The organism is Mycobacterium sp. SMC-4 (assembly GCF_050205565.1).
GTDB lineage: Bacteria > Actinomycetota > Actinomycetes > Mycobacteriales > Mycobacteriaceae > Mycobacterium.
Genome location: NZ_JBNMQU010000012.1, coordinates 1 through 213,532 on the forward strand (window position 1 = coordinate 1; position 213,532 = coordinate 213,532).

Sequence of the window (213,532 nt, forward strand, 5' to 3'; positions counted from 1 at the left end):
GTGTTAAGCACGCCGCCAGCGTTCGTCCTGAGCCAGAATCAAACTCTCCAAACAAAAACGTTCAGAAAAATTCGAACCAAACAAAAGACACCAAAACTGGCATCCAAAAAAACCACACCCCTAAACGGGAAAAAGAGGCGCGGCAAAAAACAACAAACAAAAACCACCAAACACACTATTGAGTTCTCAAACAACACACCCGGTTTCAGGCAACCCTGACACTGTACTGCATGTGACCAGGGAGGTCAAACCTCGTCCTCCGGATCTTTCAACCCGGGGCCGTGGGCTTCTGTTGGAAGATACTACGCACGAATCCGCCAGGTTCCCAAATGTCCTGTTCAGAACCGGTTTCGGACCCTCTACTCTACGCGACGCGCTCCACTTCCGCACCCAAACTGACGAGATTTTCGACGAACTTCGGATATCCGCGGTCGATGTGGAACACGTCGTGCACCTCGGTTTCCCCGTCGGCGACGAGTCCGGCCAACACCAAGCCGGCGCCGGCGCGGATATCCGAGGACCACACGGGTGCGCTCGACAGCTGCGGAATCCCACGCACCACCGCATGGTGTCCGTCGGTCCGGGCGTCGGCGCCCAGCCGGATCATCTCCTCCACGAAACGAAACCGTGCCTCGAAGACGTTCTCCGTGATCATCGACGTGCCGTCGGCTATCGCCGCCAATCCGATCGCCATCGGTTGCAGGTCCGTCGGAAATCCCGGGAAAGGCAGGGTCGCGACGTTGACCGCCTTCGGGCGCTCGTACTGCACCACCCGGAAGCCGTCGTCACTCTGGGTGACGGTGGCACCGGCGTCGTGCAGTTTGTGCAGCACGAGTTGGAGATGGGCGGGGTCGACCCCGGTGACCGAGACGTCTCCGCGGGTCATCGCCGCGGCGATCCCCCAGGTGGCCGCGACGATCCGGTCCCCGATGACCCGGTGCTCGGTCGGATACAGCCGGTCCACGCCGGTGATCGTCAAGGTCGACGAACCCGCACCGGAAACCTGCGCACCCATCTGGTTGAGCATCGTGCAGAGGTCGACGACGTCGGGTTCCCGCGCGGCGTTGTGGATCGTCGTGACACCGTCGGCGAGGACCGCGGCCATCAGGATGTTCTCAGTGGCGCCCACCGAGGGGAACTCGAGTTGGATCTCGGCGCCGTGCAGATGATCGGCTTCGGCCACGACGCACCCGTGTTCGATGGTGCATCGCGCCCCCAGCTGACGCAGCCCAGCCTGGTGCATGTCCAGGGGACGCGACCCGATCGCGTCACCTCCGGGGAGTGCGACCTTCGCCTTCTTGCATCGGCCGACCAGCGGCCCGAGCACACACACCGACGCGCGGAACTGGCGCACCGCGGCGAAATCGGCGTCGTACTTCGGTTCGTCTGGCGAGGTGATGCGAACGACGTCGCCGTCGAGTTCGACCGTCGCACCGAGTCCGCGCAGCACCTCTGCCATCAACGGCACGTCGAGAATGTCCGGGCAATTGGAGATCGTGCTGGTGCCCTCGGCGAGCAAGGCGGCGGCCATCAGCTTCAGCACACTGTTCTTGGCGCCACCGACAGCAACTTCGCCCGATAACCGGCAGCCGCCGGTCACCACGAAATGCTCGCTCACGTCGGTCAGTGTAAACAGCGCTCCTGCCCATGTCAGTCTCCCGAGCCGCGACTCTCACACTGCGTCCCGTACGGTTTGGGCATGGCTGTGCACCTGACGCGGATCTATACCCGGACCGGCGACGATGGGTCCACAGGACTCAGCGATTTCAGCCGGGTTTCGAAGAACGACGCACGGTTGGCGGCCTACGCCGACTGTGATGAAACCAACGCGGCGATCGGGGTCGCCGTCGCACTCGGGCAGCCCGACCAGCATCTCGCCGAAGTGCTGCGGCAGATCCAGAACGACCTGTTCGACGCGGGAGCCGACCTGTCGACGCCCGTGGTCGAGAACCCCGAGTATCCCCCGCTGCGTATCCAGCAGAGCTACATCGACCGGCTCGAAAAGTGGTGCGACGAATTCAACGAAGGGTTGACCGCACTCAACTCGTTCGTACTGCCGGGCGGAACCCCCATGTCAGCGCTGCTGCATGTGGCGCGGACGGTGGCCCGACGGGCCGAACGTTCGGCGTGGCACGCGGTCGAAACCCACGGCGACACCGTCAGCGTGCTGCCCGCGAAGTACCTCAATCGGCTCTCGGACCTGCTGTTCATCCTGTCGCGCGTCGCCAATCCCGAGGGTGACGTGCTCTGGAAGCCGGGCGGCGGAGCTCAGTAGATGCGTCGCCGCGCCCGCGGTGACGGTCGCGATTCCAGCCACGACGTGAACGCGGTCAACGCTCCGCGGTCCAACGCGATCTCATAACCCCGGCCGCGTTCCGGGCCGGCATCGCGCAATTCCAAGATCGCAATCTCGTCGGTCATGATGTCGAACTCGTCGCCCCGCGGGGAACGACGCGACACGATCTCCAGACCCCGCCGACTGAGCGTCCGGTCCGGCCACCACCGCAGGCTCGAAAGCCGGTAGAACCCGGCTTCGCCACCCCGATAACGCATGACGCCGTGCCGCCAACCCTGCCCACCGACAGCGGGATAGTCCCGAAGGATGGCAGCAGTGCCGCCGACCTGGCGCAACTTCCACAGACGGTAGCCGAGGACCCCGACTACCAGGGCCAAGACACCGACGAGCGCCACCATGAATTGCATGGAGGCGCTCATCGGTGGTCAGTCCAGTTGGCCGATTGCGCGCAGACGTGCGCGACCCCACGCCGCGGTGCGCTCGTCGTCAGACTCCGAGTCCTGCTTCGCCTCGTCGGCGTTGATCTCATTCTCGAACTGCGCGTTCTCGACGAGAATCCGCACGACCTCGTCGGTGACCGAGAGGAATCCCCCGTCGACCGCGATACGCAGGTCGTCTTCACCCTCACGCTCGACGCGCACCATCGCGTCGTCGACGAGTTGCGCGACGAGCGGGATGTGCCGAGGCAGGATCCCGATCTCGCCCGCGGTGGTGCGAGTGAACACGAAGGAGGCGTCGCCTTTCCACAGCTCGCGCTCAACGGCGACGATCTCGACGGTCATGTCCGCCATGTCACACCACCTTCCTCGATCCGATGCTCTTCGCGCAGGCGCTCATCGCCAGTCCGATGCTCAATCCGTCACTCACAGCTTCGCGCCGAGGCTTTCGGCCTTCTTCGCGAGGTCGTCGAGTCCGCCGATGAGGAAGAACGCCTGCTCGGGCAGGTGATCGAACTCGCCCTTGGTGAGCTTGTCGAACGCCTCGATGGTCTCCTTGAGCGGCACCGTCGAGCCCGGCTGACCGGTGAACTGCTCGGCGGCCATCATGTTCTGGCTCAGGAAGCGCTCGATACGGCGGGCCCGGTTCACCAGCTGCTTGTCCTCTTCGGCGAGCTCGTCGATACCGAGGATGGCGATGATGTCCTGGAGGTCCTTGTAGCGCTGCAGGATTCGGATGACTTCCTGCGCCACCCGGTAGTGCTCGTCGCCGACCACGGCCGGGTCGAGGATCGTCGAGCTCGAGGCCAGCGGATCCACCGCCGGGAAGATGCCCTTCGAGAACACCGAACGCGAGAGCTCGGTGGTGGCGTCGAGGTGCGCGAACGTGGTCGCGGGGGCCGGGTCGGTGTAGTCGTCGGCGGGCACGTACACGGCCTGCATCGAGGTGATCGACTTACCGCGCGTCGAGGTGATGCGCTCCTGCAGCTCACCCATCTCGTCGGCCAGGGTGGGCTGGTAACCCACCGCGGACGGCATACGGCCGAGCAGCGTGGAGACCTCGGAGCCGGCCTGGGTGAACCGGAAGATGTTGTCGATGAACAGCAGCACGTCCTGGCCCTGCTCGTCGCGGAAGTACTCCGCCATGGTCAGCGCCGACAGCGCCACGCGCATACGGGTGCCCGGCGGCTCGTCCATCTGGCCGAACACCAACGCGGTGTCCTTGAGCACGTTGGCATCCTCGAGCTCGACCCACAGGTCGTTGCCCTCACGGGTGCGCTCACCGACGCCGGCGAACACCGAGGTACCACCGAAGTTGCGGGCGATACGGTTGATCATCTCCTGAATGAGCACCGTCTTGCCCACGCCGGCGCCGCCGAACAGAGCGATCTTGCCGCCGCGGACGTACGGGGTGAGCAGGTCGACGACCTTCAGGCCGGTCTCGAGCATCTCGGTGCGCGGCTCGAGGTCCGAGAAGGCCGGCGGCTTGCGGTGGATCGACCAGTGCTCGAAGTCCTTGCCGTAGCCGGGCTCGTCGAGGCAGTCGCCGAGGGCGTTGAACACGTGGCCCTTGACGCCGTCACCGACGGGCACCGAGATCGAGGTGCCGGTGTCGGTGACCTCGACGCCGCGCACCAGACCGTCGGTGGGCTGCATCGAGATGGTCCGGACCAGGTTGTCCCCGAGGTGCTGAGCAACCTCCAGCGTCAGGGTCTTGGACAGCTCCTTGTAGGAGATGTCGGCGTGCAGCGCGTTGAACAGCTCCGGCACGGCGCCACGCGGGAACTCCACGTCGACGACCGGACCGGTGATACGGACCACGCGGCCGGTGGTCTCCTTGGCTTCTGCTGGTGCACTCATGTTGTTTCTTCGCTTCCTAACCGGGCGTACTGCTGAAGGTCATTTGGCGTCGGCCAGCGCGTTGGCGCCGCCGACGATTTCGCTGATTTCCTGGGTGATCTGTGCCTGGCGTTCGCGGTTGGCCGCCAGCGTCAGGGACTTGATCAGTTCGTCGGCGTTGTCGGTGGCCGACTTCATCGCCCGGCGCCGCGAGGCCGACTCCGACGCTGCCGCCTCGAGCAACGCCGCATACACGCGGGTGGCCACGTAGCGCGGCAGCAGCTCGCCGAAGAGGGTCTCGGCATCCGGCTCGAACGAGAACAGGGTCTGCGGACCGTCGGCCGGGGTTTCGTCCTCGACGTACTCGACGACCATCGGGGCGATCCGCCGGGCCGCCACCACCTGCGAGAGCATGGACCGGAACTCGGTGAAGACGATGTGTAGTTCGTCGACGCCGAGGACACCATCGGCTCCCGCGTCGTCGCCCTCGTCGTCGGCACCCGACATGAAGGAGGCCACCAGGGTGTCAGCGATCTCCCGGGCGTTCTCGTAGGTGGGCCGCTCGGAGAACCCGGTCCACGACTCGACGACCTCGCGCTGACGGAAGCTGAAGTAGCCCAGCGCTTTACGGCCGACGACGTAGAGGACCGGCTCCTTGCCCTCTTCCCGCAGCAGCGAGAAGAGCTCCTCGGACTGCCGCAACACATTGGCGTTGTAGGCACCGCAGAGACCACGGTCCGACGACACCACCAGCACAGCGGCCCGCCGCGGGTTCTCCCGCTGCACGAGCAACGGATGATCCAGCGCGCTGGCGCTGGCGAGCTCGGTCAGCATGTTGGTGATCTCGGTGCTGTAAGGCCGAGCCGCTTCGACTCGGGCCTGCGCCTTCGAGATCCGCGACGTGGCGATCAGTTCTTGCGCCTTGGTGATCTTCTTGATCGACCCGGCGGAACGGATACGCCCGCGAAGCTCGCGCAGTGTTGCAGCCATCTAGCTCTCCAGACCCTCTCGGTGACTACTTGTTGGAGGCCGGCTTGCGGACCTTGACGGACTCCTTCTCGACGTCCTCTTCGTCCATGGCCTCGGCGTTGGCGTCGACCGCCACCGAGCTGCCGTCAGACGCGGAGAAGCCCTTCTTGAAGTCGTTGATGACCTTGACCAGCTTCTCCTCGTTCTCCTCGGAGAACTTCTTGGACTCGCGGATGTCCTTCAGGATCTCCTCGTGCGAGCCTCTGACGTGCTCGAGCAGCTCGGTCTCGAATCGCGAGACGTCTTCCACGGGAACCGAATCCAGGTGGCCGCCGGTACCGAGGAAGATCGAGATGACCTGCTCCTCGACCGGGAACGGCGTGTACTGCGGCTGCTTGAGCAGCTCGACCAGGCGGGCACCGCGGTCCAGCTGAGCCTTCGAGGCGGCGTCGAGATCCGAGGCGAAGGCGGCGAACGACTCGAGCTCGCGGTACTGCGAGAGCTCCAGACGCAGCGAGCCGGCAACCTCTTTCATCGCCTTGATCTGGGCGGCGCCACCGACGCGCGACACCGACACACCGACGTTGATGGCCGGCCGCACACCCTGGTTGAACAGGTCGGACTCCAGGAAGCACTGGCCATCGGTGATGGAGATGACGTTGGTCGGGATGAACGCCGAGATGTCGTTGGCCTTGGTCTCGATGATCGGCAGACCGGTCATCGAACCGCCACCGAGCTCGTCGGACAGCTTCGCGCAACGCTCCAGCAGACGCGAGTGCAGGTAGAACACGTCACCCGGGAACGCCTCACGGCCCGGCGGACGGCGCAGCAGCAGCGAGATCGCCCGGTACGCGTCGGCCTGCTTGGTCAGGTCGTCGAACACGATCAGTACGTGCTTGCCGTCGTACATCCAGTGCTGACCGATGGCCGAACCGGTGTACGGAGCCAGCCACTTGAAGCCGGCAGCGTCGGAGGCCGGAGCCGCGACGATGGTGGTGTACTCCATCGCGCCGCCCTCTTCGAGCGCCCGCTTCACCGAGGCGATCGTGGTGCCCTTCTGGCCGATCGCGACGTAGACGCAGCGAACCTGCTGCTTGGGGTCACCCGTCTCCCACGCCTGACGCTGGTTGAGGATGGTGTCGACCGCGACGGCGGTCTTGCCCGTCTTGCGGTCGCCGATGATCAGCTGGCGCTGACCGCGGCCGATCGGGGTCTGGCTGTCGATGGCCTTGATGCCGGTCTGCAGCGGCTCCGAGACGCCCTGACGCTGAACCACCGACGGCGCCTGCAGCTCCAGTGCGCGACGGGTGTCCGTCTGGATGTCACCCTGGCCGTCGATCGGCTGGCCGAGCGGGTTGACGACGCGACCGAGGAACGCGTCACCGACCGGAACCGACAGGACCTCACCGGTGCGCTTGACCTGCTGGCCCTCTTCGATCTTCTCGAAGTCGCCGAGGATAACGGCACCGACCTCGTGCTCGTCGAGGTTCAGTGCGACTCCGAGGACGCCACCCGGGAACTCGAGGAGTTCCTGCGTCATCACCGAGGGCAAGCCCTCGACGTGGGCGATACCGTCACCGGCGTCGACAACGACACCGACTTCTTCTCGGTCGGACTCCGCGGAGAAGGAGGAGACGTAGTCCTCGATCGCCCCTTCGATGTCAGAAGCCGAGATTGTCAACTCTGCCATGGCTTTTCGTCTTCCTGCCTGTGTGTTTCTCGTTGCTTGGTTGCCCGGAGTCCGGCGCTCTTAGTCCGGCAGCCCTGCGCGGGCCGCGGCTAACCGGGAGGAGATGGATCCGTCGATGACCTCGTCACCGACCGTGATGAGGAGCCCGCCGAGCAGCTCGGGATCGATGTTGAGCTGGACCGACACGTCGGTTCCGTAGATGCGGCTGAGCACCTCGGTCAGACGCGTCCGCTGCTCGTCGGACAGTTCCGCTGCCGCGGTGACCTGAGCGAGGGCCTCGCCGCGCCGCGCCACCGCCAACTCGGCGAGGTCGTTGACTGCCGCGTCGGCGTTCTGCCCACGCAGCAACTCGACGGTCTGCTTCAGCAGTGCAGAGGTCGTCGCGTTGACGCCGCCGGCGCTCTGAAGCACCTTGTCCAACAGGCCGATCCGCTGATCGGCGTCGACGCTGGTGTCGGACAGCAGGCGGCTCAGTCGGGATTCGTTGTCGAGCACCCGTCCGAGACGGAACAGCTGCTCTTCGACTTCCTCGCTCTGGTTGTCGCGATCGGCACGGACCAACAGGGCCAACCGGGCGACGTGCTCGAGGGCGTCGACCAGGTTCTCGGTGGTCGACCAGCGCTGCGCCACGGCTGTCTTGAGCAGCTCGAGGGCTTTGGGATCGACCTTGCCGTCGAACAGGCGCTCGGCCAGGCGCACCTTCGCCGACGATTCGTCTGCCGGCTCGGCGAGGTGCTTGTTCAGCGTCGGCTCTTTGAGTAGCACCTTCGCGATCGCCGTGAGGTTCTCGGCGACGGTGGTCAGGGCGTCCGCGTCAGCGTCGGCGACGTCGGACTCGAACCGCTTCACGACCTCGGCGAGGGCTTCCCGACTGGCTGCCCGCAGATTCAGCGAGGCACCCGACTCGAGAACCGCCGGGGACGGCGCCATCTCGTCGAGTTCGTCGAGGAACCGGTCCACGGTCGAGGACTGCGCTGCCGGATCCGAGACGAAGTTGCGGACGATGTCCTCAGCCTTCTGCACGGATTCGACACCGAGGCCCGACCGCAGCTGACGGATCAACTGCTGCCGCATCAGCTGAACCTGCTGAGCCCCCTGGGACTTGATCCGTTCGGCCTCGGCGTCGGCCTGCTCGGCGAGCTGCGCGGCGATCCGCTCGGAATCTTGGCGCGCCTCGTCGGTGACCTTCTGCCCCTCGGACTTCGCGTCTTCGACGGCCTTGGCGTGCATGGCGTCGGCCTCGGCCAGCTTCTTGCTGGCCTCCGCGCTTTCGGCGAGAGCCGCGCGAATCGCCTCCTGCTGCCGCTGCATCATCGACTTCACGAGTGGGGCAACCCACTTGACGATGATGAAGACGATGACGGCGAAGCCGATCAGCTGTCCGATGAAAGTCGACATCTACTGGCTCCCACGCGTATTCACGTCCACACCCAGGATTCGGCTCGCGAGCGTCGCAGACAGCGCGTCCACCGACGCCTGAAGCTCCGACTGCGCGGCCGAACCCTGTTGTGTCAACTCTTCGTCGGCCGTCTTGACCGTTTGGGCGACCTCGCCGTTGGCCGCTGCACGCTTCTCGTCGACGACCTGGCGGCCCGCGACCCGTGCCTCGTCACGTATGGAGGACGCCTCGCCCCGGGCTTCGGCCAAGGTCTTGTCGTAATCCTCCCGTGCCGCGGCGACCTGTTCGGCCGACTTGCGGTTGTCAGCGGCGGTCTTGGCCAGCATCGCTTCCCGCTCGGCCAGCACCTTGCTGATCGGTGGCACAACCCATTTCGCGATCACGCCGAGCACAATCAGGAAGATGAGCAGCACGGCGAAAAAGGTGCCGTTGGGGAGCAGGAAGTTGCTCGTCCCGCCCCCCTCCTCCGCCGCGAGTATGGCGGAGGCGAGGTTCGTCGATGTCAGATCACCCATGTCGCTGAATTAGCCGACCGGCGTGGCGAAGACGAACAGAGCCATGAAGGCGAGGTTGATGAAGTAGGCGGCCTCGACCAGACCCACCGTGATGAAGAACGGCGTGAACAGTCGACCCTGGGCCTCCGGCTGCCGGGCAATGCCCGCGATCAGCGCGTTACCGGCGATACCGTCACCGATACCGGCACCGATAGCGCCGCCGGCCATGATCAGACCACCGCCGATGAGTGCGCCAGCAGCGATTGTGGGGTCCATTTCCTATCCTCCTTGATATCTGGCAGAGCGTCTCTGTCAGGGGTTTGTGTGGTCCTTACGTACTACGGCAAATAGCTGTTTGAGGGTCGGTGCGCTCAGTGGTCTTCGTGGTCCAACTCCATCGACTGACTGAAGTACAGGATCGTCAGCAGCGAGAAGATGAAGGCCTGGATCAAGCCGACGAACAGGTCGAAGGTCTTCCACACCGCGTTGGGCAGCCACTGGATGTACCAGGGGAACATCGCGATCAGCGCCACCAGGATGCCGCCGGCGAAGATGTTGCCGAAGAGTCGCAGTGCCAGCGAGATCGGCTTGGCGAGTTCCTCGACGACGTTGATGGGGGCGAGGAATGCGACGTGCCCCTTCACCACCTTGACCGGGTGGCCGATGATGCCGCGTCGCCAGAAGCCTGCCGCGTGGTAGCAGATGAAGACGAACAGGGCGAGAGCCAGCACGAAGTTGATGTCGGAGGCCGGAGCCTTGTACAACTCGGCGGCCGCGCCGTCGGCGCCGCCGTACTGCAGCGGCAGCACCGCGAGCCAGTTCGAGATCAGGATGAAGACGAAGATCGTGACGGCGAGCGGCAGCACGAACGGCGCGACTTTCATGCCGATCGCCTGCTCGATCTGTCCGCGCATCTGGATGGTCAGCGCCTCCCAGAACAGCTGCACGCCGCCGGGTACGCCTGTCGCGGTCACCTTGGACTTCAGGTAGAAGGCCAGACCGAGGACGATCACGGCGGTGATTGCGGTAGCGAGGATGGTGTCCCCGTTGAACGTCATACCGAACAGCTCGAATACCAGGGTGTGATGCCCGACGTGGATCGGGGCACCACCTTCCTCAGCGGCGAGGACAGTCTCGAACATCTGCGTCATTGGGGTCAGCTCAATCCTTCGCTTCCGTGTCTGCCACGTTGAGCCCCTCGCTGCGGATCTTGCGCAGTACCGGGAGGCTGGTGCTCGTCACCAGTAGTGCCTGGAAGATTGCGAGCCCGAAGAGCACCGCGAGGCCGCCGTTGTCTTTGAAGACGAACGCGACGGTCAGTCCGATCGCAGTGATGACGAGCAGGCGCGTCGCCGAGTTCAGCGCCATCTTCTTCTTGAGTGGGTGATCTTCGGCGGTGATGCTCTCGACTGCGCGGCGCACCAACAGTGCGTTGGTCAGTCCGAGGCCCAGCCCGACTCCGAAGAAGACGCCGTAGAAAATGTTGCCACCGAAACCTGCGACGACGACGGCGACAGCGGTGAGCGCGACGCAGATGATCAGCAGACGTACGGGCCGGAAAGCGACGGACGGAAACACCAACGGCGCGTCTTGCGCTGGCGTCGTCACTGCTTCACCTCAATCCCGCGGTTGTCGTGTGCTGTGAGTGCCGTCCCGATGATCCGGTGCGTCGCGCCCGTAGCGTAGCGGAGGGCGGCAGGCGCGCTGGAATCACCCAAGGGGTAGCTCCCTGTGATCGGTCGAACTGTCTGTTCCGGAGGCCGGAAACCCGCGAAATCGATCGGGTTCTTATTGAACCCTAACACACGCAGCGGGTCGCAAAAGAAGCCCTACTACTTCTCGTCGTACACCCTCCGGCCTGCAGTGTCTCGTCGGCCGAGCAGCGGGATCAGCGTCACGACGAGCGCGATGACGACGGCTGCGCCCATCGCCGCGGCGGTGTGCCGCGGATCGAAGAAGATCGTGCTCGCCGCGCCCAGCGCCGCGATGCCCACCCACAGGTAGACCAGCAGCACGACGCGTCGGTGCGAGTGCCCGATCTCGAGGAGTCGGTGATGCAGGTGCATCTTGTCGGGGCTGAACGGGCTGCGTCCGGCCCGGGTGCGCCGGATGATCGCGAGCAACATGTCCAGGGCCGGCACGAACATCACCGCAACGACCAGAAGGAACGGCGACAGCAGCGCGAACACGTCGCGCACCCCGTACGCGGTCTGCGAGATCGGGCCGGCGGCGGTCGTCGACGCGGCGGCCAGCATCAGGCCGATCAGCATCGACCCCGAGTCCCCCATGAAGATCTTCGCCTTGTGGAAGTTGTGCGGCAGGAACCCCAGGCACGCCCCGGCCAGGACGACCGAGATCACCGCCGGCGGGTAGAACAGCACGTCGCCGCCGTGGTCACGCAACAGGCCGACGGAGAAGAGGCAGATTGCCGACGCGGTGATCAGACCGAGACCGGCGGCCAGTCCGTCGAGACCGTCGACGAAATTCATCGCGTTGACGATGGCCACCGTCAGCGCGAGGGTCAGCAGAATCGACGCGACCTGGTCGAGCACGATCGTGCCGACTCCCCCGAACGGGATGTACAGCACGCTCCACGCGACGCCCATGGTGACCAGCACGCTGGCGGCGGTGATCTGGCCGGCGAACTTGGTCAGGGCGTCGAGTCCCCAGCGGTCGTCGATCAGCCCGACCAGCATGATCAACCCGCCGGCCACCACGACCGCGGGCATGCCCGACGAGTAGACGAACCCTCGCGTCAGCGCGGGTAGCTGGGAGGCCAGCAGTACCGCCGCCACGACGCCGAGGTACATCGCCAACCCGCCCATCCGCGGCGTCGGCTGCAGGTGAACGTCACGCTCGCGCGGGTAGGCCACCGCGCCCCAGCGCATCGCCACCACACGGACCAAGCCGGTGGCCAGGTAGGTGATGATGGCCGCGGTCAGCCCGACCAGTGCCAGCTCGCGGAGCGGGACGCCGGCACCGCGGTCGGACAGCGCGAGCACGCTCTCCGAAACGGGGCTGGAGAACATCACCGCGCCACCGTAATGCACCGTCTCGTGCACTCAGTCGCGCTGCGGCAACAGTGTCGCGGGGTCGACGCGCAGCACCTCTGCGATGGCGTCGACGGTCACCGGCCCCTCACGCAGGATCCGGGGGTTCGCCCCGGTCAGGTCGACGATCGTCGAGGCGGCCTGTGCCTTGGCCGGCCCGCCGTCCAGGTAGACCTCGACGAGATCGCCGAGTTGCTCGCGGGCGTCGGCGGCGGTGACGGCTGCCGGCTGCCCGGAGCGGTTCGCGCTCGACACCGCCATCGGTCCGACCTCGCGCAGGAGTTCGATGGCGACCGGATGCAGGGGCATGCGCAGCATCACGGTGCCGTTGGCGTCGCCGAGATCCCACTGCAGCGACGGCGCCTGCTGCACCACCAGGCTCAGGGCGCCGGGCCAGAACGCGCGGATCAGCTCCTTGACCGACGGCGGCACGGTGTAGACGAGGCCTTGGATGGTGTGCCAGGAGCCGACCAGAACCGGCACCGGCATGTTGCGTCCGCGCCCCTTGGCTGCCAGCAGTGCGGCGACGGCTTCACTGTCGAACGCGTCGGCGCCGATGCCGTAGACGGTGTCGGTCGGCATGACCACCAGTCGGCCGCTCTTGAGCGCACTGATGGCCGCCGCGATGCCCGTCGTGCGTTGCGTCGGGTCGGAGCAGTCGAACGTCTCAGCCATGGGTCACCAATCTCTCACCGACTGCGTACGGCGGTCACGTAACGCGGCCTGCCCGTCCAGTCGTGTCGCGGGGTGATGTCGTGGAAGAGCCCACTGTCGCTGAACACCTCGACGGTGCGGCGCGAGGTGGTGTCGTCGTGTTCCACGGCGCAGAATCCACCGGGGCGCAGCAGCCGTGCGGCAGCCTCGACGATCGGCGCGATGACCGCCATCCCGTCCGGACCGCCGAACAGGGCATGGCTCGGATCATGTTGCGCGACTTCGGGTTCCATCGGTGTGCCGTCCGGTATGTACGGCGGGTTGGCCACGAGCAGGTCGACGCTCGCGTCCAGCTCGCTGAGCAGCCCGGGCTGGGTCACGTCGGCGCGTATCAGCTCGACGCGGCGGCCGGCGACGTTGCGGCGCGCGTAGGTCAGGGCCTGCTCGGAGTCGTCGACAGCGATCACCCGGGCGCGGGGGCGGTGGGTGGCCAGCGCCAGGGCCAAGGCCCCGGATCCGGTGCACAGGTCCACGATGACCGGGTCCTCCGGCAGCCGCAGCGCCATCGCCCATTCGAGCAGGACTTCGGTCTCGGGCCGCGGGATGAACACGCCGGGTCCGACGTCGAGGGCGACAGGGCCGAACGCGGCGGTTCCGGTGAGGTGCTGCAACGGGATGCGTCGGGCCCGCTGCCCGATCAGTTGCCGGTACCGAGCCAGGAAGTCGGAGTCCGGTGCGGTCAGGGCGAGACGACCGCGCGATGTGCCGGCGACGTGGGCGGCGAGAAGTTCGGCGTCGACGCGCGCCGATGCCACTCCGGCGGCCGCCAACTCGTCGGCGGCGGCGGCGATGACGTCCCGCATGGTCGTCGGCCGGTGCGCCACGCTCACGTGCTCTGCAGCCGCGATTGTCTGTCGGCCGCGGCCAGCGCGTCGAACAGCGGGTCGAGTTCGCCGTCGAGAACCTGGTCGAGGTTGTGGGCCTTGAAGTTGATGCGGTGGTCGGCGATCCGGTTTTCCGGGAAGTTGTAGGTCCGGATGCGTTCGCTGCGGTCGACGGTGCGGATCTGGCTGGCACGGTCGGCCGACGCGTCGGCCTGGGCCTGTTCTTCGGCCAGCGCCTGCAGTCGGGCGGCCAGGACCTGCATGGCGCGCGCCTTGTTCTGCAGCTGAGAGCGCTCGTTCTGGCAGGTGACCACGATGCCGGTGGGCAGGTGGGTGATGCGGACCGCGGAGTCGGTGGTGTTGACGCCCTGGCCGCCCTTGCCCGAAGAGCGGTAGACGTCGATGCGCAGATCGGATTCGTCGATCTGCACCTGCTCGATCTCCTCGGGCTCGGGGTAGACGAGCACGCCTGCTGCCGACGTGTGGACCCGGCCTTGGGATTCGGTGACGGGCACGCGCTGCACGCGGTGCACACCGCCCTCGAACTTCAGCCGCGACCAGACCCCGTCGGCCGAGTCGCCCTTGCTGCGGATGGACAGCGTCGCGTCCTTGTAGCCGCCCAGATCCGAGCCGGTCTCGTCGAGGATGGTCACGGTCCAGCCGCGCCGCTCGGCGTAGCGGATGTACATGCGGGCGAGGTCGGCGGCGAACAGCGCGGACTCCTCGCCGCCCTCCCCCGACTTCACCTCGAGCACGATGTCGTCGGCGTCGTGTGGATCGCGGGGCGCGAGCAGGTCGGCCAGTTGGGTCTCGAGTTCGGCGACGGTGGCGCTGAGTTCGTCCACTTCCGCGGCGAACGACGAGTCGTCGGCGGCCAGTTCGCGGGCGGCCTCGAGGTCGCCGCGGGCGGCCTCGAGCTTGCTGTGTGTTGTGACGATCGGTGAGATCTGCGCGAACCGTCGACCCACCTTGCGGGCGGCGCCGGGGTCGGCGTGCAGTTCCGGATCGGCCATCCGCTGCTGCAGGTCAGCGTGTTCGGCGAGGACCGCGTCGATCGCCGATGCGGTGTCGGTCACGCCGCCTCCTTGTCGTACCGACGAAACAGCGCCCGCCCTGCGCGGAAAGCGGCAGGTCGGGCGCCGATCGGATGGCTACTTGTCGTCTGCGGACTTGTTCTGTCCCGCCGAGCGCTTGCCGTAGCGCTTCTCGAAGCGGGCGACGCGGCCGCCGCTGTCGAGGATCTTCTGCTTACCGGTGTAGAACGGGTGGCACTGCGAGCAGACCTCGACAGTGATCTGACCGCTCTTCTTGGTGCTGCGGGTGGTGAAGCTGGCGCCGCAGCCACACAGCACGGTGGTCTCGACGTAGTCAGGATGAATCCCTGATTTCATTGGTTTCCCTCTTCGATCGTGGGCCCCGGGTCGCCTCTGAGTATTCGAGAGATTGCGGCGTGAACCGGAACCGAGGTGTCGGCGATCCATTATGCCAGTACGACCGCCAGCAGCCTAAACGCGCAGCCGAGCCGCCCTATTCCGGACGGTAGATGCGGCCGTCGCGCCGCCACAGCACGCGTCCGGCAGGTTCGGTGCCCATCGCGACGAGTTCTCGCTTGAGGATCTTGTTGGTGGCGGTGGCCGGCAGCTCGTCGGCGATCCAGACGTGACGGGGCCAGGCCTTCGGCGACAGGTCGGGCTGGCCGGCGAGGAACTCGCCGAACTCTTCGGGGGTCAGCGTCGCCTCGTCCTGGAGCACGATGGCGGCCATCACCTGGTCGCCGACGTGTTCGTCGGGCACCGGGTAGACGGCGACGGTGCTGACGGCGGGCAACCGGATCAGGATTCGCTCGATCGGTGCGGCGGTCATGTTCTCCCCGTCGACGCGCATCCAGTCGGCGGTCCGACCTGCCAGATAGATCCAGCCGTCGGCATCCCGGTAGGCGAGGTCGCCGGTCCAGAACATGCCGTGGCGCATGCGTTGGTCGGTCGCGCCGGGGTCGTTGTAGTACCCGGCGAACATGCCGGACCCCTGGGTGTTGACGAGTTCTCCGATCGCCTCGTCGGAGTTGAGCAGGGCGCCGTGCCGGTCGAATTGCGCGACGGCGCATTCGGTGAGGGTTTCGGCGTTGTAGATCGCCACTCCGGGGAAGCCCTTCCCGATGGAACCTGGCGGGCAGCCGTCCTCGCGGGTGACGGTGACGGCGTTCTCTGTCGACCCGAAGCCGTCCCACACCTGGCAGTCGAAGCGGCGGGCGAACTCGGCGATGTCACGGTCGGTGGCCTCGTTGCCGAAGGCCACGCGCAGCGGGTTGTCCGCGTCGTCGCGCCGTTCGGGCGTGGCCAGGAGGTAGGCGAGGGGCTTCCCGACGTAGTTCATGTACGTGGCGCCGTAGCGCCGGATGTCGTCGAGGAAGCGGGACGCGGAGAAGTGCGCGGGCGCCATCGCCGCACCGGCGTTGAGCGCCACCGACCAACCGGCCAGGACCGCGTTGCTGTGGAACAGCGGCATCGACAGGTAGCAGACATCGTCGGGGCCCAGGCCGAATCGGTCGGTCAGGGCCGCGCCGGCGAGCAACACCATCGCGTGCATGACCTGCACGGCTTTGGGGTCGCCGCTGGTACCGGAGGTGAAGATCAGCATGAAGGTGTCACCCCCGCCGGGTTCGCGGTACGGGGTGAGTTCGCCGGCGCCCGTCAGCAGTTCTTTGTACTCGGCACTGCCGACCACCAGGACGCGCACGCCGGGGAGATCCAGTCCGTCGAGTAGGGCGACGTGCTCGTCGTCGGTGAGGACGAACTGGCAGTCGGCGTGCAGGATGTCGCGCGCCAGGGCCGGCCCGCGACGGGTGTTGTTGACTCCGCACAGCACGTAGCCGCCGAGGCCCGCGGCCGCCATCGCGGTCAGCATGTCCGGGGTGTTGCCCAGCAGCGTGCCGACGTGCAGCGGACGGGCCCGGTCAGCGGCACCGATCAGAGCCGCTGCCTGCGTGGCCGCGGCGTCGAGATGTTCGCGCCAGGTCCAGGTCTGCCCTTCGTAGGTGACGGCGATGCCGTCGTCGCCGTAGCGCTCCCGCAGCAGTTGCTGAACCGTCTCGGCCACCCGCCCGCCCTTCGCTTGGTGCACAGATTTGGATACTTGTCTACTCGACGGGTCACGGGTGGGCCACATCGCCCCACCGCGGACCGGTCATTTGCGAAGATAGGCCGATGAGCGTCGACACCGAGGTCAATCCGGCATCCGCGCCGGAATCGAAACTGCCGGTGCGCGACCGGTTGATCGACGCAGCGGTTCGCTGCTTGACCGCCAAAGGGATTCGCGCGACGACCGTCTCGGAGGTGGCCGAGGTTGCCGGCGTCAGCAGGGGTTGGCTCTACCGCCATTTCCCCGACAAGTCCGAGCTTCTCGGCGCGGCCATCGTCCGACTCAACGACGCCTTCTGGACCGAGTCGCGGACGCGCCTGGATGCGGTGCGCGGGCTGGACCAGCAGATCGCGGTCGGTGTCGCCCTGGCACGCAAGGAATCCGAAACGCCGGGCGCCCTGGTGCTCAAGCTGCGACAGGAAGAGCCCGAAGCGTTCACCGCCTGCGTGGGACTGGGTGTCCGCGGACTGATCCCGGAGATCGCCGCGTTCTGGGTGCCCTATCTGCGGGCTGCGGTCGAGGCCGGCGAGATCCACCCGAACACCGACTGCGACGAGGCGGCGGAGTGGATCGCCCGGCTGATGATGAGCCTGGCGACGGTTCCGGGGGAACAGTGCGACGTCGACGATCATGAGTCGGTGTTGCGGCACGCGCGTCGCTACATCGTGGCGGCGCTGCGCTGCGATCCGGGTGCGGTCAGCGACGCCCCGTCAGCTTGACCAGCAGATCGCTGATCGGCGCCTCGACGGTCGCCGTGCCCTCCCCCAGGCTGAAGTCCGCGTCGGTGGCGATCAGCCGCGTGTCGCTGAAACGCCGACGTGCGTGAAACGGAAACCCGTGGCCCCAGACGTGTGTGGCCGCTTCCACGGCGGCGTCGACGGGCATGGCCCGCTCGATTCCCAACGGACGACAGATGTCCTGGGTGTGCACCAGCACGTCGGTCAGCGGGTCGCGGACATCGGTGCCCGGCGGATGGCGTCGACATCCGACGATGTCGCGTAGCCGGGCGGTGATCTGTTCGGGCGTGCCGTCGTCGGCACGCGCCATCCGGTCGATGACCGCGTTCATCCGGAATCCGCTGCGGGCCGCCTCCCAGATCATCCGCGGCGTGCCGAGCGTCGAATGGGTCAGATGCGCGGCGACATTCCGGACCGCCCACCCGTCGCACAGCGACGGCACGTCCCAGGCCGCGGCGTCGAGACTGTCCAGAAGGTCGGCCAGTTCGCGTCGTTGCTGGTCGATGTGCTGCCAGACGGTATCGACGTCCATGACGATCTCCCGGATTAGTCAGATTCCCTGACCAAAAATTAGTCAGGGAATCGGACTAAAGTCAAGGGGTGACCGAGCACCCACCCGTCGCGGTCTTGATGTTCATCGCGCACCGCGACGTCGAGAGCCGAGTGATGACAGCGATCGCCGATGCGGGATTCACCGACATCACGATCGCGCAATCGCGACTGATGCAACGCCTCGATCCCGCCGGCATGCGGCTGACCGACCTTGCCGACCAGGCCCGCGTCACCAAGCAGACCGCCGGAGCACTCATCGACCAGCTCGAGCGCGCCGGCTACGTGGAACGCCGTCCCGACCCCACCGATGCGCGGGCCCGACTGGTCACCCTCAGCGACCAGGGCGCACAGGTGTGCCGGCTCGCCGGCGCCGAGGTCGCGCGCGTCGAGGAACAGTGGCGCAACCACCTCGGCGACAGCACGTTCACCGCGCTGCGCGACGCGCTGGTCGCATTGCGCGAGATCACCGACCCCTACGCGTGAGCCGCGCCCGGGCGATCAGTCGACGTCGCCGCCGGGCGTGTTCTTCGAGACCTGGACCAGGAACTCGTAGTTGTTCTTGGTCTTGCGCAGCTGGCTCATCAACAGATCGATGGCCTGGTGCGGATCCAGCCCGGACAGCACCCGACGCAGCTTGTGCACGATCGCGAACTCGTCGGGCGAGAGCAGCAGCTCGTCCTTGCGGGTGCCCGACGGGTTGACGTCGACAGCCGGGAACACCCGACGCTCGGCGATCTTGCGGTCCAGCTTGAGCTCGGCGTTGCCGGTGCCCTTGAACTCCTCGAAGATGACCGTGTCACCGGTGGAACCGGTCTCGACCATGGCCGTGGCGATGATCGTCAGCGAGCCACCTTCCTCGATGTTGCGCGCCGCGCCCAGGAAGCGTTTCGGCGGATACAGCGCGGTCGAGTCCACACCACCCGAGAGGATGCGGCCCGACGCCGGGGAGGCGTTGTTGTAGGCGCGGCCCAGGCGGGTGATCGAGTCGAGCAGCACCACGACGTCCTTGCCCTGTTCCACCAGGCGCTTGGCGCGTTCGATCGCGAGCTCGGCGGCCTGGGTGTGGTCGGACGGCGGACGGTCGAAGGTAGAGGCGATGACCTCCCCCTTGACCGAGCGCTGCATGTCGGTGACCTCTTCAGGACGCTCGTCGACGAGCACCACCATCAGATGGCATTCCGGATTGTTGCGGGTGATCGCGTTGGCGATGTCCTGCATGATCGTGGTCTTACCGGCCTTGGGCGGGGACACGATCAGGGCGCGCTGGCCCTTACCGATCGGCATGATCAGGTCGATCACGCGGGTGGTCAGCTTGTCGCCGGAGGTCTCCAGACGCAGCCGCTGGTTCGGGTAGAGCGGGGTGAGCTTGTTGAACTCGGGCCGCTTCCTGGCCTCTTCGACGGGCTTGCCGTTGACGCTGTCGAGGCGCACCAGCGGGTTGAACTTCTGCCGCGGGTTTTTGTCGCCACCCCCGTCGTTGTCGCGGGGGACGCGCACGGCACCGGTCACCGCGTCACCGCGGCGCAGGCCGTTCTTGCGGACCATGTTCATCGAGACGTAGACGTCGTTGGGTCCGGCGAGGTAGCCCGAGGTCCGCACGAACGCGTAGTTGTCCAGCACGTCGAGGATGCCGGCCACCGGCTGGACGACGTCGTCCTCGCGCAGCTCGGCATCGGTGTTCCCGCCACCCTCGCCGCCGCCGCGCTCACGACGCCGCCGGTCCCGGAAGCGTCGTCCGCGCCGGCCCTGACGACCGTCGCCGTCGTCGTCGTTGTTGTCGGAACGGTTGTTGTCCGACCGGCCGCGGTTCTGGCCGCCCTGCTGATCGCCATCGGAGCGGTTGTCCGAGTCGTTGTTGTCCTGCTTGTCGGACTTGGCGGAGTTGTCCGCCTTGCCGGAATCGTCCGCCTTCTCGGCGGCACCGGAGTTGTCGTCCTTCGATTCCCGGTCGTCACGGCCACGGCGCCCGGCGCGATTGTCCTTGCCCGCGTCGGTCTTGGCCTGGTCACGGTCCTGAGTCGGCGCGCTGTCGGATGCCTCCTGCGCGGCCGGCTGCTCGGTGGCCGGCTTGCCCTGGTCGCGCGACGCGCTGCGCCGTTCACGCCGCGGCGGTGCCGTCGGCGCGTCGGCGGTGGCCGGCTCGGCGGTGCCGGATTCTGGGGCCGTCGAGACCGGAGCCTCGGCGGCGGCAGCGGTGGTGCCGTTGCTCGCATTGCGGCGCTCGCGGATGGCCGAAACGAGCTCGCCCTTACGCATGCCCGAGGCACCCTCGATGCCGAGTTCCTTCGCCAGGGCGCGCAGTTCGGGCAGCACCATGCTGGTCAGAGCTCCGCCGCGTCGCGTCGAGGCCGGAGCCTGCGTCGCGCTCTCCTTTTCGGCAGCGGGAGCGTCTGGGGTCACGGCGATGGGCAGCTGGCCGGATTCGGCGCTGTCACCAGCCGTGATGAGGTCCGTATCGGTCACGGATTTCCTTTCTTCCCTCGCTGATCGAGTCACGCGGGGGTTCGGTGCGGTCAGCCGATCCGCTGATCGCGAAGGTCACACCATTGCCACTGCAACGATGATCGCCGGGCTTCGCCGGAGAACGGCGAACCGTCAGTCCACAAATTGAACACCTGAAAGAAGAGTGGTCGTCCTAGTGTCGGCGCAGGTACAGACGCTGCGATTGCTGGACGATTGCGAGAATAACTCTCATCCGAGGCGGAAGCAAGAAAGCCGTGGTGGGCATGTTGCGGTTTCGGCATGCGCGCTAGCCGTCCACCTGGCTTTCCGTCGTTTCCGTCACGCCTCCGAGCTACCGACCGCCACTCCCGAGGCCCACGTGACGCCGTTGCCGACCGAGGTCTTGACGACGGTGAACCCTTTTTCAGCGGCGCACCTGACGGCTTCCTGCGGAAGTTCCGCCCGGGTGCTCAAAGCCAGCACCGCAGGCCCGGCGCCTGACAGCACTGCTGCAAACCCACAACGGCGCAGCACCGCAAGAAATTCCGCCGATGCCGGCATGGCCGGCGCCCGCTGCGGCTGGTGCAGGACGTCTTCGGTCGCTGCCATCAGCAGGTCAGGACGCTCGGAGAGGGCGACCACCAGCAGCGCCGCCCGACTCAGGTTGAACCGGGCGTCGTGGTGGCTGACCTGCTCGGGCAGCAGCACCCGGGTCTCGGCGGTCGAGGACCGCACCTGCGGAATGGCGACGAACAGGTTGATGTCGGGATGCAGCCGGATCGGGGCCGACGCGTAACGCCGAGTCTCGCCGTCGACCTCCGTCCAGGACACGACCGCACCGCCGCACACCGCCGCGGCGGCATTGTCGGGGTGTCCCTCGAACTCCGACGAGACCTGGACCAGCTCGGCTTCGGTCATCGGCGTGCAACCCACCTGTGCCGCAAGCCCATTGGCCGCGGCAAGACCACCGACCACTGCGGCCGCCGACGACCCGAGACCGCGCGAGTGTGGAATGTCGTTGCGGCAGCGCACGATCAACCCCGTGGCCGCAACCCCCAGGGCGCTCAGCCCCCGTTCGATCGCCCGCACCACCAGATGCGAGGCGTCGAGCGGTACCTGCCCCTCCCCTTCACCTTCGACCTCGACCGTGAGCCCGGATTGCGTTGTCTCGACGATGATCTCGTCGTAGATGCTCACGGCAAGGCCGAGGCTGTCGAAGCCGGGGCCGAGGTTGGCACTCGACGCCGCGACGACAGCGTTGGCCGTCAGCCCGGGAGGCAGGGTGCGCGTCATGAACTGTTCCTAGACCAGGCCCAGCTTTGCCACGACGGCGACCGGATCGACCGGAACCGGGATCACAGCGGGCATGCCCTTGAGTGCGGTGTCAGGATCCTTGAGACCGTTGCCGGTGACGGTGCACACGACGGTCGAGCCCTTGGCGACCCAGCCGTCTTCGATCGACTTGATCAGGCCGGCGATGCTGGCCGCCGAGGCGGGCTCGACGAACACGCCTTCGGTGCGGGCCACCAGGTGGTAGGCGGCCAGGATCTCTTCGTCGGTGGCGGCCAGGAAGCGTCCGTCGGACTGCTGCTGAGCTTCGACCGCCGAGCTCCACGAGGCGGGTGAGCCGATGCGGATCGCGGTCGCGATGGTCTCGGGGTCGTTGACGGGTTCGCCGAGGACGAGCGGGGCCGCGCCGGCGGCCTGGGTGCCGAGCATGCGCGGCAGCCGCGTAGCGATGCCGTCGCGCTGGTACTCGGTGTAGCCCTTCCAGTACGCGGTGATGTTGCCGGCGTTGCCGACGGGCAGCGCGTGGACGTCGGGCGCGTCACCGAGCGCGTCGACGATTTCGAACGCGGCGGTCTTCTGGCCCTCGATGCGGAACGGGTTGACCGAGTTGACCAGCGACACGGTCGGGAAGTCGGCGGTCAGCTTGCGCGCCAGTTCCAGGCAGTCGTCGAAGTTGCCGTCGATCTGAATGATCTTGGCGCCGTGCATGACCGCCTGGGCGAGCTTGCCCATCGCGATCTTGCCCTGCGGCACCAGCACCGCGCAGGTGATTCCGGCGCGCGCCGCGTAGGCGGCCGCCGACGCGGACGTGTTGCCGGTCGACGCGCACAACACGGCCTGCTGGCCGCGGGCCACCGCTTCGGTGACGGCCATCGTCATCCCGCGGTCCTTGAACGATCCGGTCGGGTTGAGCCCTTCGACCTTCAAATGCACTGTGCAGCCGGTGTATTCGGACAACCGGGGCGCCGGGAGCAGCGGGGTGCCGCCCTCGCGCAGGGTGATCGGGGTCCAGCTGTCCTCGATGGGCAGGCGGTCGCGGTAGGCCTCGATCAGGCCCGGCCAGGGCTGGTGCACGGCTGTGGTACTCATTCGGTGGTTCCCTCCATCCGAAGGACGCTGTTGATACTCTGCACGACCTCCAGATCAGCAAGGGCGGCAACGGTTTTCGATAGTGCGGCGTCGGTGGCGCGGTGGGTCACGACGACGATGCGGGCGCCGCAGCGCTGTCCGCCCTCGTCGACCATGCCCTCCTGCCGGACCTCGGCGATGCTGACTTCGCGGGTGGCGAACTCGGCGGCGACGGCCGACAGCACGCCGGGCCGGTCGGCGACGTTCATGTTGACGTAGTAGCGGGTGGCGATGTCACCGATCGGCGCGATCGGCAGCTTGGCGTACCGGGATTCGCGCGGCCCACGGCCACCCTGCACCCGGTTGCGCGCGGCCATCACCAGGTCGCCCAGCACCGCGGACGCCGTCGGCGCGCCGCCGGCGCCCTGGCCGTAGAACATCAGCCGACCGGCGGCCTCGGCCTCCACGACCACGGCGTTGAACGCACCATTGACCGAGGCCAGCGGATGGTCCAGCGGCACCAGCGCCGGGTACACGCGGGCCGAGACCCGCTCCTGCCCGTCGTCGCCGGCGAGCCTTTCGCAGGTGGCCAGCAGCTTGATCGTGCAGCCGAGCGCGCGCGCCGACGCGAAGTCGGCTGCGGTGACCTTGGTGATGCCCTCGCAGTGGACGTCGTCGGCGGTCACCCGGGTGTGGAACGCGATGGACGCGAGGATCGCGGCCTTGGCGGCGGCGTCGTGGCCCTCGACGTCGGCCGTGGGGTCGGCCTCGGCGTATCCGAGCGCACCGGCGTCGGCCAGCGCGGTGGCGTAGTCGGCTCCGGTGCTGTCCATCTCGGAGAGGATGTAGTTGGTGGTGCCGTTGACGATGCCGGCGACCCGCAGCACGGTGTCACCGGCCAGCGACTGCGTCAGCGGGCGGATCACCGGGATGGCTCCGGCGACGGCGGCCTCGAAATAGAGGTCGACGTGGGCGTTTTCGGCGGCCTGGGCGAGCTCGCCGGCGGAGACGGCCATCAGCGCCTTGTTGGCGGTGATGACCGACTTGCCTTGTTCGAGCGCGCCGAGGATGGCCTTGCGCGCAGGTTCGACCGGACCCATGAGCTCGACGACGATGTCGACGTCGTCGCGCTTGACCAGCGCTTCGATGTCGTCGGTCAGCAGGTCGGGTGAGACGCCGCGGTCGGCGTCGACTCGGCGCACGCCGATGCCGCGCACCGCCAGCGGCGCTCCGATCCGCGCGGCGAGGTCTGTCGCGCTCTCCTCGATGATGCGGACCACCTGGCTGCCCACGTTGCCCAGCCCCAGGACGGCCACGCCGATCTCGCTGACGGCCTCAGTCACCGGTTCACCTCACTTCCAGACTCAGGAGATCATCGACCGTCTCGCGGCGCAGGATCAGGCGGGCTCGCCCGTCGCGCACGGCCACGACAGCCGGTCGGCCGATCAGGTTGTATCGGCTCGACATCGAATAGCAGTATGCGCCCGTCGCCGCGACTCCGGCCAAGTCACCCGGTGCGACGTCGTCGGGCATCCACGCGTCGCGGACCACGATGTCACCGCTTTCGCAGTGCTTGCCGACCACCCGCGACAACGCCGGTGCCCCGTCGCTGGTCCGGGACAGCAGCCGGACGTCGTACTCGGCGCCGTACAGCGAGGTGCGGATGTTGTCGCTCATCCCGCCGTCGACGCTGACGTAGCGGCGGTACCGGTCGGCGGCCACGGCGACGTCTTTGACGGTCCCGACTTCGTAGAGGGTGATGGTGCCCGGGCCGGCGATGGCGCGTCCGGGTTCGACCACCAGCTTGGGAGCCGGCAGCCCGACCGCGGCCGACTCGTTGCGCACGATGGTCAGCAGCTTGTCGGCCAGTTCGTCCATCGGGGGCGGGTTGTCCTGCGGCAGATACGAGATGCCCAGGCCGCCGCCGAGGTCCACGATCGACATCTGGGCGGTCTTCTCGACGCCGAACTCGGCGACCACGTCGCGCAGCAGTCCGATGACGCGGCGCGCGGCGATCTCGAAGCCGGCGACGTCGAAGATCTGGGAGCCGATGTGGCTGTGCAGACCGACCAGCCGCAGGTGGTCGGTCGCGAAGACCTTGCGCACGGCGTCCATCGCCGCGCCGCTGGCCAGTGACAGCCCGAACTTCTGGTCTTCGTGTGCGGTGGAGATGAACTCGTGGGTGTGTGCCTCGACGCCGACGGTCACGCGCACCAGCACGTCTTGCACGACGCCGGCCTCACCGGCGATCCGGTCGAGGCGCTCGATTTCGATCTCGGAGTCGAGCACCACGTGGCCCACACCGGCTTTGACGGCTGTGGTGAGTTCGGCGATCGATTTGTTGTTGCCGTGCACGGTGATTCGTTCGGCGGGGAACCCGGCGTGCAGTGCGACGGCCAGTTCGCCGCCGGTCGCGACGTCCAGGCACAGGCCTTCTTCGTTGACCCAGCGCGCGATCTCGGTGCACAGGAACGCCTTGGCCGCGTAGTGGACGTGCTCTCCCCCGCCGAACGCGGCGGAGATCTCGCGGCAGCGTGACCGGAAGTCGTCCTCGTCGATGACGAAGACGGGCGTGCCGAACTCGGCGGCGATGTCGGTGACCGCGACGCCGGCGATGCGCACGACACCGTCGTCGCCGCGAACGGCGTTGCGCGGCCACACGTTCGGCGCCAGGGTCAGCACCTCGGTGATGTCGCGGGGTCGGTCGGGGGTGTCGGCGTGGTGGCCTTCTTCGGCGTGCCGTTGACCGGCGGGATGGGCGATCACATGCGCTCCGGGGCGCTGACGCCGAGGATGCTCAGACCGTTGGCGATAACCTGGCGGGTGGCCGCGCACAGCGCGAGCCGCGCTCCGTGCAAGTCTCCGGCTTGTTCGTCGCCCTGGGGCAGGACGCGGCAGGAGTCGTAGAAGCGGTGGTAGTCGCCGGCCAGGTCTTCGAGGTAGCGCGACACCCGATGCGGTTCACGAAGGGCCGCAGCGGTTTTCAGCACCCGCGGGAACTCGCCGATGTTGCGGATCAGCGTGCCCTCTTTGTCGTGGGTGAGCAGGTCCAGGTGCGCGGTGTCGGGTGTGACGCCGAGGTCGGCGGCGTTGCGCGCCAGCGCCGACAACCGGGCGTGCGCGTATTGCACGTAGTAGACCGGGTTCTCGTTGGACGCCGAGGACCACAATCCGAGGTCGATGTCGATGGGGGTGTCGACCGAGCTGCGGATCAGTGAGTAACGCGAGGCGTCGACGCCGATGGCCTCGACGAGATCGTCGAGCGTGATCACGGTGCCGGCGCGCTTGCTCATCCGGACCGGCTGGCCGTCGCGGACCAGGTTGACCATCTGGCCGATGAGCACCTCGACGGTGTCGGGGTTGTCGCCGAGCGCGGCCGCGGCCGCCTTGAGCCGCGCGACGTATCCGTGGTGGTCTGCGCCGAGCATGTAGATGCACAGGTCGAAGCCGCGCTTGCGCTTGTCGAGGAAGTACGCGAGGTCACCGGCGATGTAGGCGGGTTGGCCATCGCTCTTGATGACGACGCGGTCCTTGTCGTCGCCGTGGTCGGTGGTGCGCAGCCAGGTGGCGCCGTCTTTTTCGTAGATGGCGCCGTTCTCGCGCAGCTGGGTGATGGCCTGGTCGACGCGCCCGGAGGTGTGCATCGAGTCTTCGTGGGTGTAGACGTCGAAGTCGGTGCCGAATTCGTGCAGCGATTCCTTGATGTGGTCGAACATCAGGTTCACGCCGATCGCGCGGAACGTCTCGCGCATCTCGTCCTCGGGCAGCTCGAGCGCGCCGGGCTCTTTGGCCAGCACCTGGGCGGCGATGTCGCCGATGTAGGTGCCCGCGTAGCCGTCCTCGGGGGTCGGCTCGCCCTTGGCGGCGGCGATCAGCGAGTTGGTGAAGCGGTCGATCTGCGCGCCGTGGTCGTTGAAGTAGTACTCGCGGGTGACCTCGGCGCCCTGGGTGGTGAGCAGCCGGCCCAACGCGTCGCCGACGGCGGCCCAGCGGGTGCCGCCGATGTGGATAGGGCCGGTGGGGTTGGCCGAGACGAACTCGAGGTTGACCTTGGTGCCGCCCAGCTCGCTCGAGTGGCCGTAGTCGGCGCCGGCGCTCAGCACGTTGGTGACGATGACGTTCTGCGCGGACGCCTCGATGCGCAGGTTCACGAACCCGGGCCCGGCGACGTCGGCGGCGGCGATGCCGTCCCGCTCGGCCAGCGCGGTGGCCAGCCAGCCGGCCAGCTCGCGGGGGTTGGCGCCGACCTTCTTGCCGAGCTGCAACGCCAGGTTGGTGGCGTAATCACCGTGGTCAGGGTTGCGCGGGCGCTCCACCGTGACGATGGCGGGCAGTGCGGCGGTGTCGAGGCCGTGCTCGGCCAGCACCGCGGCAGCGGTGGCCTTGAGCAACTCGGCCAGATCGGCGGGGGTCACGAGGGTTCATCCTATGGTCTGGCCCCTTGTGGCCCCGAATCCGTTTCCACTCGCTGTCATGCGCTACGCTAGGCCACGCCCAATGGCGCAGTGTTCTTGCACGCGCCCCCGTAGCTCAGGGGATAGAGCGTCTGCCTCCGGAGCAGAAGGCCGCAGGTTCGAATCCTGCCGGGGGCACTTAGCTAGAATTGACGCGCCAGCGGTGATGGGCCGCTAAGCCGCTCTCTCCGAAAATTTTCGAACCGTAAACCAACAATCGGCTTCTTTGCTGAAGCTTGGATCCATTAGCTGATGTGGCTGCCCAACCAAGCCGCGGTTCACGCCCGGGACGGGATCTCGTTCTGTCGCGTCGCCGGAGGCATTCGATCGGCGCGCCCTCGGCGACGAGCCAGCTCAGATGATGCTCTACTGCAGTCGAAAGGGCACTCGCCCGCCCCGGAATACCGACCGGAGACGTAGGTTGGTTGTTAAGGTCTGAGCCGAGAGTGCGGCTCGCGCGGTGTATTCATGTGAGGTGGGGATCAAATGTGACGAAGACCGTCATAGCGTTGGACGCAATCACGGTTGTCGTGCGGGGTCAGTTTAATGCTGCCATTTTCTCGCCGGCTTGGTTGCTTCATCAGAATCTCATAGGCACGAATGAATTTGCCGATGCCGAAGTCGAAATCGTAACAAGCGAATTCGCGCTCTTCAGGACTGGATGGTTAAGGTGTCAAGTAACTCCAGACACATTTCAGGTCAGCACCAGTGAGCCTGCAGAATTCGAGCGAGTAAGAGACGTTGCCATCGGGGTGCTAAGTGCACTCCGACATACTCCTGTCGCCGCGCTTGGAATAAACCGAGAAACGCACTTCGCGGCGCGTGATTTAAACCATTATCACGCCGTTGGAGACCAACTTGCCCCGAAGCAGTTCTGGGAAGAACTCGTAAAGCTACCCGTGACGCGCCAGATTGTGCTTTGGTCTCAACGCCCTGACGAGTACGGCGGGCGGGTGCAGATTGATGTCGAGCCCTCGATGCGATTTCAGGGCCATATTTTCGTGTCGCATAACGATCATTTCAACCTTCAAATAGTTGAGCATCAACCAGCAACTCGCGACGAGGCGTGGACTGTAGAAGCCGAACAGTCAAATTTCCTTGAGCCATCTGCCGACAAAATACCGACAGTCAAGGAAATACTTTCCTCTAAGTGGATCTCCAGCATCGAACGCTCCAACGAAGTGACCAAAGCAATAATGAGAATTAAATGACAGTTACTGCCGAGCCTTCGACAAACATGCCGCGAACGAACTCCGACATTTCGCCGTCGGATAAACTAGAAGGACTACTGAATGCATATCGCCACAGTTTCATGCAATTTGAGCATAAAACAGGGATGCTCCAGAACAGCACTTTAGGATTCTCCACAGACACCGGGGAGAAACGGAAGATTGCGGCGTCTCGTTCGAATTCACTCGCTAAGGAACATCATGCAGAAATCCTGCGAACCGTAATCAACCGTTTTCGGGCACAACAGCAGAAATCCTCAGAATCACCGGCAATGCCGGTAGCAGGAATGGAAAAATGGGAGGGCCGGGTTCTCGAAGTTGACGACGAATACTTTACCGCAGAACTCATACCGTTCGGCGACGGTGCAGTAGTAATTGCCGATTTCTCTTGGGACCTTCTCCCCGAAGAGGACCAAGTCGGTCCTGGGGACATCGTGTACGTCACTGTCCGCACAGTCGCAGATATTGGCGGTCCGACCCGTACATCCGCAGTTCGAACTAGACGTATGGGCACATGGACTGAGAGTGAGATAACGGAACAGGCCATGCGCGCGAAGGAACGCTTGTCGGAACTGGCTCCGTATTTTGACTAGCGCGCAAAACACGCCCCCCACTCTAGACGAAGTCGAAGTTTCTATCTTCGGCCCAGGAAAAGGAGAGTCGATCGCCGTTCACACGGGCGAAGGCGATTGGATAATCGTTGACTCATGCATCGATCAACAGACTAAACAAATCCCTGTTCTCGACTACCTAATCGGTATCGGTGTAGACGTATCAACCTCGGTGCGCTTAGTCATTGGGACACATGCCCATGACGACCACATTGCTGGTTTAGCGCAAGTATTCGCCGCCTGCTCGTCCGCAACCTTTGTATGTTCATCCGCGTTAACCCGCGAGGAATTCTTTGCAGAGATCGAAGCCGACGCCGACATCGAAAAGATGTTTCGAAAGTCTATTCGATCAGAGTACCGCAAGATTTTTGAGGTCATTGAAGAACGAGGTCGCCAATCCGGCGGCATCCCTTATCTTAAACGGGGCTATGAGCAGAGGATCCTATGGTCACGCGCTTTGAGCGAAAGTTCAATAGAAGCTGCGGTGACCGCTCTTTCGCCATCAGATGAAGCGGTCAGTAGGTCAATTCGATATTTATCGACCGGACTTGCAAAAGTAGGGGACAGGCGACGTCTTAAACAGCAAGATCCAAACGAACTAGCCGTGGCGATAGCAGTGAACGTAGGAACGACTGCGGTGATTCTTGGTGCAGATCTGCTTAGTGGACCCAATGGGTGCGGCTGGACGGCTGTCCTTGCCACGCACGATCCGCACTCGCTCGCGTCCGTCTTTAAGATTCCACACCATGGCGCGCCCAACGCTCATCACGACGATGTTTGGTCTCAACTCCTGACTTCCGAAGTCATATCGCTGATTGCGCCGTACCGAGCTGGTCGGCAGCAAAGGCCGTCCACGACGGATATCGCCCGAATCAAATCGATGTCAAAGGAAGTCTATTGCTCTGCGAAGCCTCAAATCGCGCTTAATAAATCAGCGAAGCGCGCCCGAACCTCCCTGCAAGGCCTCGGACAGAACGTCCGGACCTGGGGTATATCGGGGCAGGTCAGAGCCAGGAAGTCGGTGAACGCCGACCGGTGGGACGTCGAGACTTTCGCGCCGGCACTCCGGCTCTAGCTGTACTCGGCAGCCAGGTTTGGTGACAGTCGACTGATCGGGGGTCGGCCTCCGGGGGCTGAGTGGCGTCGTCGATTGTTGTAGTCGTCCCGCCAGGGGGCACGGGCGGCGCATCGAGCGCCGCTGCTGGTGAACACCTGCTGGTAGGCCCATTCGGTTTGCATTGTGCGGTTGAAGCGTTCGACTTTGCCGTTTTGCCACGGACAGTGCGGCTTGATGAACACGTGTTTGCCCTTGAGTGCGGTGATGACGCCGCGACGTCGTTAGAGCGTCGGTAGCTGAAGTGGTTGTCGTTCCTTCGTACAGCGCGCTTCGTCACATCCAACCATCCGGGTGTGGGTGCATGACAGCGCGCGCCGAGATGCACTCGTCGCCCTTTGCCCCGCTCAATCCCGCCCAAGCGCGATCTCGTCGAGAAACGCGAACCTCTCCCAGACCTCGTCGGCCCGGATGCCGAACTCTTCAGCCGTGTAGCGATGGCCGCCTGCGTCCCGGGGATGCGCCCGGTGGTAGTCGTCGATGAACCCGTCGAGGTCGTCGGGGGGTGACATGCCGGCGGCTGCATAGACCCTCCCAACCACGCGCGCCGGATTGTCGACCAGATCGCGGTAGTCGATGTCGAGGAACGTCGCGGCATCGGCCGGAGTCTCGCGGCGCACCTCGACCGCGCGCCGGAACCACAGCTCGCTCTGGTCCAGCTGCTGGCGTCCGACCTCGATGGGGTCGACCTCGTCGCTGTAGGTGGCGCGGTAGACGGCGAACAGGCTGGCGCCCGAGGTCAGGGTCGACACGATGTCGCGATGGATCTGCACCACGGTCAGGCCAGGGAACGTCTCGATCAGGTGGTCCAGTTCGGCTGTGTGGGCGGGCGCTTTCAGCACGAAACGTCGCGGATCCCCGCAGGCAAGCAGCTGTAGCCCGTCGCGGTAGCGCGAGTAGGTTCCGCTGAAGTCCTGTCCGGCAAGCCATTCGGCGTACGACGGCAGCCGCATCATCGACGTGAATCCCCAGTTGCGCAGGTCGGTGCCCATCCCGAGCACGCATTCCTCCGGCAGCGCCGGACCCGACGGGTGCACCACCGCCATATCCGGGTTCAGCGTGTGCAGGAGCGAACTGGTGGTCGCGCTGATTTCCGAGGCCTGCGGATGGTCAGGCGAAGCGAATCGCCACGGGGCCACCAGTTCGGCGGGCAGTGGTGCGTGCAATCGAGGGTCACTGCCCAGAAGTCGGAAGAGGAACGTCGTACCGGTGCGCCAGCCGCCAATGATCACGATCGGCGGAGCCATCTCGACGGCACAGACCTCCGGATGCTCTCTGCGGTAGCGGGCAATTCGCGCGCCGGCGGTCAGCCGCCCGGTGGCGGACTGCAGCGCCATTCTGATCCCGACCGCGTTGAGCCGACCGTCCTGTTCGGCGGAGCCGAGGAACGCCTCGAGTCCCGAGCGCCAGCCGGCGGCGAAGTCGTCCGGCGAGAACTCGCCGCGTCGCGTGGCCCGGTCGACGACCCGGTCGACGTCGAACTGATAGCGCTGCGGGTTCTCCGCGCGGTCCTTCTCAGCCTCGGCGTAGATCTGCCGTGCCGTCGAGCTGCGCTGCGGCATCTGCCCCCTCATCGGAGCTCACCGAGCGAAACGCGTCGCGCCACGGGCAGTTCCGGCGGTGTGGCGGCATGCAGGAACCGCATCACGAACACCCCGAAGTGTCGGCCCTCGGTGTCCAGCCAGTCGTACCCCGCAATACCGGGATCGCGGGCCGCGAGCGAGAACCGGTAGCCACCGTCGGACAGGGTGACCGACGCACCTGTGCGCGACACCGTCCTGTATCGATAATCCAGCGAGTTGAGAAAGCGGTTGTACAGCACGATATTCCAGTGCCGGCACGCCGGCGGCAGGCCTTCGAGGATCAGAGCTTCGTCATCGCCGAGCTCCCATGCGCCCCGGACGTAGTGGATTCCGGGCTCGGTGAACGCAGCTCCCCCGGCCATCGCCGACCAGTGCCGCACCGCGTTGGGCGCTGCGACATCGTCGGCGACGGCGAATTGGAGAACTTTCGGCAGCTGAGCGAAGGTGCGGCCCAGCCGCGACAGCGCCTTGTCGAGATTGCGAGGCCCCGGCACATCAGAATCGGCGTCAAGCGAATCGATCCGGCACCAACCTGGCTCGGCCGGATCCGTGCCCTGATGGACGTAACGCACCCACACCGACGTCGACCCCGCAGGCAGTTTCAGTCCGAGACCGTCAAAGTCGTTCGCGGACAGCGTTATCGAGAAGTTCCCCGCCGCATCGGCGCCCAGGCCGTCTCTGTCCAGGCGCGCCACGGCCGCGGCGTCGGCGACGCTGGTTCCGCTGTACACCGTGACGGACTGGTACACCGACTCGCCGACGTTGCCGACGATCCGGTAGCTGCGGTCGTCGCGGATGTCGGTGATCCAGTACCGGTAGTCGGGGTTGTCCATGAAGAACTTCTGCCGCCAACCATTGAACGACACCAGTTCGGGGCGGTCCCGGTTGGTCTCCAGCCGGCCCAGAAGGTTGTTCAGCGCGCACACCAATGCGCGCTGCCCATCGGCACGATCGGTGGCATCGAGGTCCGCGGTCGCCTCGGCCATGCCCTCGCCGGCCGCACGCACGCCGTCGGCGAACGCCTGCCAGCTGTCGTCACTCATCGGTCACCGCGCGCTGACATAGTCATCGCAGCGGAGTCTAGCCAGGGATGCCCACGACCGGAAGGTCGTTGGCTCAGTAGCCCATCCGCTGACCGATGGCCTTGGCCGCCTCGACGATCAGGAAGATCACCAGCGAGAAACCCAGTGCGACGGCCCAACCCAACAGCGTGATCGGCGCGGAGTGGAACCACGCGTTCATGAACGGCGTGTAGATGAACACCAGTTGGAGCGCCACCAGCGCGGCCGCCATCCGCCACACCCATGGGTTGCCGCGCAGCGCCGCCGGCCGCAGGCTCGAGGTCGACACGAACCGGCAGTTGAACAGATAGGCCAGTTGTCCCATCGCCAGCATGTTCACCGCGGCGGTCTGCGCTTCGTCCAGCGGGTAGCCGTTGGCGCGGCCGATGAAGAAGACCGCCAGCGCCGCGCCGGCCACCAGCACCGACACCAACGCGATCATCGACACGTCCGCCAGCCGCACCACGGGTTGGTTCGCCGGACGCGGGGGCCTGGACATCAGCCCGTCCTCGGCCTTCTCGAACACCAACGCCAGCGCCAGCGTGACGCCGGTGACCAGATTGACCCACAGGATCTGCACGGGCTGTAGCGGCAGCGCGAAGCCGAACAGGATGGCCACGAGGATCACCAGCGATTGAGAACCATTGCTGGGCAACAAGAAAAGCACCGACTTGCGGATGTTGTCGTAGATCCGCCGCCCCTCTTCGACCGCCCGCTCGATGGTCGCGAAGTTGTCGTCGGCCAGCACGATGCCTGCGGCTTCCTTCGTCGCCTCGGTGCCTTTGATGCCCATCGCGACCCCGATGTCGGCGCGGCTGAGCGCGGGTGCGTCGTTGACGCCGTCCCCGGTCATCGCGACAACCTCGCCCTCGGCCTGCAAAGCGCGGACGATACGCAGCTTGTGTTCCGGGCTGGTCCGCGCGTAGATGTCGACCTCGCCGACGACCTCGCGCAACCGTGGCTGGCTCATGGCCTGCAGGTCGGCGCCGGTGAGCGCGGGCGGCTTCGCGGCGTCGACGACGCCCATCTCCCGTGCGATCGCCGTGGCGGTGCCGACATGATCGCCGGTGATCATCTTCACCCGGATACCGGCCCGGTGGCAGTTCGCGATCGCGTCGACGGCCTCCGGGCGGGGCGGATCGACGATCCCGACCACGCCGATGAATTCCAGTCCGGCACTGACGTCCTCAATGGCGATGTCGTCAGCGCCGCCGGCTGGGCGTCGGGCCGCCGCGAGCACCCGGAGGCCTTGGGCGCTGAGTTCGTCGACCCGCTCGTGCCAGAAGGCGCGGTCCACGGGTTCGGCCACACCGGCGCGCAGCTGGGTGGACGACCTGTCGAGCAGACGGTCCGGAGCGCCTTTGAGGTGCAGCCATCTGGCGCCGTCGGCCGCCTCGTCGAGGGTGACCATGAACTTGTTGGCCGACTCGAACGGAACTTCGGCGAGCCGGCGCATGGGTGTACCGACACCGAGCTTCTGCGCCATCGCGCGCAGCGCACCTTCGGTGGGCTCACCCACGACGCGCCAGTGGCCGTCGGACTCGGTGAGCCGGGCGTCGTTGCACAGCGCCATGGCGACGACCAACGCCCTCAAATCCGGGTGGTCGTCCAACGGCGCTGCAGCACCGTCGATTTCGATGCCACCGTGGGGCGCGTAGCCGGTGCCGGTGACCGCGTAACGGTGCCGCGCGGTCGCGACGGTGCGCACCGTCATCTCGTTCTGGGTCAAGGTTCCGGTCTTGTCCGAGCAGATCACCGTGACCGAACCGAGCGCCTCGACCGCAGGTAGCTTGCGGGTGATCGCGTTACGTCGCGCCATCTGCTGCACCCCGAGCGCCAGTGTCACCGTCACCACCGCCGGAAGCCCTTCCGGAATCGCCGCCACCGCGAATCCGATTGCCGCTGAGATCAGTTCCTCGATGGAGAACTGGTTTCTGATGCGGCCGACCAGCAGCATCACCGCGGCCATGACCAGGATCAGCAGCGACAGTTGTCGACCGAACTGCGTCAGCTTGCGAGTCAGCGGGGTGTCGATGCCCTCGACCTCGGACATCATGGTCTGGATGCGACCGATCTCGGTGGCCGTGCCCGTGGCCGTCACCACCCCGATCCCGGTGCCGGCAGCCACGATGGTGCCCGAGTAGACCATCGACGTGCGGTCGCCGATGCCTGCGTCGAACTGGACGTGGGTGACGTTCTTGGTCGCCGGAACGGACTCCCCCGTCAACGCGGACTCCTCGACCTGAAGGTTGTTCACCTCCAGCAACCGCAGATCGGCCGGTATGCGGTCCCCCGACCCGATGCGCACCACGTCGCCAGGCACCAGCGTCTCGGCGTCGACGTTGATCCACCTGCCGTCGCGCAGCACCCGCGCCGACACCGACAGCATCGCGCGGATGCTGTCGAGCGCCTGCTCGGCCTTACCCTCCTGCAGATAACCGACGACACTGTTGATCACCGCGACCGCGCCGATCACCGCGGCGTCGATCCAATCGCCCAGAATGGCTTTGAGAACTGCGGCACCGACGAGGATGTAGATCAACACGTTGTTGAACTGCACCAGGAAGCGTTTCAGCGGCGACCGGCGCGGCGGCTCCGGTAGGCGGTTCGGACCGGCCTCGGCGAGGCGGTCCGCAGCCTCACCCGAGTCCAAGCCGTCTGCACTGGTACGCAGCGCCGCCAGGATGTCGGCTCTGCTACGGGCGTGCGCCGCACCCGCGAACTCGGTGTCCTCGACGTCGCGCTGGGCTACGGTTTCGCGTCGACCGGTCATGTTCCGATGCTGTCGATCCGGTGACGGCGGCGCAACCGACGGGTGAACACGCACCCCCCACATCACTGCGGGTACTTGGCCACGTACTCCTCGACCGGGATCGGGCGATCGGTGCGGTATCCCACGGGCAGCACGACGTCACCGGCCGCGGTCCGGTAGTACACATCCCACCGGTGGAATCCGTCGAAAACCGCCGGATCGGCCGCGATCAACGCGGCGTACTGGTTGACCGCGCGCACGTATCGACGCGAGTTGTTGTAGCGGAAGATCGCGGCGTCCCGGTCACGGGCGAAGCCGTGGGCGGCCAGGAACCGCCCGGCGGCCAGGATGGCATCGCGCGGGGACCAGATGTCGCCGCGACCGTAGATCGCGAACGTCGACGGCAGGAACTGCATCGGGCCTTGCGCGCCGGCGGTGCTGACACCACGGATCCGGCCGAACGCGGTCTCGACGAAGTTGATCGCCGCCAGATAGTTCCAACCGACGCCGGAGGCGTGCTCGGCCTCCCGGTAGAGCTTGTGCAGTTCGGGCAGCGGTGTCGGCGGGTTGAGGTGCCAGGCGGGCAACGTCGGCGAGCCCCGCCCCGAGCTCATGGCTTCGAGTTGGCGGCGGGCGTCGACGTTGCGGTCGAAAACCTCACGCAGCGACGCGGGGATGCGCGCATGCGCGACCGCATCCCACTCGGGATGACGGGCGAACAGCCGGTACGCCGCCTGCTGCCGGCGCGCCGCGGCGGTCAGCCAGTCCTCGGTCGCCGCAGGGTCGCGCAACACACGCTCGTCGGCGACGAGGTCGTCGACCAGCCGCGCCGGCTCGACGGCCAGCCGCGGCTGCGCCCAGGGCGGCGTCACGTGCGGGGGCGGCGCCGCCGCGGGGGCGGTCTTCGTCGGCGCAGCGGTGTGCGGCGCCAGCTCGCGCGGGGCCTGCTCGGGCTCCACCGCCGAGGTGCAGCCGGCCAGCAGTGTGATCGTCAGTATCAGGGCCGCGGTCAGCGCGCGGGTGCAGCTCAGTTCGATCCCTCCCTTTGTGCCGTCTCGACCAGTGTGACGACATCGTCGCTGTCTGCCCACCTCCGTACAGTGGCCAACAATGCGCGAGTCAGAAAGGAGCTGCTCATGACCCGTCTATTGAGTCGACGTCGCCTCGGCGGCGCGTGTGTTGCCGCAGTCGTTGCGGTCCTCACCGTCACGCTGTCCCCGGCGCAGGCATCGCCGACGGCGCGCATCTCCGCGGGGAGCGAGCACATCTTGGCGACGATGCTCGCGTCGGACGCCAAGGACGCCGAGGCGGTGTCGGCACAGTTCCTCGGCACCCCGTACGCCGCGAACACCCTGGTCGGATCGGCGACCGAGCCCGAACAACTCGTCGTCGAGCTGCAGCGCGTCGACTGCTTCACCTACGCCGATTACGTCGAAGCCCTCAAACGCGGCGACGACCGCGACTCGTTCCTCGAGAACCTGACCGACGTCCGCTACAAGGACGGCGTCGTCGCCTTCGAGAACCGGAGACACTTCTTCACCGACTGGGCCGCGTCCTCTCCGGCTCTGGCCACCGATGTCACCGCCGCGGTCAGTGACGATGCCGTGCGCACGTCGAAGAACCTGAACCAAAAGGACTCCGGCGGCGTGTACCTGCCCGGCCTGCCCGTGGTGGCGCGCGACGTGTCCTACATTCCCAGCGGGCACGTCGACGACGACGTCGTCAGCCAATTGCGGACCGGCGACTACGTGGGCGCCTATGCCGAAGACGGCGGACTGGACGTGACGCATGTCGGCATCTTCATCGACACACCCGCGGGCCCGGTGTTCCGCAACGCGTCGTCACTGGACTCGAGCATGCAGGTCGTCGACACGCCGTTGGCTGACTACGTGGCGACGGTGCCCGGCATCGTGGTCCTGCGTCCCCTCCGCTGACTTGTGACGCCCGCCTGAGTTTGCCACCCAACCAAGTGGTTAGTCTGGCGGGAGGTCCAACGACGGAGCAGGAGGCCGCCATGCAGCTGGCGCTGACACCCGAGGAAGCCGCCTTTCGCGACGAGCTTCGCACCTTCTATCGCACGAAGATTCCCGCGGAGATCCGCGAGCGTGCGCGCCGCGCGACGGAGCTTCACCACGAGGACGTCATCACGTCGCACAAAATCCTCAACGAGCACGGGCTGGCGGTTCCGAACTGGCCGGTGGAGTGGGGCGGCAAGGACTGGACGCAGACCCAGCACCAGATCTGGCGCGACGAGATGCAGCTGGCCAGCGTGCCGGAGCCGCTGACGTTCAACGCGCAGATGGTCGGGCCGGTGATCGCCGAATTCGGATCGCAGGAGCTCAAAGAGCGGTTCCTGCCGCCGACCGCGGCACTCGACATCTGGTGGGCCCAGGGCTTCTCCGAGCCCGAGGCGGGGTCGGATCTGGCGTCACTGCGAACCACGGCGATCCGCGACGGCGACAGCTACGTCGTCAACGGACAGAAGACCTGGACCACGCTCGGCCAGTACGCCGACTGGATTTTCTGCCTGGTCCGCACCGACCCCGACGCACCCAAGAAGCAGGCCGGCATCTCGTTCCTGCTCATCGACATGAAGACCCCGGGCATCACGCTGCGGCCGATCAAGCTGATCGACGGCAGCTACGAGGTCAACGAGGTGTTCTTCGAAGACGTGCGGGTGCCGGCCGATCAGCTGGTCGGCGAGGAGAACCAGGGCTGGAGCTACGCCAAGTTCCTGCTCGGCAACGAGCGCACCGGTATCACCCAGATCGGCCGCACCAAGGTCAAGCTCTCCGACATCAAAGCCCGCGCCAAGAAGAGCGGCCTGCTCGACGACCCGCTGTTCGCGGCCCGGCTCGCCGAACTCGAAAACGACGTCATCGCCCTGGAGCTGACACAGATGCGGGTGGTGTCGGGCTCGTCGGCCGGCAAGCCCAACCCGGCCTCCTCGGTGCTCAAGCTGCGCGCCAGCCAGCTTCAGCAGCTCACCACCGAACTGTCGGTAGAAGTCGCCGGCCTCGATGCGCTGCCTTTCCATGCCGGCGACGACATCGCCTCACCGGAATGGGCGCAATACGCCGCTCCGCAGTATCTGAACTACCGCAAGACGTCCATCTACGGCGGCAGCAACGAGGTGCAACGCACCATCATCGCGTCGACGATTCTCGGATTGTGAGGTAAGACATGGACTTTCAACTCAGCGAAGAGCAGGTCCTGCTCCGCGACACCACGCGCGACGTGTTGGCGCGGACCTACACCATCGAGCGTCGGCTCGAGGTCATCGAGTCCGAAACCGGCTGGAGTCGGGAGGTGTGGAACCAGCTGGCCGAGATCGGCCTGCTGGGGCTCGGTTTCGACGAGGACGCCGGCGGTCAGATCGAGGTGATGGTCGCGATGACCGAGATCGGTCGACGTCTGGCGCCCGAGCCGGTGGTGCACGCCGCATTGGCACCGGGTTCGTTGATCGCCGAGGTCGGCACCGACGAGCAGAAGGCCGTGCTCGACGAGGTCGCCTCCGGTCAACACCTGCTGGCGTTCGCCCATTTCGAGCCGGGCGCCCGCGGCGTCTCGGCTGTTGTCACCACCACCGCTGCGCAGCAAGGTGATTCGTGGACGATCACCGGCACCAAGAACCCGGTATTGGCCGGCGACAGCGCCGACACCCTCGTCGTCAGCGCGGCGCTGCCCGACGGTGGCACGGGCCTGTTCCTGGTCGACGCGGCCGCCACGCGCCGTCAGCCGTACCGCACCTTCGACGGCCAGCGCGGCGCCCAGATCGATTTCGAGGGGACGCCCGCCCAGCCGCTCGGAGCCGCGACCGACGCCTCAGAGGCGATCAACCGCGTGCTGGTCCGTATCTCGTCGGCCTTGTGCGCCGAGGCGCTCGGCGCGATGGAGGAGGCGCTGCGGCTGACCACCGAGTACCTGACGCAGCGCAAGCAGTTCGGCGTGACGCTGAGCAAGTTCCAGACGCTCACCCAACGCGCCGCCGACATGTACGTGTCGCTGGAGTTGGCCCGCAGCATGTCGCTGTACGCGGCCATGTCCATCGCCGACGGCAACCTCGACCCGGTCATCGCGGCACGGTCGAAGCTGCAGATCGGCCGCTCCGGACGGCACATCAGCCAGGAGTCGATCCAGTTGCACGGCGGCATCGGCGTCACGGCCGAGTACCCGGTCAGCCACTACGCGGCGCGGCTCACCGCCATCGAGCACACGCTGGGGTCCTCGCAGGATCAACTGCACACGCTGATCAGTGCGCTCGGTGAGTACGAGGTCATCACCGTCTGACCTGGGAAATTTAATGCTCGCTGTCGGGAATGCGATAGACACAGAAGAAATTGCAACGAGCATCCAGTAGGTGAGGAGGGCACGATGCGAGTGAAGAAGATGGTCGCCGGCGCCATGATCGTCGGCGGCCTGGGCACGGCAGCGACGGCGCTCGGCGCAGGTGGTGCAGCGGCTGATCCGCACTGGTGGCACCCGAAGCCGCCGAGCCCCGGCCACGTGGGCCATGTCGTCGGCATCCCGCCGGGTCACCTCGGGCAGTGGGTCGGTGTCCCGCCGGGGCACTGGGACAAGCCGTTCAAGTGGATCAAGTAGCCGTCGAGACGACCAGAGTCAGTAGGAGTCGTGCAGCCGCATCCACTCGTACGGCGGCTGTTGCGGCCATCCCTGTGGTGAGTCCTCCCAGGTCTCCTGGCGTCCGTACGGCGTCAGGTCCAGTAGGTCGAACACCAGCATGAACGGTTCCTCACCGCGGCCGAACGTCTGCCAGGTGTGGAACACGCGGTCGCCGTCGCGCAGGAACACGCTGATCGAGTGGTGTTCCTCGCCGTCGACGGTGGCACCGAAGTCCTCGTTGAAGGTGCTGCGACCCGAGGACACCCACGGCAGATCCCAGCCCATCCGGTCCTTGAACGCCACGAGCTTGCCGACCGGCGCGCGTGAAACCAGTACGAACGACGTGTCTTTGGCGTGCAGGTGGGACAGCGGACCGATGTGGTCGGCCATCATCGAACAACCCGAACATCCTTCGTCCCAGTCGGGCGCGAACATGAAGTGCTGCACGATCAGCTGGCGGCGACCGTCGAACAGTTCGAGCAGCGACAGTGGCCCGGATTCGGTGTCGAACGCGTAGGGCGTGTCGATCTGCACCATCGGCAGGCGTCGTCGCGCCGCGCTCACGGAATCTTTCAGGCGGGTGAGTTCCTTTTCCCGGACCAGCAGGTCGGCGCGGGCTTTCTCCCACTCGGCGCGGGACACGATCGGAGGCAAGGCGGTTCCCATGGCTGCGAGCTTGCCATCGCGCACCGTCACGCGAGGTCGGAAACCACCTCCACGACGCGATGCAACTGGTCGAGATCCGTACTGGTCGGGATGAGGTGGACCTCGTCGGTGCCGATGGCGGCGAACGCGTCCAGGACTGCGCGCAGTTGCTCCGGGGTGCCGGCCCAGCCGGTGGTCGGCGCCATCGCGTCGACGATCTCGGCGGGGATCCAGTTCATGTAGCGCAACAGGTGGCGGTGCACCTGCTCGCGCGGCGCATCGCCGTCACCGATGGCGAACCAGAACGACGTCGCCAGATGCGGTCGGTCCCTGCCTTGGCCCTGCCAGGCGTCGCGTGCTACGTCGAACAGCTCGTTCTGCTTCGTCACGTCCAGATCGAGGGTGGTGCCGGCCAACCCGTCGGCCCAAACGGCCGCACTCCGCAGGGTTTTCGGTCCCATCGTGCCGACCAGTAGTGGCGGGCCGCCGGGCTGCACGGGTGGCGGGCCAACCGGCAGCGTGGAATCGGTGACCTTCTCCCCCGCCCAGACGCGTTTCATCACCGCGACACGATCGGCCATCTGGCGCATGGTCTGGGTGGCCGGGTCCGCGCCCGCGGCGCGGTAGTCCTCGTGGCGGCCGCCGACGCCCAGGCCCACGGTCAGGCGCCCGCCGCTGAGAACGTCGCCGGTGGCCAGCGCCTTGGCCAGCATCACCGGGTCGTGCAGTTGCGGGATCACCACGGTGGTCACCAACCGCACCCGGTCGGTCCAGGCCGCCAACGCGCCGAGCAGTGTCAGGCTCTCGGGATTGTCGAACGCCATGCGCTCACCCCAACACAGCGACGAGAACGGACCGTCGTCGACAACGCGCGCCCACCGTCTGAGCGTCGCGCGGTCCAGGTCGGGCTCCATCACCGGCATCGTCATCCCGATACGCACGTCGGCGATTCTGACACGCGCCGCAAACGGTCAGGTTTGGCGCGGTGGGTCCTTGCGCGCGCGGATGGGTTCGGCGGCGGGCGGCGCGAACAGTGCCCCGCGCAGTCCGCCGCCAAATGTGCGCACCGCCACCAGCAACCAGGTGGCCAGGAGCCCGACGTAGGCGGCTGCGGCCGCCACCCGGAACGCCGGCAGCCCGGTGTGCAACGCCAGCTGCGTCGTGCCGGTCACGAAGGTGCCGACCGGGAACGTCAGACTCCACCACGTCAACGCGAACGGCATGCCGCGTCGCAGCGTCCGCACCGTCAGCGACGTCGCCAGGCTGATCCACAGCACCGCGAAACCCCACACCGGAACTCCGTAGAGCACCGCGAAGACCCGCAGACCGTCGGCGATGTCCGGTTCGACCGCCAAGGGCGCGTCGACAGCGAGAAGTCCTGCCACGGTGATGGATTGGCCGAGAGGCCCCAGCACGATCCACAACGTCGGCACCCGTGCGGTACCCGAGGTTCCGTAGTGCGCCAGCCGGCTCCACACCATCGTGATGATGATCAACGACGCGATCAGCGACAACCCGAACATCGCCAGGCAGCCGTAGAGCATCGTGGCCCGCCCCGGTCCTTCGTCCATGTGCGGGATGAGCATGGCGCCCGTGGCGGCCGACACCATGGGCGGAACGACGGGCATCAGCCAGCCGCCGAATGCGGCGTCCGGTTCGACCCGGTACTGGGTGAACATCAGGTGCGGGATGCTCATCGCGGTGAACAGGCCGCCCGCAGTGCCGGCGCCCCACAACCACCAGGCCATGGTCACCGCCACGTCGGAGCCGACCAGATCAGGCCCGAGCAGCAGCGCTCCCGCGGCCACCGTCAACAGCGCCATCGGGGCCGCGCCGTAGAAATGTGCCATCTGGGGATTCCGGACGTGGCTGCGTGCCACCGTCGGGTTGCGCACCCAGTGCGCGATCATCGCGACGACGAGGACCACCAGCCACAGCGCCGACACGGCCCACACGACCGACGCGAACCCGTGAAGTCCCGGCACCTGCACCGGCAATGACGCTCCTGCGGTCGCCACGATTCCGGTGCCCATCACCGAGGCGAACCAATTTGGCCCGAGGTAGCCGAGGATCGCAGGCCGGTCGCTGGTCATCCGGACAGTATGTCGACTGCGTAATCGACGAACCTCGCGGACCCATTGGGGGTTAACCCCCGCAATGATGTCCGGAAAACGTTGTTTCGGTGAAGCCGCCGCATCCATAGGTTGGGGACATGGCCGCAGTATCCGACATGCACGCCGACACCTTCGAGTTCGCTCCGCCCCCGCCTGCTGCGACGCCGCCGCCGCGCGTCCGCCGTATCGGGGTGGTGCCCACCGCCTCGCTGCTGGTGGGCGGCGCGCTGGGCACCGTGTGGTTCTGGATTCCGCTGGCGATACTGGTGATCGGTTTGTCGTCGATTCCCAGTGTGGTCGGATTCATTCTGGCTGCAGTGGTTTTCGTGTACCTGATCCGAGGCATCGACCGTTTCGAGCGGATCCGCAGCGAAGCGGTGTTCGGCATGGGTCTGGGCGTCCCGGTACACCGGGCATCGCCGCACTCCGGGTTCCAGGGCTGGGCGCACCAATTGTGGATCGACGTCAGCAGCGCATGGTTCTGGAAGGCCGCCGCACACCACTATCTGCGGATGCTCTACGACATCGCGGTCACCGCGCTGGCCGTGGGTCTGCTGGTGTTCGCGTTCGTCGCGCCGGCGGCGGCCATCGCGATCGGCAACAGCGACGCCGAGGCCGGCCTGTCCTTCGTGCCGACGCCGGTGGCCGTGCTGCTGGCTGTGGTGGCGTTTGCCGCTGCCGCGGCACTGCTGGTGTTCGCCCCCGAACTCGACGCGCGCATCGACCGCTGGCTGCTGACGCCCTCACCCACGGCCGTGCTGCGACACCAGGTCACTGCCCTGGCCGATGCGCGCGCCGGTGCGGTGACCTCCGCGCAGACCGAACGGCACCGCATCGAACGCGACCTGCACGACGAAGTCCAGCCGCGCCTGGTGTCGTTGGCGATGACCATCGGCCTGGCCCGCACCAAGCTCGACACCGACCTGCCCAAAGCCAAGGAGCTGATCGCCGAAGCCCACGAGGACGCCAAGAGTGCACTCGTGGAGCTGCGCAACGTCGTGCGCGGCATCGCGCCCACCATCCTGTCCGACCGCGGCCTGGACGCCGCACTGTCGGCCGTCGCCCAGCGTTCCACAAACGCCGGGGTCCCGACGACGTTGAGCGTGCACCTGCCTCGCCGTCTGCCCGAGGAGGTGGAGGCCTGCGCATACTTCGTTGTCGCCGAGGCGCTTACGAACATCACCCGGCATTCGGGAGCGACGCAGGCGACGGTCACGGTGCGCCTGGACGAAACCGCCGAGGAACTGCACGTCACCGTGTTCGACGACGGGTGCGGCGGTGCCCAGATCAGTGACCTCGACTCCGATGCGACCGGCCTGCGCGGGCTCGACGAACGGGTCCGCGCCGCCCGCGGCACATTCTCGGTGTCCAGCCCCGCCACCGGGCCCACGATCATCACGGCGGTGCTGCCATGCGCATCGTGATCGCCGAAGACTCCGCGCTGCTGCGGGCGGGAATCGTGCGCATCCTGTCCGACTCCGGTCACGACGTCGTCGCCGAAGTCTCCGACGCGACCGACCTGCTGCGACTGGTCAACGACGAGCGACCGGATCTGGTCATCGTCGACGTCCGGATGCCGCCGACGTTCACCGACGAAGGGATTCGCGCCGCGGCGTTGTTGCGCACCCAGAATCCGGAGTCGCCGGTGCTGGTGCTGTCGCATTACGTCGAAGAGCGTTACGCCGCCGAGCTGATCGCCTCGGACACCAAGGGTTTCGGTTACCTGTTGAAGGACCGGGTGGCCGACGTGCCGGCGTTCCTCGACGCGGTGCGCACCGTCGGCTCGGGAGGCACCGTGCTCGATCCCGAGGTCGTGTCCCAGATTCTGGTGCGCTCGCGTAGCCGCGCCACTCTGGACGTGCTGACGCCACGTGAACGCGAGGTCTTGCAGCTGATGGCCGAGGGCAGGACCAACTCCGCCATCGCCGCAGAACTGCACATGTCGGTCGGGTCAGCCGAAAAGCACATCGCCTCGATCTTCGCCAAGTTCGACCTCGCACCCGACGACAGCGAGAACCGCCGCGTGTTGGCGGTGCTGCGCTACCTCGAATCGTGATGTGCTGAAAGGAAAATCCCGTGACGAACACCCTCACACCGGCCTCTCCCCCTCCCCCGCTGTCGTCCGGTACGCGCACCACCGTGCGCGCCGGGCTGGTCGTGATGGCCGCGCTCCTGCTGACCGGTGTGCTGGTTGCGCTGGCCGGTGTGTCGTTCGGAATCAGCAGGTTTCGCGTCATCGCCGAATCCTCGGCACTGCCGGCGTCGTTGCGCACGCTGGAGATCGACATCGATACCGCGCCGGCGGCCGTCCGCATCACCTCGGACCGGTCGGCCGGCGAGCCCCGGGTCGACATGCGCATGGTCAACTCCGCCCGCTCGGACGCCGAACCGCTGAGTGTCAGCGCCGACGGCACCTCCGCGCGGGTCAGCATCAACCCCGAGTCATCGAACTGGTTGCGGCAGGCCCGCGCCGGTGAGATCACGGTCGTGGTGCCCGACGAACTCGCGCGCCGGCTGAGCGTCACCGTCCGCCAGGACATCGGGGTGATCTTGGCTGACGCCGACCTCGACCAATTCACCGCGCACACCCGCGAGGGCGCTGTCGTGCTCAGCGGGTCGGCCCGACGGATCGACATCGACAACGAGGACGGTGAGATCGTCAGCCGCCGCCCCATTTCGGTGTCGGAGTCGTTCCGAGCGGCCACCGCCACCGGCGAGATGAGCGTCGAGTTCGGTGAGGTCCCCGAGACCATCGACGCCGAAACCGGGCACGGCAGCGTCGTCCTGACCTTGCCCGCACCGGGCCCCTATCTGGTCAACGCGACCACCGGCCACGACCGCGGTCACACCGTCGTCAAGGTGCCGCAGACCCGGGACGCCGCGGAGGCGGCAGCTGTGGTGACCGCTCGATCGGACACCGGCAATGTGGTCGTCGACGAAGTCGACTAGAACGGCTCGTCGACGAAGTCGACTAGGACGGCTCGGCGTCACCGGTCAACTGCCTCAGCAGCGTCGCGAAGTCGGCGACTTCCCAGTGCTCGGCCAATCGGCCGTCCTCGATCCGGTACAGCTGGAATGCCGACGCGTCGACTCGGCGGCCGGTGGGGGCGATGCCGAGGAACTCGCCTCGATGGGTGCCCTGGACGGCGTTGAGCACCGCGACGCGGTCGTCCTCGGCGATCATCTGTGAAATCGGGAGCCGAAGGTCGGGGAACGCTGTCCGCAACCCGTGGAAGTAGTCTTTGAGGGTGTCCCGGCCGGCCGACTGGCCGGGCAGGTGGTCGTCGTAGGTGTCCGCGACGATCTCGTCGAAGACGTCGAAGTCCCCGTCCTCGATCGCGGTGAAGAACCTGCGCACCAGCCGCTTGTTGTGCGACCCGCTGGACTCCTCAGCCATGCGCATACTGTATGCGCTCCCGTGAGACAGTGCGCAACTGTCTCGCCGACTAGTAGAGGGCTCCCATGATGGCGCGCAACGGACCGGACTGAATCTGCCGAAAGCCCGTGCCGGCCCAGATGTTGAGTGCCTGAGGGTCGTTCGCCCGCGCCGCGGCCGCCCGCAGCGGGCTGGTCAGATAGTGCACCTCGGGATAGGCCAGTGGGGCACGGTGGTCGTACTCGTCGATGAAGCGGTTACGAAGCCCGCGGGCATAGCGGCCGGAAAACGCTTTGGTGACCGCGGTTTCGGTGAAGGCGCCGTCGCGCAGCGCGGCGCGATGCACCGGGGTGCTGCCGGCCTCGTCGCTGCACAGAAACGCCGTACCCAGTTGCGCGGCGACCGCGCCGGTCTGCCGGACCCGGTCGATATCGGCGGCGGTCATCAAACCGCCGGCGGCCACGACCGGCTGATCGAACTGTGCGACCAGCTCTGCCACCAACGCCTCGAGGGGCTGCTCCGACGGCTGGGCGGTGGCATCGAATGTGCCCCGGTGGCCGCCGGCCGACGGCCCTTGTGCGGTAAGGACATCCACTCCGCAGTCCACGGCCCGACGGGCCTCGGCCGCGGTGGTGACTGTCGCCACGGTCGTGATTCCGGCGTCGGCCAGTCGGCGTCGCTCCGCGATGTCGGGCAATCCGAACGTGAAAGACACCACGGCGGGCCGGAGGTCGAGCAGCACCTCGATCTTGGCGTCCCAGTCTTCGTCGAAGTAGCGGGGTCCGCCGAGATCGGTGCCGTAGCGCCGGGCTTCGTCGGCCAGTGCGGCGGCGTAGGCCTCGACGTCGGCGGCGGCACCGGAACTGGGTTGCGGCACGAACAGATTCGCACCGACCGGACCTGAGGCGAGCCGCATCGTCGCCTCGAGCCGCTGCGCGAACACCGGCGCGGTCAGGTACCCGGCCGGAACGAAGCCGAGGCCGCCGGCCTCGGTGCCGGCCGCGGCGAGTTCGGGCGTCGACGGTCCGCCGGCCATCGGGGCGACGGCGATCGGCGCGCTCAGGTCACGGAAGTCGAACGCCACCTGCTCTTGCTACCACGAACAGTTCGGCGGTCCTAGTGGCCGCGCGCCTGCTGTTGCCGTCGGTAATCGTCGGCGAGGGCGCCGACGTGTTCAGGCAGCACCCCGGCGGCGACGTCGGCGAGGCTGGTCTGCTCCAGCACCGAACGCATGCTGGCGCGCAGCGCCCGCCACACGTCGGTCAGGGCCGCGGTGGGTCCCGAGTAGGGCAGATCGCCGAGGCCGATGTCGCGCACACTGGCCAGTGGACCGTCGATGCAGCGCAGGACGTCGGCGAGGCTGATGTCGGTGGCCGGGCGCGCCAGCTCGTAGCCGCCGTCGCGGCCACGGTGACTGCGCACCAATCGGTCGGTGCGCAGATCCGACAGGATGTCGACGAGAAACTGCGGCGGGATCCCCTGGGCCTTGGCCAGGTCGTCGGTTTTCACCAGAGCGCCGTCCCGCACTGTCGCCAATTGGACCATCGCCCGAACGGCGTACTCCGCCTTGGCCGACATCCGCATGGCCCCAGGCTAGACAATGCGGCTACGGCGAGGAACGCGGTGTCAGGACTCGCCGGTGCTCCCCGTGCAATCCAGCCACCGGCCGTCCTCGCGGGCGAAGGGCATGGTGTCGGTTCGCGTCTGGGGTGGCTTACCGCCCATCGTGCGGGTGCTGGTCACCTCGGCGGTCGCGGTGTCACCGGTGACCACGATGTTCTCCACCTTGTCGATTTTCAACGTGGCCGACTCTTTGAGCAGGTCCAACATGCCGGCCTTGTATGCCGGTTCGTCGTAGGCCACCAGCGCCTGGGCCACCCGGTCCACCAGCTCTGGTGGTGCGTCGGCGCCGAACTGCTGGGTCAAGCCCTGAGACACCTGCGGCACCGTCATCGCGGTCATCTGCTCCCGCGATCCGAACGCCTCCATCGGCGGCACCAGGTATTCACCCGCGTCGCTGGCCTTCTCGCGCTGCGACGCGCAGGTCAGGCCGGGCAGCTGGTCCCAGGCACCCGCCTCGAAGACCCGCGCCTGCTCGTAGACGACCTCGCGGATCTGGTCTTCATCGCTGCGCGCGTCCGCGGTCTCTTCGACCGATTCTTCGGCCGTCCCCTCGGCCGACGTGGCCTGCGTCGGCTGCGGCGAACTCTCCTGCGCACCACAGCCTGCCAGCGTCAACGCCGTTACGGCTGCAGCAACCACCGTGCGGATCATCGGACCCCTTTCCTGTTTGATTCGCCCGAGGTTTTCCCCCGACCGCAGCGGACGAACCGGATCTAGTCCGGTACGGCCGCACCGTTGGGCACGACCACCGCGAACAGATCTGCCACCGCCGCGAGACCCGCGGCGTGCACCGCTGCGGCGGGCACGTCGCCGTCGACACCGGGAAGCGCGCGTGTCGCGGTCGCCGCCGCGACCACTGTCGGTGCGTAGCCCAAGTTGAACGCGCCGCGCGCCGTGGAGTTCACACACATGTGCGTCATGAAGCCGGCCAGCACCAGGTTCGACGCGCCGACCGCTTTGAGGCGTTCGTCGAGGTCGGTCTGCACGAACGAATTCGGATAGTTCTTCACCACGACGGGCTCGCCCTCGCGCGGGGCGACGGAGGTGTGAATCGCGCCGATCTCGGCGGTGACGTCGTACGGCGAACCCGGTCCGGCGTCGTGCTGGATGTGAATGACTGGAATACCCGCGCTGCGGGCCCGATCCAGCAACGCGGCGGCCTCCTCCAGCGCAGGCTGGACACCCTCGAGTTCGAGCGTCCCGTAGGTGTAGGTGTTCTGGCAGTCGATGAGCACCAGCGCCGAATCGGCGAGGCTGACCGGCTCCAGCGGCAGCCCCGTCAGTGAGCGCAGGGTGGGAAGGTCAGACATGCCCGGAGCCTACCGCGCGCGCCGTTTCGGCCGGTCAGGCAGCGGTGACGGCCAGCACCGCGTCGGCGAACTCGGGCCGGCACACCACCAGATCTGGCAACTTGGAGTCACGCTGGTTGTACACCAGCTCCGAGCCGTCGATGCGTGACGTGTGCAGACCGGCCGCGCGTGCGACCGCCACCGGCGCCGCGGAATCCCATTCGTACTGGCCGCCGGCGTGGACATACACATCCGACAGACCCTGCACCACCGATGCGACTTTCGCACCGGCCGAACCCATTTCGACCAGAACACCACCGAGCGCGTCGCGCACCTGCAGCGCCACCGCAGGCGGGCGGGTCCGCGACACGACGACGCGCGGCGCCTCGGGCGCCGCCGGGGGCGTCGGCACGGTCGGGGTCGCCAGAGTGACGCCTTGCGCGGGCAGCGCCACGGCACCGGCGACAAGTGCCCCGGCCTCCCACAACGCCACGTGCACCGCCCAGTCAATGCGGCCGAGTTCGGAGAACTCCCGGGTGCCGTCGAGCGGGTCGACGATCCACACCCGCTCGGCGGCCAGGCGCACCGGATCGTCGACGCCCTCTTCGGACAACACGGCATCGCCTGGACGTTCCGCTGCCAGAGCCGCCATCAGGAAGTTGTGAGAACGCTTGTCGCCCTCGTCTTTCCGCTCCTGCGCGCTGGCCTGGCCGAGCTCGCCGCGCACCGCGAGCAGGAGTTGACCTGCCTCGGTGGCCAGCCGTCCGGCCAGTTCGTGGTCGTTCACTCGCCGCCGGCTCCGCGCTCGAGCAGTTCGATGACCGCCTCGGCATGGGCGTCCGGCGTCTGCTCGGGGGTCAGCCGCAGGTCGGGGTTCTTGGGCCGCTGATACGGACTGTCGATGCCGGTGAAGTGGGTGATCTCGCCGGCGCGCGCCTTGGCGTACAGGCCCTTGGGGTCCCGGCGTTCACAGTCCTCGAGCGGCGTGTCGCAGAACACCTCGTAGAACTCCAGCCCCGCATCGAGGGTCACCTTGCGGGCGAGTTCCCGGTGCTCGGCCAGGGGGCTGATCGCCGGTACCAGCACCACCTGCCCCGCATCGGCCAGGATCGCTGCGACATGGGCCAGCCGGCGCAGGTTCTCCGAGCGGTCGGCCATCGAGAACCCGAGGTCGGAGTTCAGGCCGTGGCGCAGATTGTCACCGTCGAGAACGTAGGCGGGAATGCCCTTTTCGAGGAGCTTCTGTTCGACCAGCATGGCCACCGACGACTTGCCCGAGCCGGACAATCCGGTGAACCAGACGGTGCGGCCCGTGGTCAGCCGGTCATCCTGCGAGCACAGCGACTGGTGGCGCACCGTGTTCGGGCTGGCGGTCCCGGCCGAGCTGTCACGCAGCACCATGCCGGCGGCCACCGTGCCGTTGGTGTTCGGATCGATCAGGATGAACGAGCCGGTCGCGGGATTGCGACTGTATTCGTCGAGCAGCAGGGGCGCCTGCGACCGCAGCGAAACCCGGCCCAGCTCATTGAGTTTCAGTGCCGTGGCCGACTTGTCGCGGTGCAACGTGTTGACGTCGAGTCGGTAGTCCAGGTCGGTCACCCGTACCCGCGTCGTCCGCGAGGTGTGCTTGATCAGGTAATCGCGGCCCGGTTCCAGTGCGTTGTCGTCAGCCATCCAACAGACCGTGGCATCGAAATCCTGCACCACGCGCGGCCGGTTGTTGGGCCGGGCGATCATGTCACCACGGCTGATGTCGATGTCGTCGGCGAGGCTGACCGAGACCGCCATCGGTGGGAAGGCCTCGTCGACCGGGCCACTGGGATCTTCGATCGCGGTGATGCGTGAGGACTTCCCGCTGGGCAGCACGACGATCTCGTCGCCGGGACGCATCACGCCGCTGGCCACGGTGCCGGCGTAGCTGCGGTGGTCCTGGTGCTCGCGGGTGTGCGGCCGGATCACGTACTGCACCGGGAAGCGGACGTCGACGAGGTTGCGGTCGCCGGCGACGTACACGTCCTCGAGGTAGCTCAATAGCGAGGGTCCCTCGTACCAGGGGGCGCGGTCGGATTTGGTGACGACGTTGTCGCCGTGCAGTGCCGACAGCGGGATGGTCGTGACGTCGTGCACGTCCAGCCGGGTGGCGAACGCGTGGAACTCGTCGCGGATGGCCTCGAATCGTTCACGGTCCCAGTCGATCAGGTCCATCTTGTTGACGGCCAGCACCACGTGCTGCACGCCCAGCAGTGAGGACAGGAACGCGTGCCGGCGTGATTGTTCGAGCAGCCCGTTGCGCGCGTCGACGAGCACGATCACCAGATGCGCGGTCGAGGCGCCGGTCACCATGTTGCGGGTGTACTGGATGTGGCCCGGGGTGTCGGCGATGATGAATTTCCGCTTGGCCGTGGCGAAGTAGCGGTAGGCGACATCGATGGTGATGCCCTGCTCACGCTCGGCGCGCAGGCCGTCGGTCACCAGCGCCAGGTCGGTGTAGTCGTGGCCGCGTTCCTTGGAGGTCCGCTCGACGGCGGCCAACTGGTCCTCCATGACAGCCTTCGAGTCGTACAGCAGCCGCCCGATCAGGGTGGATTTGCCGTCGTCGACCGATCCGGCCGTGGCCAGGCGCAGCAGCGTCGCATCGGGGCGCGCAACGTCATTCGTCACCGTCGTCGTCATCATCAGAAGTAGCCCTCACGCTTGCGGTCTTCCATCCCCGCCTCGGAGATCCGGTCGTCGGCGCGGGTCGCGCCGCGCTCGGTCAGCCGCGACACGGCGGTCTCGGCGATCACCTGTTCGACGGTGGCGGCGGTGGACTCGACGCAGCCGGTGCAGGTGACGTCGCCGACGGTGCGGAACCGCACGCTGGTCTCGAACACCTCTTCGTCGTCCCGGGGCTGCAGGAACGGGTGCACGGCCAGCAGCATGCCGTCGCGCCGGAACACCTTGCGCTGGTGGGCGTAGTAGATCGACGGCAGTGTGATGTTCTCTTCGCCGATGTAGGACCAGATGTCGAACTCGGTCCAGTTCGACAACGGGAACGCGCGGATGTGCTCGCCCTTGCGGTGGCGGCCGTTGTACAGGTTCCACAGCTCCGGACGCTGAGCCTTCGGATCCCACTGACCGAACTCGTCGCGGAAGCTGAACACCCGCTCCTTGGCGCGGGCCTTCTCCTCGTCGCGGCGGGCCCCGCCGAACGCGGCGTCGAACTTGTTCTCCCGGATCGCGCGCAGCAGCGTCACCGTCTGCAGCGGATTGCGCGAGGGACCGTTGTCGACGACGCGGCCGGCGTCGATGTCGTCCTGCACTTTGGCGACGACCAGGCGTACCCCGGTGCTGTCGACGAGGTCGTCGCGGGCGGCCAGCACCTCGTCGAAGTTGTGTCCGGTGTCGACGTGCATGACGGGAAACGGCGGGCGGCCGGGCCGGAAGGCCTTCACCGCCAGGTGCAGCATCACGATCGAGTCCTTGCCGCCGGAGAACAGCAGCACGGGCCGTTCGAATTCGGCCGCGACCTCGCGGATGATGTGAATGGCCTCGGCTTCGAGCGCGCGCAGGTGGCTGAGTTCGTAGCGCCCGGCGGTCGGGGCGAGTTCCTCGGTCGCGGTCATCGCATCCTCGTAAAGTTGGTAGAACTGACCATATTTACGGCCATAATCGGCGAATGTAACCGCTGCGGTCTCCAGGTGTCAAAGTTCCTTTGCCGAGCAGACGGGTAGGCCCCTGTCAGCGGCACTTCCGGGGGCCTGCGTGTCTGCTCGCGGCTAGAGGGTGACCTCGTTCAGGCGGCCGGTGGCGACATCGAAGACGAAGCCCCGCAGCGACTCGTGCCTGGTGACGAACGGACTGGCCTCGATGCGGCGCACCGATTGCCGTACGTCCTCCTCCACGTCGATGAATGCCTCGGCCGCCCACTCGGGTTTGATCCCGAGCTCGTCCTGGATCTGCTGCTTGAAGCCGTCGTCGGTGAAGGTCAGCATGCCGCAGTCGGTGTGGTGGATCAGGATGATCTCTTTGGTGCCCAACAGCCGTTGGCTGATGGCCAGCGAGCGGATCTCGTCGTCGGTGACGACGCCCCCCGCGTTGCGGATGACGTGGGCTTCGCCGTCTTTGAGGCCGAGGATCCGGTAGATGTCGAGACGGGCGTCCATGCAGGCGACGACAGCGACGTGCTTGCTGGGCGGCAGTGGCAGGGGCCCGGAGAACGTCTTTGCGTACTCCTCGTTGTTCTTCAGATACTCATCGGTGACCGACATGGCGCGAAGCTAACAGCGTCGACCCGGTAAGTCACTGGTCAGAATCACCGAGATCGTGATTCACCGCTGCAGATCGAACACGACCGATCCGCCGACGGTGGTGGGTGCGAAATGCTGCCGCACCCACGCCTCGATCTCGGCCGCGGCCCCGCTTTCCCGTCGAGGGCCAGGATGGCCCGCGGCGATGAAGTAGCGGACCTCGCCGTCGGCGACGTGCTCCTGAAACTGTGCGAGCGTCGGCGCGTCGTCGCTGCCGGTGAAACCACCGATGGCCATCACCGACGCCCCGGTCTCCAACTCCAGCCGGCCGGCGAGCATCGACCCGACCGTGGCGGCGGCCCAGCGGTTGTCGGCCGTGCTGACCAGATGAGCGAGCAACGAGTTGTCGGCGACGTCCATGCCCGGCGGACCACCGGGCCCCGGCGGACCACCCGGCCCCGGCATGCCGCTCTGGGCCACCGGGCCCGACATCATGCCCGGACCGCTGCCGACGTGCGTCGCCGTCTCCACCGCATAGGCGGCCGACCCGCCGGCCCCGAAGACCAACGCTGCCCCCGCGACGACCGCGGCGAGACGCCCCGCGCGGTGGCTCCCCAGCGCGAGTGCCCCCGCAGCGACGACGGAGCCGACCAACAACACCCAGCGCAGCCACGGATGCCAGTCCGGGGTGCGGTCGAGCAGGACGAACGTCCACACGCCCGTCGCGGCGCTCATCGCGGCCAGCGTCAGCCGCAGACCCAGCTGCCGGCGGACCCGCCACATCTCGGCGACCGTGAGCCCGACCAGCGCCGCGATCGCGGGCGCAAGGGCGACCGTGTAGTACGGATGAATGATGCCGTCCATGAAGCTGAAGACGACGGCAGTGACCAGCAGCCAGCCGCCCCACAGCAGCAGACTCGCGCGCAGCGCCGCAGTGCGCGGCGTGCGGCGCGTGAACCAGAGTCCGGCGGTCAGACCGATCAGCGCAGCGGGCAACAGCCAGGAAACCTCGCCGCCCATCGACGCGCCGAACATCCGGGTGATCCCCGGTTCGCCGCCGAAGAACAGGTTCGCGCCGCCGTCGGGACCGCCCGGCCCCGGTGGCCCACCCGGCCCCGGCGGTCCGCCGGGACCGCCTCCGGGGCCGCCATCCATCCCCATCACGCGCTGAATACCGTTGTAGCCCAAGGCCAACTGCAGCAGGCTGTTGTCCGTGGAACCGCCGATGTACGGACGGGAATCCGCCGTCCACAGGCTGACCAGAGCCAGGAACGATCCCGCGGTGGCGGCCATCGCCAGGCCACCGGCCAGCAGCGCGCGCAGCCGAGGCCACACCCCGATCGGGGCGGCGACCAGGAACGCGAGCGCCAGGCCCGGTACCACCAGGAACGCCTGCAGCATCTTGGTCAGAAAGGCCAGACCGAGAACGACGCCGACCAGCACCACCCACCGGGTCCGTCCACTGTCGATCGCGCGCACCATCAGGTAGGCGGCCACCACGAGCAGCAGCACCAGCAGCGCGTCGGGGTTGTTGTACCGGAACATCGACGCCGCCACCGGTGTCGCGGCCAGCGCCGCACCCGCGATCAGCCCGGCGCCCGGCCCACTGACGCGGCGCACCGTCGCATACAGCACGCCGACGGCGGCCACGCCCATCAACGCCTGCGGAAGCAACATCGTGAACGGGCTGAAGCCGAACAGCCTGCCCGACAACGCCATCACCCACAGCGCAGCAGGCGGCTTGTCGACGGTGATCGCGTTGCCGGCATCGAGCGAGCCGAACAACCACGCCTTCGCGCTCTGCGTACCGGCCTGTGCGGCCGCCGCGTAGTACTCGTTTGCCCAGCCCGCCGAACCCAGGCCCCACAGGTACAGCAGCGCCGTCGCGCCCAGCAGTGCGACGAGCGCGGGCCGCGCCCACCGGGGTCGGTCATTCGGGAGCGCCCGGGCATCCGGCGCGTTCTCCATCGCCAGCGTCATCGCCGGACTCCTTCGGATCGGTTGCGCAGCGGGTGAAAGACCCAGCCGCGCAACAGGACAAACCGCACCACTGTGGCGAGCAGGTTGGCGGTCACCAACACGGTGAGTTCCATCAGGTGATGCGGTGATTCCACGGTGGTGTGCAACAGCGCCAGGGCACCGCTGGTGATCGCCAGCGCGACACCGAACACGATCAGACCTTCGGCGTGGTGACGGGCCAGGCCTCGTCGATCCGCAACGCCGAACGTGAAGCGCCGGTTGGCTGCGGTGTTTGCGATCGCGGTGAGCAGCAGTGCCACCAGATTGGCCCACTGCGCTCCGGTCCAGCCTTGCAGCAGCATGAACAACGCGACGTAGGCCGCGGTCGAGGCGAGCCCGACGACACCGAACCGCACCGCCTGCTGCAGCAGCGAGCCGGATGCCGGCGACCGTGCCGCGCCGAGTTGCGCTGCGATGGTGTGCACCGGGATGGCGCCGGAGGCGAAGCCTTTGAGCAGACGCGCGATCCCGCGCAGGTCGGCCGCGGCCGTGGCCACGATGTCGACCCGACTGTCCGGGTCGTCGATCCAGTCGACGGGGACCTCGTGGATGCGCAGCCCGCTGCGCTCGGCCAGCACCAGGAGTTCGGTGTCGAAGAACCACCCGGTGTCTTCGACGTAGGGCAGCAACTCGGCTGCGACGTCGGCGCGGATCGCCTTGAAGCCGCATTGCGCATCGGAAAAGCGCGCGGCCAGAGTCGATTTCAACAACATGTTGTAGCAGCGGGAGATGACCTCACGTTTGGCGCCCCGCCGCACGCGCGCGCCGCGGCCGAGCCGGGTGCCGATCGCGAGATCGGAGTGACCCGAAATCAGCGGCGCGACCAGCGGGGCCAGCGCGGCGAGATCGGTGGACAGGTCCACATCCATGTAGACCAGTACCGCGGCGTCCGAGCGTGTCCACGCGTGGTGCAGCGCCCGGCCGCGGCCCTTCTCCTCGAGCCGCAGCACGCGCACCTCGCCGAGTTCGTCGGCGAGTTGGGCGGCGATGTGCGGTGTGTCGTCGGAGCTGGCGTTGTCGGCGATGGTGATGCGTGCCGGGAAGGGCACGGCCTCGCGCAGATAGCGGTGCAGGCGGTGCACGGATTCGGCGAGCACGGTCTGCTCGTTGTGTACCGGGACCACCACGTCGAGCACCGGCGCGCCGGAACCCCGTGCTGCGCAGGCGGCGTCGGGTCGGTGCCGGAAGGCTCGCCCTGCGCACGCATCGGTCCGCTCGGCGATGTCTGTCATGGTGTTCATCGTCGGCGCGGCGGGTGTGCCCGACGTGGGGCGCAGCTATGTGCCGGCTGTGAGTACCGCGCCGGGCAGTGTGACGACGAATTCGGTGCTGCCGGGAACGCTGTGCAGCGCGATGGCGCCACCGTGGGCGCGCACCACCGCGGCGACGATGGCCAGGCCGAGCCCGGTGCTGCTGCCGTCGCGGCGCGCACGCGACGAGTCGCCGCGCGCGAACCGCTCGAACACCTCGGGCTGGAGCTGCTCCGGGATGCCCGGCCCGTCGTCGCCGACGGTCAGCACGGCCGTCGCCCCGGACGCCACGGACAGTGCGACGGTGACCGTCGTGCCCGGTGGGGTGTGGGTGCGGGCATTGGCCAGCAGGTTGGCCAGCACCTGGTGCAGCCGCGCCTCGTCGCCGGCCACGGTGACGGGTTCCTCGGGCAGGTCGAGCCGCCAGGTGTGATCCGGGCCGGCGACATGAGCGTCGCTGACGGCGTCGACGACCAGGCGGCTCAGATCGACCGCCTCGCGTTGCAGCGGCCGGCCGGTGTCGAGTCGAGCCAGCAGCAACATGTCCTCGACCAGCTGGGTCATCCGTGCCGCCTCGGATTCGACGCGGTTCATCGCATGCGCCACATCGTCGGGCACGTCGGCTCGGCGGCGTTGCGCCAGCTCGGTGTATCCGCGGATCGCCGCCAACGGTGTGCGCAGTTCGTGGCTGGCGTCGGCGACGAACTGGCGGACCCGGGTCTCGCTCTGGTGGCGGGCTTGCAGCGCCCCGGCGATGCGATCGAGCATGCGGTTGAGCGCCGTGCCGAGCCTGCCGACCTCGGTGCGGGCGGCCTGCGGATCCACCTCGACGATCGGTGTCGGCAGGTTGACCTCGCCGCGATCGAGCTCGAGAGCTGCCACCTGTTCGGCAGCGTCGGAAAGCTCTGCCAGCGGCCGTAATTGGCGACCGATGATGGCGATGCCGGCGCCGGCCGCAATGGCCACCGCGACGGCGGCCACCACGCAGAAGATGATCAGCGTGCGCAGCAGTGTGTCGTCGACGACCGTCGTGGGCAGGGCGGTGACGACGGTGTCGCCGGTGCGCAGGCTCGGGAAACCGACGACGCGGTAGCGGCCCAGGCCGTCCAGCTCGACCGTCTGCGGATGCCGGTCGGCGTGGGCGTCGGCCAGTTGCTGCGCTGCGGCAGAAGGTATTTCCGAACGCGCCCCGCCGGTGGTGATGACTCCCGCGTCGACCGGACGGCCGTTGGAAACCACCGCGCCGACGGTGCGGATCGCCTGACCGGGGGCGTTGAGGAACGCGGGCCCGGGCCCGTCCTCACCGCCGCCCGGCGGCGGTCCGGCACGCAGCTCGGGAAGCGTCGGCCGCTGCCCCGGCGGTGGCGGCGGGCCGTAGTCGAAGATCACCGCCGAGCGGCGGCCCGCCTCGACCACCTGCTCGTCGAGTTGACCGGTCAGGAAGCGTTGCAGCGCGAACTCGGTGCCGATGCCGATCCCGGCGCACACCCCGGCCAGCAGAAGCACCTGGGTGACCAGCATGCGTCGGCGCAACGACCACGACCGCGGCACCCGTAGCCGGGGGCCGGTGCCGTCACGGCGCGGGCTTGAGGACATACCCCGCACCACGCAACGTGTGGATCATCGGTGCGCGGCCGCTGTCGATCTTCTTGCGCAGGTAGGACACATACAACTCGACGATGTTCGACCGGCCCCCGAAGTCGTAGTCCCACACCCGGTCCAGGATCTGCGCTTTGCTCAACACCCGCTTGGCGTTGCGCATCATGAAGCGCAGCAGCTCGAATTCCCTGGCGGTCAGCGCGATGACCTCGCCGGCGCGGGTGACTTCGTGGCTGTCCTCGTCGAGCACGAGGTCGCCGACCACGAGCGTGCTGCTGCCGCTCTCGGTGGTCACCCCGGTGCGGCGCAGCAGCGCACGCAAACGCAGCACGACCTCCTCGATGCTGAACGGCTTGGTCACGTAGTCGTCGCCGCCGGCGGTGAGCCCGGCGATGCGGTCTTCGACCGAGTCCTTGGCGGTGAGCAGCAGCAGCGGCAGCGACGGGTTGTGCTCGCGCAGCTTGCGCAGCACGTCCAGGCCGCTCATGTCGGGCAGCATTACATCGAGCACCACGACATCCGGCGGAGTCTGCCGGGCCCGCGAGATCGCGGTGGCGCCGTCGCCGGCGGTGGTGACCTCCCACCCTTCGTAGCGCAGCGCCATCGACACCAGCTCGGCCAGCACCGGTTCGTCGTCGACGACAAGAACCTGAATCGGCTTGCCGTCCGCGCGCCGCATCACCACCCGGGCGGCTTCGACGTCGCCTCCGGACGCGGACGAGGGGGTGGTCACCCCGCCCATTATGTGCCCGCCCGGTGGGCGTGTCCTGTGCGGTTTCTGTGCGCCGACTGTGAAGACACGGCCACACGCCGAGCGCCCCGGCGTCGTCGTCTCCTAACCTTGGTGCCCATGCGTTGCGGAGTCACTGGGCGATGACCCGCTTTCTGGCGCGCCGGCTGCTGAACTATGCGCTCTTGTTGGCGTTGGCGTCGTTCCTGACGTTCACGCTGACCTCGCTGGCGTTCAACCCGTTGGAAAGCCTGATGGAGCGCAACCCGCGCCCACCGGAGGCGGTCATAGCCGCCAAGGCCGCCGAGCTCGATCTCGATCAGCCGATCCCGCTGCGCTACCTGAGCTGGGTGTCCGGTGCGATCCACGGGGACTTCGGGACGACGGTGTCCGGCCAACCGGTGTCGGACGAATTGTGGCGTCGCGTCGGGGTCAGTCTTCGTCTGGTCGTGATCGGGTCGGTGGTGGGCACGGTCATCGGTGTGGTCGTCGGGGCGTGGAGTGCGGTGCGGCAGTACCGGCTCTCCGACCGGGTGATCACGCTGCTGTCGCTGCTGATCATCAGCGCGCCGACGTTCGTCATCGCGAACCTGCTGATCCTGGGCGCGTTGAAAGTGAACACCGCTGTGGGGATGCAGATCTTCGAGTACACCGGCGAAACGTCTTCCGACGCCTCGGGCGGCACGTGGGACCGCTTCGTCGACCGGTTACAGCATCTGGTGCTGCCGACGTTCACCCTGGCGCTCACCTCGATCGCCGGGTTCAGCCGCTACCAGCGCAACGCGATGCTCGACGTGCTCGGCCAGGACTTCATCCGCACCGCCCGGGCCAAGGGGCTGACCCGGCGTCAGGCGTTGTTCAAGCACGGGCTGCGCACCGCGCTGATCCCGATGGCGACGCTGTTCGCCTACGGTGTCAGCGCGCTGGTCACCGGCGCCGTGTTCGTCGAGAAGATCTTCGGTTGGCACGGCATGGGTGAGTGGGTGGTGGACGGCATCGCCAGCCAGGACACCAACATCATCGCCGCGATCACCGTGTTCTCCGGGGCGACCGTGCTGATGGCCGGGCTGCTGTCGGACCTGATCTACGCCGCGCTGGACCCGCGGGTGCGGGCCGGATGACCGCCGGTCCGGGGTTCGCGTCGCGCCGCACGCTGGTGTGGCGCCGCTTTCTGCGCAACAGGCCCGCGGTGGCGTCGCTGGTGGTGCTGGTCGTGCTGTTCGTCGGCTGCTACGTGCTGCCGCCGCTGCTGCCCTACTCCTACACCGATCTGGACTACTACGCGCTGCAGCAGCCGCCCAGCCCCGAGCACTGGTTCGGCACCAACGCCCTGGGGCAGGACCTGCTGGCGCAGACGTTGCGCGGCATGCAGAAGTCGCTGCTGATCGGCTTTTTCGTGGCGTTGTTGTCGACGCTGCTGGCGGCGACGGTCGGCGCGGTGGCCGGGTATTTCGGCGGATTCCGCGACCGTGCCCTGATGTGGGTGGTCGATCTGCTGCTGGTGGTGCCGGCGTTCATCCTGATCGCGATCGTCACGCCGCTGACGCAGCGCTCCAACACGGTCTTCTGGTTGATCGTGTTGTTGGCGGCGTTCAGCTGGATGATCAGTTCCCGCATCGTGCGGGGGCTGACGATGAGCCTGCGCGACCGCGAATTCGTGGTCGCCGCCCGCTATATGGGCGTCAGCCACTGGCGCATCATCACCCGTCACATCATCCCCAACGTCGCGTCGATCCTGATCATCGACACCGCGCTCAACGTCGGGGTCGCGGTGCTGGCCGAGACCGGACTGAGCTTCCTCGGTTTCGGTGTGCAGCCGCCGGACGTGTCGCTGGGCACCCTGATCGCCGACGGCACACGGTCGGTGACGACGTTTCCGTGGGTGTTCCTGTTCCCGGCCGGGGTGTTGGTGTTGATCGTGCTGTGCGCCAACCTGATCGGCGACGGCCTGCGCGACGCGCTGGATCCGACCGCACGACCGCGCACGCGGCGGGGCCGCCGATGAGCTTGCTCGAGGTGCGCGACCTGACGGTGACGTTCCCGACCGACACCGAGCGCGTGGCCGCGGTCCGCGGCCTGGACTACCACGTCGACGCGGGCGAGGTGGTCGCGCTGGTCGGTGAGTCCGGGGCCGGCAAGTCCGCGGGCGCGATGGCGGTGATCGGGCTGTTGCCCGAGTACGCCGAGGTGTCGGGCTCGGTGCGGCTGAACGGTGAAGAACTCCTCGGGATGGGCGACCGGGACATGTCGCGCATCCGCGGAAACCGGATCGGCACGGTGTTCCAGGACCCGATGTCGGCGCTGACGCCGGTCTACACCGTCGGCGACCAGATCGCCGAGACGCTGCGGGTGCATCGCCGCGACCTCGGTCGGCGCGAAGCACGCACCCGGGCCGTCGAGTTGCTGGAGCTGGTCGGTATCGCTTCGCCGGACAAACGCGCCCGGGCCTTTCCGCACGAGCTCTCCGGCGGCGAACGCCAACGGGTGGTGATCGCGATCGCGATCGCCAACGATCCCGACCTGCTGATCTGCGACGAACCGACGACCGCCCTGGACGTGACGGTGCAGGCGCAGATCCTCGACGTGTTGCGCACCGCGCGCGACGTCACCGGCGCCGGGGTGCTGATCATCACCCACGACCTGGGTGTGGTGGCTGAGTTCGCCGACCGCGCGTTGGTGATGTACGCCGGTCGGGCCGTCGAGACCGCCCCGGTGGCCGACCTGTACCGCAACCGCCGGATGCCTTACACCGCTGGGCTTCTCGGTTCGGTACCGCGACTCGACGCACCGCAGGGGACGCGGTTGGTGCCGATCCCGGGCGCTCCCCCGTCGCCGGCCGCGTTGCCGCCGGGCTGCCCGTTCGTCCCCCGCTGCCCGCTGGCCATCGACGCGTGCAGCGCCGCCGAGCCCGCCCTGGAACCGGTCGGCCCGGCGCACCGCGTCGCCTGCATCCGCCACGAGCAGGTGGACGGGCGTAGCGCAGCGGAGATCTACCAGGTGCCGACCGCGCCGGCGTCGGTCGCCGCGGCCGGCGCCGGCGAGGTGGTGCTGCGTGCCCGCGACCTGGTCAAGACCTACCCGCTGACCAAGGGTGCGGTGCTGCGCCGGCGTATCGGCGAGGTCCGCGCGGTCGACGGGATCAGTTTCGAGTTGCACCAGGGGCGCACGCTGGCCATCGTCGGGGAATCGGGCTCGGGCAAGTCCACGACGTTGCACCAGGTCCTCGGGCTGACCGCGCCGCAGTCGGGTTCGATCGAGGTGCTGGGCGCCGATGTCGCCGAGTTGGACCGCCGAACCCGCCGGGGCCTGCGTAAGGACCTGCAGGTGGTGTTCCAGGATCCGGTGGCCTCGGTCGATCCGCGGCTTCCGGTGTTCGATGTGTTGGCAGAACCGCTGCGCGCCAACGGGTTCGACGCGGCGTCTGCGCAGGAACGGGTGGCCGAACTGCTCACCCTGGTGGGGCTGCGCCGCGAGGACGCCGCCCGCTACCCGGCGGAGTTCTCCGGCGGGCAGAAGCAGCGCATCGGCATTGCGCGTGCATTAGCGCTGCAGCCGCGCATCCTGGCCCTCGACGAGCCGGTGTCAGCGTTGGACGTGTCGATTCAGGCCGGCATCATCAACCTGCTGCTCGATCTGCAGGACCGTTTCGGCCTGGCCTATCTGTTCGTGTCGCACGACCTGTCGGTGGTCAAGCACCTCGCCCACCGGGTGGCGGTGATGCACCGAGGCGTCATCGTGGAACAGGGCGACAGCGAGCAGGTGTTCACCGCACCGGCCCATGAGTACACGCGCCGGTTGCTGGCTGCGGTGCCTCAACCCTCCCCGGATCCCGGTTAGAGTCTGTCCGCATGAGTCACCTCACCTCGCGAGCAGACACAGAATCGCCCATTTCGAGGCTCAAAAGGGCGAGTTCGCGTCTGCTCGCGGTGGGAACGGTGGCTGCGCTGCTGGTGACGGGTTGCTCCGGCTCCAACGAGGAGGTTCCGTCAGCGGGCGGGAACGCCGAACTCGGTGCCACCGCCGACCTCAACCCACAGGACCCGGCGACCCTGCGCCCGGGCGGAAACCTGCGGTTGGCGCTGACCGGCTTCTTCCCGAACTTCAACTACCTGCACGTCGACGGCAACCTCGGCGAACTCGGCGCGATGCTGCGCGCGGCGATGCCGCGCGCCTTCGTCATCAAGCCCGACGGCGAGATGACCGTCAACTCCGACTTCTTCACCGACGTCGAGATGACCAGCACCGACCCACAGGTGGTCACCTACACCATCAACCCCAAGGCCGTCTGGTCCGACGGGACGCCGGTCACCTGGGAGGACATCGCCGCCCAGATCCACGCCACCAGCGGCAAGGATGACCGGTACCTGTTCGCCTCGCCCAACGGCAGCGAGCGCGTCGCGTCGGTGACCAAGGGCGTCGACGACCGGCAGGCCGTGATCACCTTCGACCGGCACTACGCCGACTGGCGCGGCATGTTCGCCGGCAACGCCATGCTGATGCCCAAGTCGGTGACCGGCGACCCGGAGGTCTTCAACAAGGGGCTGCTCAACAGCGCCCCGCCCTCGGCCGGCCCGTTCATGGTCACCACCATCGACCGCGGGGCACAGCGAATCGTGTTGACCCGCAACCCGAAATGGTGGGGTGCACCGCCGATCCTGGAATCGATCACCTACACCGTGCTCGACGACGCGGCGCGGATGCCGGCGCTGCAGAACAACGCCATCGACGCGGTGGCACTGCAGACCATCGACGACCTGACCATCGCCCGCCGGACCGAAGGTGTCTCGGTACGCCGCGCACCGGCACCGAACTGGTACCACTTCACGTTCAACGGCGCCCCCGGCTCGATCCTGGCCGACCCCGCGCTGCGCGCCGCGATCACCAAGGGCATCGATCGGCAAGCCATCGTGTCGGTGTCGCAACGCGGACTGGTCGACAATCCGGTGCCGCTGAACAACCACATCTACGTGGCCGGCCAGGAGGGCTACCAGGACAACAGCATCGGTTACGACCCGGAAGCCGCCAAGCGGGAACTCGACGAACTGGGGTGGCGGCAGAACGGCCAGTTCCGTGAGAAGGACGGGCGCCGATTGACCATCCGCGACGTCTTCTACGACGCGCGCAGCACCCGCTCCATCGCGCAGGTCGCACAGAGCAACCTGGCGCAGATCGGCGTCAACCTCGAGCTCGTGCCGGCCGGCGGGGGCAAGCTGTTCACCGACTTCGTGATTCCCGGGAACTTCGACATGGCGCAATTCGCCTGGGGCGGAGATGCTTTCCCGTTCGGGGGTCTGACGCAGATCTACGCGTCCAACGGGGAGAGCAACTACGCCAAGGTCGGCAGCCCCGAGATCGACGCCAAGATCGAGGAGACGCTGTCCGAGCTCGACCCCGCCAAGGCGCGCACCCTGGCCAACGAACTCGACACGATGATCTGGGCCGAAGGCCACAGCCTGCCCCTGTTCCAGGCGCCGGGCAACTTCGCGGTCCGCAGCAACCTGGCCAACTACGGTCCGGCGGGCATCGGCGATCTGAACTACACCACGATCGGCTTCATGAACCAGTAGGGGCCAGCAGCGCCTCGGCGCGCGCGGCGGCGGTGACCGCTTTCACGACCAGCCGGACGCTCAGGTTGGGTGGCAGCGCGTCGAGTTCGGCACCGGCCAACTGCGGCAACGCGTCTCGCGCTGCGGCCGCGCACACCTGCAGGGCCGCGGGTTCCCGCGTGTCGAGAATGCTGTGCCCTGCGGTCGGCAGTTCCACAAGTGTGGCGTGCGGGATCAGGTCGGCGACGCGGTGCGCCACCTCCGGAGGTGTGGTCAGGTCGCGGCCTCCCGACAGCACCGCCGTCGGCCACCCGAACTCCGGCATGGCCGCGCGTAGGTCGTAGGGCTCGGCGACGAATTCGACGTCCACGGAGGCCTTTTCGCGCAGCACGACCGCAGGGTCCAGCGGCCCACCGTCGGGTTCGGCACCGTAGTTGAGTTCCCGGTAGGCGATACGCTCCACCAGATCGGGCTCATGGTGATAGAGCGTCTTGCGCTCCAGCAGCGTCTGCATGCCGACTCTGACGGCGCCCCAGAGCAGACGATGGCCGCTCAGGAGCAGGTCGAGCTGGCGGTGCAGCACTGCGGGGCCGGCGGTGCCGTACAGGTCGGCGATCAGCTGAACATCGCCCTGGTCCAATCCTCCTTCGGCCACCAGAGCGCGGACCTTGGCCGCCAGGTCGGCGGTACCGGGCACGGCGCCGTCCCACAGCACCCGCCGGATACGGGTGCGCACATCGTCGATGTCGTCGGCCGACAGCAGCGGTGAGTCGAGCACCATGGCGCGAATCCGGTTCGGGTGGCGCACACCCAGACCTGCGGCCAGGTAGGAACCGTAGGAGGCGCCGTATACGACGGCGGTCTCGACGCCGGCGTCGTCGAGGACCGCGGCGATGTCGTCGACCGCGGCGTCGACGGTGATGGCCTCGGCCGGAAGGTCCGCGCCGGCGTCGTCGTGTCGGGACAGCCCCACGCCGCGGTGCTCGACCATGATCACGTCCAGCCCGGCGGCTGCGGCGTGACGCCGGAACGCGCGGTACAACGCGACCGATGCCGCGCCCGGGCCTCCCGGGATGACCACCAGGGGATGCGCGGACTTCGGACCGGAGCGCACGTAGTACAGGTCGAAGCGCTCGTCACCGCGGCCGTCGACCGGGCGCCGGACGGCCCGCACACCGGGCAACGCCGCGAGTCTGCGGTGCATGCGGGCGCGCCGGGCGGTCATCGTCACCATTGTGGCGAGCCGTTCGGTTCGTGCCGAGCGACACCGGTGCGGTCAGGCGCGTCGGTACCACCGAGCCATGCCGTTGCGGCCGGGCGCCTACTGCTGACCGTTCAGACAGGCACCCGTCACACCGAGCCGGCCAGCCTGATGTGGCAGGCGCTGCGGATGTCGGCGTAGCGCTGCGGACTACAGGTCAAGATGATGACCTGGCCGTCCCCGGCGACGGTGTCGAAGACCTCGGCCATCTTGGCCAGCCGCTGCGGATCGGTGAACCCGAGTGCGTCGTCGATGACGACGGGCACGCTGTCCTCCTTGGCCACCAGCGCTGCGCCCGCCAACCGTGCGACGATGCCCAGTTGTTCCTTGGCCCCGCCCGACAAGGACTCGTACGGCACGGTGCGCCCCGAGAGCGTGCGGGTCCCGATGCGCAGGTCGGAGTCGACGTCGACTTCGAAGCTGTCGCCGAACACCACCCGGCCCAGACGCTCGACCTCGGTTCGGAACGGATCGACGTAGCGCATCCGCATGGCGTCGCGGTGCTCCCCCATCACCTTCTTGAGCAGCTGCGCGGCTCGGGCGCGGCGCTGGACCCGCTGATGTTCGCTTCGGGCGTGCTGCAGTTCACCGTCGGCCGCATCGAGTGCGCTGTGGCGGCCTTCCGACCCGTACACCTTCAGCGCGGCGGCCACTTCACGCAGCGCCTCGACGGTTTCGGCGTGCCGGGCCGACGTGGTCTCCGCGGCACGCCGGGCCTCGTCGAGCGCTGCGGCGACCGCGTCGGGCTGGTGGCCGGCCAACTCGTCGCGCAGTCGGGTCGCCGCCGCCTCGGCGGTCTGCGCGGCCTCGGAGTCGGCGTCAGCCTTGAGCGCGAGCTCCTCGTCGCTGACCTCGGCACGCTGGGCGGCCAACCGCTGCTGCGCAGCCGCCAACTCGTCCAGGGCCGCTTGCAACTTCGCCTTCGCCTGACCGGCGCGCACGCTGCGTTCACCCACGAGCTTGGCGGTCTCTGCGGCGAGTTTGCGTTGCGTCTCGCACTCGGTGCGCCCCTGCTGGTGCGCGGCCACCGCCGCGGCGAGTTCTTCGCGCAGCTGCGCGGCATCCACGTCGTCGGCCGCGCCGTCCCCCACCCGGGACTGCAGCTCGGCGATCTGTCCGCGCACCTGCTCGGCGTCGCCCTCGGTGGTCAGGGCCTGCAGGATCGCGGTGTGCTCTTTGATCGTCGCCTGCAACTCGGCGCGGCGGGTTTGCAGCTGCCGGACCTCGGCGACGTCATTGACGCCGGCCTGCGAGAGCGCCTGGCGCAGTTTGTCGTTCGCGTCGTCGAGGCGTGCCTGCGTGGTCGCCGCCGGTGCACCCGGGACGACGCGTACGGACAGCAGCCCGGCGATGTCGACACCGGTGGGGCCGGTGATGGCCGACTCCCAGGACTGCCCACTGCGCAGCGACACCGGCGCTCCGGCGATCAGTAGCTCGACGTCAGCGTTGGCGACCACCTCGACGTGCGCCGACGCGTGCTCCACCGCCGCGGCCGCCTGTGCCACCGCGGCCGCCGCCGCATCGATGGTGGCGACCAGCTCGTCGGTGAGCTGGATGCCCGCGAGTTCGCGGCGGGCCGCGTCGAGAGTCTGCTGATGCTGCTCAAGACTGGCCAACCGGGCGGTGAGCCGCGCCAGCGTCTCGCGGTCAGTGAGCCGCTGCACGGCCGCGTGCGCTTGGTCGAGGCGCTGCTGGGCGGTCTCCAACGCCGCGCGGGCCGACTCGGCGCCCTCGTCGGCCACCCGTTGCATCTGCACCGCGGTGTCGTGGTCCTCGGCCGCGGCGTCCGCGGCGCTCTGCAGGTCCTCGATGACAGCGGCGCGCTCGTCGACGTCGGCGCGGCACCTCCGCCGCTCTTTGAGCGCCGTGGCCGAAGCGGTGGCGGTGTCGGCGGCAGCACGGGCGAAGACGGTGGCCTGCTCGACTTCGCCGCACAACGCGGCGATCTTCTGGGCCGCCGCTTCGGCGCGCGTCAAACCGTCTGCGGTGCTTGCCTTCTCGATGTTCAACGCAGCCAGCTCAGCGGTCAGCGTGGCGTGGCGTCGCACGGCCTCGTCGACCTCGGCGACCGCGGCGGCGCACCGTGCCGCTTCCTCCTCGGCGGCGCGCAGTCGACTGGTGGCGGCCGCCCACTCCCCGGTGGGACGTCCGGTGGCGGTGAAGTAGCGCCGGAACTCCTCGTCGACCCGATCGACCAGCAGGGTCTCGACGCTGCCGGTCGCGGCGGGTTCGTCGTCGACCTCACCGGCCACAACGTCCAGCGCGCGCGACAGCGCGTCACACCCGGACAGGTCGGCGACCGACGTAGACGCCGACTGCAGCACCCGCTGGGCCTGCCACAGGTCGACATCCATGGTCTCGGCGAGAATGGTGCGCACCCGCTCGTGGGCGTCGTCGCCGGTGAGTTGCTCGCGGCGCGGCGTCAGCAGCGTCAGCTCGGTTTCGGGCTTCTTGTGGAACCGCTTGCGGTACACGAATCGGTACGGACCCGTGGAGAGCTCAGCGGTGACCTCCGCGCCCACGTCGGCGTGGGTGGGCTTGACCTGCTTGACCTCTTTCTTGGTCGAGCGGTCCTTGGCCTCCAGGAGCAGGTCGAGCGCCTCGAGCATCGACGACTTGCCGACCTCGTTCGGGCCGCTCACCACGACGATGCCGCGCTCCGGAAAATCGATGTCGCGGTGGGCGATTCCGCGATAGTTGGTCAACGTGAGCCGGTGCAGCCTCATGCCGCGCCTCCCTCGGTCAGCCGCAGCAACAACGCCAGCGCCGCGCGCGCATCCTCGGCGTCCTCGCCGCTCGAGCGCGCGGTGGCCACCAACTCGTCGACCGCGGCGGCGGCGAATCCACCGATGTTCAGGTCGTCGAACTCGCCGTCGGCCGGCAGGACGGCGATCTCGGTTTCCTTGTCCCACGGCAACAGTGCGGCGAACAGGCGCGCGTAGCGGTCCAGGCACTCGTCGAGCTTGGCCTTGTCGGTGACGGTCAGCGTCCCGGTCAACCCCAACCGGATCACCGTGCGGTCCTTGTCGGGAAGTTGGTCGAGATTGATGTCCAGATCGGCGACGTCGCGGCTGTTGTCCACGCCGTGGCGCAGCGACATGAAGCGCCACTGACCGACGCGGCGGGCGTCCACGCGGACCGGGCGACGCGGATCGTTGTCGTCGATGTCGACGACGAGAACCTGTCCGGGATCGGCTTCGATGTCGTCGTAATTGGTGACCTCGGGTGAACCCGAGTACCAGATGCGCCCCGTCGCGCCGACCTGGAACCGGGAGTGCTTGTCCCCCAATGCCACATAGTGCACGGCGCCACCGGCGAGGGCGGCCTCGACGGCGGCGAGTCCGATCAGCGACGGGCGGTCCTTGTCCGGCACCAGGATGTCCACCGCGCCGTGGCCGACCAGGACGCGCGTGACACCGTCGGTGGGCAACCCGGCGAGCACGTCGGCGACCAGGTCGGTGGTCGGCGCCTTGGAGTGCCAGGGCGCGGCGACCAGTTCCAGTCCCGGACGCACCGGGTGCACCCCGGGCCGGTCGAGCACGATGACGTTGTCGGGGCACTCCGACAGGAACAGCGGGCTGGTGTAGACCGACGACGCGTCGAGCGGGTCGTGGTTGCCGGGCAGCAGGTAGACCGGCACCCCGATGGTGCGCATCGCCTCCAGCGACTGGCTGATCTCGCGCGGGGCGAGTTGATTGTGTTCGAACACGTCCCCGGCGACCACGACGAACTCCGCGTCGGTCTCCTGCGCCAACGGGCCGAGCGCGGCCACCGCGGCGCGGCGCGCGGCCGAATAGCGGGGCTGCGCATCGCCGTTGAGGAAGTAGCGGGTCATGCCGAGCTGCCAGTCGGCAGTGTGCAGAAATCGCATGTCGGCCCCCGTTCTGTTCCGTGTCCGGCCGAGCTGTTCGACCGGGCATGGCGAGTGTAGGGCGGCCCGCCGACAAGTCCGGGGACGCGCACCGGCATGGCCTAGCCTTGATCGCCATGACGGCCTCTTTCCGCACGTTGGTGCTGTTGCGCCACGCCAAGTCGGCCTACCCCGACGGGGTGGCCGACCATGACCGGCCTCTGGCGCCCCGCGGGCTGCGTGAAGCAGTGCTCGCCGGTGACTGGATCAAGGCCCACCTTCCGCCGGTCGAGGCGGTCCTGTGCTCGACCGCGCAGCGGACCCGGCAGACGCTCGACCGCACCGGCATCGTCGCGCCGGTGCGTTACGTGGCGCGTCTCTACGATGCCACACCTGGCATGGCCCTCGACGAGATCAACGCGACCACAAGGCATTTCGACGACGATCCAGCGACGCTGCTGGTGGTGGGGCACGAGCCGGTGATGTCGTCGCTGGCGTTGCGGCTGCCCGATCGCACCGACTCCGCGGCCGCGCGGCAGATCGGGATCAAGTTCCCCACGTCGTCGATGGCGGTGTTGCGGACCGCGGCGCCGTGGGCCGAGTTGGAGCTCGGTGGAGCGCAGCTGGTGGACTTTCACATCCCGCGCTGACGGTGTTCGTCAGGCGCGGGTGGCCAGCGTCAATTCCATCAGCTTCACGACCATGCCGCACGCGTCCATGCCGGGTGTCTGGGGGTTGACCCACCACCCCACGACGCCGGCCGCGTCACTGGCCACGCCGCACGCGCCGTTGGGATCCTCGGGACGCATGACGAACGACTGGATGCCGGCGATCGAGCGGTTCTCGATCTGGTAGCCGAGCTGTTCGGCGACCTCGCGCTCGTTGTCGAGGCTGCCCTGCTCGAACCAGAAGCGGGTGATGTCGACCAGTCCGGAGGGGTTGGCGGCCTGCCAGCGGCACACGGCACCGACGAAGGTGCTCTGGATGTCGAGGGGGTCGGCGCCGACGGTCTCGGCGAGGATGTCCTCGGTGAGAACCTCGCACTCCTTGAGGAGGTTGGGGTACTGCCGCTGGGAGTCGTTGTTGCGGGTGGTGTTTCCGGTGCCGGACTTCGCGGCGGTGCCTTCCACCGTCTGCGTGCAGCCGGTCAGGGTCAGCAGTGCGGCGGCTGCCGCGACCAGGGCGCGCCGGGCCATCATTTCGCGTTCACAATCGATTGACGGGTCAATTCCTTGGCCACCTCACACGCGTCCGGGAACGGCGGCTGACCGTAGCTGATCGACCATTCGATGAAGTCGTCGTCGAACTGGATGCCGACCTCGCAGAGGTTCACTCCGACCTGGGGGTCGTCGTTGATGCCGATGAACCCGTCGTGGCCTTCGATGTTGATGTCCTCCACGCTGGTGCGGGACAACTCCATCGTCTTGCGCTCGCGTCCGATCGGGCTGCCGCGGAACCACGTGAACGAGAAATGCGGACCCAGGATGCTGCCGCCGGCCAGCCACTGACAGCCCACCGACGTCTTCGCCGTGTTCACCAGCCCGGGGATCTGGGTCTGCTTGGAGATCTCCTCGTCGCTGATGCCGCCGCACTCCGGGAAGAACGGACCGTGGGCGACCTCTTGGGCGGGCGCCTCCGGGGAGGGCACCTGCGGGCCGGACGACTGGCCGTCGTCGGAGCACGCGGCCAGCACCGGGAGTACGGCCGCCACCGCGACGGCCAGCGCGGAACGCGCACGGGCGGCCGCGGCGAGCCGCGCACGGGCGGCCGAAGCGGGCCGGTCGGTGCGGCGCTGGCTGTGGTTCACGCCATGCACTGTAGCGGCAGCCCTCGCCTGCAACCACCGACATGCCGAATGACCTGCATCTTCAGCCAATTCTCAGGCGGGCCAGCCGAACACGCGGGCCGCCACGGCAGTGTGCGAGAGTAGCGGGATGCTCTGGAGGCTGCTCCGACGGCATGTGCGGCCGTATCGCCGGCTGTTGGCTGTGGTCGCAGCACTTCAGGTGATCAGCACGCTGGCCACGCTGTATCTGCCCACGGTCAACGCCGCGATCATCGATGACGGGGTCGCGCGCGGAGATCTGCGCCGCATCGTCGAGCTCGGCATGGTGATGCTCGTGGTCACCGCGGTACAGGTGCTGTGCGCAGTGGGTGCGGTCTACTTCGGTTCCCGCGCGTCCATGGGGTTCGGCCGCGACCTGCGCTCGGTGCTGTTCCACCACGTCACCGGCTTCTCCGCCGAAGAGACGGCCCGCTTCGGCGCGCCGTCGCTGTTGACCCGCACCACCAACGACGTCCAGCAGATCCAATTGCTGTTGCAGCTGACGTGCACGATGCTGATCACCGCCCCGATCATGAGCGTCGGCGGCATCTTCATGGCGATTCACCAGGACGCCGGTCTGTCGTGGCTGCTGTTGGTCAGTGTCCCGGTGCTGGCAGCGGCGAACTACTGGATCGTCTCGCATCTGCTGCCCATCTTCCGGCGCCTGCAAGGACAGATCGACGGCATCAACCGGGTGATGCGAGAACAACTGACCGGGTTACGCGTGGTGCGGGCGTTCGCCCGGGAGCCGCAGGAGCGTGCCCGGTTCGCCGAGGCGAATCACGCACTGGCCGGCACGGCGCTGGAAGCGGGCCGGTGGCAAGCGTTGATGCTGCCCGTCACGACCCTGGTGATCAACGTGTCGAGTGTCGCGCTGATCTGGTTCGGCGGCCAGCGCATCGACGCCGGCCAGATGCAGGTCGGGTCGCTGATCGCGTTCCTGTCCTACTTCATGCAGATCCTGCTGGCCGTGCTGATGGCGACGTTCATCCTGGTCATCATCCCGCGGGCGTCGGTGTGCGCCGAGCGGATCACCGAGGTGCTCGACACCCAGCCGGCCGTGGCGAACGAACCGGCACCTGACGCGCCGACGTCCGTCGTCGGCGAGATCCGGTTCGAATCGGCGACTTTCAGCTACCCGGGCGCCGATCGTCCGGTGCTGCAGGATGTTTCACTGACCGTCCACCCTGGCACGACCACCGCGGTCGTCGGGTCCACCGGGTCGGGCAAGACGACGCTGATCTCGTTGATCTGCCGGCTCTACGACGTCACCGCCGGCGCGGTCCTGGTCGATGGCACCGACGTCCGCGACTACGACATCGAACGGTTGTGGAACGCGATCGGGCTGGTGCCACAACGCGGTTACCTGTTCTCCGGCACGGTCGCCGACAACCTGCGCTTCGGCGACGCGTCGGCGACCGACGAGCAGATGTGGGCGGCGCTGCGCGTCGCCGCGGCGGACGACTTCGTCGCCGCGCACCCCGACGGCCTGGACATGCGGGTGGCTCAGGGCGGGATGAACTTCTCCGGCGGGCAGCGCCAACGACTCGCGATGGCGCGCGCGGTGATCCGCCGCCCCGCGATCTACCTGTTCGACGACGCGTTCTCCGCACTCGATGTCCACACCGATGCGCGGGTGCGGCACGCGCTGCGGGAGGCGTCGTCCGATTCCACGGTCATCCTGGTGTCGCAGCGCATCTCGACCGTCGCGAGTGCGGATCAGATCGTCGTGGTCGACGACGGCCGGGTGGTCGGCACGGGCACCCACGATGAGCTGCTGCGTACCTGCCAGACGTATCGGGAGTTCGCCGACTCGCAAGCGGTGCGCGCCTCGTGAGCGGACCCCTGGCCCGTCCGATGCGGATGGGTGAACCGCCGCAGGTGCGGTCGCGGAACTTCAAGCAGTCCGCGATCCGCCTGTTGAAGCTGCTCACCCCCAACCGTGGGATGACGATCGCGGTGATGCTGCTCGGTGTCGGCGGCATCGCCATCGGGGTGATCGGACCCCGCATCCTGGGCCACGCGACCGACCTGCTGTTCGACGGTGTGATCGGGCGCCAACTGCCGGCCGGCCTGACCAAGGAGCAAGCGGTCGAGGCAGCGCGCGCCCGCGGCGACGACACCTTCGCCGACCTGCTGTCCGGGACCGACGCGGTACCCGGACAGGGCGTCGACTTCGCCGCCGTGGCTCGCACGTTGGCCTTGGCGTTGGCGCTGTATCTGGTTGCCGCGCTGATGGTCTGGATACAGGCCCGGCTGCTCAACGTGGTGGTGCAGCGCACGATCGCCGCGCTGCGCACCTCGGTCGAGGAGAAGGTGCACCGGCTGCCGCTGCGCTACTTCGACACCCGCCAACGCGGCGAGGTGCTCAGCCGGGTCACCAACGACGTCGACAACGTGCAGCAGTCCTTGTCGATGTCGATCACGCAACTGCTGACGTCGGTCCTGACGATGGTGGCCGTGCTGGTGATGATGCTGACGATCTCGCCGCTGCTGACGCTGCTGACCGTGGTGACGGTGCCACTGTCGCTGTGGGTGACCCGCTCGATCGCGCGCCGGTCGCGGCAACTGTTCGTGACCCAGTGGACCAACACCGGAAAGCTGAACGCGCACATCGAGGAGACCTACAGCGGCTTCACCGTGGTCAAGACCTTCGGGCACCGCGCGCACGCCGAGGAACGGTTCCGCGAGCTCAACGGTGACGTCTACCGCGCCAGCTTCGGCGCGCAGTTCCTCTCCGGCCTGGTCTCACCGGCGACCATCTTCGTCGGCAACATCAGCTATGTCGCGGTCGCGGTCGTCGGCGGTCTGCAGGTGGCCACCGGACAGATCACGCTGGGCAGCATCCAGGCGTTCATCCAATACGTCCGCCAGTTCAACCAGCCGCTGACGCAGATCGCCGGGATGTACAACACGATGCAGTCCGGCGTGGCCAGCGCCGAGCGGGTGTTCGATCTGCTCGACGCCGAGGAGCAGACGCCCGACGCGCCGCACGCGCTGCCCGCGACCGTCGGCGGCGGACGGGTCGAGTTCGACCACGTCAGCTTCGGCTACCAGCCCGACACCCCCGTCATCGAGAACCTGTCGCTCGTGGTGGAACCAGGCACCACCGTCGCGATCGTGGGCCCCACCGGCGCGGGCAAGACCACGCTGGTCAACCTGCTGATGCGGTTCTACGAGGTGAGCTCGGGACGGATCCTGCTCGACGGCGTCGACATCGCCACGGTGCGCCGCGAGTCGCTGCGGTCCCGGATCGGCATGGTGCTGCAGGACACCTGGCTGTTCGCCGGCACCATCTACGACAACATCGCCTACGGCCGACCGGACGCATCACACGACGAGGTGCTCGACGCGGCTCGGGCCGCCTACGTGGACCGCTTCGTCCACACGCTGCCCGACGGCTACGACACCCGCGTCAACGACGGCGGCACCAACATCAGCGCCGGCGAGAAACAGCTCATCACCATCGCCCGGGCGGTGCTGGCGCGTCCGCAACTGCTGGTGCTCGACGAGGCGACCAGCTCGGTGGACACCCGCACCGAGGTCCTGATCCAGCGGGCGATGACCCGGCTGCGTCGCGATCGCACCAGTTTCATCATCGCCCACCGGCTTTCGACCATCCGGGACGCCGACGTGATCCTGGTCCTGGAATCCGGCCGCATCGTGGAGCAGGGCAGCCACGACGAACTGGTGGCCCGCCGCGGCGAGTACTGGACCATGACCCAGGCCTGAGCGAACTGCTCAATCGAGTTCCGCGGACAGGCCCTCGGATGCTCGGGCAGCATGACGGCATGACCCGGACTGTCCACACCTTCTGCCGGTACTGCCTGGCGTCCTGCGGACTCGAGGTGACGGTGGCCGACAACAAGGTGCTCAAGATCTCGCCGGACAAGCAGAACCCGCACAGCTGGCAGGACTTCTGCGCCAAAGGCCGCACCGCCGCCCGCGTCGTCGAGCATCCGCGCCGGATCACCGCACCCATGAAGCGGGTCGGCGACCGGTATGTCGAAACCAGCTGGGACGAGGCGATCGGCGACATCGCCGGCCGGATGAACGCGATCATCGACACCGGCGGTCCCGACGCCGTCGCCGCGTACTACGGCAACCCGGCCGGGTACTCGTCGTCGAACCTGATGTTCATGAACGCGTGGATGGACGCGGTGGGCACGTTCAACCGTTACGCCGTCGGCTCGGTGGACCAGAACGCGATGCATGTCGTCGCCGAGAAGATGTACGGATCGACGCTGATGGTCCCGGTGTCCGACATCGACAACTGCGACTACTTCCTATTGATCGGCACCAATCCCGCTGTCAGCGCGTGGAATTGGGTGGAATCGGTGCCCGGCGGGTGGCGTCGCGCGCTGGCGCGCCGCAACCAGGGCGCGACCATCGTGGTGGTCGACCCGCTGCGCACCGAGACCGCCGATCACGCTGATGTGCACCTACCGGTCCGGCCCGGACAGGACTGGGCGCTGCTGCTGGCGATGGTCAAGGTGATCCTCGACGAACGTCTCGAGCACCGGCAGGACTGCGCCGACCTGGTGCACGGTATGGCCGCACTGCGTGACCTGACGGCTGCGGCGGACCTGGACGCTCTGGCCGGCCGGTGCGATGTTCCGGTCGCCGACATCGTCTCGGTGGCACGGGGATTCGCCAGTGCCGAACGTGCGATGGTGGTCACCCGCACCGGCGTGTCGCTGCATCTGGCCGGGACGGTCGCCGAATGGCTGGGCCACGCGCTCAACGTGATCACCGGCCGAATGGACCGCCCAGGAGGCCGACGTTTCGAGCCCGGGTACGTCGATGCGCTGCGGCTGGCCGGGCTGGCCGGCGGCAAGCCGCACAAGAGCCGGTTGCGCGGACGCGACCTGGTCGCCGGCGCGCACGCGCTCTCCGAGCTGCCCGACGAGATCACCACGCCCGGCCACGGGCAAATCCGGGCGCTGGTGATCAACAGCGGCAACCCCGTCGTCTCCGGACCGGACGGCGAGAAGCTGGATTCCGCCCTGGCGCAACTGGATCTGCTGGTGGTCATCGATTTCGTGCAACGCGAAAGCCACCGCCACGCGCACTGGCTGCTGCCGGCGGTGCACTGGCTGGAACGCGACGACCTGCTGGCGTTCACGAGCAACCTGCACGACGAGCCCTACGTGCACTACGGGGTCCGTGCCGTCGATCCCCCGGCGGGCGCACGCGAGGAGTGGCGCATCTTCACCGACCTCGCGCTGGCGATGAAGCGCCCTTTGTTCGGGGCACCGGGACTCAATGGCTTCGTCAAGACGTCGCGACGGCTGGCTCGTCTGACCGGCAAGGCCGGCCTGGAGTTCGGGCCGCACTGGGTGAACCGGCTGCTGATCGCGACCAGCCGCAAGTTCGGTGGACGCAGAATCCGTTGGCGCGACGTGCTGGCCCACCCGCACGGGTGGGTATTGGGCCCACGGGAATTCGGTCACTTTCGCGACGCGCTGCGCACCGAGGACCGCCGGGTGCACATCGCGCCCGCCGAGTTCGTCGCGCGCGCCCGCGAACTGCTCGCCGAGCCGGCACCCCGATCGCCCATCGGATATCCGTTCCAGCTGGCCAATCGGCGCCACCGCCACTCGATGAACTCCTGGCTCAACGAACTCCCGGGTCTGCACCCGTCAGGCAAGGGCAGCGACGTCGTCATCCATCCCGCCGACGCAGCCAGGCTCGGCATCAGTGACGGCGACCGTGTGAAGGTGCACTCCCCCGTCGGCGCCGTCGAGTTGACGGCGACCGTCGACGACCGGCCCCGCCCCGGCGTCGTCGTCATCGATCACGGCTGGGGCTCACGGGTTTTCGACCCGAAGGGCGGTGCGGAGCCGCAGGTTTACGGCGTCAACCGCAATCTGCTGGTCGACGGTGCACCGGTGGATCCGCTGTCGCAGACCGCCGCGTTGAACTCGAGCTACGTGGCGGTCGAGCCGGTGCGCTGACCAACGCCGCGCCCGCGCCGCAGTCAGAGCTCCAGCAGCACGGTCACCGGGCCGTCGTTGACCAGCTCGACGGCCATGTCCGCACCGAAGACGCCGGTCTGCACGTGGGCACCCAGCTCGGTCAGTGCCGTGGCGAACTGTTCGATCAGGGGTTCGGCGACCGGCCGCGGCGCGGCCGCGTTCCACGTCGGTCGTCGGCCCTTGGTGGTGTTGCCGTACAACGTGAACTGGCTGACCACCAGGATCGGTGCGCCGACCTCGCTTGCCGACTTCTCGTCATCGAGAACCCGTAGTTTCCAGAGCTTTTCGGCCAGCCGGCGCGCGATGGCCGCGTCGTCGGTGTGGGTGACACCGACCAGCGCGAGCAGGCCTTGGCCCTGCGGGGCGATCTCGCCGACCACGTCGCCGTCGACGGTCACCCGCGCAGAGGTGACGCGCTGCACCAGGATTCGCATGTTTGCGATGGTGTCACGCGTCAGAGCGAGTCGAGAATCTGCCTCATCTGGTCGATCTCGCGCTGCTGGCTTTCGATGATCTCCCGGGCCAGGCGCACCGCGTCCGGGGACTTGCCGGTGTCGACCTCGGTCTGGGCCATCTGCACCGCACCCTCGTGGTGTCTGATCATCCCGGTCAGGAACTGCCGGGCCGCGTCGACGCCCTCTGCGTTGCGCAGCTGGTCGAGCTCACCGTCGGTGAGCATGCCCATCTCGGCGTGGTTGCCGCCGTGGTGCGCGTGCGGGTCGGTCGGCGGCACCTGCCAATCGGTCAGCCACTGCCGCATGGTCTCGATCTCGGGCCCCTGCGCGGCCTTGATCTGGGTCGCCAGGTCGACCACCCGAGCGTCGATACCGTCCTTGGCCAGGATGATGTCGCTCATCACGACCGCCTGTTCGTGGTGCGGGACCATGTCGCGGGCGAAGGTGGCGTCCGCGTCGTTGTGCGTCGCAGCGGCGTCCGCGGACGGCGCCGTCGTGTCGTTCTGATGCGTCCCGTGGTCGGGCGCGGTCTCGGTCTCGTTCTGACCGCAGCCAGAGATGACCAGCACGGCGGCGGCTATCGCGGCGCCTACCGCGGCGGTCTTGCCTCGTCGGACGGACACGTCGAACCTCCTTGTTCGTTTCGGCATACCCTAGGGGGGTATAGTACACAGCATGAGCACCTCCACCATCACCGTCGAAGGAATGACGTGCAGTGGCTGCGCCAAGTCGGTGCGCGCCGAACTGAAAGCCGTACCCGGCGTCATCGACGTCGACATCGACCTCTCCAACGGTACGGTCACCATCAACAGCGATGCCCCCGTCGACGACGCAGCAGTCAAGGCCGCGGTCGAAGAGGCCGGCTACCAGCTCGCGGGCTGACACCATGACGGCTCCGGTACGTGTCGCCGCGTTCGCTGCCGCGCTGGTTGCAGTGTTCGTCGTCGCGCTGTGGGTGGGCCAGGCGTTCGGACCCGAGCCCGCCGCACCCGCGCCGCAACCGCACTCTCATTCGATCGAGTCGCGATGACATCGGTGGAACTGAGCATCGGCGGCATGACGTGCGCGTCGTGCGCGGCCCGGGTGGAAAAGAAGCTCAACAAGCTCGACGGTGTCACCGCGACGGTCAACTTCGCGACCGAGAAGGCACGCGTCGAGTTCGGCTCCGACGTCAGTCCCGACCAGCTGGTCGCCGCGGTCGAGGCCGCAGGATACGAGGCGACGCTGCCCGACCGGGCCGCGGACGAGACGCCAGCGGACGACGACCCGGCCGCGGCGTTGCGGCAACGCCTGCTGATCTGCCTGGCACTCTCGGTGCCGGTGATCGCGATGGCGATGATTCCGCCACTGCAGTTCACGCACTGGCAGTGGTTGTCGCTCACCCTGGCCGCGCCGGTCGTGGTGTGGGGCGCGTTGCCGTTCCACCGCGCAGCCTGGACCAACCTGCGCCATGGGACCGCGACCATGGACACGCTGATCTCGGTCGGCACCCTCGCCGCGTTCGGCTGGTCGGTGTACGCGCTGTTCTGGGGCACCGCCGGGACGCCCGGGCTCACGCATCCGTTCGAGTTCACCATCGCGCGCACCGACGGCAGCGCGCACATCTACCTCGAGGCCGCCGCCGGCGTGACGACGTTCATCCTGGCCGGCCGCTACTTCGAGGCGCGCGCCAAACGTCAGGCCGGCGCCGCGCTGCGGGCACTCCTGGAAATGGGCGCCAAAGAGGTGACGGTGCGCAGAGGCGATGTGCACCAACGCATCCCGGTCGACCAGTTGGCCGTCGGCGACGAATTCGTGGTACGGCCGGGCGAAAAGATTGCCGCCGACGGCGTCGTGCTCGAGGGCTACTCGACCGTCGACGCATCCATGCTGACCGGCGAGTCGGTGCCCGTGGAAGTCGGCGCCGGCGACCAGGTGGTCGGCGCCACGGTCAACGCAGACGGCCAGCTGGTGGTGCGCGCCGAACGGGTCGGCGCCGACACGCAGCTGGCGCAGATGGCACGCCTGGTCGAGGACGCGCAGAACGGGAAGGCTGCCGCACAGCGGCTGGCCGACCGGATCTCCGGGGTGTTCGTCCCCATCGTGATCGCGCTGGCGGTCGCCACGCTGGGCTTCTGGATCGGCGCCGGCTTCTCGTTGGTGGCGGCGTTCACCGCGGCGGTCTCGGTGCTGATCATCGCCTGCCCGTGCGCGCTGGGGCTGGCCACACCGACCGCGCTGATGGTCGGTACCGGCCGCGGCGCCCAGCTCGGGATCCTGATCAAGGGCCCCGAGGTGCTGGAGTCCACCCGCGAAGTGGACACCGTGCTGATCGACAAGACCGGGACGGTGACCACCGGCACCATGGAGCTGGCCGAGGTGATCGCGGCGGACGGTGAGGACGTCGACGAGGTGCTCCGGATCGCCGGCGCGCTGGAGAATCCCTCCGAACATCCGATCGGGCAGGCCATCAGCGCCGGCGCAAGAGCGAAAGTCGGCACCCTGCCGCCGGTGCGTGACTTCACGAACCTCCGGGGCCTGGGTGTCCGCGGCACCGTCGAGGACAAGACCGTACTGGTCGGGCGCGCCCGCCTGTTGACCGAGCAGGGACTGCCTGTCGACCAACAGCTGACCGACGCGATCCAGCGGGCCGAAACCGACGGCCGCACCGTGGTCGTGGTCGGCTGGGACGGACGCGCACGCGGATTGGTCGCCGTCGCCGATGCGGTGAAACCGACCTCCGCGGAAGCGATCAGGACGCTGCGCGGCATGGGGCTGCGGCCGATCATGGTGACCGGTGACAACGAGGCGGTGGCCCGAACCGTCGCCGCCGCGGTCGGCATCGACGAAGTCATCGCCGGTGTGCTCCCGCAGGACAAGGTCGACACCGTCAAGCGTCTGCAGGACGAGGGCCGGGTCGTGGCGATGGTCGGTGACGGCGTGAACGACGCCGCCGCGCTGGCCCAGGCCGATCTGGGCCTGGCCATGGGCAGCGGCACCGACGTCGCGATCGAGGCCAGCGACCTGACGCTCATCAGCAACGACCTGCGTGCAGTGCCCGACGCAATTCGGTTGTCCCGCAAGACATTGAGCACCATCAAGGGCAACCTGTTCTGGGCGTTCGGCTACAACGTGGCCGCGCTGCCGCTTGCCGCCGCCGGGTTGCTGAACCCGATGATCGCCGGCGCTGCCATGGCGTTCAGCTCGGTGTTCGTGGTCAGCAACAGCCTGCGGCTGCGGGCCTTCACTCCGTCGCGGTGACGGCCCGGCGCGCGCGGAACAACTTCACGTCGCTCTTGATGCCCTTGAGGTGACGCGCCCCGGCGAACGACCACCGGAAGCGGTCGTCGTCGCCGATCGCCTCGCGCGCGGACTCGGACACCAGCACCGAGCCGGGGCGCGCCGCCCCCGTCACGCGCGCCGCGAGGTTCACCGGGCTGCCGAACCAGTCCCCCGCCCGGCTGACCGCCATCCCGGACGCGACACCGACCCGCAACCGCGGGAAGTCGTCGTCGCCGTCGGTGTCGTCGACCAACTGCAGAACCGCCTCCAGCAGCGGTCCCGGGTCGGTGCTCACGAGCATCACCTCGTCGCCGATCGTCTTGACGAACCGGACCGGCGGCTCGGCGACCTCGCGGGTCATGTCCGCCAGCCGTTGGGAGAGGCGTTCCAGATCCTCCGGTGGCACCGCCTCACCGAGCCGGGTGAATCCGACGAGATCGGCGAACGCGATGCTGACCTCCCGCGCGCCGGGCAGATGCTGCCCTTGCGCGCGTTCGCCGGCGCTGACCGCCTCGGTCTCGATGGCATGCCGCAGCTGCAACAGCAACACATCCTGGATCATCGGGCCGAGCAGCGGCGCGATGGAAGCGACCAACGACTCCGACGCCTTCGCGACCTCCAATTCCGTTGCACCGGGCGCGATCACGGCGGCCAGCGCGGCGTAGCGCATCGCCTCGGCCGCGCGGGACAGGCCGTCACCGAGCAGCCGGGTGATCTGAACCAGTTCGTCGGCGTCGATACCGGCATCGAGGAAGTCGCGGGTGAACCGCGCGGCTTCGGCGTCCGCGCGCAGAAACACCTGGGCGTCGGGATCCTCCACACGCGGCAGACCCATCGCGTGCTGGATGCGCTCGAACAGTTCGAGGTCCACACCGGAGGTCTTCGCGGCTTCGCGCGCCGACACATAGCGGCCGTCGTCACCGATCACGCGTCGCGATGCCAACAGCATCGGCGCCGAGCTGGTGCGGATCTGCTCGGCAGTCACGCCGCGCTCGAACAGCCACGCGATCAGTTCCGCACGTTCCTCGCGGGCGGCGCCGTCGAGTCCGTCGAGCAATCCGGCGACTTCGGGATCGGCATCCGGATCGGCTTCGTGGGCCACGTCGCCCAACGTATCCGACGGTGGGTACACAGGAGGCATGACGTCGCCGACCGTGCACAGCTTCCCGCCGATCGTCGCCCCCGGAGCCCGACTCCTGATCCTGGGCAACATGCCCGGAGTCGCCTCACTGACCGCCCAGCGCTACTACGCCTACCGGCAGAACGCGTTCTGGCGGATCACCGGCGCGTTGTTCGGGTTCGACCCGGAAGCGCCCTACGACGAGCGCATCACCGCACTGAACGCCGCCGGCGTCGCCGTGTGGGACGTGCTGCGCTCGTGCCGCAGACCCGGCAGCCTCGACTCCGCGGTGGAACCGGCCAGCATGGTGGCCAACGACTTCACGTCGTTGTTCACCACCTATCCGACCATCAGCCACGTGTACTTCAACGGGGCGGCCGCGGAGAAGAACTACCACCGGCTCGTGACGGTCGACCATCCGCTGCAGTACCACCGACTGCCGTCGACCAGCCCCGCGCAGACCATGCGGTTCGACGACAAACTGGCGGCCTGGCGAGCCGGCATCAGCCAACGGCTAGCGTGACGGGATGTCCTGTGTGTTCTGTGCGATCGTCGCCGGCGACGCCCCGGCGATCCGAGTCTGGGAAGACGACGACTTCCTCGCGCTGCTCGACATCCGGCCGTTCACCCGCGGCCACACGCTGGTGATCCCGAAGCAGCACACCGTCGACCTGACCGACACCCCGCCCTCGACCCTGGCGCGAATGACCGAGATCGGTCAGCGCATCGCGCTCGCCGCGCGCGCGTCGGGACTGCACGCCGACGGCAACAACATCGCCATCAACGACGGCAAGGCCGCGTTCCAGACGGTGTTCCACATCCATCTGCACGTGGTGCCGCGCCGCGACGGCGACAAGTTGTCGTTCGCCAAGGGCGTGCTGCTGCGACGTGACCCGGACCGCGAGGAAACCGGGCGCATTCTGCGGGAGGCACTGGCGCGCCTGGACGCCGCGGAGAAGGATTGACCCATGAGCCTGACGCAGTGGGCGGAACGCAACATCGGATACCGGCTCCTGATGATGCACGACACGATCTATCAACGCACCAATGGCCGTGTCGGACACCGGATCCCGCTGCCGGGCCTCCCGCCGAGCCTGCTGCTGCACACCGTGGGCGCCAAGACCGGCAAGGCGCGCACCACCACGCTTTCCTACTTCCCGGACCGCGGTGACTACCTCGTGGTCGCGTCCAAAGGGGGCGACCCCAAGGCCCCCGGCTGGTATCACAACCTCAAGGCGAACCCGGGGGTCGAGATCAACCTCGGGCCGCGTCGGCTCCGTGTCACCGCGACGCCGGTGCTGCCCGACGATCCGGACTATGCGCGGATGTGGGATCTGGTGAACAAGCAGAACTCCAACCGCTACAACGGATATCAGAAGCGGACCAGCCGCCCGATCCCGATCGTGCGGCTGTCTCCGACGTCCTAGAACAGTTCCTTGGCCAGCAGTTCCAGGGTGACCTCGCGGGCCGGTGATGTCGCCGGGTCGACGCCTCGGTAGGCCGACGCGACCGGGTGGACCATCACCTCGTCGACACCGAACTTCTCGGCCAACGCGTGCAACTGCTCGGCCGCCTGGGCCGGTGACCCCACCACCGCCTGGCGCAGACCCGCCTCCACCACCGCGCGGGCATTCGGGCTGAGCTGGTTGGCCTCGGCGTCCTCCACCAGGTCGACCGGGCCGAGCGGCTGGCCGGTGCGCAGCTTGGCCATCATCTGCAGGTTCGGCAGCATCAACCGCATGGCCTCGTCATGCGTGGGAGCCACCACCGCGTTGACGGTCAGGAAGGTCACCGGTTCGGGGGTCAGCTCGCTGGGCCGGAAGTCGTTGCGGTACAGGCGCAGTGCCTCTTCGGTGCCCTGGCCGGAGAAATGGTGCGCGAACACGTACGGCAGGCCCTTGGCCGCGGCCAATCGCGCCGAGTACATCGACGAGCCCAGCAGCCACAGCCGGGGCTCGGTCACCGCAGCCGGGGTGGCCTTGAGGATGTAGTTGTCGCGCATCAGATCGCGGGGCAGCGCCACGCGCACACCGTTGCTGCTCATCAGTGCGACGACGTCGTCGAGGTAATCCGGGAAGTTCTCGATGTCGCGGTCGTCGCGGCCGGCGGCTCCGCGCAACGCCATGGACGTGACCGGATCCGAACCGGGCGCGCGTCCGATGCCCAGATCGATGCGGCCGGGATGCGCGGCTTCGAGCAGCGCGAACTGCTCGGCCACCGCGAGCGGCGCATGGTTGGGCAGCATCACGCCGCCGGAACCGAACCGGATGGCCGAGGTGTGCGCCGCCAGGTGCGCGATCAGCACGGGTGGGCTGGTCGCGGCGACCGACGGCATGTTGTGGTGCTCGGCCACCCAGTAGCGGGTGTAGCCGAGACCGTCGGCGACCTGGGCGAGCCGCGTCGTCGCGGCGAGCGCGTCGGCGGTGCTCTGGTCGGACCGGACAGGGACGAGGTCGAGGACTGAGAGACGCATTACTGGGTCAACGCTGCGCGGTACGGTTCCGTTCCCGCGCGATTTCGGCGTGGTTGTCGTCGCTGACCGACGGTAATCACGCCGAACTTGCGAGATCGCGGGCGGTGGCGAAGATGTCGTCCATCATCTGCGGCGTCAGCCGACCGGTGAAGGTGTTCTGCTGGCTGGGGTGGAAGCAGCCCAGCAGCGTGACGGGTCCCTCCGGTGTCGTCAGCGCGGCGGTGGCACCGTGACCGAATTTCGGCGACGGCACCGGGACCGTGCCGCCGGCGCGCCGGATCATCGCCAGCGCGACCTGCCAGGCGAAGCCGCCGAGCGCGACGATCACCCGCACATCGGACTTGGTCAGCCGCCATTCGGCGTCCAGCCACGGCACGCAGGTGCTTCGTTCGGCGGGCGTCGGCGCGTTGGCCGGCGGCGCGCACCGCACCGACGCGGCGACCCGAACCCCGTCGAGCTGCAGACCGTCCGCGCTGTCGACGCACAACTCCTGGTTGGCCATGCCGCTGCGGTGCAGCGACGCGAACAGGAAGTCGCCCGAGCGGTCCCCGGTGAAGACGCGTCCGGTGCGGTTGGCGCCGTGGGCGGCCGGTGCCAGCCCGACGACCCAGATGCGCGGCCGCGCCGACCCGAAACCCGGCGCGGGCCGACCCCAGTACGGCTGATCCGCATACGCCCTGCGCTTCTCGACGGCCACCTTCTCGCGCCAGGCCACCAGCCGCGGGCAGGCCCGACACACCGACACCCCGGCGTCGATCTGCTTGAGGGTGCGGGCGCCTTCGGCCGTCGCCGCGACCTCGGCCGGCGTCGTGGCCACCACGGTGCGCGCCGTGGCCGGGTCGCCGGGCCAGCCCGAGCCCGGGGGCACCGGCGAGCGGAACGCCTTGCCGGTCCGCGGATGTGGCAGGGTCACCCGCCCAGTGTGCCCGGTCGGGAAATTCGGTCGCCGCCGACGGTGACGTGGCGGTACATTCACCGCGATCATGATCGCCGGCGAACGCGGGTCCATCCTGCTGATCCTGTCCGCGGCGCTGATGGCCGGTGCGGGCAACGGCATCTCGATCATCGCGTTCCCGTGGCTGGTGCTGCAGCGCAACGGATCGGCGATGGAAGCGTCGGTGGTGGCGATGGCGGCGACGCTGCCCCTGTTGGTGGCCACCCTGTTCGCCGGTGCTGCGGTGGACTACCTGGGTCGTCGGCGGGTGTCGATCATCTCCGATCTGCTGTCGGCGCTGTCGGTGGCCGCGGTGCCGGTGATCGCGCTGGCGTTCGGCGCCGAAGCCGTCAACGTCGCCGTACTGGCCACCCTGGCCGCTCTGGGCGCATTCTTCGACCCGGCCGGGATGACGGCGCGCGAGACCATGCTGCCGGAGGCGGCGGTGCGGGCCGGCTGGACGTTGGACAAGGCCAACAGCTACTACGAGGCGATCTTCAACCTGGCCTACATCGTGGGGCCCGGTATCGGCGGGGTGCTGATCGCGACGCTCGGCGGGATCAACACCATGTGGATCACTGCGGGCACCTTCGCGGTGTCCATGGCATTGATCGCGGCGGTGCACCTGGAGGGCGCCGGCGTGCCCGACCGCAACGAGCTGCCCGACCGGGTGTGGGCGGGCATCGTCGAAGGTCTGCGCTTCGTGTGGAACCTGCGCGTGCTGCGGGTACTGGCGCTGATCGACCTGGTGGTGGTCGGCCTGTACATGCCGATGGAAAGCGTGCTGTTCCCGAAGTACTTCACCGACCGCGACGAACCCGCACAGCTGGGCTGGGTGCTGATGGCGCTGTCGGTGGGCGGCCTGGTCGGTGCGCTGAGCTACTCGGTGACGTCGCGGTTCCTGAGCCGGCGCGCCACGATGGTCGCCGCGGTGCTCACTCTGGGTGTGACCATGACCGTCGTCGCGTTCCTGCCGCCATTGCCGCTCATCCTGACGATGGCGGCCGTCGGCGGCTTCGCCTACGGACCCATCCAGCCGATCTACAACTTCGTGATGCAGACCCGGGCACCCCGGCATCTGCGGGGACGGGTCGTCGGGGTGATGGGGTCGCTGGCCTACGCGGCGGGGCCGCTGGGTCTGGTCGTGGCCGGGCCGCTGGCCGATGCCGCCGGGCTGCAGACGACGTTCCTGGCGCTGTCGGTACCGATGCTGCTCGTGGGGGTGGTGGCGGTGTTCCTGCCGGCGTTGCGTGATCTCGACGAACCACCCACGCCACCGGCCTAGTATCGACCGTGTGCAACCGCTGGAGGTGCTGATCTCCGACCTCCCCGAGGGGACGGTCGTCACCGATCCCGACATTCTGGCCTCCTACCGGCAGGACCGGGCGGCCGACCCCGGCGCCGGCACGCCGTTGGCGGTGGTCCGCCCGCGTCGCACCGAGGAAATCCAGACCATCCTGAGGTGGGCCACCGCCCACCGCGTGGCGGTGGTCCCGCGCGGCATGGGTACCGGGCTGTCCGGAGGTGCGACGGCGCTCGACGGCGGGATCGTGTTGTCCACCGAGAAGATGCGCGACATCCGCGTCGATCCGGTCACCCGGACCGCGGTGGTGCAGCCCGGTCTGCTCAACGCCGAGGTCAAGCAGGCCGTCGCCGAGCACGGCCTGTGGTATCCGCCGGATCCGTCGTCGTTCGAGATCTGCAGCATCGGCGGCAACGTCGCCACCAACGCCGGCGGGCTGTGCTGCGTCAAATACGGCGTGACCGCCGACTATGTCCTGGGCTTACAGGTGGTGCTGGCCGACGGCACCGCCGTACGGCTCGGCGGCCCACGCCTCAAAGACGTCGCGGGGTTGCCGCTGACGAAGCTGTTCGTCGGCAGCGAGGGCACCCTCGGCGTGGTCACCGAGATCACGCTGAAACTGCTTCCCGCGCAACAGGGTGCGGCCACGGTGGTCGCGAGCTTCGCCTCGGTGGAGGCTGCCGCGAACGCGGTCGTGGCGATCACCAACCGGATCCGGCCCTCGATGCTGGAGTTCATGGACACCGTGGCGATCAACGCGGTCGAGGACAAGCTGAAGATGGGGCTCGATCGCACCGCCGCGGCGATGCTGGTCGCCGCGTCCGACGACCGCGGAGCTGCCAGCGCCGACGACGCCGAGTTCATGGCTGCGGTGTTCGCCGATCATGGTGCCGCCGAGGTCTTTTCGACATCCGATCCGGACGAGGGGGAAGCATTCGTCGCGGCCCGCCGGTTCGCGATTCCGGCGGTGGAGGCCAAGGGTTCGCTGCTGCTCGAAGATGTCGGGGTGCCGTTGCCGGCGTTGGCCGAACTGGTCAGCGGCGTGGAGAAGATCGCCGCCAACCACGATCTGGTGATTTCGGTGATCGCGCACGCGGGCGACGGCAACACCCATCCGCTGATCGTCTACGACCCCGCCGACGCCGCGATGGAACAGCGCGCCCAGCAGGCGTTCGGCGAGATCATGGATCTGGCTGTGGGTCTGGGCGGAACCATCACCGGCGAGCACGGTGTCGGGCGACTCAAGCGGCCGTGGCTGGCCGGACAGCTCGGGCCCGAGGCGATGGACCTCAACCGCCGCATCAAGGCCGCGCTGGATCCCGACGGCATCCTCAATCCGGGCGCAGGCATCTAGCGCGGGGAGAACGGTCAGCTGCGGGTGGCGATCTGCCAGCCGGCGGCCACCTGCTGTTGACTCCAGAACTGCTCGAAACGACCATCGGCAGCGAGCAATTCGTCGATCGTGCCGTCCTCGACCACTTGTCCGTCCTCGACGAACAGCACGCGGTCGGCGTGCCGGATGCTGGCCAACCGGTGCGCGACGATGACGCGGGTGCGTGGGCGGGGGTCGACGGTCAACGCGTCGATGACCGCCGCCTCGTTCTCGGTGTCCAGCGCGCTGGTGGCCTCGTCGACGAGCAGCACCGGGGCCGGTTTCAGCAGCGCCCGGGCGATGCTGACCCGCTGACGTTCACCGCCGGACAGCGCCGCACCGCCCTCGCCGACCTTGGTGACGTCCCCGTCCGGCAGCCGGGCGGTGAGTTCGTCCACGCGCGCCAGCCGCATCGCCGTGGCGACGGCGGCGTCGTCGGCTGTCGGGTCGCCGGCGACGACGTTGTCGCGCAGTGCGCCGTCGAACAGGTACGGGTGTTGGAACACCACGCTGAGCACGGCGCGACGCGCCTCGGGGTCCAGCGATGCCAGGTCCACACCGTCGATGAGCACCCGACCGGAATCGGGTTGGTGCAGACCGGCGATCAACGCCAGGATGGTGCTCTTGCCCGAACCGGACGGCCCGACGATCGCGGTGGTCGAGCCGGGCGCCAATGTGAAGTTCACGCTGTCGAGCACCCGGTTCTCGCCGTATCCGAAGCTGATGTTCTCGAAAGTGATTGCCGGCGCGGTGTTCTGCGAGGTCAGCGGCTGAGTGCCGGAGGAAAGCCGCGGCGCGTCGAGTACCGCCCGGATCCGGCCGAGGGTGGTGCGGGTCGACTCGATGGCCGGCGAGAGCTCACTGACGACGGTGAACGGCTCCAGATAGCGGGCCAGCACCACGATCAGCGCGACCGCCTCGGCCACTCCGAGATCGCCCCGCACCGTCAGCCAGGCCGTCATCGCCGCGAACAGGATCAGCGCCACCTGGCTGGCCAGACTGAACAGCAGCTGGCCCGGGATCTGCATGGTCAGCAGCCGCAGCCCGGCGCCGTGCTGCGCCTCGAGCGCGTCGCCCACCAGACTGCGGGCGGGTTCGACGCGGCGCGCCGCACGCAACGCCTGTTGGGTACGCGCGAACTCGATGATGCGCTCGGTGAACGCGACGTTGGTGGCACCGGCGATCCGGTCGGCGCTGCGGCTGAGGCGGCCCGACAACCACAGCGCGCCGAACAACACCGCCACCCCGGCCAGCGCGGCCAGCCCGAGAGGCACCGACACGAACAGCAGCGCGACGCCGATCGCGGCCGGCAGCAGGACCGCCCCGATCAGCGGGGTCAGCAGGTTGACCATCAGCCCGGCCAGTTCCGGACCGGTCGCCGCGATCGCCTGTCTTGCCGTGGTGGTGTTGTCCTGGTCGAACCAGCCCAATTCGATGTCGGACAGCCGGTCGGCCATGTCGTGTTGGGCGCGGTCCAGCACCGCGAAGCCCAGTTCGAATCCCAGCCGCGCGGTGCTGGTGTCGACCAGCCAGCCGACCACCGTCACCACCGTCAGCCAGCCCAGCCACACCCACGCATCGGCTGGTGTGTCACCGAAAAGCGCGGCCAGCAACGGGATCAGCAGCACCGCGGAGCCGGCACGCAGCAGCACCGACAACAGTGTCAGCACGGTGTACGCGCTGACCTTTCCGCGGCGGTCGTCGGGGATCAGCCTGAGCAGGGTCTGGATCATCGGGTCGCCTCCGCACTGGAGACCACGGCGGCAGGCCGCCTATCAGATACCGGCCGTCCGGAATCCCAAAGGGCGCGGTAGCGTCCGCCGGCGGCCAGCAGTTGGTCGTGGGTGCCGATCTCGGCGATCGTGCCGTGGTCGAGCACCACGATCTGGTCGGCGTGGGTGATGGTGTGCAGGCGGTGCGCGATCACCAGTACGGTGCGGTCGCGGGTGAGCCGGTTCAAGGCTTGCTGCACAAGGTATTCCGACTCCGGGTCGGCGAACGCGGTCGCTTCGTCGAGGATCAGCACGGGTGTGTCGGCGAGGATCGCGCGGGCGATGGTCAACCGTTGCCGCTCGCCGCCCGACAGGGTGGACCCGGCCCCCAACACGGTGTCGTAGCCGTCGGGCATCCGCAGGATCCGCTCGTGGATCTGGGCGTCGCGGGCGGCGGCCTGGATGCGTTCGATGCCGGCGTCGGGAACGGCCAGGGCGATGTTCTCCGCGACGGTGCCGTGCACCAACTGGGTGTCCTGCAGCACGAAGCCGACACGGCGGTACAGGTCGTCGGCCGTCAGGGTGCGGATGTCACGTCCGCCGACCCGGATCGCGCCGGCGCCGACGTCGTGGAATCGGGCCGCCAGCGCGGCGAGGGTGGACTTGCCGGAGCCGGACGGGCCGACCAGCGCGGTCACCGTGCCCGGCCGCAGGGTCAGGGTGACGTCGTCGATCACCGGTACGCCGGGGCGGTACCCGAAGGTGACGTGGTCGAATTCGACGGTGCCGGGCGCCGTTTCATCGCTGCTCGCCGCATCGACGACGTCGAGCTCGGGTTCGTCGAGCGTGGACTGTATGCGACGTGCGGCCTGCATCCCCGTTTGGATGCCGGCCATGCCGTAGCCGATGCCCAGCAGTCGGGCCCCGAAGGTGGTGCCCAGCAACAGGAACGGCAGCAGGTTCACCGGGTCCAGGCTCCCCGACACCACCAGCGGGACACCGGCGGCCAGGATCAGCCACAGGAAGGTCGAGGGTCGGGTGACCATGTCCATCAGCGTCTTCTTGCCGACGAACGGCCGCTGCCAGCTGACGAGGAACTCGATGTAGCCGTCGAGTCGCTGCCGGAAGCTCGACGCCGCCACACCGCCGAAGGTCCGGATGACCGGTTGGCCTTCGAGATAGGCGCCGGCCTCCCCGCTCATCCGCTCAGCCCAGCGCGGCGCCTGGGTGATCTTGGAACCGGACTGGATCGTCATCACGGACATCAGCACGAGGTAGATCAGCACCGGGATGAACAGCACCAGCGCGATGCGCCAGTCGGTGACGAACAGGTACACCAGCACCGCGACCGGCGCCACCACCGCCGCGACGGCATCGGGAATGGCGTGGGTGACCAGGTAGTGCAGGGCCAGGGTGTCGTCGGACACCAGTTGCTTGACCGGTGCGGATCCGCGCGCGGTGAACCAGCCCAGCGGCAGGCGCGACATCTTCGTGAGCAGCCGGCCACGCACCTCGTGCGCGAACCGGGCGTCGAGCCGGTGCAGCCAGAACGTCAACGCGGCGGCCAGGAACGCGCCCGTGCCGAGCAGCCCGACGGCGGCCATGCCGAGCCCCCACAGGCGGTCCGCCCCGGCGCCGGTCAGCAGCAGCCGAGCCAATTCGACCAGCAGCACGAACGGCGCCAGTTCGATGATGGTAATCACCGCCTGCAGCACGCCGGCGACGATCAGCGGGGTCTTCAACGGCGCCAGCAGTCGGCCGGCGGCGGCCGCGCGCCAGCGGCCGGGCCTCGCGTCGGACGCCGCGGAGGCGGGTTGGGGCGCCGGTGCCGCTTCCGCCGGCGTGGCCGCCGGCGCGTCGGCGGTGTCGGTCCCGTCGCGGTGGGACCCCATCGCGCGGCCCTGGGTCCAGTAGGCCTGCGCGTGGATCTCCTGCTTGGGGAAGCCGAACTCGTCGCGCAGCCGGGCCCGCAGCGGCTTCAGCGAGGCGGCCTCCGGCCCCACCCACGCGTACCAGTTCGACCAGTCCCGCGCCTCGATGGCGGCGGCCAGCGAACCGGTGTCGCGGCGCGGTACCCGGTGCAGCGTCAGCCGCGGATGCTCGGCGAGCGGGATCAGCGCGTCATTGTCGTCGTGCTGCTCGAGATAGAGCTCGATCGCGATGTCGTGCGGGACGGCGCCGATGATGCCGTTGATCGCGGGCGTGGACGCCGAGTCGCCGATCAGCAGGTAGCCGGCGGGGCGGTCCAGCGGGTCGTCGGCGACGGTGAAGCCGCGCGAGCCCAGAGACATCACCGCGATCGTCGCGCCGGGTTCGACGTCGCGGGCCCAGGTGGACGCCGGCCCGGCCGGCTCGTGCAGCACCATGTCGACGGCGAACCGTCCGGATGCGGGATCGGACTCGGTGATCGTGTAGGCCCGCTGGAACTCCGTGTCGGAACCTTCCGGGTCCGGGAACCAGAACCGCAGCCAGGTCGTGGGTTCGACGACGACCTCGTCGAAGAGCGTCGGGGACACCAGGCGCACCCGCACGAAGTGCGGGGCCACGTACTGCTTGTCGACCACCGTGGCCTGGTGATCGCGCGCACCGAACCCGCGCAGCATCACACCCTGCAAACCGCGTGCCATCGCCACTCCTCTCCCCGCCCGCCACGGGACGGACCTACTGAGGCTAGCCTTACTCCGCGGTCCGACGGGTGGCCCAGTCGAACGAATTAATTGACATTGGCCGTCGACTGTCGTACGAACAAGACATGAATGCGGTTCTGTCTCACGGCGCGGCGGCGCGGTTCGAGCTGTGCGACGCGGCAAGCTGGGCCGAACCGTGGACCATGTACCGGGCGCTGCGCGACCACGACCCCGTCCACCATGTTGTCCCGCCCGACAAACCCCACCACGACTACTTCGTGCTGTCCCGGCACGCCGACATCTGGGCCGCCGCCCGTGACCATCAGACCTTCTCCTCGGCGCAGGGCCTGACCGTCAACTACGGCGAACTCGACCTTCTCGGGTTGGCCGACAACCCGCCGATGGTGATGCAGGACCCGCCCACCCACACCGAGTTCCGACGTCTGGTCTCGCGCGGGTTCACGCCGCGACAGGTGGAGACGGTCGAACCGGCCGTCCGCGCGTTCGTCCGGGAACGGGTGCGACGTCTGCGCGACAACGGCGGCGGTGACATCGTCGCCGAACTGTTCAAACCGCTGCCCTCGATGGTCGTCGCCCACTATCTCGGGGTGCCGGAATCCGATCGCGACCAGTTCGACGGCTGGACCGACGCGATCGTCGCCGCGAACACCGCCGACGGCGGGATCGGCGGGACGTTGGCCACCGTCGGCGACGCGCTGGGCGACATGATGGGCTACTTCACCGCGCTGATCGAGCGCCGGCGCACCGACCCGGAAGACGACACCGTCTCGCATCTGGTGGCCGCCGGTGTCGGCGCCGACGGCGACATCGCCGGGGTGCTGTCGATTTTGGCGTTCACCTTCACCATGGTCACCGGCGGCAACGACACCACCACCGGCATGCTCGGCGGATCGGTGCAGCTACTGCACCAGCGGCCCGACCAGCGGGCGCTGCTGGTGGGCGATCCCGAGCTCATCCCCGACGCGGTCGACGAGCTGCTGCGGCTGACCTCGCCGGTGCAGATGCTGGGCCGCACCGTCACCCGCGACGTCACCATCGAGGACGTCACGATCCCCGAGGGCCGACGGGTCATGCTCCTCTACGGTTCGGGCAACCGCGACGAACGCCAATACGGTTCCGACGCCGCCGAACTCGACGTCACCCGCAGGCCGCGCAACATCCTGACCTTCAGCCACGGCGCCCACCACTGCCTCGGGGCGGCGGCCGCCCGGATGCAGTCGCGGGTCGCGCTGACCGAACTACTCGCGCAGATCCCCGACTTCGAGATCGACGAGTCCGCGATCATCTGGTCGGGCGGCAACTATGTGCGACGACCGCTGTCGGTGCCGTTCACGGTGAGCCGCTGATGGCCGGCGACTGGCTGGCCGGCCGGCGCACCGAGGTCGCCGCCGACCGCATCCTCGACGCGGCCGGTGAACTGTTCGCCGACAAAGAGGCCGCGACCGTCGGGATGCACGAAATCGCCTCGGCTGCAGGCTGTTCACGAGCCACGCTGTACCGCTACTTCGAGAACCGCGAGGCCCTGTACACGGCGTTCGTCAACCGCGAGAGCTACCGCCTCTACCGTGAGATGACCGACCAGATCACCGCGATCCACGATCCTGCGCAGCGGCTGATCGAAGGCATGATGAGCTCACTGCGCAACGTGCGGCAGAGCCCGACACTGGCCTCCTGGTTCGCCACCACGCAGCGACCGATCGGCGGCGAGATGGCCGAGCAGTCACAGGTGATCAGCGCACTCACCGAGGCGTTCGTGATCTCCCTGGGCCCCGACGACCCGGAGCTGGTCGCCCACCGGGCCCGGTGGCTGGTGCGGGTGATGACGTCGTTCCTGGTCTTTCCCGGCCGCGACGAGGACGACGAACGCAGCATGCTCGAAGAGTTCCTGGTACCGACCGTGCTGCCCTCACATCAGACCGATCAGCCGACGCCATGAGCGCTCAGGACCGCACGCGGGTGAACCGGTGCAGCAGCCACGCCAGCGGAATCGTGACCACCATCGTGCCGATGAACAGCCACCACACCGAACCCGTGTAGATCGGGTAACGCACGATCTCCACCATGACCAATTCCATGGTGATGAGGTGGATCAGGAAGATCTCGTAGGAGATCTCGCCGAGGAAGACCATCGGCCGGCTGCCCAGAAATCGTTGATACCAGTCCGGGCGTCCCGAGCCGCGCAACGCCAACGGCGCGACCACCAGCGTGGCGATCACCGCGTAGAACGCCATCTTCGCCACGGCTTCCCACAGCTCGGCCGGCGAGGTGGTCGGCTCGCCGCCGATCGGTGTGGACACGATGAGGTAGCAGATGGCCGCCAGCGGCACACACACCACCGCGTAGGCCCGCAGCCCGAGCGGCTGCAGCGCCGCGAGCACCATGCCTCCGACGAACCACGCCAGATATCCGGGCAGCCACAGGCGGGCGCCGTCAGGGAGCCAGTCGACGGCGTGCACCAGCGCCAGCCAGGCCGGAGACACCAGCGCGAGCACCGCCAGACCCACCAGCAGCACACGCGGTCGCCATTGCCGCCGGCACAGCACCACCAGCAGCAGGTAGGCCAACGCCGGCAGCATGACGTAGAACGCGACCTCGACCGCCAGGCTCCACATCTGGGTCAGGCCCTGGTGCAGATACGAGTACAGGTAGTTGTCGGTGTAGATCTGGGTGTGAGTGAGGTTGCGCAGCAACCCTTCCCACGTGTGTCCGGGGTTCGGTCCGGCGGTGCGGAAGTGGTAGACCGCGTAGGCGGCCAGCACGGTCACGACGTAGGCCGGCATGATGCGCCGCACCCGCCGCCAGGCGTAACGACGCACCGACGGTCCGGGGCGGCCGGCCGCGGCCCGCGTCACCCACGGGCTGAACAACAGGAATCCCGACAGCACGAAGAAGATCGGCACGCCGATCTCCATGCGCGAGTAGACCAGACCGACGAACCCCCGCGGATACTTGCCGGTGGTGTAGGCCGCGTGGGTCAGCACCACGAGCAGCGCCGCGACGGCGCGGATCCCGGTGAGTGAGTCGACGCGACCGGTCGCCGTCACCGACTCGAGGCCACCTTGAGCCTCTGTCCTGTCGGACAAGGTCACTTCGATTTGAACTTTCCGCGATGCGGTTTGGGGCCGCGATCGGGTTGAAGGTTGATCAGCTGACCCTGAATCCTGGTGTTCTCCAAGGCCTTCAGCGTCTTGTGCGGCAACTTGGCCGGCAGTTCCACCAGCGAGTACTCCAACTTGATCGCGATGTGCCCGAAGTCCGACCGGTTCAGGCCGCCCTCGTTGGCGATGGCGCCCACGATCGCACCCGGCGCCACCTTGTGGCGCTTGCCCACCGAGATCCGATACGTGGCCAGGTCGCTACGCCGCTCCCGCGGGGGCCGGTCCTCGCGCATGGGCTTTTCGCGCCGTTCGCGCTTCTTCTCCGGCGGCGGCTCGGTCATCAGGAACTCTTCGCCGTCGCGGCTCTGCAACGCCAGTGCCGCGGCGATGTCGGCCATCGGCACGTCGTGGTCGCGCTCGTAGTCCTCGACCAGGCGGCGGAACAGGTCCAGGCCCGGCGCGCTGAGCGCTTCGGTGATCGAGTCGCGGAACTTGGCGACCCGCTTCTCGTTGACGTCCTCGACCGACGGCAACGCCGATTCGACGAGTTTCTGGCGGGTGACGCGTTCGATCGCGTTGAGCAGATGCCGTTCGCGCGGGGTGACGAACAGCAGCGCCGCGCCCGACCGGCCCGCGCGGCCGGTGCGTCCGATGCGGTGCACGTAGGACTCGGGGTCGTGCGGGATGTCGTAGTTGAGCACATGGGAGATGCGCTCGACGTCCAGACCGCGGGCGGCCACGTCGGTGGCGATCAGGATGTCCAGTGAGCCGTCCTTGAGCGCGTTGATGGTGCGTTCCCGGACGGCCTGCGGAATGTCGCCGTTGATGGCCGCGGCGGAGAATCCGCGGGCCCGCAGCTTCTCGGCGACCTCTTCGGTGGCCTGCTTGGTGCGGACGAACACGATCATCGCCTCGAACGGCTCGACTTCGAGCAGGCGGGTCAGCGCGTCCATCTTGCGGTGGCCGGAGACCTGGACGTAGCGCTGGGTGATGTTCTCGGCGGTCTGCGTCTTGGCCTTGACGGTGACCTCGACGGGGTCGTGCAGATATTTGGCGGTGATCTTCTTGATCGCCGGCGGCATGGTCGCCGAGAACAGGGCGACCTGCTTGTACTCCGGGGTGTCGGCCAGGATCCGCTCGACGTCCTCGGCGAACCCCATCTGCAGCATCTCGTCGGCCTCGTCGAGCACCAGGTAGTCCAGGTGCGACAGGTCCAGGCTGCCCTTCTCCAGATGGTCGATGACCCGGCCCGGGGTGCCGACGACGATCTGCGCGCCGCGCTTGAGGCCGGCCAGCTGCGGGCCGTAGGAGCTGCCGCCGTACACCGGCAGCACGTTGATGCGCAGGTGCGCGCCGTAGCGGCTGAACGCCTCGGCGACCTGCAGGGCCAGCTCGCGGGTGGGCGCCAACACGAGCGCCTGGGTGTGGCGGCTGTCGGCGTCGATCTTCGACAGCAGCGGGATCGCGAACGCCGCGGTCTTACCGGTTCCGGTCTGCGCCAGGCCGACGACATCGGAGCCCGCGAGCATCGCCGGGATGGTCTCCGCCTGGATCGGGGATGGCGATTCGTAGCCGACGTCGTTGACCGCCTGCAGCACGGCTGGGTGAATCTGCAGGTCAGCAAAGGTCAGGTCGACGGGTGCGTCAGCACTGTCCGAAGCCGGGTCCGAGGAGTTCATCGTGGTGGAAGTCTAGTGCCAACCGGAGCCGTTTCCCTCCGCGTGCCTGTTCGAGGTGACCGGTGCCTCACGGTACGGTGCGCTGTTGTGAAGTGGGCCGGGACCTTCGGGACGCTCGCCGGCGCGATGGTGATCGCGGTGGCGGGATGCAGTTCGGGCGACTCCACCGCGTCCAAGACTCCGGGTCCGACCGCGCCGCCGGCGCCCACGTCGGTGGCCGCGCCGCCGCCCGTCGCGCCTCCCCCACCACCCGGGCCGACGCCGGCCGACGATCCGTGCGCGGTCAACCTGGCCGCCCCGGAGATCGTCCGCGCGGTCTCCGAGCTGCCGCGGGACCCGCGCTCGAACCAGGGCTGGAGCACCGAACCGCTGGCGGGCAACTACAACGAGTGCGCGCCGCTGTCGGCGGTGATCGTGCGGGCCAATACGAACGCCGACAACCCCAACACCCGCGCGGTGCTGTTTCATCTGGGCAAGTTCATCCCGACCGGGGTCCCGGACACCTACGGCTTCAACGGCCTGGACATGACGGCCAGCACGGGTGACACCGTCGCGTTGAAGTACTCCGACGGCACTGGGCTGGACAGCGTGGTGCGGTTCCGCTGGAACGGCAGCGGCGTCGAGCTGATCGGCAACGCGCCGCGCTGAGTGTTGGCTTGCCGCACGAAAAGGTGCTGCAAGCGTGCCGTTAGCCGACGTTCGGCGCCCCTCGACCGGCGAACGGTGTCGGCGCGCTGCCCTACAGTGGCGAGGTGTTCGTCATCGACGGCCGCGTGTTGTTCAGCGCCTCCGACCTCGCCGCCGCGGCGCGCTGCGAGTACGCGCTGCTACGCAGCTTCGACTCCCGATTGGGTTGGGGCCCAGCGATTTCCGGCGACGACGAACTGTTGGCCCGCACCGCCGAGCTCGGCGACCAGCATGAGCACCGGCATCTCGAGCAGCTTCGCGGGCGGGGTGAGGTCACCGTAATCGGCCGCCCGCCGTACACCCTGGCCGGGCTGACCGCGGCCGCCGAGCAGACGCGGCAAGCGGTCGACCGCGGCGCCCCGGCGATCTACCAGGCCGCGATGTTCGACGGCCGCTTCGTCGGCTTCGCCGACTTCATGGTGCTCGAGAACGGTCCCGACGGCCCGCGCTACCGTCTGCGCGACACCAAGCTGGCCCGCTCGGTCAAGGTCGAGGCGCTGCTGCAGATGGCGGCCTACGCCCAGACGCTCGCCGACGCCGACGTCGCGGTGGCCGACGAGGTCGACCTGGTGCTCGGCGACGGCACCACCGTCAGCTACCCGGTGGCCGAGCTGCTGCCGGTGTACCGGCCGCGTCGGGTCGCGCTGGAGGAACTGCTGGATCGTCACCTCGCGGGCGGCGCCCCCGTGACGTGGGAGGACGAACAGGTGCGCGCCTGCTTCCGGTGCCCCGACTGCGAGGAGCAGGTGCGCGCGCACGACGACCTGCTGCTGGTGGCCGGGATGCGGGCCAGCCAGCGGGCGCGCCTGTTCGACGCCGGCATCACCACGGTGGCCGAGCTGGCCGCCTACGACGGACCGACCCCGCCGGAGGTGTCGCCACGCACCTTCGCCGCACTGAGTTCACAGGCCCGCCTGCAGGTTTCGGACCCCGTGGACGGCAAGCCACCGTACGAGGTCGTCGATCCGCAGCCGTTGATGGTGCTGCCCGACGCGGACAAGGGCGACCTGTTCTTCGACTTCGAGGGCGATCCGCTGTGGACGCAAGACGGCCGGGAGTGGGGACTGGAGTACCTGTGGGGCGTCCTGGGCATGAAGGACGACTTCCACCCGCTGTGGGCGCACAACCGGCCCGACGAACGGCGCGCGCTGGTGAACTTCCTGGAGATGGTGCGCAAGCGGCGGCGCCGCTACCCCAACATGCACGTCTATCACTACGCGGCCTACGAGAAGAGCACCCTGCTGCGCCTGGCGGGCCGCTACGGAGTCGGCGAGGACGACGTCGACGAGCTGCTGCGCGAGGGTGTGCTGGTCGACCTGTATCCGTTGGTGCGCAAGAGCATCCGCGTGGGCACCGAGAACTACAGCATCAAGTCGCTGGAACCGCTCTACATGGGCAACGAGCTGCGCACCGGCGATGTCACCACCGCCACCGCCTCGATCACCGAGTACGCGCGCTACTGCGAGCTGCGCGACAGCGGTCGACTCGACGACGCCGCCACCGTGCTCAAGCAGATCGAGGAGTACAACCGCTACGACTGCCGGTCCACCCGCCGGCTGCGGGACTGGTTGGTGGCCCGCACCGTCGACTGCGCGGTGCCCCCGCGCGGACCGGTTCCGGTGCAGCCTCGCGAGGCGGCCCCCGAGGTGCCGACAGAACCGGAGCCAGACCGCGTCGAGCGCGCCTTGTGCGCGTTCGCCGGCGACGCCGTGGCCGAGCGCACCCCCGAACAGGTTGCCGTGGCGATGTTCGCCGCGGCCAAGGGTTTTCACAAACGCGAGGACAAGCCGTTCTGGTGGGGCCACTTCGACCGGGTCAACAACCCGGTCGAGGAATGGGCCGACAACGGCGGGGTGTTCCTGGCCGACCGCCACGAGATCGTCAACGACTGGCACCAGCCGCCGAAGGCCCGCAAGCCCCAACGGCATGTGCGGCTCTACGGCCAGATCGCCAGCGGGGATCTGGAGGCGGAGTTGTTCGCGCTCTACGATCCACCGTCGCCGGCGGGGCTGTCCGACGACCCCGACCGCCGCGGCTACGGCACGGCCAACGTGCTCGACTGCGACAACCCCGACGCGCCCACCGAGGTGCTCATCTGCGAGCGCCGCCCGAAGGACGGCGACGTGTTCGATCAACTGCCGTTCGCGCTGACCCCCGGTGCGCCGATCAGCACCAAGCCCCTCCAGGAGTCGATCGCCGCGACCGCCGCGACCATCGCCGACGGGTTACCGCACCTGCCCGCCACCGCGGTCACCGACCTGCTGCTGCGGCGTCCTCCACGCACCGTCAGCGGGGCCGCCCTGCCCCGCACCGGCGACGTGGTCGCCGACATCACCGCAGCCCTGCTCGACCTCGACGCCTCCTACCTGGCTGTGCACGGCCCGCCCGGCACCGGGAAGACGTTCACCGCCGCCCGGGTGATCGCCGAGCTGGTGAACACCCACCGATGGCGCATCGGGGTGGTCGCCCAGTCGCACGCCGTGGTGGAGAACCTGTTCGGCGGCATCATCAAAGCGGGCGTGGATACCGCGGTGGTGGGCAAGAAGACCAACTCGGGCACCGCGCCGTGGACCGCGCTCACCAACCCGGAGTTCGCGGGTTTCATCGCCGAACACGACGGCTGCGTGGTCGGCGGCACGGCCTGGGACTTCTCCAGCGCCACCAAGATCGACGCGCAGAGCCTGGACCTGCTGGTCGTCGAGGAGGCCGGCCAGTTCAGCCTGGCCAACACCATCGCGGTGGCCCGCGCCGCGCGCAGCCTGCTGCTGCTGGGCGACCCGCAACAGCTGCCGCAGGTCAGCCAGGGGACGCATCCCGAGCCGGTCGACGGGTCGGCGCTCGGGTGGCTCGTCGACGGGCACCACACATTGCCCCCGGAGCGCGGCTACTTCCTGGACCGTTCCTTCCGTATGCACCCGGCGATCTGCCGGGCGGTGTCCCGGCTGTCCTATGACGGTCGCCTGCAACCCGAACCCGTCACCGCCACCCGGCGCATCGACGGGGTGCCCGCCGGGGTGCACACCCTGGCGCTCGAGCACGCCGGCAACGCCACCGCCAGCCCGGAGGAAGCCGAGGCGATCGTCGCCGAGACCCGTCGACTGCTGGGCGCCCGGTGGAGCGACGAGGACGGCCCCCGACCGCTGGACCAGCACGACGTCCTCGTCGTCACCCCGTACAACGCGCAGGTGGTGACCGTGCGGCGTCATCTGGATGCCGCGGGCCTGACCGAGGTGCGGGTGGGGACCGTCGACAAGTTCCAGGGCCAGCAGGCGCCCGTGGTGTTCGTGTCGATGACCGCGTCCTCCGTCGACGACGTCCCCCGCGGAATGTCGTTCCTGCTGAACAGGAATCGTCTCAACGTCGCGATCAGCCGAGCCAAGTACCTGGCCGTGGTGGTGCGCTCGGCTCAGCTCACCGACTACCTACCGGCCACACCCGACCGGCTGGTCGAGCTCGGCGCGTTCCTGTCGCTGACCGGATGTGATACACCCACGAGGTGACCGAAAGCTTGGGCGAACGCCTCGCCGGCATCGTCGGGGACCGCCATGTCAGCACCGACCCCGACGTGCTGGCCGGTCGCAGCGTCGACCACACCGGCCGTTACCGCGGCCGCGCCCGCGCGCTGGTGCGGCCCGGCTCGGCAGAGGAGGTCAGCGCCGTGCTGACGGCGTGCCGGGACGCCGGTGTGCCGGTCACCGTGCAGGGCGGGCGGACGTCGTTGGTGGCCGGCACCGTTCCCGAGCACGACGACGTGCTGTTGTCCACCGAACGGCTGCGGGACGTCGGGGAGGTCGACGTCGTCGAGCGGCGCGTGCACGTCGGCGCCGGGGTGACCCTGGCCGAAGTGCAGCAGGCGGCTGTCGCGGCGGGATTGGTGTTCGGAGTCGATCTCGCGGCGCGGGATTCGGCGACCGTGGGCGGGATGGCCTCGACCAACGCGGGCGGGCTGCGCACGGTGGGGTACGGCAACATGAGCGAGCAGATTCTGGGTCTGGACGTGGTGCTGCCCGACGGCACGATCGTGCACCGGCACAGCAAGGTGCGCAGCGACAACACCGGTTACGACCTGGCGTCGCTGTTCGTCGGCGCCGAAGGCACCCTCGGCGTCATCACCGGCGTGGACCTGCGACTGCATCCCAACCCGGGCTGCCGGGTCACCGCGGTATGCGGGTTCGCCGACCTCGACGCACTGGTGGCCGCCGGTCGCGGGTTCCGCGACCTGCAGGGGATCGCCGCGCTGGAACTGATCGACGCGCGGGCCGCGGCCCTGACCGCCGAGCATGCCGATGTGCGCGCACCGGTGGCCGGCGACTGGCTGCTGTTGGTCGAGTTGGTCGGTGACCGCGAAGACGGTCTGACCGAGCGGCTCGCCGACGCTCTGGAAGGCGCCGACCTGGCCGACGAGCCCGCCGTCGGCATCGACGTCGCTGCCGCGCAGCGGTTGTGGCAGGTGCGCGAAGCCATCGCCGACGTCCTCGGTGTCTACGGACCGCCGCTGAAATTCGATGTGTCGCTGCCCCTTTCCGGGATCCGCGGGTTCGTCGACGCGGCCCGCGAACTCGTCGCCGCGCACACCCCGGACGCGATCCCGGTGCTGTTCGGGCATGTCGGTGAGGGAAACCTGCACCTGAACCTGGTGCGCTGCGTCCTCGACCCCGACGACGAGCACGCGCTGTACGCGGCGATGATGGCCTTGATCGATGAGCACGGCGGCAACGTCAGTTCCGAACACGGTGTCGGCACCCGCAAACGCGAGTACCTGTCGATGTCGCGTACCGATGCCGACATCGCCGCGATGCGGACGGTTAAAGCAGCATTCGATCCGACCGGCTTCCTGAACCCCGCGGTGCTGTTCGGTTAACCTGGCAGCCAGTGACCAGCATGGAGGCTGACTACCTCGTCGTCGGAGCGGGCGCCATGGGGATGGCGTTCGTCGACACCATGCTCAGCGAGACCGATGCCACGATCGTGCTGGTCGACCAGAATCACCAACCCGGCGGCCACTGGAACTCGGTGTATCCGTTCGTGCGACTGCACCAACCCTCGGCGTACTACGGTGTCAACTCGCGCCCCCTGCCCGGCGAGGACCGCATCGACGAATCCGGGTTCAACGCAGGGTTTTTCGAGCTGGCCTCCGGACATGAGGTGTGCGCCTACTACGACGAGGTGATGCGGCATCAGCTGCTGCCCACCGGCCGGCTGTCGTACTTTCCGGCGTCCCGGTATCTCGGGGAGAACCGCTTCCGCACCCTCGACGGTCGCGACCACACGGTGACCGTGCGGCGCCGCGTGGTCGACGCCACCTACCTGCTGACCGTGGTCCAGTCGATGCGCCCGCCGCCGTTCACCGCCGCCGACGGCGTCGAGGTGGTCTCCCCCAACGAACTACCGCGCCGGGCCGCGGGCCACCGGCACTTCACCATCGTCGGCGGTGGCAAGACCGGCATGGACTGCTGCCTGTGGCTGATGCGCCACGGCGTCCCCGCCGACCGGTTGCGATGGATCATGCCGCGGGACTCGTGGCTGCTCAACCGCGCCCACATCCAGCCCGGTGCACCGTTCGCCAAGGCGCTTCGCGCGTCGATCGGCTCCCGGATGGGTGCCCTTGAAGCGGCCTCATCGGTCGAGGACCTGTTCGAGCGGCTGGAGGCCGAAGAGAACCTGCTGCGCCTCGACCCCGACGTGCGGCCGACGATGTACCACTGCGCGATCGTGTCGATCGTCGAGCTCGAACAGCTGCGCCTGATCGCCGATGTGGTGCGACTCGGTCATCTGCAGCATGTCGACCACGACCGTCTGAGGCTGCGCGACGCATCGATCCCGGCGGGGCCGTCGCTGGTCGTGGACTGCACCACCCAGGGGTTGCCGCGGCCGCCGTCGGTGCCGGTGTTCGACGGCGACCGGATGGTGCTGCAGAGTGTGCGCGGCTGTCAGCAGGTGTTCAGCTCGGCGTTCATCGCACATGTCGAGGCCACCTACCCGGACGACGCGGTCCGCAATGAGCTGTGCGTGCCGGTCCGCCACCCCGACGCCCCGCTGGACTGGCTGCGGATCCTGTTGAGCGACAACCGCGCTCATATGCGATGGATGCAGGACCCCGCGCTGATGGACTGGTTGAGCAAGACGCGGCTCAATGTGCTTCGTGACGTGTTCCCGATGTTCCCCGACAAGCCGCGGGTCCAGGAGAAGGCGATGGGCGCGCTGTCGGTCGCGCTGCGCAAGGCCAACGACCGGCTGACCGAGTTGCTCGAGGGTGCCGATCAGTGACGCGAGTGCCGCCCGTAGGTCTCTTCGCCGGGCATCGGATCGCCGTCCGACGCTGAACCGTTGACGTGGGGCTCGTCGAGCATGCGGTCCAGGATGAACCGCCACGCGTGCTGGGTGGTTTCGGAGTCGTCCGGTGCGACGATGTCAGGGTCGGGCGACGGCGCATGCTCGACGAGGAACTCGACGTAGTCGTCGTCGTCGACGTACCCGTCGTCGGCGTACCAGTCGTCCGATTCGGTGGGATCGTCCCGCGTCGTGGCGGTGGACGTCACCAGCGGTGAATTGGGGAAGCCCAGGAAGAAGATCGCCGCGATCACGCCGAACAGCGCGACGAACGCCGGCAGCAGCATGGCCTGCGACATCGCCGCGGCGAACGGTTCGTGCAGGAAATCGGGCAGCGGACCCACCGGAGCTTCCGACCGGGCCGGCGCGTCGACCGCGCCGGGCATCTCGGCCGACAGCCGGGATGCCATGAACGCCGCCATGCCCGCGCTGCCCACCACCGACCCGACCTGCCGGGTGGTGTTGTAGACGCCCGAGCCGGCGCCGGCCAGCGCAGCCGGCAGGTTGCGGGTGGCGGTCGCCGCCAGCGGCGACCAGATGAACGCCATCGCCACACCGAGCACCGTCAGCGGAAGCACCAGCCGCCAGATCGGTGTCGTCGGCGTCATCTCGATCGACAACCAGGTCACTCCCACCGCCAGCGTCGCGAAGCCGAAGCCGATCACCGAGCGGGGGTGGGCCCGGTCGACGATCCGACCGACGATCGGCGCGAGCACGCCGGTCGCCACCGCCATCGGCGCGACCAGCACCGCGGCGCGCGTCGGCGACAGTCCGCACACCGACTGCGCGTAGAACATCAGCGGCAGCAGCATGCCGGTGGCCACGAACCCGATCGTCGCGACACCGAAGTTCGACATCGAGAAGTCGCGGTCACCGAAGATGCGCAACGGGATCAGCGGCTCGCCGGTGTTGACGGACTGCCAGTACACGAACCCGACCATCACCACCACGCCGATGCCGATCGACGCCCAGATCCACGGCGCCCAGTCGTTGGCCTGTCCCTCCTGCAGCGCGAACACGATCAGGAACAACCCGATCCCGGACAACACCACACCGGGAATGTCGAACCGGTGGGTCTGGGTCGGCAGCGCGGGCACCAGCCACACCGCGAGCGCGAGGCCCAGCACACCGACGGGCACGTTGACGATGAAGATCCACGGCCAGCCGAGGGTGTCGACCAGCACCCCGCCCGCCAGCGGACCGATCAGGGTGGCCACGCCGGCGGTGGCACCCCAGACGCTCATCGCGACCCCGCGCCGGTGCGCCGGGAAGGTGCGCGTGATCACCGTCAGCGTCTGCGGCGTCAGCAGCGCCGCACCGACGCCCTGCACCACACGGGCGGTGACGAGCATCCCGATGGTGTCGGAGAGTCCGCACCACAGCGACGCCAGCGTGAAGACCGCCAGACCCGCCAGATACACGTTCTTCGGTCCGAACCTGTCGCCGAGGCGGCCCGCCACCAGCAGCGGCACGGCGTAGGCCAGAAGGTAGGCGCTGGTCACCCAGATCACCGCGTCGTAGCCGACGTCCAGGCTCGCCATGATGGCCGGGTTCGCGACCGCCACGATGGTCGCGTCGACGAGGATCATGAAGAACCCGACCAGCAGCGCCCACAGCGCAGGCCACGGGTTGGCCGGCTGCACGGACGCAGGCTGGGACGGCGATTCAGGCATCACAAACTCGGCTACGCAACTTCGACGGGGGCGGGTGCTCGACGAGGTGGGGGTGCCGTCGAGCGGTCGGGCCCGACGGTACGGGCGCCGCGCACCGCCGACAAGTCCCGCGCCGGCCGTGTCCTGAGGATCAGGCGGGCGGGACGGTTGCGGGTTCGGCCGCGCCCTGCGCGCGGTCCTGGTCGCGAGCAACATCCTTGGCGACCCTGTGCGACCCGGTGAGCACCAGCGCGAGCAACGCCAGGACCACTCCGGACGCCATCACCAGGGCCATCGCGAGTTCGTCGTTGCCGAGGATCCCCACCACCGGGGCGACGGCGGCGCCGACCGCGAACTGCACAGCGCCCAGCAACGCGGCCGCGGTGCCCGCGGCATCCGGGTGTCGCGTCAACGCCACCGCGGGGGCGTTCGGGATCACCAAACCCATCGCACCGAGGATCACCCACACCGGCACCACGAACCCGGCGACACCACCGACACCGGTGACGGCCAACCCCACGAACACCAGACCGGACACGGCCGCGACCACCAGCGCCCACACCATGATCTGCTGGGGCGCGAACCGGCGCAGCAGCACCACGTTGCACTGCGTGGTCCCGATGAGGGCGACGGCGCCCGCGCCGAACACCAGCGCGAAGGCGGTCTGACCGAGTCCGAACCGGCCCTGCAGGACGAACGAGGCACCGGCGATGTAGGCGAACAGCCCGGACATGCCCAGAGCGCCGACGAGCACCAAGATCACGAAGCGCACGTCGCGCAGCAGTTCGAGGTAGGTGCGCGCGATGCTGCCCACGCGCAGAGAACGCCGGTGGTCGGTGGGCAGCGTCTCGGGCAATGCCAGAGCCGCCATCACCAGCAGCGCCCCGGCGACGACGACCAGCGCGGCGAAGACCCAGTGCCACGACCCGTGCAGCAGGACTGCGGCGCCCAGCGAGGGCGCCAGGACCGGCGCCACACCGAGCACGAGCATCAGCCGCGACATCACGGTCGCGGCCACCGAGTCGGTGTACAGGTCGCTCACGACGGCGATCGCGACCACCATCCCGGCCGCGGCACCCATGCCCTGGAGTCCGCGGGCGATACCGAGCACGGTGATGTCGGTGGCGAACATGCACAGCAGCGAGGCCAGCATGTGCAGCACGATCCCGCCGATCAGCGGTTTGCGACGGCCGAGGGCGTCCGACAGTGGACCGATGATGAGCTGCCCGAGCGCCAGTCCGGCCAGGGTGCCGGTGAGCGTCAACTGCACCACCGACGACGACACCGACAGGTCCTCGGCGATCTTGGGCAGCGCCGGCAGATACATGTCGATGGTGAGCGGCCCGAGGGCCACCAGCAAGCCGAGCACCACGATCATCCGCAAGCGTCCCGGTTGCCTCACATCCACGTCAGGGGATACTGCCATGGGTTTGGTTAGCGTCGCTTTCCAATAAATTCTTCCCGCTCCCGCAAGAAGTGACCGCGATCACGGCGGGGACCAAGACCGCAGTCGATGCGTTGGTTCTCCGGATGACCTCACCTACTAGCCTGTGGGATGAGCAGCCGTTGCGAGGTGGATACAGGAGGGGCGACGGATGAGTGCCCGATCACGTACCGCGAGTAACCCGCCGGCTGTCAGGGACGAGGATCCCGGCGCGGTCGCCAAGGTGCTCTCCCGGATCATCGAGCGCGGGGCGCGCGTGCAGGGCCCGGCGGTCAAGACCTACGTCGACCGGTTGCGCGCCGATCAGCCCGACGCCTCCCCGGCCGACATCATCGCCGCGTTGGACAAGCGCTACATGGCCGCGGTGATGGCCAGCGGCGCGGCGGTCGGCTCGGCCGCGGCGTTCCCCGGCATCGGCACGCTGGTGGCGATGTCGGCGGTGGCGGGCGAGACGGTGGTGTTCCTGGAAGCCACCGCGTTGTACGTGCTGGCGGTCGCCGAGGTGCACGGCATCCCGATCGACGAACGGGAACGGCGGCGCACCCTGGTGCTGGCCGTGCTGGTGGGTGACGACAGCAAGCATGCCGTCGGTGACCTCCTCGGACGTCGACGGACCACCGGCGGGTGGCTCTCCGACGGGGCCGCGTCGCTGCCGTTGCCGGCGCTGTCGCAGATGAATTCGCGGCTGCTGCGGTACTTCGTCAAGCGCTACACCCTCAAACGCGGCGCCATCGCGTTCGGCAAGTTGATGCCGGTCGGGGTGGGTGCCGTGGTCGGCGGGGTCGGTAATCGCCTGATGGGCAAGAAGATCGTCGCCAACGCGCACGCCGCGTTCGGACCGCCGCCCGCGAGGTGGCCGTCGGGCCTCCATCTGGTGCCCGGACAGCGCTCGTGAACGGGTTCCTCCGGCGGGCACCGTTGCCTGCCCGGGCAAATGACGGAAGCGTTAGCCTATATACGGCGGACAAGCGGGGTACCCGCACACAGGGTTGAGATTGAGGTGGCCGGCTGCCACTGGCGGCGCTGGCCGGAAGCGAAGAATTGAGGCGAACAGCAGCCGTGAATTCACCTTCACCATTCGGTCAGAACGAGTGGTTGGTCGAAGAGATGTACCGCAAGTTCCGCGACGACCCGTCGTCGGTGGACCCGAGTTGGCACGAGTTCCTCGTCGACTACAACCCGGAACCGGCCACCGAGTCCGCCTCGGGCGGCAACGGCCGTGCGTCGTCGACACCGACCGCTCCCCCGGAGCCCGCGCCTGCGCCGCCGCCGAAAACCTCCTCCGGCAACGGCACCTCGGCGGCAAGCGCCGCCAAGACCAAGACCGACGAGTCACCGAAGGCCAAGAAGTCCGACACGCCGGCGCCGGAGAAGGCGAAGACCTCGTCTTCGGGTAAGTCGGATGCCAAGGCCGCGTCCAAGTCGGACAAGTCCGACAAGCCCGCTGCCAAGTCGGAGAAGCCGGCGCCGCAGAAGAGCGCCGACAAGGGCGCTGAGAAGGGCGCTGAGAAGGCCAAGGAGTCCTCGTCCGACGAGGACGAGACCACGGTGCTGCGCGGCGCGGCCGCGGCCGTCGTCAAGAACATGAACGCCTCGCGTGAGGTGCCGACAGCCACGAGCGTGCGCGCCATCCCGGCCAAGGCGATGGTCGACAACCGGATCGTCATCAACAACCACCTCAAGCGCACCCGCGGCGGCAAGATCTCGTTCACCCATCTGCTGGGCTACGCGATCGTGCAGGCGGTCAAGAAGTTCCCGAACATGAACCGCCACTACGCCGAGATCGACGGCAAGCCGGTGGCAGTGACCCCGGCGCACACGAACCTGGGTCTGGCGATCGACCTGCAGGGCAAGGACGGCAAGCGGACATTGGTCGTCGCGTCGATCAAGAACTGCGAGACCCTGCGCTTCGGACAGTTCATCGCGGCGTACGAGGACATCGTGCGCCGCGCCCGCGACGGCAAGCTGACCGCCGAAGACTTTGCGGGCGTGACGATTTCGCTGACCAACCCCGGAACGATCGGCACCGTGCACTCGGTGCCGCGGCTCATGCAGGGGCAGGGCACGATCGTCGGCGCCGGGGCGATGGAGTACCCGGCGGAATTCCAGGGCGCCAGCGAGGAACGCATCGCCGACCTCGGCGTCGGCAAGTTGATGACGCTGACGTCGACCTACGACCACCGCATCATCCAGGGTGCGGAGTCCGGCGACTTCCTGCGCACCATCCACCAGCTGCTGCTCGACGACGAGTTCTACGACGAGATCTTCCGCGAGCTCGGCATCCCCTACGAGCCGGTGCGTTGGCGCATCGACAACCCGGACTCGATCGAGGACAAGAACGCCCGCGTCATCGAGTTGATCGCGGCCTACCGCAACCGCGGCCACCTGATGGCCGACATCGACCCGTTGCGGCTGGACAACACCCGCTTCCGCAGCCATCCCGACCTCGACGTCAACACCCACGGCCTGACGCTGTGGGACCTCGACCGCGAGTTCAAGGTCAACGGGTTCGGCGGGCAGACCAACAAGAAGCTGCGCGACATCCTCGGCCTGTTGCGGGACGCGTACTGCCGCCACATCGGCGTGGAGTACACCCACATCCTCGAGCCCGAGCAGCAGCAGTGGCTGCAGGAGCGCGTGGAGATCAAGCACGAGAAGCCCACCGTCGCCGAGCAGAAGTACATCCTGAGCAAGCTCAACGCCGCCGAAGCGTTCGAGACTTTCCTGCAGACGAAATACGTTGGACAGAAGCGCTTCTCACTGGAAGGCGCGGAGACCGTCATCCCGATGATGGACGCCGCGATCGACCAGTGCGCCGAGCACGGCCTCGACGAGGTGGTCATCGCGATGCCGCACCGCGGCCGCCTCAACGTGCTGGCCAACATCGTCGGCAAGCCCTACAGCCAGATCTTCACCGAGTTCGAGGGCAACCTGAACCCGTCGCAGGCGCACGGATCCGGTGACGTGAAGTACCACCTGGGCGCCAACGGCACCTACATCCAGATGTTCGGCGACAACGACATCGCGGTGTCGCTGGTGGCCAACCCCAGTCACCTCGAGGCCGTCGACCCGGTGTTGGAGGGCATCGTCCGCGCCAAGCAGGACCTGCTCGACACCGGCGAGGAAGTCGACGGGTCCAAGCAGTTCACCGTCGTGCCGATGATGCTGCACGGCGACGCGGCCTTCGCGGGCCAGGGCGTGGTCGCCGAGACGCTGAACCTGGCGCTGCTCAACGGCTACCGCACCGGCGGCACCATCCACATCATCGTCAACAACCAGATCGGCTTCACCACCTCGCCGAACGACTCGCGCTCCAGCGAGTACTGCACCGACGTGGCGAAGATGATCGGCGCACCGATCTTCCACGTCAACGGCGACGATCCCGAAGCGTGCGTGTGGGTGGCCAAGCTGGCCGTGGACTTCCGCCAGAAGTTCAAGAAGGACGTCATCATCGACATGCTGTGCTACCGCCGCCGCGGTCACAACGAAGGTGACGACCCGTCGATGACGCAGCCCACGATGTACGACGTGATCGACACCAAGCGTGGCGTCCGCAAGTCCTACACCGAGGCACTGATCGGCCGCGGCGACATCTCGATGAAGGAAGCCGAAGACGCCCTGCGCGACTACCAGGGCCAGCTCGAACGCGTCTTCAACGAAGTCCGGGAACTCGAGAAACACGCTGTCGAACCCAGTCATTCGGTGGAGTCCGACCAGATGGTGCCCGCCGGGATGAAGACTGCGGTGGAGAAGTCGCTGTTGCAGCGCATCGGCGATGCGCACCTGTCCTATCCGGAGGAGTTCAGCGTCCACCCGCGCGTCAAGCCGGTGCTGGAGAAGCGCCGCGAGATGGCCTACGAGGGCAAGGTCGACTGGGCGTTCGCCGAGCTGCTGGCGTTGGGATCGTTCCTGGCCGAGGGCCGCACGATCCGGCTGACCGGGCAGGACACCCGACGCGGCACGTTCACCCAGCGCCACTCGGTGATCATCGATCGCAAGACCGGCGAGGAGTTCACCCCGCTGCAGCTGCTCACCGTCGACACCGACGGCAACACCACCGGCGGCAAGTTCATGGTGTACGACTCGGCGCTCTCGGAGTTCGCCGCCGTCGGTTTCGAGTACGGCTACTCGGTGGGCAACCCCGATGCGCTGGTGCTGTGGGAAGCGCAGTTCGGCGACTTCGTCAACGGCGCGCAGTCCATCATCGACGAGTTCATCAGCTCCGGCGAGGCCAAGTGGGGTCAGCTCTCCGATGTGGTGCTGCTGCTGCCGCACGGCCACGAGGGTCAGGGCCCCGACCACACCTCGGGCCGCATCGAGCGGTTCCTGCAGTTGTGGGCCGAGGGCTCGATGACCATCGCGGTGCCCTCCACGCCGGCGAACTACTTCCACCTGCTGCGCCGCCACGGCCTCGACGGCATCCACCGGCCGTTGATCGTGTTCACGCCGAAGTCGATGCTGCGCAACAAGGCGGCGGTCAGCGATCTGAGGGAGTTCACCGAGGCCAAGTTCCGCTCGGTGCTCGAGGAGCCCACCTACTCCGACGGCACCGGCGATCGGTCGAAGGTGACCCGGATCCTGCTGACCAGCGGCAAGCTGTATTACGAGCTGGCGGCGCGCAAGAAGAAGGACGAACGCGACGACGTGGCGATCCTGCGCCTCGAGCAGTTGGCACCGCTGCCCAGGCGGCGGCTGGCCGAGACCATCGACCGCTATCCGAACGCCAAGGAGCGGTTCTGGGTCCAGGAGGAGCCGGCCAATCAGGGGGCCTGGCCCACGCTGGGGTTGACGCTGCCCGAGGTGCTGCCCGACCACTTCGCCGGGATCAAACGGATCTCGCGGCGCGCGATGTCGGCGCCGTCGTCGGGTTCGTCGAAGGTGCACGCGGTCGAGCAGCAGGAGATCATCGACGAAGCGTTCGCCTAGTTTCGGCGAACGCGCGTGTTCGCCGGTCGACACGCCGTGAACCGCGGGCACTTCGCGCGCGGTCACGGCGGGCGAGCGCGCGTTCGATGGCCTTCAGCCGAAGAACGAGAACGGGCGTCCGTCGGTGAGCGCGGTGACCGCGCGCGGACAGAAGATCTGGATGGCCAGCCCGGTGAAGATCGTGGCGACCCCGATCGGACGTCCGAGCGCGTCGGCCACGTCGGCGGCGACGTTCGCCGCGTTCTGTCCGGGCTCGACGAGCAGCGGACACACGGACTGCCCCAACCGCACCGCGGTGGCTTCGTCGACGATGTCGATCCCGGAGTTCCGCAGCGCGGCCAGGAACACGTCCGCGCCGGTGTCGGCCTGCGCGGGCGGCGCGGCGATCACGGCCCCGGCCACCCCCACTGACGCGACCATCGACGTCAAGTACTTCACCTTCATGTGGTGACTGTCGCCGGTGAGCGCGGCGGCATTACCGCGGCATTACCGGAGGCCGTCACATCTGCCGGTGGAATTAAGTAGTCGCCTACGCTATCGGCCCCTTGCTGCTGCGCCGACGATGCGATGACAGACATCAGCCAAATGGGGGTTCCAATGTCACCGCAGACCACGCTCACCGCCGCCGCAGCCGTCGGCGTCCTCGCTCTGACAGGCGGCCTCTCCGCCACCGTCACCACGCCGGAACCGCCCGCCCCGACGGGCACGGCCACGCCGCTGGTCCAGGCAGTTCCGGTGCAGCGCACCGTGGTTCCGCCGGTCTTGGCCGCACACCCGACGTGGACGCGGTCAGCGCAGCACCGCACCACCGGCGCAGCGACACACGACAGCCGTGCGGCAGTCGTAACGTCCCCGGCCGGCGCGGCAGCGCCGTCGGCACCCGTGCCGCGGCATGTCTTCATCAGCCGGGTCACCGCAGACGACGCCGCGGCACTCCTGCGCCTGGCCGGGCCCACCGGCGTGTTCCGCACCGCGCATCAGCCGGCCCCCGACGGCGACACCTCGGCTCGAGGACGCGAGGCGACGACGCTCGTGGTCGCCGCCGCCCCCGGGGGGCGCCTTTCTCGGGATGATCGGTCCGGGCGGATGGCTGATCGGCAACGGCCTCGACGGCGCCCCGGGTGAGGACGGCGGCAACGGCGGCATCCTCTGGGGCAACGGCGGGAAAGGCGGCGACGGGCTGCCGGGCCAAGCCGGCGGCAACGGCGGAAACGGCGGGCTGTTCGGGGGCAACGGCGGCGACGGAGGCGTCGGCGGCATCGGCGGCGGTCCCGGTGGTGACGGAGGCAGCGCCTTCCTGTTCGGCAACGGCGGCAACGGCGGCGCCGGCGGGGTCGGCGCGACCGGAGCAGACGGCGTCAATCCCGTGCCCGCCTACGACCCACCACCGGCGGCGGGGACAGGCATGCCCGGCCTCGACGCCGACACCCAGGCCAGCGAGGACGGCGCGGCATTCGGCCAGGACGGCGGGCCCGGGCTCAACGCCGCCCCGAACCAGGCCGGCGGCACCGGCGGCGCAGGCGGGAGCGCAAACGCCCGCAACGGCGACACCGCCTTCGCGGGGTGGGGCGGGCAGGGCGGCGCGGGCAGCCCCGGCAACCCGGGCGGCAGAGGCGGTCGCGGCGGCACCGCGCAGGTGCTGTTCACCGGGGATTTCGGCACGGTGGCCAACGGCGGCCTGGGTGGCGACGGGGGTCTCGGCGGGACCGGCGCCACCGGCGGCGCCGGGGGGCCCGGCGGGTCGGCGTCGGGCTGGATCGCGTTCGGTGGAAGTGGCGGCGACGGCGGCGACGGCGGCCAGGGCGCACCCGGCCTGGCCGGCGGAGACGGCGGACCGGGCGGCAACGGCGGCAACGGCGGCGCGCTGTCAGGTGACGGCGGCGCGGGTGGCGATGCCGGCGATGGTGGCACCGGCGGTGACGGGGCGCGCGGCGGGGACGGCGGACGCGGCGGCAACGGCGGTGCCGCGCAGGGAAGCAGTGCCGAGTTCACGATCGTCGGTCGTGGCGGCACAGGCGGCCGCGGCGGTCCCGGCGGCGTCGGCGGAGCGGGCGGAAAAGGCAACCCGAACGCGGGTGCGGGCGGTCGCGGCGGACTCGTCGGCAACACCGGCGCAGGCGGGGCGGCGGGCGACGACGGCGCCTCCGGTGACCGAGGCGCCTCCGGCAACCCGGGCGCCAACGGCACCGGACCGGTATAAAGCAGACAGGGGGCGGGCCGCGGCACTGACGCCGCGGCCCGCTCTGCTTTGCCGCCCCTGACATACGCGGGACCGCGGGTACCGATTAACCTCGACACGAGTTCGACCGCGACAAGGAGTGGATATGCAAGGCTTCGCCGGGAAGGTGGCCGTCGTGACAGGGGCCGGTTCAGGCATCGGTCAGGCACTGGCGGTCGAGCTGGGCCGCTCAGGCGCCCACGTGGCGATCAGCGACATCGACGGCGAAGGACTGGCCGTCACCGAGGACAAGTTGAAGTCCATCGGGGCGAGGGTGAAAGCCGACCGGCTCAACGTCACCGAGCGCGAGGCGTTCGAGCTCTACGCCGACAACGTCGCCGAGCACTTCGGGAAGGTCAACCAGATCTACAACAACGCCGGCATCGCCTACGTCGGCGACGTCGAGGTGACCCCGTTCAAGGACATCGAACGCGTCGTCGACATCGACTTCTGGGGGGTGGTCAACGGCACCAAGGCGTTCCTCCCCCACCTGATCGCCTCCGGCGACGGCCACGTCGTGAACGTGTCGAGTCTGTTCGGCCTCTTCTCGGTGCCCGGCCAGGCCGCGTACAACTCCGCGAAGTTCGCGGTGCGCGGCTTCACCGAATCGCTGCACCAGGAGATGGCCCTCAGCGACCACAACGTCGCGGTCACCAGCGTGCACCCGGGCGGGATCAAGACCGCGATCATGCGCAACTCGACCGCGGTCGAGGGCTTCGACCGCGACAGCCTGACCACGTTCTTCGACAAGCGGCTGACCATGACGACGCCGGAGAAGGCGGCCAGGGTGATCCTCGACGGGGTGCGCAAGAAGAAGGCCCGCGTGCTCGTCGGCCCCGACGCCAAAGCGCTCGACCTCCTCGTCCGGCTGACCGGAGCGAGGTACCAGACGCTGTTCTCCTCCGCGATCTCGCGGTTCCTGCCCGCGGTGCACTGACGCCCCCCAAACAAGGAGTGACCATGGAAGGCTTCACCGGCAAAGTGGCCGTCGTGACGGGCGCAGGCTCCGGCATCGGCCGGGCCCTGGCGTTGGCACTGGGCCGCTCCGGCGCCTCGGTGGCGATCTGCGACATCGACACCGAAGGCCTGGCCGAGACCGAACAGCAACTCAAAGACATTGGGGCGCAGGTCAAATCGGACCGGCTCAATGTGACCGAGCGGGCGGCGTTCGAGGCGTACGCCGAAGACGTCGTCAAACACTTCGGCAAGGTCAACCAGATCTACAACAACGCCGGCATCGCGTACAGCGGCACCGTCGAGGCCACCGCCATCAAGGACATCGAGCGCGTCTTCGACGTCGACTACTGGGGTGTGGTCAACGGCACCAAGATCTTCCTGCCGCACCTGATCGCGTCCGGCGACGGCCACGTCGTCAACATCTCCAGCGTCTTCGGACTGCTGGGCATCCCGGGGCAGTCGTCGTACTGTGCGGCGAAATTCGCGGTGCGTGGCTTCACCGAAGCGCTCAGCCAGGAGATGGCGACGGCCGGTCACCCCGTCAAGGTCACCTGCGTGCACCCGGGCGGCATCAAGACCGCCATCGCGCGCAACATGACCGCCGCCGAGGGTCTGGACCCGACCGAGCTGGCCCGCGAATTCGACACCCGGATGGCCAGAACCACCCCGGAAGAAGCGGCGCGCGTCATCCTCGACGGGGTGCGCCGCGGCAAGCGACGGGTCCTGATCGGCAACGATGCCCGCGCGTTCGAAGCGGTCACACGGATCACCGGGTCCGGAATCCAGCGGATCCTGCCCAAGATCCTCGAGCGCGTGAACTACCGCACCCGACTCTGACGAGTCAGTTGCCGACCCCGAGCGGATGGGACTGCAACCACTCCTCGGCCGCCAGGCCGGGCTCGGTGCCCTCATCGACCTGCCGTCGCATGTCGGCCAGTGACCCGGTGTCCAGCACGCCGGCGATCTCGTTGAGCGCCAGCACCTGAGACTCGGTCAGCTCGTTGCGCCGGTACAGCGGCACGATGTTCTCGGCACGGATCAGCGACGTCTCGTCCGACAGCACCACGACTTCCGACGGCACGTCCGGGGCTGCTGAGGTGGTCCAGGCGGCCTGCAGATCGCCTGACTCCAGGGCCGCGAACATCGCGTCGGTGTCGTCGAATCGGCGCGGCGCAGGCAGGGTGCAGGTGCCCACCCGCTGCGGTGTCCGACTGTCCTCGACCGCGCCGACCGTCACCTCGCCGCAGCGGCGCACGAAGGCGGCGACGTCGCGCTCCCCCCACGCGTCAGCGGTTCTCTCGGTGACGGCGAGGGCGGGTTTGTCCTCCGCGGAGATCGTGTAGTCGCCGGCGGCGATGCCTTCGGGCAATGCCGACAACAACTTCCGATACACCTGGACGTCGGCGCGGGCGACCGCGGTCGGATCGAAACGCACCAGCAGCGCTCCGGTGAACCCCGGCACCACCGTCGCCTCACCCGAATCCAACTGCTGCAACGGGTCCGCGGCGGACTGCACGTGCGCGGCGTTGCCGTAGTAGCGCAGCGCCGCCACGTACAGCGACGCGATGAGTTGGGCCTGCGGGTCGTCGGTCGCGGCCACCGCGATCGACGCCGGCGGAGCCTGCCCCCCACATCCGGCCAGCACGACCATCGCCCCGAGCGCGGCGATCCACCGCCGCGCTCGACGCCACACCGTGGTGCGGGTCAGCCGACCGAGTCCTCGACTGCTGCGGCCACCGCTGCGGCCACCGCGGGCCCGACGCGCTGATCCAGCGCGCTGGGCACGATGTGATCGACCGCGAGGTCGTCGCCGACAACCGAGAAGATCGCTTCGGCCGCAGCGACTTTCATCTTCTCGGTGATGCGGCGGGCGTGCGCGTCCAGAGCGCCGCGGAAGACACCCGGGAACGCCAGCACGTTGTTGATCTGGTTGGGGAAGTCGCTGCGGCCGGTCGCCACCACCGCGGCGTGCCGACGAGCCGCGTCGGGGTGGATTTCCGGGTCGGGATTCGACAGCGCGAACACGATGCCGTTCGGCGCCATGGTGGCGACGAGCTCCTCGGGCACCACGCCGGCGGACAGCCCGAGGAACATGTCTGCCCCGTCGAGGGCTTCGGCCAGACCGCCGGTGCGGCCGGCCGGGTTGGTGCGCTGCGCCAGCTCGGCCTTGAACGAGTTCAGGTCGTCGCGACCGGTGTGGATGATGCCCTTGGAGTCGAGCACCGTGATGTCGGCGATGCCCTTGGCGAGCAGGATGTTCGTACAGGCCACGCCTGCGGCGCCGGCGCCGGAGACCACCACGCGCAGCGAGCTCATGTCGCGGTCGAGCACCTTGCACGCACCCATCAGCGCAGCCAGCACGACAATCGCGGTGCCGTGCTGGTCATCGTGCATGACCGGGCAGTCCAAAGCCTCGATGACGCGGCGCTCGATCTCGAAACAACGCGGCGCCGAGATGTCCTCGAGGTTGACCGCACCGAACGTCGGGCGCAGCCGGATCAACGTCTCGACGATCTCGTCGGGATCCTTGGTGTCGAGCACGATCGGGATGGAGTCCAGACCGGCGAACGCCTTGAACAGCGCGCTCTTGCCTTCCATCACCGGCAGCGAGGCTGCCGCGCCTATGTCGCCGAGACCCAACACAGCGCTGCCGTCGCTGACCACTGCGACCAGGCGGTGCGCCCAGGTGTACTTGGCCGCCAGCGTGCGATCGGACGCGATGGCGCGGCTGACCTGCGCCACACCCGGGGTGTAGGCGATCGACAGGGCGCGCTGGGTGTCCAGAGGCGACGTCAGCTCGACCGAGAGTTTGCCGCCCTCATGAAAGTCGAAGATCTCGTTGTCTTCGACGACGACCTGCGGAGTACGCGTCGTCGAGGAGGGCTCGGGCATTGACACAACGGCTTTCTCCACCACGGGCGTCAGGGTAGCCCACCGGGGAAACTCACAGCGTCCGGTTCCCCGGCGGTGAGAATGTTCGACGAGGTGAGACGCGTAGCATCCCTGCTGTCCGGGCGAGAGGAAGATCTGATGGCGTCTTTTCGCACGCGCTCGCGGGGACGCCCCGCCCACGACGTCCCTGTCACCGACGCCATGGTCGACTGCGGTGTCTACCGCAACGGACGACGCCTGCCCGGCGACTACGGACACGCTGACGCGCTGGCCAAAGTGCACGAGATCGAAGCCGCCGGCGAGCAGGCCTTCGTATGGATCGGCCTGCACGAGCCCGACGAACATCAGATGCAGGCCATCGGCGACGCATTCTCACTGCACCGGCTGGCCGTCGAAGACGCGGTGCACGCTCACCAACGCCCCAAGCTGGAGCGCTACGACGACACGCTGTTCCTCGTCCTCAAGACCGTGACCTACGTCGAGCACGAATCCATGGCCAAAGCGCGCGAGATCGTCGAGACCGGCGAGATCATGATCTTCGTCGGTCCCGACTTCGTCATCACCGTCCGTCACGGCGAACACAGCGGACTGGCCGGCGTGCGGAGACGACTCGAGGCGTCTCCGTCGACCCTGGAGCTGGGCCCGTACTCGGTGATGCACGCGATCGCCGACAGCGTGGTCGACCGCTACGTCGAGGTCACCGAGCTCATCGAGGGTGACATCGACGCCATGGAGGAGAACATCTTCTCGCCGCGGTCGGCGACCAACATCGAGAGCATCTACCTGCTCAAGCGCGAGGTCGTGGAGTTGCGTCGGGCCGTGGGGCCGCTGGCGACCGATCTGCAACGCATCGGCTCGGAGCACGCCGACCTCATCCACGTCGAGATCCGGCGCTCCATGGGTGACGTGCTCGACCACACCATCAAGGCCGCCGACCGGATCGCCAGCTTCGACGACCTGTTGAGCTCGCTGGTGCAGGCCGCACTGGGCAAGGTCGCCATGCAGCAGAACCAGGACATGCGCAAGATCTCGGCGTGGGTCGCCATCGCCGCCGTCCCGACGGCATTGGCGGCGATCTACGGAATGAACTTCGACCACATGCCCGAACTCAGGTGGACGTGGGGTTATCCCGCGGTGCTCGGGTTGATGGCGGCGGTCTGTGTCCTGCTGTACCGCACCTTCCGGCGCAACAGCTGGCTCTGAGCCGCTCAGGCCGGATTGGCGGCCCTCCGGGCCGGATCCCGCACGTCCACCCCGTCCTGCCGCCACGCCTCCCTCATCGCCTCGGCACCCTTGAGCCGCACCCACGCGGCTTCGGTCGGCGTGATCGGCACCGCGGCCAGCACCGTCACCGGCGACACCGGCTCAGGCAGCGCGACGTCGTCGATGTCGCTGCGCCCCAACAGGAACGCGGTGAAGGGCGCCCCCTGCCACAGCGGGGTCTCCAAATCGATCAGTGCGTCGGGTTCCAGGACCAGGCCCTCGACTGCGGGCGCCGAGGCCAGGATGGCGATGGAGCGCGCCAGCCCGACCGGTGACGGACCGCTCAGGGTCACGACCACCTCGGCGCGCGGCCCCGCGACGGGGTCGGTGACGAACTCGGCTGCGTCGATCATCGGGTGGCGGCTGCACCCGAGTGAAACATAGTGCGCCACAGCCCCATCGGATTCGACGAAGCGCAGTATTCCCATGCGCTCGGTGCCCAGGAACGTGACGCCGGCTTCGTCGGGCTCCGCGCCGCCCAGCCGCGCGAAATGCGCGCTCAGATGGTCGCGGACTGTCGTGAGGATGTCGGTCACGTCGTCAGATGTGCAGCCGCGCCAGCAGATCGCGGCCGCGCTCGGCGTTCTGCGGATCGCACAGCACATCGTAGCGGCCGGCGACCAACTGCAGTGTCGAGCTGAAATCCCTTGTGCCGCGGGCCATTGCGTACGGGATCGCGGAGGTGATCAAACCGAAGAAGACACCCGCGATCAGACCGGTGAACAACGCACTCCACGGGTTGGGACTGAAGAAGCCCAGAATCAGGCCGATGAACAGACCCAGCCAAGCACCGGTCAGCACACCTCCGCCGAGAACCTTCGGCCACGTCAATCGGCCGGTCACCCGCTCGACCTGCATCAGGTCGACACCGACGATGGTGACCTGCTGGACCGGGAACTGCTGATCGGACAGGTAGTCCACGGCACGCTGCGCCTCGGCATAAGTCGGGTACGAACCGATCGGCCACCCCCTGGGCGGCGTCGGCAGCCCCGGCTGCCGGCCCTGTCCGGAAACCGGGACACCTGGTGTTGCGCCGGGGTTCTGTCCTGGCTGGAACGGGCTGGTCATGTGGTCACTCCTTCGCGTACACGGCCTACGTGGACTGCACCTTCGTTTCAACGAGCCGGACATCGTCATCGTGCCCGACGTCGTGATATCCGGCGGTCCTCGCTACCTACGATAGGTTGAGCAGCATGACAAGTTCGGACGACGAAGCACGCCGACACGGCTCATCCGAATCCCCCGCCGGCGGGTCCGAACCGTCGCCGGAGGGCTATGAAGCCCCGTCGATCGAGCAGTCCGGGTCGTTCCAACCCGAACCGGGATCGTATCCGCCTCCCTCGGCGTATCCGCCTCCGCCGCCGGCTTACGGTGCGCCGCCGCCCGACGGCGGTTTCGCCGCCCCGGGTTACCCGCCACCACCGCCGGGATACGGGCCACCCGGCGACTATCCGCCGCCGGCGTATCCGCCGCCGCCGGGCTATCCGTCGCCCTATCCGGACGCCGGCTACGGCGCGGCCTATCCGCCGCCGCCTTACGGCACCGCGCCCGGCGGCTACGCGCCGACCGGCTACCCGGGTGCCGAGTGGGGATATCCGCCGCAGCCCGAGGGCACCAACTCCATGGCGATCGCGTCGCTGGTGGCCTCGATCGTCGGTGTGTGCTGCGGCATCGGCTCGGTCATCGGCATCGTGCTCGGCGTCATCGCGCTCAACCAGATCAAGCAGACCCGGCAGTCCGGTCACGGCCTGGCGGTCGCCGGCATCGCCGTCGGCGCGGTGACGCTGGTGCTGTCGATCGCGTGGACCCTGACCGTGCTCGCCGCCGGCGGCAGCTGACCTCGGTCCCCCGTCACACCGGTGGTGTGAACCGCTCGCCGGAGCGCTGCATCCCGGCGGCGCGTCCCTTGCCGGCGATCACCAGCGCCATCTTGCGGCTGGCCTCGTCGATCATCTCGTCACCCAGCATCGCCGCCCCGCGCGCTCCCCCGGCCCGCGAGGTGTGCCACTCGTAGGCCTCGAGGATCAACTCGGCGCGGTCGTACGCTTCCTGGCGCGGGCTGAAGATCTCGTTGCCCGCGGCGATCTGATCCGGGTGCAGCACCCACTTGCCGTCGTAGCCGAGAGCGGCCGATCGTCCCGCCACACGGCGGAACCCGTCGACGTCGCGCACCTTCACATACGGGCCGTCGATCGCGGCGATGTTGTTGGCGCGGGCCGCGATCAGGATGCGCATCAGCACATGGTGGTAGGCATCGCCGAGGTCATAGCCCTCCGGCTGCTCGCCGACCTCGAGCGTGCGCATGTTCAGACTGGCTGCCATATCGCCGGGGCCGAGCACCAGGGCCTGCACCCGCGGCGCCGCCGCGATCGCGTCGATGTGCGTCAGCCCTCGGGCATCCTCGATCTGCGCTTCGATGCCGATCCGCCCCGCCGGCAGACCGTGCGCGGCTTCCAGCTGACCCAGCAGCAGATCCAGTGCGTGGACATGGGAGACGTCGGTCACCTTCGGCAGCAGCACCACATCGAGGTGCGCGCCGGCGGCCGACACCACCTCGATGACGTCGGTGTGCGTCCACGGCGTGGTCCAGTCGTTGACCCGCACGCCCCGGAGCTGGCCTGCCCAGCCCTCTTCGGCCAATGCTGCGGCAACCTGAACGCGCGCTTGATCTTTCGCGTCCACGGCCACCGCGTCCTCGAGGTCGAGGAACACCTCGTCGGCCTCGAGCGTCTTGGCCTTCTGGATCATCTTCGCGCTGCTGCCCGGCACGGACAGACATGTCCGTCGGGGTCGATACCGGTTATCCACAACCACACTCTTTACTCTTGGGAACCATGGCGTCGGTCAACAGGGTCTATGCAGCCCGGCTCGCGGGCTTGGTGGTGCTGGGCCCCGACGGAGAGTCCATCGGCCGCGTGCGCGATGTGGTGATCGGCATCAGCGTCATCCGCCAACAGCCCCGCGTGCTGGGTCTGGTGATCGAGTTACTCAGCCGCAGAAGGATTTTCGTCCCCATTCTGCGTGTCACAGCGATCGAGCCGGGCGCGGTGACGCTGTCGACGGGCAACGTCTCGCTGCGCCGGTTCTCCCAGCGTCCCGGCGAGGTGCTGGTTCTCGGCCAGGTCCTCGAGACACGCGTGCGGGTGGACGACCCCGACCTCGAGAAGCTGGCGGGCATCGACCTGGTGGTCGTCGACCTCGCGATCGAGCAGACCCGCACCCGCGACTGGATGGTCACCAAGGTCGCGGTGCGCCAGCAGCGCCGCCTCGGCCGGCGCAGCAACGTCTACACGGTGGACTGGCACCACGTGCACGGACTGACCCCGTCGGGGCTGGCGATGCCCGACCAGGGCGTGGCCCAGCTGCTCGAACAATTCGAGGGGCAGCGCCCCATCGAGGTGGCCGACGCGATCCGCGAGCTGCCCGCCAAGCGGCGCTACGAGGTGGTCAACGCGCTCGACGACGAGCGGCTGGCCGACGTGCTGCAGGAACTGCCCGACGACGACGGCATCGCGGTGCTGCGCCAGCTGTCCACCCAGCGGGCCGCCGAGGTGCTCGAGGCGATGGACCCCGACGACGCGGCTGACCTGCTGGGCACCATGACCCCGGCCGACGCCGAGCAGTGGCTGCGGCGGATGGACCCGGAGGACTCCGAGGACGTGCGCCGCCTGCTCAGCCACTCCCCCAACACCGCCGGCGGCCTGATGACGTCCGAACCCGTGGTGTTGGCGCCCGACACCACCGTCGCCGAAGCACTGGCCCGGGTGCGCGACCCGGACCTCAGCCCGGCGCTGGCGTCGCTGGTGTTCGTGGCCCGCCCGCCCACCGCGACGCCGACCGGCCGCTATCTCGGGTGCGTGCACCTGCAGCGGCTGCTGCGCGAACCGCCGGCCGAGCTGGTCAGCGGCATCCTCGACACGGACCTGCCCAACCTGCGGCCCGAGGACTCCCTCGGTGCGCTGACCCGCTACTTCGCCGCCTACAACCTGGTGTGCGGCCCGGTGGTCGACGAGGAGAACCACCTGCTCGGCGCGGTGTCGGTCGACGACGTCCTCGATCACCTGCTGCCCGACGACTGGCGTGAACGCGAAGCCGAGCCGGTCATCGTCACAGGCGACGGCACCGCATGAGCGAGCCGTCAGCGCGCCAGCGCCTCGATACGCCGCGCACCTCGAGGTCGTTGGCGCCGCGTTTGGACGTGGAAGCCGTCGGACGCTTCAGCGAGAACATCGCCCGCTTTCTGGGCACCGGCCGCTACCTGGCCATCCAGACGATCGTCGTGATCGTCTGGATCCTGTTGAATCTGGGCGCGTTCGCCTGGCAGTGGGATCCGTACCCGTTCATCCTGCTCAACCTCGCGTTCTCCACGCAGGCCGCCTACGCGGCGCCGCTGATCCTGTTGGCGCAGAACCGGCAGGAGAATCGCGACCGCGTCTCGCTCGAAGAAGACCGCCGACGCGCCCAGCAGACCAAGGCCGACACCGAGTACCTGGCGCGCGAGCTGGCGGCGCTGCGGTTGGCGGTCGGCGAGGTGGCGACCCGCGATTACCTGCGCCGCGAGCTCGACGAGATCCGTGACCTGATCACCGAGCTACGCGGCCCTGACGCTGCCGGCGAGGACGACAGACCCAGATCCGACGGCGGGGACCGCCGATCACGGAAATAAGGGTCGAGACACCTGTGGCGAATGTTGTTACACAGCTGTAGCCGAATAGGTATGGTGACTTGGTTCACAAGCGACGACGGCTAGGACGGTTGAGTGCACATAAGGGCAGGATCGGCCCTCGGATCGGCGAGGAGTCGAGCTGGACGAGTAGTGCGAAAGCCGGCCTTCGGTGTTGCCGCCGTGCTGACGCCGCTCCTGCTGGCCGGCGCCGTCGGCGCGTCCGCGCCGACCACCCTCGCATCGGGTGACTCGGCGGTGCTGCCGTTGGCAGCGGTCACCCAGCCACCCAAGGATCTGTCGGGACCAGCGGTCGTCGCGGTCACCAGACCTCCGGCGTCGGTGCGCGTCGCTGCGTCGAGCGCGTCCGCTCCGCCGCCGGCCGCCGTGGTGAACGCGCCGGGCACCCTGCGCATCCCGTCGATGGCGCTCACCGCCTACCGCAACGCCGAAGCGATGATGGCCTCGGCCTACCCGAACTGCGGCGTCAGCTGGAACCTGCTGGCCGGCATCGGCCGCATCGAGTCGATGCACGCGTACGGCGGCGCCACCGACGCCCGCGGTACCGCGGTGCGCCCCATCTACGGTCCGGCGCTGGACGGCACGCTGCCCGGCAACGAGATCATCGTGCAGAGCCGCACCGCCGACCGCGTCACCTACGCCAGGGCGATGGGCCCGATGCAGTTCCTGCCCGGCACCTGGTCGCGGTACGCCTCCGACGGTGACGGCGACGGTAAAGCCGACGTGCAGAACGTGTTCGACGCGTCGCTGGCGGCCGCCCGCTACCTGTGTAGTGGGGGCGTCAACCTGCGCAACCAGTCCGACGTGATCGCGGCGATCCTGCGCTACAACAACTCGATGGCCTATGCGCGCAACGTGCTGGCCTGGGCGGCGTCGTACGCCACCGGCGTGGTGCCGGTGGACCTGCCGCCGATCACCGGCAGCGTGCCCGAGCTGGACACCGCGACCATGGTGGCCAGCCACCTCGCCCGCCAGGAAGGTCTCGGACCGGGGCTGCCGCGCAACGCGACCGGCCTGCCCGCCGACGATCCGCTGTCGCTGATCCCGCTGATGACACGCACCGACGCGGCCAGCCAGATCAACACCAACGTGCCGGGCTTCGTGCCGGGACAGTCGCTGGGGCCGCTGCCCGGTCCCGCGTCGGAGCTGCCGGCCGCGCCGCCGGCCGTCGCGCCGCCGCCGCCCACGTGGGTGCCGCCGTGGATGCAGCCGCCGCAGCAGGAACCGCAGTGCGCGGTGTTCTGCATCAAGGATGTTCCTGCCCCGGCCGGCCCGGCCCCGGGACTCGGCCCCGTGCCGGCCATCGCCCCGGTCCCCGGAGTTCCCGCGGGCCCGCCGGCACCGGGACCAGCGCCCGGTCCATTACCGGGTCCGCAGCCTGTGGCTCCTGTCCTCGCGGGGCCGCCCGCGGCGCCCATCGGCACGGTGCCGCCGGTGCTCGGACCCGCTCCCGGCCCGGTGGGCTGACGCCCGCATTCGGGCCGACGCGCTGGTGAGGCCTACACTCGCCGGTGATGTCTGCTACTGCGAACGACCTGGAATCGGCGGTCCGCGCCGCCCTGGCCAAGGTGATCGACCCCGAACTGCGGCGTCCGATCACCGAGCTCGGCATGGTCAAGAACGTCACGGCCGAAGCCGACGGGTCCGTGCACGTCGAGGTGTACCTGACCACGGCCGCGTGCCCGAAGAAGACCGAGATCAGCGAGCAGGTCAGCCGCGCGGTCAGCGATGTGCCCGGCACCGGATCGGTCAAGGTCTCCCTCGACGTGATGAACGACGAGCAACGCGCCGAATTGCGCAAGCAGCTGCGCGGTGACTCCCGCGAACCGGTGATCCCGTTCGCCCAGCCCGGCTCCCTGACCCGTGTGTACGCGGTCGCGTCCGGTAAGGGCGGGGTCGGCAAGTCCAGTGTGACCGTCAACCTGGCCGCGGCGATGGCCGCGCGCGGCCTGTCGGTCGGTGTGCTCGACGCCGACATCTACGGCCATTCCGTGCCCCGCATGATGGGCACCAACGACCGGCCCACCCAGGTCGACTCGATGATCGTCCCGCCGGTCGCCCACGACGTCCGCGTCATCTCGATCGCGATGTTCACCCAGGGCAACACCCCGGTGGTGTGGCGCGGTCCCATGCTGCACCGCGCGCTGCAGCAGTTCCTTGCCGACGTCTACTGGGGCGACCTGGACGTGCTGCTGCTCGATCTGCCGCCCGGTACCGGCGACATCGCGATCTCGGTGGCGCAGCTGATCCCGGGCGCGGAGATCCTCGTTGTGACGACACCCCAGATGGCGGCCGCCGAGGTCGCCGAACGGGCCGGCGCCATCGCGCTGCAGACCCGGCAGCGCATCGCCGGCGTGGTCGAGAACATGGTCGACGGCCCGGTGCTGAAAATGTTCGGCGAGGGCGGTGGGCGCAAGGTCTCGGAGAACCTGTCGCGCGCGGTCGGCGCCGACGTGCCGCTGCTCGGCCAGGTGCCGCTGGACCCCGACCTGGTCTCGGCCGGCGACTCGGGTGTCCCGCTGGTGCTCAGCGCCCCGGACTCGCCCGCGGGCAAGGAGCTGCGCAAGGTGGCCGACGCGCTGGCCGGCCGCAAGCGTGGGCTGGCCGGCATGTCGCTGGGTCTGGATCCGGCGGGCCGGTAAGCCTCCCTCAGCGCGGTGCGCTTCGCGTCAGGCTGATTCAAAGGGTCGAAGCCTGACCTTCCGGTGCGTCTAATGAGCGGGTCCCTGCCGATTCCGGCCATGGGACCAGCCTGATGCCGCAATCCGGAGGTTCACCTGATGCCCAAGTTCCTACTGCGCGCTCTTGTCGCGACCGCTGTCGTCGCCTCTGGCGTCGCCTGCTCCTCCGGGGACTCCGACGACGGGCTGACGTTGCGCATCGGCGCCACCTCGGTCACCGGGACCCCGGCGGGTTCGCTGGGGTGGGGTGACCGCGAGGGCATCCTTCTCGAGAAGCTCAAGCCCGCCGGTGTCAACAAGATCGAGTACTCGTTCTTCCAGTCCGGCAGCGACGCCGTCTCGGCGCTGATCGCCGGAGCAGTCGATGTGGCTGCGGTGGGCGACAATCCGGCACTCAGTGCGCGTGGCCGCGACGCAGGCGTGGAGATCCTCGCGTTCGACCAGGTCAACCAGGACATTCAGATCGTCGGCGCCAAGGGCGGTCCCACCGACCTGCAGGGCCTGGTCGGTAAGAGCATCACCGCGCCGCAGGGCACGATCCGCGACCGCACCGCCCGGCAGTTGATCGCCGCGGCCGGACTGACCGGCAAGATCGAGGTCCGCAACGTACCCACCCCCGAGTCGATCGCCGGACTGAACTCCGGGCAGATCGACGCGACGGTGGTCAGCGGTTCCAGTGCCGCAGAACTCGCCGAGCGCGGCTTCCCGATCCTGGACAGCCTGTCGCGCCACGGATTCGGCGCCACCGGACTGAACATCTCGCTCAAGTCGTTCACCGAGAAGCACCCCGATTTCCGGGCCGCGTGGCAGGACGCGGTCACCTCGGTCAACCGCGACATCGGCGAGAACTTCCCCGCATTCCTGCAGTGGGTCGCCGAAACCGACGGCACCAAGCTCGAGCACGTTGAAAAGAGCTACAGCCCCAAGGAATTCAACACCGAACCGATTCCCGCGGTCGGTGTGGAGCAGCTGCAGGCCGCCTATGAGTTCCTGCTCGAGGACGGTCGGATCGAGAAGCCGTTCTCGGTCACCGAGTGGACTGCGCAGACGTCATGACCGCTGTCATCGCACCCGCCCCGGCGATCGCGGCCGGGCCGGCACTGATCGACCTGTCGACCACGCGTCGCTCGCGAAACAACGTGTGGGCCCGCGTCCCTCGCCCACTGCGCAGGCTCACCGCACCGTTGCTGATCCTGGCGACGTGGTGGATCGGTTCGGCCACTGCGCTTCTCAACCCGGACCTGTTCCCGTTGCCGACCCAGGTGGCCGCGACCGCGTGGCGTCTGCTGTCCGACGGTCAACTGCTCACCCACGTCGGCGCATCGGCGGGCCGGGTGCTCACCGGCACGGTGCTGGGCATCGTGATCGGCGTGGTGCTGGCCGTGTTGTCCGGGCTGACCCGCACCGGTGAAGACCTGCTCGACTGGACCATGCAGATCCTCAAGGCGGTACCGAATTTCGCGTTGACCCCGCTGCTGATCATCTGGATGGGGATCGGCGAGGGCCCGAAGATCGTTCTGATCACCACCGGTGTGGCGATCGCGATCTACATCAACACCTACTCCGGAATTCGCGGCGTGGACCGACAATTGGTCGAGATGGCACAGACAGTGGAAGCGCGCCGGTCGACACTGATCACCCAGGTGATCCTGCCCGGCGCCATGCCGAACTTCCTGGTCGGTCTGCGGCTCGGGTTGTCCAGCGCGTGGCTGAGCCTGATCTTCGCCGAGATGATCAACACGACCGAAGGCATCGGTTACCTGATGTCACGCGCACAGACCAACCTGCAGTTCGACGTCTCGCTGCTGGTCATCGTGCTCTACGCGGTGGCGGGGTTGCTGTCCTATGCGGTGGTGCGCCTACTGGAACGGCTGCTGCTGTCCTGGCGCAACGGCTTCGAGGGAGTCGCATGACGTCGGCGGCCAAGGTTGTCGACATCCGCGGGCTGACCCGGTCGTTCGGCGACCAGCAGGTGCTGCGCGGCCTGGACCTCGACATCGCCGACGGTGAGTTCGTCGCGATGCTGGGCCGTTCCGGCTCGGGTAAGAGCACGCTGCTGCGCGTGCTGGCCGGCCTCGACGAACAGGTCGACGGATCGGTGGTGGTACCGCGCTCACGCGCGGTGGTGTTCCAGAGTCCGCGACTCCTGCCGTGGCGCCGCGCGCTGGCCAACGTGATCTTCGCGCTGGCCGACGACGGCCTCGACCGTGCCGGTCGCACCGCGCGGGGGCGGGCGGCGCTCGCCGAGGTCGGACTGGAAGACAAGGCCGGGTCCTGGCCGTTGTCGCTGTCCGGCGGTGAGGCGCAACGCGTTTCGTTGGCACGCGCGCTGGTCCGAGAGCCGGACCTGATGCTGCTCGACGAGCCGTTCGGCGCGCTGGACGCGTTGACGCGCCTCAAGATGTACGGGCTGCTGCACGACCTGTGGGCGCGTCGCCGCATGGCGGTACTGCACGTCACCCATGACGTCGACGAAGCCATTCTTCTGGCCAACCGGGTCGTGGTTTTGTCGGAGGGCCGGATCTCGTTGCAGCGCAGCGTTGATCTGCCGTTCCCGCGCTCGCGCTCGGACCACGGTTTCGCCGAGTTGCGCCGGACTCTGCTCGCAGAACTCGGCGTGCGAGAGGAGGTGGGCCATGACCACACCGGATCTCCTCAGCCATGACGCCGATGTCCTGGTGCTCGGCGGCGGCCCCGCGGCGACGTGGGCGGCGATCTCGGCGGCCGAGAACGGCGCCCGAGTCGTCCTCGCCGACAAGGGCTATTGCGGCACCAGCGGGGCGACCGCGGCCGGCGGCACCAACCTGTGGTCGATCCCGCCGCACGGGTCGGCCCGGGAGCGCGCGGTCCGTGACGGCGAGGTCGCCGGCGGGCGGATCACCGATTACGAGTGGATGTTCCGGGTGCTCGAAACATCCTGGGAGAAGGTCGAACAACTCGCGCAGTGGGGTTACCCGTTTCCGACCGGTCCCGACGGCCGGCCCCTGCGGTCGAGCCTGCAGGGTCCCGAGTACATGCGCCGGATGCGGCGCAAGGCCCATCGCAGCGGCGTCGCGATCCTCGACCACCACCCCGCGCTGGAGTTGCTCACCGACGCCGACGGCGTGGTGTCCGGAGCCGGCGGCATCGCGCGCCAGAACGGCGGCCGGCCCTGGCAGGTCACGGCCGGCGCGGTCGTGCTGGCCACCGGCGGCACCGCGTTCCTGTCCGGCACATACGGCACCAACGTCAACACCGGCGACGGGCTGCTGTTCGGCGCGGAAGTGGGCGCGGACCTCTCCGGCATGGAGTTCGCCACCGCCTACGCCTTGGCCCCCGAATGGGGCGTGCACACCAAGGGCCGGATGCTGCAGTGGGGCAGCTTCTACGACGAACGCGGTGAGCCGATCACCGCGCCGGGCGGACGTACCGGGCGGCAGGCGGCGCACTGGGCGCTGGCGCACGGCGTCCGGGTGTTCGCCCGACTGGACCGCGTGCCCGCCGAAGCGCGCGCCTTGATGCGCCAGTCCCAGCCGAACTACTTCCTGCCGCTCGACAAGGCCGGCATCGATCCGTTCACCACCGCTTACCCGATCCGCATGGTCTACGAAGGCACCGTCCGCGGCACCGGCGGTCTTCGCGTGATCGACGCCCGCTGCGCGACAACGGTTCCCGGGCTCTACGCGGCCGGGGACGTGGCGACCCGGGAGCTGGTCGCCGGCGCGGTCAGCGGCGGCGGCAGCCGCAATGCGTCATGGGCCATCACGTCGGGCACCCTGGCCGGGCGCGGCGCCGCCGAGTTCGCGCGCCGCCTCGGTGAGCGCCCACCCGACCGCGCGACCGTCGGCACCGCCCGTCTCGGTGTGCGCGACGCCCGCGCCGCCGACGCGCCGACCGTCGACGACGTCGTCGCCCTGGTGCAGTCGCACATCCTGCCCGCGCAGCGCAGCTACCTGAAATCACCGGCGCGGCTGCAGGAGTCGGCGGCGGTGCTGGAATCGCTGTGGCGGGATCTGGCCGATGGCCTGGCCCCGGTGGCCGCCCGCGACCGCTACAAGACCCGCCAGGCCGTCGCGCTGGCGGCGGCCGCCCGGTGGATCACCGCGGCGTCGCTGGCCCGCGCGGAGACCCGCGGCCTGCATCGTCGGGAGGATCAACCCCGCGAGGACGAGCGGTTCACCCATCGACTGCTGGTCGGTGGGCTCGACACCGTCTGGACCGCGCCCGACCCGGTGGCGCCGCGACTGCTGCGCGACGAGCTCGCCGAGGCCAGCGCATGATCGAGATCGTCAGCGCGCAGGCATGCATCGCCTGCGACCTGTGCATCAAGGTCTGCCCGACCGATGTCTTCGAGCGCGGCCCCGACGGGGTGCCCGTCATCGCACGGCAGTCCGACTGCCAGACCTGCTTCATGTGCGAGGCGTACTGCCCGGTCGACGCGCTCTACGTCGCACCGTTGGCCGGGCCGGTGGGCGCGGGTAGCCCGCACGGCGACGAGACCGCCGTGGCCGCGGCCGGGCTACTGGGTGGCTATCGGGAGATGGTCGGGTGGGGACGTGGGCGCGTGCCCGGGTCCCGCCACGACGCGAACGCGCTGCTGCCTGCATTTCCGCCGCTGCCGGAGCCGCACCTGCCGGGACCGGTCGAGGTGGACGACGACACCTGGCGCCACACCCGGACCGGCTGACTCAGGTGGCGTCGGTGTCGAACGGCGCCGGCGCACCCGGCGCCGGCGGGGGCGCGGCCGGGGTGGGTCCCGGTCCCGACTGCGGCTTGGTCGGCGTGTCGAAGCGACCCGTCAGGAACGAGTCGTCACCGTCGAGCAGATGCTTGGTCAGCGCCGCGCGCGGCGTCATACCGCGCAGCTTCTGCAGCTCTGAGAGCGGTTCGCGCAGATCCTCGAACTCGGGTCCGAGATCCTGGCGCAGCTGATTGGTGGCACCGGTGACGTAGTCCCGCGCCTTGCGCACCGACTCGGCAGTCCATCGGATCGCGCCGGGCAACCGCTCGGGACCGAGGATGACCAGGCCCGCGATCACCAGGAGCAGCATCTCGCCCCAGCCGACGTTGGCGAACACGATTAGGTGCTGTCGTCGGGGTTGGGCGTCACGGTGAGCGTGACGCGCCGACCTTCCCGGACCACCTCGATGGGAGCCGGTTCACCGATCTTCAGTTGGCGGACGGCGACGACGAACTCGTCGGCGTCGGCGACCTCGCGATCCCCGACCTTGACGACGACGTCGTTCTCCAGGATTCCGGCACGTTCGGCGGGTCCGCCGGCCGCGACGTTGGCGATCTGCGCGCCGTTGGCGACGTCGTTGCTGACCGACCGCGCGGTCAGGCCCAGTGTCGGGTGCGCGATCTTGCCGCTCTGGATCAGCGTCTCGACGACCTGCTTGACCTCGTTGACCGGGATGGCGAAGCCGAGACCGCTGGCGCTGTCGGACAGCGACTTGCCCGCGGTGTTGATGCCGATGACCTCGGCGTTCATGTTGATCAGCGGACCGCCGGAGTTGCCGTGGTTGATCGAGGCGTCGGTCTGCACGCCGTCGATCACGGTGTCGGTGTCGGTGCCGTCTCCCGACAGCGGGATCGGACGGTGCAGCGCGCTGATGATGCCGTGGGTGACGGTGCTGCGCAGGCCCAGGGGCGCGCCCGCGGCGATGACTTCCTCGCCGACGCGCAGCTTCTCCGAATCACCCATCCGGGCGACCGTGAGGTTGTCGACGTTGTCGACCTTGAGCACCGCCAGGTCGGTCTTGGGGTCGCGGCCGACGAGGTTGGCCGGGACCTCTTTTCCGTCGTTGAACACCACGGCCATCTTGTACTTGCTCGGGTTGGTCGCGGCCTCGGAGATGACGTGGTTGTTGGTCACGACATAGCCGCGTCCGTCGATGACCACCCCGGAGCCCTGCGCGCCTTCGGCGTCGCTCTTGGCCTCGATCGTGACCACCGAATCAGCCACGGCCGCGGCGACTTTCGCGAAGTGCCCCTCGGGCCGCTCGCCGCTGTCGTTGGTCTCGAGCGTGACCTTGGACGTGGTGAACGCCTCGGTGACCTCGGCGGTCTTGCGACCCACCCAGCCACCGGTCAACCCGAGAACCAGTGCGACGATGCCGAGAACAGCCAGCGCCGTGTACGACACCCGACCGCCGAACAGCACGTCGCGCACCCCGAGCTTGCCGACCGGGGCGGACACGGTGGCCGGCGCGGACTGCGGTACCGCGGGCGACCCCAGCGCGACCGGCGCGCCCGGATTGCGCCACGGATCGTCGACGTCATCGCCGTCGGTGTCCTTCTCGGCTTCCAACGCACCCACGTCGGTCGGGTGCCGCTGCAGCGAGTCGCCGCCTTGGTACGGACGACCGAACGCCTCGGCCAACACCGGGTCGGGGGCCTGGTCTTTGGGGGTGTACTCGCCCTGGTCGCGGTGCTTGTCGGCGCCGAGGAACGACCCGCGCACACCGGGGGGCCTGCCGAACGCACGCTTGGACGCGCGGTCCACAGGGGGACGGGACACGGGGCGCGGTTCGAGACGTTCCCGACCGGTCTGGTCCAGATTGGTCACCCGTTAATCACCCTACTGTTCAGGGCGCCAGCAAGCGCCGACGCGCGTCGATGGTCGACCGCACCTACCCTACCGAGGCTTGCGGCGGTGGCGCTGCACGCCGTCACCGAGCTGTGACCGGTCGCCGGGCTCCGGCTCGGGTGGCAGATGGTGCGGGATCTCGGACAACAGACCCAGCAGCGAACTCGGCATCGCGATCGGGCACGAGTCCCGCAGCGCTTCGCGGGCCTGGCGTTGCGCGTCGACCTCCAGGGCGCACTCCGGGCACATCGAGAGGTGCTGCGCGGCCCGGAGGTGGGCGGTCATCCGTAGCTCGCCGTCGACATAGGCAGCGATGGCCTCGACGGACAGATGTTCGGTGGAGCCGAACTGGCGTGGACCCACCGGGTCCTCACTCTGAGAAGCGAACGGCGAGGGCAGCCAGGAGAAAGCGCGTCGGAACGCATGTCCACGCTCGAACAACACTGACTCCTTCCGCTCGGGCCTCTCGACGGACGTACTTCGAATGTAGCGCGACAGGCCTGTGCCAGCGCAGAAACGTCAGGCCGACCTGGAGGCGTCGATCTCGGGATGGCGCGCCAGGTAGTCGCGCAGCGCCTGGCGACCCCGGTGGATGCGGCTGCGGACAGTGCCCAGCTTCACTCCCAGGGTGGCGCCGATCTCCTCGTAGGACAGGCCCTCGATGTCGCACAGAACCACCGCGGCGCGGAACTCCGGCGGCAGCGAGTCGAGCGCGGCCTGCAGGTCCGGGGCGAGCCGGGAGTCGTGGTAGATCTGCTCCGGGTTCGGCTCGTCGGCAGGCACGCGCTCGTAGTCCTCGGGCAGCGCCTCCATGCGGATGCGGCCGCGACGACGGACCATGTCGAGGAAGAGGTTGGTGGTGATGCGGTGCAGCCACCCCTCGAAGGTTCCGGGCTGGTAGTTCTGCACCGACCGGAACACCCGGATGAAGGTCTCCTGGGTGAGGTCCTCGGCGTCGTGCTGGTTGCCGGACAGGCGATAGGCCAGGCGGTACACGCGGTCGGCGTGCTGGCGGACCAGCTCATCCCAGCTCGGCATCGTGGTTTTGTCGCCGGTGGCGTCGAAGACTGCCGTGCCGGTGGGCTCGTCGCTCGGCTCGACCCAGTCACTGCCGGTGAACTGTTCGAGGTGCGCCATGGTGACGGGCGCGGCGATGGTGGTGCCGGATTGCGTGGGATGTGTGGTGATCGGTTCCTCCTCCACGTCGAGTCGGGTGTCTTGCGGCTCCGCGGGACGACGCACGTCCTGACGGTCGGAACGCATGTCCTCGACAACACGGTCGAGCGCGGAGTTGTTCCCGGAACTCGGGGACTGGCGCCTCGGGCCGTTTGTCATGCGAACACCGTCTCCTGTCGGGTTGTGCCAGGCATATGAGCTAACTGAACTTTTCCTGAGAACCCCGCGTACCCCGTATTCCACCAGCGAAAACAGCGGTGATTCTGGCCACCGCGCACGGGCGTGTCGGGGTAGCTCGGGGGTTCGCCGACCTCTACGCTGCGGGCATGTCCAGCACCGACTTGCCACCGTCGTCGCGGCCGACGCCGGCCGAGGCCATCGTCGCGCACGCGGAGCACTCCATTTCCGAGGACGCGATCGTCGCGGCGGCCCGGGAACGCGCCGTCGACATCGGTGCGGGTGCGGTGACGCCGGCCGTCGGCGCACTGCTGTGTGTGCTGGCCAAGCTGACCTCCGCGCGGGCAGTGGTGGAGGTCGGCACCGGCGCCGGGGTCAGCGGGCTGTGGCTGCTGTCCGGGATGCGCGAGGACGGCGTGCTGACCACCATCGACGTCGAACCTGAGCATCAGCGCATCGCCAAGCAGGCCTACACCGAGGCGGGTGTGGGGCCGGGGCGCACGCGACTGATCAGCGGACGGGCGCAGGAGGTCCTGACGCGCCTGGCTGACGAGTCCTACGATCTGGTGTTCATCGACGGGGATCCGGTGGACCAGCCGCAGTTCGTCACCGAAGGCGTGCGGTTGCTGCGCCCGGGTGGGGCGATCGTGGTGCACCGCGCCGCGCTCGGTGGCCGCGCCGGTGATGCGTCGGCCAAGGACAACGAGGTCGCCGCGGTCCGCGAGGCAGCCCGGTTGATCGCCGAGGACGAGCGGCTGACGCCGGTGCTGATCCCGCTCGGCGACGGACTGCTCGCCGCCGCCCGCGACTGACCTTCTTCTCGCGAGCTCTCTCCCCTTCCGCCTTTCTTCCCGCGAGCAGACACCAAATCGCCCTTTTCCCCGCGAAATGCGGGGATTTTGCGTCTGCTCGCCGAAAAGTGTTGACCGCGGGCTGAACGCGCGTTTAGTGTGTTGAACATGCGTTCAGCGGACGACCTGACGACCACGGCGCGCATCCGCGACGCGGCGGTGGACCTGTTCGGCCGCGAGGGCTTCGGCGTCGGAGTCCGCGCGATCGCCGCCGCGGCCGGCGTGAGCCCCGGTTTGGTCATCCACCACTTCGGCTCCAAGGAAGGCCTGCGCACGGCGTGCGACGACTGGGTCGCCGAGACCATTCGCACGGGAAAGTCCGCCTCCATCACGTCGTCGGATCCGGCGACGTGGTTCGCACAGATGGCCGAGGTCGAGGGCTACGCACCGCTGATGGCTTACCTGATGCGAAGCCTGCAGTCCGGCGGCGAGCTCGCAAAAAGCCTGTGGCGCGCCATGATCGACAATGCCGAGCAGTACACCGAGGCCGGCGTGCGGGCGGGGACGCTCAAACCGAGCGCCGACCCGAAGGCCCGCGCGAAGTTCCTGACGCTCAGCGGTGGCGGCAGCTTCCTGCTCTATCTGCAGCTGCACGACAATCCGACCGACCTGCGAGCGGTCCTGCGCGACTACAGCGAGGACGTCATGCTGCCGGCGCTGGAGCTCTACACCAACGGCCTGATGGTCGATCCCACGATGTACGAAGCATTCTCGGCGCGGCGCGCACAGGGACTCCCCCTGACGTCGACGGAAGGAGAACACCATGAGTGACGGTCATGTGGTCGAGATCGAGAGCCTGCACAAATCATTCGGCCGCACACGCGCCCTCGACGGTCTGGATCTGACGGTCGCTCGAGGGGAGGTCTCGGGATTTCTCGGCCCGAACGGCGCCGGAAAATCGACCACCATCCGGGTGCTGCTCGGTCTGCTGCGCGCCGACTCGGGCAGAGTCCGGCTGCTCGACGGCGACCCGTGGCGCGACGCCGTGCGGCTGCACCGCCGAATCGCCTATGTGCCCGGCGATGTCACACTGTGGCCGAATTTGACCGGAATGCAGGTGATCGACTTCCTGGCCGGTCTGCGCGGCAGCGACACCGTCGATACCGCCCGACGCGACGAACTCATCGAGCGTTTCGAACTCGACCCGCACAAGAAGGCGCGCACCTACTCGAAAGGCAACCGGCAGAAGGTCGCGATCGTCGCGGCGTTCAGCACCCGCAGCGAACTGTTCATCCTCGACGAGCCCACTTCCGGTCTTGATCCGTTGATGGAGCAGGTGTTCGGGCAATGCGTGCGCGAGGTCGTCGATGCGGGCGCAGCGGTGCTGCTGTCGAGCCACATCCTCGCCGAGGTCGAAAAGCTCTGCGACAGCGTCACCATCGTGCGCGCCGGCAGGACGGTGCGGTCGGGCAGCCTCGCCGAGATGCGCCACCTCATGCGCACCACGGTCTCGGCCCGCACCCGCGAGCCGGCCGATCTGCGCAGCGCGCCCTACGCACACGACCTGCACGTCGAACAGGACCGCGTCCAATTCTCGGTGGACCGCGACGATCTCGATCGCGCCATGGCGGAGCTGACGCAGCACGGCTTGGAAGACCTGACGGTCATGCCGGCTTCGTTGGAGGACATGTTCCTGCACGAATACCAGGCAGCCGGCCGATGAGCACCGCCACGGTAGAGGCGTCGCCGCGGGCCGGCACCGGCGGCTTGGTGCGTCTGGCTTTTCGCCGCGACCGGCTCCGCCTGTCCCTGTGGGTCGTGGTGCTCGTCGCCTTGGTGGGCTACACCCCGGGTGCGTTGGAGCTGGCGTATCCCGAAGAGACGCAGCGTCTGGCGCGGGTCGATCTGCTCAAGACGCCGGCCGGGATGCTGCTCGGCGGGCCGATGTTCGGTGTCAACGAGACAGCGCTGGGCACCATGCTGGCCAACGAGTTGATGCTGACCTTGATCGTCGCCGCGTCGATCCTGGCGGTGATGACGGTGGTTCGCCACACGCGCGCAGGCGAGGAGGACGGCAGCGCCGAGCTGGTGCTGGCCTCGGTGGTCGGCCGCCATGCACGTACCGCCGCGGCGTTGACGGTGGTCGCGGTTGTCAACGCCGCCCTGGCCGTGCTGATGACGGCAGCGCTGGCCGCCAATGGCCTCGGCGTCGTCGACAGCGCGGGCATGAGTCTGGGCATCACCGCGGTCGCGATGCTGTTCGGGGCGGTGGCCGCGGTCACCTCGCAGCTGTGGCGCACTGCGCGCAGCGCCACCGGGGCCGCGTTGGCCGTCCTGGGCGTCGCGGTGCTGGTCCGCGGTGCCGGTGATGTGATCGAGTATTCCGGCAGTGCGCTGAGCTGGTGCTCCCCCATCGCGTGGGCACAGCAGATGCGCGCGTTCGTCGACCTGAGATGGTGGCCGCTGGCCGCGCTGATCGCGGTGACCGTGGGCATGATCGCGGCTGCGGCCGTACTGGAGAGGCGCCGCGAATACGACTCCGGCACAATCGCTTCCACCGGTGAGCGCCCCGGCGCGCGCCGCGTCGGCGGGGTGTTCGGGCTGCACGTGAGGCTGCAACAGGGCCAGACGGTCGGCTGGACGGTCGGGCTGTTCCTCGCCGGTCTGACCTTCGGGTCGATGACGCAGTCGCTGTTGGACGCCGCCGTCGACAACGAGTTGATCGCCCGGATGCTCGACGCCGACGGCACCGACGGCGTGTACACCGCGATGTCGCAGTTCCTCGCAGCTGCCGCGAGTGCCTACGTGGTGGCCGCGGTGTTGCGGGTATTCGCCGACGAGCGGTCCGGACTCGGGGAAGCCGTTCTGGCGCGGCCGGTTTCGCGGGTCTGGTGGCTGTCGTCTGCCGTGCTGTCGGCGGTCCTGGGCGCAGCGGTGCTGATGGTGTTCGCCGGGTTGGGCAACGGTGTCGGGGCGGCGGTGACGGTGGGCGGGGCCGACGAGATACTGCGGCTGACGGGGGCCGGCCTGGCGTTCGTGCCTGCGCTGGCGGTACTGGCCGCGGTGGCCGCGCTGGCGGTGGCGCTGCGCCAGACGTGGATCGGTTGGACGGCGGTGGCGTTCGTCGTCGCCTCGCTGTATCTCGGTGCGCTACTGCGTCTTCCGCAGTGGGTGATCGACCTGTCTCCGGTCGGCCGGATCACCGCGCCCCAGCAACTGCCGGTCGGCGCGATGGTCGTGATGAGCGTCGCGGCTGTGGTGCTGGCCCTGTCCGCGGCTGCGGTCTACCGGTCCCGGGACGCGGCCTAGATCTGCGCTCGGTGGGTATCCCGCCGGCATGCAGACATTCCTGCCGTGTCCTGGTTTCACCGACTCGGCGCGCGTGCTCGACGTCCGTCGACTCGGCAAACAGCGGGTGGAGACGATCCAGGTGTTGCGGGCGTTGACGGTGCCGGGCTACGGGTGGCGCCACCACCCGGCCGCGGCGATGTGGGCCGGCTACGAGGAGGCGCTGGTGCGCTACGGCCTGCAGGTCTGCCAGGTGTGGTGCGAGCAGGGCCGAGCGGACACCTGCGCGACGACGCTGGCCGCAGACCTGACCGCCGGCACCAGGCTCACCGTGATCCGCACCGAGGACGAGTTGGCCGCATGCGGCGAGTTGCCGCCGTGGCTGGGCGATCCGGCGTTCCATCGCAGCCATCAGGCCGCGTTGGTCCGCAAGGATCCCGACCACTACCGGCCGGTGTTCGGCGACGTGCCCGTCGATCTGCCCTATGTCTGGCCGGCGTCGGACCGGGCGCGTCGGGTCCCGCTGGGGTGACCGGTCAAACCCAGACGCCTTTGCCGACGGCCACCACGCCCCCGGCGCTGATCGAGAACCGCTCCCGGTCTTTGTCCAGATCCACCCCGACCATTTCGCCCGGGCCGACGACGACGTTCTTGTCCAGGATCGCGTGGCGCACCACCGCTCCCCGACCGATGCGCACGCCGGGCATCAGCACGCTGCCCTCGACGATGGCGCCTTCGTCGATCGAGACGTTCGACGACAGCACCGAGTTGCGCACCGAGGCCGCGGAGATGATGCTGCCCGCGCCGACGACCGACTCCTGGGCCGAGCCGCCGTTGACGAACTTGGCCGGCGCCAGGTTCTCCGAGCTGCCGCGGATCGGCCAGCGCTTGTTGTACAGGTTGAAGATCGGGTGTACCGACACCAGATCCATGTGCGCGTCGTAGAACGCGTCCAGTGTCCCGACGTCGCGCCAGTAGCCGTGGTCGCGCTCGGTGGCGCCGGGCACCTCGTTGTTGCTGAAGTCGTAGACGGCAGCCATCCCGTCGGCGACCAGCCGCGGAATGATGTCGCCGCCCATGTCGTGGTCGGAGTCGTCGTCCTCGGCATCGGCCCGGATCGCGTCGATCAGCACCTTGGTGGTGAAGATGTAGTTCCCCATCGACACGAACGTCTGCTCGGGGTCGTCCGGGGTCCCCGGTGGGTCGGCGGGCTTCTCGATGAACGACCGGATGCGGCCGGAGTCGTCGGCGTCGATGCACCCGAATGCGGTGGCTTCCGCGCGGGGCACCCGGATACCGGCCACCGTGGCGCCCGCACCGCTTTCGATGTGCTGCGCGACCATCTGCTCGGGATCCATGCGGTACACGTGGTCGGCACCGAAGATCACGATGTAGTCCGGATCCTCGTCATAGATCAGGTTCATCGACTGGTAGATGGCGTCGGCCGATCCGGTGTACCAGCGCGGGCCGAGCCGCTGCTGCGCGGGCACCGGCGTGATGTACTCGCCGGCAAGCCCGGATAACCGCCAGTTCTGCGAGATGTGCCGGTCCAGCGAATGCGACTTGTATTGCGTCAGTACGCAGATTCGCAGATATCGCGCGTTGACCAGATTCGAGAGCACGAAGTCGATCAGCCGGTAGGCGCCCCCGAAGGGCACGGCGGGCTTGGCGCGGTCGGCGGTCAGCGGATACAGCCGCTTGCCCTCGCCTCCGGCGAGGACGATGCCAAGCACGTGTGGCGCTTCCCTCATGTTGCCAACCTATCCGCACGCCGGGATGGCGGCCAACCATTCGGTGGCGTAACCCGCGTGTTGGAGTATTGACGGGCGCGTCGGACACGCGCCGGTGGGCGGGCCGGACCGGTCGACGGCTTGGGTTTGTCCGTCAAGGCAATTGAGACTTCGCAGCCGGTACCGAAGTTGGATACGGTCTGGGGCATGCGGGTGGCGATGATGACTCGGGAGTATCCACCCGAGGTGTACGGCGGGGCGGGCGTGCACGTGACCGAGCTCGTCGCCCAGTTGCGGCACCTGTGTGAGGTCGACGTGCACTGCATGGGCGCACCGCGCCCCGGGGTGACGGTGGCGGCTCCGGATCCGGCCCTGCAGGGCGCCAACCCGGCGCTGGCGATGTTGTCGGCGGATCTGAACATGGTCAATGCCGCCTCGGCGGCCACCGTGGTGCACTCGCACACCTGGTACACCGGGCTGGCCGGTCACCTGTCGGCGTTGCTCTACGACGTCCCCCACGTGCTCACCGCACACTCGCTGGAGCCCATGCGGCCGTGGAAGGCCGAGCAGCTCGGCGGCGGCTACCGCGTCTCTTCTTGGGTGGAGCGCACCGCCGTGGAGGCGGCGGCAGCTGTGATCGCCGTCAGCTCCGGCATGCGATCCGACGTGCTGGCCACCTATCCTGCGCTGGACCCCGACCGGGTCCACGTGGTGCGCAACGGGATCGACACCGACGTGTGGTACCCGGCCGAACCCGACGGCGACGCCTCGGTGCTGGCCAGGCTCGGGGTGGACCCGACCCGGCCGGTCGTCGCGTTCGTGGGTCGCATCACCCGCCAGAAGGGCGTCGCGCATCTGGTGGCCGCGGCCCACCATTTCGCTCCCGAGGTGCAGTTGGTGCTGTGCGCCGGGGCACCCGACACTCCCGAGATCGCCGAAGAGGTGGCTTCGGCGGTACAGCGACTCTCCGCGGCCCGGTCCGGTGTGTTCTGGGTGCGCGAGATGCTGCCGACCCACGACATTCGCGAAATCCTGTCAGCGGCAACAGTATTCGTGTGCCCCTCGGTGTACGAACCGCTGGGCATCGTCAACCTGGAAGCGATGGCATGCGCGACCGCGGTGGTGGCCTCCGACGTCGGCGGGATCCCGGAGGTGGTCGACGACCAGCACACCGGGCTGCTCGTGCACTACGCCGCCGAAGACCCGACGTCGTTCGAACGGGATCTCGCCGCAGCGGTCAACACCCTGGTCGGTGATCCGGATCGAGCACGCGGCTACGGACAGGCCGGACGGCAGCGGTGCATCGACGAGTTCTCCTGGGCGCAGATCGCTGCGGAGACCCTGCAGATCTACCGCCGGGTCACCACGTAGCGACGTCGCGTCAGCTGGTGACGTTCTTGAGTTCGTCGCCCAGTGCGGATGCCTCGTCCGGTGTCAGTTCGACGACGAGCCGGCCACCGCCTTCCAGCGGTACCCGCATCACGATGCCGCGCCCCTCCTTGGTCGCTTCCAGTGGACCGTCTCCGGTCCGGGGCTTCATCGCCGCCATCGAGTGCTCCCTCCACAGTGGACGTGCCCGTCAGGGCCCGGTATGTCCGCGAGCCGTGCAACTGCCCACATGGGAGCGCCGACAGCACCCGGCTCTGAACTGCTACAGAATTCCATTGTTCCCTATCCCGGGCACCTCGTGTGCAAAGACCCGGCGATAACGGTCAGGCCGCACCACGCGGCACCCAACAGTTGGCCACGTGGTCGTCGACCATGCCGGTCGCCTGCATCAGCGCGTACGCCGTCGTCGGCCCCACGAACCGGAAGCCGCGGCGCTTGAGTTCCTTGGCCATCGCCGTGGATTCCGGGGTCACCGCGGCCACCCGTGACAGGTCGACCGGCCGCGGCCGGGTGGCCGCATCCGGCGGCGCGAACGACCAGAGCAACTCGCCGAGGTCGATGCCCTGATCGGCCAGCTCGGCGGTGGCCCGGGCGTTGGAGATGGTGGCTTCGATCTTGGCGCGGTTGCGCACGATTCCGGGGTCGGCCAGCAACCGTTCGACGTCTTTGTCGGTGTAGCGGGCGACGCGTTCGACGTCGAACCCATCGAACGCGGTGCGAAAGTTCGGCCGCTTGCGCAGGATGATCAGCCACGACAAGCCGCTCTGGAACGCCTCCAGGCTGATCCGCTCGAACAGTGCGGCAGAGTCCCGCAGCGGACGACCCCACTCGTTGTCGTGGTAGTCGCGGTAGAGCACGAAATCCTCTGCAGACAGCCGGGATTGGTCGATCCAGCCGCAGCGGATGCGACGGTCTTCGACGGTGCCGGTCACTGCTCGGCCCGCTGGTGGGAGTCGTTGCGCGCGGCGGCCAACTCCGCACGCAGCGTGTCGATCTCCCGGCCCAGCCGGTCGAGCACCCAGTCGACTTCACTGGCCTTGTATCCGCGCAGCGTCTGGGTGAACTTCAGCGCGTCGATGTCGGCGCCGGTCACGTCGGTAACCGGCAGCACCGTCGCCGTGGTCCCCTGCGGCAGCGGGGGCAGCGACTCGCCGCGGCCGAACAGCACGCTGCCGATCGCGAACAACACGATGCCGACGAGCACCAGCACGACGAGGTAGAGCAGGACGAGCGTCACCCTTCGATATTGCCTGACCGGCTACCGGGGCACGTCCACCAGATTCCTCAGCGGGGCCGCAGGCTCACCATCGGCGGCCGGTCGGCCAGCGAGACCGTCGAGGTGCGGGGGGTGTACTCCTCGCCGTCGGCGAAGAACTGGGTGAGGCCGATCCCCGAGTCGGGGATGCCGCAGCGCTGCAACAGCGTGGCGATCACCTGCCGGCTCATCGACGCCAGCTCGGTCAGCGGACGGTTGCGGTGCGTGCGCACCCCGAGGTTGACCTGGGCGATCGCGTCGAGGCCGAGGCGGTCGTAGGTGTCGACGAGCAGACCGATCTCCACGCCGTAGCCGGGCGCGAAAGGCACCGAGGTCAACAACTCACGGGTGCCGGCGTACTCGCCGCCGAGCGGTTGGTACAGGCACATCAGTTCTGGGCGCAGCGCGGCCAGCAGCGGGCGGGCCACCAGTTCGGTGACGCGTCCCCCGCCGTTGGCGTCCTCACCGCCACCGACCTTCAACGGACGACGGTAGAAGCCCTTCACCAGATGCACACCGTCGGTGGTCAGCAGCGGACCGAGCAGCTTCGGCACGAACATCGGGTCCGGGTTGAGCAGGTCGGAGTCGACGAACGCGATGATGTCGCCGGTGGTGGCCGCCAGTGAGCGCCACAGCACCTCGCCCTTGCCCGGCGCCGGGGTGATCTCGGGCAGGGCGACCTCACGACTGACCACCCGCGCGCCCGCGGCGACGGCGCGGATCTCGGTGTCGTCGGTCGACCCGGAATCCAGCACGATCAGCTCGTCGACCAACCCGCCCAGCAGCGGGGTGATGGTCTCGACGACCCCGCCGACCGTCTCCTGTTCGTTGAGAGCGGGCAGCACCACCGACACGGTGCGGCCACGCTTGGCGGCGACGAGTTCGGCGATGGTCCAGTTCGGCCGGCTCCAGCTGTGGTCGTGCAACCAGCGGTGCCGAGCCACCTCGTGCAATTGCAGTTCGTTGACGCGATCAGACAACACAGTCATGCGAGTCCCCTCACCGTACGTTTCGGCTGACGGGCGCCTTTGATCGACGCAACCATCTCCAATACCCGACGCGTGGGTCCGACCTCGTGCACACGAAACATCGCCGCACCGTCAGCGGCGGCCAGAGCGGTCGCGGCCAGGGTGCCCTCGAGGCGTTCGGTCAAACCCACCCCCAGAGTCTCCCCGACAAAATCCTTGTTGCTCAGGGCCATCAGGACGGGCCATCCAGTGTTTACAAGGTCTTTCACGTGGCGCAACAAACTAAGACCGTGGTAAGTGTTCTTGCCGAAATCGTGGGTCGGGTCGATGAGAATCCGGTCGCGCGAAACCCCCAGAGCCACCGCCCGTCGAGCCGCGGCCGTCACCTCGGCGATCACGTCGTCGACCACGCCACGCTCGGTGATGCCGTAGTTCACCCGGAACGGACGGGTGCGCGGCACCGCCCCGCCGGTGTGCGAACACACCAGACCGGCGTCGAACTCGGCGGCGACCCCGGCCAACTCGGGGTCGGCGCCGCTCCAGGTGTCGTTGATCAGGTCCGCCCCGGCCGCGCACGCCTGCTTGGCCACCTCGGCCCGCCAGGTGTCGACGGAGATCAGCTGGTCCGGGAACGTCGCGCGCAGCCATTCGATGAACGGCACCACCCGGGCGATCTCCTCGTCGACGTCGACCGTCGCGCCCGGACCGGCCTTCACACCGCCCACGTCGACGACGTCGGCGCCGTCGGCGATGACGCGGTGAGCTGCCTGCTTGGCGGCCTCGTCGGCGAACGTCGCGCCGCGGTCGTAGAACGAGTCCGGCGTCCGGTTCACGATCGCCATGATCAGCGCGCGATCACCGGCCACCGGCCGTCCCAGAAACGTCCGCCGACAGCTCGAGGTCACCCTCCCAGGCTACGTTCGCGCAGCCCGTCCGGGCGAAGCCCCGCTACTTGGGCTTCTTACCGGCCGCGACCTCCTGCAGGTACTCGTCGTAGAACGGCACATAGCCTTCGTCCTTGCCGGAGAGCACATAGATCGGGTCGTCGACCTTGACGTCGTCGTCATCGCCTTCGCCGCTGGATCCGCCGTAGCCCTCCTTGCGCAGATCCACCTTCTGGCTCTTGAACGTCGAGGTGTAGGCGATCTCGTCGACCACGCGCACGAACAGGGGCACCGCATAACCGGGCAGCTTGTCGTAGACCGCGTCGGCCAACGCCTTGCCGTCGAACTCCTGCCCGTCCTTGAGCTGGACCGCGACCATGCCCGCCCTGCCCCCGGTTTCGGGCACCTCGACGCCGTAGACCGTGCACTCCTCGACCTGTTCGTCGGTGGCCACCGCGGCCTCGACCTCGGTGGTCGCGACATTCTCGCCCTTCCAGCGGAAGGTGTCGCCGAGGCGGTCGGTGAAGGCGGCGTGCCCGAAGCCCTGGTACTGCATCAGGTCTCCGGTGTTGAACCAGACGTCGCCCTTCTTGAACGCGTCGCGCACCAGCTTCTTCTCCGACTCCTCGTCGTCGGTGTAGCCGTCGAACGGCTGGAAGCTGCTGACCTTCGACAGCAGCAGGCCCGGCTCACCGTTGGCGACCCGGCGGACGCGGCCGTCCTTGTCGCGGACGGGTTCGCCGTCCTCGTCGTACTCGACGAACGCGACCGGGGTCGGGCAGATCCCGGTCGTCTTGTCGATGTTGAAGAAGTTGACGAACGCGGTGTTGCTCTCGCTGGCCGAATAAAACTCGCAGACGCGTTCGATGCCGAACCGCTTGGTGAAGTCGTCCCAGATGCTGGGGCGCAGCCCGTTGCCGCAGATGACGCGGACCTTGTGCTGGCGGTCGGTGGGCTTTTCCGGCTGGTTGAGCAGGTAGGCGCAGACCTCGCCGATGTAGACGAACGCGGTGGCGTCGTAGCGGATGACGTCGTCCCAGAACTTCGACGCCGAGAACGACTTGCCGATCGCCAGGGTCGCCCCGGAGTTCAGCACCGACGACAGCGCCACCGTCAGCGCGTTGTTGTGGTAGAGCGGCAGACAGCAGTACAGGGTGTCGTTGCTGTGCAGGCGCATCCCGAGACCGCCGAAGCCGGCCAGGGCACGCAGCCAGCGGTAGTGGGTCATGACGCTGGCCTTCGGCATGCCGGTGGTGCCGGAGGTGAAGATGTAGAACGCCTTGTCCTTGGCCAGCACCGCCGATGTGGCGGCCGGGTTGGAGGTGGACGCGGTCTCGGCGAGTTTCTGGAAGTCCTCGAGGGTGATCACGACGTCGGTGTCGGCACCAGAATCGGAGATCGGCTCGACGAACTCGCTTTCGGCGACCACGACCTTCGCCGACAGCAGACCGAGGCTGTGCTTGAGGACTTCGTCGCGCTGGTGGTAGTTCAGCATGCCGGAGATGGCGCCGCACTTGACGGCCGCGAGCATCAGCAAGATGGGTTCGGGTGAGTTGCGCATCATGATGCCGACGACGTCGCCCTTGCCGACGCCCTTGGCGGCCAGGACAGAGGCGTACCGGTTCACGGTCTCGTTGGCTTCGCGGTACGTGATGTTGCGGTCCTCGAACTTCAGGAACACGTTGTCGGCGTATTGCGCCGCGCGGTCCTGGAACACCTTCCCGATGGACGTCTTGGCCGAAGGCCGGGCACCGAACCCGGTGACGACACCCCGGACCATCGTGGGTATGTCGTTCAGCAGACCCGGCACCTGTTTGGCGAGATCAAGCAGTCCGACGCTGCTTCGGGTCCCCGACTGGTTCGTCATAGTTGCCGCTCTTCCTCCGCTGTCGATGTGTGGGTCACCCTAGCCAGGTGCGCATGCGACCAGAGCGGCATCGACGTCGTCGACGACGGTGAGAATGCCCATCGCGCCCTCGCCCACGTATCCGGTGCCGACCAGCCCGCGTAGCCAGGCCAGCAGACCGTCGTAGTGCCCGACAGTGTCGAGCATCACGATCGGTTTGTTGTGCATACCCAAATACGCCGCTGTCCAGGCTTCGAAGAATTCTTCCAGGGTGCCGATGCCTCCGGGTAGCGCGAGGAACGCGTCGGCGCGGTCCTCCATGACTTGTTTGCGTTCCCGCATGGTGTCGGTGACGACGAGTTCGTCGGCGTCGGTGTCGGCGACCTCTTTGTGGATCAGGGCTTTGGGGATGACGCCGACGGTGTAGCCGCCGCGTTCGCGGGCGGCCTGGGCCACCGCCCCCATCGCCGAGACGTTGCCGCCCCCTGAGACCAGCGTCCAGCCGCGCTCGGCGATCGCGGCGCCGACCCGCCGGGCCAACTCGATCAGCTCCGGGTGTGTCGGCCCGGAAGCGCAGTACACGCACACCGCCCATTCGCGGTCGGGATCTCGGGACACAGGCTCAAACCTAGCCATAGACTCCGGCGGTGCCTGTGCCACTGCCGGTTCGATGGGTGACCGCACCGGCCGAACCCGTGTTGGCCGAGGTCGACGCGGCGCTGTGGGCCCACGGCGGCGCCGCGCTGGTGGGACCTGCCGGGGTGGGCAAGACCACGTTGGCGCGTCGGTCGCTGGAACGGGTCGCGCCCGACTTCCCGCGGGTGGACTGGATACGGGCGACACCGATCGGTGCGCAGGTCCCGTTCGCCGCGTTCGAGCATCTGGTGGACATCCCGGCGACCGGGAAGACCGCCGCGGTGCTCGAGGCCGCCCGTGAACACCTGGGCGACGGTCGTCTGTTGGTGGTCGACGACGCGCATCTGCTCGACCCGCTGTCGGCGGCGCTGGTCTACCAACTGGCGGTGAGCGGGTCGGTGACCCTGCTCGTGACGGTTTCCACCGACGGCGACGACGTGGCGGCGTGGCTGCCCGCGGAGGTGGCGGCGCTGTGGCAGGACGAGCTGGTCCACCGGATCGAGCTGCACCCGCCCGGTCACGAGGACGCTCGGCTGCGGGCTCAGGTCAACTCGTACGTCGACGATCTGGACGCCGACGCGCACCGGGTCCTGGAGTTTTTGTCGGTCGCCGATCCCCTGCCGCTCGAGGTGGCTGCGTTGCTGACCAGCGCCCGCGCTGTCGAGGCGGCGCTGCAGTCACAGGCGGTGGTCCTCGGCGCCGACGGGCTGGGTGCGGCGCATCCGTTGTTCACCGACGCGGTGCGCGAGGTGCTCGGCGGGCCGGAACTGCGCCGGCTGCGCAGCGCGGTGGCGGCTCGGCTGCCCGCCGACGGCGTGGTGGCGCGGTTGCGCCGCGCGGTGCTGGCCGTCGACAGCGACTGGTCGGCCCCGCGCGGGGAGTTGCAGGGCGCCGCGGGAGACGCGTTGCGGCTGGGCGCGCTCGAGCTGTCCGAACGGCTCGCCCGGTCGGCGCTACGGACGGACACCGACCTCGGGGCGCGGCTGACGCTCGGCTATGCGTTGGCCTGGCAGGGACGCGGCCGGGAGGCCGACGAGGTGCTCGCCGGCATCGACCCGGACACGCTCTCGGAGCCGGAGTTGTTGGCGTGGGCGCTGCCGACGGCGGCGAACCGGTTCTGGATGCTGTCGCAACCCGAGCACGCCACCGCGTTGCTGCAGAACACGCGCACCAAACTGGCGGCGCCGGCCGCGCGCACCACACTGGACGCGTTGTCCGCGACGTTCGCGATGAACTCCGGAAACCTGGCGCGGGCAACGGAACTGGCGGACTCGGTGCTGTCCTCTCCGGCGGCTGACGACACCGCGATCGGGTGGGCCGCGTCTGCCGCGGCGTTGACGTCGGCACGGCGCGGGCACTTCGCCGGCGTTGACGCGCTGGCGCGGCGCGCGGTGGCCGCGGGCCAACCGGGACTGCTGCGCTTCACCAGTGGCTACGGTCAGGTCACCGCACTGATCATGAACGGCGAGCCGCGCCAGGCCCTGAACCTGGCACAGCGGCTGACCGATTTCGCGCAGCGCCGGCAGCCGGGGCGCGCGATCGGCGAGGTGGTGCAGGCCGACGTGCTGATCGCCCAAGGCGAACTCGAAGGGGCCGTCGAATTGCTGCGCAGCGCCGCGGCGACGCTGGCGCCGACCGGCTACTCGTGGGGTCCGCTGGCGTGGATGCTGTTGGCGCAGGCTTCGGGTCGGCTCGGTCATGCGGTCGAGGCCGGAAAAGCGTTGGCACGCGCGGAGGCTCGGCACGGACTCAAATCGATGCTGTTCGCACCGGAACTCGCGTTGGCGCGGGCGTGGACGAATGCGGCACGACGCGACGCGTTCGGCGCGGTCGCAGCGGCCCGAGACGCGGCCAGGGCCGCGCAGCGCGGAGGGCAGCACGCCGTGGCACTGCGCGCGCTGGACTCGGCCGTCCAGCTCGGCGACCGGCGCGCGCTGGAAGCGTTGACGCGGTGCAGCTCTGAGGTCGACTGCGCGTTCGGTCGTGCGGCGATCGCGCGTGCCCGCGCCTAGGTCTTCTCGGTCAGGGTCCGGTTGTGCAGCCGCAGTTCGCGGTGCACGTCGAGCGCGTCGAGGAACCTGTCGTCGTGGCTCACCACGAGGAACGCGCCGCGGTAGGCGCGCAGCGCGGCTTCGAGCTGCGCGACACCGGCGAGGTCCAGGTTGTTGGTCGGCTCGTCGAGCAGCAGCAGGTGCGGTGCGGGTTCGGCGAACAGCACACACGCCAGCGTCGCCCGCAGGCGTTCTCCGCCGGACAGCCCCCGCACCGTTTGGTCCACCGTGTCGCCGCGGAACAGGAACTGCGCCAACAGGTGTCGCCGGTGCGTGGTCGACAGGCTGGGCGCGAACGCGGCGAGGTTCTGCGCGACAGTGCGGTCGTCGTCGAGCAGGTCGAGCCGCTGCGAGACGTAGGCCACCCGGCCCGCGGCGACCTGCACCGAACCCTGCTGCGGCGTGATCTGTCCGCACAGCACGCGTAGCAACGTCGTCTTACCCGCACCGTTGGGCCCGGTGAGCGCGACGTGTTCGGGTCCGCGCACGGTCAGGTTCACCCCGTCGAGGATCCGGCGTCCGCCGAGATCGACGCCGACGTCGTCGGCGGTCAACACGATCCGTCGGGCGGCGACGTCGGTGTCCGGGAGGTTGAGCACCAGCGCGTCGTCGTCGCGCAGGGCCTGTTCGGCGTCGGCGAGGCGAGCCCGGGCCTCCTCGACCCGTCGGGCGTGCACGTCGTCGACTCGGCCGCTGGTTTCCTGCGCACGCCGCTTGCGGGCGCCCGCAACGATTTTCGGCAGCCCGGCGTCGGCCAGGCCCCGGGCGGCGGTACCGGCACGGCGGTCGGCGCGCTCGCGGGCCTGTTGGCGTTGCCGGCTCTGCCGCTTCAGTTGCTGTTCGGCGTTGCGGACCGCGGCGTGGGCCGCCTCGGCGCCGGCCGCGACCGCGGCCTGGTACTCGGTGAAATCACCTCCGTAGAGGGTGATTCCACCGCGGTGCAGTTCGGCGATCTGGTCCATCCGGTCGAGCAGGACACGGTCGTGGCTGACCACCAGCAGACATCCGTGGTAGTCGTCGAGCGCACGGTAGAGCCGGCGACGTGCCGCGGTGTCGAGGTTGTTGGTCGGTTCGTCGAGAAGCAGAATGTCGTTGCGGCGCAACAGCTGTCGGGCCAGCCCGAGGAAGACCACCTCGCCGCCGGACAGGGTCTCCAGCGGCCGGTCGAGCGTGAGGTGCCCGAGGCCGAGTCGGTCCAGGTGGGCGCGGCTGCGTTCCTCGATGTCCCAGTCGTCGCCGATGGTGACGAACAGCTCCTCGCTGGTGTCGCCGGCGCTCAGCGCGGCGAGCGCGTCGAGGGCCGGCGCCACGCCCAGCAGGTCGGCCACGCTGCGGCCGGACATCAGCGGCAGCGTCTGCGGCAGGTGGCCGACGGAGCCGTCGACGGTGACCGCACCGCTGGTCGGCGTCAGCTCGCCCGCGATGACGCGCAGCAGCGTGCTCTTTCCGGCTCCGTTGGCGGCGACCAGGCCGGTGCGCCCGGCGGTCAGCGCGAACGTCAGACCCGAGAACAGTTCGGTGCCGTCGGGCCAGCAGAACCCGAGATCGGTACAGACCACAGAAGCAGACATGAGGAGACGCTTTCCGCATGCGGGCGTGAGCCCGCGGATCGAACAGGACGGCGTGCCGGCTCAGCCGGTGATGTCGTCTCCCCACATGCCTTTCAGGCTAGAGGCGCGGTCAACCGATTAAATAGCCGCGCAGCATCTCGGTGGCCGCGGTGATCTTGTCGACCGCGACGTGTTCGTCGGCGCGGTGCGCCAGGTTGGGGTCGCCAGGGCCGTAGTTGACCGCGGGGATGCCTAGCGCCGCGAACCGCGACACGTCGGTCCAGCCGTACTTGGCGCGCACCTGCCCGCCGGCGGCGGCGACGAGCGCGGCGGCGGCCGGGCGGGTGAGACCGGGTAGCGCCCCGGCGGCCGAGTCGGTGAGTTCGAGGGCGACGTCGAGGCCGTCGAAAACCTCGCAGACATGCGCGTAGGCCGCCTCGACGCTGCGGTCGGGCGCGAAACGGAAGTTGACCGTGACCGTCGCCGCGTCGGGGATCACGTTGCCGGCGATGCCGCCGTCGATGCGCACCGCGGACAGGCCCTCGCGGTAGACACACCCGTCGATGTCGACGTCGCGGGCCCGGTAGGCGTTCAGCCGTGCCAGTACATCGCCGAGTTTGTGAATGGCGTTGTCGCCCAACCATGATCGGGCGGAGTGCGCGCGGGTGCCCCGGGTGGAGATGCGCATCCGCAGCGTGCCCTGACAGCCCGCCTCGATGTAGCCGTCCGAGGGCTCGCCGAGGATCGCAACGTCGGCGTCGAGCCACTGCGGAAGTTCGCGTTCGATGCGGCCCAGACCGTTGGCGGAGGCTTCGATCTCCTCGCAGTCGTAGAGCACGAGGGTGATGTCATGGGCGGGTTCGGTGACGGTGGCCGCCAGGTGCAGGAAGACCGCGTCGCCGGCTTTCATGTCCGAGGTGCCGCAGCCGCGCAGGACGCCGCCCTCGAGTCGGCTGGGCATGTTGTCGGCGGCCGGAACAGTGTCGGTGTGCCCGGCCAACAGCACGCGTGACGGTTTGCCGAAGTCGGTTCGGGCCAGCACCGCGTCGCCGTTGCGGATGATCTCGTAGCCGGTGGTCTGCTCGCGCAACGCGGCTTCGATCTCGTCGGCGATGCGCTTCTCGTGCCGCGATTCGCTGGGGATGTCGACCAGCGCAGCGGTCAGCGCAACCGGGTCACCGTGCAGGTCGAGCGTCACAGCCCTGACGTTAGTCTTAGCGCCGTGACTTCTGCATCAGGCATCGGTTTGGCGACGATCACTGCGGACGGAACCGTCCTCGACACCTGGTTCCCGGCACCCGAGCTCGGCGGTGACGGCCCGGCCGGGACCACCCGGCTGTCGGTGGCCGAGATTCCCGAGGCATTGGCGACGCTGACCGGCCGCGACGAGGACCGCGACGTCGAGGTGGTCGCGGTGCGCACGGTCATCGCGTCGCTCGACGACAAGGCGGCCGACGCCTACGACGGTTACCTGCGCCTGCACCTGCTGTCGCACCGGCTGGTCGCGCCGCACGGCCTGAACGCCGACGGGCTGTTCGGCGTGTTGACCAACGTGGTGTGGACGAACTTCGGGCCGTGCCAGGTCGAGGGCTTCGAGACCGTGCGCGCACGGCTGCGCAGCCGCGGCCAGGTCGCCGTGTACGGGGTGGACAAGTTCCCCCGCATGGTCGACTACGTGCTGCCGTCCGGGGTGCGCATCGCCGACGCCGACCGGGTGCGGTTGGGCGCGCATCTGGCCGCCGGCACCACGGTGATGCATGAGGGCTTCGTCAACTTCAACGCCGGCACGCTGGGCAGCTCGATGGTGGAGGGGCGCATCTCGGCCGGCGTGGTGGTCGACGACGGCTCCGACATCGGCGGCGGCGCCTCCATCATGGGCACGCTGTCCGGCGGCGGCACCGAGGTGATCTCGGTCGGCAAGCGCTGCCTGCTGGGCGCCAACGCTGGCCTGGGCATCTCGCTGGGTGACGACTGCGTTGTCGAGGCGGGGCTCTATGTGACCGCGGGTACCAAGGTGCAGACCGCGGACGGGCAGACCGTGAAAGCGCGGGAATTCTCCGGCGCGAACAACCTGCTGTTCCGCCGCAACTCGCTGTCCGGGGCGGTCGAGGTGGTCAAGCGCGACGGTTCTGGCATCACCCTCAACGAGGCCCTGCACGCCAACTGACTTTGTTTTGCGCGAGCGCGCGTGTCTGTCCCTCGACACGCCGCGTCTCGTCAGCACTTTGCGCGCGCTCGTCACCCCGCGGCGTTGGGCAGCAGCGGCGGGCACGGCCCGGACACGAGCTCGAAATGCCAGATCTCGTTGGCGTAGATCTGACACAAGCCGAACCGCGGACCGTTCGCGATCAGCCAGTGGTCCGCGGCGGCCGGACCGATGTCGACAGCCTGGCCGATGACATGCTTGGACACCTCGGGCGTTGCGACCAGTTCGGCGGCTTTCGCTCGGCTGCCGTAGGTGCGCACGGCGTCGTCGAACAGCCGCTGCTGAAAGCCCGGTGACCGCCAGCCCGAGGTCACCTTCAGCTCGACGCCTTGGGCCGCAGCGGCTCGCGTGGCTTCCTGCACTGCGCGCAGCAGGTTCGGATCCAGCTGCGCCAGAATCGGATTCGCCGCGTCGTCGATCGGCGAGAGCATGACGCCGTCGGGCAACCAGCCGCCGGTGGTGTCGACCGCGGCCGGTCCGATGGTCAGCGGATCCGCGGGTGGCGCGGGCGGTTCGAGCGGCGCAGGAGGCGCGAGCGGTTCGAGCGGCGCGGGCGGTTCGGGTGGCAGGGTCATGCTGGTCTGCATCAGTGCCACCGGTGGCGATTGACCGCAGGCCGCCAGGAGTCCGACGGTCAGCGCTCCGCCGATCGCGCCGAGCGCGCGGGAAATCCGAGAAAAGCCCGGCGTGTCGCCAACAGACACGCGCGCTCGCGCAAACGTCAGAGCCACTGTGCGAGCTGGGGTTTGAGGACCTTGCCCATGGCGTTGCGCGGCAGACTGTCCACCACCCGCACCTCGCGTGGGCGCTTGTGCGCCGAAAGCTGCTCCGCCACATACTCGGTCAGCTGCCCGGGTGCGGCCTCGCCGACGACGAACGCCACGATCTTCTGCCCGAGGTCGTCGTCGGGCGCGCCGATCACCGCGGCCTCGACCACCCCCGGATGACCCAACAGCACGGTCTCGATCTCACCCGCACCGACGCGGAAGCCACCGGTCTTGATCAGATCCACCGATTCCCGGCCGACGATGCGGTGCATACCGCCGCCGTCGATGACGGCGACGTCGCCGGTGCGGTACCAGCCGTCGTCGCCGAGCACGTCGGCGGTGGCGTCGGGCCGGTTGAGATAGCCGTCGAACAGCGTCGGGCTCTGCACATGCAACCGGCCGATGGTCTCCCCGTCATGAGCGACCTCGCCGCCGTCGTCGTCGACCAACCGGGTGCGCACACCCTCCAGCGGCAGCCCGACCCACCCGGGCCGGCGCTCACCGGATGCCAGGGTGCTCAGCGTGATCAACGATTCGGTGCTGCCGTACCGTTCGACGGGTGCGTGACCGCTGAGCTCGACCAGCCCGTCTAACACCGGCACCGGCAGCGCTGCGCTGCCCGACACCAGCAGCCGGGCCTGCGACATCGCCCGGGCGGCCGCACCGTCGGCGACCACCCGCGACCACACCGTCGGCACCCCGAACACCAGCGATCCACCGCGCTCGGTGACCGCCTCGGCGTACGCCGCCGGCTGCGGCTTCCCGGTGTGAATGAACCGGTTGCCGATGCGCAGCGATCCCAGCAGCCCGAGCACCAGACCGTGCACGTGGTACAGCGGCAGCCCGTGCACCAGGGTGTCCTCGGCGGTCCACTGCCACGCCTGGGCGAGCATGTCGATGTCGGCGGCGATGGCGCGACGACTGACGACCACGCCCTTGGGCGGGCCCGTGGTGCCCGAGGTGTACATGATCAGCGCGGTCGCGTCGGCCGGCGGTTCGGCGTAGCGGTGCCAGCTGCGCGCGTGCAGACGCACCGGGATGTGGCCCAGCCCTTCGGGCTCGTCGGGCTTCTCCCCCAGCCACGCCTGGGCACCGGAATCGGTGATGATGTGCCGGCGTTCGGCCGCGCCGACGTCGGCGGGCACCGGCACGGCAGGCACACCGGCGATCAGGCACCCGGCGATGGCCAGCACCGTCGACGCGGTGGGCCGGGCGAGGACCGCCACGCGGGCGGCCCCGGCCACCCGTTCGGCGACCGAGGTGGCCGCGCCGACCAGATCGCTGCGGCGCAGCGAGACGCCGTCGATGCGCACCGCATCGTCGAGCTCGGCACCAGCGGCGACGGCCGCGGGGTTCAAAGAGGCCAGCAGCACGCCCCGAAGGCTACCTGCCGGTCTGGGCATACTGTGCTCGTGGATTCGATCCGGGCCGTGGGTTCGCACGAGGTGTACCGCAACAACTGGATGACCCTCCGCGAAGACGACATCCGCAGACCGGACGGCAGCCCGGGCATCTACGCGGTGGTCGACAAACCCGATTACGCGTTGGTGATCGCCCGCGACCCCGGCGACCGATTCTGTCTGGTCGAACAGTTCCGCTACCCGTTGGGGATACGGCGCTGGGAGTTCCCCCAGGGCACCGCCCCCGGCCGCGCCGACCTGGACCCCGCCGAACTGGCCGCGCGTGAACTGCGCGAGGAGACGGGTCTGCTCGCCGAGTCGATGGCCTTCCTCGGTCTGCTCGACGTGGCCCCGGGCATGAGCAGCCAACGCGGCCGCGTGTTCCTGGCCACCGGCATCACCGAAGGTCCGCACGACCGCGAACCCGAGGAACAGGACATGACCAGCGCGTGGTTCGCCCGGTCCGAAGTCGAACAGATGATGCGCGACGGCGCGATCACCGACGCGCAGTCCCTGGCCGCGTGGACGCTGCTGCTGCTCCACGAGCGGTGATCCATTCGCCGCAAACGGCTTTCACGTTCAGCACCGATACCAAGCCGTGACTCAACCGTGGCTCAAGCGGTCGTGTCGATCAGGCACTTTGACGGGTGAGGCAATTAGGTTGCAACTGCCCACATCTGACGACACTGCGAGGAACCATGTCTGCCCCCGGGGCGCGCCGCGCGCTTGCATCTGCGACAGCCGTTGCGGCGCTGTGTGTTTGCATCCCTGCCACGGCCGAGGCCGCGCCGCAGGCATGGAACGGCCGTTACACCGTGGTGACCTACGCGTCGGACAAGATGGGCACCAGCATCGCCGCGCGGCAACCGGAACCGGACTTCAGCGCGCAGTACACGTTCACCACGTCGTGCGCCGGAATCTGCACGGCCACCGCCAGCGACGGTCCCGCACCCACCAACCCCACCATCCCGCAGCCCACCCGCTACACCTGGGACGGCAAACAGTGGCTGTTCAACTACAACTGGCAGTGGGAGTGCTTCCGCGGCGGTGACGTGCCCCGCGAGTACGCCCCGGCGCGGTCACTGGTGTTCTACGCCCCGACGCCCGACGGTTCGATGTACGGCACGTGGCGCACCGAGATTCTCGACGGCCTGTGCAAGGGCACCGTGATCATGCCGGTCGCCGCGTACCCGGCGTAACCGGTCACCCCAATCGCTGCACCGCAGCGGTCACCCGCTCGTCGGACGCCGTCAACGCGACCCGCACATGCTGGGCCCCACGCGGTCCGTAGAACTCGCCGGGGGCGACGAGGATCCCCCGCTCGGCCAGCCAGGCCAGCGTCTGCCGGCATGGTTCCCCACGCGTGGCCCACAGATACAGGCCCGCCTCGGAGTGGTCCACCGTGAAGCCGGCGGCCTCCAGCGCGCCGCGCAACGCGGTCCGTCGGCGCGCATAGCGTTCGCGCTGCACGCGCTCGTGCTCGTCGTCGTCGAATGCCGCCACCATGGCGCCCTGGACCGGGAAGGGCACCATCATCCCGGCGTGCTTGCGCACCGCCAGCAGCTCGGCCACCACGGCGGCATCCCCGGCGACCAGGCCCGCCCGGTAGCCGGCCAGCGACGACGTCTTGGACAGCGAGTGCAGTGCCAGCAGCCCGGTGTGGTCGCCGTCGCAGACGTCGGGATGCAGGATCGACACCGGCGCCGCATCCCACCCGAGACCCAGGTAGCACTCGTCGGATGCGACCAGCACGCCGCGTTCGCGGGCCCAGCCGACGACTTTGCGCAAATGGTCGACGCCGAGAACCTTGCCGGTCGGGTTGCTCGGGGAGTTCAGGTACACCAGCGCCGGGGTCAGAGGCCCTACCTGGGTCAGCGAGTCCGCACGCACGACGGCCGCTCCGGCCAGTAGCGCCCCCACCTCGTAGGTCGGGTAGGCCAGCTCCGGCACCACCACGGTGTCCCCGGCCCCCAGGCCGAGCAACGTCGGTAGCCAGGCAATGAGCTCCTTGGTGCCGATCGACGGCAGCACCGCCTGCGGCGTCAGCCCGGTGATGCCGTACCGACGTTCCAGCGCGGCGACCGCCGACGAGCGCAGCGCCTCGGTACCAGCGGTCGTCGGGTAGCCGGGAGCAGCACTCGCCGCGGCCAGCGCATCACGGATGACAGGGGCGACCGGGTCGACGGGCGTACCTACCGAGAGGTCGACGATGCCGTCAGGGTGCGCCCGGGCAGCCGTGGTGACCTCCGACAGCGTGTCCCACGGGAACACCGGCAGAGCCGCGGATTTCAGCGGTCGGCGGACCGTCCCGACTTCGTCAGGACCGCCAGGTGCGGGCGTCGTCGTCCTCAGTCCTCGCCCTGCGGAGGCAGGTCCTTGACCGCCTGCGGGTCGTTGTCGGTCTGCCCGACCTTCGAGGCGCCGCCGGGAGAACCGAGCTCGGTGAAGAAGTCCGCGTTGGACTGGGTGTAGCTGCTCCACTGGTCGGGGACGTCGTCCTCGTAGTAGATGGCCTCAACGGGGCACACCGGTTCGCAAGCGCCGCAGTCGACGCATTCGTCCGGGTGGATGTACAGCATGCGAGCGCCCTCGTAGATGCAGTCGACAGGGCATTCCTCGATGCACGCCTTGTCTTTGACGTCGACGCAAGGCTCGGCAATGACGTACGTCACCTAACTTCTCCTCAAGTCCTCGAACTGCAATCCTGCGGGCTGCTTAACAGGCAGAGAGCTCAACTGCGAACAGGTCCCAGCAAGTATCCCTGCCGTCGTTGGGACGTTTGTCTCAGTGTGCCCTAAGTTGCGCAAAACCGAGTTAGGGGTTGCGCACGGTTACAGATACTAACCGTCTCGTTTCCCATCCGCCTAGTCGGCACGCCCGGCCCGTCATCCCGCGGACGACCGGATGGGAACAAATGCGGACTACGGTCCGTTTACCTATCTGAGGCCCGCGAAGTCGGCGCCCGCAGCATGACCGAATCAACTCGAGGAGGACTCTCATGACCACAGCTACCGCCACCACCCTGTCCGCCGGCACCTGGGCCATCGACCCGGTGCACTCGTCGGTCGGCTTCTCCGTACGCCACCTGATGGTGAGCAAGGTCCGCGGCGAATTCGAGAAGTTCCACGGCGCCATCACCGTCGCCGAGAACGGCACCCCGTCGGTGCAGGCCGAGGTCGCCGTCGACTCGATCAACACCCGCAACGAGCAACGCGACGCCCACCTGCGCTCCGCCGAATTCTTCGACGTCGAGCGCTACCCGCTCGCCACGTTCACCTCCACCGCGATCCGCCCCGAAGGCGAGGACTATGTGCTCGACGGCGAGCTGACCCTCAAGGGCGTGACCAAGCCGATCTCACTGAACCTCGAGTTCAACGGTGTCGGCACCGGCATGGACGGCGGCGAGGTCGCCGGCTTCGAGGCGTCGGTCGTGCTCAACCGGCGCGACTTCGGCATCGACATCGACATGCCGTTGGAGTCCGGCGGCGTGGTCGTCGGCGACAAGGTCACCGTCGTCCTGACCATCGAAGCCGTCAAGCAGTCCTGACCCCAGGTGCTCGCAGCGAAAAGCCTGTGTCACACGGCTTTTCGCTGCGGGCCTCAGGCCGCCAGCGGCGCGTAGGTTGTCGTGCGCTGGCGCGCGGGCCGGCCGATGCCGGCCGCGATCTCCACCAGGTCCTCGACGCTCTTGTACGAGCCGAACTCCGACCCGGCCATCCGCGAGATCGTCTCTTCCATCAGCGTGCCGCCCAGGTCGTTGGCACCGCCGTTGAGCATCACCTGCGTGCGCTCCACGCCGAGCTTGACCCAGCTGGTCTGGATGTTGGCGATCCTGCCGTGCAGCATGATCCGCGCCAGCGCGTGCACCGCACGGTTGTCGCGGTGCGTCGGACCCGGGCGCGCTCCCCCGGCCAGGTACAGCGGCGAGGACTGATGGACGAACGGCAACGGCACGAACTCGGTGAACCCGCCGGTGCGGTCCTGGATGTCGCGCAGCACCCGCAGGTGGCCCACCCAGTGCCGCGGGGTGTCGACGTGGCCGTACATCATCGTCGAGCTCGAGCGCAGCCCGACTTCGTGGGCGGTGGTGACGACGTCGATCCACATCGACGTCGGCAGCTTCCCTTTGGTCAGCACCCACCGCACCTCGTCGTCGAGGATCTCGGCCGCGGTGCCCGGGATCGACCCCAGACCGGCCTCGCGCAGCGCGATCAGCCACTCCCGCACGCTCAGACCACTTTTGGTGACCCCGTTGGCGATCTCCATGGGACTGAACGCATGCACGTGCATCGACGGCACCCGCGCCTTGACCGCACGCACCAGATCGGCGTACCCGGTGACCGGCAGCTCCGGGTCGATGCCGCCCTGCATGCACACCTCGGTCGCGCCGGCGACGTGTGCTTCCCACGCCCGGTCGGCCACCTCCTGCGTGGACAGCGAATAGGCGTCGGCGTCGCCTTTGCGTTGCGCGAAGGCGCAGAAGCGGCAGCCGGTGTAGCAGATGTTGGTGAAGTTGATGTTGCGGTTGACGACGAACGTCACGTCGTCGCCGACGGTGTCGCGACGTAGCGAGTCCGCCAGTGCGGCAACGGCATCCAGGGCCGGACCGTCGGCGGTGGCCAGCGCCAGGTATTCGTCGTCGGTGCAGCCGGCCGGGTCGTGTTCAGCAGAGCGCAGCGCTGCGAGCACGTCGGTGTCGATGCGTTCGGGTGCGCGGGTGGCCAGCTCCTCCACCTTCGCACGGATCGACTCCCAGTCACCGAATGCGCTGCCCAGATCGCTGCGGGTCTCGGTCAGCCGGCCGCTGCTGTCGATCGCGGTGTGCAGGTCGGTACGACCCAGCGACTCGGACGCCTCGTCGGGCTCCTGCCAGGGTCGTCCGACGGGGTTGACGTCGAGGGCGTAGCCGGTGTCGGGGTCGGCCAGCGCGTCGACATGTCCACGCACGCGCGGGTCGATCCACGCGGCGCCGGCCTGCACGTACTGCGGTTGCGCGGTCAGGCGCTGCACCAGGTCGTACCCGGCCTCGGCGGTGACGGCGGCCAGCTCGTCGAGCGCGGGCCACGGCCGCTCGGGGTTGACGTGGTCGGGGGTCAACGGCGAGACGCCACCCCAGTCGTCGACGCCGGCGCCGATCAGCGCGAGGCACTCCTGCCGCGAGACCAGGTTCGGGGGCGCCTGAATGCGCACCTTCGGCCCCATCACCAGGCGGGTGACCGCGATGGTGGCCAGGAAATCCTCGAACCCCGCGTCGGGCGCCGAGGCCATCGCGGTGTGGTCCTTGGCGCGGAAGTTCTGCACGATCACTTCCTGAATGTGCCCGAATTCCTTGTGCGAGCGCCGGATCGCGTGGATGGTCTCGGCCCGCTCGGTCAGGCTCTCACCGATACCCACCAACAGACCGGTGGTGAACGGAATGGACAACCGCCCCGCGTCGGCCAGTGTGCGCAGCCGCACCTCGGGGTCTTTGTCGGGGCTGCCGTAATGGGCGGCACCACGGGTCTCGAACAACCGACGCGACGTGGTTTCCAGCATCATGCCCATCGACGGCGCAACGGGTTTGAGCCGCGAGAGCTCCGCCCAGCTCATCACGCCGGGGTTCAGGTGGGGCAGCAGGCCGGTCTCCTCGAGCACCCGGATCGCCATCGCTCGCACGTAGTCCAGCGTGGAGTCGTACCCGCGCTCGTCGAGCCACTGCCGCGCCTCGTCCCAGCGCGCCTCCGGCCGGTCACCGAGGGTGAACAGCGCTTCCTTGCAACCCATCTCGGCACCGCGGCGCGCCACGTCGAGAATCTCGTCGGGCTCCATGTACATGCCCATGCCTGCGGAGCGCAGCCGGCCGGGCACGGTGACGAAGGTGCAGTAGTGGCAGGTGTCCCGGCACAGGTGCGTCACCGGGATGAACACCTTGCGCGAATAGCTCACCGGGAGGCGTCCGGTGGCGCCGCGGCGTCCGGCATCCTGCAGTCCGGCGTCGCGTACGCGGGCGGCGCTGGCGCACAGGTCGGTCAGCTCGTCGCCGCGCGCGGTCAACGCGATCGCGGCCTCGTCGACGTTGAGGGCCACGCCGTCGCGGGCCCGGCGCAGCACACGCCGCACCGCGGCGGTGTTGTGCGCGGCAGGGATGACCGGGTCTGGCAGGTTGGCGCCGTGCTGGGGGTTCAGAGCCACTTCCCTGTAACCCCGACGTTGTCGTGGATCATCCGCGCATCTCACGATCTGGAACAGCATGCGCCTGCCATGCACCGGACATAGAGGTCACAGTAGTCATCGAACGGCCACCCCGGATTCGGCCCTGGTCGCCGGCGCAGACGTACGGCGCATCACGAGCCAGGCGGGCGGCAGCGCTCCGAGCGCGATCAGCAGCAGCGGCGAATACTCCATGAGCCCGACGCCGCCGAGCACGATGTCGTCGCCGGGCCCGCCGAACGTGCACAGCAGGACCGTGGCCAGCCATGTCCACAGCGGCAGCGCGCTCAGGCGCGCAGAGGTGGTCCAGTGCATCGCGGCCCAGACGAGCGCGGTGTTGAGGACGCCGGCGAGCAGCGCACTGATCGGCAGCGGCACAGTGCCGACTCGCAGCGGCAGGAAGAACACGGCCATCAGCGCCGAGAGCACACCGTCGAGGCCCAGGAGGAACAGCACCAGCCCGCGGAGCCGGTCTGCAGGCGGCGCGGTCGGCGGGGTCAGGTCGGAATGCTGTCGAGCAGGGACACCAGCGATCCGACGACCCATTGGAAGTTGTCCAGCCGGTCCTGCCAGTGCTGCAGGTTGGGATCCAGGTCGGGGTCCATGTGCTGCCCTTCCGTACGCGGTTGGGGGCAGCTTACCCGCTCGACCTGCCGTCAACGCACGTTGAGCCCGGCCAGCAGATCGGTCTCCCAACCGCGGTCGTCGCGTGGCCCGGCCTGACCTGAGACGAGGGCGTAGTACTCGCTGCCGTCGATGGGCAGGGCGATGTTGTTGGACAGTGCGAAGAACCGGTCGTCGTCGGACACGGTCACCTGAGTTTGGTGGGCACGCATGGCCGCGACCTTGGCCGGTAGGTGCGGGGTGAGGTCGAGGGCTGCGTCGATCGCATCGTCGGCGAACGCGTCGAAGGGCAGTTGATCGAGCGGTATCCGCGTCCACTCCGGCGGCGCGTCGTCGAGGACGCCCTGCCCGGCGGCCAGTGCGGACGCCGCCATGACGGTCCAGTAGAACTTGGGCACCCGCCAGGCGGCGGCGTCCACCGCGGCCGTGGTCACCCGGTGCGTATGGATGTGGTCGGGGTGGCCGTATCCGCCGTGCGGGTCGTAGGTGACGACGACGTGTGGACGCAGCTCGTCGATGACGGCGACCAGGGCGGCGACCTGCTCGGCGAAGTCGCCGTCGACGAACCGTTCCTGATGGCGGGCCGGCGTGCCTTCCATCCCGGAGTCGCGCCACCGCCCGGCACCCCCGAGGTACCGGGGCCCGTCGACGCCGAGCGCCGCGAGCGCGGCGGTCAGTTCGGCGACGCGGTAGCCGCCCAGCTGATCGGCCCGGTCGACGGCCAGTCCGGCCCACCGGTCGCCGATGACCTCGCCTTCTTCGCCGAGCGTGCAGGTGACGACCTGGACCTGGGCGCCGCGCGCGGTGTAGTGGGCGATGGTCGCGCCGGTGGTGAGGGTCTCGTCGTCAGGATGGGCGTGGACGAAAAGCAGTCGTGCGGTCTCCATTCCGTCCAGCTTGCCTGGTCCTCACCACTGCGGAACGGGCACGGGTGGTGAAGCCGCGCCTTGTCCGTCGGCATAGAGCTCGTGCAGAGTGCGCAACACCGCCGCGCACGCCGCGCGCTCGTCGGGGTCGATGCGATCGAGGATCCGACGGAGTTGCCGACGACGGTCCGCCGCCACCTGCTGGACCACCTTGCGGCCCTTCGGTGTCAGCTCCAGGCGGACGACGCTGCGGTTGGCGGGGTCCGAGCAGCGCAGCAGATGCCCCGAGGCGTGCAGCCGGTCGGCCAGGCGGGTCACCGACGAACCGACGACGCCGAGGGCCTTGGCGCATTCGGTCGAACTCAGGGTGCCCTCCTGCGCGAGGACCGACAGCAACCGAAACTGCGGCAGCGTGACGTCGACCTTGTCGACGCTGCGCAGGGCCATCCCGGCCAGGTCCCGCACGGCGGTCTCGAAGGCCGCGAGTTCCTCGGCCGATGTCTTCATCACGGCACGGTCCGGTCTCCAGGCATGACGGCAGCGTATTACAGACCACCTATTGCGTTGCGCAAGCCTTGCATTATGCAAGCGTTGCGGGCAGACTGGAATCTTGACTCGATCCATTTGGGGGTGACACATATGCGCGAATGGGAGAAGCGGCTGCGGTCGGCGAATCTGCGCGTGACCCGACCCCGGCTCGCCGTGCTCGCCGAGTTGCACGAGCACCCGCACTCCGGCGTGGACGAGATCGCCGCCGGAGCGCGCCGACGCATCGGATCGCTGTCGACACAGGCGGTTTACGACGTGCTTCACGCATTGACCGAAGCCCGCTTGCTACGCCGCGTCGAGCCGGCCGGTTCGCGACCGCGCTTCGAGCTCCAGACCGACGACAACCATCACCACCTGGTGTGCCGGTCCTGCGGCGCGCTGGCCGACGTCGAGTGTGACGGCCCAGGCGCGCCGTGCCTGCACCCCCGCGCCGACGCGGGTTTCGTGATCGACGAGGCCGAGGTGACTTTCTGGGGCATGTGCCCCGACTGCCAGCGCAGTACCCAACCCAACTGAAGGAGAACTCCATGACCACACCCAGATTCGGCTCCACGACCGGAACGGGTGCGCCCGCATTCAGCGACCGGAACTCGTTGACCGTCGGCGCAGGCGGACCGATCGTCCTGCACGACGTGCACTTCCTCGAACAGATGGCCCACTTCAACAGAGAGCGGGTGCCGGAGCGCAACCCGCACGCCAAGGGCTCCGGCGCGTTCGGGGTGTTCACCGCCACGGAGGACGTCTCACAGTTCACCAAGGCGGCGCTGTTCCAGAAGGGCGCGAAAACCGATCTCCTGGTGCGCTTTTCGACAGTCGCCGGCGAGCAGGGCAGCCCGGACACGTGGCGGGACGTGCGCGGATACTCGATGAAGTTCTACACCTCCGAGGGCAACTACGACCTCGTGGGCAACAACACCCCGATCTTCTTCGTCCGCGACCCGATGAAGTTCCCGCACTTCATCCGTAGCCAGAAGCGCATGCCGGACTCCGGGCTGCGGTCCTCGCAGATGCAGTGGGACTTCTGGAGTTTGAACCCCGAGTCGGCTCACCAGGTGACCTACCTGATGGGTGAGCGCGGCCTGCCCCGGACCTGGCGTCACATGAACGGCTATGGCTCCCATACCTATATGTGGATCAACGCCGCCGGCGAGAAGTTCTGGGTGAAGTATCACTTCCACACCGATCAGGGTCTGGAGTTCCTGACCAACGACGAAGCCGCGGCGCTGGCCGGCGAGGACGCCGACTTCCATCGCAAGGACCTGTTCGAGTCCATTCAGCGTGGCGAGTATCCGAGCTGGAAGCTCTCGGTTCAGGTGATGCCGTACGCCGAGGCCGCCGACTACCGCTTCAACCCGTTCGACCTGACCAAGGTGTGGCCGCACGCGGACTACCCGCTGATCCCGGTCGGCACCTACACGCTGAACCGCAACCCGGAGAACTTCTTCGCCCAGATCGAACAGGCGGCATTCTCGCCGGGCAACACTGTGCCGGGTATCGGCTTGTCGCCGGACAAGATGCTGCTCGGCCGCGCGTTCGCTTACAACGACGCGCAGCGCAACCGGATCGGCACCAACTTCCACCAGTTGCCGGTCAACCAGCCGCGCAACGGCGTTCCGGCCAACACGTACATGTTCGACGGCCAGATGGCCTACCACCATTCGGGTGCGGCGCCGGTCTATGCGCCCAACAGCGGCGGCCGGCCATGGTCGGACACCACCGGCCCCGCCGAGGACGGGTGGGAGGCCGACGCCGAACTGCTGCGCTCGGCGTACGCGTTGCACTCCGAGGACGACGACTTCGGCCAGGCCGGGACGCTTGTGCGCAAGGTGTGGAACGACGAGCAGCGCGCCGCGGCGGTCGAGACCATCGCCGGCAGCCTGGACGGGGTGACGGGCGAGGTGCTCGACAGGTCGCTGGAGTACTGGCGCAACGTCGACGACGACCTCGGAGCCCGGATCGAGAAGATCGTCCGGGACGGCCAGGCACCCACGCCGGTTCAAGGCATGGGCGAAGGCTGACCCACGCCGCCCGGCAGCGGGCCGACGCTGAGCAAAGCGTCGGCCCGCCCGGCATTGCCCCGGTGACTAGCCATTGAACGAACAAGAGCCATCCGTTCGACGATTGTCAGCTATCCCCGACACGAACTCAAAAAAATATTGACGTTCACAAAAAAACCTTCTTACTCCGGAGTAAGGTCTGGCGTGTCCAGCATCACACCGATGTAAAGAAGGGATTTCATGAACATCACGGTTCGCTCATATCTCACCGCGGGAGTAGCTCTCACCGGCGCCAGCGTCATCGCGCTGTCACCCGTCGTCGCGCCACCGACCAGCCCCATGACGCTCGCTGCTCCGACATCATCGTTCGAGGTGACACCGCTCGCAGCGGTCAATCCCATCACCGCATGGGTCGATGTCTTCTCCGGCGCGGCCGACAACCTGGGTGGACTGGGGCTCGCCGTTCTGCAGGATCCGTTCCCCCTTCTCCGCCAGGCACTGAGCAATGCGATCGGCTACGGAGTGACCGCTGTGACTGCGGTCGGCGGGGCGATCAACGGCGCAATGGAGTTTCTCAGTTTCGACAACACCACCGGCCTCTGGGCGCAATTGCGAACAGCTGCGACGCAAATCAGTGAGGGCGATATCGCCGGCGCGTTCAACACACTCAGCGACGGACTGATCCTCGGGCCGCTCTTCAACATCGGTCTGCCGGTGTTCACGTCGGGACTGCTGGACATCCCCGGCAAGATCTTCCAGAACGCCGCCAACCTGGTGAAGGCGGTGACCAACCTCGAGACGCTGTTTCCGGTGGTGCTCGGCGCCCTGGCCCCGGTGATGGGGTCGATGGCGGCGACCGGCGAGACACTGCAGGCAGCCTTCGACAGCTTCCGTCAGGGAGAGTTCATCGACGCGGTGGTGACGCTGATCAACATCCCTGCCATCATCACCGGCGCTGTGCTCAACGGCTACACCAAAGCCGATACCACCTTCCTGCCCGGACTGTTCTCGTTCGACGCCGAGGACCCGCAGCGCAGCGGTCTCCTCCAGGCGTTGTTCGTGACGCTGCCCAAGGCGCTCGCGGCGGCCATCGCACCCGAGACCGTGCCCGACACCGCCGGCGCCGGCGGACCGTCCGACGCAGCCGTCGGTGAAGGGACGATGGTCGCGGTCAGCGAACGGCGGGCGGCAGACAAGGATCCCGACGGCGCGCCGGTGGCGCCCGACTCCCCCGCAGAGTCACAAGCCGAGCCGGCCACCCCGTCTTCTGACGCCACCGATGAGGAAACCGCAGAGCCGTCCGCGGCCACCGATGAGGAAGCCGCGGTCGCCGACGACGAGCCGGCGACCGTTCCGGAGGAAGAGGAGTCCACCGAAGAAGAGGCTGCCCCGGCAGCCGACGAAGACACCGGGTCCGCGGACTCGGGCGCCTCGTCGCGTTCCAGCAGCGACAGCGGCAGGTCCGAACGTCGGAACTCGCGCGCCGCATAGCCGGTTCGAGACGGCCCCCGCATCCTCGGCTGCGGGGGCCTCTCGCGCTACTGCGGCAGCTTCACCCATTTGCCGGCGTCACCGACGATCCCCACCGGCACCGCCCCGCTGAGGCCGACGTTCTGGACGCTCGGGCCCACGGCCACGATCGTGGTGTCCTGCAGGATCGGCAGCACGGTCCACAAGTCCCACAGCTTGGGCTCGACCTCGTCGATCACCTCGGCGATGTCGGCCGTGCCGTGCAGCGCGGCGTCGATGTCGGGCTGGATGCTGTGATCGCAGATGCCGGTGATGTTGCTGGGAGCCTGTACGAGCTCACCGGCGTCCGGCTCCGCCGAGGGTGGGGCGCTCGCCGTGGTGGTCGGCGGCGGTTGAGGTGACGGCGGAGCATCGGTGGGTTCCGGCATCGGCGTCAGGGTGGCCACGGCGGTGGCTTCGAGTGCGGGACAGCCGTAGCGCGACGCCAGCGCGGTGGCCAGGTCACCGCCGGCCTGCCGCCACCCGACGACCGCGTCGACGCGGTTTTCGACCAGTGCATCGCTGTAGAGCGTCACGGGGTCCAGGGCCGCGACGGAGGCCGCGATCCCGACGTTGCGCAGCTGGTCGGCCGCCGTGTTGGCGACCGCCACGGAGGTGGGGTCGTTGGCGGCCACGCCCAGTACCAACGTCAGCGGCTGACCGTCGCGCATGAGCTGTCCGCGGCCATTGTCGGGCGCGGGGTTCTCCGGAGCCGGGGTCTCCGGCGTCGGTTCGCCCGGGGCGGGCGTCGTGCTGGGCGCCGCCTCGATCCGGTACCCGGCGTCGGTCAGCAGGGACAGCGCCTCCTGCCGGCTCATCGCCGGCGGAGCGGTCGGGACGTAGCCGGTGTCCGACGGCGACCGGACCTGCGCCTGCGCCAGGGTCACCGTGTTGTCGTCACCGGCGCCCACCGCGGCCAGCAGGTCCACGTCGAGCAGGCCGAGCACCGCCTTCCGTACCTGCGCGTCGGCCAGTGCCGGCTGCTGGGCACGCAGCGTCAACTGCATGACGCGCGGCGTGACGATCCGCGCGGTGCGCACGTCCGGGATCGCCGACAGCTGCGCGAACACCGCCGCGCCACCATGCACCTGCGCCACCTGGGTGTCGCCGTTGCGGATGGAGTCGGCCAGCGCGGCCGAGCTGCCACCGCGGCGGAACAGCACCAGGTCGGGGGTGGCGGGCTCGCCCCAGTAGCGGTCGTTGCGGGCCAGCAGGATCTCGTCGCGCTGCGGGTCGATGGTCTCGACGCGGAACTGGCCGCCCGTCACCGGCAGCGCCCGGGCCAGTCCGGCGGCGAATCCGCCCGGCACGTCCTTGACGATGTGGGCGGGCAGGATGTTGTTGAACAGTTCACGCCAGGCCGGGTAGGGCTGGGAGAAGGTGACGACGGCCGTCTTGCCGCCTTCGATCGACTGCACGCCGGTGATCAGGTCGTATCCGGCGGGATCCACCGTGCCGGGTTGGCTGACCATCTGCTGCCACAGGTACCAGAAGTCGTCGGCGCCGATGGGAGCGTTGTCGGTCCACTGCGCTTCGGGCCTGATCTTGTAGGTGACGGTGAACGGCTGCTCGCTGGTCACTTCGGCCGATTCCAGCAGCGAGGTGTCCAACTCCCAGCGCGATCCGGTCGGCGCGGTCGCGTCCGGGATGGGCCGGAACGAGCTGGGCAGCACCAGCGAACTGATGGCCGCGTTGACCGGCGACTGATCCGACAGCAGGTGCGGATTGAAGCCGGGGCCGATCGAATCGATCGCCATGATGATCTGCGTCGCCTTCATCGGCGGCGGCGGCGTCGACTCGGTGGTGTCGGTGCTCTGCGGGGCCGGCGGCGGGCTGACGGTGCAGCCGCCGAGCAGCAGGACGACCGACGCGACCGCAGCGGTCCACAATGAGCGGGCGGTCGACACGCCTGCCAGGGTATCGATCCTCGCCTGCCGGGCCGAGCATGCATCCCGGCCACGCGTCGGGGCCACGGCGCCTATCCGCGCGCCTTCGCTCGAGAACGGGTGCGCGCGCGGGTGGTGGCGTCGAGGTCGACTTTGCGCACGCGCACGATCTCCGGCGTCACCTCGACGCACTCGTCCTCGGCGCAGAACTCCATGGCCTGTTCCAGCCCGAGTTCGAGCGGGCGGGCCAGCGTCTCGATGACGTCGGCCGTGGAGGACCGCATGTTGGTGAGCTTCTTCTCGCGGGTGATGTTGATGTCGAGGTCCTCGGCGCGCGGGTTGATGCCGACAACCTGTCCCTCGTAGGTGTCCTGTCCGGGCTCGACGAAGAACTGGCCGCGATCGGCCAGCTGGATCATCGCGAACGGGGTGATGGTGCCGGACCGGTCCGACACCAGCGAGCCGGTGTGGCGCGCCCGGATCTCCCCGGCCCACGGCCGGTAGCCCTCGAACACCGCGTTGGCGATGCCGGTGCCGCGGGTCTCGGTCAGGAAGTCGGTGCGGAAGCCGATCAGTCCACGGCTGGGCACCACGAAGTCCATGCGCACCCAGCCGGCCGCGTGGTTGGTCATCTGCTCCATGCGGCCCTTGCGGGCGGCCATCAGTTGCGTGATCGCTCCGACGAACTCCTCGGGGCAGTCGATCGTCAGCTCCTCGAACGGTTCGTGCAGCTTGCCGTCGATCATCTTGGTGACCACCTGCGGCTTGCCGACGGTCAACTCGAAGCCCTCGCGCCGCATCTGCTCCACCAGCACGGCCAGCGCCAACTCACCGCGGCCCTGCACCTCCCACGCGTCGGGACGGCCGATGTCGACCACCCGGATCGACACGTTGCCGATCAGTTCCTGATCCAGGCGGTTCTTGACCATGCGCGCGGTGAGCTTGTGCCCGGACACCCGGCCGGCCAGCGGCGAGGTGTTGGTGCCGATGGTCACCGAGATGGCCGGTTCGTCGACGGTGATGCGCGGCAGCGCGTGGGAGTTGTCCGGATCGGCGAGCGTGTCGCCGATCATGATCTCCGGGATGCCGGCGACGGCGACGATGTCGCCCGCGGTGGCCGTCTCCGTCGGTGTGCGTTCGACGCCGACGGTGGCCAGCAGTTCGGTGATCTTGGCGCTGGTGATGACCGGCAGGCCGTCGACCTCGCGCATCCACGCGACCTGCTGACCCTTCTTGAGCCGGCCGTTGTGGATGCGGATGAGTGCCAGGCGGCCCAGGAAGGCCGACGCGTCGAGGTTGGTCACCAGAGCCTGCAACGGCGCCTCAGGATCGCCGGTCGGCGGCGGGATGTGCTTCATCAACACGTCGAACAGCGGATCGAGGTTGTCCCCGTCGGGCACCTCGCCGTCGGAGGGCTGCGTCGTGCTGGCGATGCCCGCGCGCCCCGAGGCGTACAGCGTCGGCAGGTCCAGTGCCTTCTCGGCGGCGGCCTGCGCTTCGTCGTCGAGATCGGAGGCGACGTCGAGCAGTAGGTCGTGGCTTTCCTCGACGACCTCGGCGATCCGCGCGTCGGGCCGGTCGGTCTTGTTCACCACCAGGATCACCGGCAGGTGTGCGGCCAGCGCCTTGCGCAGCACGAAGCGGGTCTGCGGCAGCGGACCCTCCGAGGCGTCGACGAGCAGCACCACGCCGTCGACCATGGACAGGCCGCGCTCGACCTCGCCGCCGAAGTCGGCGTGGCCGGGGGTATCGATCACGTTGATGACCGTGACGGTGCCGTCTTTGTGGTGCCGGTGGACCGCGGTGTTCTTCGCGAGGATGGTGATCCCTTTTTCGCGTTCCAGGTCCCCGGAGTCCATGATGCGTTCGGTCGCATCATCGCCACGTTGGGTCAGCGCACCGGACTGACGCAGCATCGCGTCGACCAGAGTGGTCTTGCCGTGGTCAACGTGAGCCACAATGGCGACGTTGCGAAAGTCCGGACGAGAATTCACGCCGTGATTCTCGCAGTGCAGTGCACCGATCGCGAAAACGAGAGATTCCTGTCACGTGAAAGCCACCGAGCTCGCCGGTCTCAAACCGAAGAAGAAGTGCTGCCGAAGCAAGCCGCGCTGCAAGCGGTGCCCGCTGGTGGTGCACAAGGTGCGCAAGGCCGAACTCAACGGACTCCGGGGCAAGGAACTGACCAAGGTCTACAAACGTGCACGCAAGGCGTGACGACCGGCTTTCGGCGGTCGAACACCTGGCCAGAGCCATTGTGGCGGCGTAACGTGAAAGCACCCGTCAGGCGTTTTCCGGAGGTGCCATCATGACGGTTTACACGGCGCTGACCGTCGCTCTGATCGCGGTGCTGGCCACCGCGACCACGATCGCGATCTTCCTCGGACTGGCCAATTGGATCGGCGCTTTCTACATCGTCCGATGTTCGGAGTGCCGGCATCTGACCTACAGCACGAGCAACCAGCCGGCGCTGTCGTGTGCGCATTGCCGGCATCCGGTGCTGACGCATCCGATCCACGCGCTGCACCATCCGCGCGCTCGCGCGGACGTCCGCGTCGTCAACGATCGTCTGCGCTACTGAGGCGAGTTCCGGCGGGCGCGGTTGAGCGCGCCCGCAACGGGTTACCGTCCGGGTATGGCGCGAACCCTGCCCGCTCTGAGGTTCAGCACCGCCGCGTACCGCTTCCGCGAGAGCCTGTTCTTCCTGCCTGTGCTCGTGGTGGTGCTCGGCGCGGTGCTGGCGGAGGTCACGGCCCTGATCGACGGCGTGCTCGGCCCGGATCGTGCGCTGCCGCTGACCGTCCAGATGAACAGCAACGCCGCGACCTGGCTGCTGAGCACCGTGGCCGGTGCGATGATCACCACCGCCGGGGTGGTGTTCTCGCTGACGGTGGTGAGCCTGCAGCTGGCCAGTAGTCAGTTCTCGCCGCGGGTGATGCGCTCGTTCATCCGCGACCGGCTCAGCCAGTCCGTCATCGGATTGCTGGTGGCGACGTTCGTGTTCTCGGTGCTGGTGCTGCGTCACATCGACGCGGACGAGCACAGCAACGCGCCGCGGATCTCGATGACGGTCGCGATCGCGCTGACGTTGACGACCGTGGTGCTGATCATCGCCTACCTGAACCGCTTGGCCTTCGGTCTGCAGGTGGGTGAGGTGGTACGCACCATCACCGACGAAGCCACCGAGGTGTTGCGTCATCAGACACGTGAAGTCAGCGGCGAGGTTCCCGCCGACGGTCAGCCCGCACCATCGGGGCGGGTGCTGTCGGTGCTCGCCGGCAGCGAAGGCTGGGTCACCCAGGCACCGAGCCGACACATCCTCGCTTCGGTACCGCCCGGCACGACCGTGCGGCTGGAGACGCGCACGGGCGCCTACATCCACCGCGGCGAGGTCCTGATGTCGTTGTGGCCGGCACCCGAGGATTCGGAAGCCGTTGAGCGGCGGGTGCTTTCCACCGTCGAGATCGCCGCCAACCGAACCATGCAGCACGACGTCGACTTCTCGATCCGACAGCTGGTCGACATCGCGCTGCGCGCACTGAGCCCGGCGATCAACGATCCCACCACCGCCACGGAAGTGGTCCTGCGGCTGGGCAGCCTGCTGCGCGACATCCTGATCACCGACCAACCGCCGCTGGAGGTGCAGGGACCGGACGGCCGAGTCTTGTTGCGGCCGTGGAACCTTTCCCACAACGAGTACATCGAGCATGCGTTCGACCAGATCCGGCAGTCCGTCGGCGGACAGCTGCACGTCGCCACAGCGGTCATGCGGGTGCTGAACATGCTCATCGAGCACGTCTCCGACCACGGTCGCGACGACGCGGTGCCCGCGCTGCGTGCCCAGCAGCGCATGCTGATGGAGAACATGGAAAGCCACGCCGGATCCCTCGGCATCCATCACGACGACCTCGCCAGGCTGCGCGCGGTGTACGACGACACCGATCCAGCCGAGCACGAGCTGCAGTGACCGGAAAAATGCTGGCATAAGCCATCATCGACGCGGGTATGACATCCCACTAGTCCGGCGTGGCGCCGGTTGGATTGGAGTGTCCTCAATGCATTCGTTCATCCGGTCACTGCTCGTCACCGTCGTCGCGGTGCTCGGCGCGGCCATGCTCGCCGTCGGTTCGACGTTGCCCGGGGCGGCGGTGGCCTCGGCCGACCCCGTCGCTCTGATCATGGGGAACTCCGGGCGTCCCTGGCCCGAGGAGCCCTACGTCGCCAATGCCATGCGGCGCTACATCGAGCCCAACTCGATCTGCGGCGACGTGAGCTGTGAAGCCCGCAACGTGTACGGACCCGAGGAGTTCTGGCCGGTCTACGGTGGGTTGACCGCGCTGAGCTTCAACCGGTCGACCGAGGTGGGGCTGGACTACCTGGACGCCGCGTTGCAGCAGCAGCTGCGCTCCGAGCCCGGCGAGAACGTCGTCATCTTCGGTTACTCCCAGAGCGGCCGGATCACCAACCTGCAGCTGCGCAATCTCACAGACCCGGCCTACGCGGCAGACAACGGCAAGATCGTGCCCGACGCCGATCAGCTCGAGATCGTCCTGGTCGGCAACTGGAGCCGCCCCAACGGTGGGATCGGCTCTCGGTTCAACGGCCTCACCGTGCCGATCCTCGACATCACCTTCGACGGCGCAACACCGACCGACACCGGTTACAAGATGACCGACATCTCCTACGAGTACGACATCATCTCCGACGCGCCGCTGTACCCGATCAATCTGTTGGCCACCGCCAACGCGGTATTGGGCTTCTTCTACGCCCACCTGACCTACGCCGACCCCTCCGCCACTTCCCCGGCCTTCCCATGGGGCTCGGACAGCGAAGCGTCGTTCGAGGAACTGCTGGCATCAGCGACGGTGCAGAAGTACCCGGGCAGGGGCCAAGATCCGAACGGCAACCCCGAGGACTGGGACAACACCTATGTTCTGATCCCGTCGAAGCATCTTCCGCTGCTGCAACCGATCCGCGATCTCGCGGCGGTCACCGGCACGTCGGTGTTCATCGAACCGGTGATGAAGTTGATCGAGCCCACGCTGAAGGTGTTGATCGACACCGGATATGACCGGACCATCCCGATGGGCCAGGACACCCCGGCCCGTCTGATCCCGCGGATCAACGTGTTCACGCTGACCGCCGACCTCGTCGAGGCGGTCGGTCAGGGCGTCCGCGACGCGCTCGGGATCGCGCCCGCTGTCCCCGAGGAACCGACGGAGATCCCCTCCGATGACATCGCGACACCGTTGCGCGCCTCGAAGACGGATGCCGACAAGCCCGTCACGAACCGTGCGAAAGTGAAGACTGAGGACGAGATCGCCGAGGCGGCAAGGGTTTCCAGCGAAGGATCGAGGCTTCCGGCGACCGACGACGACGTGTCGGCCGCCCCGGTCACGGCGCCGGAATCCGCCACCCCGGACACCGCCGACGAAACCGATGCCGACGGTTCTGCTTTCGCCAGGACCGACACGGATGAGGCGGCCGCTGACTCCGCTTCCGAGTCCGACAAGAGGGCCGACCGAACGGAACGGGCGAAAAGGAAGTCGGCCGACAGGAAATCGGACGACAACGACGCGGCATAGGCGCTGACGCCGGATGCTGACCACGGTGGGCCACGGCGCCCTCGACAAGGATGCGTTGAGCGCCTTGCTCGGGACGGAGGATATCGAAGCCCTGGTCGACATCCGGCGCTACCCCAACAGCCGGCACAACCCCGACGTCGAGACCGGGACGATCCAGAACTGGGCGCGGGCGGCGGACATCGACTACCGGTGGGAGGAGCACCTGGGTGGGCGGCGTCGGCTGCCGGCCGGCACCGAGACAGTCGACACCTGGTGGCGGGTCGAGCAGTTCGCCGCCTACGCGGCCTACACCCGCACCGAAGAGTTCGGGGTTGCCCTCGAGGAGCTGTTGGCCCAGGCGAGTGGGCAGCGGACCGCGATCATGTGCAGCGAGGCGGTGTGGTGGCGCTGCCACCGCAGGCTCGTCGCCGACGTCGCGATCCTGCGGTTCGGGGTGCCCGTGTCGCACCTGATGCACGACGGGCGGCTGACGCCCCACGCGCCGGCCGAGGGTGCCGAACTGAGCTCAGACGGTCAGGTGTACTGGATCGCGTGAGGGTCGGCGCCCAGATTGCTTTCAGCGTGCTGATTTCGCGAGTTGACGCGCGTGGAATGCAATTTCGGCGGGGGTAGGGCGGGATTCACCAGCCGCGGCGGTGCGGCGCGGAACCGACCAGTTCGCCCTTCTGCGCGACCTCGCGGCTGCGGTAGACGATGTAAGGCCGGAACAGATACCCGATCGGTGCGCTGAACGCGTGCACCAGACGGGTGAACGGCCACAGGCAGAACAGCAGTAGTCCGAGCACCACGTGGATCTGGAACCAGGCCGGCGCCGCGGTCATCAGATCGCCGCGCGGTTGCAGCACCCAGATCGACCGGAACCACGGCGACACCGTCTCGCGGTAGTTGTGCTCTTCGCCCACTGGCGTCGCCCCGATCAACGTGCAGGCGAGGCCGGCGAGAATGGCCATCACCAACACCAGGTACATGACCTTGTCGTTGAGTGTGGTGGCCATGAACACTGGTCCGCGGGTGCGCCGACGGTAGACCAGCAGGGTGATCCCGACCAGGGTGCACACCCCGGCGATGGCGCCGAGCGTCAGGGCCTGGATGTGGTAGGCGTGTTGGGACAGGCCGACCGCGTCGGTCCACGACTTCGGGATGACCAGCCCGATGATGTGGCCGACGATGACCACCAGGATGCCGAAGTGGAACATCGGGCTGGCGATGCGCAGCAGGCGGCTCTCGTAGAGCTGCGACGAGCGCGTGGTCCAGCCGAATTTGTCGTAGCGGTACCGCCACCAGGTTCCGACGATCACCACCGCGAGCGTCACGTAAGGCACCACGTCCCAGAAGATCTCCAGCCCCGACATCTCAGCGTCTCCCCTGTCCTGCCCCGTGCCGGCGCGGCGGCACCGTCAGCGTGAACGGTTGCAATCCAACAGCTTCCGCGGGTGCACCGCCGGTCGCCAGATGCCGGATCCGGTTCAGGTCCGCGTCGGTGGCGGCGGGCAGCGTCGCCAACACCGCGGCCACCGTGGACGCGTACGGCGACTGCGCCTCGCACAGCGCGTCGTGCAACACGCCGAGCGGGACGCGGTGGGCTGCCAGCAGGGCCCGCCCGCCGTCCGGGTCGACGGTGGCGGCGAACTCCAGCACGACGGTCAGATGGTCCGGCGACTCGCGATGCGACATGGACACTCCGGCGCGCCGGTATACCTCGGAGAACTCCAGCATCGCCTGCCCGCGGTTGCGGGTGTCCCCGGCAGTCCAATAGGTCAGGTACATGGTGGCCCGCCGACGCAGATCGAAGGTGTCGACGTACTGCGCCGCGACCGGGGTCGCCTCGAGTCCGCGCAGCGCGGCCAACGTCGCGCCGAGCTGTGCGGCGGTGTCGCCGTCGACGTGGTCGAGCAGCGCCTCGGCCGCGTAGAACTGGTCAGGGTCGGGGTAGCTCAACAGCAGCGACGCGCACTGCCACACCAGACGGTCGGTCAGCTCGGGCCGCTGAGACCTGCGTAGCCTCACGGCTTCTCACCTCCGTCGGTGGGAAACAGGCCCGACGGCGCGCCGCGGCCGTCCCAGTTGAGCAGGTTGACCCGCGACGGACGGGATTCGTTGGCGGCCATGTGCTCACTGGTCTGCCGGTGCTGCAGCGCGTGGAACGTCTCCACCGCGACCGGGACGGGCTGCCCGCTGGCCTCTCCGAACGGACCGGACTCATACATGCCGGGGCCGCCCTCGAACGACAACGAGCACCCCGGCTCCTCCATCGACCACGGCTCGACCTCGGCGTAGGCGGTCGGGATGACGTAGCGCTCATCGTATTTCGCGATCGCGAGCAGGCGGTACATGTTGTACATCTGTTCCTCGGTCATCCCCACCGACTCGGGGATGTGCGGCTGGGTCTCGCGGCCGAGGTTGATGTCGCGCATGTAGGACCGCATGGCGGCCAGCCGCCGCAGCACCCCTTCCACCACCGTGACGTCACCGGCGGTGAAGAGCCCCGCCAGGTATTCGAGCGGAATGCGCAGGGCCTCCAGGGCGCCGAACAGGTTGCCGACGTCCTCGCCGTCGTGGCCACTGCGGCTGACCGCGTCGACCACCGGGGACAGCGGCGGGATGTACCAGACCATCGGCACGGTGCGGTATTCCGGGTGCAGTGGCAGCGCCACCTGGTAGGTGTGGATCAGCGCGTAGATCGGTGAGCGCTGCGCGGCCTCGATCCACTCGTCGGAGATGCCTTCGGCGCGGGCTCGGGAGATGACCTCGGGATCGTTGGGATCCAACAGGATTCGCTTGTGTGCCGCGTAGAGGTCGGTGTCGTTCTCGACCGACGCGGCCTCGAGTACGCGATCGGCGTCGTAGAGCACCAGACCCAGATACCGCAGTCGGCCCACGCAGGTTTCCGAGCACACCGTCGGCAACCCGACCTCGATCCGCGGATAGCACAGCGTGCACTTCTCGGCCTTGCCGGTGCGGTGGTTGAAGTACACCTTCTTGTACGGGCAGCCCGACACGCACATCCGCCAGCCGCGGCACCGGTCCTGGTCGACCAGCACGATGCCGTCCTCGCTGCGCTTGTACATCGCACCGGAGGGGCACGACGCGACGCACGACGGGTTCAGGCAGTGCTCGCAGATACGCGGCAGGTAGAACATGAAGGTCTGTTCCAGCTCCAGCCGCACCTGTTCGCTGACCTTCTGCAGCACCGGGTCGCCGGGCAGGATCTCCGGGGACCCGCCCAGGTTGTCGTCCCAGTTGGCCGACCACTCGACCTTCATCGGCTCACCGCTGATCAGGCTGCGCGGCGGCGCGACCGGCATGTGTTCACCCAGGGGCGCGTTGGTCAGATTCTCGTAGTCGTAGGTCCACGGTTCGTAGTAGTCGTCGATGGACGGCATCTTCGGGTTGGAGAAGATGTGCAGCAGCTTGTGCAGCCGCCCGCCGCCGCGCAGGCGCAACCGGCCGCGGCGGTCGCGGATCCAGCCGCCGCGCCACCGCTCCTGGTCTTCGTAGGTGCGCGGATATCCCTGTCCGGGGCGGGTTTCGACGTTGTTGAACCACACATATTCGGTTCCGGGACGGTTCGTCCAGGCCTGCTTGCACGTCACCGAGCAGGTGTGACACCCGATGCACTTGTCGAGGTTCATCACCATCGCCATCTGGGCCATCGGTTTCATCGGCTCACTCCGCACGCTTCGTTCGGCATCACTGGTAGACGACCTCCTGTGAGCGGCGGCGAACCACGGTGACCTCGTCGCGCTGGTTCCCGGTGGGGCCCAGGTAGTTGAACGCGAACGCCGTCTGCGCGTAACCCCCCGCGAGATGGCTGGGCTTGACCAGCAATCGCGTCAACGAGTTGTGGATGCCGCCCCGCTTTCCGGTGGTCTCGGACAGCGGCACGTCGATGACGCGTTCCTGGGCGTGGTAGACGTACACCACCCCTTCGGGCATCCGGTGGCTGACGATGGCGCGACACACCAGCACGCCGTTGCGGTTGACCGCTTCGACCCAGTCGTTGTCGCGCACCGCGATTTTCGCCGCGTCGGCAGGGCTCATCCACATCGTGGGGCCCCCGCGGGACAGGGACAGCATGAACAGGTTGTCCTGGTATTCGGAGTGGATCGACCACTTCGAGTGCGGGGTCAGGTACCGCACCGTCAGTCCCACACCGCCGGCGTCCGCACTGCCCAGTTCCGGCTCGCCGAACAGACGGTGGATGTCCAGCGGCGGCCGGTAGATCGGCAGTTGCTCCCCGAGCTCTTCGAGCCAGTCGTGATCGAGGTAGAAGTGCATGCGCCCGGTCAGCGTGTGGAACGGCTTGAGCTCCTCGATGTTGACCGTGAACGGGGCGTAGCGACGGCCGCCGGTCTCGCTGCCCGACCACTCCGGGCTGGTGATCACCGGTACCGGGCGGGCCTGAGTGTCGGCGTAGGTGATTCGGCGTTCCTCACTGCCGCCGGCCAGATGCGTCATGGAACGTCCCGTACGGCGTGCCAGCTGCTCGAACCCTTCGACCGCCAACCGTCCGTTGGAGGTGCCCGACAACGCCAGGATCACGTCGGCCATGCGTTCCGCGGTCGTGATCGCCGGTCGTCCCGCCGCGGGCCCGGAGCTCAGCACACCGAACTTCGCGGCGAGTTCGTCGACTTCCTTGTCGGGATGGGTGGTGATGCCTTTGGTCTGCAGCCCGAGGCGTTCGACCAGCGGTCCCAGCGTCGCCCACTTGTCGGCGATCGCGGTGTAGTCGCGCTCCACCACCGCGAGGGGACCCATGCTCTTGCCCGGCACCGGGGTCTCGCCGCTGACGCGCCAGTCTCGTTGCGTACCAGCGGGGTAGGCCATGGCCGCGGGGGTATCGTGCTGCAGTGCGCTGAGCACGACGTCGGTGCGGGTTCCGAGGTGTTTCCTGGCCAGCGCCGAGAAAGCGATCGCGATGGCCCGAAACGCCTCGAAATCCGACCGGGTCTCCCACGGCGGATCGATCGCCGCGGTGAACGCGTGCACGTAGGGGTGCATGTCGGTGGTGTTCAGGTCCGCTTTCTCGTACCAGGTGGCGGCCGGGAGCACGACGTCGGAGAGCAGGGTCGTCGACGTCATCCGGAAGTCGATTGACATCAGCAGGTCGAGTTTTCCTTCCGGGATGCCGCCGTGGTCGTCCAGCCGCCACTCGATGTCGTTGGGGCGCAACGACTCCTCGGTGGGGGTGGCTTGCAGGTTCGAATTGGTCCCCAGCAGGTGCCGCAGGAAGTACTCGTTGCCCTTGCTCGACGATCCCAGCAGGTTGGCGCGCCACACGTTGAGCACCCGCGGCCAGTTGGCCGGGTTGTCCGGGTCGGTGATCGCCATCTTCAGTGCGCCCGAGGCCAACTGTTCGGCGACGTACTCCGGAATCTCCCGGCCCGCGGCGCGGGCTTCGTCGGCGACGTCGAGGCTGGAACGGTCGAACTGCGGGTAGAACGGCATCCATCCCATCGCCGCCGACGCGGCCAGCACGTCCATCGTGTGCTTGCCGGCGAACCGGCCGCGGCCCAACGGGCTGGCCAACGCGTCGGCGCGGTAGCCGTCGTACCGCCACTGGTCGGTGTGCACGTACCAATACGAGGTGCCCGGCATCTGCCGGGGCGGGCGCACCCAGTCGTTGGCCATCGCCATGGTCGACCACCCGGTGGCCGGGCGGCATTTCTCCTGGCCGACGTAGTGCGCCCAGCCGCCGCCGTTGCGGCCCATCGACCCGGTCAGGATGAGCATCGCCAGCACCGCCCGGTAGGTGGCGTCGCCGTGGAACCACTGGCAGATCCCGGCACCCATGATGATCATCGAACGGCCGCCGGATTCTTCGGCGTTGCGGGCGAATTCGCGGGCGACGCGGATGGCCTGCGCGGCCGACACCCCCGTGATGGATTCCTGCCACGCCGGGGTGTACGGCCGGTCGGGATCGTCGTAGCCGGTGGGCCAGTCGCCCGGCAGACCCGGCCGCGCCACCCCGTACTGGGCCAGCATCAGGTCGAACACGGTGCACACCAGGTGATCACCGACCCGGCGCACCGGCACACCCCGTTCGAGGGTGGCGCCGTGTCCGTCGACGGTGTCGAACCGCGGCAGGGCAATGGCCGCGGTCTCTCCGTCGTCGACCGCCACGGTGAGTGCGGGAGACAGGTTGCCGAGGTCGAGGTTCCACTTGCCGACGCCGTCGTCGCCGAACCGGAATCCCAGGGAGCCGGGTGGGACGACGACGGTGTCGGTGGCCGTATCGAGCAGTGCCGGTTTGAACGCGGCGTTCTCGACGTCGTGACCGAGGTCGGCCGCGGTGAGGTTCTTGCTCGGCACCAGCACGCCGTCGCGGTCTTCGAGCTTGACCAGAAACGGCAGATCGGTGTACTGGCGCACATAGTCGGTGAAGAACGGGACCTGTTGAGACACAAAGAATTCGGAGAGGATCACGTGGCCCATCGCCATGGCCAGCGCTCCGTCGGTGCCGGCGGCGCACGGCATCCACTCGTCGGCGAACTTGGTGTTGTCGGCGTAATCGGGACTGACGCTGACCACCTTGGTGCCGCGGTAGCGCACCTCGGTCATCCAGTGTGCGTCCGGAGTGCGGGTGACGGGCACGTTCGACCCCCACATCACCAGATACGAACTGTCCCACCAGTCGCCGGATTCGGGGACGTCGGTCTGGTCGCCGAACACCTGCGGCGAGGCCACCGGCAGGTCGGCGTACCAGTCGTAGAACGATGTCATCGCCCCGCCCACCAGCTCCACGAAGCGTGAGCCGGCCGCGTGGCTGACCATCGACATCGCCGGGATCGGAGAGAAGCCGGCCACTCGGTCCGGACCGTAGGTCTTGATGGTGTGTACGTGGGCGGCGGCGATCATCTCGGCCGCCTCGGCCCAGGTGACCCGCACCAATCCGCCTCTGCCGCGGGCCTGTTGGTACCGGCGACGGCGTTGCGGATCGGCTTGGATGTCCGCCCAGGCCAGCACAGGGTCGCCGAGCCGGGACTTGGCCTCGCGGTACATCTCCACCAGCACGCCGCGGGCATACGGGTAGCGCACGCGTGTCGGCGAGTAGGTGTACCACGAGAAGGCCGCGCCACGCGGGCATCCGCGCGGCTCGTATTCGGGGCGGTCGGGCCCCACGGACGGGTAGTCGATCTCCTGGGTCTCCCAGGTGATGATCCCGTCTTTGACGTAGACCTTCCAGGAACACGATCCCGTGCAGTTCACGCCGTGGGTGGAGCGCACCACCTTGTCGTGGCTCCAGCGGTCGCGGTAGAAGATGTCGCCTTCGCGCCCGCCGCGCCGATGCACGGTGCGCCCGTCGGCGGAGAACTCACCAGGCGTGAAGAATCGGCCGCTGCGCTTGAGCAGGTCTTCGACCGCTCCCCCGGTGCGGGGCGGACTCGTCACGTGGCAGCCTCCTTGCGTTGCGGCTCCTGGGCGTGCAGTTTCCATGCGGTGTAGGCGAAGGCGATGACGGCGGTGATCACCAGCAACGTCAGTCCGATCGTGTAGTCGTTGTCGACACTGTCGTAGCTGGCGCCCATCACCATCGGCGGGAAGTACCCGCCCAATCCGCCTGCGGCAGCGACGATTCCGGTGACCGATCCGACCGAACGCGCGGGCGCTCGCCGAGCCACCCAGGCGAAGACGCCACCGGTGCCGATGCCCAGGAACAGCGCCAGCGAGACGAAGGTGAGCGCCGACCACAGGTCCGGTGGCGGCTGCAGGATCGCGATCGCGGCGGTCACGGCGGTTCCGGCGAACGAGCCGAGGACCACGTATTTGGGAGCGATGCGGTCGGCCAGCATGCCGCCGACCGGCCGCGCCAGCACGGCGGCCAAGGCGAAGCCGGCGGTGCGCGCACCCGCGTCGACCGCCGAGAAGTCGTAGATGGTCTTGATGTAGGTGGGCAGGTAATTGCTGAACGCGACGAAGCCACCGAAGACCACGGCATACAGAAACGCCATCTCCCACGTGACCGGCAGCTTGGCCGCAGCCTTGAGCTTCGGCAGGACCGCGTCGTGGTTGGCGTGGAAGTCGGGAGCGTCGCGCATCACCACCACACACGCCAGCGCGGTCGCGGCCAGCGCCACGGCGATGATCACGTGCGTGGTCATCAATCCGAACCAGTCGACGAATCGCGGCGTGAAAAACGCCGACAGCGCGGTGCCGACCATCCCCATGCCGAACACCCCGGTGGCGAAGCCGCGGCGCGACGGCTCATACCAGTGGTTGGCGAACGGGATACCGACGGCGAAAACCGTGCCGGCGATGCCGAGGAAGAACCCGAAGACCACGAGCAGCGGATAGGACCCGGAGGTGCCGGCGATGCCTACCGCCAGGACGGGCACGATCGACGCCAGTGTGACCGCGATGAACATGACGCGTCCGCCGAACCGGTCGGTCAACGGCCCGACGACGATGCGCCCGAGTGCGCCGACCAGGATGGGCGTGGCGACCAGAATGGACGCTTCGCCGCTGCTCAGCGACATGTCCCCGGCATAGGTCGTCGACAGCGGGCCGATCATGTTCCAGGCCCAGAAGTTGATGGCCGACACCCAGGTGGCCAGCGCCAGATTGATCCCCCGCCGTGCGCCGGTGTCCGGCGTTGTCGCCGTGCTCACCGATCCAGCAAAACACCATCGACGAGGTGATGCGACCGTTTCGACGTAAACGCTCGGAAAACGAAACTACTTGGCAGAACTAAATTCTCATTTCAGGGGTGGTTTTTTGCCGCACATCCAACCCGGGTGGCAACCCTACGTTTCCAATTCGAAGCCTGATGAAGCACTTTCGAGCGCGCGCCGCAGATCGTCCAGCCACACCCGGTCGGCCGGGACCCAGTTCACCGCGTCGAGTTCGTCGGCGCCGACCCAGTCCAGCGCGCGATGGTCGTTCGGCGCGACGTCGCCTGCGACCCGCTGCACCAGGTAGGCGCGCAGCACCGCAGTGGCGTTCAGTGCGATGTCGACACCCACGCGGGCGCCGACGGTCACCGTGACACCGAGCTCTTCGCGCAGCTCCCGCACCAGCGCGTCGGCGTCGCTCTCACCGGCGTGGACCTTTCCGCCGGGCAGCTCCCACAGACCGGCCAGTTCCGGTGGACGGGCACGCTGCGCCACCAGCAGCGCACCCCGCTCGATCAGGGCGCCCGCGACGACGACGAGGGACGGCGAGGACATCGCCGCCACGGTATACCGTCGAAGTCATGGCTGTTTTGACCGATGAACAGATCGCGACCGCGCTGACCGAGCTGACCGGCTGGGAGCATGTCGACGGTGCGCTGCGGCGCTCTGTGAAGTTTCCAGCGTTCCTGGACGGGATCGAGGCGGTGCGGCGCGTCGCTGAGCACGCCGAAGCCCAGGATCACCATCCCGATATCGATATTCGCTGGCGCACCGTCACTTTCGCGCTGGTGACGCACTCCGAGGGTGGGATCACCGACAAGGATGTGCAGATGGCTCGCGAGATCGACGGGCTCCTCGGATAGCGATCCAGGCCAACGTCACCAAGGTAGCGACCACGTAGGCCAGTCCGGGCCAGGAGAGGTACCAGGGCCGGGGGATGGTCCAGATCGTCGGCTGGGCGAAGCTCAGCAACCAGGGCACCCCGATCAGCGTCAACACCAGCCACCCCCAACCCAGTACCCGGGCGCCCAGTTGTTCGCGCAGCGGACCGTGCAGCAGCCAGATCATCAACGGGATCAGCCACACCCAGTGGTGCGTCCAGGAGATCGGCGACAGCAGCAGCCCGAACAGTCCCACGATCACGATGGCTCCGAGCCGGTCGTCGGCGCCGCCGATGGCCCGCCATGCCAGCAGCGCGAGGACCGCGGTGACCGCGATCCCGGCGAGCACGAGCGGGCCGTAGCCGGCGTCGTGACCGAGGATGCGCGAGATGCCGCCGCGCCAGGACTGGTTGAACGACGTCGCCACCGGGCCGACACGATGCGCGTCGCCGAGCAGCTCGGTGAAGTACACCCGCACCTGGTCGCCGACGACGAGAGCGGACACGCCGACGGTCGCGAAGAACACCGCAGCCGAGAACAGCACGGCGCGCCAGCGGCCGGCGCCCAGGAAGTAGAGTCCCGCCACCGCCGGGGTGAGTTTGACCCCGGCGGCCAGCCCCACCAGCAGGCCGGACAGCCACCATCGGGTGCTCAGCACCGCCCAGAGCACCGCGAGCACCAGCAGCACGTTGATCTGGCCGTAGTCGAAGGTGGAGCGCAGGGGTTCGGTCCAGATCCCGACGGCTGTCCACAGCAACGCGACACGCCGGTCGTCGCGCCCGATCAGACGTTGGCTCAGGCGCACCACGCCGTAGAGCGCGGCGATCGTGCCGAGCTGCCACAGCAGGGCCAGCAGACCGAACGGCAGCAGGTGCAGTGGATAGAACACGACCGCGGCGAACGGTGGATAGGTGAACGGCAGCGGGAAGTCCGGCGTCTGTTCGGCGTAGACGAAGTCGTAGAGGGTGCCGGGGTCGCCGAGGGCGGCCGCACCGCCGACGTAGACGTGCAGGTCGACGAAGTTGGCCCCGTTGGGCACCAGGTACGTCCATGCCAGCCGGGCGCCGACGCTGAGGACCAGCAGCAGCGGCGCCACGGCGAGTAGCCGCGCCACCGCACGGGACCGCGGCGGGGCCGGCGGGGAGTCGAAGGTGTTGATGGATCGACTGTATCGACGCCGGGGCTGTGGACCTGTCGGCCGGTCACTGTCCGCGCTCATGTGCGTAACGGATCAATAAATGCCACACATGTCACTTGAGTAACACCAGTAACAAGCTAGCTTCGGGTGCAGGCGTGCCACCGACGAATTGGGAGACCTCATGAACCGCACCCGAAAACTGTTCGCCACCACGATGATCGCAGCGGCAGGAGCGGTTTCGGCTGCCGTGGCGCTGTCCGCTTCGGCCGCCGCTCAGCCGGCGCCCGCACCTGCGCCCGCTCCGGCACCGGAGGTTCCCGGTCTGCCGTTCCTGCAGCAGCTCGCGGCCAACCCGGAAGCCGCCACCCAGCTGGTCCAGGGCTTCGCGAACCTCATGGGCAGTGCCCCCTCGGCCACCGCTCCGGTCGCGACCGCGTCGACCACCGCCGTCCCGGCGACCGCGCCCGGGGCGACCGCGTCGATCACGCTGCCGCAGCCGGCCAACGTCCTGCCCGGCGCCAACGTCCTGCCGGGTGCCAACGTCCTGCCCGGCGCCACCGCGCTGCCCGGCGGCAACATCACCACCGTGCCGGCCGGCAACACGACAACCGTCCCGGCGAGCGCTCCGACGCAGAACCCGCTCAGCGCGCTGACCGACTCGCTGGGCGTGCCCGGCGGTCTTGCCTCGCTGCTGCCCAGCGGCACCCCGCTGGCGGGTCTGCTGCCCACCGACAGCACTGCGCCGGCCGCGCCCGCGGCGGCTCCTGCTGCGGCACCGGCCCCGGCGCAGCTGTTCTCGCCGCTGTCGGCGCTGCCCTGATCCGGAACGTCTCAGGCGACCGCAACCGTCCACTACAACCACAGCACTGGGGGATCATGTCGACCAGGACGAAATTGACCACCGCACTCGCGGTGGGTTCGTCGATGGCTCTGCTGGCGGTCGGCGTGAGCGCAGGCGCGCACGCCGAACCCGCCGCCGCACCGCTACCGATCGACGGTCTGCAGGCTCCCGGCCTGCCGGCCGTGCAGAGCATCGGTCCGGTGATCCAGCAGGCCGCGGCTGATCCGGGCAACGCTGCTTCGATGCTGATGGCCGCTGCCGCGGTGTTCGCCGGTGACGCCGCGGCGCCGCGCCCGTCCCGCGACGTCGCGTCGGCGGTCAATCAGTTCGTGCAGCCGGTCGCCCACGTGCCCGCCACCGGCGCGGTGCCCGGCACCGAAGCGCATCTGCCGGCCGGGGTGAATCCGGCTCACGCCGTCGGTCCCGTGCCGGAGACGACGCCGCACGCGCCGGCGGCCATCGCACCCGGTCCCGCGCCGCTGCCCGGTCCGGCCCCGGTGCCGCCGCCGGCACCGGCTCCTGCCCCGGCGCCCGATCCGGCAGCTGCTCCCGGGCAGCCGGTCGCCGCCGCCACGCCGGGAGGTGCTCCCGGTTTCGGGCCCGACGCCCCGGTCACGCAGGACTTCCTCTACCCGTCGATCAGCAACGGCTGCCTCGCCGACGGCGGCAACGTGCTGGCCACGGCGATCTCGGTGGCCGGGCCCGCGAAGATCCCCGCGCCCGGACCCGGTCCGGGCCAGACCGCCTACGTGTTCACCGCCATCGGCACGCCGGGCCCGGCGGCCGAGCAGAAACTGCCGTTGAACGTGACGTGGGTGAACCTGTCGACCGGCAAGTCGGGCAGCGCGACGCTCAAGCCGCGGCCCGACATCAACCCCGAGGGCCCGACGACGCTGACGGCCATCGCCGACACAGGTTCGGGCAGCATCATGTCGACGATCTTCGGTCAGGTCACCACGACCGAGAAGCAGTGCCAGTTCATGCCGACCATCGGGTCGACCGTCGTCCCGTAAGTCTGGGTCCCGTAAGTCTGGGTCCCGTAAGTCTGGGTCCCGTAAGTCTGGGGCCCGTAAGTCTGCGCCGGAGTGGCATTCCCGGTCGTGACTCGCCCTGCGAGCGCGACCGGGAATGCTGTTCCGGGTGGGTCAGGGTGGGTCAGTAAGCCATGAACAGGATGGCGTCGCGGTCGTAATCGCGACCCGGGTGCTGCTCGGACAGATGCTTCTGGGCCTTCTCCACCAGATCGTCCTCGTCCTGACCGGTGATGGCTTCGCCGCATGGGCAATTCAAGTGAGTCTTCATGGCTTAACTTTGGCACAGCCCGCGCGTGCAGATAAGACAAGATCGCGAACATGGACATCTACGACGTGATGCGCACGACCGGCGCGGTTCGCCAGTTCACCGGCGACCCTCTGCCCGACGAGGTGCTGAGCCGCATCCTCGACCACGCGCGGTTCGCTCCGACCGGCGGCAACCGTCAGGGCGTACACGTCATCGCCATCCGCGACCATGCCACCCGCGCCGCGCTGGCCGCGCTGAGCCTGCCCGGCGCCCGGCGCTACCTGGCGCAGAAGACCAACGGTGAGGGGCCCTGGAATCCTCTGCGACCCATGGCCGTATCTGCCGAGCAGGTCGCCGCGACCGAGGTTCCCGCGGCGATGACGGCGCCGCTGTTGGACGCCGCGGTGGTGCTGGTGGTGTGCGTGGACCTGTCCGTAGTCGCGGCGACGGACCAGGACTTGCCGCGCGTGGGTGTGGTTGCCGGCGCGTCGGTGTACCCGTTCGTGTGGAACGTGCTGCTGGCCGCGCGCAACGAGGGCTTCGGCGGGGTGTTGACGACGATGGCGGTGGCCGAGGAGCCGCGCGTGCGGGAGCTGCTGGGCATCCCAGACCGCTACGCGGTGGCTGCCGTGCTGCCGATGGGAAAGCCGGTCCGTCAGGTGCGGCGACTGACCCGCAAGCCGGTGTCGTCGTTGGCCAGCCGTGAGCGGTTCGACGGCGAGTCGCTGTGATGTGCCGTCGGCGGCGTGAGACCTTGGGACCATGACCGCCACGCTGGGTTACGCCATGGCCGGCAACGGCCGCGGCGACCTCGACCAGCAGGTCGCCGCGCTCTGCGCAGCCGGTGTGGACTCCCACCGCATCTTCACCGACCGGCATCCGGGTTCAGCCGACAAGTTGCGGGCCGGACTGGTGGCGCTGCTGAGCTATGCGCGTGCCGGCGACGTGGTGGTGGTTGCGGCGTTGCAGCAGCTCGGCCGCACCGCGACCGAGGTCAGCCGGACGGTCGCCGATCTGGACTCCCGCGGCATCACCGTGCGCTGTCTGCGCAGCGGCGTGGACACCGCCACGGGCAGCGGCCGCGTGGTCGCCGCGGTGCTGACCGACCTGGCGACCCTCGATTAAGCCTTGCCCGCCTTGGCTTTCGCTTTGGCTTCCTTCTTGTACTCGCGCACCTTCTGCAACGAGCCGGCGTCGGTCACGTCGGCGATCGACATGTGCACGTCGGCCCTGCCGTAGTCGCCGGCCGCGGCCCGCCAGTTCTCCGGTGTGACGCCGTACTGCTTGCCCAGCAGGGCCAGGAAGATCTTGGCCTTCTGGTCACCGAAGCCGGGCAGCGCCTTGAGCCGGCGAAGGACGGTGGGCCCGTCGGCACCGTCCGACCACAGTGCGGCGGCGTCGCCGTCGTACTCGTCGACGATGACCTGCGCCAGCGCCTGCACCCGCTTGGCCATGGAGCCCGGGAACCGGTGCACGGCGGGGGTCTGGGCGAACAGCTCGGCGAACTTGTCGGGGTCGTGGTCGGCGATCAGCGCCGCATCGAACCCACCCAGGCGGTCGGCGAGTTTCTTCGGCCCGCTGAACGCCACCTCCATCGGGATCTGCTGATCGAGCAACATGCCGACGAGCAGCGCGAAGGGGTTGGCCTCCAACAGCGCGTCGGCCGCCGGTTCTTGGACTAACTGCAGTTTGGCCACGCAGCCAGTCTAGGACGACCGGTCGGTTCGGTTCCGGGAGTCCGTGTCGGCCGGGTGTGCGATCGTTGGCGCCATAACCGGTGGATATGGCCTTGAGGAGACGGACATGAGACGGGTGGTTGCTCCTGTCGCGGCCAGGAAGTACGCGTGCCCCGTTGAGTGAGCGCAATCCGGCCGTCGAGATCATCGACGGTTACTTCACGTGCGAGTTCACCACGCTCGCGCGCAACGGCTCCCCGCAGACGTGGCCGGTCAGTCCGCGGCTGCTCCCCGACGGCCGTTTCCTGTTGACCACCAGCATCGGGCTGCCACAGAAGGCCTTCAACATCCGGCGTAACCCGAAGGTCAGCCTGCTGTTCTCCGAGCCCACCGGCAGCGGGGTGGCCCAGCCGGGCGCCGTCCTGGTCCAGGGCGACGCGATTGTCGAGGATCGCATCGTCACCGACGCGGCGTCGGACCCGGAGCTGGCGGCGTTGACGCAGACGCTCGCGGTGCGCCAACCGGCCGGTGCGTTCTGGGGCACCTGGCTCGGACGTCGCCTCTGGTGGTCGTACTACCTGCGGCTGCTGATCTACGTGACACCCCGCCGCGCGCTGTACTGGCCGACGCGTGACTTCACCACTGCGCCAATCGAACTCGACCTCGCGCAGGTGCGCCGTGTGGACTGAGGCGGCCAAGCGGCTGAGAGCTTTCGACGACGCGGTGCTCACCGCCGTCGACGAGCACGGCTACCCGATCAGCGTGCGGGTGCCCACCCGCGACTATGACGCGGCCACCGGCGAACTGCCGGCGCAACTGCCGGCGACGCTGGCAGCCGCAGAGGGGCCGGCCAACCTGCTGTGCCACTCACACGACGACAAGCTGTGGAACCTGCAGACCGCCCACGTCAAAGGCCACCTGGTCCGCCGCGGACAAAACTGGGTGTTCGTCAGCGAGACGTACACGCCGCAGTCGCGCTGGCACATGGTGTCGTTCCTGAAGAACGCCAACGACTCCGCCCAGCGCTACCTCGAGCGTCGCGGGCTGACCCGGCCCGCGGTCAACTGGGCGACCATCCGCGAGCTGCGTCGGCGCGCGGAAACGCAGGACCGGTGAACCGATGCCCGGTGAACTCGCGCTCGGGCTGACGGCGGCGCTGAGCCTGCTCGCCGTCGCCGCGGTGGTGCTCGCACTACGTACCCGCCGCGTGGTCGCCACCCCGACCGAGCGCGCCGTGCACGCTGCACTGCACACCGCGTCGCAAGCCGCGCGCGCACTGCGCCAGGGGCTCGACGACGACTCCGCACAGACCGCCGCGCCGTTCCTGCGCACACTGACCGGCACCGACGGCCTCGCGTTGTTCGACGCCGACGGCCGGATGCTCGGCCGCGATCCCGACGAAGCGCCGCTGTGGGAGCGCGTGCAGGACGCGTGCGGTGCCGCGGCACGTGAATCACTGTCCGCGCAGCGCCGGGTGATGACGCACACGTCCGCATCGGCGGTGATCGCGCAGCCGCTATTGACCGAGGCCGGGGATCAGCCCGGCGTGCTCGTGGTCGTCACGACCCGCTCCCCCGCACCCGGGCTGCTCGGCGCGGTCGGCGAGGTGGCCCGGTACGTGGCGGGCCAGATCGAGCTGGCCGAGCTCGACGCGTCCCGCGCCCGGCTGGACCGCGCCGAGGTGCTGGCGCTGCGCGCCCAGATCAGCCCGCACTTCATCTACAACGCGCTCAACACCATCGCGTCGTTCGTGCGCACCGACCCCGATCGTGCGCGGGAGTTGATCCTCGAGTTCGCCGACTTCACCCGCTACTCGTTCCGGGCGGCCGGGCAGTACACCACCCTGGCCGAAGAACTGCGCAACATCGACCGCTACCTGACGCTGGAGCGGGCCCGCTTCGGCAGCAAGCTGCGCGTCACGTTGCAGGTGGCGCCCGAGGTGCTCAATGTCGTGGTCCCGTTCCTGGCGCTGCAACCATTGGTGGAAAATGCTGTGCGCCATGGGTTTGCGGGTCGAGGCAGCGGATCGATCGAACTGGTCGCGCGCGACGAAGGGTCGGATTGTGTGATCACCGTCGAAGACGACGGCGTCGGCATGGATCCCGACGCGTTGCGCGCCGGTCCCGGTGACGCGCTGGCCGACCCGGTCGCCGAAGGTTCGTCGGCGCACGTCGGACTGACCAATGTCGACCATCGCCTGCGCGCCGCGTTCGGCAACGACTACGGTCTGGTGGTCGAGACGGCGATCGGTGCGGGCACCAAGGTGGTGATGCGGGTGCCGAAGTTCCGGTCCGGGGTGCGGGCCGGCGGAGGAGCATTCGGGGTGGGCAGCCAGTGACCAGACCGCTCACGGCGCTCGCGGTGGACGACGAGGCCCCGGCCCTCGACGAGCTGGCGTATCTGCTCGGCCGCCACACCGACGTCGCACAGGTGCTGCGGGCCGCAGACGCGACCTCGGCGCTGCGGGAACTCAACCAGCACCGCATCGACGCAGTGTTCCTCGACATCAACATGCCGGGCCTGACCGGCATCGAGTTGGCCGGGGTGCTGGCCAACTTCTCGCACCGTCCCGCGGTCGTCTTCGTCACCGCGCACGACGACAAGGCCGTCGCGGCGTTCGACGTCGGCGCCGTGGACTATCTGCTCAAACCGATCCGCGAGGACCGCCTCGACCAGGCGGTGCGGCGCGTGCTGGCCGCCCGCGCGACCCCAGCCACGCCGACCCCGCACGCCGAGAACGACAGCGCACCTGACTCCGATGTGGTGCCTGCCGAACTCGGCGGCGTCACTCACCTGGTGCCGCGCGACAGCATCGGCTGGGTGGAAGCCGAAGGCGACTACGCGCGCCTGCACGCCGCGTCGGGAGCGCATCTGGTTCGCATCCCGCTGAGCACTCTGGAAACCCGTTGGCACAGTCACGGATTCCAGCGGGTGCACCGGTCCTACCTGGTGGCGCTGCGGCTGGTGACCGGCCTGCGCAACGCTGACGGCGGCATGCTGGTCCGGCTGCGCGCCAACGGCGCCTCCCCCGCCGTCGAGCTCCCGGTCAGCCGCCGTCAGTCCCGCGAACTGCGGGATCGCCTGGTGCGCAACCCGATGCGCAACCTGCGGCCGGAAGGGACGCACGGTGACTGACCCGCAGCGACCGCAGCGGCAACGGGTGGTGCTCGCCCACCGCCGGGGCGCACGGATGGTGCGCACCCGCGTCGAGGTCCAGGAGCAGACCGTGGTCGGTGACGCGCTGGTGCGCGGACTGGTGCGCGCCCAGCTCGGTCTCGCGTTGCGCCTCGGGGCGGTCGCGGTGTGCCTGCTCGGCGCCATCCCGGTGTTCAACGCGGTGTTCGGCGACCTCGCAGCGCTGACGGTGTTCGGGGTGCGGTTGAACTGGTTCGTGCTGGCCGCCCTGGTGTACCCGCTGCTCTACGGACTGGGGTGGTTCTACGTGCGCGCCGCCGAACAGAGCGAGCGTGACTTCGTCGGCGTCATCGACTCCGAACCATGACCGGTTCGCCGTTGACTGCCGCCGCACTGCTGGCCGCCGCGGTGGCCACGGTGGCGATCGGCGCCTACGGGGTGCGGTTCTCGCGCACCACCTCCGACTTCCTGGTCGCGTCGCGCACCGTCGGGTCGCGGTGGAACGCCGCCGCGGTGTCCGGCGAATATCTCTCGGCCGCTTCGTTTCTCGGTGTGGCCGGCCTGATCGCGAAATACGGTGCGGACGCGCTGTGGTATCCGGTCGGCTTCACCGCCGGCTATCTCGGACTGTTGCTACTGGTCGCCGCGCCACTGCGACGGTCCGGCGCCTACACGGTGCCCGACTTCGCCGAATTCCGTCTGGGATCACGACGTCTGCGCAAGGTCGCCATGCTGGTGGTCGTCGCCGTCTGCATCTTCTATCTGGTGCCGCAGTACCAGGGTGCGGGTCTGGCACTCAAGACGCTGCTGGGCCTGCCCCTGTGGGTGGGTCCGCTGGCGGTCGGCGTCATCGTCATCACCAACGTGGTGGCCGGCGGGATGCGTTCGATCACATTCGTGCAGGCATTCCAGTACTGGCTCAAGCTCACCGCGGTGGCCGTTCCCGCGCTCGCGTTGACGGGGCTGTTCTTCGCCGACCGCGACGGCGAACTCGGTGGGCCCCTGCCGCCGACAGTGCCCGCGCAGACCACCGTGACGATCGAGACCGATGTCCTGGTGCAGGTCGGTGCGCCCGCCGGCGTCTCCGTCACCGGCAGCCTGGACGGACGCGACGTGCACAATGCCTCGATCGGCGCACCCGGCGAGCACCTGCTCGGCGCAGGCAGCACGCTCGAACTGGCTGCGGGGGCGGCGACACCGGTGGTCGCCGGCGCACCGCACACCGGCACCGAATGGATCGCGTCCGGCCGCGGACTGGGCGGCCCCCACCCGCTGTTCCAGGTGTTCTCGATCATCGTCGCGACGTTTCTGGGCACCATGGGGCTGCCCCACGTGCTGGTGCGGTTCTACACCAACCCCGACGGGCGCGCGGCGCGCCGCACCGCGCTGGCGGTGATCGCACTGCTGTCGCTGTTCTACCTGTTCCCGACGCTGCTCGGCGTGTTCTCCCGGCTGTATGTGCCGCAGCTGCTGATCACCGGCAACGCCGACGCCGCGGTGCTGCTGGCGCCCGGTTCGGTCATCGCCGGACCGGCCGGGCAGCTGCTGGGGGCACTGGTCGCGGCCGGGGCCATCGCGGCGTTCCTGGCAACGTCGTCGGGTCTGGTGGTCAGCTTCGCCGGGGCGCTGGCCACCGATGTGCTGCGCGGACGGATCAGGGACTTCCGGCTGGCGGCCGTCATCGGCGGACTGCTGCCGATACCGTTGGCGCTCAGCGCATCCGGCGGGCTGGAGTTGTCGCGAAGTGTCGGCCTGGCCTTCGCGGTCGCGGCGTCGACACTGTGTCCCCTGCTGGTTCTGGGCATCTGGTGGCGTGGACTGACCGCCGCGGGCGCGATCGCGGGTCTCGCGGTGGGCGGCCTGCTGTCCGGTGGCGCGGTCACCGTCGCGGTGCTCGGTGGCATCGACGAGGCTGTCGGCAACGGATGGCCCGCGGTCCTGGTCGGCTACCCCGCGGCGCTGAGTGTGCCGCTGGCCTTCGCGACCATGATCGTCGTCAGCCGGGCCACCCGCCGCGCGGTCCCGGCCGACGTCGCGCAGACCTTCGCCCGCATGCACGTCCCCGAACACTTCGGCATGGGCGTCGAGCGCCTTCCCCAGGAGAGCGCGCCGCGCACCGTTCGTCGTCGCTGACCGACCGCTCACCGCACTGCACTCGGGCCTCACCGTGTCAGGGCGGCTGCCAGCGGGTATGTGATCTGCATCTCAGTTAGTTTTCATGCCGGTGCCCCTCACATAGACCACAGCAGTCAGGAGCGTGACCACAGGTGTCCGAGACAGATCTTCCGATTCGCCCGGAAACGATCAGCGGCGAACGATATCTCGAAGTGCAAGCCAGTCCCGAGTTCCAGGACCTCCGGCAGCGACTGCGCCGGTTCGTGTTCCCGATGAGCGCAGCGTTCCTCATCTGGTACACGACCTACGTGCTGCTCGGCGCTTTCGCGCACGACTTCATGGCGATTCAGGTGTGGGGCAACATCAACGTCGGCCTGCTGATCGGCATCGGTCAGTTCGTCACCACCTTCGGCATCACCGCCATCTACGTGCGCTTCGCGAACAAGGTGATCGACCCGCGCGCCGCCGCGCTGCGCGCCGAACTCGAAGGACACGCACAGTGACCCTGTATGCCGCCGAGACCACCGGCAATCCCGTCGCCAACATGTCGATCTTCGCGCTGTTCGTGCTGGTGACGCTCTACATCGTCATCAAGGCCAGCAAGAAGAACGCCACCGCCACCGAGTTCTTCACCGCCGGCCGCGCATTCACCGGTCCCCAGAACGGCATCGCCATCAGCGGCGACTACCTGTCCGCGGCCAGCTTCCTCGGCATCGCCGGCGCCATCGCGGTCTATGGCTACGACGGGTTCCTCTACTCGATCGGCTTCCTGGTCGCGTGGCTGGTCGCCCTGCTGCTGGTCGCCGAATTGCTGCGCAACACAGGTAAATTCACGATGGCCGACGTGCTGAGCTTCCGGCTCAAGCAGCGCCCCGTACGGATGGCGGCGGCCACCAACACGCTCGCCGTGTCGTTGTTCTACCTGCTGGCGCAGATGGCCGGTGCCGGTGTGCTGGTCGCGCTGCTGCTCAACATCGAAAGCGGCATCGGCCAGTCGCTCGTGATCGCGGTCGTCGGCGTGCTGATGATCGTCTACGTCCTCGTCGGCGGCATGAAAGGCACCACCTGGGTGCAGATCATCAAGGCGGTCCTGCTGATCGGCGGCGCCGGCATCATGACGGTGATGGTGCTGGCCAAGTTCGGGTTCAACTTCTCCGAGATGCTCGGGGCGGCACAGTCGATGATCAGTGGCAGCGCCGACGAAAAGGTCGCCGCCCGTGACGTGTTGGCCCCAGGCGCGCAGTACGGCGTCTCGCTGACCACCCAGATCAACTTCATCTCCCTGGCTCTGGCGCTGGTGCTCGGCACCGCCGGCCTGCCGCACGTGCTGATGCGCTTCTACACCGTGCCCACCGCGAAAGAGGCGCGGCGCAGCGTGGTGTGGGCGATCGCGCTGATCGGCGCCTTCTACCTGTTCACGCTGGTGCTCGGCTACGGCGCGGGCGCGCTGGTCGGACCCGACCGCATCCTCTCCGCGCCCGGCGGCGTGAACTCGGCGGCGCCACTGCTGGCCTTCGAGCTGGGTGGGGTGATCCTGCTCGGCGTCATCTCGGCCGTGGCGTTCGCGACGATCCTGGCGGTCGTGGCGGGGCTGACCATCACCGCGTCGGCGTCGTTCGCGCACGACATCTACGCCAGCGTGTTGAAGAACGACAACGTCTCCGAGGCGCAGCAGGTCAAGATCTCGCGGATCACGGCCGTGGTACTGGGCACGCTCGCGATCGGCCTGGGCATCCTGGCCCGCGAGCAGAACGTCGCGTTCCTGGTGGCGCTCGCATTCGCGGTGGCCGCGGCAGCCAACCTGCCGACCATCCTCTTCTCGCTGTACTGGCGGCGGTTCAACACTCGCGGCGCGTTGTGGAGCATGTACGGCGGCCTGCTCTCGACCATCGTGTTGATCGTGTTCTCCCCGGCGGTGTCGGGCACTGCGACCTCGATGATCAAGAGCGTGGACTTCGCCTGGTTCCCGCTGGCGAATCCGGGCATCGTGTCCATCCCGCTGGCGTTCCTTCTCGGCATCATCGGGACCCTGACGTCGCCCGACGACGAAGATCCGGCCGTGGCCGCCGAGATGGAGGTGCGTTCGCTGACCGGCATCGGTGCCGAGAAGGCCGTCTCGCACTGACCTCGTCCAGGAATTGCGTTCCGCGTGCGGTTTTCGTGACATCCGCACGCGGAACGCTGATTCCGCGGAACAACCGGGAGTGCCGCGGGAGATAGGGTTCAGTGTGCGCCGCTACCCGATGATCCTGCTGGCCTACGCCTTCGCCGCCGCCATGACCGGCACCACGCTGCCGACTCCGATGTATGCGCTGTTCGCCGCCGACCTCGACTTCGATGTGGTGACCACGACGGCGATCTACTCCAGCTACGCCGGCGGCGTGCTGTTCGCACTGGTGGTGATGGGTCGATGGTCGGATGCGATCGGGCGGCGGCCGGTGCTGCTGGCCGGAATCGGCTTCGCGCTCGGCAGTGCCGTGGTGTTCCTGTTGGCCGACTCCATCACCGAACTGCTGATCGGTCGGGTGTTGTCCGGGCTCTCGGCCGGGGTCTTCACCGGCACGGCCACCGCGGCCGTCATCGAGGCTGCACCTCCGGCCTGGCGGACCCGCGCCCCCGCGGTCGCCACCGTCGCCAACATCGGCGGCCTGGGCGCCGGACCGCTACTGGCGGGCATCCTCGTCCAGTACGCGCCGCGTCCACTCGACCTCAGTTTCGTCGTGCATCTGGCGCTCGCCGCGGCAGCTGCGATCGCGGTCCTCGTGGCGCCCGAGACCTCACCCCGCACCGGTCGCCTCGGGATGCAGCGGCCGGCGGTACCGGCGCAGGCTCGGCCGGCGTTCGTGGTGGCGGCGCTGGCCGCCTTCGCCGGGTTCGCGGTCAGCGGCCTGTTCACCGCAGTCGCGCCGTCGTTCCTGGCCGACGTGGTGGGAATCAGCAACCACGCCCTCGCCGGTGTCATCGTGTGCTCCATCTTCGCGGCCTCGGCCGTCGCACAGATCGCGGCCCGAGCCGTCGAACCGCGGCGAGCGATCGCCGCAGGCTGCGCCATCCTGATCCTGGGCATGCTGATTCTTGCTGCGGCGCTGTATTTCTCGTCGCTGTGGGGACTGATCGCGGCCGCGGTGGTGTCCGGTGCCGGCCAGGGCATCAGCTTCAGCCGCGGGCTGGCCGCGGTCAGCGAACACACACCGGCCGGACGGCGCGCCGAGGTCAGCTCCGCGTATTTCGTGGTGGCCTACGTGGCGATCTCGCTGCCGGTGATCGGTGAAGGACTGGCCGCCGAGGCATGGGGCCTGCGCACCGCGGGTGTGGTGTTCGCGGTCGCGGTGGCGGCGCTGGCCGCCGGCTGCCTGCTCGCGATCCGGCTGCGCCGGCGCACACCGGCCCTCGCTGCGTCCGCGTCCTGAGCGGCGTCGCCTCGATCAGCCGCTCTTGCGGCGGAATTCGCGACGGTTCTCCACCGGGCCATGGGCGCGCGACTGCGGCGCGGGCCCGCCCGCGCGACCCGAGCCACCAGCCGACTTGGCGTTCTTCCGTTGCAGTGCTTCGCGGAACCGGCGTTTGGTGTCGTCGTCGTCCGACGGTTGTGCGGGCTGCTCCTTGGATGCCATGCGGGCAGCCTAATCCGACGCGCCGCCTTCGGGGGCGGGACCCGGTCAGCGCATTCCCGGCGGCAGGCCGTAGACATGCGAGATCGGCAGCGTCATCAGGACCCTGCGGTCGTCGACCATGGCGCGGCGGTAGTCCGCCCAGTCCGGATGTTCACCGGCGAGGTTGCGGTAGAGCGCGACGAGCGCCTCGACGGTGTCGTCGTCGGGAGCCGCGGCCGGCGGGGTGAGCACAGCGTCCCCCTCGGCCACGGCGTAAGCCCAGCCGTCGTCGGAGCTGACGTGGATGGCTGCGCGCGGATCGCGGCGCAGGTTGCGGGTCTTGGCGCGGGGTTCGGTGATCGACACCGAGATGGTCAGCGCGCGGGCATCGAAGTGGTAGGACACGTTCGACAACTGGGGGCGCCCGTCGCGTTTGAGCGTGGCGAGCACGCCGAGCGAGTTACCGGCAATCAGCGCCAACAGCTTGTCGTCGAACACATCGCGCGTCATGACTCGAGCGTACGTCTGCCCACGGTCTGGGATGATCGAACAGATGACGAGGTACGCGGGGTTTCTGCGTGGCGTCAACGTCGGCGGCGTCAACCTGAAGATGGCCGATGTGGCGCGCACACTCGAGCGTGCCGGGTTCGAGCACGTGACGACGATTCTGGCCAGCGGCAACGTGCTCCTCGACAGCCCGCTGACCACGGCGGCGGTCCGCGCCGCCACCGAGCAGGCGTTGCGTGACGAATTCGGTTATCCGGCTTGGGTTCTGGTGTACGACATCGAGACCGTCGCCGCGATCTCGGCGGGCTATCCCTTCGAGCGCGAGGTCGACGGTCACCACTCCTACGTCACATTCGTCAGCGACGACGACGTGCTGGACGAGCTGGCGGCGCTGGCGGCGCAGCCGGGACCCGCCGAGAAGATCCAGCGCGGGCACGGGGTCGTGTACTGGCAGGTGCCGCGCGCGTCGACGCTGGACAGCGTGATGGGCAGGACAATGGGTAAGACGCGTTACAAGTCCTCGACAACCACCCGCAATCTGCGCACCGTGGACAAGGTGCTGCTCACCACGAAGAAGGGCTAGATGACCGACAAACACGCCGTCGACCTGACCGGGGTACCCGAGACGGCATTGATGACGCTGAAGGTGCGCGCCACCGAGGCCGCGCGGCCGGACGGCCTGCTCGACGACCCCATGGCCGTGCAACTGGTCGAGTCCATCGACTACGACTTCGGCAAGTTCGGCTTCACCCGCCGTCAGGACATGGCGGTGCGCGCCAGGCTGTTCGACAAGTACACCCGTCGTTACCTCGTCGACCACCCGAAGGCGACGGTCGTGTCGCTGGCCGAGGGTCTGCAGACCAGCTTCCACCGGATCGACGCGGGCGGCCCGGGACCGGATGTGGGCCATGACTTCCGCTGGTTGACCGTCGACCTGCCCCCGATGATCGAGTTGCGCCGCAAGCTACTTCCGCCCTCGGACCGGGTGCAGATGTGCGCACAGTCGGCACTGGACTTCAGCTGGATGGACCGGGTCGACCCGGCCGACGGCGTGTTCATCACTGCCGAGGGCCTCTTGATGTACCTGCAGCCGGCCGACGCGATGGCGCTGATCCGCGCGTGCGCGCAACGGTTCCCGGGCGGACAGATGATGTTCGATCTGCCCCCGTCGGCATTCGCTCCGCTGGCCCGCCGCGGGATGCGCACGTCGCGACGCTACCGGGTGCCGCCGATGCCGTTCACGCTGTCGGTGGCCGAGGCCGCCGACCTGGTGCACACCGTCGAGGGAGTGCGCGCGGTGCACGACCTGCCGATCGAGCGGGCCCGCGGCCGCGTGCTCAACTCGCTGATCTGGGCGGTGCAGCGGGTGCCGCTGCTCGACTCGGTCCGCCCGCTGACGCTGCTGCTCGAGTTCGGCTGATCAGCCGAACGCGATTTCCACGTAGCGCAACGCTTCCCCTTTGTCGACGCCGAGAGCCCGCGCCGCGGACACGTAGGTGTGGGCCGCGGTGGCCATCGCGGCGTCGGCCGGGTCCGACCGCGCCACGTACGTGCCGAACCGGCCCCTGGTCTCCAGGAGTCCGGCCGCCTCCAACTCCCGGTACGCCCGGGCCACCGTGTTGACGGCCAGGTCGAGCTGCCCCGCCAGCTCGCGGACCGTCGGCAATCGAGTGCCGGCGGCGAGCTTGCCGTCGCGAATCCCCTCGATGATCTGCAAGCGCAACTGGTCGAACAGCGGCCTGGCGCCGTCCGCATCGACGCGTACCCAATCCCCCAATTCGGACACGTGCTCAGTATCGCCCAAAGCAGCTACTTTGGTGGGATGCGGGTGACGGTGTTCAGCGGCGCAGGGATCTCGGCGGAGAGCGGGGTGCCGACATTTCGCGACGTCGAAACAGGACTGTGGGCAAAGGTCGACCCGTATGAGATCTCCAGCTCCCAGGGCTGGCAGGCGCATCCGGATCGCGTGTGGGCGTGGTATCTGTGGCGCCACCACATGATGAGTGCGGTCGAGCCCAACGCTGGGCACCGCGCGATCGCGGCATGGCAGGACGGCGCCGAAGTGCACGTCGTCACCCAGAACGTCGACAATCTGCACGAACGCGCCGGCAGCCGCAACGTCTACCACGTCCACGGCAGCCTGTTCGAATTCCATTGCGACCGTTGCAAAGCGGAGTACACCGGACCGATACCCGACATGCCCGAGCCCGTCGAATCGGTCCCGCCGCCGCAGTGCGAGTGCGGCGGGCTGATTCGGCCCAACGTGGTGTGGTTCGGCGAAGCGCTGCCCGACGAGGCATGGGAGCGGTCGGTGGAAGCCGTCGTGCACGCCGATGTGCTCGTGGTGGTCGGGACCTCGTCGGTGGTCTATCCGGCCGCGGGCCTGCCCGAGCTCGCGCTGGCCAACGGTGTACCGGTGATCGAGGTCAACCCGGAGCCGACGCCGCTGTCCGACTCGGCGACGGTGACGTTGCGCGAGAAGGCCGGCGACGCACTGCCCGGACTGATGCAGCGTCTGCCTGCCCTGCTCAACTAGGCCGGACGGCGACGCCCAGCGCGAACTCGGCCACCGGCAGCGGCGCCCAGCGCGGGAATGTCCATTCGCGTCGCGCGTCGGTCACGGCGAAGCCCGCTCGGGCGATGGTCTCCTCGGTATGGCGGTGGGTGTGGCAGTTGCCCAGCAGGCGCGGCCAGACGGTGGCGTCGGCGAACTTCTGCAGCTTGGCGCGCGCGCCGCTGCCGGCGACGTGCTCGAGATAGCGCAGCTGTCCCTCGGGGCGCAGCATCGATCGCAGTGAGGTTACGACGGCTTCGGGGTCGTCCACCGAACACAGCACCAGCGAGCACACCACCGCGTCGAACGGCGTCGCGTCACGGAACTGCTCGACGGTGTCGGTGGTGACGGTGATCGGCACGGTTGCTTGGGCCGCAGCCTGTTTCGCGTGTTCGGCCAGGCGGATCTCCGGTTCGACGGCCACCACTTCGGCGACCGTGTCGGGGTAGAACTCGAAGTTGGTCCCGGTGCCGGCGCCCACCTCGAGCACCCGGCCGCTCAGGCCCGCCAGGTTCTGCCGCCGCAGTCGGCGCAGCGATTCGGGTTCGCGCGCCGACATCGCGGTCCACACCCGCGCGAAGAACGGGTTATCGACTGCTTCGCTCATCGGCGACCTCCTTGAGCCAGCTGACGATCTCGTACGGTGTGTCGGTCTCCCGCATGCCGCCGGCCACGACGTTGCCGCAGCACATCGCGCGCATCACCCGGTCGGTGAACTGCTCGACATCCCCCCACGGCACGTAGGGCCGGGAGATCATCAGCGCCGCGACGCCGTGGGCGGCCGTCCACAACTCCAGCGCGAGCATCATGGGGTCCGCGGGCGGGAAGATCCCCTCGGTCATCATCGCCTCCACCGCGGAGCGAATGTGCACGAATGCCGAACTGTTCAGGGTGATGTCGACGTCGCTGCCTGGGTGGCCGTGGCCCATGGTCGCGATCCGGTAGAGCTCCGGGTTTTCCAGTGCGAACCGGACGTAGGTCAGTCCTTGAGCGCGTAGCACGTCCACCGCCGCGGGGCCGGCGTCCGCGGCCGCCGCCTGCATCTCGGTGTCGAGCTTTTCGAAGTAGCGGCTGCAGACCGCGTCCAGCAGCGCGTCCTTGTCGGCGAAGTGCAGGTAGATCGAGGGTGGGGTGACCCCGACGCGCTGCGCGACCGACCGGATGGGCACCGCCTTGGCATCGCCCGATTCGAGAAGCAATTCCGTTGCCGCGTCCAGGATCTCCTCGCGCAGCTGGTCACCCGAGCCACGCGGGGCGCGCCGCCGGCGCAACGGTTGGGCGGTCACCGAGGGGCCTCCTTCACCACCGGCACCGGCGCCTCGACGTCGTCCGCGGTTTCCCGAAGCCCGATGCGTCCATGCAGCCTAGCCAGCGGCGCCGGTGCCCACCAGTTCCAGCGGCCGAGCAGATGCATGAAGGCCGGCACCAACATCATCCGGACCAGCGTGGCGTCGACGAGGATCGCCAGGGTCAGCCCGACGCCCATCATTCGCATGAACGAGACCTGCGCGGCGATCAGCGCCGCGAACGAGATCGACATGATCAGCGCGGCAGCGGTGACCACGTGCCCGGTCCTGGCCAACCCCAGCGCGACGCTTTCGTCGTTGTCGGCTGAGGTGGGCTGCTCGTCGCCGCGTCGCGCCGACGCCTGCAGCCAGTACTCCCGGATCCGGGACAGCAGGAACACCTCGTAGTCCATCGACAGCCCGAACGCGACGCAGAACAGCAGCACCGGCATGTTGGCCACCAGGGTGCCGGTGGGGGTGGTGCCGAGCGCACCCAGGTGGCCGTCCTGGAAGATCCACACCAGCGCGCCGAACGCCGCGGTCAACGACAAGACGTTGAGTACCAACGCTTTCAGCGGCAACACGAGGCTGCCGGTGAGCAGGAACAGCAGCACGAACGTGACCACCGCGATGACCGACAGCACCAGCGGCAGCCGCGACGTGATCGCGTCGGCGCTGTCGCGGTTGATCTGCGGCAAGCCGGTCACCAGGACGTCGCGTGCGTCGGGCGGCGGGACGGCACGCACGTTTTCGAGTTGCTGCTCGGATGCGTCGGTGAACAGCGGCGCGGAGCTCGCGACGGTGAGGAACGCGCTGCCGTCCGCGACGCCGGTGGGCGCCGCCGGCGGCCCCACCAGGACGCCGTCGACGAAGGCCCCGGTGGGCGCCGACACCGAGGAGACGTCGGCGACGCGCGACAACGCCGCGGCGTAGCCGTCGAGTGCGGCCGGGGACAGCCCCTCGGCGTCGGGCAGCACGACCTGCAGGTTGCGCGCGGCATCGACCGCGAAGTTCTCCCGCATGTCGTCGCCGACCGCGCGCGCCGACGCCGACGTCGGCAGCACCCGGTCGTCCGGGAAGCCCCAGTTGGCGCCCAGGAACGGCACCCCGAGTAGCAGCAGCCCCGCGACCACGACGCCGCCGATCGGGATTGCCCGGCGCATCACGAACTTGGTGCAGCGATACCAGAACGTCTGCTCGACGGGCTTGGGCAGCGGCTCGGGGCGCCGCAGCAGCCGGCGCCCCAACTTGCGAACGTCCAGAGAGTTCAGCCGGTCGCCGGCCAGCACGATCGCCGCCGGCGCCACGACGATCGCCGCCAGCGCAGCGAACGCGACGACCGCGATTCCCGCGTACGCGAAGGACTTCAGGAAGTACATCGGGAACAGCACCATCGCGACCATCGACAGCGCCACCGTCAACGCCGAGAACAGCACGGTGCGACCGGCGGTGGTCATCGTGCGGACCAGCGCTCGGTCCGGTGACATGCCGTCGGCGATCTCGTCGCGGTAGCGGCTGATGATCAGCAGCGTGTAGTCGATGGCCAGCGCCAGCCCGAGCGCGATCGACAGGTTCAGCGCGAAGATCGACACGTCGGTGACCATCGTGACCGCGCGCAGTACCGCCATCGAGCCCAGGATCGCGAAAGCCCCGACCGCGAGAGGCAACGCCGCGGCGAGCAGGCCGCCGAACACCCACACCAGCACCAGGAAGCTCAGCGGGATCGCGATGGCCTCCATCTTGAGCAGATCCTTCTCGCTCTGGGCGTTGATCTGCACGTAGGTCATGGCGACGCCGCCGGCGCGCACCATCACGCCGTTGCGGTCGTGGACCAGTTCGTCGGTGATCTCTTTGGCGTGCTTCTGCGCGTCGCTCTCACCGCCGGTGATGCCGGCGACGATCAGCCCGGTGCGCCGGTCGGTGCTGATCAGGGCCGGTGTCGCGGCGGGGGGCGCGGTCCATGCCGAGGTCACGGCGCCCACGTGCGGGGACTGTTCCAGCCGTTCGACGATGTCGGCGCCCACGGCGCGCGCCTGAGCGGAGTCGACGTCGGCGGTCACGTCCTCGGGCGTCACGGCGATGATCAGTTCCATGTCGCCTTGGTCGAACTTGTCGACCAGGATCTGCGTGGCCTGCGCCGATTGGGACGACGGATCCTGGAAGCCGCCGGCCGAGAGGTGCTTGGTGACCGGTACGCCGAAGATCCCGCACGCGACCATGACCAGGAGTGCGCCGACGAGTATCCGGCGCGGTGCCGCGATGGCCCACAGTGCGATCCGATGCAGCATTCCGCGCCCTCTCGATGAAGATACCGGCGGTAAGTTATCAGCGGTAAGTTAGAGGGTCAACGGTGGCGGCGATGATTTTTCGCGGCCACACAGGTCCAAGCGACCATGACCGAGAACTCCACCGCCGGGCCGACCCGCGTCGTAGCATCAGCGTCTGTGCCCGCCGCCTCCGAGGCATCTGCCGCCCAGCCCCTCGACATCGGCCTGCTCATCCTCCGACTCGCCGTGGGCGCGGCGATCTTGCAGGCCGGCCTGATCAAAGCGCTCGACTTCTCCGCCACCGCGGGCTTCATGGCCGAGGCGGGGTGGCGACTCCCGACGCTGGCCGCGTTCATGGTGACCACCGCGGAGACCCTCGGCGGCGTGGGACTGCTGCTGGGGGCGCTCACACCCGTGGCGGCCTGCGCGGTGTTCAGCGCGATGCTGTGCGCGTGGGCGGTCAACGTCTCGGGTGCGGCGTTCTGGTCCGAACCGTTCAATACTCCGTTCCTGATCGGACTCGGCGCTGCGGCACTGCTGTTCACCGGCTCCGGCCGGTACTCGGTGGACCGTCGTCTACCGGAGCGTTTCCGACCGTCGCTGCGGATATCGGTGGTGCTGCTGCTCGTGGCGATCGTGGCGGCGGTGCTGACCTGGGTGGCGCTCTACGGCGTCAATCCGATCCACTTCACCGCCCCGGCGAGCTGATTGCTACCGGCCGGTAGATCCCCGAACCTACCCGGCGGTAAGAATTGCCACAGTTTTCCGATAGCAGGCTCACGAATTCCTTAGAGCCGGTGGTTACTTTTCAGTACATGTGGATCGACGACACCAACGCTGATGTCATCAAGGTTGATTTCGATGCTCTCTACCACGGAGATGTCCTGGTCGAGGGTGTGACCTCGGAGCAACTCGACGACGAGACGGCACTGCCCACCGCAGTGTGAACAACGCGCGCCCCCACGGGCGCGCGTTGTCATCACTTCTGTTTGCCTGCCGCCCGGGCTACAGCGTTTGCCCTGCCGCCTTCCGGCGACAGCGGACGCCGTGACGCCCGGGCCGCAGTGTCTAGACCGCCGCCCGGCTGGCCGACACCATCCCGGCGAGCCTGCCGTTGATCAGATCCTCGGCCTCGCCGACGATGCGCGACACCAGCTCGCCGACGGTCGGGATGTCATTGATCAGGCCCATCACGGTGCCCACGGTCCAGATCCCCGCGTCGAGATCACCGTCGTCGAACACCTTGCGGCCGCGCACACCGGCCACCAGATCCTTGACGTCCTCGAACTGACCGCCCCGGTTGAGGATCTCGACCACCTCGCGCGACACCGTGTTCGACGCCACCCGCGCGGTGTTGTGCAGGGTGCGGAAGATCAATTCCGTGCCCCGCTCGTCACCGGCGACGATGGCTTCCTTGACGTTCTGGTGAATGCAGGACTCCACGGTGCACATGAAGCGGGTGCCCATGTTGATGCCGTCGGCGCCCAGCGCCAGCGCGGCCACCAGGCCGCGCGCGTCACCGAAACCGCCCGAGGCGATCATCGGGATCTCGATCTTGTCCGCCGCCGCCGGGATCAACACCAGACCCGGCACGTCGTCCTCACCCGGGTGTCCGGCGCACTCGAACCCGTCGATGCTGATGCCGTCCACACCCAGGCTCTGCGCCTTGACCGCATGGCGCACCGAGGTGCACTTGTGCAGCACCTTGATGCCGTTGTCGTGGAACATCGGCAGATGCGGGGCCGGATTGGAGCCCGCGGTCTCGACGATCTTGACACCGGAGTCGACGATCACCTGGCGGTACTCGTCATACGGCGGCGGGTTGATCGACGGCAGGATCGTCAGGTTCACCCCGAACGGCTTGTCGGTCAGATCCCTGGTCTTGGCGATCTCGTTGGCCAGATCCGCCGGCGTCGGCTGGGTCAGCGCGGTGATGAAACCCAACGCACCCGCATTCGCCACAGCCGCAACCAGTTCGGCGCGACCCACCCACTGCATACCGCCCTGGGCGATCGGGTGCTCGACCCCGAAGACCTCGGTGAACTTCGTCGTAATAGCCATCAGATCACCTCGGCGCCATACGGATCGCGCCGTCCAGACGGATCACCTCGCCGTTGAGCATCGGGTTCTCAACGATGTGCACGGCCAGCGCGCCGTACTCGTCGGGATCACCGAGGCGCGCGGGATGGGGCACCTGCTTGCCCAGCGAGTCCTGCGCCTCCTGCGGCAGCGAACCCAGCAGCGGGGTCTTGAACAGACCCGGCGCGATCGTGCACACGCGGATCAACTCACGCGACAGGTCACGGGCGATCGGCAGGGTCATGCCGACCACGCCGCCCTTGGACGCCGAGTACGCCGCCTGGCCGATCTGGCCCTCGAACGCGGCCACCGACGCGGTGTTGATGATGACGCCGCGCTCACCGTTGACGGGCTCGGTCTTGGCGATCCGCTCGGCACTCAGGCGCAGCACGTTGAACGTGCCGATCAGGTTGACCTCGACGACCTTCTTGAAGCCGTCCAGCGGGAACGGGCCGTCCTTGCTCAACGTCTTGGCCGCGTTGCCGATACCGGCGCAGTTGACGTTGATGCGCAGCGGGCCGAACTCCTCGGCCGCGTCCAGGGCGGCGGACACCTGCTCGGGGTCGACGACGTTGGCCTCGACGAACTTGGCCCGCGGGCCCAGCTCTGAGACGACGTCCTCACCCTTGAGGTCGATCACCACGACCGAGGCACCCCGGTCCAGCAGTCGCTTGGTCGTCGCCAGGCCCAGCCCGGAGGCTCCCCCGGTCACGACGGCGGCGGCGTCTTTGATTTCCACGAATATGGTTCCTTTCTTGTCGGTCTTCGTCGGTCTTGTCGGTTAACTCCAGTCCCGCAGGACGTCTTCGGTGTCCGCGCCCGGCACGCCGGGTGCTGTGGGCGCCGTCGGCACAGTGCGTGAGAACCGCGGTGCAGGCGCGGGGAAGAGGTAACCCCGCTCCTCGTAGAAGGTGTCGCGCTCGTCGATGTGCGGTTCGGACTCGACCTCGGCGAACGACAGCACCGGCGTCACGCAGGCGTCCGTTCCGGCGAACACCTTGGTCCAGTGGTCACGGTCGTGCGCGGCGAACGCCTCGGTGAACTTGGCGCGCAGCTCCGGCCAGCGGCTCATGTCGTTCTGGTCGGGCAGTTCCGCGGCGTCCAGGCCGAGCCCGTCGAGCACCTGGGCGTAGAACTGGGGCTCGATGGCGCCGACGGCGACGTAGCGTCCGTCGGAGCACTCGTAGGTGTCGTAGTAGGGGGCGCCGGTGTCGAGCATGTTGACTCCGCGCTCGTCGTTCCACATCCCCATCGCGCGGAACGCCCACATCATCATCGACAGCACGCTCGCGCCGTCGACCATCGCGGCATCGATCACCTGGCCCTTGCCGGAGCGTTCCCGCTCCCACAGCGCCGAGAGGATGCCGACGAGCAGGAACATCGACCCGCCGCCGAAGTCACCGACCAGGTTCAGCGGCGGCACCGGCCGCTCGCCGTTGCGTCCGATCGCGTGCAGCGCGCCGGTCAGCGAGATGTAGTTGATGTCGTGGCCGGCCTGCTGGGCGCGCGGCCCGGTCTGGCCCCACCCGGTCATGCGTCCGTAGATGAGGCGGTCGTTGACCTTCGCGCAGTCCTCGGGCCCCAACCCCAGCCGCTCGGTGACGCCGGGGCGGAAACCCTCGATCAGCACGTCGGCCTTGGCGACCAGACGCAACACCATCTCGCGGCCTTCGGCGCTCTTCAGGTCGGCAGCCACCGAGCGCCGGTTGCGCAGCAGGAAGTCGCCGCCGGGCTTGGTCGGCGGGCCGGCCGGTTTGGGGCGCTCGATGCGCACAACGTCGGCACCCAGATCGCCGAGAATCATCGCTGCGTGCGGACCCGGGCCGATACCGGCCAGCTCCACGACACGCAGTCCTTGCAGTGGTCCAGCCATGCGTGACCGCCCTTCAAACAGATCGTTCGGTTGACCGCCGACATAGCTTACTTGTATAACCAAGTCGACCGGCCGCGGGGCGCTTCAGCCGTCGGCGAGGGCCCAGAAAAGGGGACGCACATGACCACCACGGACGCCTACGCAGGCATCGACGACCTCACGGTCACGCTCGAAGACGGCGTGCTGCACGTGACACTGAACCGGCCCGACAGCCTGAACTCGCTGACCGCGTCGATGCTGAACACCTTCGGCGAGACGCTGGAGCGCGCGGCCGGCGACTCCCGGGTGCGCGTGGTGCGTATCGGCGGTGCCGGACGCGGCTTCTGCTCGGGCGCCGGAATCAGCGAAGAGGACCACGCCAACCCCGGCGCGGCCGGCACGCCCGCCGATGTGCTCGACGCCGCGAACCGCTGCATCCGTTCGATCGCTGCGCTGCCGCAGCCCTCGGTCGCGGTCGTGCAGGGCGCGGCGGCCGGCGTCGGCGTCTCGCTGGCATTGGCCTGCGACGTCGTATTGGCTTCGGAGAAGGCCCTTTTCATGCTTGCGTTCACCAAGATCGGGTTGATGCCCGACGGCGGCGCCTCGGCCCTGATCGCCGCCGCGGTGGGTCGGATCCGCGCGATGCGGATGGCCCTGCTGGCCGAACGGATCTCGGCCGCCGACGCATTCGACTGGGGTCTGGTCAGTGCGGTCTACCCGGCAGACGCGTTCGAGGCCGAGGTCGACAAGGTCATCTCCACGCTGGTGTCGGGACCCGCGGTGGCGCTGCGCAAGACCAAGGAAGCGATCAACTCGGCCACGCTGACCGAACTCGAGGCCGCTCTCGAATTGGAGAAGGCCGGCCAGCTGCAACTGCTGGTGGCCGACGACTTCCGCGAGGGCACGCAAGCGTTCCAGCAGCGCCGCCCCGCGAAGTTCACCGACGTCTGACCTCTCCCGCCGAAATTGCATTCCACGCGCGTCAAATCGCGGTTTGACGCGCGTGGAATGCAATTTCGGCGCTGAAAAATCGTTCGACGCGGGGGCGGTGAGTCGGCCACCATCTACCGGTGAGCACGCACCACGACATCGCGACGCCGGTCGATGACACCGGCTGGCGGGTGCTCGCGCCGTTCCGGTTCCGCGAGTACCGCCTGCTCATCGCCGCGGTCTCGCTGACCATCTTCGCCGAGGGCATGTGGGCCGTGGTGATGGTCCTGCAGGTCATCGCCCTCGACAACGATCCGACGTCGCTGTCGTTGGTGGCCACTTGTCTGGGTGTGGGCCTGGTGGCGTTCGTGTTGGTCGGCGGGCTGGCGGCGGACCGGCTGAGCCAACGCTCGATCATCATCACCGTCGAGATCGTCAACGCCGCGACGGTGGCCGTGATCGCAGGCCTGGGAATGATTGGCGCCCTGCGCATCTGGCACATGGCCGTGGCCGCGGCGGTCCTCGGTATCGCGGCGGCGTTCTTCTTCCCCGCCTACAGCGCACTGCTGCCGCGGATCCTGCCGGCCGAGCAGTTGTTGGCGGCCAACGGCGTCGAAGGTGTGGTGCGCCCGGTGTTCCAGCGGGCGGTCGGGCCGGCCGTGGCCGGGGTGCTGGTGGGTGCGACGTTCCCGGCGCTGGGCGCATCGGTGGTCGCGGCGCTGTTCGTCGTCGGCCTGCTGTTGCTGTTGGCGACCCGTCCGCCGGTCGGAATCGAGGTTGCGCAGACGCGTCCGCACCTGCTGCGGGATCTTCGCGACGGGTTCGTGTTCGTGCTGCGCACCCCGTGGCTGCTGTGGACGCTGTTGTTCGCCAGCCTGTTCGTGCTGGTGGTGCTCGGCCCCATCGAGGTGCTGCTGCCGTTCATCGTGCAGGACCGGTTCACCCACGGCGCGCAGACCTACGGCTTCATCCTGGCGTTCTTCGGTGTCGGCAGTGCTGTTGGGGCACTGGGTGTTTCGTCGCGCCGACTGCCGCGGCGCTACCTGTCGGTGATGATGGCGATGTGGGGTCTCGGGTCGATTCCGTTGGCGATCATCGGGGTCACGTCGTCGTTTCCGGTGATGGCGGCCGCGACCTTCGTCGTCGGGGTGACCGACGGCGCCGGCATGGTCATCTGGGGAACGCTGCTGCAGCGGCGGGTGCCGGCCGCGATGCTCGGCCGGGTCTCGAGCCTGGATTTCTTCGTGTCGCTGGCGTTCATGCCCGTGTCGTTCGCGATCGTCGGCCCGCTGTCGAAAGTCGTGCCGATGGAAGCGATCTTTCTGGCGGCCGGGCTGCTTCCAATGATGCTGGCCGCCGTCGCGGTGATCGCGGCCGGCATGTGGCGCGACGAGGTCGCCCACCCGCTGCGGTGAATCAGACCCCGAACATCGGCGGCAGGGCCAGCACCATGACCAGACCCCAGAAAAAGTGGGTGAGCATGGGCGCCAACACTCCTCCGGTGGCGCGACGCTCGAGCGCGCACACGGTCCCGAGGATGATCGCGGCGAATCCCAGCATCGGGTTGCCGGTGGTGGCGGCGGTGCACACCACGTAGAGCACCGTGGTCACCAGCACCGGGCGGTACTTGGCCAGCGCGGTGTAGAGGGCCCCGCGGAAGAACAACTCCTCGGCGAGCCCGTTGATCACCGTGATGAACGTGATCACCACCAGCGGGGCGCTATTGCTGTATTGCAGCACCTGGGTGATGTAGTCCGACACCGCTGGGATCTGGCGCGCGACGAGCGCGCCCAGCACGAACGCGCCGCCGAGCAGCAGACCGACCGCGGTTCCGGTGATGATCGGGCGTTGGTTGCGTCCGCGAAAGTGGACGTGGCCCATGTGCAACGGTCCGGACAGGAACGCGCCGATGGCCCACACTCCGGCCAGCGCCAGCGTCAACCAGACGAATGTCTCGTCGCCGGGCGGGCGACTCAGCGAATAGCCAAGCAGGGCCCCACCGATCACCATCACCAGCACCACCGCGAACTTGCGGCGCCGGATCACCGACGGTGGTTCGTTGTGGGGGGCAGCCTGATTTCGTGCGATGCGGAACATCTCTTCCCTCAGTGGGGAGCGGCGATCCGATGCAGTCACGCGGTACTCACCTTCGGTAGGAATCCGAGGACGGTGTCCAACCCGGTACGCACCGCTGCGGCCACGGGCTTGGGGACCAGCCCGATCAGGTCGAGCACCGGTCGCACCATAGCCGGGGTCACGCACCCGGCGAGCAGTTTCAAGCGCAACGCGTCGCCGCCGGCCCAGTCCGGATCGGTGTCGGCGAGGTGATGCGGGTCGGCCAGCTGGTCGACGGGGCGCGGCCGCGGACTGCGCACGGCGCGGCGCATCGCGTCGGCGGTGGTGACCAGTCCACCCGGCGGATCCGGTACCAGCCCGTCGAGCCCTTCCTGCGACGCCGTCATCGGATAGTCCAGGGACTCCACCAGATCCGCGGCCAGCCCGCCCGGCACGGGCAGCACCACACCGGTGACTTTGGAGACCAGCCCGGTGTCGACGCCGATCACCGGCAGCGGCGTGCGCCAGATTCCGGCGGTGCGCGCGTAGGTGCGCAGCAGGTCGCCGTAGGTGGTGGTTTCGGGTCCGCGGATGTCGTACGAGCCGGCGGGCACCTTCTCGGTGTCGGCGGCGGCGACCAGGTAGTAGAGCGCGTCGCGGATCGAGATCGGATCGATCGGGTTGGCCGACCACGCGGGCAGCGGCAACACGAGGAAGCGGTCGGCGACATAGCGCAGCATCTCGAACGACGTGGATCCGGCGCCGATGATGATGGCCGCCCCGAGCCACACCACGTCAGCTCCGCCGTCGACCCGCAACGCGGCGGCCACTTCGGCGCGGCTGGTCAGATGCTCGGACAGCGAGTCACCGTCGGGGACGAAACCGCCGAGGTAGACGATCCGCCGCACACCGGCGTCCTTGGCGGCGGTCGCGACCATGGCCGCCGCCCGGTTGTCGGCCTCGCGGAAGTCGGGTTGGCCGATGCCGTGCACCAGGTAGTAGACGACGTCGACGGGGCCGGCTTCATCGAACGCGTGGCGCACCGAGGTTTCGTCGTGCGCATCGAGGGAGACGGTGTGCACACGGTCGCGCCAGCCGAAATCCTGCAGACGTGCTCGGTTACGGCTGGCCGCGATCACCGTGTGGCCCGCGTCGAGGAGTTCGCTGATCAAACGCGAGCCGATGTAGCCGGTCGCGCCGGTGACCAAGATTCGCTGGCTGCCCACGTGGGGGCCTGTACCCCCATCGCCGCCGATCGCAACCGGGGCTGCCGGATTGTGGTCGATTCCTCACCGCTCGGGCACTGCCGGCGTGCGGTGCATGTCCGTCCTCGAAGAGCGGCCCACCCACCCAC

Annotated in this window: 201 protein-coding genes, 1 tRNA gene and 3 pseudogenes; 94 read left to right on the forward strand and 111 right to left on the reverse strand. The window is 68.5% G+C overall.

What is annotated here, in order from left to right; translation table 11 throughout:
* Nucleotides 1–182: hypothetical protein (locus tag ACQI46_RS20060; protein WP_427095804.1), on the forward strand; the 182-nt coding region annotated here is incomplete at its 5' end.
* A gap of 182 nt (nucleotides 183–364) precedes the next feature.
* Here ACQI46_RS20060 and murA read toward each other — a convergent pair.
* Nucleotides 365–1,618 (reverse strand): UDP-N-acetylglucosamine 1-carboxyvinyltransferase, encoded by a 1,254-nt coding sequence (gene murA / locus ACQI46_RS20065; RefSeq protein ID WP_427095805.1) that lies wholly within the window; start codon nucleotides 1,616–1,618, stop codon nucleotides 365–367.
* Nucleotides 1,619–1,699: 81 nt separating this feature from the next.
* Between murA and ACQI46_RS20070 the strand changes: the two genes are divergently transcribed.
* Complete coding sequence (locus ACQI46_RS20070; RefSeq protein WP_427095806.1) at nucleotides 1,700–2,275, forward strand: cob(I)yrinic acid a,c-diamide adenosyltransferase; 576 nt, start codon at nucleotides 1,700–1,702, stop codon at nucleotides 2,273–2,275.
* On the opposite strand, the gene ACQI46_RS20075 is transcribed toward ACQI46_RS20070, so the two are convergent.
* From ACQI46_RS20075 to fadD1, 16 genes are all read right to left on the reverse strand, one after another.
* The gene (locus ACQI46_RS20075) at nucleotides 2,269–2,715 is read right to left on the reverse strand and encodes a DUF2550 domain-containing protein (protein ID WP_427095807.1); all 447 of its coding nucleotides are present in this window, start codon (nucleotides 2,713–2,715) and stop codon (nucleotides 2,269–2,271) included. The two genes, ACQI46_RS20070 and ACQI46_RS20075, sit on opposite strands and share 7 nt — an antisense overlap.
* A gap of 6 nt (nucleotides 2,716–2,721) precedes the next feature.
* The gene (locus ACQI46_RS20080) at nucleotides 2,722–3,087 is read right to left on the reverse strand and encodes a F0F1 ATP synthase subunit epsilon (protein WP_427095808.1); all 366 of its coding nucleotides are present in this window, start codon (nucleotides 3,085–3,087) and stop codon (nucleotides 2,722–2,724) included.
* Between the two features lie 72 nt (nucleotides 3,088–3,159).
* Nucleotides 3,160–4,593 carry a F0F1 ATP synthase subunit beta gene (atpD, locus tag ACQI46_RS20085; RefSeq protein WP_427095809.1) on the reverse strand — a complete coding sequence of 478 codons (1,434 nt, stop codon included), beginning with the start codon at nucleotides 4,591–4,593 and terminating at the stop codon, nucleotides 3,160–3,162.
* A gap of 39 nt (nucleotides 4,594–4,632) precedes the next feature.
* Nucleotides 4,633–5,562: a F0F1 ATP synthase subunit gamma gene (locus ACQI46_RS20090; protein WP_427095810.1), complete on the reverse strand. Its 930-nt coding sequence runs from the start codon at nucleotides 5,560–5,562 to the stop codon at nucleotides 4,633–4,635.
* Nucleotides 5,563–5,587: 25 nt separating this feature from the next.
* Nucleotides 5,588–7,231 carry a F0F1 ATP synthase subunit alpha gene (atpA, locus tag ACQI46_RS20095; protein ID WP_427095811.1) on the reverse strand — a complete coding sequence of 548 codons (1,644 nt, stop codon included), beginning with the start codon at nucleotides 7,229–7,231 and terminating at the stop codon, nucleotides 5,588–5,590.
* Between the two features lie 60 nt (nucleotides 7,232–7,291).
* Nucleotides 7,292–8,629, reverse strand: coding sequence for a F0F1 ATP synthase subunit B/delta (locus ACQI46_RS20100; protein WP_427095812.1), 1,338 nt, complete (start codon nucleotides 8,627–8,629; stop codon nucleotides 7,292–7,294).
* The gene (locus tag ACQI46_RS20105) at nucleotides 8,630–9,145 is read right to left on the reverse strand and encodes a F0F1 ATP synthase subunit B (RefSeq protein WP_427095813.1); all 516 of its coding nucleotides are present in this window, start codon (nucleotides 9,143–9,145) and stop codon (nucleotides 8,630–8,632) included.
* Nucleotides 9,146–9,154: 9 nt separating this feature from the next.
* Complete coding sequence (locus tag ACQI46_RS20110; RefSeq protein ID WP_024449289.1) at nucleotides 9,155–9,400, reverse strand: F0F1 ATP synthase subunit C; 246 nt, start codon at nucleotides 9,398–9,400, stop codon at nucleotides 9,155–9,157.
* Between the two features lie 95 nt (nucleotides 9,401–9,495).
* On the reverse strand, nucleotides 9,496–10,266 hold the full coding sequence (gene atpB / locus ACQI46_RS20115; protein ID WP_427095980.1) for a F0F1 ATP synthase subunit A: 771 nt from the start codon (nucleotides 10,264–10,266) through the stop codon (nucleotides 9,496–9,498).
* Nucleotides 10,267–10,285: 19 nt separating this feature from the next.
* Nucleotides 10,286–10,732: an ATP synthase subunit I gene (locus tag ACQI46_RS20120; RefSeq protein WP_427095814.1), complete on the reverse strand. Its 447-nt coding sequence runs from the start codon at nucleotides 10,730–10,732 to the stop codon at nucleotides 10,286–10,288.
* Between the two features lie 224 nt (nucleotides 10,733–10,956).
* Nucleotides 10,957–12,153, reverse strand: a complete 1,197-nt coding sequence (locus tag ACQI46_RS20125) for a glycosyltransferase family 4 protein (RefSeq protein WP_427095815.1) — start codon at nucleotides 12,151–12,153, stop codon at nucleotides 10,957–10,959.
* Between the two features lie 33 nt (nucleotides 12,154–12,186).
* The gene (locus ACQI46_RS20130) at nucleotides 12,187–12,849 is read right to left on the reverse strand and encodes an L-threonylcarbamoyladenylate synthase (protein WP_427095816.1); all 663 of its coding nucleotides are present in this window, start codon (nucleotides 12,847–12,849) and stop codon (nucleotides 12,187–12,189) included.
* A gap of 14 nt (nucleotides 12,850–12,863) precedes the next feature.
* Nucleotides 12,864–13,691, reverse strand: coding sequence for a peptide chain release factor N(5)-glutamine methyltransferase (gene prmC / locus ACQI46_RS20135; protein WP_427095981.1), 828 nt, complete (start codon nucleotides 13,689–13,691; stop codon nucleotides 12,864–12,866).
* Between the two features lie 23 nt (nucleotides 13,692–13,714).
* Nucleotides 13,715–14,788 carry a peptide chain release factor 1 gene (prfA, locus tag ACQI46_RS20140; RefSeq protein WP_427095817.1) on the reverse strand — a complete coding sequence of 358 codons (1,074 nt, stop codon included), beginning with the start codon at nucleotides 14,786–14,788 and terminating at the stop codon, nucleotides 13,715–13,717.
* A 75-nt stretch (nucleotides 14,789–14,863) separates the two neighbouring features.
* A complete protein-coding gene (rpmE, locus tag ACQI46_RS20145) occupies nucleotides 14,864–15,103 on the reverse strand; it encodes a 50S ribosomal protein L31 (RefSeq protein ID WP_098006207.1) in 240 nt (79 codons plus the stop codon).
* Nucleotides 15,104–15,239: 136 nt separating this feature from the next.
* The gene (fadD1, locus tag ACQI46_RS20150) at nucleotides 15,240–16,808 is read right to left on the reverse strand and encodes a fatty-acid--CoA ligase FadD1 (protein WP_427095818.1); all 1,569 of its coding nucleotides are present in this window, start codon (nucleotides 16,806–16,808) and stop codon (nucleotides 15,240–15,242) included.
* 107 nt (nucleotides 16,809–16,915) lie between these two features.
* Here fadD1 and ACQI46_RS20155 point away from each other — a divergent pair, with 107 nt between their 5' ends.
* Nucleotides 16,916–17,569, forward strand: a complete 654-nt coding sequence (locus tag ACQI46_RS20155; protein WP_427095819.1) for a TetR/AcrR family transcriptional regulator — start codon at nucleotides 16,916–16,918, stop codon at nucleotides 17,567–17,569.
* Here ACQI46_RS20155 and ACQI46_RS20160 read toward each other — a convergent pair.
* Nucleotides 17,547–18,119, reverse strand: coding sequence for a maleylpyruvate isomerase family mycothiol-dependent enzyme (locus tag ACQI46_RS20160; protein ID WP_427095820.1), 573 nt, complete (start codon nucleotides 18,117–18,119; stop codon nucleotides 17,547–17,549). The two genes, ACQI46_RS20155 and ACQI46_RS20160, sit on opposite strands and share 23 nt — an antisense overlap.
* A gap of 98 nt (nucleotides 18,120–18,217) precedes the next feature.
* Here ACQI46_RS20160 and ACQI46_RS20165 point away from each other — a divergent pair, with 98 nt between their 5' ends.
* A complete protein-coding gene (locus ACQI46_RS20165; RefSeq protein ID WP_427095982.1) occupies nucleotides 18,218–18,622 on the forward strand; it encodes a MarR family winged helix-turn-helix transcriptional regulator in 405 nt (134 codons plus the stop codon).
* 15 nt (nucleotides 18,623–18,637) lie between these two features.
* Here ACQI46_RS20165 and rho read toward each other — a convergent pair whose 3' ends face one another.
* From rho to argS, 6 genes are all read right to left on the reverse strand, one after another.
* Nucleotides 18,638–20,602: a transcription termination factor Rho gene (rho, locus tag ACQI46_RS20170; RefSeq protein WP_427095821.1), complete on the reverse strand. Its 1,965-nt coding sequence runs from the start codon at nucleotides 20,600–20,602 to the stop codon at nucleotides 18,638–18,640.
* A gap of 318 nt (nucleotides 20,603–20,920) precedes the next feature.
* On the reverse strand, nucleotides 20,921–21,874 hold the full coding sequence (thrB, locus tag ACQI46_RS20175; RefSeq protein ID WP_427095822.1) for a homoserine kinase: 954 nt from the start codon (nucleotides 21,872–21,874) through the stop codon (nucleotides 20,921–20,923).
* Nucleotides 21,875–21,883: 9 nt separating this feature from the next.
* Nucleotides 21,884–22,960: a threonine synthase gene (gene thrC / locus ACQI46_RS20180; RefSeq protein ID WP_427095823.1), complete on the reverse strand. Its 1,077-nt coding sequence runs from the start codon at nucleotides 22,958–22,960 to the stop codon at nucleotides 21,884–21,886.
* Entirely contained in the window at nucleotides 22,957–24,282 is a 1,326-nt protein-coding gene (locus tag ACQI46_RS20185) for a homoserine dehydrogenase (protein ID WP_427095824.1), read from the reverse strand. The genes thrC and ACQI46_RS20185 overlap by 4 nt, the downstream gene beginning before the upstream one ends.
* A gap of 4 nt (nucleotides 24,283–24,286) precedes the next feature.
* Nucleotides 24,287–25,630 (reverse strand): diaminopimelate decarboxylase, encoded by a 1,344-nt coding sequence (gene lysA / locus ACQI46_RS20190; RefSeq protein ID WP_427095983.1) that lies wholly within the window; start codon nucleotides 25,628–25,630, stop codon nucleotides 24,287–24,289.
* Between the two features lie 71 nt (nucleotides 25,631–25,701).
* The gene (gene argS, locus ACQI46_RS20195; RefSeq protein WP_427095825.1) at nucleotides 25,702–27,354 is read right to left on the reverse strand and encodes an arginine--tRNA ligase; all 1,653 of its coding nucleotides are present in this window, start codon (nucleotides 27,352–27,354) and stop codon (nucleotides 25,702–25,704) included.
* A gap of 104 nt (nucleotides 27,355–27,458) precedes the next feature.
* Between argS and ACQI46_RS20200 the strand changes: the two genes are divergently transcribed.
* The 4 genes from ACQI46_RS20200 to ACQI46_RS20215 all read left to right on the forward strand — a co-directional run bounded on the left by ACQI46_RS20200 (nucleotide 27,459) and on the right by ACQI46_RS20215 (nucleotide 30,308).
* Nucleotides 27,459–27,531, forward strand: a tRNA-Arg gene (locus ACQI46_RS20200).
* Between the two features lie 350 nt (nucleotides 27,532–27,881).
* Nucleotides 27,882–28,604: a hypothetical protein gene (locus tag ACQI46_RS20205; protein ID WP_427095826.1), complete on the forward strand. Its 723-nt coding sequence runs from the start codon at nucleotides 27,882–27,884 to the stop codon at nucleotides 28,602–28,604.
* A complete protein-coding gene (locus ACQI46_RS20210; protein WP_427095827.1) occupies nucleotides 28,601–29,215 on the forward strand; it encodes a hypothetical protein in 615 nt (204 codons plus the stop codon). Before ACQI46_RS20205 ends, ACQI46_RS20210 begins: the two co-directional genes overlap by 4 nt.
* Complete coding sequence (locus tag ACQI46_RS20215; protein WP_427095828.1) at nucleotides 29,208–30,308, forward strand: hypothetical protein; 1,101 nt, start codon at nucleotides 29,208–29,210, stop codon at nucleotides 30,306–30,308. The genes ACQI46_RS20210 and ACQI46_RS20215 overlap by 8 nt, the downstream gene beginning before the upstream one ends.
* On the opposite strand, the pseudogene ACQI46_RS20220 reads toward ACQI46_RS20215, so the two are convergent.
* The 5 genes and pseudogenes from ACQI46_RS20220 to ACQI46_RS20240 all read right to left on the reverse strand — a co-directional run.
* Nucleotides 30,305–30,532, reverse strand: a pseudogene (locus tag ACQI46_RS20220) (integrase core domain-containing protein); the annotation flags it as partial. The gene ACQI46_RS20215 and the pseudogene ACQI46_RS20220 overlap by 4 nt on opposite strands.
* Nucleotides 30,533–30,694: 162 nt before the next feature.
* Nucleotides 30,695–31,921 (reverse strand): sulfotransferase family protein, encoded by a 1,227-nt coding sequence (locus ACQI46_RS20225; protein ID WP_427095829.1) that lies wholly within the window; start codon nucleotides 31,919–31,921, stop codon nucleotides 30,695–30,697.
* Nucleotides 31,918–32,973: a DUF1214 domain-containing protein gene (locus tag ACQI46_RS20230; RefSeq protein WP_427095830.1), complete on the reverse strand. Its 1,056-nt coding sequence runs from the start codon at nucleotides 32,971–32,973 to the stop codon at nucleotides 31,918–31,920. Before ACQI46_RS20230 ends, ACQI46_RS20225 begins: the two co-directional genes overlap by 4 nt.
* Before the next feature lie 73 nt (nucleotides 32,974–33,046).
* Complete coding sequence (locus ACQI46_RS20235; protein WP_427095831.1) at nucleotides 33,047–35,764, reverse strand: cation-translocating P-type ATPase; 2,718 nt, start codon at nucleotides 35,762–35,764, stop codon at nucleotides 33,047–33,049.
* 62 nt (nucleotides 35,765–35,826) lie between these two features.
* Complete coding sequence (locus ACQI46_RS20240) at nucleotides 35,827–36,774, reverse strand: lytic murein transglycosylase (protein WP_427095984.1); 948 nt, start codon at nucleotides 36,772–36,774, stop codon at nucleotides 35,827–35,829.
* A 105-nt stretch (nucleotides 36,775–36,879) separates the two neighbouring features.
* Here ACQI46_RS20240 and ACQI46_RS20245 point away from each other — a divergent pair, with 105 nt between their 5' ends.
* The 4 genes from ACQI46_RS20245 (at nucleotide 36,880) to ACQI46_RS20260 (ending at nucleotide 40,345) form a co-directional block, all read left to right on the forward strand.
* Nucleotides 36,880–37,677, forward strand: coding sequence for a DUF1460 domain-containing protein (locus tag ACQI46_RS20245; RefSeq protein WP_427095832.1), 798 nt, complete (start codon nucleotides 36,880–36,882; stop codon nucleotides 37,675–37,677).
* A gap of 80 nt (nucleotides 37,678–37,757) precedes the next feature.
* Entirely contained in the window at nucleotides 37,758–38,918 is a 1,161-nt protein-coding gene (locus tag ACQI46_RS20250; RefSeq protein WP_427095833.1) for an acyl-CoA dehydrogenase family protein, read from the forward strand.
* A gap of 8 nt (nucleotides 38,919–38,926) precedes the next feature.
* Nucleotides 38,927–40,033: an acyl-CoA dehydrogenase family protein gene (locus ACQI46_RS20255; protein WP_427095834.1), complete on the forward strand. Its 1,107-nt coding sequence runs from the start codon at nucleotides 38,927–38,929 to the stop codon at nucleotides 40,031–40,033.
* Between the two features lie 84 nt (nucleotides 40,034–40,117).
* Nucleotides 40,118–40,345 carry a hypothetical protein gene (locus ACQI46_RS20260; RefSeq protein WP_427095835.1) on the forward strand — a complete coding sequence of 76 codons (228 nt, stop codon included), beginning with the start codon at nucleotides 40,118–40,120 and terminating at the stop codon, nucleotides 40,343–40,345.
* Nucleotides 40,346–40,363: 18 nt separating this feature from the next.
* Here ACQI46_RS20260 and ACQI46_RS20265 read toward each other — a convergent pair whose 3' ends face one another.
* Genes ACQI46_RS20265 through ACQI46_RS20275 form a run of 3 tightly spaced genes read right to left on the reverse strand, consistent with a single transcriptional unit; the run spans nucleotide 40,364 to nucleotide 43,104 of the window.
* The gene (locus tag ACQI46_RS20265) at nucleotides 40,364–41,032 is read right to left on the reverse strand and encodes a DUF899 domain-containing protein (RefSeq protein ID WP_427095985.1); all 669 of its coding nucleotides are present in this window, start codon (nucleotides 41,030–41,032) and stop codon (nucleotides 40,364–40,366) included.
* 26 nt (nucleotides 41,033–41,058) lie between these two features.
* Nucleotides 41,059–41,940, reverse strand: a complete 882-nt coding sequence (locus ACQI46_RS20270) for an LLM class flavin-dependent oxidoreductase (protein ID WP_427095986.1) — start codon at nucleotides 41,938–41,940, stop codon at nucleotides 41,059–41,061.
* 42 nt (nucleotides 41,941–41,982) lie between these two features.
* Nucleotides 41,983–43,104 (reverse strand): TDT family transporter, encoded by a 1,122-nt coding sequence (locus ACQI46_RS20275; RefSeq protein WP_427095836.1) that lies wholly within the window; start codon nucleotides 43,102–43,104, stop codon nucleotides 41,983–41,985.
* Nucleotides 43,105–43,223: 119 nt separating this feature from the next.
* Between ACQI46_RS20275 and ACQI46_RS20280 the strand changes: the two genes are divergently transcribed.
* Genes ACQI46_RS20280 through ACQI46_RS20290 form a run of 3 tightly spaced genes read left to right on the forward strand, consistent with a single transcriptional unit; the run spans nucleotide 43,224 to nucleotide 46,074 of the window.
* The gene (locus ACQI46_RS20280) at nucleotides 43,224–44,549 is read left to right on the forward strand and encodes a histidine kinase (protein WP_427095837.1); all 1,326 of its coding nucleotides are present in this window, start codon (nucleotides 43,224–43,226) and stop codon (nucleotides 44,547–44,549) included.
* A complete protein-coding gene (locus ACQI46_RS20285; protein WP_427095838.1) occupies nucleotides 44,537–45,181 on the forward strand; it encodes a response regulator transcription factor in 645 nt (214 codons plus the stop codon). The genes ACQI46_RS20280 and ACQI46_RS20285 overlap by 13 nt, the downstream gene beginning before the upstream one ends.
* 20 nt (nucleotides 45,182–45,201) lie before the next feature.
* Nucleotides 45,202–46,074, forward strand: a complete 873-nt coding sequence (locus ACQI46_RS20290) for a hypothetical protein (protein ID WP_427095839.1) — start codon at nucleotides 45,202–45,204, stop codon at nucleotides 46,072–46,074.
* Between the two features lie 22 nt (nucleotides 46,075–46,096).
* Here the strand turns inward: ACQI46_RS20290 and ACQI46_RS20295 are convergent, their stop codons facing one another.
* From ACQI46_RS20295 to ACQI46_RS20355, 13 genes are all read right to left on the reverse strand, one after another.
* Nucleotides 46,097–46,522 carry an ester cyclase gene (locus ACQI46_RS20295; RefSeq protein WP_427095840.1) on the reverse strand — a complete coding sequence of 142 codons (426 nt, stop codon included), beginning with the start codon at nucleotides 46,520–46,522 and terminating at the stop codon, nucleotides 46,097–46,099.
* Nucleotides 46,523–46,571: 49 nt separating this feature from the next.
* On the reverse strand, nucleotides 46,572–47,585 hold the full coding sequence (locus ACQI46_RS20300) for a nitronate monooxygenase (RefSeq protein ID WP_427095841.1): 1,014 nt from the start codon (nucleotides 47,583–47,585) through the stop codon (nucleotides 46,572–46,574).
* Nucleotides 47,586–47,617: 32 nt separating this feature from the next.
* Nucleotides 47,618–48,085 (reverse strand): Rrf2 family transcriptional regulator, encoded by a 468-nt coding sequence (locus ACQI46_RS20305; protein WP_427095842.1) that lies wholly within the window; start codon nucleotides 48,083–48,085, stop codon nucleotides 47,618–47,620.
* Between the two features lie 42 nt (nucleotides 48,086–48,127).
* Complete coding sequence (locus tag ACQI46_RS20310; RefSeq protein WP_427095843.1) at nucleotides 48,128–48,763, reverse strand: hypothetical protein; 636 nt, start codon at nucleotides 48,761–48,763, stop codon at nucleotides 48,128–48,130.
* Nucleotides 48,764–48,837: 74 nt separating this feature from the next.
* Nucleotides 48,838–49,434, reverse strand: a complete 597-nt coding sequence (locus ACQI46_RS20315) for a cysteine hydrolase family protein (protein ID WP_427095844.1) — start codon at nucleotides 49,432–49,434, stop codon at nucleotides 48,838–48,840.
* A gap of 34 nt (nucleotides 49,435–49,468) precedes the next feature.
* Entirely contained in the window at nucleotides 49,469–50,200 is a 732-nt protein-coding gene (locus tag ACQI46_RS20320) for a 3'(2'),5'-bisphosphate nucleotidase CysQ (protein ID WP_427095845.1), read from the reverse strand.
* Nucleotides 50,197–52,074 (reverse strand): sulfate adenylyltransferase subunit CysN, encoded by a 1,878-nt coding sequence (gene cysN / locus ACQI46_RS20325; protein WP_427095846.1) that lies wholly within the window; start codon nucleotides 52,072–52,074, stop codon nucleotides 50,197–50,199. The genes ACQI46_RS20320 and cysN overlap by 4 nt, the downstream gene beginning before the upstream one ends.
* Nucleotides 52,075–52,088: 14 nt before the next feature.
* Nucleotides 52,089–53,018 (reverse strand): sulfate adenylyltransferase subunit CysD, encoded by a 930-nt coding sequence (gene cysD, locus ACQI46_RS20330; protein WP_427095847.1) that lies wholly within the window; start codon nucleotides 53,016–53,018, stop codon nucleotides 52,089–52,091.
* Between the two features lie 153 nt (nucleotides 53,019–53,171).
* Nucleotides 53,172–53,663: a beta-class carbonic anhydrase gene (locus tag ACQI46_RS20335; RefSeq protein ID WP_427095848.1), complete on the reverse strand. Its 492-nt coding sequence runs from the start codon at nucleotides 53,661–53,663 to the stop codon at nucleotides 53,172–53,174.
* Nucleotides 53,664–53,723: 60 nt separating this feature from the next.
* Nucleotides 53,724–55,622: an ArnT family glycosyltransferase gene (locus ACQI46_RS20340; RefSeq protein ID WP_427095849.1), complete on the reverse strand. Its 1,899-nt coding sequence runs from the start codon at nucleotides 55,620–55,622 to the stop codon at nucleotides 53,724–53,726.
* Nucleotides 55,619–56,902: a glycosyltransferase gene (locus ACQI46_RS20345; RefSeq protein WP_427095850.1), complete on the reverse strand. Its 1,284-nt coding sequence runs from the start codon at nucleotides 56,900–56,902 to the stop codon at nucleotides 55,619–55,621. The genes ACQI46_RS20340 and ACQI46_RS20345 overlap by 4 nt, the downstream gene beginning before the upstream one ends.
* A 36-nt stretch (nucleotides 56,903–56,938) precedes the next feature.
* The gene (locus tag ACQI46_RS20350; protein WP_427095851.1) at nucleotides 56,939–58,507 is read right to left on the reverse strand and encodes a sensor histidine kinase; all 1,569 of its coding nucleotides are present in this window, start codon (nucleotides 58,505–58,507) and stop codon (nucleotides 56,939–56,941) included.
* Nucleotides 58,485–59,189, reverse strand: coding sequence for a response regulator transcription factor (locus tag ACQI46_RS20355; RefSeq protein WP_427095987.1), 705 nt, complete (start codon nucleotides 59,187–59,189; stop codon nucleotides 58,485–58,487). The genes ACQI46_RS20350 and ACQI46_RS20355 overlap by 23 nt, the downstream gene beginning before the upstream one ends.
* 194 nt (nucleotides 59,190–59,383) lie before the next feature.
* On the opposite strand from ACQI46_RS20355, the gene ACQI46_RS20360 reads away from it, so the two are divergent.
* Genes ACQI46_RS20360 through ACQI46_RS20375 form a run of 4 tightly spaced genes read left to right on the forward strand, consistent with a single transcriptional unit; the run spans nucleotide 59,384 to nucleotide 64,807 of the window.
* Nucleotides 59,384–60,361, forward strand: coding sequence for an ABC transporter permease (locus ACQI46_RS20360; RefSeq protein WP_427095852.1), 978 nt, complete (start codon nucleotides 59,384–59,386; stop codon nucleotides 60,359–60,361).
* Nucleotides 60,358–61,245 (forward strand): ABC transporter permease, encoded by an 888-nt coding sequence (locus tag ACQI46_RS20365; RefSeq protein WP_427095853.1) that lies wholly within the window; start codon nucleotides 60,358–60,360, stop codon nucleotides 61,243–61,245. The genes ACQI46_RS20360 and ACQI46_RS20365 overlap by 4 nt, the downstream gene beginning before the upstream one ends.
* Nucleotides 61,242–63,077, forward strand: a complete 1,836-nt coding sequence (locus tag ACQI46_RS20370; protein ID WP_427095854.1) for a dipeptide ABC transporter ATP-binding protein — start codon at nucleotides 61,242–61,244, stop codon at nucleotides 63,075–63,077. The genes ACQI46_RS20365 and ACQI46_RS20370 overlap by 4 nt, the downstream gene beginning before the upstream one ends.
* Before the next feature lie 11 nt (nucleotides 63,078–63,088).
* On the forward strand, nucleotides 63,089–64,807 hold the full coding sequence (locus ACQI46_RS20375; protein ID WP_427095855.1) for an ABC transporter family substrate-binding protein: 1,719 nt from the start codon (nucleotides 63,089–63,091) through the stop codon (nucleotides 64,805–64,807).
* Here the strand turns inward: ACQI46_RS20375 and ACQI46_RS20380 are convergent.
* From ACQI46_RS20380 to ACQI46_RS20390, 3 genes are all read right to left on the reverse strand, one after another.
* Complete coding sequence (locus ACQI46_RS20380) at nucleotides 64,794–66,011, reverse strand: alpha/beta fold hydrolase (RefSeq protein ID WP_427095856.1); 1,218 nt, start codon at nucleotides 66,009–66,011, stop codon at nucleotides 64,794–64,796. The genes ACQI46_RS20375 and ACQI46_RS20380 overlap by 14 nt on opposite strands.
* 125 nt (nucleotides 66,012–66,136) lie before the next feature.
* Nucleotides 66,137–68,773, reverse strand: a complete 2,637-nt coding sequence (locus ACQI46_RS20385; RefSeq protein ID WP_427095857.1) for an AAA family ATPase — start codon at nucleotides 68,771–68,773, stop codon at nucleotides 66,137–66,139.
* Nucleotides 68,770–69,918: a metallophosphoesterase family protein gene (locus tag ACQI46_RS20390; RefSeq protein WP_427095858.1), complete on the reverse strand. Its 1,149-nt coding sequence runs from the start codon at nucleotides 69,916–69,918 to the stop codon at nucleotides 68,770–68,772. Before ACQI46_RS20390 ends, ACQI46_RS20385 begins: the two co-directional genes overlap by 4 nt.
* 116 nt (nucleotides 69,919–70,034) lie before the next feature.
* Here ACQI46_RS20390 and ACQI46_RS20395 point away from each other — a divergent pair, with 116 nt between their 5' ends.
* On the forward strand, nucleotides 70,035–70,547 hold the full coding sequence (locus ACQI46_RS20395) for a SixA phosphatase family protein (protein ID WP_427095859.1): 513 nt from the start codon (nucleotides 70,035–70,037) through the stop codon (nucleotides 70,545–70,547).
* Between the two features lie 9 nt (nucleotides 70,548–70,556).
* Here ACQI46_RS20395 and ACQI46_RS20400 read toward each other — a convergent pair whose 3' ends face one another.
* Together ACQI46_RS20400 and ACQI46_RS20405 are read right to left on the reverse strand one after the other, a co-directional pair.
* The gene (locus ACQI46_RS20400) at nucleotides 70,557–71,093 is read right to left on the reverse strand and encodes a DUF3558 domain-containing protein (protein ID WP_427095988.1); all 537 of its coding nucleotides are present in this window, start codon (nucleotides 71,091–71,093) and stop codon (nucleotides 70,557–70,559) included.
* The gene (locus ACQI46_RS20405; RefSeq protein ID WP_427095860.1) at nucleotides 71,093–71,713 is read right to left on the reverse strand and encodes a DUF3558 domain-containing protein; all 621 of its coding nucleotides are present in this window, start codon (nucleotides 71,711–71,713) and stop codon (nucleotides 71,093–71,095) included. The genes ACQI46_RS20400 and ACQI46_RS20405 overlap by 1 nt, the downstream gene beginning before the upstream one ends.
* 118 nt (nucleotides 71,714–71,831) lie before the next feature.
* Between ACQI46_RS20405 and ACQI46_RS20410 the strand changes: the two genes are divergently transcribed.
* From ACQI46_RS20410 to ACQI46_RS20420, 3 genes are read left to right on the forward strand one after another with little or no spacing between them, the layout of a single operon-like run.
* The gene (locus tag ACQI46_RS20410) at nucleotides 71,832–73,559 is read left to right on the forward strand and encodes an ABC transporter ATP-binding protein (protein WP_427095861.1); all 1,728 of its coding nucleotides are present in this window, start codon (nucleotides 71,832–71,834) and stop codon (nucleotides 73,557–73,559) included.
* Nucleotides 73,556–75,454, forward strand: a complete 1,899-nt coding sequence (locus ACQI46_RS20415) for an ABC transporter ATP-binding protein (protein ID WP_427095862.1) — start codon at nucleotides 73,556–73,558, stop codon at nucleotides 75,452–75,454. The genes ACQI46_RS20410 and ACQI46_RS20415 overlap by 4 nt, the downstream gene beginning before the upstream one ends.
* Before the next feature lie 59 nt (nucleotides 75,455–75,513).
* The gene (locus tag ACQI46_RS20420; RefSeq protein ID WP_427095863.1) at nucleotides 75,514–77,679 is read left to right on the forward strand and encodes a molybdopterin-containing oxidoreductase family protein; all 2,166 of its coding nucleotides are present in this window, start codon (nucleotides 75,514–75,516) and stop codon (nucleotides 77,677–77,679) included.
* Nucleotides 77,680–77,702: 23 nt separating this feature from the next.
* On the opposite strand, the gene dtd is transcribed toward ACQI46_RS20420, so the two are convergent.
* Entirely contained in the window at nucleotides 77,703–78,134 is a 432-nt protein-coding gene (gene dtd / locus ACQI46_RS20425) for a D-aminoacyl-tRNA deacylase (RefSeq protein WP_427095864.1), read from the reverse strand.
* A gap of 20 nt (nucleotides 78,135–78,154) precedes the next feature.
* The gene (locus ACQI46_RS20430; protein ID WP_427095865.1) at nucleotides 78,155–78,778 is read right to left on the reverse strand and encodes a DUF305 domain-containing protein; all 624 of its coding nucleotides are present in this window, start codon (nucleotides 78,776–78,778) and stop codon (nucleotides 78,155–78,157) included.
* Between the two features lie 52 nt (nucleotides 78,779–78,830).
* Here ACQI46_RS20430 and ACQI46_RS20435 point away from each other — a divergent pair, with 52 nt between their 5' ends.
* Genes ACQI46_RS20435 through ACQI46_RS20445 form a run of 3 tightly spaced genes read left to right on the forward strand, consistent with a single transcriptional unit; the run spans nucleotide 78,831 to nucleotide 81,395 of the window.
* On the forward strand, nucleotides 78,831–79,037 hold the full coding sequence (locus tag ACQI46_RS20435; protein ID WP_427095866.1) for a heavy-metal-associated domain-containing protein: 207 nt from the start codon (nucleotides 78,831–78,833) through the stop codon (nucleotides 79,035–79,037).
* A 4-nt stretch (nucleotides 79,038–79,041) separates the two neighbouring features.
* Nucleotides 79,042–79,185 carry a hypothetical protein gene (locus ACQI46_RS20440; protein ID WP_427095867.1) on the forward strand — a complete coding sequence of 48 codons (144 nt, stop codon included), beginning with the start codon at nucleotides 79,042–79,044 and terminating at the stop codon, nucleotides 79,183–79,185.
* Entirely contained in the window at nucleotides 79,182–81,395 is a 2,214-nt protein-coding gene (locus ACQI46_RS20445; protein ID WP_427095868.1) for a heavy metal translocating P-type ATPase, read from the forward strand. The genes ACQI46_RS20440 and ACQI46_RS20445 overlap by 4 nt, the downstream gene beginning before the upstream one ends.
* On the opposite strand, the gene ACQI46_RS20450 is transcribed toward ACQI46_RS20445, so the two are convergent.
* Entirely contained in the window at nucleotides 81,379–82,557 is a 1,179-nt protein-coding gene (locus tag ACQI46_RS20450; RefSeq protein WP_427095869.1) for an adenylate/guanylate cyclase domain-containing protein, read from the reverse strand. The genes ACQI46_RS20445 and ACQI46_RS20450 overlap by 17 nt on opposite strands.
* Here ACQI46_RS20450 and ACQI46_RS20455 point away from each other — a divergent pair.
* The 3 genes from ACQI46_RS20455 to ACQI46_RS20465 are packed head-to-tail and all read left to right on the forward strand — an operon-like array spanning nucleotide 82,556 to nucleotide 83,963.
* Complete coding sequence (locus ACQI46_RS20455; RefSeq protein WP_427095870.1) at nucleotides 82,556–83,059, forward strand: DNA-deoxyinosine glycosylase; 504 nt, start codon at nucleotides 82,556–82,558, stop codon at nucleotides 83,057–83,059. The genes ACQI46_RS20450 and ACQI46_RS20455 overlap by 2 nt on opposite strands.
* 4 nt (nucleotides 83,060–83,063) lie before the next feature.
* A complete protein-coding gene (locus ACQI46_RS20460) occupies nucleotides 83,064–83,501 on the forward strand; it encodes an HIT family protein (RefSeq protein ID WP_427095871.1) in 438 nt (145 codons plus the stop codon).
* A gap of 3 nt (nucleotides 83,502–83,504) precedes the next feature.
* A complete protein-coding gene (locus ACQI46_RS20465; RefSeq protein WP_427095872.1) occupies nucleotides 83,505–83,963 on the forward strand; it encodes a nitroreductase family deazaflavin-dependent oxidoreductase in 459 nt (152 codons plus the stop codon).
* Here the strand turns inward: ACQI46_RS20465 and ACQI46_RS20470 are convergent.
* A complete protein-coding gene (locus ACQI46_RS20470) occupies nucleotides 83,960–85,009 on the reverse strand; it encodes an LLM class flavin-dependent oxidoreductase (protein WP_427095873.1) in 1,050 nt (349 codons plus the stop codon). The two genes, ACQI46_RS20465 and ACQI46_RS20470, sit on opposite strands and share 4 nt — an antisense overlap.
* Before the next feature lie 76 nt (nucleotides 85,010–85,085).
* A complete protein-coding gene (locus tag ACQI46_RS20475) occupies nucleotides 85,086–85,922 on the reverse strand; it encodes a uracil-DNA glycosylase (protein WP_427095874.1) in 837 nt (278 codons plus the stop codon).
* 70 nt (nucleotides 85,923–85,992) lie between these two features.
* On the opposite strand from ACQI46_RS20475, the gene ACQI46_RS20480 reads away from it, so the two are divergent.
* Together ACQI46_RS20480 and ACQI46_RS20485 are read left to right on the forward strand one after the other, a co-directional pair.
* Complete coding sequence (locus ACQI46_RS20480) at nucleotides 85,993–87,228, forward strand: MFS transporter (RefSeq protein WP_427095875.1); 1,236 nt, start codon at nucleotides 85,993–85,995, stop codon at nucleotides 87,226–87,228.
* A gap of 10 nt (nucleotides 87,229–87,238) precedes the next feature.
* On the forward strand, nucleotides 87,239–88,600 hold the full coding sequence (locus ACQI46_RS20485) for an FAD-binding oxidoreductase (RefSeq protein ID WP_427095876.1): 1,362 nt from the start codon (nucleotides 87,239–87,241) through the stop codon (nucleotides 88,598–88,600).
* A 14-nt stretch (nucleotides 88,601–88,614) separates the two neighbouring features.
* Here ACQI46_RS20485 and ACQI46_RS20490 read toward each other — a convergent pair whose 3' ends face one another.
* Together ACQI46_RS20490 and ACQI46_RS20495 are read right to left on the reverse strand one after the other, a co-directional pair.
* A complete protein-coding gene (locus tag ACQI46_RS20490) occupies nucleotides 88,615–90,351 on the reverse strand; it encodes an ABC transporter ATP-binding protein (protein ID WP_427095877.1) in 1,737 nt (578 codons plus the stop codon).
* Nucleotides 90,348–92,957 carry an ABC transporter ATP-binding protein/permease gene (locus ACQI46_RS20495; protein ID WP_427095878.1) on the reverse strand — a complete coding sequence of 870 codons (2,610 nt, stop codon included), beginning with the start codon at nucleotides 92,955–92,957 and terminating at the stop codon, nucleotides 90,348–90,350. The genes ACQI46_RS20490 and ACQI46_RS20495 overlap by 4 nt, the downstream gene beginning before the upstream one ends.
* 125 nt (nucleotides 92,958–93,082) lie before the next feature.
* Here ACQI46_RS20495 and ACQI46_RS20500 point away from each other — a divergent pair, with 125 nt between their 5' ends.
* A complete protein-coding gene (locus ACQI46_RS20500; protein WP_427095879.1) occupies nucleotides 93,083–94,324 on the forward strand; it encodes a cytochrome P450 in 1,242 nt (413 codons plus the stop codon).
* Entirely contained in the window at nucleotides 94,324–94,914 is a 591-nt protein-coding gene (locus tag ACQI46_RS20505; protein WP_427095880.1) for a TetR/AcrR family transcriptional regulator, read from the forward strand. The genes ACQI46_RS20500 and ACQI46_RS20505 overlap by 1 nt, the downstream gene beginning before the upstream one ends.
* 4 nt (nucleotides 94,915–94,918) lie before the next feature.
* On the opposite strand, the gene ACQI46_RS20510 is transcribed toward ACQI46_RS20505, so the two are convergent.
* Entirely contained in the window at nucleotides 94,919–96,067 is a 1,149-nt protein-coding gene (locus ACQI46_RS20510) for an acyltransferase family protein (protein ID WP_427095881.1), read from the reverse strand.
* Complete coding sequence (locus tag ACQI46_RS20515; protein WP_427095882.1) at nucleotides 96,064–97,755, reverse strand: DEAD/DEAH box helicase; 1,692 nt, start codon at nucleotides 97,753–97,755, stop codon at nucleotides 96,064–96,066. Before ACQI46_RS20515 ends, ACQI46_RS20510 begins: the two co-directional genes overlap by 4 nt.
* A gap of 126 nt (nucleotides 97,756–97,881) precedes the next feature.
* Between ACQI46_RS20515 and ACQI46_RS20520 the strand changes: the two genes are divergently transcribed.
* The 4 genes from ACQI46_RS20520 (at nucleotide 97,882) to ACQI46_RS20535 (ending at nucleotide 104,709) form a co-directional block, all read left to right on the forward strand.
* Nucleotides 97,882–98,403 (forward strand): LppP/LprE family lipoprotein, encoded by a 522-nt coding sequence (locus ACQI46_RS20520; protein ID WP_427095989.1) that lies wholly within the window; start codon nucleotides 97,882–97,884, stop codon nucleotides 98,401–98,403.
* A 104-nt stretch (nucleotides 98,404–98,507) separates the two neighbouring features.
* Nucleotides 98,508–101,942 carry a TM0106 family RecB-like putative nuclease gene (locus tag ACQI46_RS20525; RefSeq protein WP_427095883.1) on the forward strand — a complete coding sequence of 1,145 codons (3,435 nt, stop codon included), beginning with the start codon at nucleotides 98,508–98,510 and terminating at the stop codon, nucleotides 101,940–101,942.
* An 8-nt stretch (nucleotides 101,943–101,950) separates the two neighbouring features.
* Nucleotides 101,951–103,303, forward strand: coding sequence for an FAD-binding oxidoreductase (locus ACQI46_RS20530; RefSeq protein WP_427095990.1), 1,353 nt, complete (start codon nucleotides 101,951–101,953; stop codon nucleotides 103,301–103,303).
* Nucleotides 103,304–103,314: 11 nt separating this feature from the next.
* Complete coding sequence (locus ACQI46_RS20535) at nucleotides 103,315–104,709, forward strand: NAD(P)-binding protein (RefSeq protein ID WP_427095884.1); 1,395 nt, start codon at nucleotides 103,315–103,317, stop codon at nucleotides 104,707–104,709.
* On the opposite strand, the gene ACQI46_RS20540 is transcribed toward ACQI46_RS20535, so the two are convergent.
* A complete protein-coding gene (locus tag ACQI46_RS20540) occupies nucleotides 104,703–106,445 on the reverse strand; it encodes an MFS transporter (protein ID WP_427095885.1) in 1,743 nt (580 codons plus the stop codon). The genes ACQI46_RS20535 and ACQI46_RS20540 overlap by 7 nt on opposite strands.
* 130 nt (nucleotides 106,446–106,575) lie before the next feature.
* A complete protein-coding gene (locus tag ACQI46_RS20545) occupies nucleotides 106,576–107,850 on the reverse strand; it encodes a multidrug effflux MFS transporter (protein WP_427095886.1) in 1,275 nt (424 codons plus the stop codon).
* A gap of 169 nt (nucleotides 107,851–108,019) precedes the next feature.
* Here ACQI46_RS20545 and ACQI46_RS20550 point away from each other — a divergent pair, with 169 nt between their 5' ends.
* Both ACQI46_RS20550 and ACQI46_RS20555 read left to right on the forward strand, forming a co-directional pair.
* The gene (locus ACQI46_RS20550) at nucleotides 108,020–108,763 is read left to right on the forward strand and encodes a hypothetical protein (protein WP_427095887.1); all 744 of its coding nucleotides are present in this window, start codon (nucleotides 108,020–108,022) and stop codon (nucleotides 108,761–108,763) included.
* A 212-nt stretch (nucleotides 108,764–108,975) separates the two neighbouring features.
* Entirely contained in the window at nucleotides 108,976–112,794 is a 3,819-nt protein-coding gene (locus ACQI46_RS20555; protein WP_427095991.1) for a multifunctional oxoglutarate decarboxylase/oxoglutarate dehydrogenase thiamine pyrophosphate-binding subunit/dihydrolipoyllysine-residue succinyltransferase subunit, read from the forward strand.
* A gap of 93 nt (nucleotides 112,795–112,887) precedes the next feature.
* Here ACQI46_RS20555 and ACQI46_RS20560 read toward each other — a convergent pair whose 3' ends face one another.
* Nucleotides 112,888–113,238, reverse strand: a complete 351-nt coding sequence (locus tag ACQI46_RS20560) for a DUF732 domain-containing protein (RefSeq protein ID WP_427095888.1) — start codon at nucleotides 113,236–113,238, stop codon at nucleotides 112,888–112,890.
* A 153-nt stretch (nucleotides 113,239–113,391) separates the two neighbouring features.
* Here ACQI46_RS20560 and ACQI46_RS20565 point away from each other — a divergent pair, with 153 nt between their 5' ends.
* From ACQI46_RS20565 to ACQI46_RS20580, 4 genes are all read left to right on the forward strand, one after another.
* Complete coding sequence (locus tag ACQI46_RS20565; RefSeq protein ID WP_427095889.1) at nucleotides 113,392–113,919, forward strand: hypothetical protein; 528 nt, start codon at nucleotides 113,392–113,394, stop codon at nucleotides 113,917–113,919.
* Nucleotides 113,864–114,994, forward strand: coding sequence for a hypothetical protein (locus ACQI46_RS20570; protein ID WP_427095890.1), 1,131 nt, complete (start codon nucleotides 113,864–113,866; stop codon nucleotides 114,992–114,994). The genes ACQI46_RS20565 and ACQI46_RS20570 overlap by 56 nt, the downstream gene beginning before the upstream one ends.
* 124 nt (nucleotides 114,995–115,118) lie before the next feature.
* Nucleotides 115,119–115,949 carry an SDR family NAD(P)-dependent oxidoreductase gene (locus ACQI46_RS20575; RefSeq protein ID WP_427095891.1) on the forward strand — a complete coding sequence of 277 codons (831 nt, stop codon included), beginning with the start codon at nucleotides 115,119–115,121 and terminating at the stop codon, nucleotides 115,947–115,949.
* 23 nt (nucleotides 115,950–115,972) lie between these two features.
* The gene (locus ACQI46_RS20580) at nucleotides 115,973–116,806 is read left to right on the forward strand and encodes an SDR family NAD(P)-dependent oxidoreductase (RefSeq protein WP_427095892.1); all 834 of its coding nucleotides are present in this window, start codon (nucleotides 115,973–115,975) and stop codon (nucleotides 116,804–116,806) included.
* A gap of 4 nt (nucleotides 116,807–116,810) precedes the next feature.
* On the opposite strand, the gene ACQI46_RS20585 is transcribed toward ACQI46_RS20580, so the two are convergent.
* Nucleotides 116,811–117,620 carry a glycine betaine ABC transporter substrate-binding protein gene (locus tag ACQI46_RS20585; RefSeq protein WP_427095992.1) on the reverse strand — a complete coding sequence of 270 codons (810 nt, stop codon included), beginning with the start codon at nucleotides 117,618–117,620 and terminating at the stop codon, nucleotides 116,811–116,813.
* A gap of 53 nt (nucleotides 117,621–117,673) precedes the next feature.
* A complete protein-coding gene (locus ACQI46_RS20590; RefSeq protein WP_427095893.1) occupies nucleotides 117,674–118,861 on the reverse strand; it encodes an NAD(P)-dependent malic enzyme in 1,188 nt (395 codons plus the stop codon).
* Nucleotides 118,862–118,999: 138 nt separating this feature from the next.
* On the opposite strand from ACQI46_RS20590, the gene corA reads away from it, so the two are divergent.
* Complete coding sequence (gene corA, locus ACQI46_RS20595) at nucleotides 119,000–120,064, forward strand: magnesium/cobalt transporter CorA (protein ID WP_427095894.1); 1,065 nt, start codon at nucleotides 119,000–119,002, stop codon at nucleotides 120,062–120,064.
* Between the two features lie 5 nt (nucleotides 120,065–120,069).
* On the opposite strand, the gene ACQI46_RS20600 is transcribed toward corA, so the two are convergent.
* Together ACQI46_RS20600 and ACQI46_RS20605 are read right to left on the reverse strand one after the other, a co-directional pair.
* Nucleotides 120,070–120,660: a suppressor of fused domain protein gene (locus ACQI46_RS20600; protein WP_427095895.1), complete on the reverse strand. Its 591-nt coding sequence runs from the start codon at nucleotides 120,658–120,660 to the stop codon at nucleotides 120,070–120,072.
* A 4-nt stretch (nucleotides 120,661–120,664) separates the two neighbouring features.
* Entirely contained in the window at nucleotides 120,665–121,192 is a 528-nt protein-coding gene (locus ACQI46_RS20605) for a general stress protein (RefSeq protein WP_427095896.1), read from the reverse strand.
* Between the two features lie 125 nt (nucleotides 121,193–121,317).
* On the opposite strand from ACQI46_RS20605, the gene ACQI46_RS20610 reads away from it, so the two are divergent.
* On the forward strand, nucleotides 121,318–121,962 hold the full coding sequence (locus ACQI46_RS20610) for a DUF4190 domain-containing protein (protein ID WP_427095897.1): 645 nt from the start codon (nucleotides 121,318–121,320) through the stop codon (nucleotides 121,960–121,962).
* A gap of 13 nt (nucleotides 121,963–121,975) precedes the next feature.
* On the opposite strand, the gene ACQI46_RS20615 is transcribed toward ACQI46_RS20610, so the two are convergent.
* Nucleotides 121,976–122,932 carry an HpcH/HpaI aldolase/citrate lyase family protein gene (locus ACQI46_RS20615; protein WP_427095898.1) on the reverse strand — a complete coding sequence of 319 codons (957 nt, stop codon included), beginning with the start codon at nucleotides 122,930–122,932 and terminating at the stop codon, nucleotides 121,976–121,978.
* A gap of 26 nt (nucleotides 122,933–122,958) precedes the next feature.
* Between ACQI46_RS20615 and ACQI46_RS20620 the strand changes: the two genes are divergently transcribed.
* The 9 genes from ACQI46_RS20620 (at nucleotide 122,959) to ACQI46_RS20660 (ending at nucleotide 132,155) form a co-directional block, all read left to right on the forward strand.
* Nucleotides 122,959–124,254 carry a magnesium transporter MgtE N-terminal domain-containing protein gene (locus ACQI46_RS20620; protein ID WP_427095899.1) on the forward strand — a complete coding sequence of 432 codons (1,296 nt, stop codon included), beginning with the start codon at nucleotides 122,959–122,961 and terminating at the stop codon, nucleotides 124,252–124,254.
* Nucleotides 124,251–124,790, forward strand: coding sequence for a DUF1003 domain-containing protein (locus ACQI46_RS20625; RefSeq protein ID WP_427095900.1), 540 nt, complete (start codon nucleotides 124,251–124,253; stop codon nucleotides 124,788–124,790). The genes ACQI46_RS20620 and ACQI46_RS20625 overlap by 4 nt, the downstream gene beginning before the upstream one ends.
* A gap of 93 nt (nucleotides 124,791–124,883) precedes the next feature.
* Nucleotides 124,884–126,275 (forward strand): lytic transglycosylase domain-containing protein, encoded by a 1,392-nt coding sequence (locus tag ACQI46_RS20630; protein ID WP_427095901.1) that lies wholly within the window; start codon nucleotides 124,884–124,886, stop codon nucleotides 126,273–126,275.
* Nucleotides 126,276–126,322: 47 nt separating this feature from the next.
* The gene (locus tag ACQI46_RS20635) at nucleotides 126,323–127,450 is read left to right on the forward strand and encodes an Mrp/NBP35 family ATP-binding protein (protein ID WP_427095902.1); all 1,128 of its coding nucleotides are present in this window, start codon (nucleotides 126,323–126,325) and stop codon (nucleotides 127,448–127,450) included.
* A 138-nt stretch (nucleotides 127,451–127,588) separates the two neighbouring features.
* A complete protein-coding gene (locus ACQI46_RS20640) occupies nucleotides 127,589–128,545 on the forward strand; it encodes an ABC transporter substrate-binding protein (protein WP_427095903.1) in 957 nt (318 codons plus the stop codon).
* Nucleotides 128,542–129,402: an ABC transporter permease gene (locus tag ACQI46_RS20645; RefSeq protein ID WP_427095904.1), complete on the forward strand. Its 861-nt coding sequence runs from the start codon at nucleotides 128,542–128,544 to the stop codon at nucleotides 129,400–129,402. Before ACQI46_RS20640 ends, ACQI46_RS20645 begins: the two co-directional genes overlap by 4 nt.
* Nucleotides 129,399–130,154 (forward strand): ABC transporter ATP-binding protein, encoded by a 756-nt coding sequence (locus ACQI46_RS20650; protein ID WP_427095905.1) that lies wholly within the window; start codon nucleotides 129,399–129,401, stop codon nucleotides 130,152–130,154. Before ACQI46_RS20645 ends, ACQI46_RS20650 begins: the two co-directional genes overlap by 4 nt.
* Nucleotides 130,126–131,748 carry an FAD-binding protein gene (locus tag ACQI46_RS20655; protein ID WP_427095906.1) on the forward strand — a complete coding sequence of 541 codons (1,623 nt, stop codon included), beginning with the start codon at nucleotides 130,126–130,128 and terminating at the stop codon, nucleotides 131,746–131,748. Before ACQI46_RS20650 ends, ACQI46_RS20655 begins: the two co-directional genes overlap by 29 nt.
* Nucleotides 131,745–132,155, forward strand: coding sequence for a 4Fe-4S binding protein (locus ACQI46_RS20660; RefSeq protein WP_427095907.1), 411 nt, complete (start codon nucleotides 131,745–131,747; stop codon nucleotides 132,153–132,155). Before ACQI46_RS20655 ends, ACQI46_RS20660 begins: the two co-directional genes overlap by 4 nt.
* Before the next feature lies 1 nt (nucleotide 132,156).
* Here the strand turns inward: ACQI46_RS20660 and tatB are convergent, their stop codons facing one another.
* From tatB to sigE, 4 genes are all read right to left on the reverse strand, one after another.
* On the reverse strand, nucleotides 132,157–132,546 hold the full coding sequence (gene tatB, locus ACQI46_RS20665; RefSeq protein ID WP_427095908.1) for a Sec-independent protein translocase protein TatB: 390 nt from the start codon (nucleotides 132,544–132,546) through the stop codon (nucleotides 132,157–132,159).
* 2 nt (nucleotides 132,547–132,548) lie between these two features.
* Nucleotides 132,549–134,036 carry a serine protease HtrA gene (gene htrA, locus ACQI46_RS20670; RefSeq protein ID WP_427095909.1) on the reverse strand — a complete coding sequence of 496 codons (1,488 nt, stop codon included), beginning with the start codon at nucleotides 134,034–134,036 and terminating at the stop codon, nucleotides 132,549–132,551.
* Nucleotides 134,037–134,105: 69 nt separating this feature from the next.
* On the reverse strand, nucleotides 134,106–134,498 hold the full coding sequence (gene rseA, locus ACQI46_RS20675) for an anti-sigma E factor RseA (RefSeq protein WP_427095910.1): 393 nt from the start codon (nucleotides 134,496–134,498) through the stop codon (nucleotides 134,106–134,108).
* A gap of 78 nt (nucleotides 134,499–134,576) precedes the next feature.
* Complete coding sequence (gene sigE / locus ACQI46_RS20680; protein WP_427095911.1) at nucleotides 134,577–135,392, reverse strand: RNA polymerase sigma factor SigE; 816 nt, start codon at nucleotides 135,390–135,392, stop codon at nucleotides 134,577–134,579.
* Between the two features lie 167 nt (nucleotides 135,393–135,559).
* Here sigE and ACQI46_RS20685 point away from each other — a divergent pair, with 167 nt between their 5' ends.
* The 5 genes from ACQI46_RS20685 to ACQI46_RS20705 all read left to right on the forward strand — a co-directional run bounded on the left by ACQI46_RS20685 (nucleotide 135,560) and on the right by ACQI46_RS20705 (nucleotide 140,021).
* Nucleotides 135,560–136,222, forward strand: a complete 663-nt coding sequence (locus ACQI46_RS20685; protein WP_427095912.1) for an O-methyltransferase — start codon at nucleotides 135,560–135,562, stop codon at nucleotides 136,220–136,222.
* A 147-nt stretch (nucleotides 136,223–136,369) separates the two neighbouring features.
* Complete coding sequence (locus ACQI46_RS20690; protein ID WP_427095913.1) at nucleotides 136,370–137,032, forward strand: TetR family transcriptional regulator; 663 nt, start codon at nucleotides 136,370–136,372, stop codon at nucleotides 137,030–137,032.
* Nucleotides 137,025–137,924: an ATP-binding cassette domain-containing protein gene (locus ACQI46_RS20695; RefSeq protein ID WP_427095914.1), complete on the forward strand. Its 900-nt coding sequence runs from the start codon at nucleotides 137,025–137,027 to the stop codon at nucleotides 137,922–137,924. The genes ACQI46_RS20690 and ACQI46_RS20695 overlap by 8 nt, the downstream gene beginning before the upstream one ends.
* Nucleotides 137,921–139,510, forward strand: coding sequence for an ABC transporter permease (locus ACQI46_RS20700; RefSeq protein ID WP_427095915.1), 1,590 nt, complete (start codon nucleotides 137,921–137,923; stop codon nucleotides 139,508–139,510). Before ACQI46_RS20695 ends, ACQI46_RS20700 begins: the two co-directional genes overlap by 4 nt.
* A gap of 28 nt (nucleotides 139,511–139,538) precedes the next feature.
* On the forward strand, nucleotides 139,539–140,021 hold the full coding sequence (locus ACQI46_RS20705) for an MSMEG_6728 family protein (RefSeq protein WP_427095916.1): 483 nt from the start codon (nucleotides 139,539–139,541) through the stop codon (nucleotides 140,019–140,021).
* A 4-nt stretch (nucleotides 140,022–140,025) separates the two neighbouring features.
* Here ACQI46_RS20705 and glgC read toward each other — a convergent pair whose 3' ends face one another.
* Nucleotides 140,026–141,240, reverse strand: a complete 1,215-nt coding sequence (glgC, locus tag ACQI46_RS20710; RefSeq protein ID WP_427095917.1) for a glucose-1-phosphate adenylyltransferase — start codon at nucleotides 141,238–141,240, stop codon at nucleotides 140,026–140,028.
* A 186-nt stretch (nucleotides 141,241–141,426) separates the two neighbouring features.
* On the opposite strand from glgC, the gene glgA reads away from it, so the two are divergent.
* Nucleotides 141,427–142,590: a glycogen synthase gene (gene glgA, locus ACQI46_RS20715; RefSeq protein ID WP_427095918.1), complete on the forward strand. Its 1,164-nt coding sequence runs from the start codon at nucleotides 141,427–141,429 to the stop codon at nucleotides 142,588–142,590.
* 10 nt (nucleotides 142,591–142,600) lie between these two features.
* Here glgA and ACQI46_RS20720 read toward each other — a convergent pair whose 3' ends face one another.
* The 7 genes from ACQI46_RS20720 to ACQI46_RS20750 all read right to left on the reverse strand — a co-directional run bounded on the left by ACQI46_RS20720 (nucleotide 142,601) and on the right by ACQI46_RS20750 (nucleotide 148,179).
* Nucleotides 142,601–142,768, reverse strand: a complete 168-nt coding sequence (locus tag ACQI46_RS20720) for a DUF3117 domain-containing protein (protein WP_066829768.1) — start codon at nucleotides 142,766–142,768, stop codon at nucleotides 142,601–142,603.
* Between the two features lie 163 nt (nucleotides 142,769–142,931).
* Complete coding sequence (locus ACQI46_RS20725; protein ID WP_427095919.1) at nucleotides 142,932–143,540, reverse strand: DNA-3-methyladenine glycosylase I; 609 nt, start codon at nucleotides 143,538–143,540, stop codon at nucleotides 142,932–142,934.
* Nucleotides 143,537–143,845 (reverse strand): DivIVA domain-containing protein, encoded by a 309-nt coding sequence (locus ACQI46_RS20730; protein ID WP_427095920.1) that lies wholly within the window; start codon nucleotides 143,843–143,845, stop codon nucleotides 143,537–143,539. Before ACQI46_RS20730 ends, ACQI46_RS20725 begins: the two co-directional genes overlap by 4 nt.
* A 47-nt stretch (nucleotides 143,846–143,892) precedes the next feature.
* Nucleotides 143,893–144,852 carry a glucosyl-3-phosphoglycerate synthase gene (locus ACQI46_RS20735; protein ID WP_427095921.1) on the reverse strand — a complete coding sequence of 320 codons (960 nt, stop codon included), beginning with the start codon at nucleotides 144,850–144,852 and terminating at the stop codon, nucleotides 143,893–143,895.
* Complete coding sequence (gene folP, locus ACQI46_RS20740; RefSeq protein ID WP_427095993.1) at nucleotides 144,849–145,673, reverse strand: dihydropteroate synthase; 825 nt, start codon at nucleotides 145,671–145,673, stop codon at nucleotides 144,849–144,851. Before folP ends, ACQI46_RS20735 begins: the two co-directional genes overlap by 4 nt.
* 106 nt (nucleotides 145,674–145,779) lie before the next feature.
* Nucleotides 145,780–147,582, reverse strand: a complete 1,803-nt coding sequence (gene fadD6 / locus ACQI46_RS20745; protein ID WP_427095922.1) for a long-chain-acyl-CoA synthetase FadD6 — start codon at nucleotides 147,580–147,582, stop codon at nucleotides 145,780–145,782.
* A gap of 39 nt (nucleotides 147,583–147,621) precedes the next feature.
* Nucleotides 147,622–148,179, reverse strand: coding sequence for a TIGR00730 family Rossman fold protein (locus ACQI46_RS20750; RefSeq protein ID WP_427095923.1), 558 nt, complete (start codon nucleotides 148,177–148,179; stop codon nucleotides 147,622–147,624).
* A 29-nt stretch (nucleotides 148,180–148,208) separates the two neighbouring features.
* On the opposite strand from ACQI46_RS20750, the gene ACQI46_RS20755 reads away from it, so the two are divergent.
* Nucleotides 148,209–150,209 carry an AAA family ATPase gene (locus ACQI46_RS20755; protein ID WP_427095924.1) on the forward strand — a complete coding sequence of 667 codons (2,001 nt, stop codon included), beginning with the start codon at nucleotides 148,209–148,211 and terminating at the stop codon, nucleotides 150,207–150,209.
* On the opposite strand, the gene ACQI46_RS20760 is transcribed toward ACQI46_RS20755, so the two are convergent.
* Together ACQI46_RS20760 and dapE are read right to left on the reverse strand one after the other, a co-directional pair.
* Nucleotides 150,206–151,819, reverse strand: a complete 1,614-nt coding sequence (locus tag ACQI46_RS20760; RefSeq protein ID WP_427095925.1) for an ABC-F family ATP-binding cassette domain-containing protein — start codon at nucleotides 151,817–151,819, stop codon at nucleotides 150,206–150,208. The genes ACQI46_RS20755 and ACQI46_RS20760 overlap by 4 nt on opposite strands.
* Before the next feature lie 109 nt (nucleotides 151,820–151,928).
* Nucleotides 151,929–152,996 (reverse strand): succinyl-diaminopimelate desuccinylase, encoded by a 1,068-nt coding sequence (gene dapE / locus ACQI46_RS20765; RefSeq protein WP_427095926.1) that lies wholly within the window; start codon nucleotides 152,994–152,996, stop codon nucleotides 151,929–151,931.
* Here dapE and dapD point away from each other — a divergent pair.
* Nucleotides 152,979–153,965, forward strand: coding sequence for a 2,3,4,5-tetrahydropyridine-2,6-dicarboxylate N-succinyltransferase (gene dapD, locus ACQI46_RS20770; RefSeq protein ID WP_427095927.1), 987 nt, complete (start codon nucleotides 152,979–152,981; stop codon nucleotides 153,963–153,965). The genes dapE and dapD overlap by 18 nt on opposite strands.
* Nucleotides 153,966–154,036: 71 nt before the next feature.
* Here dapD and ACQI46_RS20775 read toward each other — a convergent pair whose 3' ends face one another.
* Together ACQI46_RS20775 and ACQI46_RS20780 are read right to left on the reverse strand one after the other, a co-directional pair.
* Nucleotides 154,037–154,591 carry a M15 family metallopeptidase gene (locus ACQI46_RS20775; RefSeq protein WP_427095994.1) on the reverse strand — a complete coding sequence of 185 codons (555 nt, stop codon included), beginning with the start codon at nucleotides 154,589–154,591 and terminating at the stop codon, nucleotides 154,037–154,039.
* Nucleotides 154,592–154,725: 134 nt separating this feature from the next.
* Nucleotides 154,726–156,144, reverse strand: coding sequence for an acyl-CoA synthetase (locus tag ACQI46_RS20780; protein ID WP_427095928.1), 1,419 nt, complete (start codon nucleotides 156,142–156,144; stop codon nucleotides 154,726–154,728).
* Between the two features lie 39 nt (nucleotides 156,145–156,183).
* Between ACQI46_RS20780 and ACQI46_RS20785 the strand changes: the two genes are divergently transcribed.
* A complete protein-coding gene (locus ACQI46_RS20785; protein ID WP_427095929.1) occupies nucleotides 156,184–156,723 on the forward strand; it encodes an NUDIX domain-containing protein in 540 nt (179 codons plus the stop codon).
* A 146-nt stretch (nucleotides 156,724–156,869) separates the two neighbouring features.
* Nucleotides 156,870–157,370 carry a hypothetical protein gene (locus tag ACQI46_RS20790; protein ID WP_427095930.1) on the forward strand — a complete coding sequence of 167 codons (501 nt, stop codon included), beginning with the start codon at nucleotides 156,870–156,872 and terminating at the stop codon, nucleotides 157,368–157,370.
* Between the two features lie 4 nt (nucleotides 157,371–157,374).
* Here the strand turns inward: ACQI46_RS20790 and dapC are convergent, their stop codons facing one another.
* Entirely contained in the window at nucleotides 157,375–158,463 is a 1,089-nt protein-coding gene (dapC, locus tag ACQI46_RS20795) for a succinyldiaminopimelate transaminase (protein ID WP_427095995.1), read from the reverse strand.
* Between the two features lie 56 nt (nucleotides 158,464–158,519).
* Complete coding sequence (gene fdxA / locus ACQI46_RS20800) at nucleotides 158,520–158,843, reverse strand: ferredoxin (RefSeq protein ID WP_427095931.1); 324 nt, start codon at nucleotides 158,841–158,843, stop codon at nucleotides 158,520–158,522.
* A gap of 326 nt (nucleotides 158,844–159,169) precedes the next feature.
* Here fdxA and ACQI46_RS20805 point away from each other — a divergent pair, with 326 nt between their 5' ends.
* Nucleotides 159,170–159,718, forward strand: a complete 549-nt coding sequence (locus ACQI46_RS20805) for a YceI family protein (RefSeq protein WP_427095932.1) — start codon at nucleotides 159,170–159,172, stop codon at nucleotides 159,716–159,718.
* 53 nt (nucleotides 159,719–159,771) lie between these two features.
* On the opposite strand, the gene ACQI46_RS20810 is transcribed toward ACQI46_RS20805, so the two are convergent.
* From ACQI46_RS20810 to ACQI46_RS20825, 4 genes are all read right to left on the reverse strand, one after another.
* Nucleotides 159,772–162,342 carry a bifunctional FO biosynthesis protein CofGH gene (locus ACQI46_RS20810; protein ID WP_427095933.1) on the reverse strand — a complete coding sequence of 857 codons (2,571 nt, stop codon included), beginning with the start codon at nucleotides 162,340–162,342 and terminating at the stop codon, nucleotides 159,772–159,774.
* 96 nt (nucleotides 162,343–162,438) lie between these two features.
* Nucleotides 162,439–162,906: a hypothetical protein gene (locus ACQI46_RS20815; protein ID WP_427095934.1), complete on the reverse strand. Its 468-nt coding sequence runs from the start codon at nucleotides 162,904–162,906 to the stop codon at nucleotides 162,439–162,441.
* Nucleotides 162,907–163,016: 110 nt separating this feature from the next.
* Complete coding sequence (mshB, locus tag ACQI46_RS20820; protein ID WP_427095935.1) at nucleotides 163,017–163,871, reverse strand: N-acetyl-1-D-myo-inositol-2-amino-2-deoxy-alpha-D-glucopyranoside deacetylase; 855 nt, start codon at nucleotides 163,869–163,871, stop codon at nucleotides 163,017–163,019.
* 21 nt (nucleotides 163,872–163,892) lie between these two features.
* On the reverse strand, nucleotides 163,893–164,357 hold the full coding sequence (locus ACQI46_RS20825) for a MarR family winged helix-turn-helix transcriptional regulator (RefSeq protein ID WP_427095936.1): 465 nt from the start codon (nucleotides 164,355–164,357) through the stop codon (nucleotides 163,893–163,895).
* 132 nt (nucleotides 164,358–164,489) lie between these two features.
* Between ACQI46_RS20825 and ACQI46_RS20830 the strand changes: the two genes are divergently transcribed.
* The 3 genes from ACQI46_RS20830 to ACQI46_RS20840 all read left to right on the forward strand — a co-directional run bounded on the left by ACQI46_RS20830 (nucleotide 164,490) and on the right by ACQI46_RS20840 (nucleotide 167,887).
* Nucleotides 164,490–164,915 (forward strand): Fur family transcriptional regulator, encoded by a 426-nt coding sequence (locus tag ACQI46_RS20830; protein WP_427095937.1) that lies wholly within the window; start codon nucleotides 164,490–164,492, stop codon nucleotides 164,913–164,915.
* A gap of 11 nt (nucleotides 164,916–164,926) precedes the next feature.
* Nucleotides 164,927–166,417, forward strand: a complete 1,491-nt coding sequence (locus tag ACQI46_RS20835; RefSeq protein ID WP_427095938.1) for a catalase — start codon at nucleotides 164,927–164,929, stop codon at nucleotides 166,415–166,417.
* Nucleotides 166,418–166,636: 219 nt separating this feature from the next.
* Nucleotides 166,637–167,887 carry a hypothetical protein gene (locus ACQI46_RS20840; protein ID WP_427095939.1) on the forward strand — a complete coding sequence of 417 codons (1,251 nt, stop codon included), beginning with the start codon at nucleotides 166,637–166,639 and terminating at the stop codon, nucleotides 167,885–167,887.
* Nucleotides 167,888–167,934: 47 nt separating this feature from the next.
* On the opposite strand, the gene ACQI46_RS20845 is transcribed toward ACQI46_RS20840, so the two are convergent.
* Entirely contained in the window at nucleotides 167,935–169,812 is a 1,878-nt protein-coding gene (locus tag ACQI46_RS20845) for an ABC transporter family substrate-binding protein (RefSeq protein WP_427095940.1), read from the reverse strand.
* 71 nt (nucleotides 169,813–169,883) lie between these two features.
* Nucleotides 169,884–171,785 (reverse strand): translational GTPase TypA, encoded by a 1,902-nt coding sequence (typA, locus tag ACQI46_RS20850; RefSeq protein WP_427095941.1) that lies wholly within the window; start codon nucleotides 171,783–171,785, stop codon nucleotides 169,884–169,886.
* A 55-nt stretch (nucleotides 171,786–171,840) separates the two neighbouring features.
* Here typA and ACQI46_RS20855 point away from each other — a divergent pair, with 55 nt between their 5' ends.
* The 5 genes from ACQI46_RS20855 (at nucleotide 171,841) to ACQI46_RS20875 (ending at nucleotide 175,911) form a co-directional block, all read left to right on the forward strand.
* Nucleotides 171,841–172,008 (forward strand): hypothetical protein, encoded by a 168-nt coding sequence (locus ACQI46_RS20855; RefSeq protein WP_427095942.1) that lies wholly within the window; start codon nucleotides 171,841–171,843, stop codon nucleotides 172,006–172,008.
* Nucleotides 172,009–172,099: 91 nt separating this feature from the next.
* On the forward strand, nucleotides 172,100–172,372 hold the full coding sequence (locus tag ACQI46_RS20860) for a hypothetical protein (RefSeq protein WP_427095943.1): 273 nt from the start codon (nucleotides 172,100–172,102) through the stop codon (nucleotides 172,370–172,372).
* A 54-nt stretch (nucleotides 172,373–172,426) separates the two neighbouring features.
* Nucleotides 172,427–173,758, forward strand: coding sequence for a DUF2254 domain-containing protein (locus tag ACQI46_RS20865; protein WP_427095944.1), 1,332 nt, complete (start codon nucleotides 172,427–172,429; stop codon nucleotides 173,756–173,758).
* Between the two features lie 88 nt (nucleotides 173,759–173,846).
* Nucleotides 173,847–175,376, forward strand: coding sequence for a PE-PPE domain-containing protein (locus tag ACQI46_RS20870; RefSeq protein WP_427095945.1), 1,530 nt, complete (start codon nucleotides 173,847–173,849; stop codon nucleotides 175,374–175,376).
* 13 nt (nucleotides 175,377–175,389) lie between these two features.
* Nucleotides 175,390–175,911 carry a DUF488 family protein gene (locus ACQI46_RS20875; RefSeq protein ID WP_427095946.1) on the forward strand — a complete coding sequence of 174 codons (522 nt, stop codon included), beginning with the start codon at nucleotides 175,390–175,392 and terminating at the stop codon, nucleotides 175,909–175,911.
* A gap of 85 nt (nucleotides 175,912–175,996) precedes the next feature.
* Here the strand turns inward: ACQI46_RS20875 and narI are convergent.
* The 6 genes and pseudogenes from narI to ACQI46_RS20905 all read right to left on the reverse strand — a co-directional run.
* A pseudogene (gene narI / locus ACQI46_RS20880) lies at nucleotides 175,997–176,759 on the reverse strand (respiratory nitrate reductase subunit gamma); the annotation flags it as partial.
* A gap of 135 nt (nucleotides 176,760–176,894) precedes the next feature.
* A pseudogene (gene narJ / locus ACQI46_RS20885) lies at nucleotides 176,895–177,383 on the reverse strand (nitrate reductase molybdenum cofactor assembly chaperone); the annotation flags it as partial.
* Entirely contained in the window at nucleotides 177,380–179,038 is a 1,659-nt protein-coding gene (narH, locus tag ACQI46_RS20890; protein ID WP_427095947.1) for a nitrate reductase subunit beta, read from the reverse strand. The pseudogene narJ and the gene narH, both read right to left, overlap by 4 nt.
* A 28-nt stretch (nucleotides 179,039–179,066) precedes the next feature.
* Complete coding sequence (locus tag ACQI46_RS20895) at nucleotides 179,067–182,768, reverse strand: nitrate reductase subunit alpha (protein WP_427095948.1); 3,702 nt, start codon at nucleotides 182,766–182,768, stop codon at nucleotides 179,067–179,069.
* Nucleotides 182,765–183,943 carry a nitrate/nitrite transporter gene (locus ACQI46_RS20900; RefSeq protein ID WP_427095996.1) on the reverse strand — a complete coding sequence of 393 codons (1,179 nt, stop codon included), beginning with the start codon at nucleotides 183,941–183,943 and terminating at the stop codon, nucleotides 182,765–182,767. The genes ACQI46_RS20895 and ACQI46_RS20900 overlap by 4 nt, the downstream gene beginning before the upstream one ends.
* Nucleotides 183,944–184,120: 177 nt before the next feature.
* The gene (locus tag ACQI46_RS20905; RefSeq protein ID WP_427095949.1) at nucleotides 184,121–184,543 is read right to left on the reverse strand and encodes a (deoxy)nucleoside triphosphate pyrophosphohydrolase; all 423 of its coding nucleotides are present in this window, start codon (nucleotides 184,541–184,543) and stop codon (nucleotides 184,121–184,123) included.
* A gap of 26 nt (nucleotides 184,544–184,569) precedes the next feature.
* On the opposite strand from ACQI46_RS20905, the gene ACQI46_RS20910 reads away from it, so the two are divergent.
* Nucleotides 184,570–184,851 carry a 4a-hydroxytetrahydrobiopterin dehydratase gene (locus ACQI46_RS20910; RefSeq protein ID WP_427095950.1) on the forward strand — a complete coding sequence of 94 codons (282 nt, stop codon included), beginning with the start codon at nucleotides 184,570–184,572 and terminating at the stop codon, nucleotides 184,849–184,851.
* Here the strand turns inward: ACQI46_RS20910 and ACQI46_RS20915 are convergent.
* Entirely contained in the window at nucleotides 184,799–186,088 is a 1,290-nt protein-coding gene (locus ACQI46_RS20915) for a mannosyltransferase (RefSeq protein ID WP_427095951.1), read from the reverse strand. The genes ACQI46_RS20910 and ACQI46_RS20915 overlap by 53 nt on opposite strands.
* A 100-nt stretch (nucleotides 186,089–186,188) precedes the next feature.
* On the opposite strand from ACQI46_RS20915, the gene ACQI46_RS20920 reads away from it, so the two are divergent.
* Nucleotides 186,189–186,827 (forward strand): hypothetical protein, encoded by a 639-nt coding sequence (locus ACQI46_RS20920; protein ID WP_427095952.1) that lies wholly within the window; start codon nucleotides 186,189–186,191, stop codon nucleotides 186,825–186,827.
* A 56-nt stretch (nucleotides 186,828–186,883) separates the two neighbouring features.
* A complete protein-coding gene (locus tag ACQI46_RS20925) occupies nucleotides 186,884–187,861 on the forward strand; it encodes a hypothetical protein (protein WP_427095953.1) in 978 nt (325 codons plus the stop codon).
* A 142-nt stretch (nucleotides 187,862–188,003) separates the two neighbouring features.
* On the opposite strand, the gene ACQI46_RS20930 is transcribed toward ACQI46_RS20925, so the two are convergent.
* Nucleotides 188,004–188,150, reverse strand: coding sequence for a DUF1059 domain-containing protein (locus ACQI46_RS20930; protein WP_427095954.1), 147 nt, complete (start codon nucleotides 188,148–188,150; stop codon nucleotides 188,004–188,006).
* A gap of 50 nt (nucleotides 188,151–188,200) precedes the next feature.
* Here ACQI46_RS20930 and ACQI46_RS20935 point away from each other — a divergent pair, with 50 nt between their 5' ends.
* The gene (locus ACQI46_RS20935; RefSeq protein WP_427095955.1) at nucleotides 188,201–188,860 is read left to right on the forward strand and encodes a nitroreductase family protein; all 660 of its coding nucleotides are present in this window, start codon (nucleotides 188,201–188,203) and stop codon (nucleotides 188,858–188,860) included.
* A gap of 31 nt (nucleotides 188,861–188,891) precedes the next feature.
* Complete coding sequence (locus ACQI46_RS20940) at nucleotides 188,892–189,254, forward strand: recombinase family protein (protein WP_427095956.1); 363 nt, start codon at nucleotides 188,892–188,894, stop codon at nucleotides 189,252–189,254.
* On the opposite strand, the gene ACQI46_RS20945 is transcribed toward ACQI46_RS20940, so the two are convergent.
* On the reverse strand, nucleotides 189,251–189,826 hold the full coding sequence (locus ACQI46_RS20945; protein ID WP_427095957.1) for an HhH-GPD-type base excision DNA repair protein: 576 nt from the start codon (nucleotides 189,824–189,826) through the stop codon (nucleotides 189,251–189,253). The genes ACQI46_RS20940 and ACQI46_RS20945 overlap by 4 nt on opposite strands.
* 155 nt (nucleotides 189,827–189,981) lie before the next feature.
* On the opposite strand from ACQI46_RS20945, the gene ACQI46_RS20950 reads away from it, so the two are divergent.
* The 9 genes from ACQI46_RS20950 to ACQI46_RS20990 all read left to right on the forward strand — a co-directional run bounded on the left by ACQI46_RS20950 (nucleotide 189,982) and on the right by ACQI46_RS20990 (nucleotide 198,465).
* Complete coding sequence (locus tag ACQI46_RS20950; protein ID WP_427095958.1) at nucleotides 189,982–190,494, forward strand: pyridoxamine 5'-phosphate oxidase family protein; 513 nt, start codon at nucleotides 189,982–189,984, stop codon at nucleotides 190,492–190,494.
* Nucleotides 190,484–190,921: a hypothetical protein gene (locus ACQI46_RS20955; protein ID WP_427095959.1), complete on the forward strand. Its 438-nt coding sequence runs from the start codon at nucleotides 190,484–190,486 to the stop codon at nucleotides 190,919–190,921. Before ACQI46_RS20950 ends, ACQI46_RS20955 begins: the two co-directional genes overlap by 11 nt.
* Nucleotides 190,922–190,925: 4 nt before the next feature.
* Nucleotides 190,926–192,143, forward strand: coding sequence for a sensor histidine kinase (locus ACQI46_RS20960; RefSeq protein ID WP_427095960.1), 1,218 nt, complete (start codon nucleotides 190,926–190,928; stop codon nucleotides 192,141–192,143).
* Nucleotides 192,140–192,940, forward strand: a complete 801-nt coding sequence (locus ACQI46_RS20965; RefSeq protein WP_427095961.1) for a LytR/AlgR family response regulator transcription factor — start codon at nucleotides 192,140–192,142, stop codon at nucleotides 192,938–192,940. The genes ACQI46_RS20960 and ACQI46_RS20965 overlap by 4 nt, the downstream gene beginning before the upstream one ends.
* Nucleotides 192,933–193,307, forward strand: coding sequence for a hypothetical protein (locus ACQI46_RS20970; RefSeq protein WP_427095962.1), 375 nt, complete (start codon nucleotides 192,933–192,935; stop codon nucleotides 193,305–193,307). The genes ACQI46_RS20965 and ACQI46_RS20970 overlap by 8 nt, the downstream gene beginning before the upstream one ends.
* Complete coding sequence (locus ACQI46_RS20975; RefSeq protein WP_427095963.1) at nucleotides 193,304–195,073, forward strand: cation acetate symporter; 1,770 nt, start codon at nucleotides 193,304–193,306, stop codon at nucleotides 195,071–195,073. Before ACQI46_RS20970 ends, ACQI46_RS20975 begins: the two co-directional genes overlap by 4 nt.
* A gap of 134 nt (nucleotides 195,074–195,207) precedes the next feature.
* Entirely contained in the window at nucleotides 195,208–195,558 is a 351-nt protein-coding gene (locus ACQI46_RS20980) for a DUF485 domain-containing protein (protein WP_427095964.1), read from the forward strand.
* 41 nt (nucleotides 195,559–195,599) lie between these two features.
* Complete coding sequence (locus ACQI46_RS20985) at nucleotides 195,600–197,180, forward strand: solute symporter family protein (protein WP_427095997.1); 1,581 nt, start codon at nucleotides 195,600–195,602, stop codon at nucleotides 197,178–197,180.
* 118 nt (nucleotides 197,181–197,298) lie between these two features.
* Nucleotides 197,299–198,465: an MFS transporter gene (locus tag ACQI46_RS20990; RefSeq protein ID WP_427095998.1), complete on the forward strand. Its 1,167-nt coding sequence runs from the start codon at nucleotides 197,299–197,301 to the stop codon at nucleotides 198,463–198,465.
* A 15-nt stretch (nucleotides 198,466–198,480) separates the two neighbouring features.
* Here ACQI46_RS20990 and ACQI46_RS20995 read toward each other — a convergent pair whose 3' ends face one another.
* Nucleotides 198,481–198,669 (reverse strand): DUF5302 domain-containing protein, encoded by a 189-nt coding sequence (locus tag ACQI46_RS20995; RefSeq protein WP_427095965.1) that lies wholly within the window; start codon nucleotides 198,667–198,669, stop codon nucleotides 198,481–198,483.
* A gap of 45 nt (nucleotides 198,670–198,714) precedes the next feature.
* A complete protein-coding gene (locus tag ACQI46_RS21000; RefSeq protein WP_427095966.1) occupies nucleotides 198,715–199,158 on the reverse strand; it encodes a PPOX class F420-dependent oxidoreductase in 444 nt (147 codons plus the stop codon).
* A 43-nt stretch (nucleotides 199,159–199,201) separates the two neighbouring features.
* On the opposite strand from ACQI46_RS21000, the gene ACQI46_RS21005 reads away from it, so the two are divergent.
* Both ACQI46_RS21005 and ACQI46_RS21010 read left to right on the forward strand, forming a co-directional pair.
* Entirely contained in the window at nucleotides 199,202–199,738 is a 537-nt protein-coding gene (locus tag ACQI46_RS21005) for a DUF1697 domain-containing protein (protein ID WP_427095967.1), read from the forward strand.
* The gene (locus ACQI46_RS21010; RefSeq protein WP_427095968.1) at nucleotides 199,739–200,575 is read left to right on the forward strand and encodes a class I SAM-dependent methyltransferase; all 837 of its coding nucleotides are present in this window, start codon (nucleotides 199,739–199,741) and stop codon (nucleotides 200,573–200,575) included.
* On the opposite strand, the gene ACQI46_RS21015 is transcribed toward ACQI46_RS21010, so the two are convergent.
* The gene (locus ACQI46_RS21015) at nucleotides 200,576–200,941 is read right to left on the reverse strand and encodes a GntR family transcriptional regulator (RefSeq protein ID WP_427095969.1); all 366 of its coding nucleotides are present in this window, start codon (nucleotides 200,939–200,941) and stop codon (nucleotides 200,576–200,578) included.
* 36 nt (nucleotides 200,942–200,977) lie between these two features.
* Between ACQI46_RS21015 and ACQI46_RS21020 the strand changes: the two genes are divergently transcribed.
* Entirely contained in the window at nucleotides 200,978–201,691 is a 714-nt protein-coding gene (locus tag ACQI46_RS21020; RefSeq protein WP_427095970.1) for an NAD-dependent deacylase, read from the forward strand.
* Here the strand turns inward: ACQI46_RS21020 and ACQI46_RS21025 are convergent.
* From ACQI46_RS21025 to ACQI46_RS21035, 3 genes are read right to left on the reverse strand one after another with little or no spacing between them, the layout of a single operon-like run.
* Nucleotides 201,684–202,316, reverse strand: coding sequence for a class I SAM-dependent methyltransferase (locus tag ACQI46_RS21025; protein ID WP_427095971.1), 633 nt, complete (start codon nucleotides 202,314–202,316; stop codon nucleotides 201,684–201,686). The two genes, ACQI46_RS21020 and ACQI46_RS21025, sit on opposite strands and share 8 nt — an antisense overlap.
* A complete protein-coding gene (locus ACQI46_RS21030; protein ID WP_427095972.1) occupies nucleotides 202,297–202,995 on the reverse strand; it encodes a TetR/AcrR family transcriptional regulator in 699 nt (232 codons plus the stop codon). The genes ACQI46_RS21025 and ACQI46_RS21030 overlap by 20 nt, the downstream gene beginning before the upstream one ends.
* Nucleotides 202,992–205,283 (reverse strand): MMPL family transporter, encoded by a 2,292-nt coding sequence (locus ACQI46_RS21035; RefSeq protein WP_427095973.1) that lies wholly within the window; start codon nucleotides 205,281–205,283, stop codon nucleotides 202,992–202,994. Before ACQI46_RS21035 ends, ACQI46_RS21030 begins: the two co-directional genes overlap by 4 nt.
* Nucleotides 205,284–205,388: 105 nt before the next feature.
* On the opposite strand from ACQI46_RS21035, the gene ACQI46_RS21040 reads away from it, so the two are divergent.
* Together ACQI46_RS21040 and ACQI46_RS21045 are read left to right on the forward strand one after the other, a co-directional pair.
* Nucleotides 205,389–205,970: a DoxX family protein gene (locus ACQI46_RS21040; protein WP_427095974.1), complete on the forward strand. Its 582-nt coding sequence runs from the start codon at nucleotides 205,389–205,391 to the stop codon at nucleotides 205,968–205,970.
* Between the two features lie 107 nt (nucleotides 205,971–206,077).
* Entirely contained in the window at nucleotides 206,078–206,209 is a 132-nt protein-coding gene (locus tag ACQI46_RS21045) for a hypothetical protein (RefSeq protein WP_260759932.1), read from the forward strand.
* 121 nt (nucleotides 206,210–206,330) lie between these two features.
* Here ACQI46_RS21045 and ACQI46_RS21050 read toward each other — a convergent pair whose 3' ends face one another.
* Genes ACQI46_RS21050 through ACQI46_RS21060 form a run of 3 tightly spaced genes read right to left on the reverse strand, consistent with a single transcriptional unit; the run spans nucleotide 206,331 to nucleotide 209,214 of the window.
* Entirely contained in the window at nucleotides 206,331–207,323 is a 993-nt protein-coding gene (locus ACQI46_RS21050; RefSeq protein ID WP_427095975.1) for an NAD(P)H-dependent flavin oxidoreductase, read from the reverse strand.
* Nucleotides 207,324–207,327: 4 nt separating this feature from the next.
* Nucleotides 207,328–208,080 carry a 3-hydroxyacyl-CoA dehydrogenase gene (locus ACQI46_RS21055; protein WP_427095976.1) on the reverse strand — a complete coding sequence of 251 codons (753 nt, stop codon included), beginning with the start codon at nucleotides 208,078–208,080 and terminating at the stop codon, nucleotides 207,328–207,330.
* Nucleotides 208,081–208,122: 42 nt separating this feature from the next.
* Nucleotides 208,123–209,214, reverse strand: coding sequence for a CaiB/BaiF CoA transferase family protein (locus ACQI46_RS21060; protein WP_427095977.1), 1,092 nt, complete (start codon nucleotides 209,212–209,214; stop codon nucleotides 208,123–208,125).
* Between the two features lie 120 nt (nucleotides 209,215–209,334).
* Between ACQI46_RS21060 and ACQI46_RS21065 the strand changes: the two genes are divergently transcribed.
* Nucleotides 209,335–210,144: an enoyl-CoA hydratase gene (locus ACQI46_RS21065; protein ID WP_427095978.1), complete on the forward strand. Its 810-nt coding sequence runs from the start codon at nucleotides 209,335–209,337 to the stop codon at nucleotides 210,142–210,144.
* A gap of 137 nt (nucleotides 210,145–210,281) precedes the next feature.
* Nucleotides 210,282–211,538 carry a tetracycline efflux MFS transporter Tet(V) gene (gene tet(V) / locus ACQI46_RS21070; protein WP_427095999.1) on the forward strand — a complete coding sequence of 419 codons (1,257 nt, stop codon included), beginning with the start codon at nucleotides 210,282–210,284 and terminating at the stop codon, nucleotides 211,536–211,538.
* A gap of 1 nt (nucleotide 211,539) precedes the next feature.
* Here the strand turns inward: tet(V) and ACQI46_RS21075 are convergent, their stop codons facing one another.
* Together ACQI46_RS21075 and ACQI46_RS21080 are read right to left on the reverse strand one after the other, a co-directional pair.
* Nucleotides 211,540–212,220, reverse strand: a complete 681-nt coding sequence (locus tag ACQI46_RS21075; RefSeq protein ID WP_427096000.1) for a CPBP family intramembrane glutamic endopeptidase — start codon at nucleotides 212,218–212,220, stop codon at nucleotides 211,540–211,542.
* A 35-nt stretch (nucleotides 212,221–212,255) separates the two neighbouring features.
* The gene (locus ACQI46_RS21080) at nucleotides 212,256–213,404 is read right to left on the reverse strand and encodes an NAD(P)H-binding protein (RefSeq protein ID WP_427095979.1); all 1,149 of its coding nucleotides are present in this window, start codon (nucleotides 213,402–213,404) and stop codon (nucleotides 212,256–212,258) included.
* Nucleotides 213,405–213,532: the final 128 nt, after the last annotated feature.

Bases quoted from the DNA above. Each gene is read 5' to 3' on its own strand.
- ACQI46_RS20420 (WP_427095863.1), top strand. From the start codon at position 75,514: ATGACCCGGACTGTCCACACCTTCTGCCGGTACTGCCTGGCGTCCTGC.
- ACQI46_RS20265 (WP_427095985.1), bottom strand. From the start codon at position 41,032: ATGGGAACCGCCTTGCCTCCGATCGTGTCCCGCGCCGAGTGGGAGAAA.
- ACQI46_RS20225 (WP_427095829.1), bottom strand. From the start codon at position 31,921: ATGAGGGGGCAGATGCCGCAGCGCAGCTCGACGGCACGGCAGATCTAC.
- ACQI46_RS20935 (WP_427095955.1), top strand. From the start codon at position 188,201: ATGGACATCTACGACGTGATGCGCACGACCGGCGCGGTTCGCCAGTTC.
- ACQI46_RS20165 (WP_427095982.1), top strand. From the start codon at position 18,218: ATGTTCATCGCGCACCGCGACGTCGAGAGCCGAGTGATGACAGCGATC.
- ACQI46_RS20360 (WP_427095852.1), top strand. From the start codon at position 59,384: ATGACCCGCTTTCTGGCGCGCCGGCTGCTGAACTATGCGCTCTTGTTG.
- ACQI46_RS20090 (WP_427095810.1), bottom strand. From the start codon at position 5,562: ATGGCTGCAACACTGCGCGAGCTTCGCGGGCGTATCCGTTCCGCCGGG.
- ACQI46_RS20435 (WP_427095866.1), top strand. From the start codon at position 78,831: ATGAGCACCTCCACCATCACCGTCGAAGGAATGACGTGCAGTGGCTGC.
- ACQI46_RS20775 (WP_427095994.1), bottom strand. From the start codon at position 154,591: ATGCAGACCAGCATGACCCTGCCACCCGAACCGCCCGCGCCGCTCGAA.
- ACQI46_RS20570 (WP_427095890.1), top strand. From the start codon at position 113,864: ATGATCGGTCCGGGCGGATGGCTGATCGGCAACGGCCTCGACGGCGCC.
- ACQI46_RS20515 (WP_427095882.1), bottom strand. From the start codon at position 97,755: ATGAACTCCTCGGACCCGGCTTCGGACAGTGCTGACGCACCCGTCGAC.
- ACQI46_RS20735 (WP_427095921.1), bottom strand. From the start codon at position 144,852: ATGACTGTGTTGTCTGATCGCGTCAACGAACTGCAATTGCACGAGGTG.
- ACQI46_RS21010 (WP_427095968.1), top strand. From the start codon at position 199,739: ATGACCGACAAACACGCCGTCGACCTGACCGGGGTACCCGAGACGGCA.
- ACQI46_RS20440 (WP_427095867.1), top strand. From the start codon at position 79,042: ATGACGGCTCCGGTACGTGTCGCCGCGTTCGCTGCCGCGCTGGTTGCA.
- ACQI46_RS20380 (WP_427095856.1), bottom strand. From the start codon at position 66,011: ATGACCGCCCGGCGCGCCCGCATGCACCGCAGACTCGCGGCGTTGCCC.
- ACQI46_RS20625 (WP_427095900.1), top strand. From the start codon at position 124,251: ATGAGCGAGCCGTCAGCGCGCCAGCGCCTCGATACGCCGCGCACCTCG.
- ACQI46_RS20585 (WP_427095992.1), bottom strand. From the start codon at position 117,620: ATGGTCGTGCTGGCCGGATGTGGGGGGCAGGCTCCGCCGGCGTCGATC.
- ACQI46_RS20285 (WP_427095838.1), top strand. From the start codon at position 44,537: ATGCGCATCGTGATCGCCGAAGACTCCGCGCTGCTGCGGGCGGGAATC.
- ACQI46_RS20270 (WP_427095986.1), bottom strand. From the start codon at position 41,940: ATGACGATGCCGGTGATGGAGCCCGACCTGGACCGCGCGACGCTCAGA.
- ACQI46_RS20540 (WP_427095885.1), bottom strand. From the start codon at position 106,445: ATGCCTGAATCGCCGTCCCAGCCTGCGTCCGTGCAGCCGGCCAACCCG.
- ACQI46_RS20070 (WP_427095806.1), top strand. From the start codon at position 1,700: ATGGCTGTGCACCTGACGCGGATCTATACCCGGACCGGCGACGATGGG.
- ACQI46_RS20355 (WP_427095987.1), bottom strand. From the start codon at position 59,189: ATGCGGCGCGCGGACGGCAAGCCGATTCAGGTTCTTGTCGTCGACGAC.
- ACQI46_RS20455 (WP_427095870.1), top strand. From the start codon at position 82,556: ATGACGTCGCCGACCGTGCACAGCTTCCCGCCGATCGTCGCCCCCGGA.
- ACQI46_RS20375 (WP_427095855.1), top strand. From the start codon at position 63,089: ATGAGTCACCTCACCTCGCGAGCAGACACAGAATCGCCCATTTCGAGG.
- ACQI46_RS20410 (WP_427095861.1), top strand. From the start codon at position 71,832: ATGCTCTGGAGGCTGCTCCGACGGCATGTGCGGCCGTATCGCCGGCTG.
- ACQI46_RS20445 (WP_427095868.1), top strand. From the start codon at position 79,182: ATGACATCGGTGGAACTGAGCATCGGCGGCATGACGTGCGCGTCGTGC.
- mshB (WP_427095935.1), bottom strand. From the start codon at position 163,871: ATGGAGACCGCACGACTGCTTTTCGTCCACGCCCATCCTGACGACGAG.
- ACQI46_RS20685 (WP_427095912.1), top strand. From the start codon at position 135,560: ATGTCCAGCACCGACTTGCCACCGTCGTCGCGGCCGACGCCGGCCGAG.
- ACQI46_RS20160 (WP_427095820.1), bottom strand. From the start codon at position 18,119: ATGGACGTCGATACCGTCTGGCAGCACATCGACCAGCAACGACGCGAA.
- ACQI46_RS20075 (WP_427095807.1), bottom strand. From the start codon at position 2,715: ATGAGCGCCTCCATGCAATTCATGGTGGCGCTCGTCGGTGTCTTGGCC.
- folP (WP_427095993.1), bottom strand. From the start codon at position 145,673: ATGGCGATCGTGAACCGGACGCCGGACTCGTTCTACGACCGCGGCGCG.
- ACQI46_RS20580 (WP_427095892.1), top strand. From the start codon at position 115,973: ATGGAAGGCTTCACCGGCAAAGTGGCCGTCGTGACGGGCGCAGGCTCC.
- ACQI46_RS21060 (WP_427095977.1), bottom strand. From the start codon at position 209,214: ATGGCTGGACCACTGCAAGGACTGCGTGTCGTGGAGCTGGCCGGTATC.
- ACQI46_RS20870 (WP_427095945.1), top strand. From the start codon at position 173,847: ATGCATTCGTTCATCCGGTCACTGCTCGTCACCGTCGTCGCGGTGCTC.
- ACQI46_RS20660 (WP_427095907.1), top strand. From the start codon at position 131,745: ATGATCGAGATCGTCAGCGCGCAGGCATGCATCGCCTGCGACCTGTGC.
- ACQI46_RS20805 (WP_427095932.1), top strand. From the start codon at position 159,170: ATGACCACAGCTACCGCCACCACCCTGTCCGCCGGCACCTGGGCCATC.
- ACQI46_RS20125 (WP_427095815.1), bottom strand. From the start codon at position 12,153: ATGTTCTCCAGCCCCGTTTCGGAGAGCGTGCTCGCGCTGTCCGACCGC.
- ACQI46_RS20335 (WP_427095848.1), bottom strand. From the start codon at position 53,663: ATGTCGGTCACCGATGAGTATCTGAAGAACAACGAGGAGTACGCAAAG.
- ACQI46_RS20605 (WP_427095896.1), bottom strand. From the start codon at position 121,192: ATGACCAGCCCGTTCCAGCCAGGACAGAACCCCGGCGCAACACCAGGT.
- atpD (WP_427095809.1), bottom strand. From the start codon at position 4,593: ATGAGTGCACCAGCAGAAGCCAAGGAGACCACCGGCCGCGTGGTCCGT.
- ACQI46_RS21005 (WP_427095967.1), top strand. From the start codon at position 199,202: ATGACGAGGTACGCGGGGTTTCTGCGTGGCGTCAACGTCGGCGGCGTC.
- ACQI46_RS21045 (WP_260759932.1), top strand. From the start codon at position 206,078: ATGTGGATCGACGACACCAACGCTGATGTCATCAAGGTTGATTTCGAT.
- ACQI46_RS20345 (WP_427095850.1), bottom strand. From the start codon at position 56,902: ATGAACACCATGACAGACATCGCCGAGCGGACCGATGCGTGCGCAGGG.
- ACQI46_RS21025 (WP_427095971.1), bottom strand. From the start codon at position 202,316: ATGAGCGAAGCAGTCGATAACCCGTTCTTCGCGCGGGTGTGGACCGCG.
- ACQI46_RS20545 (WP_427095886.1), bottom strand. From the start codon at position 107,850: ATGGCAGTATCCCCTGACGTGGATGTGAGGCAACCGGGACGCTTGCGG.
- ACQI46_RS20260 (WP_427095835.1), top strand. From the start codon at position 40,118: ATGCGAGTGAAGAAGATGGTCGCCGGCGCCATGATCGTCGGCGGCCTG.
- ACQI46_RS20705 (WP_427095916.1), top strand. From the start codon at position 139,539: ATGCAGACATTCCTGCCGTGTCCTGGTTTCACCGACTCGGCGCGCGTG.
- ACQI46_RS20760 (WP_427095925.1), bottom strand. From the start codon at position 151,819: ATGTCTGCTTCTGTGGTCTGTACCGATCTCGGGTTCTGCTGGCCCGAC.
- ACQI46_RS20480 (WP_427095875.1), top strand. From the start codon at position 85,993: ATGATCGCCGGCGAACGCGGGTCCATCCTGCTGATCCTGTCCGCGGCG.
- ACQI46_RS20645 (WP_427095904.1), top strand. From the start codon at position 128,542: ATGACCGCTGTCATCGCACCCGCCCCGGCGATCGCGGCCGGGCCGGCA.
- ACQI46_RS20500 (WP_427095879.1), top strand. From the start codon at position 93,083: ATGAATGCGGTTCTGTCTCACGGCGCGGCGGCGCGGTTCGAGCTGTGC.
- ACQI46_RS21040 (WP_427095974.1), top strand. From the start codon at position 205,389: ATGACCGAGAACTCCACCGCCGGGCCGACCCGCGTCGTAGCATCAGCG.
- ACQI46_RS20790 (WP_427095930.1), top strand. From the start codon at position 156,870: ATGTCTGCCCCCGGGGCGCGCCGCGCGCTTGCATCTGCGACAGCCGTT.
- ACQI46_RS20505 (WP_427095880.1), top strand. From the start codon at position 94,324: ATGGCCGGCGACTGGCTGGCCGGCCGGCGCACCGAGGTCGCCGCCGAC.
- ACQI46_RS21075 (WP_427096000.1), bottom strand. From the start codon at position 212,220: ATGTTCCGCATCGCACGAAATCAGGCTGCCCCCCACAACGAACCACCG.
- ACQI46_RS20960 (WP_427095960.1), top strand. From the start codon at position 190,926: ATGCCCGGTGAACTCGCGCTCGGGCTGACGGCGGCGCTGAGCCTGCTC.
- ACQI46_RS20210 (WP_427095827.1), top strand. From the start codon at position 28,601: ATGACAGTTACTGCCGAGCCTTCGACAAACATGCCGCGAACGAACTCC.
- ACQI46_RS20465 (WP_427095872.1), top strand. From the start codon at position 83,505: ATGAGCCTGACGCAGTGGGCGGAACGCAACATCGGATACCGGCTCCTG.
- ACQI46_RS20305 (WP_427095842.1), bottom strand. From the start codon at position 48,085: ATGCGGATGTCGGCCAAGGCGGAGTACGCCGTTCGGGCGATGGTCCAA.
- ACQI46_RS20865 (WP_427095944.1), top strand. From the start codon at position 172,427: ATGGCGCGAACCCTGCCCGCTCTGAGGTTCAGCACCGCCGCGTACCGC.
- ACQI46_RS20385 (WP_427095857.1), bottom strand. From the start codon at position 68,773: ATGAGGCTGCACCGGCTCACGTTGACCAACTATCGCGGAATCGCCCAC.
- ACQI46_RS20640 (WP_427095903.1), top strand. From the start codon at position 127,589: ATGCCCAAGTTCCTACTGCGCGCTCTTGTCGCGACCGCTGTCGTCGCC.
- ACQI46_RS20550 (WP_427095887.1), top strand. From the start codon at position 108,020: ATGAGTGCCCGATCACGTACCGCGAGTAACCCGCCGGCTGTCAGGGAC.
- ACQI46_RS20830 (WP_427095937.1), top strand. From the start codon at position 164,490: ATGCGCGAATGGGAGAAGCGGCTGCGGTCGGCGAATCTGCGCGTGACC.
- ACQI46_RS20470 (WP_427095873.1), bottom strand. From the start codon at position 85,009: ATGCGTCTCTCAGTCCTCGACCTCGTCCCTGTCCGGTCCGACCAGAGC.
- ACQI46_RS21020 (WP_427095970.1), top strand. From the start codon at position 200,978: ATGCGGGTGACGGTGTTCAGCGGCGCAGGGATCTCGGCGGAGAGCGGG.
- ACQI46_RS20825 (WP_427095936.1), bottom strand. From the start codon at position 164,357: ATGAAGACATCGGCCGAGGAACTCGCGGCCTTCGAGACCGCCGTGCGG.
- glgC (WP_427095917.1), bottom strand. From the start codon at position 141,240: ATGAGGGAAGCGCCACACGTGCTTGGCATCGTCCTCGCCGGAGGCGAG.
- ACQI46_RS20235 (WP_427095831.1), bottom strand. From the start codon at position 35,764: ATGACCGGTCGACGCGAAACCGTAGCCCAGCGCGACGTCGAGGACACC.
- ACQI46_RS20100 (WP_427095812.1), bottom strand. From the start codon at position 8,629: ATGTCGACTTTCATCGGACAGCTGATCGGCTTCGCCGTCATCGTCTTC.
- ACQI46_RS20390 (WP_427095858.1), bottom strand. From the start codon at position 69,918: ATGCGATTTCTGCACACTGCCGACTGGCAGCTCGGCATGACCCGCTAC.
- ACQI46_RS20620 (WP_427095899.1), top strand. From the start codon at position 122,959: ATGGCGTCGGTCAACAGGGTCTATGCAGCCCGGCTCGCGGGCTTGGTG.
- ACQI46_RS20395 (WP_427095859.1), top strand. From the start codon at position 70,035: ATGACGGCCTCTTTCCGCACGTTGGTGCTGTTGCGCCACGCCAAGTCG.
- ACQI46_RS20560 (WP_427095888.1), bottom strand. From the start codon at position 113,238: ATGAAGGTGAAGTACTTGACGTCGATGGTCGCGTCAGTGGGGGTGGCC.
- ACQI46_RS20700 (WP_427095915.1), top strand. From the start codon at position 137,921: ATGAGCACCGCCACGGTAGAGGCGTCGCCGCGGGCCGGCACCGGCGGC.
- ACQI46_RS21000 (WP_427095966.1), bottom strand. From the start codon at position 199,158: ATGACGCGCGATGTGTTCGACGACAAGCTGTTGGCGCTGATTGCCGGT.
- ACQI46_RS20610 (WP_427095897.1), top strand. From the start codon at position 121,318: ATGACAAGTTCGGACGACGAAGCACGCCGACACGGCTCATCCGAATCC.
- ACQI46_RS20875 (WP_427095946.1), top strand. From the start codon at position 175,390: ATGCTGACCACGGTGGGCCACGGCGCCCTCGACAAGGATGCGTTGAGC.
- ACQI46_RS20835 (WP_427095938.1), top strand. From the start codon at position 164,927: ATGACCACACCCAGATTCGGCTCCACGACCGGAACGGGTGCGCCCGCA.
- ACQI46_RS20255 (WP_427095834.1), top strand. From the start codon at position 38,927: ATGGACTTTCAACTCAGCGAAGAGCAGGTCCTGCTCCGCGACACCACG.
- ACQI46_RS20925 (WP_427095953.1), top strand. From the start codon at position 186,884: ATGTCGACCAGGACGAAATTGACCACCGCACTCGCGGTGGGTTCGTCG.
- ACQI46_RS20105 (WP_427095813.1), bottom strand. From the start codon at position 9,145: ATGGGTGATCTGACATCGACGAACCTCGCCTCCGCCATACTCGCGGCG.
- atpA (WP_427095811.1), bottom strand. From the start codon at position 7,231: ATGGCAGAGTTGACAATCTCGGCTTCTGACATCGAAGGGGCGATCGAG.
- ACQI46_RS20985 (WP_427095997.1), top strand. From the start codon at position 195,600: ATGTCGATCTTCGCGCTGTTCGTGCTGGTGACGCTCTACATCGTCATC.
- dtd (WP_427095864.1), bottom strand. From the start codon at position 78,134: ATGCGAATCCTGGTGCAGCGCGTCACCTCTGCGCGGGTGACCGTCGAC.
- ACQI46_RS20250 (WP_427095833.1), top strand. From the start codon at position 37,758: ATGCAGCTGGCGCTGACACCCGAGGAAGCCGCCTTTCGCGACGAGCTT.
- ACQI46_RS20555 (WP_427095991.1), top strand. From the start codon at position 108,976: ATGTACCGCAAGTTCCGCGACGACCCGTCGTCGGTGGACCCGAGTTGG.
- ACQI46_RS20910 (WP_427095950.1), top strand. From the start codon at position 184,570: ATGGCTGTTTTGACCGATGAACAGATCGCGACCGCGCTGACCGAGCTG.
- ACQI46_RS20295 (WP_427095840.1), bottom strand. From the start codon at position 46,522: ATGGCTGAGGAGTCCAGCGGGTCGCACAACAAGCGGCTGGTGCGCAGG.
- ACQI46_RS20155 (WP_427095819.1), top strand. From the start codon at position 16,916: ATGAGCGTCGACACCGAGGTCAATCCGGCATCCGCGCCGGAATCGAAA.
- ACQI46_RS20995 (WP_427095965.1), bottom strand. From the start codon at position 198,669: ATGGCATCCAAGGAGCAGCCCGCACAACCGTCGGACGACGACGACACC.
- ACQI46_RS20840 (WP_427095939.1), top strand. From the start codon at position 166,637: ATGAACATCACGGTTCGCTCATATCTCACCGCGGGAGTAGCTCTCACC.
- ACQI46_RS20590 (WP_427095893.1), bottom strand. From the start codon at position 118,861: ATGCCCGAGCCCTCCTCGACGACGCGTACTCCGCAGGTCGTCGTCGAA.
- ACQI46_RS20490 (WP_427095877.1), bottom strand. From the start codon at position 90,351: ATGATCCAGACCCTGCTCAGGCTGATCCCCGACGACCGCCGCGGAAAG.
- ACQI46_RS20915 (WP_427095951.1), bottom strand. From the start codon at position 186,088: ATGAGCGCGGACAGTGACCGGCCGACAGGTCCACAGCCCCGGCGTCGA.
- ACQI46_RS20275 (WP_427095836.1), bottom strand. From the start codon at position 43,104: ATGACCAGCGACCGGCCTGCGATCCTCGGCTACCTCGGGCCAAATTGG.
- ACQI46_RS20520 (WP_427095989.1), top strand. From the start codon at position 97,882: ATGGTGATCGCGGTGGCGGGATGCAGTTCGGGCGACTCCACCGCGTCC.
- ACQI46_RS20920 (WP_427095952.1), top strand. From the start codon at position 186,189: ATGAACCGCACCCGAAAACTGTTCGCCACCACGATGATCGCAGCGGCA.
- ACQI46_RS20400 (WP_427095988.1), bottom strand. From the start codon at position 71,093: ATGGCCCGGCGCGCCCTGGTCGCGGCAGCCGCCGCACTGCTGACCCTG.
- ACQI46_RS20860 (WP_427095943.1), top strand. From the start codon at position 172,100: ATGACGGTTTACACGGCGCTGACCGTCGCTCTGATCGCGGTGCTGGCC.
- ACQI46_RS20575 (WP_427095891.1), top strand. From the start codon at position 115,119: ATGCAAGGCTTCGCCGGGAAGGTGGCCGTCGTGACAGGGGCCGGTTCA.
- ACQI46_RS20365 (WP_427095853.1), top strand. From the start codon at position 60,358: ATGACCGCCGGTCCGGGGTTCGCGTCGCGCCGCACGCTGGTGTGGCGC.
- ACQI46_RS20940 (WP_427095956.1), top strand. From the start codon at position 188,892: ATGACCGCCACGCTGGGTTACGCCATGGCCGGCAACGGCCGCGGCGAC.
- narH (WP_427095947.1), bottom strand. From the start codon at position 179,038: ATGAAACCGATGGCCCAGATGGCGATGGTGATGAACCTCGACAAGTGC.
- ACQI46_RS20230 (WP_427095830.1), bottom strand. From the start codon at position 32,973: ATGAGTGACGACAGCTGGCAGGCGTTCGCCGACGGCGTGCGTGCGGCC.
- atpB (WP_427095980.1), bottom strand. From the start codon at position 10,266: ATGTTCGAGACTGTCCTCGCCGCTGAGGAAGGTGGTGCCCCGATCCAC.
- ACQI46_RS20315 (WP_427095844.1), bottom strand. From the start codon at position 49,434: ATGTCTGACCTTCCCACCCTGCGCTCACTGACGGGGCTGCCGCTGGAG.
- ACQI46_RS20635 (WP_427095902.1), top strand. From the start codon at position 126,323: ATGTCTGCTACTGCGAACGACCTGGAATCGGCGGTCCGCGCCGCCCTG.
- ACQI46_RS20690 (WP_427095913.1), top strand. From the start codon at position 136,370: ATGCGTTCAGCGGACGACCTGACGACCACGGCGCGCATCCGCGACGCG.
- ACQI46_RS20350 (WP_427095851.1), bottom strand. From the start codon at position 58,507: ATGTCCTCAAGCCCGCGCCGTGACGGCACCGGCCCCCGGCTACGGGTG.
- ACQI46_RS20130 (WP_427095816.1), bottom strand. From the start codon at position 12,849: ATGGCTGAGACGTTCGACTGCTCCGACCCGACGCAACGCACGACGGGC.
- prmC (WP_427095981.1), bottom strand. From the start codon at position 13,691: ATGCGGGACGTCATCGCCGCCGCCGCCGACGAGTTGGCGGCCGCCGGA.
- ACQI46_RS20655 (WP_427095906.1), top strand. From the start codon at position 130,126: ATGACCACACCGGATCTCCTCAGCCATGACGCCGATGTCCTGGTGCTC.
- ACQI46_RS21065 (WP_427095978.1), top strand. From the start codon at position 209,335: ATGACCACCACGGACGCCTACGCAGGCATCGACGACCTCACGGTCACG.
- ACQI46_RS20450 (WP_427095869.1), bottom strand. From the start codon at position 82,557: ATGCCTCCTGTGTACCCACCGTCGGATACGTTGGGCGACGTGGCCCAC.
- ACQI46_RS20460 (WP_427095871.1), top strand. From the start codon at position 83,064: ATGTCCTGTGTGTTCTGTGCGATCGTCGCCGGCGACGCCCCGGCGATC.
- ACQI46_RS20340 (WP_427095849.1), bottom strand. From the start codon at position 55,622: ATGACGCTGGCGATGGAGAACGCGCCGGATGCCCGGGCGCTCCCGAAT.
- ACQI46_RS20110 (WP_024449289.1), bottom strand. From the start codon at position 9,400: ATGGACCCCACAATCGCTGCTGGCGCACTCATCGGCGGTGGTCTGATC.
- ACQI46_RS20245 (WP_427095832.1), top strand. From the start codon at position 36,880: ATGACCCGTCTATTGAGTCGACGTCGCCTCGGCGGCGCGTGTGTTGCC.
- thrC (WP_427095823.1), bottom strand. From the start codon at position 22,960: ATGAGTACCACAGCCGTGCACCAGCCCTGGCCGGGCCTGATCGAGGCC.
- corA (WP_427095894.1), top strand. From the start codon at position 119,000: ATGGCGTCTTTTCGCACGCGCTCGCGGGGACGCCCCGCCCACGACGTC.
- ACQI46_RS20975 (WP_427095963.1), top strand. From the start codon at position 193,304: ATGACCGGTTCGCCGTTGACTGCCGCCGCACTGCTGGCCGCCGCGGTG.
- ACQI46_RS20080 (WP_427095808.1), bottom strand. From the start codon at position 3,087: ATGGCGGACATGACCGTCGAGATCGTCGCCGTTGAGCGCGAGCTGTGG.
- glgA (WP_427095918.1), top strand. From the start codon at position 141,427: ATGCGGGTGGCGATGATGACTCGGGAGTATCCACCCGAGGTGTACGGC.
- sigE (WP_427095911.1), bottom strand. From the start codon at position 135,392: ATGACAAACGGCCCGAGGCGCCAGTCCCCGAGTTCCGGGAACAACTCC.
- ACQI46_RS20695 (WP_427095914.1), top strand. From the start codon at position 137,025: ATGAGTGACGGTCATGTGGTCGAGATCGAGAGCCTGCACAAATCATTC.
- rpmE (WP_098006207.1), bottom strand. From the start codon at position 15,103: ATGAAATCAGGGATTCATCCTGACTACGTCGAGACCACCGTGCTGTGT.
- ACQI46_RS20905 (WP_427095949.1), bottom strand. From the start codon at position 184,543: ATGTCCTCGCCGTCCCTCGTCGTCGTCGCGGGCGCCCTGATCGAGCGG.
- ACQI46_RS21050 (WP_427095975.1), bottom strand. From the start codon at position 207,323: ATGGCTATTACGACGAAGTTCACCGAGGTCTTCGGGGTCGAGCACCCG.
- fadD6 (WP_427095922.1), bottom strand. From the start codon at position 147,582: ATGACGAACCAGTCGGGGACCCGAAGCAGCGTCGGACTGCTTGATCTC.
- ACQI46_RS20370 (WP_427095854.1), top strand. From the start codon at position 61,242: ATGAGCTTGCTCGAGGTGCGCGACCTGACGGTGACGTTCCCGACCGAC.
- ACQI46_RS20565 (WP_427095889.1), top strand. From the start codon at position 113,392: ATGTCACCGCAGACCACGCTCACCGCCGCCGCAGCCGTCGGCGTCCTC.
- ACQI46_RS20720 (WP_066829768.1), bottom strand. From the start codon at position 142,768: ATGGCGGCGATGAAGCCCCGGACCGGAGACGGTCCACTGGAAGCGACC.
- ACQI46_RS20990 (WP_427095998.1), top strand. From the start codon at position 197,299: ATGATCCTGCTGGCCTACGCCTTCGCCGCCGCCATGACCGGCACCACG.
- ACQI46_RS20280 (WP_427095837.1), top strand. From the start codon at position 43,224: ATGGCCGCAGTATCCGACATGCACGCCGACACCTTCGAGTTCGCTCCG.
- ACQI46_RS20815 (WP_427095934.1), bottom strand. From the start codon at position 162,906: ATGGGTCGTCGGATCGCTGGTGTCCCTGCTCGACAGCATTCCGACCTG.
- cysD (WP_427095847.1), bottom strand. From the start codon at position 53,018: ATGACCGCGACCGAGGAACTCGCCCCGACCGCCGGGCGCTACGAACTC.
- ACQI46_RS20650 (WP_427095905.1), top strand. From the start codon at position 129,399: ATGACGTCGGCGGCCAAGGTTGTCGACATCCGCGGGCTGACCCGGTCG.
- ACQI46_RS20930 (WP_427095954.1), bottom strand. From the start codon at position 188,150: ATGAAGACTCACTTGAATTGCCCATGCGGCGAAGCCATCACCGGTCAG.
- ACQI46_RS20495 (WP_427095878.1), bottom strand. From the start codon at position 92,957: ATGGCACGCGGTTTGCAGGGTGTGATGCTGCGCGGGTTCGGTGCGCGC.
- ACQI46_RS21035 (WP_427095973.1), bottom strand. From the start codon at position 205,283: ATGCTGCATCGGATCGCACTGTGGGCCATCGCGGCACCGCGCCGGATA.
- thrB (WP_427095822.1), bottom strand. From the start codon at position 21,874: ATGACGCGCACCCTGCCTCCCGGGCTGACGGCCAACGCTGTCGTCGCG.